Source organism: Ruegeria sp. HKCCA5426 (assembly GCF_013034585.1).
In the GTDB taxonomy this organism is placed as follows: Bacteria; Pseudomonadota; Alphaproteobacteria; order Rhodobacterales; family Rhodobacteraceae; genus Ruegeria.
This window is the reverse complement of the sequence record NZ_WQGH01000007.1, coordinates 1-227,692: the sequence shown is the minus strand read 5'-3', so window position 1 is coordinate 227,692 and position 227,692 is coordinate 1. Positions and strand designations below refer to the sequence as shown.

Sequence of the window (227,692 nt, the reverse complement as noted above, 5' to 3'; positions counted from 1 at the left end):
GGTGCCGACGCCCCAAGGCCGATCACATCCACATTCAGGGCCGCATCCAGTGCCAGCAAACCGCGGTGCCGATCCAGCCCTTTTTGCGTCAGAACATGGCGGGCTAGATCTGTGGCAGACAGCCCAAAATCCTCAATTTCTTCCGCAAAAGCAGTCTCTAACAAGGTCAATGCGGTTTGCTCGGTCAACTGAGCGACGATCATCTCGGCCAATGCTTCGGGCGTTGCAGCCAGGACATCCCCCGTACCAACACGCTTGCGCGCCACAAGCTCCAGCGCTTTACGCGCCGCTTCACTGTCCCACGAAGTCAGTCGCCCAAGCACATGGGACGCATCAGACGGGGTGACGCCACTGACCTGAACGATCCCGCGATCCACCAGCCGTGTAAGTGCGCCGCTTTCCATTCGGGTTTTCAGCAGCTCAGACAGTGGTGCAACCCGATCCCCGAGCCTGTCCAACAACGCGTCCTCCCGCGGCCCCAGTCCTTCGGCAGGAAGGCCAGGCACGCGGCGCGCAAAGCGCGTATCATGCTCTCCCACCGTTGTCGCACGGAGTTGCGCGTCAAGTATCGGATGAACAATTTCGGGATGCTCTGCCGCTATCAGAGAGACAGGCAAAACCCGCCGCGGCCCAAGGAATACACCGCCTGCCAGGCCTTCGGTCTTTACGTGCACCTGACTGTCACCGCCCAGCCCATGCGTTCGCATGGCCACGGCCTCGACCATCGTGCGAAACCCGCCCACCTGCGCGCCAGCCGGATCAATCGCTGGCTTTCCATCCCGGATCAACGCTATGTCCGTGGTCGTGCCCCCGATGTCCGAAACCAACGCGTTTTCAGCCCCGGTTAGCCAACTTGCCCCTACAATCGATGCGGCAGGCCCGCTCAGAATGGTTTCGATCGGCCTGTCCCGCGCCTGTTCCGCGCTCATCAAGGCGCCATCACCGCGCACAACCATCATCGGCGCCGAAATACCAAGGTCCAGCAGTTGATCCTGCGCACGCCCGATCAACCGGTCGATCATTCCAATCAGCCGAGCATTCAACACGGCGGTCACGGCGCGTTTCGGGCCATTCAACTTGGCAGACAAATGATGCGAACACGTAACCGGCGCGCCTGTCTTTTCTGCGATGATCCGGGCAGCTTCCAGTTCGTGAGCCGGGTTGCGCGTTGCAAACTGCGCCGCCACTGCAAACCCTGACACGCCCGAATGTGAGTCTAAAAAGGATAAAAGCGCCTCAATATCCAGCGGGGCCGCCTCAGCGCCTGCATGCGTGTGACCCCCGCTTAACACAACAGCCGGATCACCCTTTAAGGCATCCTTCAGCCCGTGCCTGTCCAGATCCGCTTGTTTGAACCCGATATACACCAGTGCGACACGCCCACCCTGCCCTTCGACCAGCGCATTTGTGGCCAACGTCGTCGACAGTGACGCCATCGAGACTTGATCGGGCGATACCTGCGCCCGCTGCAAAACCGTGGAAATAGCTTTGCCCACACCAATCGCCAAATCCGCCCGTGTGGTCAGGGACTTGGCCGAGGCTATTACATCCTTTTCATCCCGAACAAGAACTGCATCCGTATAAGTTCCGCCTGTATCTACCCCCAAAGCCAACGCCATCGGGACCTCCTCACTGTTCGCTGAAGATCGGTGTAGCGGTTCGCAGCGACACGTCCACCCCGTTTGCGGCACTCAAGCCAGTTGTTTCATCGCCCAGCGCGCGGCATCGGCCACAGTCGGATCTGGATCGTCGATCAATCGCGCCGCAATCGGCCTCAGTTCCGGCAGCCCGGAATTCCCGATCGCATAAAGAACATTTCGCACAAAGCGATCCCGCCCGATCCGCTTGATGGGCGACCCCGAGAACTTTTCGCGAAATGCCGCGTCATCCAAACCGGCCAGTTCCGCCAGGGGCGGAGACTTCAACTCGGGACGCGCCGCATATCTCAGATCACTTGCGGCGACGGCAAACTTGTTCCAGGGGCACGCGGCCAGACAATCGTCGCAGCCGTAAATCCGGTTCCCCATCTTCGCTCGCAGTTCTTCATCAACCGGACCCTTGTGTTCAATGGTCAGATAAGAAATGCATCGCCGCGCATCCAACTGGTAGGGCCCCGGAAAGGCATCAGTCGGGCACACATCCAGACAAGCCCGACATGATCCGCAATGATCGACCTCCGACATATCTGATGGAAGATCCAAAGTAGTAAAAACAGACCCTAAAAAAGCCCAATTCCCCCAGTCCCGGCTAACCAGATTGGTATGCTTCCCCTGCCACCCCAACCCGGCCGCATGGCCCAACGCCTTTTCCGGCACAGGTGCGGTATCGACGAACACCTTCACCTCTCCTCCGGCTTCGGCGATCAGCCACCGTGCTAACCGTTTGAGGCGTTTTTTGACCAAATCATGGTAGTCCTTGTTCTGGGCATAAACAGAGATCGCCCCACGTTCCGCCTGCCGTAAAACCTCGGTCGGATCATGGTCCGGCGTGTAACTCTCAGCCAGCATGATCACCGATCGCGCGTCGGGCCACAAAGCCGCCGGATCACCACGCCAATGGGTTCGCTCTGCCATCCAGCCCATCTGTCCGTGGTACCCGGCCTGCAAGAACGCCTCCAGCCGCGCGGGCACCGCTGGCACGTCCCACGGACGGCACACACGGCAGGACACAAACCCCTCGTTCAGGGCCTGCGCCACCAACCTGTCCTTCAAACCCGATCCGCTCTTCATCTGGCTAAAAATATCCTCGGGGGGAATCGCGCCCCGGCGCGATGGGGGGCAGACAACCCCCCTGCTACCCTATCAGAAATCCAGATCAGCGTAGTGAGGCGGAGGCCGAAACCCCGGCACCTGATCCGCCAGTATCGACCGGAACGCAGGGCGCGACTTGATCTTGGCATACCAATCCTTCACCGCCGCCGATCGATTCCAATCCACGTCCGAGATATAATCCAACGCCGAAAGGTGCGCAGCCGCTGCAAAATCCGCCAGCGTCATCTGATCCCCGGCCAACCAACGACGATGATCCAGCAGCCAGGCCATGTAATCCAAATGGTACTTGATTGCCTTGGCACCTTCCTTGACGTTCTTACTGTCCGGATAGCCCTCGCCAGTGATTTTCTTGTTCACCCGTTCATACAAAAGCTTCGAGGTGACCTCCTGATGAAACTTGTCATCAAACCACGCCACCAGACGCCGAACCTCGTACCTGTCTTCCGGTGTTTTCGGCAAAAGCGCGGGTTCTGGGCGGGTCTCCTCGATATACTCGCAGATGGCTGTGCTCTCGGATAAGGTCTTTCCATCCAGCCGAAGAACCGGGACTTTTCCCGCAGGGTTACGGCGCAGGAAATCCGGGTCTTGTTCCCAGTATCTCTCTTCCACCAGCTCAACCTCAATCTTCTTTTCTGCCAGCGACAACCGGACCTTGCGGCAATACGGGGACAGGGGAACGTGAAACAGACGCGCCATGATCTTCCAATCGAACCAGTGAATACCCTCCAGCTTTAGCGCCGAGAGGGTTTGTTTTTCAATCCTCGAAACAATCCGCGCGACCATCTGCGCGGATGGTGGCCGCTCCATCTAGGATCGAGGCCGCCCGCCTGCGTGTACGCACCGAGGGATCGGTTACCGAGCGATTGCGCGGCGACGGCAGGATCGCCGCAATCCGCGCGGCCTGCACCGAGGACAGTTTTGACGCTGGAATGTTGAAATTGCGCTGGGCTGCTGCTTCGACCCCGAAAACTCCATTCCCGGTCTCGGCCACGTTCAGGTAAACCTCAAGGATACGCTGTTTGCTCCAGAATATTTCGACCACCGGCGTAATCGAAGTCTCTAACGCCTTGCGCACCCAGCTACGCCCCTGCCACAGGAACACGTTCTTGACCACCTGCTGTGACAGGGTCGAGGCCCCGCGTGATCCGCCATCCTCCAGCGCGTCGCGGATCGCTTCGACGTCAAAGCCCCAATGCAGGCAGAAATTCGCATCTTCGGCCGCCACGACCGACCGTGCCATAATGGGCGAGATCTCTTCGATCGGCACCCAATCGCGTTCAACCTTGCCCAACCTGCGCCATTCCGACCATATCGTATGAGTCACGGGCGGGTTCACCACCGAATACAGCGCGACCAGCGCAACCACAAACACCACACAGCCCAAAGCACCGCGTAAAACCCAGCGGCGAATCTGCATCAGGATCGGCGTTTTAGCCTTGGACGCCTTCTTTTTCTTACCGCTTTTCTTGCGGACTGCTTTCTTTGCCATATCCCAGCTATACGACGAGTGATCGCGGTTTGAAACGGCTGGGGCGTCACCAGCATAAGAAAACCCGCACGCCGACAGGGCGCGCGGGCTTCGTTTATCTGAGCTTGCGATTTATTCCGCCGGAACCGCTTCCGCCTCATGGGTCAGAGGATGGCTGAGATTGTTCAGCATCTCTTTGGGGCAGACCTGCAGGAAGTTGGCCTTTTCCACATCCCAATGCTGCAGAATATCGGCGGCCTTGCGGCTGAAGGTTTCTGCCTGATGGGTTTCGATCAGCGTTTTGAGCTGGTCTTCCCAATGGTCCACCGTGACCGGGCATGTTACCAGCGTTTCCATGTTCATTAGCGCCTGTGCCTTACCGTCGGGGTCGTACAGATAGGCCATGCCACCGGTCATGCCCGCACCAAAGTTAGCACCGATGCTGCCCAGAATCACCGCCACTCCGCCGGTCATGTATTCGCACCCGTTCGAGCCACAGCCCTCAATCACCACTTTGGCACCCGAGTTGCGGACCGCGAAACGCTCGCCTGCGCGGCCTGCTGCAAACAGGTGTCCGTCGGTGGCACCATACAGAACTGTGTTGCCGATAATGGTGTTGTCATCTGCCTTCAGCGGGCTGACCTGCGGCGGACGCACAACGATCATGCCACCCGACAGACCCTTACCCACATAGTCGTTGGCGTCACCCGACACTTCCAACTTAAGCCCCGGAGCAGCAAAGGCCCCCAACGACTGACCGGCAGACCCCTGCAGTTTCACATGCAGGTGGTCGTCCTGGAATGTATTTCGCATCCCGAAATTCTGAACGATATGGCTGGAAACCCGTGTGCCCACTGTGCGGTGCGTGTTCTGCACCGCGTAAGACAGCTGCATCTTCTCACCGTCTTTCAGGAACCGCGCCGCATCGCGCACGATTTCAGCGTCCAGCGTATCGGGCACTGCGTTGCGATCCTTACCGCGGTTATAGACGATGTCCTGCGCGCCATCGACGGTGATCAGCAGCGGATTCAGGTCCAGATCGTCCAGATGCGCCGAACCCCGGCTGACCTGCGCCAGCAGATCGGCGCGACCGATGATCTCATCAATCGAGCGCGCGCCAAGGCTGGCCAGCAGCTCGCGTACTTCTTGCGCGTAGAAGGTGATCAGGTTGACGACTTTGTCCGCGTTGCCGGTGAACTTGGCACGCAGGGATTCGTCCTGCGTGCACACACCAACCGGGCAGGTGTTCGACTGGCACTGGCGCACCATAATACAGCCCATCGCGATCAGGGCAGCGGTGCCGATGCCGTATTCCTCGGCCCCCATCATCGCGGCCATCACAATATCGCGCCCGGTGCGCAAACCACCGTCGGTCCGCAGGGTCACGCGGTCGCGCAGGTTGTTCATTGCCAGAACCTGATGCGCCTCGGTCAGGCCCATTTCCCACGGCAGACCGGCATATTTGATGCTGGTCGCGGGCGAGGCGCCCGTGCCGCCGTTGTGACCCGAAATAAGGATAATATCCGCTTTGGCCTTGGCCACACCGGCGGCAATCGTGCCCACGCCCGAGGACGCCACCAGCTTGACCGTCACCTTACAGCGCGGGTTGATCTGTTTCAGATCATAGATCAGCTGCGCCAGATCCTCGATCGAGTAGATGTCGTGGTGCGGCGGCGGCGAAATCAGCGTCACGCCTTTGGTCGAGTGCCGCAGACGCGCGATCAGGTCGGTCACTTTCATACCCGGCAACTGACCACCTTCACCCGGTTTCGCACCCTGAGCGACCTTGATCTCAAGCTCTTCACACTGGTTCAGGTACTCGGAGGTCACACCAAAGCGGCCCGAGGCCACCTGTTTGATCTTGGCCGACGGGTTATCGCCATTCGGCTCTGGCACGAAATGCGCCGGGTCTTCGCCACCCTCACCCGAGTCGGACTTCGCGCCAATCCGGTTCATCGCCACGTTCAGCGTCTTGTGCGCCTCTGGCGACAGCGCGCCCAGCGACATGCCCGGCGTGACAAAACGCTTGCGGATCGACGTGATCGATTCGACCTCTTCAATCGGCACCGGCTTGCCCAGCGGCTTGAAGTCCATCAGATCGCGTAGGTGGATCGGAGGGTTCGATTGCATCTTGGCGGAATACTGCTTCCACAGCTCATAGGATGCCCGGTTACACGCCATCTGCATCATATGCATCGAGGTCGCTTCCCACGCGTGGGTCTCTCCCGATTTGCGCGATTTGTAGAAACCACCGATGGGCAGAACGTCCAGTCCGCTGTCCCAGCCTTTGGCGTGGATTTCCTCGGCCTTGGCCTGAATGCCCGTGACACCGATGCCGGAAATCCGGCTGGTCATGCCCGGGAAATACTCGGCCACCATGGCACGACTCAGGCCCACGGCCTCAAAGTTCAGGCCGCCGCGATAGGACGAAATCACCGAAATCCCCATCTTGGCCATGATCTTCAGCAGGCCCTGATCAATCGCCTCGCGATAGCGCGCGACGTTTTCAGTCAGCGTGCCGTCCAGCAGGCCGCGATCAATGCGGTCGGCCAGTGAATCTTCAGCCAGATAAGCGTTCACAACGGTCGCGCCGCAACCGATCAGTACGGCAAAGTAATGCGGATCGACACATTCGGCCGAGCGCACGTTCAACGAACAGAAGGTTCGCAGCCCCTGACGGGTCAGATGCGAATGCACGGCACTTGTCGCCAGGATCATCGGCATCGCCACGCGACCCTCTCCCGAGTTCATGTCGGACAACACCAGATGCCCCGCGCCCGAGCGCACGGCCTCTTCTGCTTCGGCTCTGATGCGGACCAAAGCGGCATTCAGTGCGCCCCGACCTGGTTCAAAGCTACAGTCGATCTCGGCCAGCGGCGAACCAAAGCTTTCTGCCAGCTTGTCCCACTGGGCGTTGCCCACAAAGGGGCTGCCCAGAGTGATGATCTCGGTTTGGCTGCTGTCTTCGTCCAGCACGTTTTTCAGGTTTCCGAACCGAGTTTTCAGCGACATCACCCGGTATTCGCGCAAGCTGTCGATGGGTGGGTTCGTCACCTGGCTAAAGTTCTGACGGAAGAAATGGCTGAGTGGGCGATATTGCTTGGACAGAACCGCAGACGGAGTGTCGTCGCCCATCGAGGCGATGGATTCCTTGCCATCCTCGGCCATGGGCGCAAGGATTTGTTCCAGTTCTTCAACCGAATAACCGGCAGCAATTTGGCGCTTGCGCAGTTCTTCGCCGCTGAACTTCGCGCTTTCGGTCACGTCCGACAGCGTTTCATCCAGATCGTTGATTTTGCCGACCCACTCGCCAAATGGCAGCGCACGGGCCAGCTTGTCCTTGATTTGGGTGTCGCGGAACAGCTTGCCCTTTTTCATATCCACGGCCAGCATTTGCCCCGGACCCAGCGCGCCTTTTTCGGTAACGCTGGCCTCATCAATCGGCACCATTCCGGCCTCGGACCCTGCGATCACCAGACCGTCACCGGTCACCACATAACGCATCGGGCGCAACCCGTTCCGGTCCAGACCGGCACAGACCCAGCGGCCGTCGGTCATCGCCAGCGCGGCAGGGCCGTCCCACGGTTCCATCACCGAGTTGCAGTAGGAATACATGTCGCGCCAGGCCTGAGGCAGCTCGACCGCTTGCTTGGACCAGCTTTCCGGCACCAACATGGTTTTCGCCATCGGGGCCGAGCGGCCCGCGCGCACCAGAACCTCGAAAACCGAGTCTAATGCAGCCGAATCCGACGACCCACCAGCGATGATCGGTTTGATATCCTCGGCATAGTCACCAAAGGTGCCCGAGGCCATGCGGATCTCGTGGCTTTTCATCCAGTTGACGTTGCCCTTCAGCGTGTTGATCTCGCCATTATGGGCCAACATACGGAAGGGTTGGGCCAGCCACCATTGCGGGAAAGTGTTGGTCGAATAACGCTGGTGATAAATCGCAAAAGCCGATTCAAACCGTTCGTCCATCAGGTCGGGGTAGAAGACCGCAACCTGCTCGGCCAGCATCATGCCCTTGTAGATAATCGAACGACAGCTAAGCGAAGCCAAGTAAAGGTCAGAGATGCCCGAAGCTGCGGCGGCCTTTTCGATCCGGCGGCGGATTACGTACAGCTCACGCTCAAAAGTCTCTTCATCCACGCCTTTGGAGTTCGAGATCAGAATTTGCTCGATCTCGGGCCGGGTCGCGTTTGCTTTTTCGCCCAGACAGGTCACATCAACCGGCACGTGGCGCCAGCCATAGATGTAATAGCCCATGCGCAGCACTTCGGTTTCCACGATGGTCCGACAGCTTTCCTGCGCGCCAAAATCGGTGCGGGGCAGGAAGACCTGACCCACGGCGATCAGCTCATCCAGATTGGGTTCGTGCCCGGTGCGGCGGATTTGGTCATAGAAGAACGGAACGGGTATCTGCACATGTATACCCGCGCCGTCGCCTGTCTTGCCATCGGCATCCACAGCGCCCCGGTGCCAGATCGCCTTGAGCGCATCAATCCCCGCGTCGACCACCTTGCGCGACGGCTTACCGTCGACAGACACGACAAGGCCTACGCCGCAGGATGAATGTTCTTCCTCCTCGGAATAGAGACCGTTTTCGGCCATCCACTGACGTTTGGCTTCTTCGGCGCGCACCCAATCGGCATCGTATTTGGTCATTGGCTGTCTCCTTCTTCCGAGGGGGCGTACATGGCCTCGACCTCGGCTTTGGTCATTTGCTGGCGTTCACCTGCGAACGCGTACCCTTCGGGCTTTTTGTCGAAATAAAGTTCCAGTTTCAGCGTGTGGCCGGTATCTGGGAACAGGCCTGCGGCGATTTGCGTGTGTCCGTGCATCTCACCGGGAAGCGTGATCCGGTACCACAGTGCCGAGCCGCAGTCGGCGCAGAAGGCGCGCTCGGCCCAATCGGACGAGGTGAAGGTCTTGACCGGCCCAAGCGCGGCGTAGCCTTCTTCGGCCTGAAAAGTAACCAGCATCGAACTTGTCCAGCGTCGGCATTGGTCGCAATGGCACGCGCCCAGCGCATCGCGCGCGGGCGTAGCGGTCACCGTGACCGCGCCACACATGCATTGGCCTTGCAACTCGGGCATTTCGAGGCTCCTGATCGCTGGGTCTATTCGGCTGCGACTGCAGCCTTGGCGTTGAACCGGTCGATGATCGCATCGGCACAATCGCGCCCGTCGCGGATCGCCCACACGACCAAAGAGGCCCCGCGCACGATGTCGCCGATGGCGTACACGCCATCCATCTCGGTCTCACCGGTCTGGAAGGCGGCCTTGACGGTACCCCAGCGTGTCACGGGCAGGTCGGGCTGGCCAAACAAGGTGGGCAGGTCTTCGGGTTCAAACCCCAGCGCCTTGATCACCAGATCGGCGTCTTCAACATAATCCGCGCCTTCGATCACCTCGGGCGCCTGACGGCCGGTGGCGTCGGGCTGGCCCAGACGCATCTTTTGCACCATAACGCCAGTAACCTTGTCGTCGCCGGCAAAGCCCTTGGGCGCGCTGAGCCACTCAAAGACCACGCCTTCTTCCTCGGCATTTTGGGTTTCACGCTGCGAACCGGGCATATTAGCGCGGTCGCGGCGATACAGACATTTGACCGAGGTCGCACCCTGACGGATCGAGGTGCGAACGCAATCCATCGCGGTATCCCCGCCGCCGATCACGACAACCTTTTTGCCAGCGGCGTTCAGGCGGCCATTGTCGAAATCTTCGACATCGTCACTAAAGCTCTTGCGGTTTGAGGCAGTTAGGAAGTCGATGGCTTTTTCGATGCCACCCAGACCGCTGCCCGGCATGGACAGGTCGCGCGATTTGTAAACGCCGGTTGCGATTATCACCGCGTCGTGCTGACCACGGATTTCTTCGAACTTTGCGGCATCGACGTCGCAATTCAGCTCAAACGTTACGCCACCGTCGGCCAGCAAATCGTTGCGGCGCTGTACGATGTCTTTTTCCAGCTTAAAGCCGGGAATGCCGTACATCAGCAGGCCACCTGCACGGTCGTAACGGTCATAAACCGTCACCTGAATACCTGCATGGCGCAGCATGTCCGCCGCAGCCAGTCCGCCCGGACCCGCGCCGATGATACCCACGCTTTCGCTACGCTCCGCACCCGGTACAACAGGCTTGACCCAGCCTTTGTCCCACGCGGTGTCGGTGATGTATTTTTCGATCGTGCCGATGGTCACAGTACCGTGGCCCGACTGTTCGATCACGCAATTACCTTCGCACAAGCGGTCTTGCGGGCAGATCCGGCCACAGATCTCGGGGAAGGTGTTGGTTGCCTGACTGGTCTGATACGCCTCTTCCAAACGGCCCGTCGCGGTTAGGCGCAGCCAGTCTGGGATGTTGTTGTGCAGCGGACAATGCGACTGACAATAAGGCACACCACACTGGCTGCAGCGGCTGGCCTGTTCTTCGGCCTTGGCTGAGGCAAACTCGGCATAGATTTCGTCAAAGTCTTCCTTACGCGTGTCCGCGGCACGCTTTTCGGGCATGGCGCGATCGACTTGCACAAATTTCAGCATCGGTTGCTTGGCCACGGGTCAGACTCCATGAATTGGCTTGGTCGACCTTCTTTAAGAGATACAAGATCGGATGAAAAGTCAATTGTACTGACCTATTTTGAAAATTTTTGCCGCTGGGAGTCATCCGAGTGAAAAAAATTTACCTTTTTAGTTCCGATTCGGACATAATTGTGTTCTTTTCTTTTCCGCATCACACTTATACCCAGTGAGCATAATAAAAACGTGACGGTGGCACGGGCAATTCGATGAGCCTTTTTCAATTGATTCTCACGGCAATAATTCAGGGTATCACTGAATTCCTGCCGATCTCATCTTCTGGTCATCTGATCCTTTTGCCCAGCCTGACGGGTTTAGATGATCAGGGTCTCGCCATAGACGTCGCTGTCCATGTCGGCACCTTGGGTGCTGTGGTTTTGTATTTTTGGTCCGAGGTCAAGAAGGCGGTCTCCGGCCTGCCGCGCGCCCTGACGGGGCGTATCGATTCTGCCGAAGCGCGTCTGGCTATGGGCCTTATCATCGCGACGATTCCCACAATCATAGTCGGTGCGATCCTGTTCAAGACGGGCCTCAGCCAATCGCTGCGCTCAATGACGGTAATCGGGTGGACGATGCTGGGATTTGGTCTGTTGCTTTATTGGATGGATCAGAAGGGACCGCAGACGAAAAAGGCCGGCGACTGGGGCATCAGGGATGCGGCCATTATGGGCCTTTGGCAAGCATTGGCGCTTATACCCGGCACGTCGCGGTCAGGGATCACCATCACGGGCGCGCGGCATCTGGGCTATACCAGAGAGGACGGTGCCCGGATCGCCATGCTGATGTCGATCCCGACAATTCTGGCCTCGGGGATCCTGCTGTCGGTCGACGTAATCCGCGAGGCAGATGCGCAACTGGCCATTGACGGGGCTATCGCCGCCCTCTTTTCCTTCATTGCGGCGCTGCTGGCCTTGACCCTGATGATGCGCCTGTTGCGAAGCGTCAGCTTCACACCCTACGTAATCTACCGGGTCATTCTGGGCGCGGCATTGCTGATCATCGCCTATAGCTGATCAGATCTTCAGGTTCTTCGCCGAGTTTTGAATGTCGTCATACTGACCCGAGGGGCGGAACTTCCACAGGTATTCCGGCAACACCGATTCCAAAGTCGATGGCTCAATCGCCAGATCGGCAAATCCCATCGCACCTTCTGACACAACATTGTCGCGCCGCAGGTTCTTAAGCTGATCACGGGTCAGGATGTTGTTGGGGAAAAGCTGGAAGCTCACGAATTTCACGATGTCCAGCACTCCGGCCATGATCCGCGCCACCCAGAACGGCATTCCAATTATGACCCGGCGCCGGTGAATCACGTCCAGCATCTGCTGCATCAACGCACGAAACGTCTTTACCTCTGGTCCACCCAATTCGTACACGCCAGCCGGAGCCCGTCCCAGAACACCTTTCACGGCGGCTTGGGCCACGTCGTCCACGAAAACGGGTTGGAATTTAGTCTCAGCACCCACCAAAGGCAGGAACGGATTTATCCGGGTCATACCGGCAAAGCGGTTGAAGAACTGATCTTCGGTCCCGAATATGACCGAAGGGCGCAGGATGACCGCGCCCGGCATATGTTCCAGAATCCCAGCTTCGCCCTGCGCCTTGGTCCGCGAATACTGGCTGTCTGATGCCGCATCCGCGCCGATCGCAGAGATATGCACCATCTGCGCTATACCTTGCTGGGCTGCCAGCCGCGCAATGCGCTCGGCGCCTTCGGCCTGCACTGCGTCAAACTCATTCTTGCCCAGCTCATTCAGCACACCCACGCAGTTGACCACGGCATCAGCGCCTTGCATCGCCAGCGCAACCGAGGCGTCGTCGCGGATATTACACAATATGGGCTCGACCTGCCCCACAACACCATAAGTTTTGACGAACATGGCCTCATTCGGGCGCCGCACGGCCACGCGGACGCGCCACCCTTCACCTGCCATACGCCGGGCGACGTATCGGCCAACAAATCCGGATCCGCCAAAAATCGTGACCAGTTTGGACATGCGAGGGCTCCTGCTGATGGGTCATACACGATCTACCCCTCAAATCCCAAGCAAACAAGGCGCAATAACGCCGCGCATTCAGGATATCCGCGCCCTGTTCCACAGACCTTGGGCGTCCGTCAAAAAACTTTCAAAAAACTTCCCGAATCTGGTTGACGCCCACCGCCAGTAGGCTTAAACGCCCCTCCACGACACCTGCCCAGGTGGCGGAATTGGTAGACGCGCTAGCTTCAGGTGCTAGTGTCCGTATGGACGTGGAGGTTCGAGTCCTCTCCTGGGCACCAAATCCCCCGAAATTTGAAAAACCCACTGTATTAGACGGCTTTTGGCCTTTCTGGATCAGCCTGCCGCCCCTTGAGACATCGCGGCAAGCTCTGTCAGTTCGGCGTTTCGTGTCGCCGATTGCGCCTTGACCCGTTTCACGAACTGAGCTGGTAAATCAGGACCGCCCTGCGCGATGTAGGGGGTTACCGTTTCATCCCCGATCAACTGGGCATATTTTGCCCAGGTTCGAAAGACGAACACGTCACGCAAACTGATAAATGGCTTTGTGTAGGCTTTGATTTGCGGCTTGGGGAACTTCGTGCCCTTGAAGTACTGTTCTTCGATTGCGGCCCAATCCTTCGGCGCTTCAAATTCGGTCTGCTCTGCGTCTTCCAAATACTTGAACGCCGGATACTCAAGCCCGTATTCCGAACAGCCGTGAGAGATCTTCTGATGAAGGCCAGACACACCGAACTCCGCCAACTTGACCTCAAAGGCGGCAAGACAGGCTTTGGCCTCATCCGCGCTGTTGCAATAGATGTAGCCTTTGTACGGGTATTTGATCCCGTCGCGAAGTTCGATCATGCACTTTCTGGTGTTGTCACCGGGAAGGTCGAGGTTCAGCAGCACCAGATACGCCTGGATCATCTTTTCCAGCGATTCGGGTAAAATCTGCACCTTGTAACAACCGTGGCACAACGCCGGGATTACCTTGGTTTCTGCAAAGAACTTCAAACGCGCGTCACAATAAGGAACTTTGCCCTGAACCTTCAGGACCTGACCTGAAAATACCTGAGCGACCGGCACCGCGTGTTTGATGCCTGCGGATTTCAGGACATTTAGCCATCCTTTGTACGCCAGAGCACATTCCGACGGATCCAAAAACGCCTGTTGCCAGTCTTTGGGCAGTGTAGATGCAAGCTTGGATTGGGCCCGTCCAAATGCACCGGAAACACCCTGCGCGCTATTTGACATGTCCAAAAGTGTGACCAGACGGCGGATCGCCTGCAAGTCATTCGGGCGGACTGCAATCCAGTTTTCAAATTGTTCCAGCACCGCGCTGTTTTTCACCAAAGCCTCCTGCCACAGGCATCACGCCCATGACTACGGTGATTGCGCCGAATGCGCATACGGTCAACTGAATTGCGTCCGAATTGGCCGGGCAATTGACCCGACCAACCCAATTCCGTCAGGAAACGGCCTGTTCCGATACGACCTCACCAAACTTGGTGAAGAACTTGCCTGATAGCTTTTTGGCCGTGCCAGCAATCAGCCGGCTGCCAAGCTGGGCGATCTTGCCACCAACATCGACCTTGGCGGTATAAGCCAGCACAGTTTCGGCCCCGTCTTCGGTCAACGTCACTTCGGCCCCGCCCTTGGCAAAGCCAGCAGCGCCCCCTTTGCCTTCACCGGTCAAAGAAAATCCACCGGGCGCGTTCGAGTTATCCAACGTGACCTGTCCGGCAAAGCGCGCTTTGACCGGGCCGATTTTCAGGACAACTTTGGCCTCAAGCTCCTCGGGTGAATGCTGGATCAGTTCTTCGCAACCGGGAATACATTCCTGCAGAATCTCGGGCGTGTTCAACGCCTTGTATACAACATCCCGTGGGGCCGCGATGCGGATTTCGTCAGACAGTTCCATTTATACTTCCTTTGTTCAACAACATCTCGGGAAAACCAAAAGTGCGGTTTCCGTGGCTTGTTTGGGGGTTTGTTCGACGCGTGCCGGCCACAGGGACCGCACGCGTTTAAGCAAGCTTTTCATCCTCAGACACCTCTCTTGTCTTGTCCGTGTTCCGCCACATCACAACTTCGGCCAGGATCGACAGGGCGATCTCATGCGGATCAATAGCGTGAATATCCAAACCGGCCGGGGACTTCAGTTGACCTGCACGCGCCGGATCCAGCCCATTTGCCACCAGCTTGTCGATCAGCGTGTCCGCTTTGCGACGGCTGGCCACCATGGAAACGCGCCGCGCCGGTGTGTTCAGTGCGGCCTCTAGCGCCACAGCATCACCGCGCCCCTGAGACGCCACAACAACAAAATCCCGCGCCTCCAATCCAAGATCGCCGACAGAATCCGGTTCGAACTGTGCATGTGCCCCGCCCGTTTCGGTAACGCAAACCCGAAACCCGGCCAGCGCCGCGTGATCGGCAAGAGCGGACGCAATTGGCGACCCTCCGAAAATCACCAAACGTGGCGCATGTTGATAAGGCTCCACCAACAGATCAACCGTTCCACCCGAGGGGCAGCCGCTTTTGAATGTCTGCACACCATCCGGGTCCGTCATGCTCACCACCTTGTCCGAAGGTTTGATACGGATCATCTGCGGCGCACCGCTGGACAATGCATCCTGCGCCGATGTCCTGACGGCCCGCTGAACGCACGCGCCACCCAAATGGCCCAGTATCTGCCCATCCCGTGTGATCGCCGCCTTGCCGCCCGCCTTGGCCGAGGTCGCATCCGCCGTTCGTAAAACCGTTGCCACGCAAAACGCGTCGCCTGTCCGGCGAAGCTCTTCTATCGTGTCGAATATGTCGAAATTTGCCATGGGGCTCCTTTCACAATTTCCGGAATTGCGGTTCAAGCGCTGCAAGCGCTTCAAGCGTATTGGCTGGGAGGTGGGCGTCCAGATAGGGCTCGGCCGCCTGCATTGCAGCCGCGATGGGTTGGTAGTTTTCCCACCCTTTCAACGGGTTCAGCCAGACGATCCGCCGCGCCTTTCGCCGGATGCGCGCCAGAGCCGCGCCCAGCGCCTGCGGGTCCGAACTGCAATACCCGTCAGACAGGATCAACACGATCGTTCGACCGTTCAGCGCGCGTGCACCATAGCCTGACACGAACCGCTCCAAGCTGCCCGAGATATCGGTACCGCCCCCGAACCCCTCTGCCATCAGCGAAAGCCGCCCCGCCGCACGCAGGCTATCGTGATCGCGCAGAGCATCGGTGACGCGCATCAGACGCGTGTGAAACAAATAGGCGTCCGCCTCCGTGCCGCTGCCGATCAAACCCTTTAAAAATGCCAAGAATACGCGGGAATAGACAGTCATGGACCCGCTGACATCGCATAACGCAACAATGCGCATCGGACGCGGTGGGCGGGTGCGACGGTACAGGTCAATCGGCTCTCCGCCCCGTGCAAGACTGGCGCGCTGTATCCGCCTCAGGTCCAGCGCCGGCCCCTTCGACGCCTGCTTGCGCCTGCGCGACCGGCGGTCACGGATAGCACGGGCAAGCGACGTTGCGGTCCTTTCGGCCTTATTCAGAGCCTCATCATCCATCAACTCTCGCAAGTCCCGACGCGACAGATTCGCCGTTCGGGTCGCGATCAGCCTGCCGTCCATACCCTCTGCCTCTCCCTCACCCGGATCCGGCGTGGTGGGTTGATCTGTTCCGGATTGCGCAGCGTCCTGCGCCTTGTCCCGTTGCCGCCAGATCATCGGTTTGGCCGACTGGACGCGAACATGAGCAGACTTGGCCGACCCTTCCCGTTGCTTCCCGGCGTTGAACCAATACGAGTCAAACAAGTCATCAAACCGACGCCAATCTTCGGCATCTCCTGCAAGCACGGCGCACAAAGCACGCCGGGCCTGACCCGCATCCGTCGCGTCAATCAAAGACAACGCGTTCAAAGCGCCCGCTGTTTCCTTTGGCCCTACCCGCATCCCATTCATCCTCAGATGCGCCACAAAGCCGGACATGCGATCCGCAAATCCAGAAGCACGGGAAGGAAACCGCGTGACCTGCATTACGCAACCTTTCCAATCAAGCGATCCATCACCTCGGGCGGGGCCGCATCATAGTCAGCGGCAGTTTTCAGCAGGCAGACAAGCGTTGCCTGAACCTCATCGCGCGCCTGGGCCAGATCATTCACGCCCAATCCGGCCAAAGCCGCAGACCAATCCAGCATTTCGGCAATGCCAGGCGTCTTCTCAAGGTCTTCTTTCCGAAGCGCCTGCACCACACCAATGATCTGCCGCGCCAAAGCACCCTCGATCTCAGGCATCCGGGCCCGCAAAATCGCCAGTTCCGTCTCGCGTGACGGATAGTCCAGGAAGCTGTATAGGCACCTCCGACGCAACGCGTCCGACAAGTCGCGCGTGCCGTTTGCCGTCAGGATTACGATTGGCCGAACCCGCGCCTTAATCGTCCCCAATTCCGGAATCGTGATCTGAAAGTCAGATAGGATTTCCAAAAGATAAGCTTCAAATTCCTCATCCGCCCGGTCAATTTCGTCAATCAGCAAAACCGGTGGTTTTTCTTCCCCAATAGCCTCTAACAAAGGTCTTTTCAGCAGATACTCGTCCGAAAATACTTGTGCTTCGCTGGCTCCGCCCTGCGCTTCACTCGCGCGAATAGCCAATAACTGACGCTGATAGTTCCATTCATAGATGGCATGACTGGCGTCCAGCCCTTCGTAACACTGCAACCGAATAAGACGCGTGTCCCGCCATGCGGCCATAGCCTTGGCGACCTCGGTCTTGCCAACCCCTGCTGGCCCTTCCAGCAATAATGGTCGCCCCAACGCCTGCGCCAAGTGCAGCGCCATTGCCAACCGATCATCAGCAACATAGCCCTGCGCGGCCAATCCGTTCTGCACATCACTCAAAGTCAAAACCAGGATCCATTCTTCATCTGGCTAAAAATATCCCGGGGGAGGTTCGGAGGGGGCTGGCCCCCTCCGTCCGGTCGGACCGGCCCAGGCCGGTCCGAACCCAATCACCCATGCATCCCCAACCCATTGGCGATCTTCCAGATCCGCCAATGGTCATGCGGCATATGGCTCTGCACCAACCCAAAGGGCCGGAACGCATCATGCACCGCGTTCGAGAAACAAGGCACGCCCCCAACATTCGGACTTTCTCCGACGCCTTTTGCACCGATTGGATGGTGCGGAGACGGCGTCACCGTATAGTCGGTGATATAGTTCGGCGTCTCCCACGCGGTCGGCAGGAAGAAATCCATCAGCGTGCCAGTCTTAACGTTACCCATCTCGTCATAGGCAATCTCTTGCCCCATCGCGATAGCCAACGCCTCGGTTACGCCGCCATGAACCTGCCCGTCGATGATCATCGGGTTGATCCGGGTGCCGCAATCGTCCAGCGCATAGAACTTCCGAACGTCCCATTCGCCGGTGTCCACGTCGATCTCCATGACGCAGATATAGGCCCCGAACGGGTAAGTCATGTTCGGCGGGTCATAGTAGCTGACGGCCTCCAGACCCGGCTCCAGCCCTGGGATCGCCTGATTATAGGCGGCGAAGGCGATTTCTTTCATCGTCTTGAACCGCTCGGGCGCGCCCTTGACCGAGAACCGATCCACATCCCACTCAACGTCGTCGTCATGGACCTCAAGCAAATAAGCCGCGATCATCTGCGCCTTGGCGCGGATTTTGCGCGCTGCCATTGCCGTTGCCGCCCCGGCAACCGGTGTCGACCGAGACCCATAAGTCCCAAGACCATAAGGCGCGGTGTCGGTGTCACCTTCCTCCAACGTAATGTCATCCGCAGGCAGGCCGATCTCACTGGCAATGATCTGCGCAAAGGTCGTGGCGTGGCCCTGACCTTGAGAGATCGTCCCCAGCCGCGCGATGGCCGAACCCGTCGGGTGGATGCGGATTTCGCACGAGTCGAACATGCCAAGCCCAAGGATATCACAGTTCTTCACCGGACCAGCGCCTACGATCTCGGTGAAATGCGTCAGTCCAATACCGATCAGCTTGCGGGTTTTACCTGCCTTGAAGTCCTCAACCCGCTGCGCCTGTTCCGCACGCAAACCTTCATAGTCCACGGCCTTCAGCGCCTTATCCCAAGCGGTGTGATAATCGCCCGAGTCATATTCCCAGCCCAGCGCCGACTGATATGGGAACTGATCGGCCTTGATGAAGTTGATCCGGCGCAGTTCAGCCGCGTCCATGTTCAGCTTAATCGCCAGAACCTCAATCATGCGTTCGATGAAATAGGCCGCCTCGGTCACACGGAAGGAACAGCGGTAAGCCACCCCGCCCGGAGCCTTGTTGGTATAGACCCCATCCACGGCTAGATACGCGGTGGGGATGTCATAAGACCCGGTGCAGATGTTCATGAACCCCGCCGGGAATTTAGTCGGGTCAGCACAAGCGTCAAAGCCACCGTGATCCGCCGTCGTATGGCACCACAGACCGGTGATCTTGCCGTCCTTGGTGGCGGCGATCTTGCCCTGCATCCAGTAGTCGCGTGCAAAGGCGGTGGACATCAGGTTTTCCATCCGGTCCTCGACCCATTTCACCGGCTTGCCAGTGACAATTGAGGCCACGACCGAGCAGACATAGCCAGCATAAGCCCCAACCTTGTTACCAAAGCCACCGCCAATATCTGGGCTGATGACGCGGATATTATGCTCGGCAATGCCCGAGATCAGCGACACAACCGTCCGGATCGCGTGCGGGGCCTGAAACGTACCGTAGAGCGTCAGCTTGCCGGTTACCTTGTCCATGCTCGCGACCGACCCGCAGGTCTCCAGCGGGCAAGGATGGGTGCGGTGGTAATAGACCATCTCTTCAGCGACTACGTCGGCCTCGGCCAGAATGGCCTCGGTCGCCTCTTTGTCGCCCTGCTCCCAGGTGAAGATATGATTGTGGTGCTTGCGCGGCCCGTGCGCACCTTCGGTCTGACCCTCAAGGTCTTCGCGCAGGACCACATCGGACTTCAGCGCCTCGAATGGGTCGGTCAGAACGGGCAGTTCTTCGTATTCGACCTCAACCAGTTCCGCAGCATCCGCCGCGATATAGCGATCCTCGGCCACGACAAAGGCTACTTCCTGTCCTTGGAACAGCACCTTTCCGTCGGCCAGAACCATTTGTTTGTCACCGGCCAGCGTTGGCATCCAATGCAGGCCCAGCGGGGCCAGATCTTCGGCCGTCAGAACAGCGATCACACCGGGCAGCGCCAAGGCGGCCTCTTTGTTCACGCTGACAACGCGGGCATGTGCGTAGGGGGAGCGCACAAAGTCGCCGAACAGCATTCCATCCAGCTTGATGTCATCGACATAATTGCCCTTGCCTTGGGTAAAGCGCACATCCTCGACGCGTTTGCGCGAGCTGCCCATGCCCTTGAGGTTGGCGGCGCGTTCTTCGGGGGTCATTGTTTGGTCGTTCATTCCGCGGCCTCCTTCTGAGCGTTCAGCATGTCAGCCGAGGCCGAGATTGCCTTGACGATGTTCTGATACCCGGTGCAGCGGCACAGGTTCCCTGCCATCCCGAAACGAATTTCTTCTTCGGTTGGGTTGGGGTTTTCCTGAAGCAGGCGATGCGCGCGGGTGATCATGCCCGGCGTGCAGAAGCCGCATTGCAGACCATGATGTTCGCGGAACATTTCCTGCAAGACACCAAGGCTGCCATCGTCGTTAGTGAGCCCTTCGACGGTAGTGATATCGGACCCGTTCACCTGCGCCACAAAGGTGGTGCAGGACTTGACGGACTTGCCATCGATATCAACGGTGCAAGCGCCGCAATGGCTGGTCTCGCAACCGATATGGGGGCCGGTGATTTTCAGATCTTCCCGCAGGAAATGGATCAGCAACGTGCGCGGCTCGGCCAGACCTTCGACCTCGCGCCCGTTCACGGTGAGTTTGACGTGCATTTTTGACATGTTATCCCCTCCTCAACCCGCGCGGTTTTGCGCGCGGTCGATGGCGCGGCGCAGCATCACAGCGGCCACATGTTTCTTGAATTCGACGGGGCCGCGGTTGTCGGCCACAGGTTCAATCGCATCCAGCATCGCCGCGACGCACCCGTTTACATCACCGTCCGCCAACGCGGCGCTTGCGCTTTCGGACCAGATCGGCGTGTCAGCCAGGTTGGTCATCGCGGCCGACGCCGTTCCGTTGCCTACCATCACCGCAGCCGCAGCCGTCGCATAATCCCCGATCTTGCGCTTTTGCTTTTCATATGCCTGACCGACGCCAGCGCCCGGAACCGGGATCGAGATACGTGTCAGGATTTCCTCATCCTCGCGCGCGGTGAAATACGCGGCCTCATAGAATTCGCGCGCGGCCACGCTGCGGTTGCCATCGGGACCGGACAGTTCAAACGTCGCGTTCAGACACTGCATCAACCCCGGCATGTCATTGCCCGGATCGCCATTGGCCACGTTGCCACCGACAGTGCCCATATACCGCACCTGCGGATCGGCGATCTGCAACGCCGCCTCGCGGATCAGCGGAATAGCGGCGGCAAGACCGTCATGGGTGATCAGCTCATGCTGCGTGACCATCGCGCCCAACGTGACGGTGTCGGACCCGATCTGGATGCCCTTCAGCTCATCAATGGCCTGAAGGTCGACCAAGTGGCCCATCTCTGCCATACGCAGCTTCATCATCGGGATCAGGCTGTGCCCGCCCGCGATCACCCGCGCCTCGTCTCCGTGTTCCTGTAGAATGCCTATGGCCGAGGCGATGTCGCCTGGCCGGTGATACTCAAAACCGGCTGGTATCATGTTTTTCCTCCCTGGGTCCGAAGCGATATGCCTTGGGGGACCTAGGGTAAGGAAAGAACGGTCACATCAGCCGTTCCAGTCAAGGGGAACGGGGCGCGCAGGTTGTTTCACGAAATGCGAATGGGCTGCACGAGTTGCGATCAAAGGCCCAGCGCGTCGCGAATATCAGAAAGTCGCGATCGGCTGACAGGGACCTTGGTCAAAGCATCAACATCGTCAAAGTAACAGGTGCCGTTGTCCTTGTGCCGCTCGAAACTTGAGACATGTTTGGGGTTCACCAGATAACTGCGGTGGGCGCGCAGAAAGCCGTCGGGCGCAAGTCGGGATTCTGCTTCGGTGATCGACCACGGGCAGAACAGCTTTTCCGCAGCCATGTACAAGACGGTGTAATGCCCTTCGGCACGGATGGCGGCGATACGGGCGGGTTCGGCGAAAAAGGTCTGGCCTTCCCGTTCAAACGGAACCCCCGCCCGAAGCACCGCAGGCTCGGGTTCCGGGGTTGGGGCAGGCGCAGGCTCCGCCACAGCCGGCTCAAGGAAACTGACGCCGGTCAGCAGGAAGGCACCGCAGATCAGGAACACGGCTACGGTCACGCCCATCGCCAGAACCTGATTGTTCAGCGCGGGACCTGCACCGCCGGCGCTGTCACTGGCAACAAAGTCCGTGAGGCCGGTGGCTACGAAATGCATTGAAAACACGGCCAGCCCAAAACAAGCCGTACCAAGCAGGATATTGCGCTGGGTGCGGTTGTCATAAGCTACCCAGATTGCCACCACCGACAGCCCCACCGAGGCCAAGGTCGAGATCGCAACATCCCAGGCGTTATAGACCGGGCGGCACAGCTCCATCCCAGCCATGCCAATATAGTGCATCACCACGATGCCAAGGCCGACGATGACGCCCGCGCCAACAATCGTTTGCGCCGAGCGTGGCCTGAAATGCAGCAGCAACAGCGCCAGACCGACCATAAGGATCGCCACCAAAGCCGAGATCAGTGTGATCAGCGCATCATAATAGAATAGGATAGGCAGTTGCAGGCCCAGCATGGCCACGAAATGCATCGACCAAATCCCGCCACCCAGAACCACCGCAGCCAGAGCGACAACAATCTTGCGCCTCTGATCATCCAACTTGGACGCGCCATGCGTAAGGTATAGGCCAGTGAAGCCCGCCATCAGCGCCACGGCCAACGACGCAGCCACAAGCCAGGCGTTATGCGAATAGTCCAGCATTTCGGTTTACGCGCCCTCCTCGACGCGAGGGCGACGTTAGCAAACGGATTTGATTGGGACAATTGGCTGAAAGGTGGAAAACAAACCATTCATGCGCACGTCATGGTTACAACGGCGCGCCTACTGGATGACCGCATTTTCCCACGCAGACAGAAACTTTTTTCGTTTCAAATCATCCAGAAATGTCAGCAAGGCCGGATTCAACCCGATTGTCTCATGATCCGTTGACTCACCCTGAGACATGAGCGGAGGAAGAGATAGCTGGCTGCCCTGCGCCACTGGCTTTTCTTCGACAAGGTACTGGATAAAAGCCTCGGCCGCGTCCGGTTGCTGAGTCGCCCTGGACACTAGCGCGGTGCGCATCATGATCGTTTGGAAGTCGGTCGGAAAAATCACTTCAAGGGCATCCTTGCGCTCGGCGCGAACGGCGGCATAGCTGCCAAGGACATTGTAGGCCACCAGAATTGTACCATCGGCAAGATCGTTGATCATCTCGCCGGAACAGCAATACAGGCGCACATCAAGGCCACCCATGACCTCCATCAAGCGCCAAAATGTCTCGGACGCACGTGCGTCCTGAGTTGCAAAAAGGTAGCCAAGACCCGAGTCGCGCACATCATAGGTTCCGATCCTGCCCCGAAACTCTTCGGGCCGCTTGCGCAGCGCTTCGATCAGGCCCTGACGCGTCTGCGGAATGTCCTGACCCTCGAACGCTGCGCGGTTGATCACGATGGCCGCGGGTTCGGTCGTAAAGGCAAACAGGCTTTGGTGCCACTGGGCCCACGATGGTGTCTCGATATCCTTTAATGGCAGGGCAAACCCGTCATTTGCCAACTTTAACTGCAGGTCCATCGCGCTTGAAACGACAATATCAAAGGCATCCGGCGTAGCGCGGACGCGTTGATTGATATCGGCAGTCCCCGAAACAAGGTATTCGACACTGATATTGGGGTTCTGTGCGACAAATCCATCAATCAAAGGGGCGAACAATACCGTGTCCGTGCTGGAAATGACGCGCAGGCGCGGACCGTCTGCACCTTCGTTGAAGATCAATTGATCTTCCCAATCGTGGGCCCATCCGAGTCCAGGCAGGACAAGCAGAACTAAAGCGATAAGATAACGCATGCCCCCCCCGATGGCTGATTTGTCAGAACAAGCGTGCCGCCATGTGCAATCGCCACGTCCTGAGCGATCGTCAGCCCCAGACCCGAGCCGATTGTTCCGGCCGCGTTTTTGCCGCGTTCGAACCTGCGGGTCAGTGTCTCAATCTCTTCAGGAAGAAAACCGGGGCCGGAATCGCTCACCTTGATTTCGGGCTTTCCGGTAATCTCAATCTCGACCGTGCTGTCCAACGGAGCGTATTTCAACGCGTTGTCGATCATGTTTCGCACCGCGTTCTGGATCAAAATCGGATCGCCGGAATAGGGGACCGTAGGATCACCTGTCATGGACAAAGACAACTCCTTCATTTCCGCGATTGGTGTCAGTCTTTGAACAAGGTCACGGATCAATTCGACCAAATCCACATCCTCACGCACAAGGTGGTCCGTGCGGAATGTAATCATGGCATGATCCAAAAGCTGCCCCGCCGCGCGCGAGCTTTCGTCGATTGCCCGCACCATCGCCCGCAGCGCCTCGCGGTTTTCCTTGCGCTCAACACGGTGCAGCGTCGCTTCGGCATAAGACCGCACGGTTGCCAAAGGGGTGCGGACACGATGTGCGGCCTCAGCGATGAAATCCTCGGACTGGCTGAGCGATTGATCCAAGCGCCCCATCAGAGAGTTCAGAGACATGACCAAAGGTGCCATTTCCCGTGGCACCGGCTTTTTGAAAGGGCTCAGGTCCTGAGGACCCCGCCGCGTGACGGATGTCGTCAGTTTGTTAAGCTGTCCGATCGTGGTCGACGTGATCCAGAAAGACAGCGCCGCCGTCAAAAGAAAGAACCCCAGCCCCAGAAATGCGGCATTGCGCGAGATCTGGTCGAGGGTCCGTGAAAGTGCGTCCTGCGTCTGACCAAGTACAACTTCGATTTCAGTCTGCCGGCCCAGCCCCACAAGCGTTCGGCTTGCGCTGACCTGTCGAATGCGTTCGCCGCGCAATTCGCCGGATGTAAAGGACCAATCGCTTTGGGCTGGGGCCGCTGCCAGCCGCAAATCTTCGTAGCCGGACAGAAACACACCGTCCTGATAAATGGCATAAAACACCCTATCATCGGTTGGGGTAGTCAGCATCGAGAACGCGGCATAGGGAATATCCACCTCCAGCACCCCATCCCGCAGCGCGGCGGCATCAAGAATGGACGTCACGGACGCCTCGAGGATGTTGTCCTGACCTTGTTGGGCCACCTGTGCGGCATAGTTCCGAACCGCAAAGAACAACAACACGGCCAGAACCGCTGCACCGCCGATCAGGGTCAGAACAAGCCTGTTTCTGAGCGACCCTGAAACGTTGGGATTAGTGGTCATGGTCCAACCTGTACCCCAGACCACGCAGCGTGGTTATCTTCAAGTCCGAAGGCTCAAGATGTTTGCGCAGGCGACCGACATAAACCTCAATCGCGTTATCCGTCACGCTGTCATCATAAGAAAACAGCCTGTCAGCGAGTTTCTGTTTCGAAAACACGTGGCCGGGCGCATTGATGAACAACTCCATCATGCGCAGTTCCCGATTGCGCAGCGAAAGGGTTTCCCCGGCCACGGTTAAATGACCGGCCACAGGATCAAACACGACACCGCCGATCTCGATCGTGGATTTGGCGCTGCCGGATTTCCGGCGCAGGACGGCGCGGCAGCGGGCCTCAAGCTCGGCATGATCAAACGGCTTGGTCACGTAGTCATCCGCCCCCAGATCAAGTGAACCGATTCGATCCGAAACCTGACTGCGCGCAGTCAAAACGATCACCGGCGTGTCCAGACGGCTGGCCCGGTGCCGTTTCAGAAAGTCCCGGCCATCCCCATCCGGCAGCATGATGTCCAACAGAATCAGGTCGTATTCTTCGGTTTCGACAAAGGCAGTGGCGTCTTCCAAATTCGATGCATGATCAATGACATGGCCGTCCAGCCGCATGCGCGAACTGACCGCATTCGCGAGATCCAGATTGTCTTCGACAAGCAGAAATTTCATCGGGCCCAAACAGTATTTTGCCGCGTGACAGGTTGATGTCAGGTTGGTGTGTTTTTGTTCCGTCCAATCTGAGCCGCCATGCGGCCGGTTGTCAAACGGGAGGAAACCATGACGACATTCAAACTGGGCCGTCGCGCCCTAATAGCAGCTGTGGCCGCTATCGGCCTGACCGGTCCGGCGCTGGCCGAAGATCAGGTCGTAGACAGTATCCACTTTCTGATTCCCGGTGGCGCTGGCGGCGGCTGGGACGGCACGGCCCGTGGCACGGGCGAAGCGCTGACGAACGCAGGTCTGGTCGGAACCGCATCCTACGAAAACATGTCAGGTGGCGGCGGCGGCAAGGCCATCGGCTTTCTAATCGAAAACGCCGACAGCAATCACGGCACGCTGATGGTCAACTCGACCCCAATCGTGATCCGTTCGCTGACCGGCGTGTTCCCACATAACTTCCGCGACCTGACTCTGGTTTCGGGCACAATCGGCGACTATGCGGCGATTGTTGTGGGCAAGGACAGCCCCATCAACTCGATGGACGATCTGCTGGCTGCCTTTGACGCTGACCCCGCAGGGACGGCAATCGGCGGTGGCTCGGTTCCGGGTGGTATGGACCATCTGGTGGCGGCTATGGTGATGGAAGCGGCCGGCAAAGACGCTCTGGCCGTGAAATACATCCCCTATGACGCAGGTGGCAAAGCCATGGCAGCCCTGCTGTCCGGTGAGATTGCGGCGCTGTCGACCGGTTTCTCGGAAGCCGTCGATCTGGCAAATGCAGGTGAGGTCAAGATCATCGGCGTAACCGCGGAAGAACGCGTTGACGCCGCTCCTGATGCGATGACCATGATGGAACAGGGTATTGATACCACCTTCGTCAACTGGCGCGGTTTCTTCGCAGCACCCGGCCTGCCGGAAGACAAGCTGGCGGCATATCAAGACGCAATCGCCAAGATGTACGACACTCCTGAATGGGAAGAGGTTCGGGCGCGCAACGGATGGGTGAACATCCATAACTCGGGCGCTGACTTCCAGACGTTCCTTGAGCAGCAGGAACAGCAGATTGGTGATCTGATGAAGAAGCTGGGCTTCCTCTAACTGAAAACTGGCAGAGCGGACCGCCGCTCTGCCTTCCCCAAAGACAACAAAATAGGAGGGGGCATCATGGCGTTGGATCGCTGGATCGCGCTCGTTCTGCTGGGTGTTTGTTTAACATATGGCTACGCCGCCTGGTTCACGATGGACAGTAGCCTTCCCCCTTTCATGCAACGAAATCCCATCTGGCCAAGCACCTTTCCCAAAGTGCTGTCCATTCTGGGGATCATCACCACAACGATCATCCTACTGGGCTTTGAAAAGTCCGAGGTGAAAGAGGCCGATATCGACTATCGGCGTCTGGGCGAATACCACCTGGATCAGGCGCTGATGCTGCTGGCTTTGATGGTGATCTATGCCCTGTGCCTGCGTCCTGTTGGTTTCCTGATTTCGACGTCGGCATTCCTGATCCTTGGCTCATTCATTCTGGGCGAGCGCAAGTGGCACATCATGCTGCCTGTTGCCTTCATTGCGACGGGGGCGGTCTGGTATCTGGTCCAGGAAGTTCTTGGCATCTACATGCGCCCGCTGCCGGGCTTTTTCGGAGGCTGACATGCTTGAAGGACTTCTGATCGGCCTGCAAACGGCATTCTCAATCCAAAACCTTCTGATGGTCATCGCGGGATGTCTGATCGGCACATTCATCGGAATGTTGCCCGGTCTTGGACCCATGTCGATTATCGCTATCATGATCCCGGTTGCGATCTCGATGGGCGACCCATCCGCCGCGCTGATCCTGCTGGCCGGGGTTTACTATGGCGCGATCTTTGGCGGCTCAACATCCTCGATCCTGCTGAACGCGCCGGGGGTCGCGGGGACGGTGGCCTCAAGTTTCGATGGCTACCCGATGGCGCGACAAGGCAAAGCAGGCAAGGCGCTGACAATAGCCGCGATCGCCAGTTTCGCAGGCGGCACGCTGGGTGCCGTGCTGTTAATGGTGTTCGCCCCTGCCCTTTCATCAGTGGCGCTTTTGTTCCATTCAGCCGAGTATTTCGCGCTGATGGTTGTCGGTCTGTCGGCCATCGCTGCCTTTGCTGGAAGCGGGCAAGTCGCCAAGGCCGTCATCATGACCGTTCTTGGGCTGATCATGGCAACCGTAGGCGAAGGCGCATTGTTCAACCTACCCCGATTCACCATGGGGATTATGGACCTGCAATCCGGTTTTGGGTTCATCACGCTGGCCATGGCCATGTTCGCCCTGCCCGAGGCGCTGTTTCTGGTCCTGAAGCCAAAAGATCTGAAAGGTGATGATGGCGAGATCAAAGACCTGCGCATTACCAAGGCAGAAGCCAAGGCTATCGCACCTGTCGTGGGTCGCCAATCCGTCCAAGGCTTCTTTATCGGCGTTCTGCCGGGCGCGGGCGCGACAATCGCCAGCTTCCTTGGCTACGCTGTTGAGCGCAACATTGCCCCGAAAGAGGAACAGGAAGAATTCGGCAAAGGCTCGATCAAGGGTCTGGCAGCCCCGGAAACAGCAAACAACGCCGCCTGTACCGGATCATTCGTTCCGCTGCTGACGCTGGGCATTCCCGGTTCCGGCACAACTGCGATCCTGCTGGGCGCGCTGATTGCCTTGAACGTGACACCCGGCCCACGCTTGATGCTGGACGAACCGCAGATCTTCTGGGCGGTGATTATGTCGATGTTCATCGGTAACCTTGTCCTGCTGATCCTGAACCTGCCGCTGATCCCCTACATCGCCAAGGTGCTGTCGGTTCCCCGCAACTACCTGATCCCGTTCATTTTGTTCTTTACCCTGATGGGGGCCTATATCGGGCAGAACAATGCGACCGAGCTGTTGATCCTTGTTGGCTTCGGCGTCTGCGCCACAGCTTTGAAGTTTGCCGACTATCCGCTGGCCCCGCTTCTGATTGGGTTCATCCTCGGCGGAATGATGGAGGACAACTTTGCAAGGTCCATGCAGCTCTATGACGGAATCGCGTTTATCTGGGAACGTCCCATGACGCTGGGCCTGCTGGTCATCGCCGCGCTGCTGGTGCTGCTGCCCAGCTATCGCGCGCGCCGCGCGCGGGCACGGGCTGCCGGTATCGCTGATGGCGACTGAGCCGCTGGCAGCGATACGGGTTCTTGACCTGACGAATGTTCTGGCAGGCCCGTATTGCTGCTATCAGCTTGCCCTGATGGGCGCCGAAGTGATCAAGGTCGAACGTCCCCAGGGCGGCGACCTTGCTCGGGTGTTGGGCGCTGACCCAGACCGCAACACGGCCGGGATGGGCATCAGTTTTCTTGCACAAAACGCGGATAAGAAATCCGTCACACTGGATATGAAATCTGCCAAAGGCAAAGCCTTGCTGAAGAAGCTGGTGCAAACCGCCGACGTGCTGGTCGAAAACTTCCGGCCCGGTGTCATGGACAGGCTTGGCCTTGGCTATGACGTGCTGCGCGCTGAAAATGCCAACCTGATCTATTGCGCAATCAGCGGTTTTGGGCAGGACGGTCCTCGCAAAAAAGACCCGGCCTACGACCAGATCGTGCAGGGTATCAGCGGTGTCATGTCGATCACCGGAGCAGCCGATACAGCGCCCTATCGCGTCGGTTACCCGCTGGCCGATACCGTCGGAGGGCTGACGGCCGCCTTCGCAATCAGTGCCGCCCTGAACGCGAGGCCGCGCGGCGCGATTTTGGATATCGCAATGTCCGAAGCCGTGGTCTCCACTATGGGTTGGGTGGTGTCGAACTACCTGATCGGGGGCGTCACTCCGGGGGCGCATGGAAACGAAAACACCACGTCTGCCCCGTCAGGAACTTTTGCCACAGCGGATAATCCGATCAACATCGCGGCCAACCGCGACGAACAATGGCAGGCGCTTGCCCGGCACCTTGGGCGGGACGATTTGCTGAACAACCCTAACTATGCCACGCGCGAAGATCGCAAGAGGAACCGCCACACCCTAAAGGACGATCTGGAAGCCACTCTGCGCACCCGACCCGCCCGGGAGTGGGTTGGTGAGCTGAACGCCTTAGGCGTCCCGACCGGGCAGGTAATGACCGTGCCCGAGGCGCTGGACGACGAACAGCTTGCAGGCCGCGGATTGATTGGCACTCTGCCAGTTCAGAACGAAGAACTGAAACTGACCGGCAGCCCTGTCGTAATGGACGGTCAACGCAAAATGCCCCAGACCTCGCCACCGGAATTAGGGGCGGATAATGTCGCGATCTGGTCAGAGCTTGGCCTGACTCGTGATGAAATCAACGCATTGGTGAAGGAGGGGGTCATATGAGCGATGTCGCCGACTGGTGGACAACATCCATCATCGACATGGAACCCGGACGAATAGACCTGCGGGGCACACCCATTCAGGACCTTATCGGCACCCTTGGTTTTGCGGAAATGATCTGGTTCATGGTGCGCGGAGACAGACCATCCCCTGCACAGTTGAAATTGTTCGAGGCCGCGCTGGTTGCAGCCGTGGATCATGGGCCGCAAGCCCCTTCGATTGCTTCGGCGCGTATGGCGGTGACGTGCGGTCTGCCGCTCAACAACGCCATGGCAAGCGCGGTGAATATGCTGGGTGACGTTCACGGCGGTGCTGGTGAGCAAGCGGTGAACCTGTATCAGTTTGTCAACGCGCACCCATCCGCCGTTGGCCCGGCACTGGATGACTGGATCGCCGCTCAGGGGAAAATTCTGCCCGGGTTTGGCCACCGTTTTCACACCCCAACCGATCCGCGCGCCCCGCGTTTAATGCATCTTGTGGACGAAGCGATTGAGGCAGGTGCCTGTGACGGGCGCTACAAGTCCGTAGCGCATGACATCGAAGAGGACCTGGCCCGGCGCAAAGGCAAGCCCGTTCCGATGAATATCGACGGTGCCACAGCGGTGATCTATGCCGAGCTTGGTTTTGACGCACCGCTGGCGCGCGGCCTTTTTTGCCTGTCCCGATCTGTCGGCATTCTGGCACACGCTTGGGAGCAAACTCAGCAGGGTGGCCGAAACAAGGGTCCGACCCCACCAAAGTACCGCTGGACGTATCGGCCCAACGACACTTGAAGGGTAACAGGGTTCTAAAGGGTCTTTTGAACCGCGCTCTCAGACCTTTTCTTCGATTGCAGGCTCGATATCTGGGCGCACGGGTTCAGCCTCCATTTCAATCACCTCGGACTCAGCCTCTTCTTCCGGCTCGTCAACCTCTGGATCGGGTTTGTCCTCAAGCGCACCCACGATCAGCGGCAACATGTGAACCCCGGTGGCCGAGGCGATCTCGGGCGTTTGCGGTGTTTGCCAACTGAGCGTGTCAAAGCTGTGGCAGTTCTGACAGACAGGGGCCCACTCGGGCTGAATGTCATGGCAGTTGTCACAGACCCATTGCGGTCCGCGCGGCGCATTCAGGGCTTTGGCCAGCCACCCCTGCACAACCGCGTCCGATGCGCCCTCGCCGCGTTCAATTGCGGCCATCAGAGTATAGGCCCGCGCATCCCCCTGCTTTTCGACCACATCACCCAGCGCACGCCGGGCTTCGGGAAAATCCTCGGCCACGATGTTCAATTCAGCCAGGATCAGGCGGGTTTCAATATCTTCGGGGTGCACACGGGTCAGTGCGGTAAAGCGCTTGATGCGCTCGTCTGGGGTTTCATCCGGAACGATCTCGGCGAAGGCATGGGCCAGATCTGGATGGGGCTGAACCTCCCACGCTTTTTTCAGGATCTTGGTTGCCGAACGTGGTTTGCCCTTTTCGATATACGCGCGCGCGGCCATTGCTGCCGCTGGTACCAGATCAGGGGACAAACGGTTGGCTTCAATCGCGTGTTCGCGTTGTTCAACCGTTGCGGATTCGTCCAGAATCCCTTTGGCTTCGGACAGTGCCAGCACTGCATCGCGACGCTTGTACACGTCGCGCGGCAAATGACCGGCCTTCAGCTTGGCGGTCAGGGTAGACCGGGCCCCGGCCCAATCCTGCGACTTGGTCTGAAGACCCAGTAGAATATCCTGTGTTTCCTGATGCCGCGGCTTGATCGCCAGCGCCTTTTCCGCAAGCTTGCGGGCGGTGTCATCATCGCCTTCGGCCAGCTTCTGTTTCAGGATACCGCGCACACCCACAAAGCGCGTGGCGTTATTTGTGACCAGCTTGCGATAGGTCTCGGACGCTTTCTTGGTGTCGCCGTTCATCTCGGCGGCCTGCGCCACCAGCAAGTTCGTCAGTTCAGGTTTGTTCAGCAGTTTTTCAGCCTTGGTCGCCTTGTTCATGGCAACGCGGCCTTCACCCGAGGCCAACGCCATCAACCCGTCAGCCAATGCCTGATACCCACGCTGTTCCCGGCTGCGGTCGAAATACCGCGATAACGCGGTTTCATCACCGTTGAGAAATTTCAGCGTGGCAATCAGCAGGGTCAGCAATTTGAAGAACAGCCAGATCGCGAAGACCATCACGCCCAGCGCAATAACCGATTGTAACGGACCCAGCGTATATTCCATTCCACCTGCGGTGATCTGAACGCCACCACTGGTTTCCATCAGGAAGCCCGCGCCCACAGCCAGCAAGCCGACAATCGCTACAAAAACAAGAATCTTAAAAAGTGACCACAGCATGGCAGGTCCTTCAGTTCGAGTTCGCGCCAGAGGATAGCGCATCTGCGGCGTCGACCGCGGCAACCCGCGTTTGTGCCGCCTGTTCCCAATCGGCCATCGCAGCTTTTGCCGCCTCTGGCAGGGACTTGAGTTCATTCAACGCGCCGGACACGTCACCGTCTGACAACGCGGCCTGCGCACGGGACAGAACTGCATCCGGGCCATCCCCATCCTGAGGCGTGACAGAACGCGCGCCTGTCTGGCGCTGCAGGAAGGCAACCAGTCCGACGCCTTTGTCAGCCTCTCGTGCGTCAGCAAGCGCCGCGCGCGCAGACGGTTCAAACGACTCGCGCAGCTCCGCAAGAGTTGCGACACCCTTATCCGCCGCGGCGCTCAAAGCCTCGGGCACGTCAACACCACCGGCCGAGAGTTCGGCAATCAGGTCCGGGTAAGGCTTGCCCGAGTCCAGCTCACCGCGCAGCTTTGAAAGAATCGCGGCATTTGTTGCGGCCATCGCCCCGGCCGAGGCTTTCGCCTCAAGCGCCTGCGCGTCTGCCACCATCTTTTCAACTTCTGCACGTTGGGCGGCCAGAGAATCCTGTAATTTCTTCAACTCTGCTTCAAACGCAGCCGTTGCTTCGGGTGACGCGCCCTGCGTCAAGGCCCCGCTTTCAATCTCACCCAACCGGGCGGTCAGCGGCTCAATCTTCTCGGCCAATCCCGCCAGACTGGACTTAACGGTATCCAGATCAGCGGTGATAGGGGCCAGTTGCCCAGTTAACGCATCGACTTTTGAGGCAAGTTCCGAGCCACCGGAAACCGACTTGGTCAGGGATTCAATCTGGCTGGCCTGTTCGGCTAGCTTGGCCTCCAACGCCGCGATCTGATCTGACCCGTCGGATGAGAACATGTTGCTGTCACCAACCGTAAACCCGATGGCTGCGGCCAATACGCCGCCCAGCAACGCGGGCAAAAACCCACCACGCTTCTTGGTGTTGCGCTCAGCAATTTTTTCCTTGAACCGTTCAAGCTTGGCTTCGGCTTCGGCTTCGGCTTCGGCTTCGGCTTCGGCTTCGGCTTCGGCTTCGGCTTCGGCTTCGGCTTCGGCTTCGGAAACCGGTTCTTCTACGAGCTTAACCTCGTCAACCGGTGTTTCCTCGGCCGTCGCAGCAGCATCGGCTACGTCGTCGACCTTGGGGTCATCCACCGGCTTTTGATCGGTTTTCTTACTACCAGCCAACGCAATATTCCCTTTATCGAATCCGAAATGACCTGAACTACGGACCCAACTAAGTTAATCTGTGGCCTCGTCGCCCTCAACCCGCAACGCATGTTTCACAAGCTTTTTAATGGCTTTCCGCATTTTCTTCGGAGTCGGTTCCTTGGCAATCTTCAGGCGTTCAGAGCCCAAGGAATAAAGGGGTTCGGCTGTCGCAGCGCTGATTGCAGCCAGCATCAAGGGTGCCGTTCCATGCCAGATGTCGGCAAAATGTCGCGCTGTTCGGGGTGAAAAAATAGGGGCAATTACGGGCTCTTTTTCGAACGCGGCGGCCTCGGCTTCGGATGTCAGCGGTAACAATCGCTGCTGATACACGGGCAGTTCGCGCACAGTCAGGCCGGATTCGGTCAGCCGTTCAGCGACACTTCCACGCGTGTGTTCTCCGCGCAGATGCAGAAGCGGGCTGTCGGGTCTGGCTTGCAGCAGGGCGGCAACCAGTTCTTCGGCAGTCTGGCCCACCATCTGCGCCTGCCATCCTGCACCTTTGGCCGTTCCAGTGGTTGCAGGGCCAACACAATAAGCAGGCAGAGCGCGATCCACGCCCATAGACGCCGCGGCATTAACCGCATTGGCCGACGTAAATATCAGACCGCGCACATCCGTGTCGTTTACCTGAACCGGCAAGGGCTTGATTTCGAGGATCGGGGAATAGATGACCTGAACCCGTGACCTGACCCGGGTTGGCAATTGCGCAACGAACCTTTCCGAGGCGGCGCGAGGGCGGGTCATCAACAAATACAACGGCGGTGCCCCTGGCCTTGGGATTGTTTGCATCCGCGCAGGGTGATACCCCGCTTTGCAATCAAGGTGTAACGGATCAGGCCAATGGTGCAAACACTTACTGTCCTCGGGCTGGAAAGCAGTTGTGACGACACAGCCGCCGCAGTCGTGCGCCAACGTGATGGCGCCGGGGCCGAGGTGCTGTCATCGGTTGTTTTTGGCCAGACGGATCTGCACAGCGCCTTTGGCGGCGTCGTCCCCGAGATCGCCGCCCGCGCCCATGCCGAAAAACTGGATACCTGCGTGTTGCAGGCGCTCGAATCCGCTGGGATGACCCTGGATGACGTCGACGCCGTTGCCGTTACCGCAGGTCCGGGTCTGATCGGCGGGGTCATGTCCGGTGTCATGTGCGCCAAGGGCATCAGCGCTGCAACCGGCCTGCCCCTGATCGGAGTGAACCATCTGGCCGGTCACGCGCTGACCCCTCGGATGACAGACGGGATCGCGTTTCCGTACTTGATGCTGCTCGTGTCGGGTGGGCATTGTCAGTATCTGATCGCCCATGGTCCGGAAAAGTTCACGCGGCTGGGCGGTACGATTGACGATGCACCCGGCGAAGCGTTCGACAAAACCGCGCGGCTTTTGGGTCTGCCGCAGCCCGGCGGCCCTTCGGTCGAAGCCGAAGCGCGCAAAGGTGACCCGAAACGGTTCCGTTTTCCCCGGCCCTTGCTGGATCGGCCCGACTGCGACCTGTCTTTCTCTGGATTGAAGACGGCCCTTATGCGAATGCGCGACCAGATCGCCGCGGAAAAAGGTGGGCTCACCCGTCAGGATCGGGCGGACCTGTGCGCCGGGTTTCAACAGGCGATCGTGGATACTCTGGCTGAAAAAACACGACGGGCCATCGACCTTTATCTGCAACAAAGCCCGCCTGACCCCGTTATCGCCGTCGCGGGTGGGGTCGCGGCCAATTCTGCAATTCGATCCGCGTTAGAGACTGTTTCTACTGAGCTCGGAGCCCGCTTTACCGCACCTCCGCTGCGTTTTTGTACCGACAATGCCGCAATGATAGCCTACGCCGGGATCGAGCGGTTTCGCACCGGTGCCCGCGACGGGCTGGACCTGACCGCACGTCCGCGCTGGCCTCTGGACCAAACCAGCCCTGCCATGCTGGGCAGTGGTAAGAAAGGTGCCAAGGCATGAGTATCTCTGTTCTGGGTTCCGGTGCCTTTGGGACAGCGTTGGCGATTTCGTTAGCCGGGAATGGGCCAATCACACTTTGGGCACGCGACGTGGATCAAGCGCGTTCGATGCAAAGAGACCGCGAAAACACGGCGCGGTTGCCCAACGTGTCCTTGCCCAGCGCGATCACCGTTACCTCTGACATCGCAGAGGCAGCAACGAACGAGATTCTGCTGGTTTCCGTGCCCATGCAGAAACTACGCGGGGCCCTGTTGGATCACGCCTCTTCTTTTGTGGGCAAGACTTTGGTGGCCTGTTGTAAAGGCATTGAATTATCAACTGGGCTTGGGCCGATCTCGGTCATTCAGCAGGTCATACCAGATGCGCGCCCGGCCCTGTTGACCGGACCGAGTTTCGCCGACGATATCGCGCGGGGGCTGCCGACCGCCCTGACACTGGCCTGTGCCGACCAGAACCTCAGCCAAGAACTGCAGCACGCCCTGACAACGCCCAACCTGCGCCTGTATCGCACAACAGACGTCACCGGAGCCGAACTGGGCGGAGCGTTAAAAAATGTGATAGCCATCGGATGCGGGGCCACCATCGGTGCGGGACTGGGTGACAGCGCCCGTGCCGCCCTTTTGACGCGGGGCTTTGCTGAAATGCAGCGATTTGCGCTTATGCGAGGCGCGCAGGTCGACACGCTGATGGGGCTGTCTGGTTTGGGTGATCTGGTCCTGACCTGCTCGTCCGAATTGTCCAGAAATTACCGTTTTGGCCTGTCTTTGGGTCGAAATCTGCCTTTCGACACTGCGACCACAGTCGAAGGCGTCGCCACCGCGCGTGCGATGTCCGACATCGCGAAACAAGAAGGGCTGGATATGCCCATAAGCGCAACAGTGGCAGACCTGAGCCGTGGTGCATACAGTGTGCCCGAGGCCATTCAATCCCTGCTAAACCGACCCCTGAAGGAGGAATAACATGCTCATTGCCCTTATCGCCCGCGACAAGGACGGCGCCCTACAAACCCGTTTGGGCAACCGCGCCGCGCATCTCGGCTATATCGAGGAAACCGGCGTTGTCGCACAGGCTGGGCCCTTGCTGGACGGTGACGCGATGATCGGTTCATTGATCATTCTCGAGGTCGAGGACATGGCCGCCGCACAGGCCTGGGCCGACAATGACCCATATGCCAAGGCCGGTCTGTTCCAGTCGGTTGACCTGATCGCGTGGAAAAAGGTCGTGGGCTGATGGCGTATTGGCTGTTCAAATCCGAACCCTCGACCTGGAGTTGGGACCAGCAGGTCGCCAAAGGGGACGCAGGTGAAGAATGGGACGGCGTGCGCAACTATCAGGCGCGAAACTTCATGCGCCAAATGGCGGTTGGCGACAGAGGGTTCTTCTACCACTCGCAAAAAGACAAGGCGATCGTTGGCATCGTCGAAGTCTGCGCCGAGGCCCATCCCGACAGCACCACGGATGATGACCGCTGGGAATGTGTGGACATCAAGGCGGTGCGTCCATTCACGGCGCAGGTGACCTTAGACGACATCAAAGCGGATGAGCGTCTGGGCGATATGGTTTTGGTCAAGAACTCGCGACTGTCCGTTCAACCGGTCACCGAGGCAGAATGGCAAGTGATCTGCGATCTGGGTCAGACGAAGGCGGAATAATTTAAGGGAAGGCTCTGACGGATGCAGAACCTTCCCTACCCCGCGTGCTCCCTACTCACCACACGCGTATGGAAATGTCTGGTTCTGACCGTCCTGGTCACACCCTGACATTAGCCGAAGGTTTGGGCGCAGTTCAAACCTCAAGTATCTAAAATTTAAGTCGCCCTTTTAGTACGGCGGGCGCGACCGTGGCGCGGACGCTTACCCGTAAACCGACTCTTTCCCGAAATGCTTGGTCAGCATGTAATAGACGACTGCGCGATATTTATTGCGCTCGGACTGGCCATAGGTGTCCAGGGCCTTGTTGATCGCGTCCATCAGTTCCGGACCATCGGACAAACCCAGTTTCTTGATCAAAAAGTTGTTCTTGACCGTTTCAAGCTCACCTTCCTGAGTGGCCGCAACCGTTGACGCATCAGCGTCATAGATCGCCGGTCCACAACCGATGGTGACTTTGGTCAGCAAATCCATATCCGCGTCCATGCCGCATTTGGATTTCAGGTCCTCTGCATACTTGGTAATCAGCTCATCGCGCTTTCCCATAGTCATCTCCTGATTTGGGTAGATTTCAAATTCCCCATCACCCCAATCACGGTAACGGGCAGACGGAATTGAACAAAGGGAAAAATCACCGGCTTTTCCCGCAAAGAAAACCCGACCTTGATTTCAAATCATCCATTATTTAACATATAAGTTAAATTATTGAATCAGGAGGGTGCCATGACCGTTTCCTTGCCCAACGAAAGCCCCGCGTATCGCGAGGCGCGAAACCGCCTGCTGGCCGCCGAAGTAGAATTGCGCGCCAAGATAGAAGATGTCGCCAATCTGCGCCGCAAACTTCCATCGGGTGGCCAGATTCCGCAGGATTACGCGTTCCGAAACCTTCAGGGCGATGATGCGCCTTTGTCCTCGCTCTTTGGTTCACATGATACGCTTGCGATTTATTCGTTGATGTACGGCCCAAATGCAGAGTTACCCTGCCCGATGTGCTCGGCCTTTCTGGACGGGCTGAACGGGCAGATTGCGCACCTTTCAAAGAAGATCAGTTTTGCCGTGGTTGCCCAGAATACACCGGAAAAGCTAACAGCCCTACAAGCAAAGATCGGTTGGCATGAACTGCCGCTATTGTCCGCGCTGGGCACCGAGTACCAGCGCGACTATCTGGCCGAAGCCGAAGACGGAAGCCAATTGCCAATCCTGAACGTCTTTCGACGTACACAGGACGGAATCTGCCATTTCTGGAGTTCTGAGCTTTTCTTCCAGCCCAGCGACTGGCACCCACGGCACATTGATGCCGCGTGGCCGCTTTGGAATATTCTGGACCTGACGCCCGAAGGTCGCGGCGATTTCTTTCCGTCCTTGCGCTGAATATCAGGCACAAAAAAACGGCGACCTGACGGGCCGCCGTTTCAATTCCGTTATCGCCGAAATCAATAGCGATAATGTTCCGGCTTGTACGGGCCTTCTGGTTTTACACCGATATAGGCGGCTTGCTCGCTGTCCATCTGGGTCAGCTTCACGCCGATACGGTCCAGATGCAGGCGGGCGACTTTTTCGTCCAGATGCTTGGGCAGGATATAGACTTTATTCTCGTACTCATCACCCTTGGTGAACAGCTCGATCTGGGCCAGCACCTGATTGGTGAAGGATGCCGACATCACGAACGAAGGGTGACCGGTGGCGTTGCCGAGGTTCAGCAGACGGCCTTCGGACAGCAGGATCAGACGGTTGCCCGAGGGCATCTCGATCATGTCCACCTGTTCCTTGATGTTGGTCCATTTGTGGTTCTTCAGGTTGGCCACCTGGATTTCGTTGTCGAAGTGACCAATGTTGCCGACGATGGCCATGTCCTTCATCTCGCGCATATGCTCGATGCGGATCACATCCTTGTTGCCGGTTGTGGTGATGAAGATATCCGCGCTGGCGACTTCGTCTTCCAGCAGGGTGACTTCGAACCCGTCCATCGCAGCCTGCAGTGCGCAGATCGGGTCAACTTCAGTGACTTTCACACGGGCACCTGCACCACGCAGCGAAGCGGCCGAGCCTTTGCCCACGTCGCCATAACCGCAGACCACGGCAACCTTACCGGCCATCATCGTGTCGGTGGCGCGGCGGATACCGTCGACCAGCGATTCCTTACAGCCATATTTGTTGTCAAACTTCGACTTTGTAACGCTGTCGTTCACGTTGATCGCCGGGAACGGCAGGTGGCCATCTTTGACCAGTTGATACAGACGGTTCACGCCGGTGGTGGTTTCCTCGGACACGCCTTGAATCTGATCGCGCATTTTGGTGAACCAACCAGGGCTGGCGGCCATACGCTTGGCGATCTGTTTCTTGATCACCTCTTCCTCTTCCGAACCCGGAACAGGGATGATGTCTTCGCCGGCCTCAGCGCGTGCGCCCAACAGGATGTACAGCGTTGCGTCGCCGCCATCGTCAAGGATCATGTTGGGGCCTTGGTCGAACAAGAAGGACTTGTCCAGATAATCCCAATGCTCCTCCAGCGTCTGACCCTTGATGGCGAAAACGGGGATACCCGCCTCGGCAATCGCGGCAGCGGCGTGGTCCTGGGTTGAAAAGATGTTGCACGACGCCCAGCGTACATCTGCGCCCAGCGCCACCAGTGTTTCAATCAGAACAGCGGTTTGGATGGTCATGTGCAGCGAGCCAACGATACGCGCACCGGACAGAGGTTTGCTGTCACCGTATTCCGCGCGCAGAGCCATCAGACCCGGCATCTCGGTTTCGGCAATATCCAGCTCTTTGCGGCCGAACCCGGCCAATGAAATGTCTTTGACGATATAGTCCCCGGCCATCAGGTACTCCATTCCGGTAAATCTTGGTCCGGGTTGCCCCTAACATCCCTTTGGGGACGTGGCAACGCAGATGGCCGGAAACGGGATTGTTAACGCCTAAATCAGCTTGGCGTGCCGTCTACCTTGATCTTGGGAATGGCTTCGAAAAAGTCGGTGCCAACAGAGACGATGCAACTGATGCCATTTGCATGCGTCACCAGAACGGTAAAGCTTCCCGTTTCCTCGGAGGTCCAGACCTCCATCACCGATTGCGAGCCGCGCGATTTCTGCAATCCGCCAAAGGCCAGCTGTTCCGAGTAGCTGTCCTGAAGCTTGGCGATCACGTGTTCACGCTGTGCGCACGTACTTTTCTGGGCAAAAGCCGGAGGGGCGGTGGCGGCCATTCCAAAGGCCAGTGCAATTCCAAACAAACGCTTGAACATAGCAAGCTCCTTTCGATACGTGTTACGATCGAGAGGGGCACACCGGGAGGAGCATGCGCCCCCCTCGGTACTAGATGTCGGTATCACCGCGCACTTGTTCAAAGCACGATCGCTCAAGAAAAAGTTGGCAGCTGGTGATCTTGACAGGTAAACCATACCACAAAACTGCTGCGCAATCGCCGCTGTTGAAATCGGGCATGGTATAATGGCAACACAACCCAGAGCGTGGCAGAGAATGCTATCCGGCCGCAGGCTGGACCTGCTGGATCCGACGCCCGTTGACATTGAAATCGAAGATATCGCGCACGGTCTGGCGTTTGTGGCACGCTGGAATGGTCAAACCGCAGGGGATTTTGCCTATTCGGTTGCCGAACATTCCCTACTGGTCGAGGCGCTTTTTCGCCGGATCGCCCCCAAAGCACCCATTAAATGGCAGCTTGCCGCTTTGTTACATGATGCGCCTGAATATGTGATTGGGGACATGATTTCACCGGTCAAATCCGCGGTCGGCCCGGATTACGGCGCGCTGGATGACAGGCTGGCGGCGGCGATCCACATCCGGTTCGGACTGCCCGCCGCTGTGCCCAAAACGATCAAGCGACAGATCAAAAAGGCCGACAAGATCAGCGCCTGGATGGAGGCCACGCAGATCGCCGGGTTTTCTGAGGCAGAGGCGACCAAGTTCTTTGGCCGCCCGGATAAGACCGTAATGGAGGGGCTGGAGATCGTCTTACGCCCGCCGGTAGAGGTGCGACAGGCGTACACGGAACGGCACGCAGCCCTGTTACGTCAGCTTTAGCCGAAAACGAAGAAGCACAGCTTGTTGCCATCCGGGTCACGGACATACGACCCGTAGAAACGGTCAGGCACACGCTGACCGGGCTCGCCTTCGTCGGTTGCACCAATGCTGATAGCCTTGTCATACAACGCCTTGCTTTCCTCTTTGGACTGAGCGGCAAAAGCGACCATGCTGCCGTTACCAACCGAACACTCGCCCCCGTCATAGGGCTCGCAAACAGCCAGCATAGGTTCACCGGGCTTGCTGCCGATAAAGGCGATACGTCCCGCGTCGATAATCACCTTCGCGTCACGATCCGAGAAAAGGTCGGTATAGAATTTCTTTGCGCGCTCCATATCCGACACGCCGATGGTCACGTAACCGATCATTTGTAAGGTCCCTGTCTAGCAACTGATGTCCCAAAGCGAAAACTTTGCCAAAGGGACGAAAGATAACAAGTCAAGAAACTGTGACCACTACCGCGGGCTGCGTTTTGCTAGAATCCGCTGCAACGTCCGGCGGTGCATGTTGAGGCGACGGGCAGTTTCGCTGACATTGCGGTCACACAGCTCATAAACCCGCTGAATATGCTCCCACCGCACGCGATCCGCACTCATGGGGTTTTCGGGGGGCGGAGGCAGTTCGTCGTCTTTTGTCAGCAGAGCGTTGGTGATGTCAGTGGCGTCGGCGGGTTTCGACAGGTAGTCGGTCGCGCCAATTTTGACGGCAGCAACAGCCGTGGCGATGGCGCCGTAACCGGTCAGAACCACAACGCGGCTGTCGGGGCGCTTCTCACGCAGCACTTCGACCACGTCCAGCCCATTGCCATCCTCAAGCCGCAAATCCACAACCGCATAGGCCGGTGGACGGGCGGTAGAAATTGCGCGGCCTGCCGCGACCGAGCCTGCGGTCTCAACCTCGAAACCGCGCTTTTCCATCGCCTTGGCGAGACGTCTCAGAAATGGCTCGTCATCATCCACCAGAAGCAGGGATTTATCCGGGCCGATATCCAGGTTAGAGCTGTCCGCCATATTCCGTTCTTTCCGCTATTTCACGCCTTTGGCTAGTTTATGAGTAATAGCAGCGCCATGAGAAAGGTCAAACAGGCCTTGAGTAGTAGAGTCTCGCGGGTCTTCGACGAACAACTCGGAAAGTCATCCGCCCCTGATCACAGGCCGGTTGCGCCCCGGCCCACTCGCATGCTCAAGTCTTTTCGCAGACACTTGGAAGGCAAGGCCAATACCTGCCACGCCGTGAACCACAAGGCGAATAAACAACCGTATTTTCTAGTTTTTAACCATGACGCCAGCGGGAGCGTTCTACTGTTTCACACATGTTTTCGAGTTTGACAGCAGAGTATCTGACCCGTTCGCCAGTCGTTTAACCAGCGCCAAAATACCCCGGAACAATGCGGTGATCCCGCCGGTAAAGTCGTGCTCAGTTTATCTTATGTTGCTCTTTAGTTGTTAAAGCAGTCTCTGACGATTGTGTTACCATCTGTATCCACAGCGCCGGTATCAAACTTGATCTGTCCGGCAATTCGTGGACGGGTAAACGCGACGGTCTGGTAGGTTTGGGGCGACATAATGAAGTCGCCGAACAAGGGCGTATAATCCAAAAACGCCTCGGTCATAAGTAGCGTGTCACCTTCGGAAAAGAGTGGCGTTCGCGCCTCGTAGCTCGCGATCTGATCATTGGTCAGCGCTGACAATCCCGAAGAAGGATGCGACCAACAGAACTCGAGCACGCGCTGGGCCTCATCTTGGCAATCCGCTGTGCATTCAATCGTAGAAATCCGCAGCTCGCTGGGATGCTGAGGCCCTACGATATATCGGAAAACGCTGTTCAGACCATTAAAGTAATCCGCGTCAATAAAGGTATCTTCGCGGCTGATCATGTCCGATACTGTATAGGTCGCCTTAGACCGCAAATAGGACATGCGAACCGCATCCTGCACCACCAACGCACCCGTCGTCAGCAGGATCAGAATGGGCAAGGCAAACCCCATTTCGACAAGGGCCGCACCGCTTGTGTCGCGTACAAAACGGCCTATTGCGCGCCGCAACCTGAACTTAAACTCGTTATACAAAACAAACATATCAAAAAGGCTCGTTCACAAAGGCTGACCGTGAGATAAGAGCGAAATTGCCCAAGTCATCGTAGCGCCGAAGCGATGCCAGCATCGGCATAGGTGGGAAAAGTGACCTTTGGACAAGGCACGCGCGGGCGATCATCAACTGATTTTCGGTCCCTTCCGTGAAGTCGATCGGCGGCTCATATCCATCCGGGGGCGATGTATTCAGGCAATTCGCGCGGCCATTAAGGTTGAATTCCCAATCCGACTTCTCGACCTGACGCACCTCCAGCAGCAGATTTTCGTCGCAATCCCACAAGGACACTTGCGCCAGAGATTTGGCGCAAATGGCGGTCTTTACCTTTTCGTGCGTCGGATCAGAGATCAGCCCCAGCCGCAGCTCGCGGAAGGTTTCGTCCGTCGAGCGATCCAATGCAACTTGGCGCACGATCAAGTAACTGAATTCGAGCGTTATGAACAGAAACAGCAGAAGCAGCGGCAGACAAACAGAGAATTCAACCAGTGTCGTACCGTCTTCGTCCCGCCACCAGCGTCGCGATCGCCGGGCGATACCGGAAAAGGCTCCGTCGCGCTGTGCCGATGTCCCATCGGGCGTTTTGGTTGCATAGGCTATCGTCTGGTATCGCGTCATCAGATCAATCCCCCTGCCGAATTACTGCGTAAGCCGTAGTTTGTTGATCTGACGCGCAATGGACGCAAAGGCATCATCAATGTCCAACCCATCGACATCGTAAAAATGCGAGGGCGAGGACGCGCAGTCAGCCAAAGTTGCATCGCCCTGACCATAGGTATCCATTCCGATCGTAAAGACGATCACGTCATTGTCCTTGGCGGCTTGGCAGATGGCAGAGGTACGGTTGTTTTTCCACGTACCCGTCCGGGTCCGCACGATCCGATTATAGTGACCATTCGCGCTTCGGCTGGTGTCTGCCTCGGACAGGATGCTGTCCACGAACCTGTCCACCGGCATATCGGCCCAAACCTCAGGCCAAGTCATCTGTACCGCGCCGCTACCGGGTGTGAAGCTCCAAAAATCGCCCGAAACCCGATAGAAATCCCGACCTGTTCCGGGGCGGTTCCGGTAATAGCTATAGTTGTTCGTGCCCGGCAAACGGAACAGCGGCGAGTTACCCTCGTGATAGGGCGGTCTGATATCGAAGTTAAGAGTGTTTGCACCATCAGACATCACGATCAGGTACTTAATAGCGTCGGGATTATCGAAATCATAAGGCATCCCGCGCCCTGCAGGGCCAGACAGGTGTTCATAGCCTGTCATTCCCGACAAGGACGACAAGACCGGACGCATGGTTGGGTCCAGCATTGCAGCGCCCCACTTCGCTGCCATCTCGATGGATGTGTAGCCATAAGGCTGCATCGCCCGGATACGGGTTTTCAGAACATCCGGATCTTCCGACCACGCAACGATGTCGCGTCGTGCTGAATCCGTTGGGCAAACCGTGTTGTATGTACTCAGGTTCCATCCCGTGCTGGAGGGATCGTGATGCGCCGTTCGGTTCAGCAACGTATTCGTCGGAACGGCCGTGGTGGTATAGTCTGCGGTGGAGTTGAACGTCACGCAATGCGATGTCGAATGTTCAGCCGACACCGTGAAGTTGTTCAGCAAATCCTCACCCACAGAGACTTGTGTGGCAAAAGGGACAAGTGAAATCGTCGTCGTGCCCGGCTGCCCAGGTTTCGGTTGCACCGCATCGACGAAAGCTTCGGCTGCAGGAATAAGCAGGTCCATGCGCGACGGGTTGGCGGCAGGTCCGCTGGTCGATCCAGGTGCCCAGGACATCGAACCCGAATTGTCCAGTGCAACTGCGATTTCTAGATCACGGCGGGACTCGGTCGCGGCACCAACAACCGGTACATCCCAACCGTTGCGCCCAGCCAACCTTGTCAGCAAAGCTGGAACAAAGGCATCCGATTCAACCGCCACCGTTCTTTCGGTGGCGGTGTTTACAACAGTGACGTTCCGAAGATTATCGCCTAGTCCCGCTTTCGCAAAAAAGTCGTTTACCACATCTTCAGGTTCCAGAACCTGTTCAAGGTCCGCCGACGCAAGACTGGCTGAATCCGATGTGTTCTGAAGCTTGACCCTAATGTCTTCCGTCAGCGCAAGCTCCATGGCAAGCCCGATGAACACCATCATGGGGACAAGGAAGATCGCCAGCAGGATAAGAACCGCGCCTTCAGACTCTTGGCGAAACCGCGAAAACAAATCGCGGGCGCTGTTTTTGTCCAGATAGTTTTCTTTTGATTTTGACTCGGAAATTGAGTCCTCGGGAAGCTGAATATACGTCTTAACCATTTTCAACACTCACAAACTCTGGGCGCATTCACACGATTTGGTGAAGCCAGAACACTGAAAAATCTTTCGATTCGTTACTGCAAAGTTAACCGAAAATGAACCAAAAATGAACGGAGCAAGACAGATTATGAACACAATTTTGCCATTAAGTCAAAATTCTGCACAGGATGAGAAGGTCCACCCAAATGGATTGCGCATTCTCGGTCCTGAAAAAGTTCTATATTTTTCAGATTGTTAAAATGTGAAAACTGCGAAAGCGCAAACTAGAAAGCCCATCTAGATCCTGATTGGGCCGAAAGGAGTTCAGTCCGGAATCAGACAGCTTTACTAGCGTTCAAACTCAATCCGATAGGCCCGATATCACCTTACTGTTGCCGGATTCGGCCTCTTGGCAGATGCCTGAATTGTTAATAGCCGTCCCGCTTTTGTCCGAAGAAAACTTTGGTGACCTCTTCGGTGACGTTCCATTCCACGCGACTGCCATCGCGGATGAAAAGGCTATCTCCTGTGCACAGGGTGCTGACCTCACCCGTAGTCTTGTCCGTCAACTGGCATTTGCCCGACAAAATGGTCATCAATTCATCACCTTGTTCGGTGCACTCAAATACGCCGGGCGTACAACGCCAAATACCGGCCCGCATCGTATGGCCTGACCCACCAGCATCCATGCGCCCGAAAACAGTGGGTGATCCCGACTTGATGACATAGTCGCTTTCGGGGTTGTCAAAAGGCCAGTGCTCAAGCGACCCCACATCTTCATCTGGTTTGTATTCAATCATACTAATTTCCGGTTTCAGAGTGTGTCTTTCCTGGCGACAGGGGCCTTCGTTATTTGTTTAGGTTCGGCGTTGTTAACCATTCCCATTCCGCAAAGTCAGACGAAGTCCTTTTCCGTCAGAATACGCTGCTTGCGACCCCGACGGCCAAAGTCGATGTCCACAATCTTGCGGTTCCTGTCTTCGGTCTGATGTCGACAGAAACGAAACCCTTCATCGCTGACATTTCCCGGAATCATGGCCCAGTTCCATATGCTTGGCATAAGTTTGCGATATGGGGCAATCAGATCAATCACCCACATCCGCCCGCCTTCGGCTTTCCAATCCTCCGGCATCAGCGGTTCGCCCCGAATGTGTTTCTTTTCCGCGTCTTCCGACAGAAAGGCCCAGGTGAAGATCGCGCGGGGAACCTCATCGAACCGGAATATCCTGTACTGGCCCAGTACAAGCGGCGGTTCAAACGCCAGTCGCAGGTTCGCAACAGTCATCCGATTGTGATAGCTGCTGCGAAAGGCCAGAAACATTGCGTCGCCATAAGCGCGCAAAAGTTTCGGGTCGGGCGCTTCTTCACGCGGAAGAGGTTTGCCAGAGGCATCGAGGATCTGTTTCATGCCACTTTCGAAGATTTACTGAGCAAGGCCGCTTCCCACGGCTTGAGGCCGGGCAACGCTGAGGGGCCAAATTCATTGGCGTTGGACTTAAGGCCGGGAAAAATCTCGTACAGCTCATTGGCGGCATCCCGATCAATTCCGTCCAAGCTGGTCGGGCCGGGGTGGAAGCTTTCGGTTGCAAGCCCGTTGGTTACGATGACTTCGTGTTGATCGAACGCCAAATGGAAGTATTCGACCTCAGCAACCGAACGATCGACAGTTATCGTTGAATCATTCAGCAAGCCTTTAGCGGGGGCCAGAACTGCCGGATGGCCGAACAGCATCTCTGCCAAGGGGTCCTGAACCTGAATTCGGTGCTGAGGAGAAACCAAAAGATCGCCATTAGGCACATCGTGACCGAAGGCGTTGCCCCTTATCCTTACTGGAAACAGGCTATCGTTTCGATCCAACTCTGCCGCGTCAATGCAGCGGCTACCAATCCAACGAACTTGTTCCGTCCGGCCATCCGCCGTCAGAACGTCGTCCCCGATCAGCAAATCCTCAACCGGGCGCTCGCCAGCCGGAGTCGCAATCAGCGTGCCTCGGGACACGCAGATGAGCAGGTTGATGACAACGGTGTCTGTATCGCTGGCTCCGGAAGCATCACTGCCTGTAACCGTGAAGCTGACAACCTGATCAGACCCGGATGCAATTACTGCAGCCCGGTCGATTATGAAGGTGAATTCACCGGTTGTGGAATTCGTAACAAATGTACCGTAGGGGGTTACAGGTAAATTGAAGACATAACCGTCTTGCGCTTCACTCCCGCCAACCCCATCCAAATTGTTGTCCAGATCAAAGTCGCCAGTGACCGTTGTTACAGAAGGGTCGCTTAAGTCCGCTGAGGTTGTCCAGATATCCAGATTAGCAGTGCCGCTACCGGTGAACCCCGTCACCTCGCTGATATTATAAAATATAAAACCCATATCACTACATTTCCCGATCGGCCGTCACGTTCGGTTCGGCAAGTCACTCGTTCTTAGACATAATACTATTTCGTCGCACAGTAGGGCGACTGTCAATCAAGCAAGCAACCATGCGTGTTTTTTATGTGAATATGTGCATGTAGAGAAAAATAGTTCCGGCGGCGCAGAGTCGTCGGCTATAGCTGGTCCAGAAAGCAGCCAACCTTATCCGCCATTTGTTCAGCCGTATCGTTGCGGTTGAAAAACTCGATAAATCCGTCTTCCGGCGTCACCAGATAGGTAAAGGTCGAGTGGTCGACCAAATAGAACTCATCGCTTTTGTCATGCGCCTTGTAATAGGTCTTATAAGCTTGGCTGGCCGCCTTGACCTGCTCGGGCGATCCGGTCAGGGCGATGGTTTTTCCGCCAAGATTGAACGCATAGTCGCTCATCACTTCGGGCGTGTCGCGATCCGGATCAATTGAAATGAACAACGGCGTCACCGACTGGCCGCGCTCGGCCAGAATGTCGACGGCTTCGGCATTGCGTGACATGTCAAAAGGACAGACATCCGGGCAGAAAGTGTAGCCGAAATAAACCAACGTGGGCTCGGTGATCACGTCCGCGTCGGTAACCGTTTCACCCGCACCGTTGATCAACTCGAACGGCCCGCCGATTGCCGCCGACCCGCCGGCAATTTGGCTCGAGCGACATTGTGCAAACTTGTCATCCGATCCGCCACCCCTTGTCAGCAGCCACATGGCACCAACGCCTATGGCCAGAACCACGGTTGCAAGAATGGCATACAGACGGATCATGGCGGGCTTCCTGAAAGAAAAAGGGGTTGTTGATCGTTTCGGCCCGGACACCTATCAAGATGAGCAGCCTATGCAACAGGACATAATCGACCAATGGCAAATTCCAACATCACATTATGGCGCGGTCAGGAACGAAGCAGTTGGATTCGCCTGCGTACCCTTATTCTGTTGCGATGGGTCGCCATTATCGGCCAGTTCACCGCCATCACTGTGGCGCAGCAGTATTTCGACCTGCAGCTTGAGCTGACGCTGTGCTATCTCGCCATTGGCGTGTCGGTTCTGGGCAACATGACTGCGATTCTGCTGTTTCCGCAAAGCAAGCGTCTGACCGAGTTCGAGAACTTCCTGATGGTGCTGTTCGACCTGATGCAGTTAGCGATCCTGCTATATCTGACCGGCGGCCTGAACAACCCCTTCGCATTGCTGCTGTTGGGCCCGGTGACGATCTCGGCCAACGTAATGAGCACCCGCTCGACCCTGATCGTGGGAGCGGTGGCCATTACGCTGACCTCGCTGCTGGTCGAGTTCCACCTGCCGCTGCGCACCGAAACTGGGCAGGTGCTTGAAATCCCCGACATGCTGCTATTCGGCAATTGGGCTGCGGTTGTGATCGCCATTGTCTTTATTGGTGCCTATTCCCACCGCGTCAGTTCAGAGGTGCAATCCATGTCCGAGGCGCTGGCCGCCACCCATATGGCACTGGCACGGGAACAGAAGCTGACCGATCTGGGCGGTGTTGTCGCCGCAGCCGCGCACGAGTTGGGTACGCCTCTGGCCACGATCAAGCTGACCAGTTCGGAACTGATCGAGGAACTGGATGACCGCCCCGATCTGAAGGACGACGCCGCCCTGATCCGTGAGCAGGCCAATCGCTGCAGGGACATCCTGCGGGACATGGGGCGTGCGGGCAAAGACGACCTGCATCTTCGGCAGGCACCTTTGTCCACCGTCATTCACGAAGCGGCCGAACCCCATATCAACCGCGGCAAGATCGTTCATTTCACTGAAGGCCCCGCAGGCGAAGGCGACGTGCAGCAGCCATCAATCCTGCGAAAACCCGAGATCGTCCACGGGCTGAGAAACCTGATCCAGAATGCCGTGGATTTTTCTCGGGCAAATGTCTGGGTCGAAGCCGAATGGACACCCGATCAGATCTCGATCGGTATCATGGATGATGGGCGCGGCTATCCTTCACACATGATCGGCCGGATTGGGGACCCTTTCATGCGCCGTCGCCGCGCCGAGACCGAACAACGCGCACGGCCAGAATACGAAGGCATGGGCCTCGGTCTGTTCATCGCCAAAACCCTGCTAGAGCGAAGCGGCGCTGAACTGGAATTCGCCAACGGCTCGGATCCTTATCAGAACCTGTCCGACAATCCCGAACACCGGGGCGCGATCGTCAAAGTCGCATGGCCCCGCAAACTGGTGGACGCTCAGATCGGTGACACGCCCGTCCCGTCCGGTGCAAACCAGCGCTTTCAGATCTGAATTAAGACCCCATTAACCAATGGTAACCATAATCTGAAACGATCATTTCTGTTGCGGAGCATCCATGGTCGACTGGATCATTCTGGCCATTATCAGCCTGGTTTCTGCCAGTGCCGCCGTCCATTGGTTGTTGCCCCGCCGCAGACACAGCGGCGACAACTTTGGTCTTTCGTCACCATCCTCCTTATTTGACACAGTCTTTCTGTTCGACGGGGACCGCCTGATCAGCCATTCCGATATTGCGCTGGACGGATTTGAAGAGGTCAGGCACTGGCCCGACCTGCGCCGCCTGTTGAAACGGGACTTTCCAACCTTTCCGGAAACCCCGGACCCAATTCAAAAGGAAGGAAATCTGGTTGTCCCGGCAATTGATTGCACCGTTAATCGTGATGTTCTGTGTGAATGGATCGACGGTATCGTCAGGATTCAGTTGCGCGACGACGCCGAACGCCCGGAAACCATTCACCGGGACGCAAGCGATCCCATTCGTCAGGCAATGGATCGGGCGCCCTACCCGGTCTGGCTGTTGGATCATCAGGACAATGTACGGTGGTGCAATGCGGCCTATATCTCATTGGTGCGCAAGGTGCGCGGCCCTGATACCGATCTCACGGCGTCGCTGTTTCCCGGATCAGACGAAGACACGCGTCTAAGCACGAAGACACGGGTTTCAATCTCACCCGAGGAAAGTGAAAACAAGCTGTGGTTTGACCTGACCCTTGTAGACCATCCCGAGGGGCATCTGTGCTATGCGGTGGACATCAACGCAATTGTTGATGCTGAGACAGCCCAACGCAAATTCGTACAAACCATGACGAAAACATTTGCCCAGCTTTCAATCGGGCTGGCGATATTTGATCGCAATCGTCAATTGGCGCTGTTCAATCCGGCCCTGATCGACCTGACCACCCTGCCCCCCGATTTCCTGAGTTGCCGCCCGAGCCTGTCCAGCTTTTTCGACAGGTTGCGCGACCAGCACATGATGCCTGAGCCCAAGAACTACCGGACATGGCGCAGTCAGATGAACGATCTTCTTGAGGCAGCCGAAGACGGAAATTACCAAGAGACATGGTCTTTGCCGTCAGGCTCTGTCTACTCGGTCAGCGGACGCCCGCACCCGGATGGTGCTGTGGCCTTTCTGTTCGAGGATATCACGGCCGAGATCACATTGACCCGCCGCTTCCGTTCGGAAATGGACCTGATGCAATCCATTCTGGACAAACTGGCCGACGCGATCGCCGTGTTTGGCGATGACGGAACATTGGCCTTTACAAACTATGCTTACCAAAAGCTTTGGGGGGAAAGTTCGGATACCGGGTTTGACTCGGATTCTGTGTTGGAGGTGACGCGCGGGTGGCAGACACAATGCGCCGCAACACCCATCCTGGGCGAAATTCGCGATTTCGTCGAAATGCGCGACAACCGCGCCGAATGGAGCGGTGATTTGAGGATGCGTGACGGCACTTCATTGACCTGCACTGTCAGCCCTTTGCACAACGGGGCCACAATCATACGCTTTTCCACGGACGCCCAGGTTATCCGTCCGGCCGAGATACAACAGATCAGCGCCTGAACCGGGTTGCAGCCAACCGGACACAGGGTCATTGTGGCGCCATGACGACTGCGCCGCTGACGATTGACCTGAATTCCCCAGAAGAAACAGCCGGGTTTGCTGCTCGATTGGGCTCAAAACTGTTGCCCGGTGACATTGTGCTGCTTGAGGGCGAGATTGGCAGCGGTAAAACGCATTTTGCGCGCAGCCTCATCCAGTCATTGATGACAATTCCGGAAGATGTGCCCTCACCAACATTTACGTTGGTACAGGTGTACGACACAGCCGCCGCCGAAATCTGGCACTGCGATCTCTATCGCCTATCCGCGGTAGAAGAGGTTGAAGAACTCGGCCTGACCGAAGCCTTCGACACGTCGATCTGCCTGATCGAATGGCCCGACAAGCTGGGTCCGCTTCGGCCTGAAAATGCCCTCACACTAACGTTCGAAACAGACCCTAATATGATGGAAAAACGAATGCTGACCCTGACGTGGTCGGACCCGAGATGGTCAGAAAAGTTGGAGTCCTGCTCATGACGAACCGGGCGGTTCTGGCCGAAGCCCTGATTGCCCAAACGCCATGGGCAAATGCCCGGCGCGCGCCTTTGGCTGGCGATGCGTCAAACCGCAGGTACGAGCGCCTGACGGACCCTGATTCCGGAAATACGGCTGTTTTGATGGATTCCCCCCCAGGTCAGGCTGAACCGGTGGAGGCTTTTGTGCGCATGGCCGAATACCTGCGGTCAGTTGGCTTGAGCGCACCCAAGATCTATGCCGAAGACACAGAGTTCGGGTTCTTATTGCTGGAGGATCTGGGCGACGATCTGTTTGCGCGCGTTCTCGAACACCATCCGCAGCAAGAGCGTGAACTCTACGAGGCCGCCACGGATGTTCTAATCACATTGCACGACGCGCCGACCTTATCCTTGCAGTCTTACGGCCCATCCCTGATGACCGAACTGGCCGCGCTGTCCTTCACAAAATACGCGCAAGCCGTGCAGGGGACTTATGACGAAGATGCGCGGGCCCGTTTTGAAAATCGGTTCGCCGATATCCTGCACACCGAAACGTCTGGCCAGAAGGTAGTCATCCAGCGCGATTATCATGCCGAAAACCTGATCTGGCTGCCGGATCGCACAGGGGTTCAGCGCGTCGGCCTTCTGGACTTTCAAACAGCTATGCTGGGTCATCCGGCGTATGATCTGGTGTCCCTGCTACAGGACGTTCGTCGCGACGTGGCACCCGGCACTGAGATGCGGATGATCACACGATACATCACAGAAACGGGTGTCAACGACCACGATTTCCGCACGGCCTATGCCGTTTTGGGCGCCCAGCGAAACCTGCGAATTCTGGGGGTGTTTGCACGGCTGGCAACAGAATACGGCAAGCCCCAGTATATTGACCTGATCCCGGCAACTTGGTCCCACCTGATGCGCGATCTGGAACACCCGGCGCTGGTTTCAGTCGCCGATCTGCTGCGACGCGCCCTACCCGCCCCAACACCCGAGGCTTTGGAAAGGCTCAGACAGGCATGACCCGAACTCCCGAAGCCGTCATGCTGTTCGCAGCCGGGTTTGGTACCCGAATGGGCGCGTTGACCAGCACGACGCCCAAACCGCTGATTGAAGTCGCGGGTCGGCCCTTGATTGATTATGCGCTGGACCTGATCAACGACGTTCACCCCAAAAGGATTGTCGCTAACCTTCATTACCTGCCCGATCAGCTTGAGGCGCATCTGGCCCCCAAGGGTGTATTACTGTCCCGCGAAGACGCCGAGATTCTGGAAACCGGTGGCGGATTGCGCGCGGCCCTGCCGCTGTTGGGCACAGATCCCGTTTATACGGCAAACTCGGATGCGATCTGGGCCGGCCCGAACCCGCTTGCGCTGCTGCGCGACGCATGGGACCCGGACAGAATGGACGCCCTGTTAATGTGTGTGCCCGTCGCTCGGACCATTGGATATATGGGGACAGGAGATTTCACCGCCGACGCGTCAGGCCAGATTACGCGTGGGCCGGGGTTGATCTATGGCGGAATCCAAATCACCAAGACAGATGGATTGATGAATTTTCAGCAAAAGTCTTTTTCTTTAAACCTGTTATGGGACCAGATGCACAGTCAGAACCGCCTGTTTGCCCTGTCTTATCCAGGCCGATGGTGCGATGTCGGAAGGCCCGAAGGGATCGCCCTCGCCGAGGAGCTTTTGGCAAGTGTTTGAGCCTAGCGCCCTACCCCGCGTTTTTGCGGTTCCACCCGGTACGGACTTTCCCAAGGCGCTGGTTCGGGGGCTGCAGGCCCGCCACGAAGGTACCCCGCCCGAGGCCCTTGCCCGCGTGCAACTGGTGGTCAACACACGAAGGATGGCCCGGCGTGTACGAGAGTTGTTTGATCAAGGCCCACCCTGCCTTTTGCCACGTCTGTCGCTGATCACCGATCTGGGTGAAAGTGTTGATCTGGCGCAGGTTCCGCCCGCAATCCCGCCCCTGCGACGGCGCCTGGAACTGACGCAGCTGGTTTCTAAGCTGCTGGACCAGCAGCCGGATTTGGCGGCGCGGTCATCCGTGTTTGACCTGTCCGACAGTTTGGCCGCTTTGATTGATGAAATGCAGGGCGAAGGTGTGTCACCTGACGCGATCCGGAATCTGGACATCAGCGATCTGTCCGGACACTGGGCGCGAGCACAGGCGTTTATCGGGATCGCGGATAATTTCATCGACACCGGGGCGGATGCGCTGGACATGCAGGCCCGACAACGGCGCGTCGTCCTGAACCTGATCGACCGCTGGACGGCGGAACCGCCGCAACATCCGGTTATTCTTGCCGGGTCCACGGGATCAAGGGGGACGACCCTGATGCTGATGGAGGCTGTCGCGCGGTTGCCGCGGGGCGCGCTGATCCTGCCCGGGTTCGACTTCGATCAGCCCGCCGATGTCTGGACAGATCTGGATGATGCGTTGACATCAGAAGATCACCCACAATACCGGTTCCGCAAGCTGATGGCGCAACTTGGGTTAAAACCCGATCAGATCAGGCCATGGACACAGGATACCCCGCCTTCCCCTGCCCGTAACAGACTGGTTTCATTGGCGTTGCGTCCTGCGCCGATCACGGATGCGTGGATGTCCGAAGGCCCGCAACTTACTGATCTGGACAGCGCGACTGCAGACCTGACTCTGGTCGAGGCCCAATCTCCGCGCGCCGAGGCTTTAGCGATTGCCCTGCGACTGCGCGAGGCTGCGGAATCGGGCCAAACCGCTGCCCTGATAACCCCGGACCGGATGTTGACGCGTCAGGTCAGCGCAGCGCTGGACCGCTGGGACATCCTGCCCGATGACAGCGCAGGCCTTCCGTTGCAGTTATCGCCGCCCGGCCGATTCCTGCGGCACGTTGCGAACCTGTTTGCACGGCGGTTGGACGGCGAAGCTCTGCTAACCCTTTTGAAACACCCCCTGTGCCATGACGGTGGCGATCGGGGGGCGCATCTGCTGCATACGCGGGATCTTGAACTGGATCTTCGTCGCAATGGCCCGCCGTTTCCGGACGGGCGCAGCCTGACCGATTTTGCTACCCGAAAAGAAGCGCCAAACGCATGGATGCAGTGGCTTGTACGCCATTTCTGCGATCAACCGATCGGTGGGGAGCTTGCACTGCCAGATTGGGTGGCGCGGCTGCGCGATCTGGCCGAAAGCATTTCCGCCGGCAGTGCAGGGGACGCAGGTACGCTGTGGGACAAGAACGCCGGGCAAAAGGCACTGTCCGTTCTAAGCGCGCTGGAGGCCGAAGCGCATCATGGCGGGTCAATGAATGCGCGTGATTTTGCGGATCTTCTTGGCGCTTTGCTGGCGGGAGAAGAGGTCCGCGACAGGGACGCACCACATCCGCATATCATGATCTGGGGCACGCTTGAGGCGCGTGTACAAGGGGCCGATCTGCTGATTTTGGGCGGACTGAATGAAGGCAGTTGGCCCGAAGCCGCAGCGCCTGACCCGTGGCTGAACCGGCAGATGCGCGACAAGGTCGGCCTATTGCTTCCGGAACGTAGGATTGGACTGTCGGCGCATGATTTCCAACAGGCGATCGGCGCGCCCGAAGTGTGGCTGACGCGCGCAACCCGGTCTGATGATGCCGAAACCGTACCGTCCCGCTGGTTGAACCGTTTGACGAACTTGCTGCAGGGGTTACCGGATCAGGGAGGCCGCGAGGCGCTGTCCCAGATGCGCGCCCGCGGCAGGAAATGGCTGCGCTGGTCGGAACAGCTTGAAGCTGCACCTCGAATTGAACCCGCGCCGCGTCCCTCTCCGCGTCCGCCGGTCGCTGCGCGACCGCGCCGCCTGAGCGTTACGGAAATCAAACGGCTGATCCGTGATCCATACGCAATCTACTCTAAGCACGTGCTGCGCCTGAGGCCCCTTGATCCGTTGGTTCAGGCCCCCGATGCCTTGCTACGGGGGATCGTGATTCATGAAATTCTGGAGCATTTCGTCAAGGACAGTGTTCTGGATACAGCCCTGCTGACACGCGAGAATTTCCTGAAACGCGCCGAAAACCTGCTTGCGCAACACGTCGCGTGGCCGACAGCGCGCAAGCTGTGGCTGGCGCGGCTAGACCGGATCGCGGATGACTTTCTCAGCGCAGAAACTGCTCGGCACGGGGATGGGGGGCCGGTTTCGTTTGAGGCCAAAATGAACCTTGTTCTTGCTCCTTTGGACTTCGCCATCGTGGGCCGCGCCGACCGGGTCGACCTGAACAGCAGGGGTGCAGTGCGTCTGATAGATTACAAGACCGGCGCACCTCCGAGCGAAAGCCAGCAGGCGAAGTTTGAAAAACAATTGCTGATCGAGGCAGCCATCGCCGAACAAGGCGGGATCGAGGGGCTGAATCCGCTGCCCGTGGCCGAGGCCGTGTTTGTGGGGATGGGCGGAACGTATAAAGAGGTCCTTGCGCCCTTGGCAAAAGAACCGCCAGATAAGGTCATTGCAGAGCTAAGAGAACTGATTTCCGCATATTTAGAGCCTGATCAGGGCTTCACGGCGCGGAGGATGCTGCACAAAGATACGGATGTCGGCGACTATGATCATCTTGCCCGCTTCGGCGAATGGGATCGGACCAGCGACTCTGCACCGGAGGTTCTGACATGAGCCACCGCAACGACGCGACCGAACGGCAGGTGCAAGCAGCACGGCCCGATGCATCGACCTGGCTTGCGGCGAACGCGGGTTCCGGCAAAACGCGGGTGTTGACGGACCGGGTTGCGCGCCTGCTGCTGGATAGTGTGCAGCCGCAGCATATCCTGTGCCTGACCTACACCAAGGCCGCCGCCAGCGAGATGCAGAACCGCCTGTTCAAACGACTGGGTGAATGGGCCATGCTGGGCGATGACGCCTTGCGCGCGCAACTGACGGAACTGGGTGTGCCCGGCGCAATTAATTCCGGTCGCCTGGCGCAGGCGCGAACATTGTTTGCGCGCGCGATTGAAACACCGGGCGGGCTGAAGATTCAGACGATCCACTCATTCTGCGCCTCATTGCTGCGTCGATTTCCGCTTGAAGCCGGGGTCAGCCCGCAGTTCGCTGAAATGGAAGACCGTGCCGCCGCCCTGTTGCGCGAGGAAATCGTTGAGGATTTTGCAGAAGGACCGCAAGCCTCTTTGATCGAAGACGTGGCCCGGTTTGTAACAGATACCGGGTTCGACAATCTGACGGCCGCGATCACCCAAAAACGCAACTTGTTTGCGCAGGCGCTAGACTGGGCGGAAATTCAAAGGCGATTTGATCTGCCCGAAGGGTTTGACGAAGACGCGCTGCTGAAACAGGTGTTTCTGGGTGGTGAAGTTGAATTAATTCAGTCAATCCTGCCTGCGCTTTCCGAAGGCGGAAGCACCAACGCGAAAACTGCGGCGAAACTGGCGGCATTCACCGAGCCCCGGCTGGCCAGTTTGCCGATGTTGGAAAACGTGTTTCTGACTGGCAAAGGAGCCAAAGAGCCGTTCTCGGCCAAGATCAACAGCTTTTCGACCAAGGCGCTGCGCGAGGGCGCATTGGCCGATCGGATGCCCCAGCTTAAGGCGTTGATGCTGCGCATCGAGGCCGCGCGTGAGCTGCGTTTGGCCTTGGTTGCCGCACGTAAGACCCATGTACTGCATCGCTTTGCCGCCGCTTTCCTGCCCGAATATGAACGTCGTAAACAGTTGCGTGGGTGGCTGGATTTCGACGACCTGATCCTGCGCGCACGGCGGGTGCTGAACGACCCGGCGGTGGCAGAATGGGTGCTGTATCGGCTGGATGGCGGCATCGACCATATTCTTGTGGACGAAGCGCAAGATACCAGCCCAGATCAATGGGACGTGGTTGAAAAGCTGGCGCAGGAATTTACCAGCGGGGAAGGGGCCCGATCCGGGGTCGAACGCACGATCTTTGTGGTCGGGGACAAGAAACAGTCGATCTATTCCTTTCAGGGGGCCGATCCCGCAGCCTTTGACCGGATGCAGCAGGAGTTTGGGCGGCGGCTGATCAATTCAGGCTCTAAATTGGAGAGTTTGGAGCTTGAATACTCCTTCCGCTCGTCCAGTGCGATCTTGTCTTTGGTGAATATCCTGTTTGAAGGTCACGCCGAGGCGGGGTTTCAGGACAAAGCCCTGCACCGCGCGTTCAAGTCCAGCCTGCCGGGTCGCGTAGACCTTTGGCCTGCGATCGAAAAGGTGACCGACGATGACGAAGCCGACTGGACCGATCCGGTAGACCGCCCCGGTGCGCGGCATCACACCGTCATTCTTGCGGAAAAGATAGCCCATTCGATCAAGTCGATGATCGACACTGGCGAAACGATCCCCGAGGATGGCGAAACCCCAGGTACGCTCGTTCGCCGCAAGATGCAGCCGGGGGACTTTCTGATCCTTGTGCAGCGCCGCTCGGATCTGTTTGCCGAGATCATCCGTGCCTGCAAAGCTTTACGACTGCCAATCGCCGGGGCCGACCGATTGAAGGTCGGCGCGGAATTGGCGGTGAAGGACCTTGCTGCGTTGCTGAGTTTTCTGGCCACGCCCGAAGACAGCCTGTCGCTGGCCACTGTGCTGAAATCTCCTCTATTTGGGTGGACCGAGCAGCAGATTTTCGATCTGGCGCATCGACGGCAGGAACAATTCCTGTGGGCAGCGCTGCGCAACCGCGCCGAAGAGTTTCCCGAAACGCTGGCCGTGCTGAATGACCTACGCAGCCAGATCGACTTTCTTCGCCCATATGACTTGATCGAACGCATCTTGACCCGCCATCACGGGCGGCGAAACCTGCTGGGCCGGTTGGGGGCCGAGGCTGAGGATGGCATCAACGCCTTGCTTTCTCAGGCGCTTGCCTATGAGCGGACGGATATACCCAGCCTGACAGGTTTTCTGGTCTGGATGCAGACAGATGATCTGGAAATCAAGCGGCAGATGAGCGGCGTGGGCAACATGATCCGCGTGATGACCGTACATGGGTCCAAGGGTCTTGAGGCACCGATTGTCATCCTGCCGGACACGGGCAAGCGGCAAGCCCCGCGCGATGCCGAAATCATGGTGGCCGATGACACGCCACTGTGGAAGGTTCCCTCAGATGCGTCCCCCAGCCTGATCGCGCAGGCCCGGACCGGTGCGCGAACGCGGGAGGAAAATGAACGCCTCCGGCTGCTTTACGTTGCGCTGACACGGGCAGAGAAATGGCTGATCGTTGGGGCCGCTGGGGATGTCGGAAAGGACGGAACCAGTTGGTATCAGATGGTTGAGGCCGCGATGGGCCGGGCAGGGGCTACTCAAGAGCCGGGGTCTGATACATTAAGGCTGTCACATGGGGACTGGACCAGCTTGCCGCTTGTCTCTCATGCAGAGGCACCTGTTGAAGACGCCGATTTGCCTGCCGTGTTTCTAACTGCGGCTGCAACCCCGTCCCCGGCGCAACAAACGATCAGCCCATCGGATCTGGGTGGCGCTAAGGCGTTGCCGGGTGACAGCGGTCAGGACGAAGACGCAGCCAAACTTCGCGGCACGCGCCTGCACCTGCTGCTTGAGCATTTGCCGTCGGTGCCACGGGACAACTGGCCGCAGCTCTGCGCCTGCGTTCTTCCCGATATGCAGGAAATGGACCGACAAGAACTGTTTGACGAAGCCCATACAGTCCTGACTGCAGAACATCTGCAGGACATATTTGGTCCGGACGCGCTGGCCGAGGTTCCGATTACCGCCGACCTGAACGGCCACCGGATGCACGGGGTCATAGATCGGTTGATCGTCACGGTCGATACTGTGCAAGCCATTGATTTCAAATCCAATGCCACAATCCCCGAGGATGCGAACGCCTGCCCTGAAGGGCTGTTGCGTCAGATGGGCGCTTATGCACAAGCCCTGTCGCAGATCTATCCGGACCGGGATATCCGAACTGCAATCCTCTGGACCCGAACCGCTGGGCTGATGTGGTTGCCACACGATGTTGTGACGGATGCCCTGGCTCGTGCGCCGATGCCTTGACCTTGGAAAACCTCGCACCTAGGTTCAGTGACCAAGCATTCCCCATTCAGGAGACAGAATATGTCGACCGTAGCCGTAACCGATGATACCTTTGACGCCGAAGTCAAGAATTCCGACATCCCCGTTGTTGTCGATTTTTGGGCCGAATGGTGTGGCCCCTGTAAACAGATCGGCCCCGCTCTGGAAGAGCTGGCCACTGAGTATGGCGGCAAGGTCAAGATTGCCAAGGTAGACGTGGACAGCAACCCGAACGCAGCCGCCGCCATGGGCGTGCGCGGTATTCCGGCACTGTTCATCTTCAAAGACGGTCAGGTTGTTTCGAACCGCGCAGGTGCCGCGCCCAAAGCCGCGCTGCAAAGCTGGATTGACGAGTCCATCTGATCTGGTTGGACAGACTGTTTTCAAAGGCGTCCCAACCGGGGCGCCTTTCTTTCTGCCGGGAGGGCACATGACGAAAACTCGGGTTCTTGTTGAATTTGGAATGGGAATCTCGCTGCGCCGCGAGGATTATACCGAGGCCGCTCTGCGTGCGATCAAGGATGCGCTTTGGCACAACTCTGTCAACATGGCAGAACTGTTCGATTTCCCGAAAGAGGCAATGATCATTGATGCTGAAATCGGGGTGCAGAAGCCCGATCAGGTGGACCAGGAGGCGCTGAAAGCCGTATTTCCTTATGGTCAGCCGAATGTGACTGTCACCGAAGGCGGACTGGATATCGACAAACCCCACGCCGAGGGGCGCACCGTCATCGCAAACGCGGCCATTATTGTCTCGTTCGACATGGAGCCTGCGACATGAGCGAAAAACGTATCATTCTGGAAATGGGTACTGGCAACGATCTGTATGGGCAGGATTACACCAAGGCCGCACGGCGGGCCGTGCAAGACGCCTTGCATCACTCGTCGATCACGCTGTTTTCCAAGCTGGGCGTGGATCACCACGAGATGCGCGTTCAGGTGACAATCGGTGTTCAAGATCCCGAAGCTGTGGATTGTGATCAGGTCGCTGCAGATCTTCCACGCGGGCGGGCCAAGGTACGTGCCGTAAAGGGCGGGCTGGATATCGACGACAAAGACGGGACGCGGCATGTGGTGGCCACCGCTGCGGTCGAGGCGTTTCTGCCGGATCTTTCCGACCGATACAAATTATCCTGAAAAAGAAAAAGCCGCCCAAGTCTGAGCGGCTCAACTATTCTTGTAATGATCGTGCGGGTCAGATCGTCTCGATTTCCGCGCGGGTCAGACCGACATCTTCCAACTGGGCGTCGCTCAGGTTCGACAAAAGCTTGCGTGTCTTGCGGGATTCATTCCACAAAGCCGCTTTTTCGAATGTTCCGTAGATCGCGTCCACTACATGCAGGATGGTAGCTGCTCCGAGCGGCGCATGGATATTTGCAGTAGTTGCCATTTGCGCATTTCCTTGTGACTGAAACAGCCGACCTCGTGTCGGTTGTAAGGCTCATGTAGGAGCATTGCCTGAGACTCACAATTGCTAGTCTGGTAACCCCGAATTGCATTTAATGCATATCTTTTAAGCGGTTTGTGAACTGTTGCGCTGCACGCGCGCCCGGCCCATATAGGGGACCAGACAAAACGGAGGCTTCCATGGCAGACAGCGATTTTCCCGGATGGCACGGCACGACAATTATTGGCGTCAAGAAAGGCGGCCAAGTGGTGATTGCCGGGGACGGTCAAGTCAGCCTGGGTCAAACCGTGATCAAGGGCACCGCCCGGAAAGTGCGCCGCCTGTCGCCGGGCGGGTTCGAGGTTGTCGCGGGTTTCGCCGGATCAACAGCCGATGCCTTCACTTTGCTGGAGCGGCTGGAAGCCAAGTTGGAGGCCACGCCAGGCCAACTGGCCCGCGCCTCGGTCGAGCTGGCGAAAGACTGGCGGACGGATAAATACCTGCAAAAGCTTGAGGCGATGCTGATCGTCACGGATGGCAAGGATCTGCTGGTGATCACAGGGGCAGGAGACGTGCTGGAGCCGGAACACAACGTCGCCGCCATCGGATCCGGCGGAAATTTCGCTCTGGCCGCAGCGCGCGCGATGATGGACAGCGACAAGCCCGCCGAAACGGTGGCGCGTGAGGCAATGGCGATTGCCGCCGATATCTGCGTCTATACCAATGGCAACCTGACGGTTGAGGAAATCTCAGGCCAGTAACGCCTTGATCTCTTTACCCTTCCACCGCAGGTGCATCCCGATCAGGCCCAGTATCGCGGCGAGGATGACGATGTAGTAGGGCACGCGGATGTCGATGCTCATCAACCCGCCGCCGATCAGGGACATGATCCCTCCGGCCAGACAAAAGACAGCCGTGGTCACGCCCATCACCCAACCCTGATCGGTTTCGCTGACGGCGGAGGAAAACAGGCCCAGCAAGGTTGGGTAGGACACGCCAAAGAAGAAATAGAAGAAGAATACCGGGATGTAACTCAGCACACCGCTGGGACTGAAGGCAAATCCAAAGCCGCAGATCACCATGACCACCAGCGATGTGTAGATGATCTGATGCTTGCTGAACTTTTCTTGTGCCGGTTTCACAAGGAAAGTGCTTGAGAAGGCCAGCGCAAAGCCGATGACAACCATCGCCATGCTTCCGCCGATCACGCCATAGCCCCATGCAGATGTCAGGAAATTGTCGACGAAGACATAGAAGGTGACATTCGCGATCATGAACAAGGCATAAACCGGCAGGATTTTCAGAACCAACGGATGCGTGCGGACCGCGATCAGGCTGTCGGTGATATCGCGGGGGCGAAAAACAAAGGCTGCGCGTTCCGTGCGGGTGTCCTTGAAAAAGAACATCACAAGGAAAATCGCAATCAGTACCAGAGCGAAGGCCCCGTAGAACGGTGTTTTCAGCGTCGCATAACTGCCCAGTAGGTTGGCATCGGACAGGACGGCGCCGATGATCGGTCCTCCAACAAGGCCAAAGCTGACACCGGTGATGATATACCCCATATTGCGGTCGCGGTCGGCGGCATCGGTGCTGCCGTCAATCATAGCCGCCTGTGCGATAGGTTGGTTCCCAGCCGTAAAGCCCGTGATCGACCTACCGATAATCAACAGGATCAGACTGTTGAGATACAGCGCCGTAATGGTCAGCGCATAGCCTGCCAACGCTCCACCCAGACAGACCAGCAATGCGTTCTTGCGCCCGATCGAATCCGAGACTTTCGAGACATACACAACGCCCAGAAACCAGGACAGAAAGAAACAACCGATCACCAGCCCATAGTACAGATGTCGCATACCCATTGCGGTGCTTTCGGGCAGGAAGTTGGATTTCGTCTCCATGATCAGCGAGTTGATGATCGGGAAAACCAGCCCCTGCCCAAGCAGGTCCACAAACACCACGAACAGAAGGGTGATCTTGGCAATTTTCGTCATCCGCGCGCTCCTGACCCTCAACACCTTGAAATTACTGTATCAGAGGGGGTGCGTTTCACCTAAGGAAAGCATTTGCAAACCGGATAGGGCATTGCTAACCAACGCTGCCGCTGTTGTTTTCGATCCAGCGGTGATTACCTAAGCCCAAGTTTCCATATGCCGACCGAAAGGACTGCGCCTTGACCGACCTGACCCCGCGCGAGATTGTCTCGGAACTGGACCGTTTCATTATCGGGCAGAAGGATGCCAAACGCGCAGTCGCCGTCGCGCTGCGCAACCGCTGGCGGCGCAAGCAACTGACCGATGACATTCGGGATGAAGTGTATCCGAAAAACATCCTGATGATCGGCCCCACCGGTGTTGGCAAGACCGAGATCAGCCGCCGACTGGCGAAACTCGCCCGCGCGCCATTCATCAAGGTCGAAGCCACCAAGTTTACCGAAGTTGGGTATGTCGGGCGCGACGTGGAACAGATCGTGCGTGATCTGGCAGATGCCGCGATTATCCAGACCCGCGAATTCATGCGCGAAGACGTCAAAGCCAAGGCGCATCAGGCCGCCGAAGATCGCGTGATCGAAGCCATCGCCGGTACCGATGCCCGGGAAGGCACGCGCGAGATGTTCCGCAAGAAACTGAAAGCGGGCGAGCTGGATGATACGGTGATCGAGTTGGAGTTGTCCGACAGCGCGAACCCAATGCCGATGTTCGACATTCCCGGTCAACCCGGCAGCCAGATGGGTATGATGAATCTGGGCGACATCTTCGGCAAGGCGTTCGGTGGGCGGACCGTCAAAAAGAAGATGACTGTCGCCGAAAGCTATGACGCGCTGATCGGGGAAGAGGCCGACAAGCTGCTGGATGATGAAACCGTCAACCGCGTGGCTTTGGAATCGGTCGAACAGAATGGCATCGTTTTTCTGGATGAGATCGACAAGGTCTGCGCGCGATCAGATGCACGCGGCGGCGACGTCAGCCGGGAAGGGGTACAGCGCGACCTGCTTCCCCTGATTGAGGGCACAACTGTCAGCACCAAACACGGTGCGGTCAAAACCGACCATATCCTGTTTATCGCTTCGGGCGCGTTCCACATCGCCAAACCCTCGGACCTGTTGCCGGAATTGCAGGGCCGTCTGCCGATCCGGGTTGAACTGCGCGCGCTGACCGAAGAGGATTTCGTGCGTATCCTGACCGAGACAGACAACGCCCTGACCCGCCAGTACACCGCCCTGATGGGCACCGAAGAGGTCACGGTCAGCTTCACCGAAGATGGCATCGCGGCCTTGGCCAAAATCGCGGCGGACGTGAACCAAAGCGTCGAAAACATTGGTGCGCGGCGTTTGTACACGGTGATGGAGCGTGTGTTCGAAGAACTTTCCTTCACCGCCCCAGATCAGGCCGGGGCCAAGATCACGGTGAACGCGCAATTCGTCGATGACAATCTGGGTGAACTGACCAAGTCCACAGACCTTAGCCGTTACGTCTTGTAATAGGTCCAGCCGGTTTCCGCCGGTCATTCTGTACGGCACCGCTGGACCTGAGGCGAAAATCAGATAGCGTGGGCGCATATTGTCCCGAGGACCAATCCTTTGCTGCGCTATTTTTTCATTTTCCTGCTGGCGGTGCCTCTAACCGCCTGTGTCGACCGTACGATATCCGAGACGGTGCCAACTGCGCTGTCCGTCGGAAGCCCTGAAACCGTTTTTGCAACGACAACGCGTGCGCGGGAGCCGGACGGTTCTTATGGATTTAAGCGGGGCGAGGCGTTGCAATATCTGGAAATGACGGTTTCGATCCCGCCCAATCACACACCCGGGACCCTTGATTTTTCATATGCCAATCCGAACCCCGAGAAGCAATTCGTCATGGCCGGTGTGGATGAGTTGCAAGGGCCAAGTGAGATGAAGGCGCGATTGGGGGGCAAGGATGAGGTGTCCATCTTTATCCATGGCTATAACACAACCCAGTTCGAGACCACGTTCCGCGCGGCCCAGCTAAGCCGTGACATCAACATCCCCGGTGCAATCATGGTGTATTCCTGGCCCAGCCAGGCCCGTGGTGCCGGATATGCCTATGATCTGGACAGTATGCTGTTCGCGCGCGACGGGTTGGAGCAGACTGTGCGACAGCTTAAGGCAATGGGTGTAAGGCGCGTTATTCTTGTGGCGCATTCCATGGGTACGGCCCTGACGATGGAGATGATGCGACAGGCCGAATTGCGCGAACCCGGTTGGGCCAGCAAGAATATCGAAGGTGTCGTTCTGATTGCCCCCGATCTGGATGTCGATCTGTTCCGGTCGCAAATGGATACGATCAAAACGCCACCGGACCCTTTCATCGTGATGGTGTCGCGGAAAGACAAACTGTTGAACATTTCGGCCCGGCTGCGCGGCACCACTCAAGGTGAGCGCCTTGGCAATATCAGTTCCGTTGATGCATTGGCGGATTACAAGATCAGCATTCTGGACACGACGGCGTTCAACAAGGATGCGGATTCCTCGCATTTCGTGGCCGCGACGTCGCCCGCGCTTTTGGCCATCATCAATTCCGCCCGAAGGGTGAGCCGAACCTTCGACCCGGACGGTCGCGGGTTTGATGTGATCGCCCCCAACAGCGTTCGCAACCCGACGGGTGCAACTGAAATCGTTCTAAGCGAAACGGGGCAGGCGCGGGTCAGCTCTCCGTGACGCGGTTCCGGTTGGGGCAATACCTTCGGGACAACGCGACATGGTTAAGTGCCGGAGTCTTGCTGACCTTCATGTCCAGCTTTGGGCAGACCTTTTTCATTTCGATCTTTTCTGGGGAAATCCGCGCCGCTTTTGGTCTGAGTCATGGCGCGTGGGGCGGTTTGTATTCTCTTGGAACCACCATATCGGCCGTCGTGATGATCTGGGCCGGAGGGCTGACCGACATCTTTCGAGTAAGGGTTCTGGGCCCCGCGGTTCTGGCAGGTCTGGCACTGGCAGCGTTGGCGATGGCGGTGAACGCCTGGCTTGCCTTGCTGCCTGTTGTGGTGTTTCTGTTGCGTCTGTTTGGGCAGGGGATGAGCACCCACTTGGCGATGGTGGCAATGGCCAGATGGTTCACTGCCACACGGGGCAAGGCGCTGGCGATCGCGTCGGTGGGTTTCTCGGTGGGCGAAGCGTTGCTGCCGGTCACTTTTGTGGCTGCCATGGCCTTCTTGGACTGGCGGTGGCTTTGGGTGATTGCCGCGTGTGTCACCCTTTTGGGGATCCCTGCGCTGCTACGGCTGCTTTGTCAGGAAAGAACCCCGCAAAGCCTGTCCAGCGAATATTCGGCAACGGGAATGGAAGGTCGTAACTGGACCCGGAAAGAAGCGATCTTTCATCCGCTGTTCTGGTTCATGGCACCGGCCTTGCTGGGCCCATCTGCTTTTATCACCGCCTTTTTCTTTCATCAGGTTCATCTGGCGGGCTCGAAGGGCTGGCAGCATATCGAACTGGTTGCCCTGTTTCCGATTTTCACCAGCGTTTCCATGTTGTCGATGTTTGCGGCGGGTTGGGCGCTGGATAAATGGGGCACGCCTAGGATCATGCCGTTTTATCAACTGCCTATGGCCGTTGGGTTTGGGATCGTGGGGATGACATCGTCGATCGGGGGCGCAACGCTGGCCTTGATGTTTCTGGCGCTGACAGTTGGTGCCAACAGCACCCTGCCCAGCGCGTTCTGGGCCGAATTCTATGGCACCCGGCATATCGGCGCGATCAAGGCGATGGCAACGGCGGTCATGGTTCTGGGATCAGCCATCGGGCCGGGGTTGACCGGCGTGATGATTGATCTGGGTGTGCCGCTGGACATCCAGTTTCTGTGGATCGGAGGCTTTTTCGTACTGGTCAGTGTCCTTGCCCGCATTGGCATCGCAAGAGCCGCTCAAACCCTTTAACGAACGCGGCGCAAATACACGTAATAGGCCCCGTCACCGCCATGGCTGACATGGGCAGGTGTCACTTGCAGAACAGCCTGCGCCAAGGGTGGCAGAGATAACCATTGCGGCACTTGATTGCGCAACACACCGCGCGGCGTGGGAATGGGGCCGGGCTCATCACGGTCCTTGCCCTTTCCGGTTACGACCAAAACCAGACGTTTGCCTGATGCTTGCGCTGACAGAATGAACCGGATCAATGTTGGATGCGCCGTATCCACGCGCATTCCATGCAAGTCCAGCTTGCCCTCTGGCTTCAGCTTGCCCCGTTTCATGCGGCTGAAAGCCTTGGTATCCATCTGGACCGGCGTCGCGCGCAGGCCTTCTGTGACCGTGGGCTTCAACGCGTTGCGCGCAGGTTTTCCCAAGGCGTTCTGCCCGACCTCGAACCGCTCAATCCGCACCCTGGGCGTTTTGGTTGGCTTGGGTTTGGGCAACGTCGTCGGGTGCACAGTTTGCGGCACTTCGGGATGCAGGCGTTCGGCCTGATTGGTCACCTTGCGCCACAGCTCAATCTCTTCCGCAGTCAGTTTTCGGCGTGTCATCAGAACTCATCCGGCAACAGCGCATAGGCGCGTTGAATCGGCAACAAAAGCACCATTCGACCCGAATCCTTTAATCGACCGGCAGCTTCCCCGGCTTCGTCCCCGGTGCCGAAAAAGATGTCTGCACGTTGGGCGCCCTTGATGGCGGCGCCTGTGTCCTGTGCGATCATCAATCGGCGTAGCGGTGTTTTGCCGTTCTTCTCAACCCAAACCGGCGCGCCCAAAGGCGTATAGGCCGGATCAGCGGCAATGCTGCGCAGTGTGGTGACAGACCGATTCATTGCGCCCAAGGGACCCAATTCTGGCGCGACGCGGTTTACTTCGCGGAAGAACACATATGACGGATTGTGGAACAGCAGTTCGGCACCCGCTTCGGGGTTTTTACGCACCCAAGCCCGGATCATCTGCGCGCTGACCTGATGCGCACCCAACGCTCCGCGACGGATCAGTTCCGACCCGATAGACCGATAGGGGTGGCCGTTCGCCCCGCCATACCCAACGCGCACCGCGCCCCCATCCGGCAGACGAATACGGCCAGAGCCCTGAATCTGTAAAAAGAACAATTCCACCGGGTCATCGACCCAGGCAATCTCCAGACCCCGGCCGGTCATGCTGTCGCCGGTCAGAATTTCGCGGCGGCTCAGCCACGGACCTTCGGCGCGAGCTTCCGGCGGCATCTTGTAAATCGGATATCTGAAACGTTCGGATCGGGTCAGAGATCCATCCAGCTCGGGCTCGAAATAGCCGGTAAATAGGGCATCTTTGCCGTCTTCGACCAGAACAGGACGGAAGAACAGCTCAAAGAACAATCGGGCAGCGTCAGATTCATAGGCCCGGGCAACGGCGCACAGCGCACGCCAGTCAGGGTCGTCCAGATCACCGCATGTATTCAGAAAAACCGAAAGGGCTGCGCCGTGGTCATCCTCGGCCCAGCCATCTAGATCGTCAAAGGTCAGTATGGAACGCGTCGCTTCGGCGCTGACAGAGGTTGCCATCACAGCCCCCAGCAATAACGACCGAAGCGCAGCAATCATGCGTCCGTGGCGACAAGCAGCCAGTTCGGATCGTCCGCGCCCATGACGCGGGCAAAGGTCCAGCTGTCCTTCTGGCGTTTGACGGTGTTGGGGTTGCCTTCGATGATGTCCCCGCCGCGATCACGCACGACCGAGGTCAGCTCACCAACAAACTTCATGGTGATCTCGGCCTGGTTGGTATCCTTGTCGAACTTCACATCTGCCAAGGATGTCTCGCGCACGCCAATAAATTCAGCCTCGATCGTAAGACCTTGATCTTCGCGGGCAGCGACTACGGATACGAACGTGTCGAACACCTCTTCGGACAAGAAGGGCTGTATTTCATCCAGATTGCCCTTTTCAAACCCCATGACGATCATCTCATAAGCGCCACGCGCACCCTGAACGAACTCACTGACAGAAAAGCTGGGCTCGACCCGCTTCATCGCAGTCAGGGTTTGCGCCTGTTCGCTGTCTTCGGCGACGTGGTCGGTGATGTCGTGATCCGGGCCGCCTTCGATCACCTCGAAGTCGCGACGCGACTTGTGCGCCTCTGGTTGCTGCTGAACCGGGGGTTTTTCAAACCCCTCACGCGTGCCCAGAACGCTTTTCAAGCGAAGGATCAGGAAAACGGCAATTCCGGCCAGGACCAGCAACTGGATCATTGGGTTGTCGCTCATTTCATTCTCTTTTCAGTGCCGGGACTTTGTGTACGCGGCCTCAAGCCACTATGTAGGTGACACAAGGCGGCAAGTCCACAGTCCGCCCTGCTGTAAAGGATAGCGCAAATGTATCTGTTCTTGGCTTTTTTATTGGTCCCGATCATCGAGATCGCTCTGTTCATTCAGGTTGGCGGCTTGATCGGCCTGTGGCCAACGCTTGCCATTGTAGTCCTGACAGCCGTTCTGGGCACTGTTTTGGTACGGACACAAGGTCGCATGGCGATGGAAAACCTGCAACGTTCCTTTGCTGAGTTGGACGACCCGACCGAGCCGCTGGCCCATGGCGCAATGATCCTGCTGTCGGGCGTTTTGCTACTGACGCCGGGGTTTTTCACCGATGCCGTTGGTTTTGCTTTGCTAATTCCCGGCGTCCGGGTTGCTGTATTCCGGTACCTTAAATCAAAAGCCACCATCACGCAGTTTCAGATGGGAACCGGCGCGCAATTTCGCTCCGGGCCTGATCCGTTTCAACAAGACGACGTGATTGACGGCGAATTTACCGAAGTTCGCCCGCGTCAGGACCCATCAAAACCTTCGAAATGGGTCGAAGGGCCGTGACCTGCATTGAGGTGTCTGCCCCAACTTGTTAAGCAGTGACGAATTTTATTTTCGGAGTAGATCCATGGCCGAAGAAGACGCCAAAGAAAACACCGCGGCCCAGGCCGCCCCGCAAATCCAGATGCGCGTTCTGGGACAATTCATCCGTGACCTGTCTTTTGAAAACGTGATGGCCCAAAAGGGCGTATCGGGCGACGTTCAGCCCGAGATTTCCGTACAGGTCAATCTGGATGCGAAAAAGCGCCCGGCAGACCATCAGTACGAAGTGTCGATCAAGCTGAACCTCAAGTCAAAGGCCAAGGGTCTGGAAGACATCCTGTTCCTGTGTGAGCTGGACTATTGCGGCCTGTTCCACGTGGAAGGTGTTGCCGAAGATCAGCTGCATCCGTTCCTGATGATCGAATGCCCCCGGATGCTGTTCCCGTTCCTGCGCCGTATCGTCAGCGATGTGACCCGCGACGGTGGTTACCCGCCAGTAAATCTGGACAACATCGACTTTGTCAGCCTGTACCGCAACGAACTGATGCGTCGTCAGGCCGAAGCCCAGAAAACCGAAGCCTAAAGCTCCGGACCCGCGCCGGGATGTTTCTCAGGCGCGGGTCCACAATGCGTTTTCGCCCAGTTTTTCCACGAAAGCATCATGCGCGGCGCGTTCGTCTTCGGTAATACGGGACGCAAGCGCATTTGGGCGCGCTGTTGGGCGCCATTCATCGCCGCCGCCCGCAGATGAGGATGCCGCAGTCGACAATCCGAAATCCGGCTGTCGCCCCCCGATCAGTTCCAGATAAACCTCGGCCAGAATTTCGGAGTCGAGCAGCGCCCCGTGCAGTGTTCGGTTCGAGTTGTCGATATTGAACCGGCGGCACAACGCATCCAAAGAAGCAGGTGAGCCGGGAAAGCGTTTGCGCGCAATCGCCAGTGTATCCAGCGCCTGATCCATCGGGATCGGGGGCAGACCCATCCATTTCAGCTCGGCGTTCAGGAATTTCATATCGAACGAGGCGTTGTGAATGACCAGTTTCGAATCCTTGATGAAATCGCGAAATCCCTGACCGACCTTGGCGAAAACCGGCTTGTCCTTCAGCGTCACCTCACCCTTTTCCGGCGGGCGCGGGTTATCCAGCAGATCCGGGCCAATGCCATGCACACCAAAGGCTTCTTCAGGCATAGAGCGCTCAGGGTTGATATAGACGTGATAGGTTTCGCCTGTGGCAACGTGGTTCCACAGTTCGACCGCACCGATTTCCACGATCCGGTCACCGCTTTCTGGATCGAACCCCGTGGTTTCGGTGTCGAGTACAATCTCACGCATCTGCCAGCCCCGCTCGTATCTGTTTGACCACATCCTGCACCTGTACGCGGGCATGGTCCAGACTGTCTGTCACGATCACAAAATCTGACCGGGCGCATTTTTCTTCGTTCGGAATCTGCTTGGCGCGGATTTTTTCAAACTGCGCATCGGACATCGTGCCGCGATCCATCACCCGGCGTTTTTGTTCATCGGCAGGTACCGAAACACAGGCCACGGCGTCCATCGCTACATGACCCCCGGTTTCAAACAACAAAGGGATGTCAAAAACCAGTATATCCGCGGTCGCGTTTTGCCGAAACGCAGCCCGATCCGCCGCCACCAGCGGGTGAACAATCGCCTCTATCTGTTTTAAGGCGAATACGTCCCGCGCAATGATCCGTTTCAGCGCATCACGACAGACAGCCCCATCAACAATTGCATCCGGAAAAGCCGTCTGCATCGGTTCAACAGCCGATCCATCCCTTGAATAGAGTCTATGCACCGCGGCATCCGCATCCCATAGCGCACAGCCTTCATCGACGAACATCTGGGCCGTCGTGCTTTTCCCCATCCCGATCGAGCCGGTCAGACCCAGCGCGAAACTCATGACAAAACAGCCGCGCGCAAATCCAGATTCACCTCGGGCCGCACCCCGAACCAGCTTTCAAATCCAGGAACGGCCTGATGCAGCAGCATACCCAACCCATCCACGACCGTGCATCCGGCTTCTTCGGCCGTTTGCAAAAGATGGGTTTTCAGCGGCGCATAGACCAGATCAGTGACAACAGCACCCGGCTGCAACCCATCCAAAGGGACCCGCAGCTCAAGCTGCCCTTGCATCCCAAGTGACGTCGTATTGACCACCAGCTCGGCATCTTCGACCACATTTCCGGCCTGCACCCAATCGACAACGGTGATGGTTTGTCCGAATTCCTCTTTCAGCTTATCCGCCCGGGTCCGTGTTCGGTTGGTCAGCATGATCTTAGGCACTCCGGCCTCGACCAATGCTTGCAAAACGGCGCGCGCAGCTCCGCCAGCGCCAAACACCACGGCCGGACCATCGCCCGGCGTCCAATCCGGTGCCCCACTGCGCAGGTTTTCCATGAATCCGTAGCCATCGGTATTGTCGGCATGGATCGCGCCATCTTCACGAAAGACCAGCGTGTTCGCAGCACCGATTTTCTGCGCCCGATCCGATACGTTATCCGCCAATCGCAAGGCCGCTTCTTTATGGGGTACCGTTACATTTGCCCCTACAAACCCAGCCTTAGGCAAGCTGCGCAGGACAACTTCAAGATCATCCGGGGCAACATCCATTGGAATATAGTGCCCAGCCAGACCATAGGATTTTAACCAATGTCCATGAAGGGTCGGGGATTTTGAATGCGCAACCGGGTGTCCAATCACACCTGCCAGAGGAATACGGCCTTCACTCATTGCTCAATCACCCCTTTGACCGCCAGAAAATTCAACAGCTCTAATAGGGGCATACCCAAGACGTTAAAATAGTCTCCGTCAATGGTTGCGAACAGACGCACGCCTTCTTCCTCCAATTTATATGCCCCGACCGCGTGCCGGATACTGTCCCAGTTGCGATCAACAAAATCTCGCAGATATGCGTCCGAGCTCATCCGCATCCGCAATCGAACCTGACCCACATGTCGCCAAATGGGTTCCCCGTCCTGATAAATCACAGCGGCAGACAGCAGCATATGTCGCTTGCCACGCATCGCCCTGAGTTGCGACAGTGCATCCGTTGGCGTTTCGGGTTTGGACAGCAACCGACCGTCGAAATCCAGCACCTGATCGCAGCCCAGCACCATTGCACCCGGAAATTTGTCACTGAGCTTGCGTGCTTTCATTTCGGCCAGCGTATCCGCAATGTCGCGCGGGCTTGCATCCTCGGCCAGCAATGCCCGTTTGGCTGTCTCTTCATCCACACGCGCGGTTTGCACGGTGAAAGGCACGCCCGCGTTCCTGAGAAGCTGCGCTCGTATCGACGACCCAGAGGCCAGAATGATGGGGACAGACATGTGGAAAACCCCTTGAGTAAACCGTTAACTGTTCCGGGATGGTTTGTATGGTTTTCCAGTTGACACGCAAGCCCGGGATTTCCACGCCAAACTTCCCGGATTCGCCCGAATGGTATCCAGCAGGGACAAGGATAAGTCCAAGAACAGGAATAACCCGGTTTTCCAAGGTTACCCAAAGACTTATCCCCAGCAATTCATACTCGGTTAATATATAACATACTGTAATTGTTGTGAAATTTATTCCCTCAACAGAATCACTGCATCTAAACCGGATTCTATCCACCTGGGGAAAACAGATGTGTAAAAAAGTAATCCACTGATTTTGTTCACCCTACAAAACCATCTTCCTTTTTCTTTTCTTAATTTTTTATTAGGGAGGGTTCCGAGTAATCTTCGGAGCCAAGATGACGGATTTTCTTTTCACGATTTACCCATGGGTGAAGTCTCTTCACATCATGGCAGTGATCTCGTGGATGGCGGGCCTGTTCTATTTGCCCAGACTATTCGTTTATCACGTCGAAAAAGCACAGACTGTCGAAGGGGCTGAGGCAATCTTCTTTGAAATGGAAGAAAAGCTGCTGCGTGTGATCATGCGCCCCGCAATGATTGTGGCTTGGGTCTGTGGCCTGATCATGGTGTTTACACCGGGTATCGTCGGTTGGGATTTTGCATGGCCTTGGGTCAAAGGCTTATCCGTGATTGGTATGACCTGGTTTCATCATTGGCTGATGGCTCGGCGCAAAGACTTCCTTGAGGGGCAAAATAAGCTCACTGGGCGGCAGTATCGCATGATGAACGAGGTTCCGACCGTTTTGATGGTGATCATCGTTCTGGCGGTCATTCTGAAGTTCTGAGGGCACTTTTGCGCGTAAGGGTCAGACAGGTGGTTTGACTCCACTTGAAGCCACGCTTATGTAGGGGTCAACACGCCCGTCCGGGCGGCGTATCTTCCGTACTGAAATTCCACTTCGTGCCGCGCTGACAGCGGTGAAGGTTTGTATCATGTCCAATGAAACTCTGAATCTGGCCGACCTAAAAGCCAAAAGCCCCAAAGACCTTCTGGCAATGGCCGAAGAGCTGGAGATCGAGAACGCCTCGACCATGCGTAAAGGCGAGATGATGTTCCAGATTCTGCGCGAACGCGCGGATGAGGGTTGGACCGTCGGTGGTGACGGCGTTCTGGAAGTTTTGCAGGACGGGTTCGGCTTCCTGCGCTCGCCCGAGGCGAACTATCTGCCGGGTCCAGACGACATCTATGTTTCACCCGACATGATCCGCCAGCATTCGCTTCGTACCGGCGACACGGTTGAAGGTGAGATCAAGGCACCTGATGACAACGAACGCTATTTTGCGCTGATCAAGGTTACTAAGATCAATTTTGAAGAGCCCGAGAAGGCCAAGCACAAGATCCTGTTCGACAACCTGACGCCATTGTATCCAGAAGAGCGTCTGAAGATGGAGATCGAGGATCCTACCATCAAGGATAAATCTGCTCGTGTCATCGACCTTGTGGCACCGATTGGTAAGGGCCAGCGGTCGTTGATCGTGGCGCCCCCGCGGACGGGTAAGACAGTGATCTTGCAGAACATCGCGCACTCGATCGAGCAGAACCACCCCGAATGTTATCTGATCGTCTTGCTGATCGACGAACGCCCGGAAGAGGTGACCGACATGCAGCGTTCGGTAAAGGGTGAGGTTGTATCCTCGACCTTTGATGAACCCGCAACGCGCCACGTGGCCGTGTCGGAAATGGTGATCGAAAAAGCCAAGCGTCTGGTCGAGCACAAACGAGATGTTGTTATTCTTCTCGATTCGATCACAAGACTTGGTAGGGCGTTTAACACAGTGGTACCATCGTCGGGCAAGGTTCTGACAGGTGGTGTTGATGCGAACGCCCTTCAACGGCCCAAGCGGTTCTTTGGTGCCGCGCGGAATATCGAAGAGGGCGGTTCGCTGACCATTATCGCCACCGCGCTGATCGACACCGGCAGCCGGATGGATGAGGTGATCTTTGAAGAATTCAAAGGCACCGGTAACTCGGAAATCGTGCTGGATCGCAAAATTGCCGACAAGCGCGTGTTCCCGGCCATCGACATTCTCAAATCCGGTACCCGGAAAGAGGACTTGCTGGTCGATAAGGGCGATTTGGCCAAAACTTTCGTTCTGCGCCGTATCCTCAACCCGATGGGTACGACCGACGCGATCGAGTTCCTGCTATCCAAGCTGAAGCAGACGAAGACGAATGGCGAGTTCTTCGATTCAATGAACACCTGACACAGGTTTTAACTGACGCGAGGCCTTCGAATGGATACGATATTCGCCTTGGCCAGCGCGCAGGGCAAAGCCGGGGTGGCGGTCATCCGCCTCTCTGGTCCTTTGGCGCATTCCGCAGCGGCTGCATTAACCAGGGATACTCTGCCAGCCCGCGGCATGCGTGTGCGCGCCTTGTTTGCAACTGACGGCTCAATTCTGGATGAGGGTCTGGTACTAACATTCCAGGCCCCTGCGAGCTTTACCGGTGAAGATGTGGCAGAGTTGCAGGTTCACGGAAGTATGGCATCTGTGAATGCGGTGATGCGCTGTCTTGGCGATACTGAAGGTTTGCGGCTTGCAGAGCCGGGGGAATTCACGCGTCGCGCGCTTGAAAACGGCAAGATGGATTTGACGCAGGTCGAAGGCTTGGCCGACTTGATTGATGCCGAAACCGAAGCGCAGCGCAAACAGGCACAGACAATATTAGCCGGCGAACTGGGTTCCCTTGCAGAACGCTGGCGTCGTGATCTGATCCGCGCCGCATCCCTTTTGGAAGCTGTCATTGATTTCGCTGACGAAGAGGTTCCGACGGATGTTACGCCCGAAGTCCGTTCTTTGGTCACTGGTGTCATGGCTGATGTGCAACGCGAAGCCGACGGAGTTCGGATTGCGGAGCGTATTCGCTCAGGGTTCGAAGTCGCAATTGTCGGCCTTCCTAATGCAGGGAAGTCCACCTTACTGAATGCACTTGCCGGGCGAGATGCGGCGATAACGTCGGAGTATGCCGGAACGACCCGCGATGTGATCGAGGTCCGAATGGATCTTGAGGGGTTGCCAGTCACGCTTTTGGACACAGCTGGGCTTCGCGAAACCGAAGATCATGTTGAAAGCCTTGGAATCGAATTGGCGATTAAACGTGCAGAGGCCGCGGATTTACGGGTATTCCTGACCGAGGACCCGATGTCTTTGGGTGTTTCAGTGCGCGACGGTGATATTCAAGTTTTGCCGAAGGCTGACCTCAGGGATGATATAGAAGGTGGGATATCAGGTAAAACTGGTAAGGGTTTGGATCAGTTGATCTCCGATATATCGCGTATATTGGGTGGCCGTGCCACAAGTTATGGTATTGCAACCCGCGAAAGGCACCGTATTTCGCTCAATAATGCTCAGGAGGCGTTGGTTGCAGCAATGTCTGTTCTGGAATCAGGCCCGGACTTGTATGATATCGCTGCCGAAGAATTGCGCACAGCCATTCGTGCGCTAGAGGCATTGGTCGGTAGAATAGGCGTGGAAGATCTTTTGGATGAAATCTTCGCAAGCTTCTGTCTGGGAAAATAGGGAGTGTTTCACGTGAAACATTCAGATTTTGATGTTGTTGTTATCGGCGCGGGTCATGCCGGAACCGAGGCTGCACATGCATCTGCCCGCATGGGGGCGGAAACGGCGCTTGTCACCTTGTCTGCTTCTGACATCGGGGTGATGTCTTGCAATCCAGCGATTGGAGGCCTTGGAAAAGGTCACCTAGTGAGAGAGATTGATGCGCTGGACGGAGTTATGGGCCGTGTAGCGGATCAAGCCGGAATTCAATTCCGTCTGTTGAATCGGCGCAAAGGACCCGCAGTTCAAGGGCCGAGGACACAGGCGGACCGCGCGTTGTATCGCGCAGCAATGCAGAAAGAGACCGACGCCCAGCCACGTCTTTCGATTGTGGTAGGCGAAGTTGTCGATTTTCTGATGGAAAGGCAGAGCGTGCGCGGAGTCAGATTGGCAGATGGTTCCGAGATTCGAGCCAAGGCAGTCATACTTACTTCCGGTACGTTCCTTCGGGGTGTGATTCATATTGGAGACGTTTCCCGCCCTGGCGGAAGAATGGGGGACAATCCGTCAGTAAAATTGGCGCAACGCTTAGACAGTTTTCAGCTTCCGTTGGGAAGATTGAAAACAGGTACTCCGCCCCGACTTGATGGCCGCACGATCGACTGGTCCGATCTGGAGCGCCAGGATGGAGATGATGAACCTACATTATTTTCATTTCTGTCTAAGTCTGTTGTGGCCCCCCAAATTTCTTGCGGTATAACGCATACAAATGCGCGAACGCATGAAATTATTGAGAAAAACCTAAGCCGTTCAGCAATGTACGGGGGGCATATTGATGGGGTTGGCCCAAGGTATTGCCCTTCAATTGAGGATAAAATAGTCAGGTTTGCCGATAAGGACTCTCATCAGATATTCCTTGAGCCTGAAGGTGTTAATGATCATACGATCTACCCGAATGGGATTTCGACATCGCTTCCCCAGGATGTTCAACTTCAATATGTCCGGTCCATTAAGGGGCTAGAGAATACAGAAATACTGCAACCGGGTTACGCGATTGAATATGATTATGTAGATCCGCGCGTTTTAACTTCATCCCTGTCCGTTCCGGAAATCTCGGGCCTATATCTTGCGGGGCAGATTAACGGTACCACTGGATACGAGGAAGCCGCGGCACAGGGTTTGGTCGCCGGTTTGAATGCCGCCTTGTTTTCATTTGATCGGGATCCGGTTCATTTCACGCGTGCAGATAGCTATATCGGTGTAATGATAGACGATTTGACGACGCGCGGAGTAGCAGAACCTTACCGTATGTTTACGTCCCGTGCGGAATTCAGACTGTCGTTACGCGCAGATAATGCAGATCAAAGGTTAACACCGATTGGCTTGAAAATCGGTTGCGTAGGGGACGTTAGAGAGCGCCACTTTTCCGACAAGATGGAAAAATTGACGGCGGTAAAATCCATTCTGATGGACAGGACCTATACCCCAAAAGACATGCGATCAGTTGGTATCAGCGTCAATCAGGACGGAAATAGGCGAAATGGGATGGCTATTCTCGCATTCCCGGATGTTTCGTTTGGGGATCTTATACCACTGGTCCCAAGCTTGGGGGATGCAGATCCTGAAATCCAGAAGCAGGTTGAAAGGGATGCCCTGTACGCAAACTACATTGCGCGCCAGCAAAGGGACGTCGAAGCTATGAAGCGCGACGAATCTCATGAAATTCCAAGGGATTTCGAATATTTCGCTCTGGATGGCTTGTCTTCAGAGATGAAGCAAAAGTTGTCGAATGCGCGACCAGAGAATATAGCGCAAGCTAGTCGCGTTGAAGGAGTTACTCCGGCCGCTTTGACGCTTGTTCTAGCGAAACTGCGTCGTGAACAAAAGGTCCGCAAGGCATGAGTGACGTGCAATTTGGCGATTTGGATGTTTCACGTGAAACATTTGAGCGTCTGGCCAAATATGTCGAGCTGGTAAAGCGATGGAATCCGAAAATTAACCTGGTTTCCCGAAACAGTCTGGCCGAAATTTGGACGCGGCACATAAAGGATTCTGTCCAGGTGTATCGTTGCGCTGAATCCTTTCGGAATTGGGCAGACTTAGGAAGCGGGGGAGGGTTCCCCGGAATGGTTTGCGCGATCATGGCAATAGAAGAGAACCCGAATGCGCAGTTTACCCTAGTAGAAAGCGATCAAAGGAAATCCGCCTTTCTGCGAACAGTGGCAAGGGAATGTGGTGCAAAGTGTTCCGTTGTTTCCAAACGAATCGAAATCGTGAATCCCTTGGATGCGGATGTCCTATCTGCGCGTGCTTTGGCAGATCTGACGGTCTTATTGTCCTTTTGTGACAGGCATTTAGGCAGTTCTGGAACGGCTCTGTTGCTGAAAGGCGCGACGTGGAAAAAAGAACTGGAAGACGCGCGCAAGGAATGGAATTTCCAAGCAGAGCCGATTACAAGTTTAACTGAACCTCAGGCCGTTATCCTTAAAATCAAAGGAGTATCACGTGGTTGATCTGTCTCGTCCCTCAGGGCCCCGGATTATTGCGGTAGCCAATCAGAAGGGCGGGGTTGGGAAGACGACGACTGCGATAAATCTTGCAGCGGGATTGGCCGAAGCCGGATGCCGCGTTCTTGTGGTTGATTTGGATCCTCAGGGCAACGCGTCAACAGGTCTGGGCGTTGAAGACAGGGATTGGACAACCTACGACCTGATATTGGACGACGCCCCGTTGGAAGCCGTCATTCAGGAGACTGAAATTGGCGGCTTATATGTGGTTCCTGCCACAGTCGACCTGAGTTCAGCCGATATTGAGCTTATTTCCAACGAAAAGCGAAGCTATCTGCTGCACGACGCGCTGCGGCAAACGTCAGTTGACCAGTTCAAGCTGGACTATGTCCTGATAGATTGTCCACCGTCCCTTAATTTGTTGACGGTCAATGCGATGGTCGCGGCGCATTCTGTGCTTGTTCCATTGCAGAGTGAGTTCTTCGCGTTGGAAGGTTTGTCCCAGTTGATGCTGACTATTCGCGAGGTCCGCCAAACTGCCAATCCGGACCTGCGGATCGAAGGTGTTGTGTTGACGATGTATGACAACCGCAACAACTTGTCCCGTCAGGTCGAAAAAGACGCGCGTGACAATCTGGGCGAGATGGTATTTAAAACCAAAATACCCAGAAATGTACGGGTCAGTGAGGCGCCGTCTTACGCATTGCCTGTACTTCAATATGATTCCGGATCTCTGGGGGCGATGGCATATCGGCATTTGGCGCGCGAAGTCATGCACAAGAACAAGAAAGCCGCATAAGTGGCAGTAGGAGGGTCCAGTGGCAGCTAAGAAAACAAAACCTAGGGGATTGGGCCGCGGTCTATCGGCTTTGATGGCCGACGTAACGCAGGAAACAGAAGGGTTGCGCCCATCTGAACCACGGCGTGCGGACATGAAGGTTCCGATCGAAAAACTTCATGCAAACCCAAATCAGCCGCGCCGTACCTTTTCGCGTGAACAACTGGATGAACTTGCTGCTTCGGTTAAGGAAAAGGGTATTATTCAGCCGCTGATCGTCCGCGAGATTGCGGAAGGCGACTATGAGATCGTCGCGGGTGAGCGCCGCTGGCGTGCTGCGCAAATGGCGCAACTGCATGATATTCCTGTCATTGTTCGTGATTTCGACGATACCGAAGTGTTGGAAGTTGCGATTATTGAGAATATTCAAAGAGCTGACTTGAATGCTGTCGAAGAAGCGGCCGGATACAAGCAGCTTATGGATCGTTTCGGACACACGCAGGAAAAGCTGGCCGAGGCCCTTGGCAAAAGCCGCAGTCACATTGCGAATCTTCTTCGTTTGCTGTCGTTGCCGATGGATGTTCAGCAATTGGTGGTCGAAGGTAAGCTTTCTGCAGGGCATGCAAGGGCGTTGATTACGTCAAGCAACCCCTCTGAATTGGCGAAGATCGTGGTACGCGACGGATTGTCGGTTCGTGCGACCGAAGCGCTTGTTAAAAAAGAGCAGGTCGACCCGGTTAAAGCTACGCCGAAATCCAGAAATCTGGATGCAGGTAAAGACGCCGATACGCGGGCGCTTGAAAAAGACCTCTCTGCTATCTTGGCGATGAAAGTGGCCATCAACCACAAGTCTGGGACAGAAACCGGGCAGGTCGTTCTGACATATGAAAATCTGGACCAGCTTGACGATCTTTGTGCAAAGCTCAGCCGCTAGGCCGAGTCCAGATAAAGGTTAGAACACCCCCCAAGACAATCGCCTGAATTGCCAACACATAATTCGGGACCGAGAGAATAATCGAAATTCCAAAAACGGCGGCAATCGAGAGGGTTGCCGCCTTTTTTGCTGCGGGACGGATGGCACCGGAACTCTGCCAATCCAGGATCATCGGGCCAAAGACCCGGTGCGTGATCAGCCAGTTGTGAAGCCGGGAAGACGAGCGTGCAAAGAAAAAAGCGGCCAACAGCAGGAACGGAACGGTCGGTAGCAATGGAAGGGCGATGCCGACGACGGCAAGTGCAACGCTCAACAATCCCAATGCCGCCCAGACGTATTGCATGTCTTATCCCAACAATTCGCGAATGATGGAGTTCAATACTGCACGCCCATCTTTGGTGGCGATGACCCGACCGTTTACCTGTTCGATCATACCGATGGCACTCAGATCGTCCAATTTTTCTTGCGGCAATGAAGAACCAGACAAGGTTTCATAACGATCTATATATAGACCTTCTTTTAGCCTTAGACACATTATAAGGTATTCAACTGCTTGATCCTGATTTGAAAGCTCGGTTCTTTCCCGCTCTCCACTGCCGTTATGCACAGCGTCCAGCCAAGTGTTCGGCATCAGGTGGGTTTCAGTCGCCAGTTTTCTATCGCCAAGCGTTATTCGGCCATGGGCACCGGGACCGATGCCAACGTAATCGCCATAGCGCCAATAAATCAGATTGTGCCGGGATTCTGCCCCCGGTCGGGCGTGATTAGAAACCTCGTAAGCAGGCAGGCCGTGGGCTTCGCAAATTTCTTGTGTTGCAAGATACATGTCGGCTGCGCTGTCATCCTCGGGCAGGCCGCGCAATTTCCCAACGGCATATCTGTCGCCGAAAGCGGTGCCGTCTTCGATGGTCAGTTGATACAAGGACAGGTGGTCGACGGCCATGGACAAAGCTTGGGTCAGTTCAGCACGCCAAGCGGCCAAGGATTGGTGCTGGCGGGCGTAGATCAAGTCAAAGCTGACTCTGTCAAAGCAAGTTCTGGCGATATCAAACGCTGCCTGTGCTTCAGCGACCGTGTGGATTCGACCTAATCTGCGTAGGTCATCGTCATTCAGCGCCTGTACACCCATCGAGATCCGGTTGACCCCAGCGTCGCGATAGGCGGCGAACCGTCCGGCCTCGACTGATCCGGGATTGGCCTCAAGCGTGATTTCCATGTCATTGGCGGGCCGCCACAGGGCGCGGGCCTCGTCAATCACGGCGGCCACAGTGTCGGGGTCCATCAGAGATGGGGTGCCGCCGCCAAAGAAGATCGTGTTCAACACACGGTCAGGCGTTTCGATGGCCGAGCGGCGCAACTCGGTCAGATATGCCTCAAGCCATTGTTTTTGATTGATATTTCTGGAAACATGGCTGTTGAAATCGCAATAGGGGCATTTGGCCTCGCAAAAGGGCCAATGCACATACAGGCCAAAGCCCCCGTTGCGCCAATCATCCGCCAAAACAGCCCTTCACGAACATCTCAACCGCGCGGCCGCGATGGCTGATCTTGTTCTTTTCCCAGCGACCCATTTCGGCAAAGGTAATATCGTGACCGTCAGGGACAAACATCGGGTCATAACCGAACCCGTCTTTACCCCGGATTGGCCAGACCAGATGGCCCGGGGCAATGCCTTCGAACACTTCATCGTGGCCGTCGGGCCAGGCCAGTACCAGAGTGCATCGGAATTGAGCGGTGCGGGGGTGCGGGGCGTCTTTTGCTTCCAGCTCATCATGCGCGCGGGTCATTGCCATCAGGAAATCGCGGCCATTACCGGTTTCAGCCCAATCGGCGGTGTAAACACCAGGCGCGCCGTCCAACGCATCAATGGTAATCCCTGAATCGTCCGACAGGGCAGGCAGGCCGGTGGCCTTGGCGGCGGCATGGGCTTTGATTCGGGCGTTGCCAACGAAAGTATCCTCGGTCTCTTCCGGTTCAGGCAGGCTCATCTCAGCCGCGCCGATGACTGTCACGCCGAAGGGCTCAAGCAGATGCGCCATCTCCTCAAGCTTGCCTTTGTTATGCGTGGCGACCAGCAGCCTGTCACCGTCGAACTTGCGGGTCATGCGGTGGCGGCCTTTTGCGCGGCGGCCAGTTCACCGACGCCTTTTTCGGCCAGATCCATCAGCTGATCCATCTGCGCGCGGCTAAAGATGGAACCTTCAGCGCTCATCTGCACTTCGATCAGTTTGCCCGAGCCGGTCATGATGAAGTTGCCATCAACGCCTGCTTCGCTGTCTTCGGGGTAGTCCAGATCTAGAACCGGCTGACCCGCGTAGATGCCGCAGGACACAGCAGCGACGGGATCGACCAGCGGATCAGAAATTACATCACCCGCTTTCATCAGCTTGTTCACAGCCAGACGCAGCGCGACCCAGCCCCCGGTGATCGAAGCGCAGCGCGTGCCGCCATCGGCCTGGATCACGTCACAATCGACGGTGATCTGACGTTCGCCCAAAGCAACCCGGTCGACACCAGCGCGTAGCGCCCGGCCGATCAGGCGCTGGATTTCCACGGTGCGGCCACCTTGTTTGCCGCTTGCCGCCTCACGCCGCATCCGTGTGTTGGTTGCGCGGGGCAGCATCCCGTATTCCGCTGTCACCCAACCCAGGCCCGAGCCTTTGATGAAGGGCGGCACGCGGTCCTCGATCGTGGCGGTACACAGCACATGGGTATCGCCCATTTTAATCAGGCAGGAACCTTCGGCATGTTTGGTGAAACCTGTCTCGATGGAAACAGCGCGCATTTCGTCTAGATTACGTCCTGAGGGTCGCATGGAAAATCCTTTGTTTGCTGGGTTGGGGATACCGCCCCGTGGCGTTACGATGCAACCCCGATTGACCTTTCATTTGCCTGCGATTTAATGATGATCCAGCAGGGGACCGCCGATGAGCGAAGCGAGCAAAATTCTGAACGAGATGAACGACCGGTCGCGTGAGGTTTTCCGGCTGATCGTCGAAAGCTATTTGGATAGCGGAGAACCGGTGGGCAGCCGCACCCTGACCCGCACCTTGTCGGAAAAAGTCAGCGCCGCGACCGTGCGCAATGTGATGCAGGATCTGGAATTTCTGGGCCTGTTGGACAGCCCCCATGTCAGCGCGGGCCGGATTCCTACGCAGCAAGGACTGCGGATGTTTGTCGACGGGCTGCTTGAGGTCGGCGATCTGGGGGCGGATGATCGACAGAAATTGGATGAGACTTTAGGCTCTAACGCAGGCGATGTGGGCGGTATGCTGGATCGTGTGGGATCGGCTTTGTCACACGTGACACATGGCGCGTCGCTGGTTTTGACGCCAAAACACGAGGCCGAGATCAAGCATATCGAGTTTGTTTCCTTGGCGCATGACCGGGCGTTGGTGGTACTGGTGTTCTCGGATGGGCATGTCGAGAACCGGCTGTTAACGCCGCCGCCGGGGCAGACGCCCAGTTCGATGCGCGAGGCGGCAAATTTCCTGAATGCGCTTATCGAGGGGCGAACCCTCAGCGAAGTGCGCCGTCAGATGCTGTCGCAGATTGACGCACGTAAACAAGAGATCGACGTTCTGGCCCGCGAGATGGTGGAAAGCGGGATTGCGGCCTGGGACGGAGATGGCAGCGACTCGGCCCGTCTGATCGTGCGTGGGCGCGCGAATCTGCTGAATGAACCCGGTCAAACGGAAGAGCTGAATCGAATCCGCACCTTGTTTGATGACCTGGAACGTAAGCGCGATATTGCCGAATTCCTTGAATTGACCGAGGAAGGCGAGGGTGTACGCATTTTTATCGGCTCTGAGAACAAACTTTTCTCACTTTCGGGTTCCTCTTTGGTGGTGTCTCCATATATGAACGCTGATCGAAAGATAATCGGTGCGGTCGGGGTTATTGGACCCACACGACTCAACTATGGACGGATCGTGCCGATCGTGGATTATACGGCGCAACTGGTCGGCAAGCTTATTTCCGACCGGAGCTAGAGGGTAAGAGATGGCGGAACCCAAAAACGAAGATTTTCTGGACGATATCGCAACAGCCGAGGCAGAAGAGTTGGCCGAGGAGTTTGCTGAAATCAGTGAAGAGGCGCTGGAAATTGATGCCCTGCGCGCTGAGCGTGATGATTTCAAGGACAAGTTCATGCGCGCACTGGCTGATGCTGAAAACGCGCGCAAACGGGGCGACAAAGCGCGTCGGGATGCAGAGCAGTATGGCGGGTCCAAGCTGGCGCGCGATATGCTGCCGGTATATGACAACATGAAACGTGCGCTAGAGGCCGCAACCGACGAGCAGAAAGAGGTTGCTGCCGGTTTGATCGAAGGTGTCGAACTGACCATGCGCGCACTGACGAACGTGTTCCAGAAACACGGGATCGAGGTGATCACACCCGAAGTCGGCGACCGGTTTGATCCCAATCTTCACGAAGCCATGTTCGAGGCCCCTGTTCCGGGCACCAAGGCTGGCGATATCATTCAGGTCTCGGCTGAGGGGTTCATGCTGCACGACCGTTTGCTGCGTCCGGCGCAGGTGGGCGTTTCTTCAACACCTGCAAGCTGATTGACCTCTGCGAGGCCAAGCCTCCGGCGGAAGTATTTTTGAACAGAAGAAGGGGTGGTCAGGATTTGGCCACCTCTTTCAGTTTGTAGATCAGGTCGAGCGCTTCGCGGGGTGTCAGTTCATCGGGCAGGATGTCGTCCAGCATATTCGTGACTGGTGAGGTTTTTGGCGCGGGCGGCGGTGGGGGTGATGCGGCTGAGAATAGGGGGAGATCGTCGATCAACGCCTTTTGCTTGCCGCCTTCACGTTCAGTTTTTTCCAATTGGTCCAGCACGACGCGGGCGCGGTCGACCACGGATGCGGGAAGCCCGGCCAATTGCGCGACCTGCACGCCATAAGATCGGTCGGCGGCGCCTTTGTGGACTTCGTGCAGGAAGATGACTTCGCCTTCCCATTCTTTGACAGCGACAGTGGCGTTGTCGACGCTTTCGAGTTTTCCGGCCAAGGCGGTGAGTTCGTGGTAGTGGGTGGCAAACAGCGCGCGGCATTGGTTGGCGGCGTGCAGATGTTCCAGTGTGGCCCAAGCGATGGAGAGGCCGTCATAGGTGGCGGTGCCGCGCCCGATTTCGTCGAGGATCACCAGCGCGTGGTCGTCGGCCTGATTGAGGATTGCGGCTGTTTCCACCATTTCGACCATGAAAGTCGAACGCCCCCGCGCCAGATCGTCTGACGCTCCTACCCGGCTGAAAAGTTGGCTAACCAAGCCGACATGGGCCCGTTCGGCGGGAACGTAACTGCCCATTTGGGCCAGCAGGGCGATCAGGGCATTTTGGCGCAGGAAGGTTGATTTACCGGCCATGTTGGGACCAGTCAGTAGCCAGATCGCTGAACCCTGATCGGCGTTCAGGTCGCAGTCGTTGGCTATGAAGGCATCGCCTGATTGCTGGCGGAGCGCGTGTTCTACAACCGGGTGGCGACCCCCTTTAATGCCGAATGCACGCGAATTGTCGACCTGCGGACGGCACCAGTTTTCTTCGCGCGCCAGATTAGCGAGAGCTGTGGTCAGATCCAGTTCGGCCAACCCTCGGGCCGCTTGGTTGAGGCGGGCCGCGAGGGCCAGAATTTCGCTAGAAAGCCTTTGATAGAGCCGCTTTTCGATTTCCAAAGCCAGATTTCCGGCGTTCAGGATGCGGGTTTCGATCTCGGACAGTTCTACTGTGGTGAACCGGACTTGGTTCGCAGTGGTCTGACGATGGATGTAGGTTTCACTGAACGGTAGGTTCAGCATTTTTTCGGCATGAGTGGCCGTGGTTTCGATGAAGTAGCCCAGCACGTTGTTGTGCTTGATCTTCAACGATGTGATGCCCGTGTGCTCTGCGTATTTTTGCTGAAACCCGGCTATGACGGATCGACCTTCGTCGCGCAGCGTGCGCGCTTCGTCCAGTTCGGCGTCGAAACCGGGGGCGATGAAGCCACCATCGCGCGCAAGCAAGGGTGGTTCAGCAACAAGCGCCTCGTCCAGCAGGTTCAGTAGATCATCAAAGCCGACAAGGTTTTGTACTGCGGTCGCCAGCAGGACCGGAAGATCCTGACCTTCGCACAAATCAGCGATTGCCGACGCCTGTGTCAGCCCATTGCGAATGGCAGCCAGATCGCGGGGGCCTCCGCGCTCCAACGACAGGCGCGACAGGGCACGGTCCAAATCAGGGGTTTTGCGCAGGATCTCGCGCAAGTCCGAGGTGGTCAGGCTGTCTTCGGCGGCAAAACTTACCGCGTCCAACCGGGCGTGGATCACGTCCAGATTGCGGGACGGGCTGGACAGACGCTGTTCCAGCAGCCGGGCACCACCCGGGGTTACGGTACGGTCAACCACTGACAGCAGTGATCCGGCGCGCCCACCGGAGAGCGACCGGGTCAGTTCCAGATTCCGGCGCGTGGCGGCGTCGATCTGCACCACGCGGTACTCGGATTCCTTGAGCGGCGTTTGCAGCAGGGGCAGTTTGCCCTTTTGCGTGATCTCAAGATAGTCGACCAGCGCGCCCATGGCCGACACTTCGGCGCGCCCAAATGACCCGAACGCATCCAAAGCGCCCACGTGAAACAACCCGCAGATGCGTTTTTCCGCCGCAGTGCTGTCGAAACTGGCGCGTCCGATCGGGGTCAGCGAAATGCCCAGATCGCGGACGGTTTCATTTAACGCTTGCTCCATCCCGTCGCCCACGATCAGCTCGGACGGAGCAAGCCGCGCCAGTTCGGGGCTAAGCCTGATCGAGGTCAAAGGCATCACGTGGAACGCTCCGGTCGAAATATCGGCCCAGGCCAGCGCGGCTTCATCACGAACCTCGGCGTAGGCGGCCAGAAAATTGTGGCGACGGGCCTCTAGCAGGGCGTCCTCGGTCAGTGTGCCGGGCGTCACCAGACGCACAACATCCCGCCGAACCACTGATTTAGAGCCTCTTTTCTTGGCTTCGGCCGGGCTTTCCATCTGCTCGCACACAGCCACGCGAAAGCCTTTGCGGATCAGCGTCAGCAGATAGCCCTCGGCCGCATGAACGGGAACGCCGCACATGGGGATATCCTCGCCATTGTGCTTGCCGCGTTTGGTCAGGGCGATGTCCAGCGCCTCGGCGGCATTCACCGCGTCCTGGAAAAACATCTCGTAGAAATCACCCATGCGGTAGAACAGCAGGGCGTCTGAATGGGCCTCTTTGATCTCAAGATATTGCGCCATCATTGGCGTGACTGTGGACAAAAGCGGCCCCCTTTTGGCGTCTTCCGGTGGCGACCTTACAAATCCCCCAACCGCGACGAAAGGTGAAAACGTATTGTCGTTGAGGCGCAGCCCCGCCTGCGCTATGACGCAACAGCCCCGAATTCATGGAAACGACCGATAAGATGCCCAAAGCGAAGATCACCAAAGAAGAGGCGCTGGCCTTTCACCTGGACCCCACCCCCGGCAAGTGGGAGGTGCAGGCCACCGTTCCCATGACCACGCAGCGCGATCTGTCATTGGCCTATAGCCCTGGCGTGGCCGTTCCCTGTGAAGCTATCGCCGAAGCACCCGAGACTGCCTATGACTATACCAACAAGGGCAATCTGGTCGCCGTGATCTCGAACGGGACGGCTGTGCTGGGTCTCGGCAATCTGGGCGCGCTGGGCGGCAAGCCGGTGATGGAGGGCAAGGCCGTTCTGTTTAAGCGTTTTGCCGACGTGAACTCGATCGACATCGAACTGGACACTGAAGATCCGGATGAGTTCTGTCGCGCGGTCCGCCTGATGGGGCCAACATTTGGCGGCATCAACCTTGAAGACATCAAAGCGCCCGAGTGCTTCATCATTGAACAGCGCCTCAAGGAAGAGATGGATATCCCCGTCTTCCACGACGATCAGCATGGTACAGCGGTGATCTGTGCGGCGGGCTTGCTGAATGCGCTGCATATTTCGGGCAAGAAGATCGAAGACGTGAAGATTGTTCTGAACGGTGCCGGTGCGGCGGGGATCGCCTGTATCGAACTGCTTAAGTCAATGGGCGCGCGGCACGAGAACTGCATCGTGTGTGACACCAAGGGCGTGATCTATCAGGGTCGGACCGAAGGTATGAACCAGTGGAAATCGGCTCATGCGATCACGACCGAACTGCGCACGCTGGAAGAAGCCATGAAGGGCGCGGATGTGTTTCTGGGCGTGTCGGTCAAAGGGGCCGTGACGCAGGATATGGTTGCGTCGATGGCCGATAACCCGGTGATTTTCGCCATGGCCAACCCCGACCCCGAGATCACCCCGGAAGAGGCGCACGAAGTTCGTGTTGATGCCATTGTTGCCACCGGGCGCAGCGACTATCCGAACCAGGTGAACAATGTTCTGGGCTTTCCCTACCTGTTCCGCGGCGCGCTGGATATCCATGCCCGCGCCATCAATGATGAGATGAAGATCGCCTGTGCCCACGCGCTTGCCAACCTGGCGCGCGAGGATGTGCCGGATGAGGTTGCGATGGCCTATGGCAAATCGCTGACCTTTGGGCGCGACTATATCATCCCTACGCCGTTTGACCCGCGCTTGATCCACCGTATTCCACCTGCCGTCGCTAAGGCCGGTATGGATACCGGGGCCGCGCGACGTCCGATCATCGACATGGAGGCCTATGAGCTGAGCCTCAAGTCCCGCATGGACCCGACCGCCAGCATTCTGCGGGGCCTTAATGCGCGGGCGCGTCAGGCGCAAAGCCGGATGATCTTTGCCGAGGGCGACGATCCCCGCGTGCTGCGCGCGGCTGTCATCTATCAGCGTTCGGGCTTTGGCAAGGCGCTGGTTGTGGGGCGTGCCGATGACGTAAAGGCCAAGCTGGAAGAGGCCGGTCTGGGCGATGCCGTGCGTGAGCTTGAGGTGGTAAACGCTGCCAATACCGCGCATCTCGAGACCTACTCGAACTTCCTGTACGATCGGCTTCAGCGTAAGGGTTTCGACCGCAAGGACATTCACCGCCTTGCCGCGCGGGACCGTCACGTGTTTTCCTCGCTGATGCTTGCGCATGGGCATGGCGATGGTCTTGTGACCGGGGCCACGCGCAAGTCGGCGCATGTTCTGGACCGGATCAATCACGTGTTCGACGCGGACGCGGCGCATGGCGCGGCTGGTGTAACGGCGTTATTGCACAAGGGGCGGATCGTGTTGATCGGCGATACACTGGTTCATGAATGGCCTGACGAGAATGATCTGGCCAACATCGCTGAGCGCTCGGCCGCCGTTGCGCGCCACATGGGGCTCGAGCCGCGCGTGGCCTTCGTCAGCTTTTCGACATTCGGCTATCCGATGTCGGAGCGGGCTGAAAAAATGCACCGTGCGCCTGCGGTTCTGGACCAGCGTGGCGTTGACTTCGAATATGAGGGCGAGATGACCGTCGACGTAGCCCTGAATGTGGATCAACAGGCCAGCTATCCATTCCAGCGTCTGACAGGCCCGGCAAATATCCTGATCGTTCCCGCGCGCCATTCGGCGTCGATCTCGACCAAGCTGATGCAGGAAATGGGCGGTGCTACGGTCATCGGTCCGATCCTGTCAGGTGTCGACAAGCCGATTCAGATCTGCTCGACCGTTTCGACGGCGAATGACATCTTGAACATGGCTATCCTGGCGTCTTGTGACATTGGATAAGCGATGACGATCTGGAACCTCGGCTCGATCAACGCGGACATGATTTACGACGTACCGCACCTTCCCGGGCCGGGGGAGACGCTCTCGGCCAACCGTTTGGATCGTTTCCTGGGCGGCAAAGGCGCGAACATGTCCGTGGCTGCGGCCCGGGCCGGGGCGCAGGTGGCGCATGTTGGGGCCGTGGGGTCGGATGGGCGCTGGGCGTTGGATCGTTTGACGGAATATGGCGTGGACACACGCCATATCGCCCAGGTCGACGTGCCGACAGGTCACGCCATCATTGCCGTGGATGCCGAAGGTGAGAATAACATCATCCTGTTTCAGGGGGCGAACCACGCAATCTCGCAGGATCAGTTGGGGCAGGCGCTGTCTTCAGCTTCGCGCGGCGATTTGCTGGTGATGCAGAACGAAACCAATCTTCAGGTTGAGGCCGCGAAGATGGGTCGTGAGATGGGTTTGACTGTCTGCTATGCCGCAGCCCCGTTTCAGGCCGATGCGGTGCAGGCCGTGCTGCCCTATCTGGATTTCCTGATATTGAACGAAGTTGAGGCCGATCAACTGCGTCAAGCCACCGGTCAATCGGTCTCGGATTTGAAGGTCGAGCATGTAATTGTCACCTTGGGATCAAAAGGCGCGCGGTACCATCACCGCGCCGCGGCGTCGGATTTCCCGGCCTATAAAGTGCAGCCTGTGGATACGACCGGCGCGGGGGACACCTTTACCGGCTATGTTCTGGCCGGGATGGATCGCGGGATGCCGATCCCGCAGGCGATTTCCCAAGCAATCCGTGCCGCGGCCCTGATGGTCACGCGGCACGGTACAGCAGATGTCATCCCAGATTTGAAAGAGGTCCGGGACGCGAAGCTCGATTAGGATCCGGCAAATGGCGCGTCGCCGCCCCAAAGTTGTTTGACACGGGCGTCCCGGCCGCAGGCTTTGCGGTAAGCCTTGTATGCGCTGTGTTGGCGTTTGGGGCCAAACCGCGTGAGAACCAGCTTGGACCCTTTGTAATAATCCTGATGATATGCGTCGGCAGGATAGAACGTGCCAGCCTGCAGGATCGGCGTAACCACGGTCTGCCCCAGCGCACGTTGTGCATCTGCCTTGGCTTGTTCAGCAGACGCTTTTTCGCCTGCATTAGAGACAAAAATGGCGGTTCTATAACTATCCCCCCGATCACAGAACTGCCCTCCGGCATCGGTAGGGTCTACGGACCGGAAAAAGAGGTTCAACAGCGTTTCACGGGAAACGACCGATGGGTCAAAGGTGATCTGGACGGCTTCGTAATGACCGGTGCCCCCTTTGGAGACCTGATCATACGTAGGGCTTGCGGTTTTGCCGCCGGTAAATCCGGAAACTGCCCCTGTCACACCTTTCACGGATTCAAAGTCGGATTCGACACACCAGAAACACCCGCCGGCTACCGTCAGGGTTTCGGTTCCCGCGGCGGGTGCCGGGGTCGCTCGCAACAGAGCGGCAATTGCGATCAGAGTAAAAAGAAGCGTCGGTTTGACGTAGTCGAGATAAGCGATGCGGGTCATGGCAGGTCTCCTTCTGAGATTAAGCTGCCTTGTCTTTTTGCCCGACGCAATCACCTGACATCTTTTGTCACGCGCTGGTGAGAGGAGTTTATCCGAGCAACTGCCCCAGTTTCATCGCAACGCCCATATTTCCCGAAATCTTGAGCTTGCCCAAAGCCACTCCTGTCATCGGGTTCAGCTTGCCGGTCAGCAGTTTGGTCAGGTTCTTCTGCGAAATGCGGATGGTGCAGTCGGTTTCTCGATCGTGTGTGGTGGCCTGATTGTCGGACAGGACGATCACACCGTCATCGCCGCAATCGAACTTCAACGAGCCTTCGAAGCTTTTGCCAACCAGGTTTTTCTGAATGTCGTCCGCAATTGACTGCAACATGTTATCCCTCCTCGGTTGGCCTGTGCGTAAGGCTAAACCGGTTAGCCAGGCAAGGATGACCCCACGAGAACCATTGCTTACGACTCCTGCAAAAGCTGGACAGTGCGTTCGCACCGCTGACCGTCATAGAATGCGTCCAGAACAGCCAGAAATTCCGGCGGGGCATCGGGTACGGATGAGAACAGCGTCATGCAAGACCGCAACTTCTTGCCATCTATCCCGCCCAGAATGTCCGTGGCATCGCGGCCCTTGTGCAGCAGCATCAACTGCGCTGTTTCTATCAAGCGTTTGCGCAGTTCTGGGTGATCCAGATAGGCGGTCGCCTCGTCCAGATCTTCAATGCCGTAGAGCTGCGCCATGTCGGACCGGCCAAGCGCGGCCAGTTGCGGAAAGACGAACCACATCCAGTGGCTGGTTTTCTGCCCCTGCTTCAACTCGCGCAGGACGTCGGACCAAACCGTGTCCTGCGCTTCGATGAACAGATCAAGCTCATCACCGATGCCGTCGTCTTCGGTCACTTGGACAAACGCTTGTCGCGGGCTGCCAGCAGTTTAAGACGCAGGGCGTTCAACTGGATAAAGCCCGCCGCATCTGTCTGGTCATACGCACCCGCGTCTTCCTCGAAGGTGACGTGCGCCTCGGAGTAGAGCGAGTGATCCGACCAGCGGCCCACGGTCGAGGCCAGACCTTTGTACAGTTTCACCCGCACGGCGCCGGTTACGTGTTCCTGGCTCTTGTCGATGGCCGCTTGCAGCATTTCGCGTTCGGGCGAGTACCAGAAGCCGTTATAGATCAACTCAGCATATTGCGGCATCAACTGGTCTTTCAGGTGCATCGCGCCGCGGTCCATGGTGATGGATTCAATGCCACGGTGCGCTTCCAGCAGGATGGTGCCGCCGGGCGTTTCGTAGATACCGCGCGACTTCATGCCAACAAAACGGCCTTCGACCAGGTCCAGACGGCCAATGCCGTGCTTACCACCATATTCGTTCAGTTTGGTCAGGATGGTGGCCGGGCTCATCGCTTCGCCATTGATGCTGACTGCGTCGCCTTTTTCAAAGCCGATTTCGATGAACTCAGGCTCGTTCGGCGCATCTTCGGGGTGGACGGTGCGCTGATAGACGTAATCCGGTGCCATATCGGCGGGGTCTTCCAGAACCTTACCCTCGGACGAGGTATGCAGCAGGTTCGCATCGACCGAGAACGGAGCCTCACCGCGTTTGTCCTTGGCAATCGGAATCTGGTTCTGTTCGGCGAATTCCAACAGCTTGGTGCGGCTGGTCAAATCCCATTCCCGCCACGGCGCGATGACCTTGATGCCAGGGTTCAGAGCATAGGCTGCCAATTCGAAACGAACCTGGTCGTTGCCCTTGCCGGTTGCGCCGTGGGCCACGGCATCGGCACCGGTTTCAGCCGCGATCTCAACCAGACGTTTCGAGATCAGCGGGCGCGCAATGGACGTACCCAGCAGGTACAGACCTTCGTACTGCGCATTGGCGCGGAACATGGGGAAGACGAAATCGCGGACGAATTCCTCGCGGATATCTTCGATATAGATGTTCTCGGGCTTGATCCCCAGCAGTTCGGCCTTCTGGCGGGCAGGCTCCAGTTCCTCACCCTGACCCAGATCGGCGGTGAAGGTGACGACCTCACAGCCATACTCGGTCTGCAACCATTTCAGAATGATCGAGGTATCAAGGCCACCGGAATAGGCCAGAACAACTTTCTTGGGCGCGGACATCTGACTTCCCTTTATGCGTAGAACGATTGGCCCCTAACGGGTTTTGAAAGCGGGGGCAAGTTATCTGCGTTGACGCAGGCAGCGATTTCAGGTGAAACGGACGGATAGAGAACAAGGATTGGTTGAAAGGGCAGTTTTTACGATGTTGGGCTGGCAGATTTTTGTGCATTCCGTGCGAATGGTTTTTGGAAATATTAAGCAGGTTCTGCAAATTACCTTTGGGCCGGCACTTGCGGCAACCGCCGCCATCGTCGCGCTGTTTATGGTTCTGGATATACCCTGGGATCAGCTTGATCCGGAAAGCGGTACCTTGCCACCGGGAACGTCATACGGATCGCTGGTGTTCTTCGTCGCAAGCGTGGCCATCGTGGGAATAATCACGATGTTCTGGATCGCCGTGTCCTGGCATCGTTTTATCCTGCTGGAAGAATACCCCCACGGTATTTTCCCGACTTTCCGGTTTGACAGGATTCTCGCGTATTTTGGGCGCGTGTTGCTGTTGGGCCTGCTGATGGGCCTTGCCTTCTTGCCGCTAAGCATGGTTATGGCCGCGATGGGAGCTGGCGCACTGACTTTGGTGGTAATGGTCGCTTTCGCCTTTTTTCTGATCGTTGCATTCTATCGCCTTTCGATCATTCTGCCAGCGGCTGCGATTGGCCATCCAGTAACGCTTGGGGATGCGTGGAACAGCACACAAGGAATGGGCGGTGCAATCATCCTGCTTCTTATCGTGAACTTTCTGTTTCAGTTTCTGGTGCAGCTTGCGTTCACCGCGCTCGCGTTCATTCCCCTGCTGGGCATCTTGCTGACCCTGTTCTTCGGTACTTTGGTGTTGCCGCTGATCAATGTCAGTATTTTGACCACGATGTTCGGTGTGTTCATCGAAAAGCGTGAACTGACCTAGCCGCTCGTACACATATGTATTCCTTGCGCTTTCGGTGGTGATGCGGCAGTGAAACCGTCATGAGTGACTTCATGACCCGTGCCCGCGCCGCCGAACAGGAAATGCGATCGGTTTTTCCGCCGACGCCCTTGCAGCGGAATGCCCACCTGTCTGACCGCTATGGGGCTGATATCTGGCTCAAGCGTGAAGACCTAAGCCCGGTGCGGTCATATAAAATTCGCGGTGCGTTCAACGCCATGCGCAAGCAAAAGGGGCATGACCTTTTCGTCTGCGCCAGCGCAGGCAATCATGCGCAGGGTGTGGCGTTCATGTGCAAACACCTGAACGTGCGCGGTGTGATCTTCATGCCGGTGACAACGCCGCAGCAGAAAATTCAAAAAACCCGCATCTTCGGCGGCGACAATATCGAGGTTCATCTGTCCGGAGACTATTTCGATGATACTCTGGCAGCGGCGCAACAGTGGTGTGCGCAGCACGGCGGTTATTTTCTGTCACCCTTCGATGATGAGGACGTAATCGAGGGGCAGGCGTCCCTTGCGGTTGAGATCGAAGAGCAACTGGGCCGCGTCCCAGACCACGTCATCCTGCCGGTTGGGGGTGGAGGAATGTCATCAGGTGTGGCGACGTGGTTTGGCGATCGAACGCATTGCCTGTTTGTCGAGCCCAAAGGTGGGGCGTGCCTGCATGCGGCGATGGCGGCGGGTCACCCGGTTTCGCTGGACCACGTAGACAATTTCGTTGACGGCGCCGCGGTTGGTCGGATTGGTGCCAAGCCGTTTGAATTGCTCAAGTCACGCCATCTTTCGGATGTGTTGGTCCTGTCCGAAGATCGCATCTGTGCCACGATGATTGAAATGCTGAATGTCGAAGGCATTGTTCTGGAACCTGCGGGTGCTCTTGCGGTTGAGGCGGTTGCCGATGTGCAAAGCTTCATTCGCGGCAAGACCGTGGTTTGCGTCACCTCGGGCGGGAATTTCGATTTTGAGCGTCTGCCCGAAGTGAAAGAGCGGGCGCAGCGCTACTCGGGCGTGAAGAAGTACTTTATTCTGCGCTTGCCGCAGCGTCCCGGCGCGTTGAAGGAATTTCTGAATATCCTCGGCCCGGATGACGATATTGCCCGATTTGAGTATATGAAGAAATCCGCGCGCAATTTCGGCTCGGTCCTGATTGGTATCGAAACCCGGAAGCCCGAGAATTTTGCACGTCTTTTCGCGCATCTGGACGAAGCGGGGTTCACCTATACCGACATAACAGACGACGAAACGCTGGCGCAGTTTGTCATCTAAGTCAGGTTCTGCGCCTTTTCGGTCAGGAAACGGGCGCGAGCTTCTTCAAATGCGGTCAGAATTTCAGGCATGTTGACTTCGACCGCTTGGCCAGAGGCCGCCGACCGCTCACCGTCCTGGCACAGCCTTGAGAAGTGGTCAAACCCAAGGCTCAGGGCGCTGCCTTTGAGAAAATGCAGGTTTTGTTCCAAGTCTTTCCGCAACGTGTCCTGTTCCAGTCGGTCGATCGCTTCTTGCACTTCGTCCAGAAAGATCTGAACGACCTCGTCAAACTCGGCGCTGCCCACTTCGTTCCGCAACTGATTGACCCTGGACCAGTTGATCATGCCCGAAATCTCCAAAACAAAACCGCGACATGATTTTGGTAGCGTTGTACCGGTAAAGGGCAGGTTAAGCGACGCAAAAATCAACCTTCACCTGATGTTAAACAGCCGAAGCCTACGGTCTTTTTGCGCGGGGGGGTGCAGCTAGGGAGCAGAGGATTCGGGTGGCAGAGGTCAGTCAAGCAGAAGCCAGGTCAGAGTTGGATTTTGGAGTGATCCAGAAGGTGCTTGTCGTAGATGACAGCCGACTTCAGCGGCGCATACTTGTGGCCTCGCTCAAGAAATGGGGGTTTCAGGTTCTTGAGGCGGATAATGGCGCTGCCGCGCTGGAAATCTGCGCAAAGGAATCGCCGGACCTGGTCCTGAGCGATTGGGTCATGCCGGGGATGAGCGGCCTGGAATTCTGTCGGGCATTTCGGTCGTTGAATCGAGAGGTGTACAGCTATTTCATCCTGCTAACCTCCAAGAGCGAAAAGCAAGAGGTCGCGCGCGGGCTGGACGCCGGGGCAGACGACTTTCTGATTAAGCCGCTCGAGGCGGACGAACTGCGAGCCCGTATTTCAGCAGGCGCCCGAATTCTGGATATGCAGCGCGAGTTGTCCGAGAAAAATCGCCTGATTGAATCAGCGTTGGAAGACCTGAAGCTGGCGCATGACGCCATCGACAAAGACCTAATGCAGGCCCGCAAGATTCAGGAATCTCTGGTGCCGGAACTGACGCGCAGCTTCGGGAATTCCCGAGTCAGCCTGTTGCTGAAACCCTGCGGTCACATCGGCGGCGATCTTGTCGGCATGTTCTCACCCGGTGTGAACAGGTTGGGATTTTACAGCATTGACGTGTCGGGCCACGGCATCACCTCGGCCATGATGACAGCGCGGCTGGGCGGGTATCTGTCCAGCAAGCATTTCGACCAGAATGTAGCGATGGAAAAGCGGTTCGATAAATTCTATGCGCTGTTGCAGCCCGAGAAGGTCGCCGAGACCCGAAATTCCCGATTGATGGCGGATGCCGGGATCGAAGAATACTTTACCATGGTCTATGGGATCATCGACCTGCGCAACGGGCACTTGAAAATGGTGCAGGCGGGCCATCCCCACCCATTGGTGCTTCGTCAGGATGGAGGAACTGCGTTTCTGGGCGAAGGCGGGCTGCCGATCGGGTTGTTGCCGGACGTGCCTTTTCAGCGGATTGAAACCTATCTGAACCCCGGCGACAGGCTTCTTTTGTATTCCGACGGCTTTACGGAATGCACGATGGCGGATGGGCAATTGCTTGAAGAAGAAGGGCTGCGTCAAATGGCGATCAAATGCACCAAGGGTGCCGCAGGGTCCGATTTTCTTGATAACATCTTTCGAGACCTGACCCAAGCCATGGCCCCCGGCAGCAGCATGGATGACGATGTCTCGGCCGTATTTTTAGAATACGGAGGGCCCTAGAGCGTATCCAGATGCAAACTGGCGAAATGACGGTCGCCGCCATTGCCCAACATCTCAACCGCGTCTGCAGTATCCATCCACAACGCTTCGTGAAACGGTTCGGTCGGGGCGCCGATATTGCGGACGGGACGAGCGCGGTAGATCAGACAGACCTTTTCTGCCCATAAGTCATATTCCGGCATATAGGTGAACCGGCGAAATGCGCCGACACGACGTGGATTGGCCACCAGCCAGCCTGTTTCTTCGAAAACCTCTCGGTGAAGGGCCGTTATAGGCGATTCGCCGGGATCAATACCGCCGCCGGGCAATTGCAGATCAGGGCCGGGTTCCATCTGACAAGTCAGCAAAAGGTGCCGACCCCGGGGCAGCAACGCGTAAACGCCGACCCTTCGTATGTATTTACGACCCGCTTGTGGGGTTTCACCGAACCGTCTGATCATGTATTGCCCCTTACAACCCGAATTGTTCGACCTATATGCTGGCGGTATGCCAACCTGTGGCGTGTAAGGAAACCCCATGTCTCTTGGAACCAAAATCGCGTGGGACGATACCGTCCTGCCCTTTCAACTCGATGTATCGGACATGCGTGGCCGCGTGGCCCGTCTGGACGGGGTGCTGGATGGCATCCTGAAACAACACGACTATCCCGAAAAGGTCGAGGCTCTGGTCGCTGAGATGGCCCTGCTGACCGCGTTGATCGGTCAGACGGTGTCATTGCGCTGGAAGCTGTCCCTTCAGGTACAGTCCAAGGGCGCCGTTCGCATGATTGCCACCGATTACTATGCGCCCACCGAAGAAGGCGAACCGGCGCGCATTCGGGCTTATGCCAGCTTTGATCGGGACAGGCTGACCGATGCCAGCCCGTTCGATCAGGTGGGCGAAGGGTATTTTGCGATCATGATCGACCAGGGCGAAGGTACGCATCCCTATCAAGGGATCACTCCCTTGGCCGGCGGGTCGCTCAGCGCCTGTGCCGAAGCCTATTTTGCCCAGTCCGAGCAGTTGCCGACACGGTTCTCGCTGAGTTTTGGAAAATCGACCGAACCGGGCGTTGGCGAACATTGGCGCGCGGGCGGGATCATGCTGCAGCATATGCCCAAAGCCTCGCCGTTTGCGGCAACGGGCGAAGGCACCGGAGACATTCTGACCGCCAGCGATCTGGTCGATGGCGAGGAAGGTGAAAACTGGGGCCGCGTGAATATCCTGCTGGATACGGTCGAGGATCTGGAACTGATCGGCCCGTCAACCGCGCCGACCGACTTGCTGGTGCGCTTGTTTCATGAAGAACAGCCCCGCGTCTATGACGCTCAGCCGGTGCAATTCGGATGTACCTGCTCTGAGGATCGCGTGCGGCAGAGCCTGTCGATCTATTCGGCGAAGGACATTGAAAAGATGACGACGCCCGAGGGCAAAGTCACCGCAGACTGCCAGTTCTGCGGCGCGCATTACGTGCTGGATCCCGGCACCGTCGGTTTTGATGCTGACCGGCCCTGATCCGACAGACGTGCTGCGGGCGGCGCTGAGCCGCCCCGGCGACGGGTCAAGTGATTTTGACCTGAACCCCGACACTGTATTGCCGGAAGGTCGGAAGCTGCGCCCGGCGGGGGTTCTGGTTCCGGTTTCCGTTGTCGGAAACACTCCGCGTGTGATCCTGACCAAGCGTTCGTCAGCGCTTAAACATCATCCGGGTCAGATTGCCTTTCCGGGCGGCAAGCAGGACAAAGGTGACGCCGATGTCACGGCCACCGCCCTGCGTGAGGCGCAGGAGGAGATCGGTTTGCCTCCGGACCTGCCGGACATTCTGGGCCATTTGCCGACCCATGAGACAGTGACATCCTTCACGGTCACCCCGGTACTCGCCATTCTGCGGGACAGGTTTCAACCGGTACCGGAACCGGGCGAAGTGGATGAGGTGTTTTCGGTCCCGCTGGCGCATGTCCTTGATCCCGCAAACTACATTATTGAGTCGCGTCGCTGGCGGGGTCACAAACGGTATTATTTTACGGTGCCGTTCGGTCCCTATTATATCTGGGGCGCAACGGCCCGCATGCTACGGGGTCTGGCCGCGCGGGTGAGCGAATGACGCAAATTTCCGAAAGCTGGGTTTCCGATCCGGCGACACAAAAGGTTTGCGCGGTGTTGACGGACGGCGGGGCGCAGGCGCTGTTTGTCGGTGGCTGTGTGCGAAATGCGCTTTTGTGCGCGGCCGTGTCCGATATCGACATCGCTACGGACGCTCGCCCGCAGCAGGTTGTCGAGCTTGCGCAAAACGCGGGGCTGAAAGCGATCCCAACCGGGATTGATCATGGAACGATCACGGTGGTCTGTGATGGCGTCCCGCATGAGATCACCACCTTCCGCCGTGACATCGAAACTGATGGCCGCCGCGCGGTTGTGGCGTTCTCGGACAATATCCAAGAGGACGCGGCACGCCGGGACTTCACCATGAACGCACTTTATGCGCAGCCTGACGGGACGGTATTGGATCCGCTGAATGGCCTGCCGGATTTGCGGGCACGGCGGGTGCGCTTCATCGGAACCGCAGAACACCGCATCCGTGAAGATTACCTGCGGTCTTTGCGCTATTTTCGGTTCCACGCTTGGTATGGTGATGCAGAGGCTGGGTTTGACGCGGATGCTCTGGCGGCGATTGCGTCCAATTTGGACGGATTGTCGGATTTGTCCCGCGAACGTGTCGGGGCCGAGCTTTTGAAATTGCTGGGTGCCCCCGATCCTGCACCCTCTGTCGCGGCCATGCGCAGCGTCGGCGTTCTGGCGCAACTTGTGCCGGGTGCAGATGATCGGGCCCTTGCGCCACTGATTATGTTCGAGCAGCAGGCTGGCGCCGCACCAGATCCCATCCGGCGGCTCGCTGCGATTGCGACGCCCGAAATTGCAAAGACCCTGCGCCTGAGCAAGGCGCAGCTTCAGCGACTTACTCAGATGCGGGATGAGGCAAGCGGGAACGCGTCTACCGCAGAGCTTGGGTTCCGATATGGCGAGGAAAGCGGTCTGCACAAAGTGCTTCTGCGATGCGCCTTTTTCGAACAGCCCTGGTCCGAGGAGATGCGCACTGACCTTCACGCAGGGGCAAATGCCGAATTTCCGATCAGCGCATCTGACCTGATCCCCGAATTCACCGGCCCCGCGCTGGGCCAGAAACTGGCCGAGCTTGAGGCCCGCTGGATTGCTTCGGGTTTCGGGCTGACCCGCGACGATTTGCTGAGCGGCTGAGGCGTAGTCTCAAAAAGGGATGACAAGTCGCAGTCTTTGTGCTTACGTTCGCCTGTCACTTAAATGGAGGGATGCGAATGTATTACGGGATCTGGTTCGGCTAAAGCCGGGACACCTTGACCCGTTGGGTGGTGTTCTAGCGCCATCTTTCTTCGCATGACCAATTTTCTGCTCAATCGGAGCACTCTCCATGTTTCGCTTTTTCGAAAACCTCGTTGACCCTTTTGTCGCCTACAAGGAATCTGACACGCCGCCCACGCGGTTATGGCCGTTCATGCTGGAATACTCCAAGCCGTTCTATCGGGTATTCTTCTGGGCGGGGCTGATTTCAGTCATCGTAGCGGCAGTTGAGGTCGGGCTGATCTACTATATGGGTCGCGTAGTTGACCTGTTGACCGGACCACCGGCCGAGGTGTGGAAGGCCCATGGGACTGAACTGATCCTGATGGCCCTTTTTGTCCTTTTGCTGCGGCCTATGTTGCATGTCGTGGATGTGCTGTTGTTGAACAACACGATTCTGCCGAACTTTGGCACCCTTATCCGCTGGCGCGCGCATAAACATGTGCTGCGTCAGTCGGTGGGCTGGTTCGAGAATGACTTTGCGGGCCGCATCGCCAACCGGATCATGCAAACGCCCCCGGCAGCGGGCGAGGCGGTGTTTCAGGTCTTTGACGCGATCTCTTTCTCGCTGGCCTATTTGATCGGGGCGGCGGTGCTGCTTATGGTGGCTGATCCGCGCCTTTTGCTGCCACTGCTGGTCTGGTTTGTCCTGTATGGATTGCTGGTTCGTTGGACGGTTGCTCGGGTAGGTCCCGCGTCGCAGGCGGCGTCCGATGCGCGGTCTGCCGTGACGGGGCGGGTGGTCGACAGCTACACCAACATCCATTCGGTCAAGATGTTCGCCCATGACGCGCAGGAACTGGACTATGCCCGCGAAGCCATCGAGGAAACACGCCGAACCTTTCAGATCGAGATGCGGATCTTCACCATCATGGATGCGGTTTTGGTCACGCTGAACGGTCTGCTGATCGTTGGCGTTGTCGGATGGGCGATTGCCCTGTGGATGCAAGGCAGCGCCTCGGTCGGGGTGGTTGCGGCTGCTACCGCTTTGACTCTGCGGCTGAACGCGATGACTGGCTGGATCATGTGGGCGCTGACCAGCTTTTTCCGTCAGCTTGGTGTTGTGGCCGAGGGGATGCAGACGATTGCGCAACCCATTGATCTGTTGGATGTGCCCGGCGCCAAACCGTTGCAATTGTCCAATGGTCAGATCGACATTCGCGATCTGTCCCACCATTACGGGCGCAAGACCGGGGGTTTGGACCACATCAATCTGACCATTCAGCCGGGTGAAAAGATCGGTCTGATCGGGCGGTCCGGGGCCGGGAAATCGACCCTAGTAAAGCTGCTCTTGCGGTTTTACGACGTCGAGCAGGGTGCGATCCTGATCGACGGTCAGAACATCGCGCAGGTCACGCAGGACAGTTTGCGCAGTCATATCGGCATGGTGCAACAAGACAGCGCGCTGCTGCACCGCTCGGTCCGAGATAACATCCTCTATGGTCGTCCTGACGCGACCGAGGCTCAGATGATCGCCGCTGCCAAACAGGCCGAAGCGCATGAATTCATCCTTGATCTGCAAGACCCACAAGGGCGCACGGGCTATGACGCGCATGTGGGTGAGCGGGGCGTTAAACTGTCTGGCGGGCAACGTCAGCGGGTGACCTTGGCGCGTGTGATCCTGAAGGATGCGCCGATCCTGCTGTTGGATGAAGCGACATCTGCTCTAGATTCCGAGGTCGAAGCTTCGATACAGGAAACTCTTTACGGCATGATGCAAGGTAAAACCGTGATCGCCATTGCCCACCGGCTGAGTACCATTGCCCAGATGGACCGCATTCTGGTCATGGACGACGGAAGAATTGTAGAGCAAGGCGGCCATGCCGAGCTGTTGTCCCATGGTGGGCTTTACGCCCAGTTCTGGGCGCGGCAATCTGGGGGCTTCCTGAACCCGGAGGCCGCGGAATGAGGATCGCCGACCTCATAAATCCGTTCAAAAACATCGAAACGCCCCCGCCGCAAACACTCGGGGCGTTCATTCGCTGGTGCTTGTCCGGCGCGTGGCCCATGCTGTTTGTCGCGGCCTTCTTTTCCGCAACCGCTGGCGCGATGGAGGCCGGAACTGCCTGGATTCTGGGATTGGTGGTCGACATTGCAACCGCAGGCGGGCCCGAGAACTTTCTGACCGCTAGCAACATGTGGATGATACTCGGCGCAGTTGCCTTTTTCATGCTGTTGCGCCCGGCATTGTTCGGGTTGTCCTCACTGTCGAACAATTACATCGTAATGCCCAATATCACGCCGCTGGTTCTGGCCAAGCTGAACCGTTGGACATTGGGGCAGTCCGTCACCTATTTCGACGACGACTTCGCCGGGCGGATCGCCCAGAAGCAGATGCAAACTTCGAATGCGATGGCGTCGGTCGTGTCCGAGACCATCAGTGCGATCGTCTTTGCCCTCGCCTCGCTTGCGGGTTCATTCCTTTTGTTAGGGTCTATTCATCCGCTTGTCATGCTGCCCTTCACGGCTTGGCTCGCCGTTTATTTCCTGCTTATCCGCTGGTATCTGCCGCGCATCCGCAAACGCTCGGCCGCGCGGGCTGGGGCGCGGGCGATGGTGTCGGGGCAGGTGGTCGACACCATCACGAACATCAAGACCGTAAAGCTGTTTGCGCATTCTGCCTACGAAGATCAGGCTGCCCGCAATGCGATGGTCGACCTGCGGGAACGGTCGCTGGAGTTCGGCAGTCTTTCCGCTAGTTTCAGGTTCATTCTGATGACGCTGGCAGGTGTGCTGCCGGTTGTGCTGATGGGCGCAACGATCGGGTTGTGGCAGGCGGGAACTGCAACGGCAGGCGATATCGTTGCGGCGGGCGCAGTTTCGATCCGTATTGCCCAGATGACAGGCTGGGTCAGTTTCACGCTGATGGGCCTCTATGCGAATGTTGGTGAGATTGAGAATGGAATGATGACTCTCGCCAAACGGGACCGGATTGTGGACACAGCAAACGCGTCCGATCTGCAGGTGCAGGACGGTCGGATCGAGTTTGACCATGTCAGCTTTGCTTATGGGCGCGATGTCGGCGGTGTAAGCGATGTGAATATGACCGTATATCCGGGTGAGAAGTTGGGCATCGTCGGCGCATCCGGGGCAGGGAAGTCAACTTTGGTTTCCTTGTTATTGCGGCTCTATGACGGGGAAAAGGGCACAATTCGCATCGACGGTCAGGATGTTCGCCAAGTGACACAGGACAGCTTGCGCAGGCATATCGGGATGGTCACGCAGGAAACTGCGATGTTCAACCGCTCGGCGCGTGAAAACATCCTGTATGGCCGTCCTGATGCCACAGAAGCCGAGATGATCGCCGCGGCACAAAAGGCAGAGGCGCACGAATTTATCCTTGGCTTGCAGGACGCCCACGGTCGCACAGGATATGATGCCCATCTGGGTGAGCGTGGCGTAAAACTCAGCGGGGGACAGCGCCAGCGGATCGCCCTGGCGCGTGCGATCCTGAAAGACGCGCCGATCCTTGTATTGGATGAGGCGACATCTGCGCTGGATTCCGAGGTAGAAGCCTCGATCCAAGCCGCCCTGCACCGCGTGATGCGGGGCAAGACCGTCCTTGCGATTGCACACCGGCTTTCCACGCTGCGAGAGATGGACCGGATCATCGTGCTGGATCAGGGGCGCATTGTCGAATCCGGCACTCATGACGTTCTGCTGGAACAGGGCGGCCTTTATGCACGATTCTGGCATCGTCAGTCTGGTGGCTTCATTCAAGCAGAGGCTGCGGAATAGCTTTTAGCTGATTGGCTCGAGTGGTCCGGCGGCGTTTTTATGTTCAACCCGACCGTGACGGTGTCAAAGGGGTTTTGTTGCGGGCAAAGCCCCGGTATCAGGCGGATCATGACGCAGACATTCACCATAACGCGCCTTGGTCATCAGGGGGATGGCATTGCCGAAGGCCCCGTTTTTGCACCGCGCACCTTGCCGGGAGAAGCCGTCAGCGGCACCGTTGTCGGGCAGCTTTTGACCGAGGTCCGGGTCGAAACCCCCTCGGATCAAAGGGTCAAGGCGCCGTGCCGCCACTACAAGTCTTGTGGTGGATGCCAACTGCAACATGCATCAGACGCATTTGTCGCCGACTGGAAGGTCGAAATTGTGCGCAAGGCGCTGGATGCGCAAGGGATCGAAGCGGACATGCGCCCGATCCATACCTCACCCGAACGGTCCCGGCGTCGGGCAACCGTTGCTGTGCGGCGCACGAAAAAGGGCACTTTGGCTGGGTTCCATGGCCGCGCATCCGATACGATTTCCGAAATCCCGGATTGCCATTTGCTGCATCCCGACCTGATCGCCGCGATCCCGGTGGCCGAGGCGTTGGCCCTGCTGGGGGGCAGCCGAAAAGGGGTTCTGGCCGTGACGCTGACCCTGTCCGAGGGTGGTCTGGACGTGGCAGTCAAAGGCGGCAAGCCATTGGACGGCCCGCTTGAGCTGGCCCTTGCGCAGGCGACCGAACACCATGGTCTTGCACGGCTCAGTTGGGATGACGAGGTTATCGCCACGCGGCAGCAGCCGGTTCAACGCCTTGGGACGGCCGAAGTCGTACCTCCGCCCGGCGCGTTTCTGCAGGCCACCAAGGACGGTGAACAGGCTCTATTACAGGCTGTTTTGCAGGTAACCGAGGGGGCAAAGCGCGTTGTCGACCTATTCGCAGGCAGTGGTACCTTTTCGCTTCCACTGGCGCAGACCGCCGAAGTTCACGCAGTGGAGGGCGAGGCTGACATGACCGCCGCGCTGGATCAGGGGTGGCGCAAGGCCAAAGGGCTGAAACGAGTAACGACCGAGGCGCGCGATCTGTTCCGCCGACCCTTGATGCCGGATGAACTCAGGCATTTTGACGCGATCGTGCTGGACCCGCCGCGCGCAGGGGCCGAGGCGCAGGTATCCGAGCTGGCGCAGGCAAAACGCCCAGTGATTGCTTATGTCTCTTGCAACCCGGTTACATTCGCCCGTGACGCAAAAACGCTGGTTAACGCGGGTTACACCCTTGAATGGGTACAAGTGGTTGACCAGTTTCGGTGGTCGTCACATGTCGAACTTGCCGCCCGCTTTACTCTGAACTCATAACCCTGACAGGAGAGCACCCGAATGGGGATCACCCAACGCCTGCAGACAATCATCGACGCCCCGGCTTTTGGCCATTTCATCACCGGAGTCATCCTGTTCAATGCGGTCCTGCTGGGGATGGAGACATCTCCGACCTTGATGGAACTGGCAGGCTCGGTGATCGTGACATTGGATCAGTTATGTCTGGCCATCTTTGTTGCCGAAATCTCGATGAAGCTGATTGCAACGGGGCGGAATTTTTTCAAGAACGGGTGGAACAACTTTGATTTCCTGATTGTGGGCATCGCCCTTGTGCCCAGTGCGGGCAGCCTGTCGGTTTTGCGGGCGCTGCGTATTCTCAGGGTGCTGCGCGTGATTTCGGTTGCGCCCCGTTTGCGCCGGGTGGTCGAAGGGTTCATTTCAGCCTTGCCGGGCATGGCCAGTGTGTTCCTTCTGATGGCGATCCTGTTTTATATTGGCGCGGTGATTTCGACCAAGCTGTTCTCGGAGTCTTTCCCGGACTGGTTCGGCGATCTTGGCCTGTCAGCCTATACGCTATTCCAGATCATGACGCTGGAAAGCTGGTCGATGGGCATCGTGCGCCCGGTTATGCAGGTTTATCCCTATGCGTGGGTTTTCTTTGTGCCATTCATCATGGTCACGACCTTTGCCGTTGTGAACTTGCTGGTGGGTTTGATCGTGAACTCGATGCAAGATGCCCACCACGCCGAGGATGAGGTAAAGACCGATGCCTATCGCGATGAGGTGCTAGAGCGCCTTGAATCCATCGAACGTCGCTTAATTGAGCAGTCGAACATCAAAAAGTGATTTCAGTTTTTCGGATTTCTGGCATAATCCTGAAAAAAACAAAACGGCAGGCAGTGAAACATGGATCGTCGAGCATTTGGATTGGGTGCTATGGCAACGCTGGGCCTTTCGGCCTGCGCCTCGGCAAACCCCAGATTTCTGACATATGATGGGCCCGAAGTGACATCTTTGGTCATCAACAAAAGTGCGCGGAAGATGTATCTTCTGCACAACGAACACGTTCTAAAAGAATACAAGGTGGATCTGGGTTTTGCGCCCGCGGGGACCAAGACCAAACGCGGTGATGGTCGCACGCCCGAAGGCACATACCTGATCGACCGCCGCAATCCCAACAGCAGTTATCACCTGTCCCTCGGGATTTCTTACCCAAACTCGGATGACGTTGCACAGGCAAAGGCAGCAGGCGTTGATCCCGGTGGCGATATCTTTATCCACGGCCAGCCCAACAAGCGATCTGAACGCAAACGCGCGAAAAAGACGCCGGATTGGACGGCCGGATGCATTGCGGTCAAGAATGAAGAGATTGAAGAAATCTACGCAATGGTGAACCGCGGTACGCTGATCACTCTGCGCCCTTAACAGGTTTCCACGCACCAAATCCGAATTGCATATAGTCGCGCTGGTAGGCATCTGCCGCCAGCGTTTCGAGCGCTTCGTCGTAGATCTCGCCCAGCGTGTAAGGGCTGTCAGGGTCGGTTATTGTTGGCACCAGCGGAGTTTCGTGCCCCAGCGACCGGGCCAGATTGGGAAGGGCTGATGCCAGTTCTTCTTCCCTCAGGATCACATCGGGCAGGGCAAATGACGCCATTCCTTCCAACACCTGCGCTTGACTGCACCACATTCCGTCAACGCGAACCGGCGTTTGACCCGCAAGGTTCTGGCGCAGAAACTGCAAGAAAGCGGAAAATGCCTCTAGGTGTTGGTCGATAGGGTAGTTGTCTTTGCGCAATTGGCCTGGAATGGGAATTTTGAACCGATTGCGCAGCATATTGCGGATCTTCAGATAAGAACCCGGTCCGGTGCTTAGGATTTTAGAACAAAAAACGGAATGCGCACGGGCCAACGGATGGCGCAGCACGGTGAACTTCCGGTGACCGGGATGGGAAACCATCCACCTCCGTGCCTGCTTTCGGTTCTGGTCGGTGATCAGGGCATCCATTTCCACCCCATCCAGATCAGCCAGCCATTGCGAAACCTGTGCCTCGACCCCTCCGCGCACAGGCAGGTACATCAGTGGTGTGTTCGGCGTGGCCACGTAGTTGGCTACTGCCGGACCACGCTGGGGTTCAAAATTGGGGGTGCGATACAGATTGAACCTGTCGACTTGGGACAAGTCACGCTCAAGCTGATCCGGGTTTGTGACCTTGGACTGGGTCGCCTCGGGGTTTTGAGGTTTCAGCGTGTCATCAAGTTCCGTAAGCCGCCCGGCAACACCCAGCCATTCTGCCAGACCATTCAGCGATTCCAGCCGATTTAAATCGTCATACGCGATGTAGAATGGGGTCTGACCCGAGTCTTGCAGGTGATGAAGCAGCAAAAGTTGGAAATTCTGCTGTTGGTCCAGGTATTTCTGAAACTCGACCACGTCGAATTCAATACGAGCCTCACGCCTGCGTTTCACGTTTTTTAGCTGCCACTGCTTGGTTTCCCGCGCAATTTGCAACGATATGAAACTGTCCAAGGGGTTTCGCGTCAGGATAATCTTGGCGCAGCGGGGATCGCTTAGAACAGGCTCTAACACGCGTGGATCGTGGCCATCAAAAAAGCGGAAACCATTCAGGCCACAAGGCGCCTCGCGGATCGCGTCCAGCAGGTCGGTCGGATTCTGGTCCCGCTGCTCAATCGAAATGCCCAGCAGTTCTTCGGTTTTCAATCGCCCTATGAAATGCGGGTTGAACGCCTCGCCGTGGCTGGTGACCCCGTCCAATGCGTCCAGGTTGGCCTCCAGCAGGTTCGAGCCCGTGCGCATGGCGGCAAGAATAACGAAATAGTCGAATTTTTGGCTCATATCCGGTTATCGCACCAAATAAGGTTTTGGATATGGCCTGACCTGTTTTCCGAACACGTCGTCTGACGGAAAGTCGCCCATCATGTAGGGATGCATCCCCTGGTTCTTGAGGTTTTGCAGGAATTGGCCAAATCCCGAAAGGTCAACCATGGTCGGGGTCTGTGTGAGATGGCTTTGGTTTTGAATGCCTATTTCCCCGACCACCGCCTGAAGTGGTTCCATCGGTGTTTCAACAAATTCCGCAAGAGACCACGTTCGAACCCGTGCCTTAGTCCAGACCGAGTTCAAAACCTCAAGCTGTTTGGTTTCGATCTGCTGAAGCCGGGCGGCCTCGTTGCGAATATCCGAGAAATTCAGGTTGGACCGAAACAGCGGGATGGCCCACGCACCAGTGATCACTGAGACTTGGGCATTCTTATCACGCGCCAGAAACCAGTTGATCTTTTGCGTATCACGCGGCCCGAACTGAAAACATTGCCGCTCGCCTCGGGTATTCCAGACAAGGTTGGATAGAAAGGCGGTCGGGTTATAGTCCCGCAATTTCGCACAATCGCTCAACGCGCCGTTTATGATGGTTTCTCCGCCCGAGAACTCTGCCCGGCTGGGTGCGAAAAGGTGGCCGTGCACGCGCCCGCCTGTTGTTTCAGTCAGCCAAGGCTCAAAATCCTCGAACAGTTCAGCAAAGCCCTGAAAGACGGAATATGGGAAACAGGTCAGGCCATTCTCGCTGCCATGACGGGGAAAGCGGCTTTGCATATACAGCCCGTCCCGTCCCCGTGTGCGGCGCTCGACCGCCTTTGAGAATACGCGGTCGATCTTCCCCGGATTGGGTTCTGCTGGTTTCATTGTGCCAGCCTGATCGGCGAGAAAGGACTGATACAGTCGATCCGCGTCGCGCCAGACCTTACGGGCCACAAAGCAATCAGACCTGCGCAAAAGCTGCAGGTGGTCGTCGTAGAAGATATGCGGGCGCCCCTGATAGTCGAATTTGGACAGGGTGAGTGACCGACTTTCGATTTGGATCGAATAAAGGCGCGCCAATGTCTGAAAATAGCTTTCGTCGGGTATCCAGACCCGGCGAAAATACCGATCATACACCTTGCGCTTGGGGTCCTGCAAAATGGCGGACAGCGTCTGACGGGTCAGGCACCACCATTGGCTGCCCATGTGTGGCACCAATCCTTTGGGAATGCGGCGCCGCATCCCAAGCGCTCGTTGCAGCCGGACGTACAGATCGAACAGCTTGCGGTGCTTGCGCCACGAGAACGGAAACCTCAGCGTGAACCTTTCCTGATCCAGCCCTCCGATGGTCCAGCTAACATCGGCAGTGGTTGCGCTTTCGATGAAATCCACACGCGGACGTTCCGCAAGATAGTCGACAAGTTCGGAAACGGGACGCAGTGGAAGGCAGGCACCCGACGACAAGTAAACGTGGTGAACATCCGGGAACGCGTCCAGCATCAGTTCGGCCGCGGATTGCGAGGCTGCCACGATGCTCCACCCACCCCACTGGCACGTGTGTCGCTCGGAAAATCGGATGAGCGGCGTGTCCGCACAGGATGTGGCCAGATCGGAATATGCCTTGTCCGAGACTTTTTGATCGACGTGAATGACAACAGGACACCCGGCGGTGGCCCAATGGCGCGCAACCTGCTCGACCCGGTGCAGCGCAGAATGAACTAGCATGACGATGCCAAGTTTGCTCATGCCCAGTTTCCTTTGGACATGAGCCCCAGAATTTCGAGCTGCCGCCAGTTGATGTATTTCTCGGACCAGTCGCACCAAAAGACGGGCTGGTCGTCCAACCCTTGGGCATAGGCGCGGTATTCCCCCGATCTTCGATAGTGTTGGCCGCGCTCCATTTCTTCGCGGGCCTTATCTCCCAAAGTGTCGATCAGCTTGGCATGCAGCAGCGCCCCGCTGGTCTTTTCGCCGCCCCATTCGTCATAAACTTGGTTCAGGCCGCGCGGCAGCAGAGAGTGGGTCGAACTGACATAAACATAGCGCCGGTCCCACTTGACCAGCGGTATCTTGTTCAGCGCGGGGGCTTTGGATGGGTTGTTCCGGAAAAACACCCGCGCGCGTGGGCCGCCCTGAATCCACAGGTTTCCGTAGTCGTGGTTCTTTGTGATCATGTAGTTGCCCGAGTCGAACCAGCGGGCGATTTCGAACGGGTCCTGACCCTCAGTGTAGGGTTCGGCTTCAACAGGGCCACGCGGGTACATGTCGATCAGCATCGTGCCAAAACTGCGTACGGCGCATCCGTCCAGCCAATCGGTCAATGCCCGCACCGGGCGGGTGTCGCAGAACGGGTAAATAAAGAACTCATCCGGGTCGACTGTCAGAACCCAATGACCATGCGCGTATTTGCGCAGCAGGTAATTCGACCAGTCGATGCCGAACGTAGCCCGCTTATAGCTTGCATCAGCCCGCCAGACTGAAACATCCGGTTGATCGGCTAGAAATGCGCCGGTTCCGTCATCACTGTCATTGTCGACGAACAAAAAGTGATTGACCCCCAGACGGCGGTAATATTCCAGAAAGAATGGCAGGCGAATTTTTTCGTTTCGCACGACGCTCACCAACAGGACATCACGCCGTTTGATATTCTGTGTTTTCGTCGAAACGGCCGTAAGATCACGCCGTTTTCTAAGGCAGCGCAAAATACGGCGCTTGCGCCGCAATCTCATTCGGTAAGAATCCAACAGGCTCACGTGACTGCCCTACCTTTTGATTTACGCGAGCATACCCGGGGCCTGGATCAGCCAGAGTGGTGCCGGGTCATTATCGGGTTATGCCACTTTTCCATCTATCGAGGCAACGCATTTACAAGCCGTTAGCCGAAGAGGCCGAATTTTCAATCAATATTGCCCATCAGCCCAAGCTGCTGCAGTTGCCTCCAGCCTGTGTAACGCTCTGACTGAGGTGTCCACATTAAGGGGCGATTAATTATCCCGTCATAATAGTCCGCGAACTGATCGGGGTTATGGAAATGCTGCCGCCGGGTTTTTTCGACCTTCGATTTCTCGATCACCTCGGGCAGAAACTTGGTGTGCAGTAATACGCCCGACGGTCTGCTGTCATCTGGGCCGTCATAGGCCGCGTTCAATTTTCGCGGTAAGGCCGAATGGCACGAATTTACGTAAGCATACCGCCGGGACCACCGAACCAGAGGAAGCTTGTTCAACGTCGGGGACTGCCGCGGCGTGTCGGCAAAGAACATTCGTTCGCGCGCGCCGCCCTGTATCCATAGATTTCCCAAGGGAGATTGCCGTTTTGCGCGGTAAGGACCGGGGTCAAACCAGCTCAGAACTGCAGTTGGGTCAGTGTCGGGTTCATAGCCCTGAACCCCCAGCTGGTCCTTGGGATAAAGGTCCAGCATCAGCGCGCCAAACGCGTCGCGACCCTGTTGGTCCAGAAGGGACGTCAGATCATGAAGGGATTGCGTATCATGCTCTGGGTAGATCAGCAGCTCATCGGCATCCACCATTAGCGTCCAGTGCTCGTGCCCATGCCGCATCTGTAACCAGGTCAGCCAGTCCAGCCCGTACCGCGCATCGCGATAGCTGGCATGCGTCTGCCACAGCGACACGTCCGGCTGGTCACAAAGAAACACGACCGACCCGTCCTCGCTGCCGTTATCCACAATCAGAAAGTGATCCACACCCAAGGCCCGATAGTGCCGCAGAAACCAGGGCAGGCGGGTAATTTCGCTCCGAAGGGTCGTAAAGGCCAGAATGTCGCCCGGTTTGATCGCGCGGGTTCGATCCAATAGCGGAGTCAACTGGCGGCGGCTGCGAAATGATCTCCACAACAGCCGCCGTCGTTTCAGGCGCAGCCGGTACTTCTGCACCCATGAAAGGGGCGGCAGAATATCCTCGGTACCGGTCACAGGGGGCTCATTTCTCGTAATGGCCGTTTTGATGCCAGCGCCACGCATCGGCAATCATCGTCTCTAACGTAGATCTATTCGGCGCCCAGCCTAGTTCGTCACCGGCGCGCACCGACCCTGAGACCAGCTTGGTGCAGTCCCCGGCCCGGCGCGGTCCGATGGAATAGGGCACGTCGCGATTGGTGACGGACTTGGAATGTCCGATAACCTCCATCACGGAAAATCCGCTGCCTGTCCCAAGGTTGAACACGCGGCTGCCCTTGTCCTGTTCCAGCCAGTTCAGACCCAGAACATGCGCATCGACCAGATCGCAGACATGGACATAGTCGCGGATGCAGGTTCCGTCCGGTGTGTCATAGTCGGTGCCAAACACCGTCAGGCCGTCGCGCTTGCCGTCGATGGCATCCAGCATCAGCGGGATCAGATGAGTTTCAGGGCGGTGGAATTCGCCCACCTCACCGTCAGGGTCCGCGCCTGCAACGTTGAAATACCGGAAAATCACGTGGTTCAGACCATGCGCTGCCTGAAAGTCGCGCAGAATATCTTCGATCGCCCGTTTGGATGCACCATATGCGTTAAGCGGTTCCTGCGGCGTGTTTTCGTCCAGCACGACATTGTCGTGTTCGCCATAAGTGGCGCAGGTCGATGAGAACACGAAGTTCAGGCACCCGGCGGCAACGGCGGCCTCGATCAGAGACAGCGATCCGGTGACATTGTTGGTCCAGTATTTGCCCGGTTCCGACATCGCCTCACCCACCTGGTTGAGGGCCGCGAAATGCATCACGGCGGCGGGCTGGTATTTGGCGAAAACCTCGTCTAGCCGGGCGCGGTCCAATAGGTCGCCTTGTTCAAAGGGGCCAAATTTCACAGCGTCCTGCCAACCGGTAATCAGGTTGTCAAAGGTCACAGGCGTGTATCCTGCTTGTGACAACGCTTTGCAGGCATGCGACCCGATGTAGCCGGCACCGCCGGTCACAAGAATATTAGTCATTCAAAAGTCCAATTTGTCTTGCCGCCCAAAAGGGTCGGTTACTTGTGATAAACACTGCGGTCAGTCCAGCCCCATGGCGGCCATCATCTGTTCCAGTTTCGGCACGTCCTGCGGGTTGTTCAGTTCCCAGAACTGACGACCCTTGGCTTCAACCTCGACGCAAAGAACCTTGCGCCCGTTTTCCATGAAGCGCAGTTGTTCCAGACCTTCCAACTGTTCCAGCGGGCCAACGGGCCATGTGGGGTAAGCAGCCAGAGCATCGGGACGATAGGCATAAACGCCGACGTGGTGAAAAACTGGGGTGTCGTCCGCCGATGCATAGGTCTGGGCGGTATAGGGAACCACTTCTTTCGAAAAATACATGGCGCTGTGATCTGCGGCGAAGACGGCGGTCGTGCCGCCGACGCGCCCGTGCTTGCGATCGTTCAGAAGGCTGTTCAGCGCATCACCGTCGCAGCGCAGAACCGGTGTGGCGACGCCTGCATCTGGTGCGTCGCGCAGCCCTGCGATCAGGTCTTCGACGAACCAATGCGGGGTCAGCGGTGCGTCGCCCTGTAGGTTGACCACGATGTCATAGCCCATGCCCAGATTGGCGTGGGTTTCTGCACAGCGTTCGGTGCCATTTCCACAAGATTCCGAGGTCATGACAACTTCGGCCCCGAATTCTTCGGCCGCGTCACGGATGCGGTCGTCATCGGTGGCGACAACCACCTTGTCCACACCGGATACGGAACAGGCCGCGCGCCATGACCGTTCAATCAGGGTCATTGCTTTGCCACTTGCTCCGGTCAGGGGAACCAGGGGTTTGCCCGGATAGCGGGTCGAGGCATAGCGGGCGGGAATGGCGATCAGAACGGACATCAGGCCTCCTTCAGGTCAACACCCGGAGCGTAGGCGATGAAGAACGGGTTTGCATAGCCGTCCTTGCCATAGGTCAGAGGTGTATGGTCGTCAAAGCGAACCACATTACCGCCAGCGCCTGCCAGAACGGCGTGACCTGCGGCTGTGTCCCACTCCATCGTGCGGCCGACGCGGGGGTACAGATCGGCCTCACCCGTTGCCACCAGACAAAATTTCAGCGATGAGCCGGCGCTTTTGCTGTCCTGCACCTGATACTTATTGATGTAATCCTCGGTCGCCTGATCCCGGTGTGATTTCGAAGCCACGATCAAAAGTGCGGAATTGTCCGGTTTAGAGACTGAGATCGAGGTCGTTTCGCCGATATTGTCCTTATCGAGCGCGCCGGTTTCCTCAACCGATTGTCCGTCGGGTTGCGTGTAAAACATGCGTCCTTTGGCAGGGGCATAGACCACACCTCGGGTCGGCGTGCCATTTTCAACAAGTGCGATGTTCACGGTGAAATCGCCGCGGCGGTTGATGAATTCCTTGGTCCCGTCCAGTGGGTCGACGATCAGGAACGTGTCGCCTTTTTCCGAGTGCGAGTCTGCCTGTTCCTCGGTCACCAGCAGAATATCCGGGAAAGCGTCGCGCAAACCCGCCGAGATCAGGGCGTCTGCGGCCTCATCAGCTTCGGTCACTGGGCTGGAGTCGGATTTGACCTTCACGTCGAAATCATCCGAATTATAGATTTCCATGATCTTGTCGCCAGCTTCCAAAGCCAATCGGCGGATGACGGGGATAAGGGCGTCGTACGTCACAAAAATGCTCCGTTCCTGTGATTTGTTGATTGAATATTCTGTCGGCCTTATGATGTGCCAGTTACGGATCGGCAAGAATTTCGTGACAGTTTACAGGCGATTGGGCAGGAAACGACGCACGCGTGTTTTATTTTAAGCGAAATCAGACCCTTTTGGGTGGCGCGTTCACAACGGCTGAACTGGTGTTTCACGCCGTCGTGCGCAACATCCGCGCGGGTCATTCCAACGCAATTATCGCAATTGTGAAGAATGTCATTCAGGTTCTGGCACTGCTCACTGTCTTTTACCTGATAATGTCCTTTCTTGGGACCCGCGTTGCGAAGGTTCGGGGTGAGTTCATTTTGTTTCTGCTGTCGGGTATCTTTCTGTTCCTCACACATGTCAAAGCGGTTGGTGCAGTGTCCGGTGTTGGTACCGGCGACAACCCGATGATGCTGCATTCGCCGATGAACATGATGGTGGTTCTGTTGGCTGCCGCGTTTGGAACGCTTTATACGCAGTTGGTATCCATTTTCGTGATCCTGTTCGGTTACATAGTCGTCGTTGCCCCGTTGGAAGTTCAAGATCCAGGCGGTGCGTTCTACATGCTGATATTGGCCTGGTTCACGGGGTGCGCTGTAGGTGTGGTGTTCATGGCCCTGAAGCCGTGGTTTCCAACGACTTCGACGATTCTGAGCACGATTTATCGCAGATTGAACATGGTCTTTTCGGGAAAGATGTTCGTGGCAAACGCGCTGGGCGGTTTCATGTTAACGATGTTTGCGTGGAACCCGTTGTTTCATATCATCGACCAGTGCCGCGGATTTGTGTTTCGGAACTATTTTCCGCGCAACACCAACTGGGAATATCCAATCTGGGTTGGCTTGACGCTGTTGCTGATTGGTCTGTTGGGAATTTTCTACACGCGCCAGCAAATCTCGCAGAGCTGGAACGCGCGCCGCTAACTGGCTACGCGCAGGGTCAGATTGATCCTTCCGCCTTTCGGCAACAGCTTGGATGACCCGAACCGGATGCGATCCACGCCGTGATAGGTCAGGCGCGCAGGGCCACCCATAATCACGACATCGCCCGAGTTGAGCCAGATTGACTCGGTCTTGCCGCCTCGGGCGCTGTTGCCAATGCGGAACAAGGCGTCATCACCAAGCGAAATTGAGAGAACCGGCCAGGAAAAATCTGCTTCGTCCTTGTCCTGATGCAGCCCCATTCGGGCATTTTCGCCGTAATAGTTGATCAGGCAGCAATCCGGGTCACGTTCCGCGCTGGCCAGATCGCGCCAGACTGCAAGAATGGGTTCGGGGATTGACGGCCAACTGACCCCTTTGGGATGCTGCGACTGATACCTGTAGCCCGCGCGATCTGTCACCCAACCCAACGATCCGGCCGAGGTCATGCGAACGGACATTTCCTTGCCCGAGGGCGTAACAGGCCGGAACAAAGGCGCGGACTTCAGAATCGGGCGCAGTACCTCGACCAGCCCTGTTTGTTCAGTGCTGTCCAGATAGGCTTTTCTGATGTCGAAATCGCGCAAAATCAGCCGCGCCATCGCAGAATCCTCAATCCTTGCCAAAACCTTGCGAAAAAAGGCCACAGAATCCCGAAAACCTGCGATTTACACCGCTTGCAGGCTTTTGGTCCCGCCCTTATATACGCCGGGACGCGTGATGGTGTAGGGCTATTGCGCAAATCAGATCGGGGGCGGGTGCCATAACGGGTCCGGACCTCGGACATCGCCTTGAAGAGAAAGGGATTGAACATATGAGTAAAGTAATCGGGATTGACCTCGGAACCACCAACTCGTGCGTGGCCATCATGGACGGCTCGCAGCCGAAGGTCATCGAAAACGCCGAAGGGGCGCGGACCACGCCCTCGATCGTCGCCTTCACCGAAGATGAGCGACTGGTCGGTCAGCCTGCAAAACGTCAGGCGGTCACCAACCCCGACAACACGATCTTTGGCGTCAAGCGTCTGATCGGCCGTCGTGTGGATGATGCAGAAGTCGAAAAAGACAAGAAAATGGTGCCTTATGCCATCGTCAATGGCGGCAATGGCGACGCATGGGTTGAAGCCCGTGGTGAAAAGTACTCCCCAAGCCAAATCTCGGCCTTCACTCTGGGCAAGATGAAGGAAACCGCCGAAAGCTATCTGGGTGAGGAAGTCACGCAGGCGGTTATCACCGTTCCAGCCTATTTCAACGACGCACAGCGTCAGGCTACCAAAGACGCTGGTAAAATCGCTGGTCTGGAAGTGCTGCGGATCATCAACGAACCGACGGCTGCCGCGCTGGCCTATGGTTTGGATAAAGAAGAAACCCAAACCATTGCGGTCTATGACCTTGGTGGTGGTACCTTCGACGTGACCATCCTGGAAATCGACGACGGCCTGTTCGAGGTCAAATCGACCAATGGTGACACCTTCCTGGGTGGTGAAGACTTTGACATGCGCATCGTCAATTACCTGGCGGATGAGTTCAAAAAGGAACACGGTGTCGATCTGTCCAGCGACAAAATGGCCCTGCAGCGTCTGAAAGAAGCCGCTGAGAAAGCCAAGATCGAACTGTCCTCGACCTCGCAGACCGAGATCAACCAGCCGTTCATCTCGATGGGCGCCAACGGCCAGCCGCTGCACATGGTCATGAAACTGACCCGTGCCAAGCTGGAATCGCTGGTGGGCGATCTGATCAAGAAGTCGATGAAGCCTTGCGCGGCTGCACTGAAAGATGCGGGTCTGTCGGCTGGCGACGTGGATGAGGTTGTTCTGGTCGGTGGTATGACCCGGATGCCGAAAGTGATCGAAGAGGTCACCAAATTCTTCGGTAAAGAGCCGCACAAAGGCGTAAACCCGGACGAAGTGGTTGCCATGGGCGCCGCCATTCAGGCCGGTGTTCTGCAGGGCGACGTTAAAGACGTGGTTCTGCTGGACGTTACCCCGCTGTCGCTGGGTATTGAAACGCTGGGTGGCGTGTTCACCCGTCTGATCGACCGCAACACGACCATCCCGACAAAAAAGTCTCAGGTCTTCTCGACTGCCGAGGACAACCAGAACGCCGTGACCATTCGCGTGTTCCAGGGTGAGCGTGAAATGGCTGCGGACAACAAGATCCTGGGTCAGTTCAACTTGGAAGATATCCCGCCCGCACCGCGCGGTATGCCTCAGATCGAGGTGACTTTTGACATCGACGCCAACGGCATTGTGTCGGTTTCGGCCAAGGACAAAGGCACCGGCAAAGAGCAGAAGATCACTATCCAGGCTTCGGGCGGTCTGTCCGACGCGGACATCGAAAAGATGGTCAAGGACGCCGAGGAAAATGCCGAGGCCGACAAGGAACGCCGCGAGTTGGTGGACGCCAAGAACCAGGCGGAAAGCCTTATCCATTCGACCGAGAAGTCGATGGAAGAGCATGCCGACAAGGTCGACCCGACCACCATCGAAGCCATCGAGCTGGCGATTGCCGCGCTGAAAGACGAGCTGGAAACCGAGAATGCCGACAAGATCAAGTCGGGCATCCAGAACGTCACCGAAGCGGCCATGAAGCTGGGCGAGGCCATCTACAAGGCGCAAGCCGAAGAAGGTGAGGATGAGCCTGCAGCGGCAGACGCAGCGCCGGGCGATGATGATATTGTCGACGCCGAGTTCGAAGATCTGGACGACGACAAGCGTAACTAACGGGTAACCGGGCCAATTCGGGCCGGTCCGGTTGTCGGGCCGGCCCGATTACGTTGAGGCAGAAGGAAATACTGATGTCAAAACGCGACTACTATGATGTGCTCGGCGTATCAAAGGGCGCATCAGCGGACGAGATCAAGAAAGGCTTTCGCAAGAAAGCCAAGGAATTGCATCCCGACCGCAACAAGGACAACCCGGATGCCGAGGCGCAGTTCAAGGAAGCGAACGAAGCCTATGACGTTCTGCGCGATGCCGAGAAAAAGGCCGCCTATGACCGCTTTGGCCATGCCGCGTTTGAAAACGGCATGGGTGGTGGTGGCCGTCCCGGTGGTGGGTTTGGTCAGGGCGACTTTTCCAGCGCATTTTCTGACGTATTTGACGACCTGTTCGGTGATTTCATGGGTGGTCAGCGTGGCGGGGCCGGCGGCGGCCGTCGTGCTGCACGTGGATCAGACCTACGCTACAACCTGCGCGTGACGCTGGAAGAGGCATTCTCGGGGCTTCAGAAAACCATCAACGTCCCCGCTGCAGTTGCCTGCTCCGCCTGTGACGGTTCGGGCGCGGAAAGTGGCGTCGAGCCTACAACCTGCCCCACATGTTCCGGCATGGGCAAGGTCCGCGCGCAACAGGGCTTTTTCACGGTAGAACGGTCTTGTCCGACCTGTTCGGGCCTTGGCCAGATCATTAAGAATCCCTGTAAATCCTGTGGCGGCGCAGGCCGCGTCGAAAAAGAGCGCGCATTGTCCGTGAACATCCCTGCCGGTGTTGAAACCGGTACGCGCATTCGTCTGGCAGGCGAGGGTGAGGCCGGGATGCGTGGTGGCCCTCCGGGTGATCTCTATATCTTTGTCGAGGTTTCGGATCACAAACTGTTCGAACGTGACAGCGTGAACCTTTATTGCCGCGTCCCCGTCAGCATGGCAAAGGCCGCGCTTGGTGGGTCGATCGAGGTGCCGACGATCGACGGCGGCCGTGGTCGCGTGCAGATTCCGGCTGGAAGTCAGTCGGGCCGACAGATGCGTCTACGCAGTAAGGGTATGCCTGCGCTGCGTGGTGGCGGTGTCGGGGATATGTTCATCGAATTGGCGGTGGAAACACCGGTGAACCTGACCAGCCGTCAGAAAGAGCTTTTGAAAGAGTTCGACGACTTGGGCGAAGACAATCATCCCGAATCCAAAAGCTTCTTCTCTTCGGTGAAATCGTTCTGGGACGGGATGAAGGGCTGAAGCCTTCAGTCAGGGGGCTCTGCCCCCGCCGCCCATTCGGGCGACTCCCCCGGGATATTTTTGGCCAGATGAAGCAGGGGATCCGTTCTTCATCTGGCCAAAAATATCCCGGAGCGCGAGGCAGAGCCTCGCAGAATCCTCTTGATTAATCCGACCGCGCCTGAGATGTTCTGCGCCAACCGTTGGGGTGCCCTGATCATGGGGCTGAGAGGTGCAAATGCGCCAACCCATCGAACCTGATCCGGGCAATACCGGCGGAGGGAACGGTCGTACAGTTTACTGACGTTATCCACGCCACCGTTGCCCCTACTGAACCGGAGCAACCAAATGGCGCCTATTGCATTGACAATTGCAGGATCGGACAGCGGCGGCGGCGCCGGAATACAGGCCGATCTTAAGGCGATGTCGGCGCTGGGTGTGTTTGGCGCGAGTGTTGTTACGGCGGTAACGGCGCAGAACACCCGTGCGGTGACCGCCGTGCATGGAATACCGCTGGAGGTTATCGCCGCGCAGATTGATGCTGTTCTGACTGATCTGAAGGTTGGTTCCATCAAGATTGGAATGTTGGCGACACCTGAGATTATCCATACCGTGGCCGACAGCATCGCAGCTTTTGAAGGTCCGATTGTTTTGGATCCCGTGATGGTCGCCAAGTCGGGGGATGCCTTGTTGGCGCAGGACGCGGTCCAAACCTTGCGGGATGTGCTCTTACCTCGCGCTTCGGTATTGACGCCCAATTTGCCGGAAGCTGCGTGTCTGTTGGGCAGCGCGGCGGCTACGTCTCCTGCGGAAATGGCGGATCAGGGGCGTAGCTTGTGTGCATTGGGGGCAAAGGCCGTATTGATGAAGGGCGGTCATGGCGTAGGGGATATTTGCCACGATGTACTGCTGGACGCTTCGGGCGTTGTTGGCGAATATACAGCCCCACGTGTTGAGACCCGCAACACGCACGGCACCGGTTGCACGTTGTCATCCTCGATTGCTGCGGGATTGGCCAAAGGTCTTGCACTGCCCGATGCGGTCGCGCAGGCGCATGAGTATCTTCAGGGGGCAATCGCTAAGGCGGATGAGCTGAATATCGGACAGGGCCACGGGCCGGTTCATCACTTTCATCGGGTGTGGACGGCATGACGCTTTGGTCGGTCATAGGGGCCGGTGTTGCCGGTTTGACCGTCGCCAGCGAGCTTGTGTCGCGTGGCGCGAAGGTGCAGGTTTTTGACCCCGGCGGCCCTCCGGGTGCGCATGGGTGTTCCTGGTGGGCTGGCGGTATGTTGGCTCCGTGGTGCGAGTATGAAAATGCCGAGGAACCAGTGCTGCGCCTGGGGCAAGGCGCGTTGGAATGGTGGGGCACGCGCACCGTGGTACATCGGCGCGGTACTCTGGTTGTTGCCAATTCAAGAGATTTGCCTGATTTGCGCCGGTTCTCGCGTCGGACGCATGGATTTAAGGACGTCGATCAGCCGGAAATAGTCGAATTAGAGCCTGATTTAGCGGGTTTTCCTAAGGGCCTGTTCTTTTCGAACGAGGCGCATCTGGACCCGCGTCGCGCGCTGCTGGACCTGTATCGGCGTTTGCAATCAGAGGATGTGGTATTTCATCAGAAACTTGCCCCGTCGGGTTTGAAAAACACCATTGATTGTCGGGGTTTGCACGCGCGCGAGACATTGCATGACCTTCGTGGGGTCAAGGGTGAGATGCTTGTGATCCGGTGCCCTGACGTTACCCTGTCTCGGCCCGTACGCCTGTTGCACCCGCGGATGCCGCTTTACATCGTGCCGCGCGGCAATGGCGTCTACATGCTGGGCGCGACAATGATCGAATCTGAGGACAGCAGCCGCATCACCGCGCGGTCCATGTTGGAATTGTTAAGCGCCGCATACGCGCTGAACCCCGCCTTCGGAGAAGCGGAGGTGCTGGAAATCGGTGTCGATCTGCGCCCGGCTTTCTCCGACAACCTGCCGCGCATTCGGCGTCTGGGGCATACGATTTATGCGAACGGGCTGTATCGTCATGGTTACCTGTTGGCCCCGGCACTTGCGCAGGGTGTGGCTGATCTGGCGCTTGAGAACAAACATTCGGAGATGGTCGATGAAGATCGTGCTTAACGGTGAACCACGCGAGGTGCGCGCCGAAACCTTGTCGGACTTGTTGCTGGAATGCGGGTTTACCGGTCGTGTCGCGACGGCGGTGAATGAAGACTTTGTACCGTCGACCCTACGCGTCGCCCATAAACTGACTGACGGCGACAGGGTCGAAGTTGTTGCGCCGATGCAGGGGGGCTGAAGGTGAAGACGTTCTATGGCACCAAACTGCCGAATCCATTGATGCTGGGGACTGCGCAGTACCCCAGCCCGGCAATACTAGAAAAAGCATTTCGGGAAAGTAGAGCCGGGGTCGCCACCGTGTCCTTGCGGCGCGAATCTGGTGCCGGGCAGACGTTTTGGCAAATTATCCGCGACCTTGGCGTTTTGGTTCTGCCCAACACCGCTGGCTGCCATACCGTTAAAGAGGCCGTGACTACGGCGCATATGGCGCGCGAGGTGTTTGATACCAAGTGGATCAAACTTGAACTGATAGGCCATACCGACAGCCTGCAGCCGGATGTGTTTCAATTGGTCGAGGCGGCCCGCATCCTGACCGGAGATGGGTTTCAGGTCTTCCCGTACACCACTGACGATCTGGTTGTGGCAGAACGCCTGTTGGGGGCCGGGTGCGAGGTGCTGATGCCCTGGGGCGCGCCGATTGGGTCGGGGCGCGGGCTGAACAACGAATACGCGCTGCGCGCGCTGCGCGCCGAGTTTGCTGATGTCCCGTTGGTGATTGATGCGGGGATCGGCCTGCCAAGTCACGCGGCACACGCGATGGAGTTGGGGTATGACGCCGTGCTTCTCAATACAGCCGTGGCGCGGGCGGGCGACCCGGCGGCGATGGCGCGAGCCATGATGTTGGCGATCGAGGCGGGGCAACTGGCGCATGAGGCCGATCCGATCGAGGCCCGAGATATGGCTGAGCCTTCGACCCCAGTGATCGGAAAGGCGTTTCTGTCATGACGCTGGACCGGTTTTACCCAATTTTCGATCACTCCGACTGGTTGCGCCGCATGTTGCCGCTGGGCGTCAAACTGGTCCAGTTGCGGATCAAAGATCAGCCGGATGAGGTGGTGTGGGAACAGATTTCTGCGTCACTGGACCTCTGTCGAGCACACGGCGCGGTGCTGGTAGTGAACGACTATTGGCAGGCCGCCATTGATGCGGGGTGTGACTGGATCCATCTGGGTCAGGAGGATTTGGACGACGCCGATCTAAAATCCATCCGTAAGGCTGGGCTGAAGCTGGGCGTGTCCACCCATGACGATGATGAGCTGGAGCGTGTTCTGGCGATGGACCCGGATTATGTGGCGCTTGGCCCTGTCTACCCGACGATTCTGAAGAAAATGAAATGGGAACAGCAGGGTTTGCCGCGCGTGATCGAGTGGAAGGCACGGGTGGGCGACATTCCCCTAGTCGGTATCGGTGGCATGAGTGTGGAGCGTGCACTGGGCGTATTGCAGGCGGGTGCGGATATCGTTTCGGTCGTGACAGATATCACCCTAAACGCCGACCCCGAAGCCCGCGTGCGCCAATGGATCGAGGTCACGCGATGAGCCGTTACGCGCGTCAAACCCTGTTGCCCGAAGTCGGGGCCGAAGGTCAGGCGCGCTTGTCCGACGCGCGGGTTATCGTGATTGGCGCCGGAGGTCTGGCGGCACCGGTTCTTCCCCTACTTGCCGGTGCCGGTATCGGGCAGATCACGATTGTAGATGGTGACACGGTTGCCTTGTCAAACCTGCACCGCCAGACGTTGTTTGCCGAAGCGGATTGTGGGCGGCCCAAAGCTGCGGTCGCTGCTGAACGGTGCCGCGCGTTGAATGGCGAGATCAACGTAATTGCGAGTGAACAGGCCCTAACAAGCGAAAACGCAGCCGACTTGGTGGCGCAGGCAGATGTGGTTCTGGATTGTGCTGACAGTTACGCCGCCAGCTATATCCTGTCCGACACGTGTTTTGGCGCGGGAAAACCACTGATCACCGCGTCGGTTCTGGGTCTGTCGGGTTATGTCGGCGGGTTCTGCGGCGGTGCCCCGTCATTGCGCGCTGTGTTTCCGGATGCGCCGGACAATGGGGCAAGTTGCGCAACAGCGGGCGTTTTGGGGCCCGTTGTGGGAATGATCGGTGCGATGCAGGCGCAAATGACGCTGAACCTGATATTGGGGCTGGACCCCTCGCCCTTGGGTCAGATGGTTCAGTTCGACGCGCGAACCTTGCGCAGCACCACTTTTCGCTTTGACAATGCGCCCGAGCCCGATCGGCATTTCAGATTTGTCTCCCCGGGCGATCTGACCGAGGACGACTTGATCGTTGAACTACGCGGCGAAGACGAAGCACCGAAACCCGTGCATCCGAATGCGCGGCGCCTGTCGCTCAACGCCTTAAAATCAGAGCCTAACAAAGAGAAAACACTGGCTTTGTGCTGCGCCACAGGTTTGCGCGCCTGGCGCGCCGCTGAAGAATTACAACCGGATTGGTCCGGCGAGATTGTCCTCGTCGCGGCCGCAACCTCGTGAACAGAAGGAAACGTGAGACATGAAAAAGCTGATCACAGCCATCGCTCTGCTGGCCGCCGCGCCTGCATGGGCCGAGGACAAGATGACCGTGCTGCTGGACTGGTTCATCAACCCTGATCACGGTCCCATCATCGTCGCTCAGGAAAATGGCTACTTCGCAGATGAGGGGCTTGAGGTCGAGATCGTCCCACCTGCGGACCCGTCTGCGCCTCCGCGTCTGGTTGCTGCGGGTCAGGCGGAATTGGCCGTGTCTTATCAACCGCAACTGCATCTGCAGATCCACGAGGGGCTGCCGCTCAAGCGGGTGGGCACTTTGGTTGCGACGCCGCTCAACTGTCTGTTGGTGCTTGAGGACGGCCCGATCAAATCGCTTGCCGATCTCAAGGGCAAGAAGGTCGGATTCTCGGTCGCAGGTGTGGAAGAGGCAATCCTGACGGCGATGCTGAACGCACATGGTGTTGCACTGGACGATATCGAGCTGATCAACGTCAACTTTTCGCTGTCGCCGTCGCTGATGACCGGTCAGGTCGATGCTGTGATCGGCGCGTTCCGTAACTTTGAGCTGAACCAGATGGATATCGAAGGCGTCGCAGGCCGTTGCTTCTATATCGAGGAAGAAGGCGTTCCGCCCTATGATGAACTGATCTATGTCGCCAATCCCGACAGGATGGACACCGACATGATCGCCCGTTTTCTGGCAGCGACCGAGAAAGCCACCCAGTACATCGTCAACAACCCCGAAAAAAGCTGGGAGATTTTCGCCGCCACGTCGCCTGAGCTGCAGGACGAACTGAATGCACGCGCATGGGTCGACACTCTGCCCCGTTTTGCCCTGCGTCCAGCGGGTTTTGACGCTGGCCGTTATGCCCGGTTCGAAGAATTCCTCAAGGACAGCGGCATGATCGACAGCATCAACCCGGTCAGCGACATCACCATCGACGTGACTGCGCAATGAGCGAGTACGGCAAGGCCTTCGCGCTGATGCGCGACGCGGCGCAAGGGCCGTGGCGGGACTATACCCGCCACGCTTTTGTCGAAGGGCTGAAGGACGGAAACCTGCCGCGTGACGCGTTCCTGCACTATCTGCGTCAGGACTATGTGTTTCTGATCCACTTTTCTCGTGCCTGGGCCTTGGCGGTGGTGAAATCGGAAACCCATTCCGAGATGCTGACTGCAGTCGGTACCGTGAACGCGCTGGTGGCCGAGGAAATGCAGCTTCATATTGGTATTTGCGAGGCCGAAGGTATCTCGGGCGAGGAACTATTCGCCACCCCTGAACGTGCCGAGAATCTGGCCTATACGCGGTTTGTGCTCGAGGCGGGTTACAGCGGCGATCTGCTGGACCTGCTGGCGGCTCTTGCGCCATGCGTTATGGGCTATGGTGAGATCGGAGCGCGTCTGGCGTCCGAGGCTACGTCGGAGACCTATCGCGACTGGATCAACACCTATGCAGGCCCGGACTATCAAGAGGCATGCAAGGCGGTGGGATCATTGCTGGACCAGGCTCTAACACGACGTATTGGACCGGATTTTGAAACTTCGCCCCGGTGGGACAGGCTGTGCCAGACCTTCCGAACCGCCACAGAGCTAGAGGTCAATTTCTGGCAAATGGGCCTGACACCATGACCCCTGCACCGGATCTAACCATAGGCGGCACGGCCACCATTGACGGAGCGACGCTGTTCGCGCCGCTTAGCCTGACCCTTGGGTCGGGACAGTGGACCTGTTTGCTGGGGGGGTCGGGTGTTGGAAAGACCACAGTCCTGCGCTTGATCGCAGGGCTAGAAACGGGCGCGGATTTCGAGGGCCAGATTACCGCAAGTGATGGTCAGACCGTGGCGGATCGCGTCGCGTATATGGCGCAGGACGATCTGTTGTTGCCGTGGGCGACAGTTGCGCAGAACGTATCATTGGGCGCGCGGCTGCGCGGTGAGACACCCGATATCGAACGCAGGGACCGTTTGATCGAACGGATGCGGCTTCAGGATCACATGGCCAAGAGACCGTCAGAACTGTCCGGGGGGCAACGCCAGCGGGTCGCGTTGGCGCGAACCCTGATGGAGGATCGGCCCATCGTTTTGCTGGATGAGCCGTTCTCGGCCCTGGATGCGCGTACACGAGCCGATATGCAGGACCTTGCCGCCGATGCGCTGAAGGGCAGGACCGTTCTTTTGGTGACCCACGATCCGGGCGAGGCCGCGCGGCTGGGTCAATCCATTGTGGTGATGACACCGCAGGGGCTGACCTCATGCGATCCCCCTACCGCGCCTGCGCCGCGCCATGTGGATGATCTGGAAACGCTGGAAACGCAGGGTGCTTTGTTGCGACTGCTGAGAGAGGCTGCATGAAGATCCTGTCGGCCCTTGCTGCAACCGTGTTTGCGCTGGCTCTTTGGCAGGCGTTCGTCAGCCTGACCGGGTTGCCGAAATTCATCCTGCCCGGCCCGGCATTGGTTGCCGAGACATGGTGGCAGAATCGCTGGATCATCGCGGAACACACGTGGATTACGGCGGTTGAGGTGGTGATCGGTTTGGCCTTTGGGACGGTTCTGGGCGTTCTGACCGCCCTGCAACTGGCCAATTCACGCGCGGCGCGGGTGTTGGTGCAGCCGATGCTGGTCTTTACCCAAGCCTTGCCGGTTTTCGCGCTGGCACCTTTACTGACCCTGTGGCTGGGATACGGGTTGTGGTCCAAGGTCGCCATGGCCGTGTTGATCATCTACTTCCCGATCACGTCCTCCTTCTTTGACGGGCTGATGCGGACGCCACAAGGGTATCTGGACCTTGCGCGCACCATGCAGGCCAGCCCCCGTGCCGTGTTGTGGCACATTCGTATACCCGCCGCGCTGCCGTCGCTGGCCTCGGGGATGCGGCTGGCGGCCGTTTATGCTCCGATCGGGGCGGTGATCGGCGAATGGGTCGGGTCCTCGCAAGGGTTGGGTTATCTGATGCTGTTGGCCAATGGGCGCGCCAAAACCGATCTGATGTTTGCTGCGATGCTGACGCTGGGGGTATTTTCCATCCTTTTGCACCTGATTGTCCGACGGGCCACTGCGCGCATGGCGGGCGAGGCGCGTTAACCATTCAGAAACTGATTCTGAGCCAATCTTTGAGTATGACTCAGGATGCCTTTGCCGAAGCCCCCTCATTGTTCGACGTTGACGAAGCCCCGGTGCAACCTTTGCCGACGGGTAAGTTGCCGTCTTATATCAAGGATCACCGCAAGCGGCTGCGCGAACGGTTCATGGCTGGCGGTTCGGCTGCCATGCCGGATTACGAGTTGCTGGAACTGGTCCTTTTCCGCGCGATCCCTCGGCAGGATGTTAAACCTCTGGCGCGTGCCCTCATGGACAAATTCGGCGATTTCAACCGCGTTCTGACTGCGCCAGAAGAACGGCTGCGGCAGATCAAAGGCGTGGGCGATACGGTGATCACCGACCTCAAGATACTCGAAGCCTGCGCCCACCGAATGGCACGGGCGCGGGTGATGCAGCGGCACGTGATTTCCGGCTGGGATGCTTTGCTGGACTATTGCCACACAACCATGGCGCACCGCGAGACTGAACAGTTTCGGGTGTTCTTTCTGGACCGCAAGAATGTGCTGATCGCGGATGAGGAACAAGCCAAGGGCACGGTGGACCATGTGCCAGTCTACCCGCGCGAGGTCGCCAAACGCGCGCTTGAGCTAAACGCCTCGGCCCTGATCCTTGTGCATAACCATCCCTCGGGTGATCCGACGCCTTCGCAATCGGACATCGACATGACAAACCGAATTCAGGATGCCTGCACGGCCTTAGGGCTGACGCTGCACGATCACCTGATCATCGGAAAATCAAATGAGCTGAGTTTCCGCTCCCAAGGGTATCTGTAGCTGTCACTCGACCCAGACCTCGACCCGGCGATTGACTTTGCGGCCCCAATTCGTCTCATCGCAGGCCATTGGCATCGCTTCACCAAATGCATCCACATTCAGTTCGACACTGTCTGGCACCGTGGTCTCAACGGCTGCCAGCACTGCATTGCGAACCGTTTTCGCGCGCAGCAGGGCGATACGTGCATTGCCTGCGGCGGGACCGTCGCCATCACTGAACCCGACAAAGGTCAGCTTGCGCGCATCGAATGCCCCGGATTCAATCTGTTGTGCCAGCTGCCGTATGTTGGACCGCGATTGCGCGTCAGGCCGGGACGATCCCGCCTCGAACCGAAAGGACAGTGACAAGCGTGAGAGGGGACGCAGCGTTTCGATCATGCGCTGCAATTCGTCCAGCCCGACCTCGGGGCCGCCTGACGCTATGGCGTTTGCCAGCCGATCCCCCTGTAACCCGATCTGCATCATTTCCGGGGCTTGATCGACAAAACCAGAGTTTCGGATCTGTAACTGTGCCGCATCGCTTTGGGTATAGGCCAGAAACTGCCTTGCGATCCGGGGCAGGCGGCGGTTGGGCAGATACAGGAACATGGGCGAAGTAAGGGGATAATCCTCGGTCTTGATAGTCTGCCGCGTGGCAGAAAGCGCATGACCGCACCCCCCGGTCAACGGCAGCGCACGAACAGTGTCCAGTTCAGCCTGACTTGCCAACCCGACGGCGAACGGGTCTTTTGCCACCTTTTGCACAAGCGAACCGCTGTGAATATGGCGAACCACGCTTTCCGACAGGGCTGCGTCTGATGGCACAAACAACTGGTCCTCGGCAATCTGGGCCAGTCCTGAACCAGCACTAGGCAAATGGGTTGAGATCGGCGCATCCGGCCCCCCCAATTCGGCCCAGTTCATAATCTCTCCGGCAAAAACCCGAACCAGATCGGTTGGGGAAATCTGCCGCACGGGATTATCCATTGCAACGATCGGGACCAGCGCGTCCAATGCCACAACACGCGACCGGCGCACATGGGTCAGGTCGCCCAGACCGGCCGCCTCTGCCGCGGTTTGCTCATCATCGCGTATTTCGCGCAGGGCCATCACGATGTCGGTCTCGTTATTGGTCAGATCGACAAAACCCTGCCCTGTGTTGTGTGCGCTGAAAAAGAACCGCCCCAGCGGTGCATTCCGACCCGTTTTCTGGAGCTCGATCACGAGGTTGCCAGACTCGGAATCAGGAGGCGTGGCCAGCAACCCCTCTTGCCGGGCGAAACCTGTGATCAGTGCCGGCAGAACTTTTTCGGCCATCACGGACGAGCCTGAGAAACGCACCTCTGCCACGAAATCAGTCAGGCTGGGGCATGCTGGGCCGTCACACGTGACGCCTGATCCATCAACGGTCAGCGTTCCGAACGGAGTGTCCACCCGATAGAACTCACCATCAAAGCCAAGCAGGTTACCGACAACCTCAACCTTACCGTCATGGGATGTCAGGGTGATATCCTGCGCGGACACGTTTTTGGATAGCGTCAGCGAAATAAGTGCAGCGACCGCCACACGAAGAAAGGTCATAAGAAGATCGAGCCTGCCTGCGTTTAATTTGCGGCGATTGTCAGGTCTTCGATCAGATTATTCAACACAAGAAACTCACCCGTTTGTGTACAATTCGGCAGGTTGAGCGTCATCTCGCGCGATGTCAGCCGGCGATCCGAGCGCAATTCAAAGGACTGAACGCTCAGATCGCGGTCGCAGTTGGCGTCTGTCACTTCGGCTTCGACCGTCAGGGCAATTGACCCTGACTGGCTGATCTGAGCGGCTGGAAAGGAATACACTTCGACATTGCGCGCGCTTTCCAGACCGGAATGGCCAAGAGTAACGACATTGCCCGCGCCCTGCGCATTCGGATCAGGGGAAACATGACCCGCGCCGCCATAGCTTGCCCCAAATTCAAGGGCATGGATTTGCAGATCGGTCTCGCCCGTCCACTGAAGGGCAATCCGGTTGTATTGGTTCAGGTCCGGGACATGCGTGGTTGCGACCGTACCATTCTGATCGTCGACCGAGATCAGAAAGATTGCATATTCGGACAACGCCGGAAGCGTCAGCTCCATCCGCCCGTTTTCGTCGGTCATCTGCGTCACGGTCAGGCCACTGTGCAGCACGTCAACCCGATGATTGGCGTGACAGGGCGCCCTGACAGTCAGCGCGGCGGCTGCACCCGGAACGGCATGCGCCCGCGCGCTTAGATTGCAATCCATCGGTTCTGAGGGGGCCGAACGGTTGGGTTGCAGGGATTTTCTGGATTGGGTCGCGTCCGTGGCTGGAGACGAGGAGGTCAGAACAATATCCTCCAGCCCGGCGATGATCGAAGCCTGGTCTGTCATTGCGGTCGCATTGACAACGGTCTGCGTGCCGTTCGGCTGCGCAGGTGATCCATTCTGCATCAGGTAACCGATCGCAAGGGCGCAGGCGACCGTGCCCCCGGTGGTCACGTAGTTCTTAATTACAAACAAGACACCCTCCCCAGTTGAAGGAGCGAGTCGCATACTGGAGATGAATCACGGCCAATATGTGGCCGTGAAACGGACTCATTGTGTCTGAATTACGTCGGCGTCAGGTCAGACGACCGTGGCAATGCTTGAACTTTTTCCCTGATCCGCAGGGGCATCTGTCGTTGCGCGACGGGTTGCCCCATGTGCTAGGGTCATCTTCGACAAAGCCGGGGCGCGCATCACCCGAGGCTTCTGCCTCGGCCTCTGCTTCGGCCTGATCCACCGCCTGATCGACGGCTTGTTGCGCCTGTGCCTGCTGCGCCTGCATTTGCGCCAACATCTCGCGCTGTTCTTCGTCGGTAAGCGGTCGGACGCGCGACAATTGCTGGGTTACAGTTTCCCGCAGACTGTCCAACATGCCTTCGAATAACTGGAAGCTTTCGTTCTTGTATTCGTTCAGCGGGTCACGCTGGGCGTAACCGCGGAATCCCACGACCGAGCGCAGATGCTCCAGCGTCAGAAGATGCTCGCGCCACTTGCTGTCGATCGTGTTCAGCAACACCTGCTTTTCGATGTTGCGCATGTTCTCGGGGCCAAAGGCTGCGGCCTTCTGCGCCATCATCTCGTCCGAGGCATTAATCAGGCGTTCGCGCACCTGTTCGTCATCTACGCCTTCTTCGGCTGCCCAGTCCTGCACGGGGGCGTCGATGGTCAGCTTGTCTTTAACCGCCTCATGAAGACCCTCGGTGTCCCACTGATCGGCGTAGGATTTTGGTGGCATGTATTCATCGATCAGGTCGTCAATCACCTGTTCCCGCATATCCGACACGATTTCGGACAGGTCATCCGACGACATGATCTCGCGCCGCTGGCTAAAGACCACCTTACGCTGATCGTTCATGACGTCGTCGAATTTCAGGACGTTCTTGCGCATGTCGAAGTTGCGCCCTTCGACCTTGGACTGCGCGCGTTCCAGCGATTTGTTCACCCAAGGGTGAATGATTGCCTCGCCTTCCTTCATGCCCAGCGTGTGCAGGACCTTATCCAGACGTTCCGACCCGAAGATGCGCATCAAGTCATCCTCAAGGCTCAGGTAGAACACGGTGCGGCCCGGATCACCCTGTCGGCCGGAACGGCCGCGCAACTGGTTGTCGATGCGGCGGCTTTCGTGGCGTTCGGACGCCATGACATAAAGACCACCTGCAGCCAGAACCTTATCTTTCTCTTCTGCGTGGCGGGATTCCTCGGCAGAGCGAAGCTCGGCAGGGTCGGCCTCGGGATTTTCAGCCAACGCCTGCAGGACCTTCATCTCGACATTGCCGCCAAGCTGAATGTCGGTGCCGCGGCCCGCCATGTTGGTGGCGATGGTGACGGCACCGAACCGGCCTGCATCGGCGACGATCTGCGCCTCTTGCTCGTGCTGACGCGCGTTCAGGACGTTGTGCTCGACACCTTCCTTCGTCAGCATCTGGCTCAGAAGCTCAGACTTTTCGATCGAGGTGGTGCCCAGAAGGACGGGCTGCCCGCGTTCCTGCGCTTCCTTTGTTTCCTGGATCATCGCGCCGTATTTTTCTCCAGCGGTGCGATAAACCTGATCGTCTTCATCCGCACGGGCGATCGGCTTGTTGGTCGGAACCTCGACCACGCCCAGACCGTAAATTTCCTGAAATTCTTCGGCCTCTGTCAACGCGGTTCCGGTCATACCGCCCAGCTTGTCATACAGACGGAAATAGTTCTGGAAGGTCACGCTGGCCAGCGTCACGTTTTCCGGCTGAATAGGCACACCTTCCTTGGCTTCGATGGCCTGATGCAGACCTTCCGACAGACGGCGGCCCGGCATCATACGGCCGGTGAATTCGTCGATCAGAACTACGTTGCCATCACGCACGATGTAATCCTTGTCGCGCGTGAACAGCTTGTGCGCGCGCAGGCCCTGATTCACATGGTGAACAACCGTGGTGCTTTCAGGATCATACAGCGAATGGCCTTCGGGGATCAGTCCGCCGGCGATCAGTTGCTGCTCGAGGAACTCGTTGCCCTCATCCGTAAAGGTCACGCTGCGGGATTTTTCGTCCAACGAGAAATGGTCGTCCTGCAAGGACGGGATCAGCGCATCAATCGTGGTATAAAGCTCGGACCGATCCTGTGACGGGCCCGAGATGATCAGCGGCGTCCGAGCCTCGTCAATCAGGATCGAGTCAACCTCGTCCACGATCGCAAAATTGTGGTGGACTTGATAAATCTCGGCCAGATCGGCCTTCATGTTGTCGCGCAGATAGTCAAAGCCCAGTTCGTTGTTGGTGGCGTAGGTCACGTCACAGGCATAGGCGGCTTTTTTCTCGGCATCGGGCTGGCCCGACCAGATAACACCAGTGGTCATGCCGACAGCGCCGAACACCTTGCCCATCCATTCCGAGTCGCGCTTGGCCAGGTATTCGTTCACCGTAACAACATGAACGCCCTTGCCGGTCAGTGCGTTCAGATAAGCGGGGAAAGTGGCGACCAGCGTCTTGCCCTCACCCGTTTTCATTTCCGAGATGTTGCCCTGATGCAGGAAGGCCCCGCCCATCAACTGCACGTCGAACGCGCGCAGACCCAAGGCCCGCTTGGCCCCTTCGCGGACGTTGGCAAAGGCTTCGGGTAGAAGGGCATCCAGGCTCTCGCCGTCCAGCGCGCGTTTGCGCAGCTCGGCGGTCTTTTCGATCAGACCTTCATCGGACAATTTCTCGAACTCGGGCTCCAGCGCATTGATCTGTTCGATCAGCGGGCGGGTCGCCTTGATCTTGCGGTCGTTCGGTGTTCCGAACACCTTTTTGGCGAGCGTTCCGAGTCCCAGCATGTTCACTCCAGCGGATCTGTTCTTGTCTTGGTTGCGACAGGCTTGCCCACCTTGCGCGCAACCCATAGATACGGGGGGTGAAAGGCGGCCCTGTCCAAGGCTTCAAAGCGATGTAAGCGGCAGGTTCCTGAGTGTCAACGCTGCGCCCCGTCGTGGCAAAGAAATAGGATGATTCAATGCCCAAAGGCTTCACTTTTCTGCCATCTCTGGCCCTGACTGCCATGATGGCCCTGCCGCTGGCCGCCGAAACACAGCCTGATGCCAGTACGGTTGTTGCCCGCGTGAACGGGGACGAGATCACTTTGGGCCATGTCATCGCCACTGTTGCGACCCTGCCGCCCAACTATCAGCAGATTGAAGACGATGTTCTGTACGACTTCATCATCGAGCAACTGGTTCAGCAGCAATTGCTGGGACAGCAGCAGGAAGCGCTGACGAAATTGAACGCCCTTGCGCTGGCGAATGAGACCCGGTCGTTGCTGGCAGTTCAGACCGTGAATGCGTTGGTCGAGGATGCGGTTACCGAGGAAGCCATCCAATCTGCCTACGACGCGCAGTATGCGCAGTTTGAGGGCGAGGATGAATTCAACGCCAGCCACATCCTTGTGGCGACGGAAGACGAGGCAAAGGAAATCAAGACACAGCTTGATGACGGCGCGGATTTTGCTGAACTGGCCAAAGAGAAATCGACAGGCCCGTCGGGACCCAATGGCGGTTCACTGGGATGGTTCGGCAAAGGCCAGATGGTGCCCGAGTTTGAGGCCGCTGTTCTGGAACTGGAGCAAGGTCAGGTTTCCGACCCGGTGCAAACCCAGTTCGGCTGGCACGTCGTGACATTGAATGACAGACGCAAATCCGAAGCCCCGGAGCTGGACGCTATTCGCGATGAACTGACACAGACGGTTCAAAACGAAGCGATTCAGGCCCGTATCGAAGAATTGACTGAGGCAGCACAGATCGAGCGGCCCGAACTGGAAGGGGTAAGCCCCGACGTCGTTCGCCAGATAGAGTTGATTCAGGAGTAAGCGACCGTGGCGACGATCACCAAAGTTTCGCCGCTGGCTCCGGCGGCGTTTCCTGAATTGCCCGCGATTGACGGGGTGCGCTTTGCCACGGTTGAAGCGGGCGTGCGCTATCAGGGCCGGACAGATGTGATGCTGGCGGTGCTGGATCCCGGTACCTCGGTGGCGGGGGTGTTCACGCGCTCGGCCACCCGCGCGGCACCCGTATTTGATTGTCAGGACAAAATCGGCGGGGCCAGCGATGGCCCGGCGGCGATCCTTGTGAATTCAGGCAATGCCAATGCGTTCACCGGGCATCACGGCCGGACATCGGTGACCGAGCTGACGCAAGCCGTGTCCAAAGCCACTGGTGTTGCGGTGGAACGGGTATTCACCTCGTCAACTGGCGTGATCGGTGAGCCGCTGCCCCATGACAAGATCACCGCCCAGCTTGAAGCGTTGAAATCGGGCCTCAGCCGCCACGCGATCGAGGATGCTGCGCGGGCGATCATGACCACCGACACCTTCCCCAAGGGGGCCTCGGCGCAGGTTGAGATTGATGGAAAAACAGTCTCTATTGCGGGGATCGCCAAGGGTTCTGGTATGATCGCGCCGGATATGGCGACGATGTTGGTTTACATCTTCACCGACGCCTTGGTCGAGCAATCGGCGCTGCAGTCGATGCTGGGCACGCAGACGGATCGTACCTTCAACTGCATTACCGTGGACAGCGATACCTCGACCTCGGATACCCTATTGTTATGTGCAACCGGGGCCTCGGGTGTGGATGCCACTGGCAACGCGAGTTTTGCGCAGGCGCTTGAGGCTGTGATGCTGGACCTTGCACAGCAGGTGGTGCGCGACGGCGAAGGGGCCACGAAGTTCGTGGAAATCCGTGTGACCGGCGCGGCCTCGGACGCGGATGCCAAGGTGCATGGGCTGGCGATTGCCAACTCACCGCTGGTGAAAACGGCGATTGCGGGCGAAGACCCCAATTGGGGCCGCGTGGTCATGGCCATCGGGAAATCCGGTGCCGCCGCCGACCGCGACCTGCTGAGTATTTCTTTCGGCGATATTCTGGTGGCCGAGCAAGGCTGGGTTAGCCCTGACTACCGCGAGGAAGACGCGGCCGCTTATATGAAAGGTCAGGATCTGGTGATCGCTGTCGATCTGGGGCTGGGCGAGGGCGCATCCACTGTTTGGACCTGCGATCTGACCCATGGCTATATCGAGATCAACGCGGATTATCGTTCATGAAGACAGTATTAGTGTCTGCTGTCGCTCTGATTGACGTTGAAGGCCGGGTGCTGCTGGCGCAGCGCCCGGAAGGCAAATCCATGGCTGGTCTGTGGGAATTCCCCGGCGGCAAGGTTGAACCCGGCGAAACCCCCGAGGTCGCCCTGATCCGCGAGTTGGAGGAAGAACTGGGCATCAACACCTGGGCCTCGTGCCTTGCGCCACTGACTTTTGCCAGCCACAGCTATGACGATTTCCACCTGCTTATGCCTTTGTTTGCTTGCCGCAAGTGGGAGGGTATCCCGCAGTCGAAAGAAGGGCAGGCGTTGAAATGGGTGCGGGCTAATGAGTTGCGGAACTACCCGATGCCCGCGGCGGATGTGCCGCTGATTCCGATACTGAGGGATTGGTTGTAGTATGTTCATAAAATGCTTGCGAGCTAAGTCTCAGAAGCAAAATGGGTTTGGCACAAAGAACGCATGTAGGGTGTAACATCCCAAGCGTCTTCGAGTTGAACTTCCCAGTTCGCCCAATACCAGATCTGCGACGCATGAATGTCTATTTCGCGGGAAAGAGTCTTGAGAAATTCTTGCCATTCTGGGTTTGTCTTTAAATCAAGCCCGGATTCGTCAAATGCTTGGATGATCATATCCGCCAACGTAAAGCGAATGTCTTCTCGACCAGACATTTCATCAAACAGTTTAAGATAAACACCTAGATCGGTGGAATCTACAACTTCGAATTCCCAATCCTGTATGCTCGGCCCGTTTCTTAATCCCAGCCTTTCTGAAATGAAGTCTGGTTTTGCGACTGTGCTGCCCAAGGCAACTGAACAATCATGCAACTGTTTATCCTGAAGCCAAGTACTTTACGCTCCACCCCTGTTACAATTCGTAAGAATTGAGAAAACATCAGGCAAAACTTGCCGCTGATCGTCCACGTGTCCCGTCATAGGGGCAGTGGTGTCCGGGTCTGAACCGGACCCGCCATTTCCGACCCAAGGGAGGGGTTGGATAGGGAGGAGAAAGAGATTGGCTCAGACGCAGTCGGGCGCTGAAGGGATGACCTCTCTTCCGGCGCTGCTACACCGCAATGCGACGCAGTTCGGGGATTCCCCGGCCTACCGGGAAAAGGAATTCGGGATCTGGCAATGCTGGACCTGGGCTGAGGCCGCCGCTGAAATCCGTAAACTGGCGCTGGGATTTCTGGAAATCGGCGTGGAAAAGGGTGACCATATCGCCGTGATCGGGCGAAACCGCCCGGCGCATTACTGGTCAATGGTAGCCGCTCAGATGGTGGGTGCTGTACCGGTGCCTCTGTATCAGGACTCGGTCGCCGAAGAGATGGCCTATGTGCTGGAACATTGCGGCGCGAAATACGTCGTTTGCGGAGATCAGGAGCAGGTCGACAAGGTCATCGAGATTCAGGAAAACCTGCATCAGGTCAAACACATCCTTTATACCGACAAGCGCGGGATGCGGAAATACGACCATTCCCAGATGAACGCTCTGGACGACATTATGGCCGAAGGCAGTGCGGGACACGCGCGGTTCGATACCGAGCTGGACAAGCGGATCGCGGCGATCACCTATGACGACACCTGCGTGATGCTTTATACCTCGGGTACGACCGGAAAGCCCAAGGGCGTGGTGCTGTCGAACCGTAACGTGATCGAAAGCGCAAAGAATTCCTCTGAGTTCGACCACCTGACACGGAACGAAGACATCCTGTCTTATCTGCCGATGGCCTGGGTGGGCGATTTCATCTTTTCCATCGGTCAGGCTTATTGGTGCGGCTTCTGCGTGAACTGCCCCGAAAGTGCCGACACAATGATGACCGACCTGCGCGAAATCGGGCCGACCTATTTCTTCGCCCCACCGCGCGTTTTCGAAACCCAGCTAACCAACGTGATGATCCGCATGGAGGACGCGGGCAGCCTGAAGCGGAAGATGTTCCATAATTTCATGGCCCACGCCAAAAAAGTCGGTGGCCTGTTGTTGGATGGCAAGCCGGTCAGTTTTGGCGACAAGATGAAATACGCGCTGGGCAATATGCTGGTTTACGGCCCGCTCAAGGATACGCTGGGCTATGGGCGGTTCCGGGTGGGCTATACGGCGGGTGAGGCGATCGGGCCCGAGATTTTCGACTTTTACCGCTCGTTGGGGATCAATCTCAAACAGCTTTATGGCCAGACCGAGGCCACGGTGTTCATCACCCAGCAGCCCGATGGCGAAGTGCGCGCCGATACGGTGGGCGTGCCCTCACCCGCGGTCGAGCTGAAGGTCGATGACAGTGGCGAGATTCACTACCGCTCGCCGGGCGTGTTTGTGGAGTATTACAACAACCCGGATTCGACCGCCTCCACCAAGGATGCCGAGGGCTGGGTCGCGACCGGGGACGCCGGGTTCATCGAGGAAAGCAGCGGCCATCTGCGGATTATCGACCGCGCCAAGGATGTGGGCAAAATGGCCGACGGATCGATGTTTGCGCCTAAATATGTCGAGAACAAGCTGAAATTCTATCCTGATATCCTTGAGGTTGTGCTGTTCGGAAACGGCAAGGATCGTTGCGTGGCCTTCATCAATATTGACCTGATGGCGGTAGGCAACTGGGCAGAACGCAACAACGTTGCCTATGCGTCGTATCAGGAACTGACCAGCCATCCCCGTGTGTTAGAGACTATCAAGGCCCATGTGGAAGAGGTGAACAAGTCGGTTGCGGCCGATGAGATGCTGTCGGGCTGTCAGGTGCATCGCTTTGTGGTTCTGCACAAGGAACTGGACGCCGATGATGGTGAGATGACCCGGACCCGCAAGGTGCGGCGCAGGTTCGTCGAGGAGAAGTTCCACGACATTATTGCTGCCCTCTATGATGGCTCGCCCAATGTCTCGACGACGACCGAAGTGACCTATGAGGACGGACGCAAAGGGTCGATCAGCGCTACGTTGCAAATCATCGACGCAGCGGTTGTACCGGCGGCACAGCACAAAGTGGCGGCGGAATGAGGGCCGTTCGAGCGCCGCTCGACCTGCGGTCGTCGCCCCGCCCTCCGTCCCGTTTTTGCGCAAGTCAGGGAGTGACTGATGCTGGATAGTTCCGAAGGATATGTCACCGAGGATGGCCGCAAGATCGGCGGCGTGGTGATGGAGATGAAGAATATCACCCTGCGTTTCGGTGGTGTGGTCGCGATCAAGGATATCTCGTTCGACATCCGCGAAGGTGAGATCCGTGCCATTATCGGCCCGAACGGCGCGGGGAAGTCCTCGATGCTGAACGTGATATCTGGGTTCTATGTCCCGCAAGAGGGTGAGGTCTGGTTTCACGGGGCGAAGCGCCCTCCGATGCGGCCTTTTGAGGTGGCACAACAGGGGATTGCGCGAACCTTCCAGAACATTGCCCTGTTCGAAGGCATGAGCGTTCTGGATAACGTCATGACCGGGCGGCTGGGTTACATGAAGACCAACATTTTCCAGCAGGCGCTGTGGAAAGGGAAAGCCGAGGCGGAAGAAACCGAAAACCGCGAGGCGGTCGAGAAGATCATCGACTTTCTTGAAATCCAGCACATCCGGAAAACTCCGGTGTCGCGCCTGCCTTACGGATTGAAAAAACGCGTAGAGCTGGCCCGTGCGTTGGCGGCCGAACCCAAGCTGTTGCTGTTGGACGAACCGATGGCAGGCATGAACGTCGAGGAAAAAGAGGACATGAGCCGCTTTATCCTGGATGTGAATGACGAGTTCGGCACCACCATCGCCCTGATCGAACACGACATGGGCGTGGTGATGGATCTGAGCGACCGGGTTGTCGTGATGGATTACGGAAAGAAGATCGGGGACGGCACACCGGACGAGGTGCGCAACAACCAGGAAGTCATCGACGCCTATCTGGGGGTGAGCCATGACTGACCAACTGACAGACATGAGAGGGGGCGAACATGCCTGATCAGCTGATTTTCGCGATGGAGGTCATCCTGAATGGTCTGATGGCCGGTGTTCTGTATGCGCTGGTCGCACTGGGCTTTGTGCTGATCTACAAGGCTTCGGGGATTTTCAACTATGCTCAGGGTGTTATGGCCCTGTTCGCGGCCATGACCCTTGTGGGGATCATGAACGGGCAAGTGCCGTTCGCGCATCTGATCAACGCGATCTTCGGGACGCATATCCACTATTTCGGGTGGAATGTCCCGGCGTTGCTGGCGATCCTGCTGACCATGGCCGTGATGGTGTTCCTTGCCTGGGCGGTGCAACGGTTCGTCATGCGCCATCTGGTTGGTCAGGAACCGATCATTTTGTTCATGGCGACCATCGGTCTGGCCTATTTGCTTGAAGGCGTGGCCGACCTGATGTGGGGATCCGAGATCAAGACTCTGGACGTGGGCCTGCCACAAGGCATCAACCTGTGGATCGACGAGACCACGTTCAACATCTTTGGCTACGGCTTCTTCATCGACAACCTCGACATCGTGGCGACCTTGATTGCCGCGCTGCTGGTGGCCGCGCTGGTGGTGTTCAGCCAATACACCAAGCAGGGCCGGGCGATGCGAGCGGTGGCGGATGATCATCAGGCCGCGCTGTCGGTGGGAATCTCGCTGAACTTCATCTGGATCATGGTCTGGTCGGTTGCTGGGTTTGTCGCTCTGGTTGCTGGGATCATGTGGGGCACCAAGTCGGGCGTTCAGTTCTCGCTGTCGCTGATCGCGCTTAAGGCGTTGCCGGTGCTGATGCTGGGCGGCTTTACCTCGATCCCCGGAGCGATTGTGGGCGGGCTGATCATCGGAGTGGGTGAAAAGCTGTTTGAATTCGCAATCGGCCCGATGGTCGGTGGCGCGACCGAGAACTGGTTCGCCTATGTTCTGGCGCTGATCTTCCTCGTATTCCGACCGCAGGGTCTGTTCGGTGAGAAGATCATCGAGAGGGTGTAGCGATGCAGAAAATGATTGCCATCATCAATGTGATCGCGTGGTCGGGGTTTTGGGCTTTTGGCTATATCGCCGTCACCTCGGACGATCTGACCGCAACCCAACTGGTTGTCGCTGCGATCCTTGCCTTTGCCGGGCTGGTCACGGGCATCATGGCCTACATGAAACTGGTGCGCGCGTCAGAGGCGAGCGGATACGCAAAAGGGTCCAATCAACTGGACGCCGCAGCCCGGAACCGGGCGCAGGAACAATGGGGAAAGTGACACATGTTCTATCGTGAAGCCGGAGACTTCAAAGTTTCCTATGTGGATGACAGCCAGACTTTCCCGATCAAATTCGACCGGTATCGGTACTATGTGGTTCTGGCGGTCGCGTTCGGGATCATACCGTTCATCATCAACGATTACTGGGCTAACGCGCTTTTGCTGCCGTTCCTGATCTACGCGATCGCGGCAATCGGCCTGAATATTCTGGTTGGGTATTGCGGGCAGGTCAGCCTAGGTACGGGCGGCTTCATGGCAGTGGGGGCTTATGCCTGCTACAAGCTGATGACGGCCTTTCCTGACGTCAGCATGTTCATCCATGTCATTCTGGCCGGCGGCATCACTGCCATTGTCGGCGTTCTGTTCGGTCTTCCATCGTTGCGGATCAAGGGGTTCTATTTGGCGGTGGCGACGCTGGCCGCGCAGTTCTTTCTTGTGTGGCTGTTCAACCGGGTGCCGTGGTTCTACAACTACTCGGCTTCGGGTCAGATCAACGCACCGGAACGCGATGTGTTCGGGATCATCATCACTGGACCGAATGCTCCGGCATGGGCCACGTATCTGTTCTGCCTGATCTTTCTGACCGTCTGCGCCGTGATCGCACGCAACCTGACACGCGGCACTACCGGGCGTACGTGGATGGCGATCCGCGATATGGATATCGCGGCCGAGATCATCGGGGTGAACCCTCTCAAGGCGAAACTGACCGCCTTTGCCGTCAGCTCATTCTTTGTGGGCATCTCGGGCGCGTTGTTCTTTGCAGTCTATCTCGGCGCGGTTGAGGTTGGCGAGGTGTTCGGCATTACCAAATCGTTCCTGGTTCTGTTCATGATCATTATCGGGGGATTGGGCTCTATCTTCGGGTCCTTTGCGGGGGCGGCGTTCCTTGTGCTGTTGCCGGTGGTCCTGAAAGTGGTTGGCGCGGATATGCTGGGTTGGCCCACGGATATCGTGGCGCATTTGCAGCTGGTGATCGTCGGTGGGCTGATCATCATGTTCCTGATCCTGGAACCACATGGGCTGGCGCAGTTGTGGCGCGTCGCCAAAGAGAAACTCAGACTCTGGCCATTCCCGCACTAGGGGCAGGCCCAATCAGATAACGGGTGCAAAGCCCGAACCCAACATCGGACCAACCAAGGGAGGAGAAACCCGATGAAATTGAAATTGGCAACCGTGGCGCTGGGCGCCGTAATGGCGGCAGGACCGGTTATGGCCGATCTCGTATTCCCGTCACTCAGCTACCGTACCGGACCTTACGCGGCGGGTGGTATTCCGTTTGCGGATGGGTATGCGGATTACTTTACCCTGCTGAACGAACGTGACGGCGGGATCGGTGGCGTTCCGGCGAAGGTGATTGAATGCGAGACAGGGTATAACACCGAAAAAGGTGTGGAATGCTATGAATCGACTAAGGGCGAAGGTGCGCTGGTCTATCAACCGCTGTCGACCGGTATCACGTATCAGCTGATCCCTAAGACCACGGCAGACGGCATCCCGATGCACACGATGGGCTATGGCCGTACGTCCGCCAAGAACGGCGATGTGTTCAGCCACACGTTCAACTATCCTGCAAACTATTGGGATGGTGCCTCGGGCGCGGTGAACTACCTGCTGGAAGAGAATGGCGGGGACCTGAGCGGCAAGAAAATTGCTCTGGTCTACCACAACTCGGCCTATGGCAAGGAACCGATCCGCACGTTGGAAGAGCTTTCGGCCAAGCATGGCTTTGAGCTTGTCGCCCTGCCGGTTGACCATCCGGGCCAGGAACAGAAATCGCAGTGGCTGCAAATCCGCCGTGATCGCCCCGATTATGTTCTGATGTGGGGCTGGGGCGTCATGAACCAGGTGGCCGTTCAGGAAGCTGCCAACATCCGTTACCCGATGGAAAACTTCATCGGTATCTGGTGGTCCGGTTCTGAAAACGATGTGCTGCCAGCGGGCGAGGCCGCAAACGGCTATAAGGCGCTGACCTTCCACAACGTGGGCACGGATTTCCCGGTCTTTGACGATCTGAAGACGCATGTCGTCGATGCGGGTAAAGCTGCCGGCGCTGGCGATCAGGTCGGTACGGTTCTGTACAACCGTGGTCTTTATGCCGCGATGCTTGCGGCCGAAGCTGCCAAGAAAGCGCAGGAAATCCACGGTACTGCCGACATCACCCCTGCGATGATGCGCGACGGTATGGAGGCGCTGGAAATCAACGAAGCCAAGATGACCGAACTGGGTCTGCCTGGTTTTGGTCCGGCATTCTCGGTCTCGTGTGAGAACCACGGCGGGGACGCTCTGGTTGGTGTGACCCAATGGGATGCGGCCAACAAAACCTGGAGCCTGATTTCCGAGTTCAAGGCAACCGATGGCGACGTGATCGGTCCGCTGATCGACGAAGACTCGAGCGCTTATGCGTCGGAAAACAACATCGGATCGCGCTGCTGATCCGGCGTACTGAAATCCGGGGCGGCGGCAGACCGCCGTCCCGACCCCAACACTCGCACGAGGACACGCGCTGATGCTGGATGCGGCTCAAACCACTGACGTGCAGGCGGAAACCCTGCTTGAAGTCAACAATATCGAGGTGATCTACAACCATGTGATCCTCGTCCTTAAGGGTGTCAGCCTGACCGTTCCCAAAGGCGGTATTACTGCTCTGCTCGGTGGTAATGGCGCGGGCAAGACGACGACGCTCAAGGCGGTGTCGAACCTGCTGCATTCGGAACGGGGCGAAGTCACCAAAGGATCGATCAAGTATCGCGGCGCAAGCGTGCATGAAAGCGATCCGGCGGATCTGGTTGAAAAAGGCGTGATTCAGGTGATGGAGGGCCGTCACTGTTTCGAACACCTCACGGTCGAGGAAAATCTTCTGACCGGAGCTTATACCCGCAAGGACGGCAAGGCCGCGGTCCAGAAAGACCTTGATCTGGTTTACACCTACTTCCCGCGTCTGGCTGAACGGCGCCGGTCGCAGGCGGGTTATACCTCGGGCGGTGAGCAGCAGATGGTTGCCATGGGCCGGGCGTTGATGTCGCGGCCGGAAACGATCCTGCTGGACGAGCCTTCAATGGGGCTGGCCCCGCAATTGGTCGAAGAGATTTTCGGCATCGTGAAGGATCTCAATGAAAAAGAGGGCGTGTCCTTCCTGCTGGCCGAACAGAATACAAACGTTGCTCTGCGGTTCGCCCATTACGGGTACATTCTGGAATCGGGCCGTGTCGTTATGGACGGACCTGCCGATGAGTTGCGTGAAAACCCGGACGTGAAAGAGTTCTATCTGGGCATGTCCGATGAAGGCCGAAAAAGTTTCCGAGATGTACGCTCATACCGCCGCCGCAAGAGGTGGTTGTGAGCGGGTGGAGGATCTGGCGATGACTTACTACGACGCACTCGAAACCCGATCAGCCGATCAGCGCGCAGCTGATCAGGCGCAAGGGTTGCGAGTTCAGCTGGAACGCGCCCAATCCGCGCCGGGGTTTCAGGCTCATCTGGCCGGGGTGGATACCGATGCGGTGAAAACCATCGAAGATCTGGTCAAACTGCCGGTTCTACGCAAATCTGAACTGGCGCAGGCACAGGCTCAGCGACCTCCATTCGGCGGGTTCACGGTCACTCCGGCGCGGCATTTCCATCACGTGTTTCAGTCTCCGGGTCCGATCTACGAACCGGGCAACACCGATCCCGATTGGTGGCGCATGGGCCGGTTCCTGCACGCGGCAGGCGTGGGGCCGGGCGATATCGTGCAGAACTGTTTCGGCTATCACCTGACGCCTGCCGGCATGATATTTGAAAGCGGCGCGCGGGCCGTGGGCGCCGCCGTGTTGCCCGCAGGCACCGGCCAGACCGAGCTGCAAGTGACCGCCGCGCGTGATGTGGGTTGCACCGCATATGCCGGAACGCCCGACTATCTGAAGATCATACTGGATAAAGCGGATGAGATGGGTGTGGACCTGCAATTCGCTACGGCTGCTGTGGGAGGCGGCGCGCTGTTCCCATCCTTGCGTCAGGAATATGCGGATCGCGGGATTTCGTGCCTGCAATGCTATGCCACCGCTGATCTGGGCAATATCGCTTACGAAAGCCCTGCAATGGAGGGGATGATTCTGGACGAACACATCATCGTCGAGATCGTGACCCCCGGCACCGGCACCCCTGTGGCCGAGGGTGAAGTGGGTGAGGTGATCGTGACCTCGCTCAACCCTGATTATCCGTTGATCCGGTTCGCGACCGGTGATCTGTCGGCGATCCTGCCCGGCCAGTCGCCCTGCGGTCGTACAAATGCGCGGATCAAGGGCTGGATGGGTCGTGCCGACCAGACGACCAAGATCAAGGGCATGTTCGTGCGCCCTGAACAGGTGGCCGCGCTGGTCGACAAACATGCCGAGATCGTCAAGGCTCGTGTCATCGCAGCCCGTCAGGGCGAGATGGACACAATGACCGTTCAGATTGAAAGCCCCAGCGGAGATGACATGACCTATGCCAAATCCGTGATCGAAGTGCTGAAGCTAAAAGGCGCGATCGAGGTTGTTGAACCCGGTTCGCTGCCCAAGGATGGTTTGGTGATCGAGGATCAGCGGGTCTATGAATAAAGTCTGCGGCAGTTTGTGCCGCAGATTTGTTCCCCTGTAGACTGGTGTTTCTTAGCGTTTTGGTCGATTAATGGCCAACTCTGCGCATTCGCCAGTTACAAGCCGGGATCATGGCCGACATAGAAGTTTCAGAATATGGCACGCGCAACCACGGCGCGTTTGGTACCCGGCTGGTTGGCACGGTCGCCTGTCTTGTTGCGGCCGCTTGCCTGTTGCCGATGCTCGCCGTCGTTCTGGCGGCTGCAACGGGCGGAACGGATACGATCTCGCACCTGTTGCAAACCGTTTTGCCGCGCTATGCGCTTACGACGGTGATTTTGGTCGTTCTGGTGGCGATTGGTACGTTTGCCATCGGTGTCGGTGCTGCGTGGCTTGTGACCATGACACGCTTTCCCGGCGTTCGGTTCCTTGAGATTGCTTTGGTTTTGCCGCTGGCTTTTCCGGCTTATGTGCTGGCCTATGCTTATACGTTCATTCTGGATCACCCCGGCATTGTCCAAAGCACCCTGCGCGATGTGACCGGCTGGGGGCCACGCGACTATTGGTTCCCCGAGATACGCTCGACCGAGGGTGCGGCGGTGATGCTGATCCTCGTGCTGTATCCTTATGTCTACCTGCTGGCCCGCGCCGCGTTTCTTCAGCAAAGCGCCACGGCTTTTCTTGCGGCGCGGGCGTTAGGCAAAAGCCCTTGGCTGGCGTTCTGGCACGTATCGCTGCCCATGGCGCGCCCGGCAATTGCGGGGGGTGTGCTGCTGGCGATCATGGAAACCATCGCCGATTTCGGCACTGTCGCCTATTTTGGCGTGCAAACATTCGCCACCGGTATCTACACAAGCTGGTTTTCCATCGGAGACCGCGCTGCCGCCGCGCAGTTGGCCCTGTGCCTGCTGGGTTTTGCGCTGGTCATGGCCGTGGCCGAACGGATGCAGCGCGGTAAGGCGAAATACTATCAGGCAGGGAAAAGCCATGCGTCACTGCCCTCGGCGCGGCTAAAGGGCTGGCAGGCTGCCGCGGGCTTTACGCTGTGCGCCATTCCGGTTCTTCTGGGGTTCCTGCTGCCGGTGTTCATCTTGATTCAGATGGGGCTGGAGTCAGAGCAGAACCTGCTGTCGCGCCGCTATATCGGCTTCATTAAGAACTCGCTGACTTTGGCCGGTACTGCCGCCGTGATTACGGTTTGCGCCGCGATCAGCGTCGGATTCTTTCAGCGGTTGCGCCCTGGGCGGTTGTCATCTGGCGCGGGGTACATGGCGCGGTTGGGCTATGCGGTGCCCGGAGGTGTCATTGCGGTGGGCCTGATGGTGCCATTTGCCAGTTTCGACAATGCACTGGATGCTTGGATGCGGGCGACCTTTGATGTTTCGACGGGTTTGCTGGTGACGGGCTCAATCTGGCTGCTGGTCGCCGCTTATATGGTGCGGTTCTTGGCGGCGGCGCTCGGCGCTTATGAAGGTGGGCAAAGCACAGTTCATGCCAACATGGACGCGGCCTCGCGGTCTTTGGGACAAACCCCGCTGGGAACATTGCGCCGGGTTCATCTTCCTATCCTGACACCGTCCTTGCTGACGGCGCTGCTGATTGTGTTTGTGGACGTGATGAAAGAACTGCCCGCGACCCTGATCATGCGCCCGTTCAACTTTGATACGCTGGCGGTGCAGGCCTATCGGTTGGCCTCGGATGAACGGCTCGAGGGGGCTGCGGTCCCCTCTCTGGTCATCCTGGCGGTGGGGCTGTTGCCGGTCATCCTGATCTGTCGACAGGTTGGTCAGCGGCGTTAGAGCGATCCAAAAATATCACACCCGGGTGTCGCCGGACTTGATTCAGACGCGTTTTCCGGCAAGGCTTGGGGTATGAACATGCAGCCTCCCAGCCGGTTCTCTGCAAACTCGGCCCAGATGCCCGTCGCGTTTAACCGGCATGAGATGTCCCATATTCTGTCCGTCTACGGCCGGATGGTCGCCGCCGGAGAATGGCGCGATTACGGTATTTCCAACTTGCGGGACATGGCCGTGTTTTCGATCTTTCGCCGAACTGCGGAACATCCCATCTATCGGGTCGAGAAACACCCCCGGCTTCGACAGAAACAAGGGATGTATTCGGTCGTGGGCATGGATGGCCGAATCCTGAAACGCGGCCACGATCTGCGCACGGTGCTGCGCGTGCTTGAGCGTAAGCTGATCCGTTCAGTTGACCTTGATTAGAGCCGCTTATGGGCCGTCACCGGCCCGTCACCCTGTTCCAGAATGCGCGTGATCGCCTGTTCCATTGGCTCAAACGTCACGTCCATGTGGAAAGCATTGGCGTGCAGCAGCATATCCTCGGAATAAACCCAGGCCACATGCCCTTTCCAAAACAGCAGATCGCCGCGCTGAGGAGGGGTGCCCTGCGGCAGCAGATGACCAAGTTCGCGCTCCTGATCGCCACTGTCTCCTGGGCAGGGTTGTCCGCAGGCTAGCAGCCCGGCCTGAACCAGTCCTGAACAATCCAGCCCGAACCGGCTGTTTCCGCCCCAAAGATAGGGTGTGCCCAGAAAAAGTTCGGCTACTGCAACAGGATCGGTCAGCGGGACGCCCACATGTTTGGCGTGAACGGTCGGGATGAACCCAAGCTCGGTGTCCAGAAAGCCATTTACCTCGGACGTTGCCGCAACCCTGCTTCCAAAACTCAAAGAGGTCCGGTCGGGGCTTTTCATGTCTGGCCGAGCATAGGCGTGGGTGGCTGGTGCCGTGATCCAATGCGTTGCGCTTAGGTCCGGGCCAAGCTGTTCCGACCGGACCCAGCCGGCGTAGCCATCTTTTTCTGCGATGACCCGGCTCCAGCGGTTTGCCCGTTCTGAGAGCTCGACAGCGTCACCAAAAAGCAACTGTCGGTCGCGCGGACCGTCCGGCTCGCGCAACAGGTCGGTAACCGGTTGGATGATGCGTTGGCGTGTCATAGGTCCAGCATCTCGGGCAAGGCCGTCAACAAGGCGCGGGGCCCTTGGCCAAACCCGCCCTTGCTGCGACCGGGTTCGTTGCTGCGCTGCCATGAGAAGATGTCGAAATGCATGTAACGGCTGTCGCCTACAAAGCGACGCAAGAACAGCGCGGCGGTAATAGAACCGCCAAACGCACCGGCCGGGGCGTTGTCCAGATCGGCGATGCCCGGCTCGATCAACCCTTCATACGGGTCGTGGAACGGCATGCGCCAGACCGGATCGGCGGCCTTGCGCGCCGCGCGGGTCAGCGCGTCTGCCGCGTTGTCGCTGTCGGTGAAATAGGGCGCAAGATCGGTTCCAACCGCCACCCGCGCAGCGCCGGTCAGCGTCGCCATCGAGATCACGAGGTCCGGTGTCCCTTCGTCCGCAAGCGCCAGCGCGTCTGCCAGAACAAGGCGACCTTCGGCGTCGGTATTGTTGATCTCGACCGTCAGGCCCTTGCGCGAGGTCAGGATGTCGCCGGGCCGAAAGGCGTTTCCGGACACCGAATTCTCGACAGCGGGGATCAGAACCCGCAGTTGCAGCGGCAGCTTCAGCGCCATGATCATACGGGCCAGCCCCAGAACATTGGCGGCACCGCCCATATCTTTCTTCATCAACCCCATCGACGCGCCGGGTTTCAGGTTCAGACCGCCCGTGTCAAAGCACACACCTTTACCGACCAAGGTCAGCTTTGGCCCTGTTGTGCCCCAGTTCATCTCGATCAGCCGCGGTTCCTGCGCGGCAGCGCGGCCAACCGTGTGGATCATCGGAAAGTTCTGATCCAGCAGCGCATCGCCTGCGATCACCGAACAGGATGCACCGAATTCCTGCGCGAGGCCCTCGGAGGCGGCCTGTAATTGCTCTGGCCCCATATCCGACGCGGGGGTGTTAACCAGATCCCGGATCAGGGCTTCGGCTTTGGCCAGAACCTCAAGACGCGCGGCATCAATACCGTCGGGGGCAACCAGCCGGGCCTTGGCCGGTGACTGACTGGCATAGCGGTCAAATGCGTATCCGGTCATCAACCAGCCAAAGCATTCGGTTTCCAGCGCGTCTTTGGGAACGCCCGAAGCGATGTGATAGGTGCCTTTCGGCAGCGCCTCTGCCGCAGCCGCCAGTGGAAAACGCTTGCGGGCGCGGCCTGCGGGTTTGCCATACCCCGCCAAAGCGTAAAGCGTCGCGTCGTCCGTTCCGGGAACCAACAAGGTCTGGCCCATCGCCCCCGTAAACCCGTTGTTCGTGACCCAGTTCTGCACGGCATCAGGCTGATCCTTTACCCAATCATCCAGATCGGGTTGGGCGATCACGTGCAGCGGGACAGAATTGTCTGAGGGCGAGGCAAAGGTCAGGGTCATGGGTAACTCGGCTGGTTCGATTTGCGCCCAGCCTAGCCGCCCACATTCCATCTGCAAGCCCCCGTCAGACAGAAAGGTCCTGCTGATCCCAGATCACCGTCAGGGATTTCTCGCCCACGCGGATCAGACGAGACAGGGTGGCGCCCGTGGCGACCGCATCTCCTGCATCTACGTTCCGGGCGACGTCATCTGCGACAACAGCCAGTGCTGTCATGCCGACCTGGTCGGCTATCGCCACCAACGACCGCGAACATTTTCGCAGCCCGGTCCAATCGCGTTGCCGCCAGAACCGTTCGCAATTCGACAGGCGAACGGCCAGCTCCTCGACCGTGCGGCACAACACGTCCAGTGCATTCTTTTCCCCAAGCTGCCGATACAACCCGTTCACCCGGTCCGGGTCCAGTCGGACAGTTTCTTTGTGTTCAAGCGTGATAATATTTTCCACCACTTATTCCCCAATTCACTATACCCCCACGGTACAAGGCCACTTTGACCGAGAACTTCTTTGCAAAACCTTGCGTTCCTGAGGGATAATTGCTCGAATTTTCCACGAATTCGGGCTACAGCAGCCCACAGCGAACAAATCAGGGACACGAACATGAATCATGCCAAGCCTTTGCCGAATTATCTGGTCAAACGGTATCATGGCTGGAAAGCCACCACTTATTCCGAGAACCAGGTCTGGTATCGCCGTCTTGCTACAGAGGGACAGCGTCCGCGCGCCATGGTGATTTCGTGCTGCGATAGTCGGGTTCATGTCACTTCGATCTTCGGGGCTGATCAGGGTGAGTTCTTCATTCACCGCAATATCGCCAACCTTGTTCCGCCTTACGCCCCTGACGGTGACCACCACGGCACAAGCGCGGCAATCGAATATGCCGTAACTGCGCTGAAAGTGGCGCATCTGATCGTGCTGGGCCATTCGCAATGCGGCGGGGTTCAGGGGTGCATTGACATGTGCAAGGGACAGGCCCCGCAGTTGGAAGCGAAAGAAAGCTTTGTTGGCCGCTGGATGGATATCCTGAAACCGAAATACGAACTTGTTTCTGATGTCGAAGACGGGGCAGAGCAAGCGCGTCAATTTGAACGGCAAGCGGTTGTGGCCTCGTTGGAAAACCTGATGACCTTCCCGTTTGTGTCGTCGGCGGTCGAGGATGGCTCTCTCAGCCTGCATGGATTGTGGACCGATATCGGTGAAGGCGGACTGCAATGTTATGATCCGCAGGCGAAGAAGTTCGTCGTCGTTTAAACCGCCGAAGGTTCTTTCAATTTGACGGGCGTGGGATCAGGTTGCCGATTCCGCGCCCTTTTTTGTCCAAGGTCCCGCACCCAGCCTGAACCGATTCAGGTCGGTCGATACGTAAATTGTGTGGTCCGACCACCTGGGACATTACTTCAAACGCAATCCTGATTGGTCAAATAAAAGGCGTTCGTCTGTTTGCGGAGGCCCAGCGGGGCGATTTCCCAATAAGAAGAAGCCAAAAAAATAGCCATTCTGCACTTTTTTTAACTTTTTCGTTGCCGAAACCGGTTTCGGAACAAAAAATTGCAATCAATGACAGCGAATCTTTCACATCGGCCGCGGGACACCGCAGATCGCCCCTCGGTTTCTGGGCGCGTCAAGCTTGATGAATTGGCCGCGCACCTTGGCTTGTCTAAAAGCACTGTGTCGCGGGCGCTCAACGGGTATTCTGATATTTCGGCTGTGACCCGCGCCAGGGTGGAAACGGCGGCGCGCAAGTTGGGCTATCGCCCTCTGAGCCATGCGCAGGCCATCCGTACCGGGCAGGTTCGTGCGATTGCGATGGTGTTGAACAGCGACGAACCTGATCGTCACAACCCGTTCCTGCAGGATTTTCTGGCTGGTGCGTGCGAGGCTGCAAGTCACCTTGACTGGACGATGACGATTTCGACCGCGACCTCGGAACGGGACACGTTGAAAGTCCTCAGCAGATTGTTCGAAGAACGCAAAGCGGATGGTTTCATTCTGCCCCGGACCGCAGTCAAGGACGCCCGGATCGGCCTTTTGCGCAGCCTTGGGGTTCCCCACATCCTGTATGGCCGTACCGGGTATGGGCAGCCGAACACGTGGGAGGAAACCTCTTGGTTCGATATCGCCGGTGAAACGGCGATGCGCAAGGCGGTTTTGCGGTTGGCCGGGTTTGGACATACGCGCATTGGTTATGTCGGCAGTGACCTCAAGTTCAACTACAGCCACCTACGCCGCGATGGGTATGCCGAAGGTCTGCACGAGGCTGGATTGCCCTTGGACCCCGACCTGATCCGGGACGGGGCCAGAACACGGGATGAAGGCGCTGCGCAGGCCATGGCCTTGATGCAGGTCGAACAGCCCACGACAGCAATTGTCTTTGCCACCGATCTGGCGGCCTTGGGCTTTTACCCGGTCGCGCAGGATCTGGGGCTTGAGATCGGTCGTGACGTTTCCATCATTGGCTATGACGGCATTCCCGAATCCCGGTACGCGCGCCCGGCTCTGACCAGCTTTGCGGTAGATTCACACATGGCCGGACAGCGTTTGGCGACGATGCTGATCCGGCAAATCCGGGGCGACGACCCCGCAGGTTTACGCGAACTGACCGAAGCCACCCTGGTTGAGGGTGGATCGGACGGACCGCCAACACGAACGCCACAGGAACTGGCGCGCATAATACAGACTGACAATAATCATAACCGGGGAGACCGATCATGAAACTTACACCCAAGATGTCCCGCCTGATGCTGGGCACGTCGCTGGCAGTGATGCTTGGCGCGCTGTCGGCGCAGGCGGATACGATCCGCTTCTGGACCACGGAGGAACAGCCCGAACGTCTGGCCAAGCAGCAGGAGATGGCCGACCAGTTCAAAGCCGAAACCGGAACGACGGTTGAAGTGATCCCAGTCACCGAAAGCGATCTGGGTACGCGTGCAACCGCGGCCTTTGCTGCCGGTGATCTGCCGGACGTCGTTTATCACACACTGCAATACGCTCTGCCCTGGGCCGAGGCGGGTATTTTGGATACCGAGGCCGCAACAGAGGTGATCGAAGAACTGGGTGCGGACACATTCGCCCCCGGTGCGCTGGCGATGGCGGCATTCAACGGAGAAACCGCCTCGGTCCCGGTTGATGGCTGGACCCAGATGGTCGTCTACCGCAAAGACTTGTTCGACGAGGCTGGTCTGGAAGCTCCAAGTTCCTATGCCAATGTTCTGGCTGCGTTGGACAAGTTGCACAACCCGCCGGAAATGTACGGATTTGTCTCGGCCACGAAGGTTGACGAAAACTTCATGAGCCAGGTGTTGGAGCATGTTTTCCTCGCCAACGGCGTTTCGCCCGTTGGCCCGGATGGGTTCCAGCCGCTGGATGAGGCCAAAACCACCGAAGTTCTGGACTTTTACAAGGCGATTTCCAAAGCCTCGCCTCCGGGTGAGTTGTTCTGGAAGCAATCGCGCGAGCTGTATTTTGATGGCAAAGCCGCGATGATCATCTGGTCGCCGTTCATTCTGGATGAACTGGCAGGTCTACGCGACAGCGCGCCGCCCACCATCACCGATGACCCGACCTCGCGCGATTTGGCGTCGAAAACGGGGATTGTGACCAACTTCTCTGGCCCATCCAACCCGGACGGCGCAGCATGGGGGGATGTGCGGTATTTCGGGATCACCAATGACGCCGATACTGACGCGGCGATGGAGTTTGTGAAATTCGCCATGGATGATGGCTATACCCAGACGCTGTCCATCGCGCCCGAAGGCAAGTTCCCGGTGCGTCGCGGTAACGCCGACAACCCGACGGCCTTTGCCGAAGCGTGGGCGGAATTGCCCGTGGGCGTTGATCGCAAGGCCCCGTTGGGTGAGCTATACGATCAGGCGATGATCGACGAGATCGTCGACGGTTTGGACGTTGCGCAGCGTTGGGGCGTGGCCGAAGGGCAGCTTTCGCTGGCGTCCAAGATGATCAACTCTCAGGTCATCAACCGGATCGTGCGTCAATATATCGACGATGAAATCGACGCCGCCGCTGCCGTGGCCGCGATGAACGAAGAACTTGCCAAGGTTCAGTAGACCCCTGCTTGACCGGTATCTGCAGCGGCGTGCGCGCCGCTGCACCTAACCCTCTGAGGTCCACCTATGTCTTCGGCCACCCCACCGACCGGAACCGGGGCGCTTGCCAAACGCGAGGCGCGTCTGGCCTGGGCTTTGCTTTTCCCAACCGTGATCAGTGTATCGCTTGTGGTGATCCTGCCCTTGCTGGCGATCTTCTGGATCAGTTTCAAGCCGTTCACCCTGTCTGACCTGCGCCCGCCTGCGCCCGTTGTGCGTGAAAGCCTGCGCGGATCAGGCGAGGATCTGCGGATCGAATACCGCGTGCGCAATTCCAGCCAGGAAATCGCCATTGAAGGCGTGACCGTGACAGATGTACTGCCCGATGGTGTAACGGTGGGCGAAGTTTCGGCCCCTTGCGTGCTGAACGGGCCGGATTTGTTCTGTGATTTCGGTACTCTGGAAGGAGGTCAGCGCGAACGCATTCGAATTCCGGTCACCGTGGACGGAGACCCTGACGCCTTTGAAGACGCGATCGAAGGGTCCGAACCCGGCGTCACCGGCAGCGGGCCAAGCGTTCTGACCAATTTCGAGTTCAGCTTGGAAAACTATGCCCGCGTATTCGACGGGGATGAGTTCTGGGGCGTTCTTTGGGTCACGCTGTTCTACACGGTTTTCGGTACCATCGGAGCCTTGGTAATGGGCCTGTTTGCGGCTCTGTTGCTGAACAAAAGTTTCAAAGGGCAGGGTATCATCCGGGGACTATACCTGTTTCCCTACGTCGCCCCGGTGATCGCGGTGGCCTTTACGTGGGTTACGCTGTTTGACCCGTTCTCAGGCTCGGCCAATGCGTTGCTGGTGCAAATGGGATTGAGTAGCGAGCCAATTAATTTCTTCGGCGAGCGGCCTTTGGCGTTGATCATGGTCACTGTGTTTGAGATTTGGCGCTATTTCCCGCTGTCCTTCCTTTTCATTTTGGCTCGGATGCAGTCCATCGACTCCAGCATGTATGAGGCGGCGGATATGGACGGGGCGTCGCCCTTCCAGAAGTTCTGGCTGCTGAGCATCCCGCAACTGCTGGGCATTCTGTCGGTGCTGTTCCTGCTGCGCTTTATCTGGACGTTCAACAAGTTCGACGACATTTTCCTGCTGACCGGCGGCAATGCGGGCACGCGCACCCTAACCGTGAATGTCTATGAGCAAGCCTTCGCGATCTCCAATATCGGGGCAGGCGCGGCCGTGGCCGTGGTGATCCTGATGTGCCTGATCGCCTTCAGCTTTGTCTTCTTCCGCTTCATCAGCCGAGAGGAGGGTCTGTGATGCGCAAAGGATATATCACCGGCCCGGTTCTGGGAGCGCTCTGGCTGGTTGTGATTGCCACCACTGTCGCCATCACCATGTCGTTTTCGACCGGGGCAGCGTTTCGCCCGCAGGTCTTGCTCTGCCTGATCTGGGGGGCTTTGGCCGGGCTGGTCTATGTCCGGTTTCCGACACAGCGTGCACCGGCGCGGTTGGGGATCTCGGCCCTGTTGGGCTTGTCTGCCCTAACCGGATTTGGCCCGGTCCTGATCGGTTCGGATACGTCTTTGCAGGCCGTATTGGTCACGGTTCTTGCCATGGCCATTGTTACGCACCTGTCTCTGGCGGCGATCCTGCGGGACACACCCTTAGGGGAGCTCACCCGCCACGAATTTGAAGACGCCGTGATCCGGTTCTGCACCGGCTTCGGCTATATTTTCTTCACCGCCATTGTCGTCATCCCCTTCTATGTCATGGTGATGACCAGCCTGAAATCGCAACAGGCCCTATTGCAGAACCCGTTGGATTTCTCGGTTGACCTGTCGCAAGGCTGGGCGCTGTTTCGCAGCTATTCGGAGCTGTTCCGAGACTTCAATTTCGGCACTTACCTGTGGACCTCGTTCTATGTGTCGGTCCTGACAGTGTTCATCACCCTGTTGTTCAGCGTTCCCGGAGCCTATGCCGTCGCGCGATTTCGGTTCAAAGGGCAAAAGGCGTTCTCACGCTCGATCCTGCTGATTTACATGGTGCCGATGATCGTTCTGGCGCTGCCGATTTACATCGCGTTTTCGCTGACGGGTCTGCGCAACTCGATCCTGGGCATTGTCATGATCTACCCGGTTACCACGATCCCGGTCGCGCTCTATATGCTGCAAGGTTACTTCCGCGGCCTGCCGACCGAAGTGGAAGAGGCCGGTCTGATGGATGGTCTGTCGCGGCCGGCGGTGATTTGGAAGATCACCCTGCCGCTTAGCCTGCCTGCGCTGGCGTCGGTGTCGCTTTATGTCTTCATGATTGCGTGGAACGAGTTCCTGCTGGCCTTCATGCTGCTCGACGACCCGTCGAAATTCACCCTGACCCGAGGCGTTACGATGTTGAACTCTTCGGAGATTCCCCGCCAACACCTGATGGCCGGCGCGGTGATTGCCACCGTTCCGATCATGGCCCTGTTTCTGGGGCTTGAACGTTTCATGACCAAGGGCCTGACGGCAGGCTCGGTCAAAGGATGACTGACATGAACTACTATACTACGCCGAGTGAATCGGCTCGCAATATCCTGATTGCCAATGACAGGGGCGGCTACACGATCCCCACCAGCGGACTGTATCCCTACCAATGGAACTGGGACAGCGCGGTTGCTGCGCTGGGTTTTGCCGAGTTCGACATCAACCGCGCATGGGTTGAGCTTGAGACGCTGTTCTCGGGTCAATGGGCGGACGGCATGGTCCCGCATATCCTGTTTCACAAGCCCGATCCGGGCTATTTTCCAGGACCGGACGTGTGGGGCGGAACCGGGCCGATCCCGTCTTCGGGGATCATTCAACCTCCATTGGCGGCAACAATGGCTCGGCGGGTATTGGATATGGACCCGGTGGCAGGCAAAGAACGGATGCGGGCGCTGTTCCCCAAAATGCTGGCCTGGCACCGTTGGATCATGGCGTGGCGGCTGGACGATCACGGCGCGGTCTGCACCACCCACCCGTGGGAGGCCGGGCGCGACAATGCCCCCGACTGGGACAATACGATGGCGGCAATTGATGCCTCGGACGTGGGTGAATATCAGCGCCGTGATACCAGCCATGTCAACAGCGCCGACCGTCCGACGAAATACGACTACGACCGCTACATCAAACTGGTGAATATCGGCCGTGAGGCGGGATGGAATCAGGCGAAGCTGCTAGAGGTGAATCCGTTTCGCGTGGCCGATCCGACCATGAGCTTCACCACCCTGCGCGCTGCCCGCGATCTGCTGGCCGTGAGCAATGATCTCGGGCTTGAGGCTGACGGTCTCAGCGCCGATATTGATCGGCTTGAGGCTGGTGCGCGATCCCTTTGGAATGAGGCGCTGGGCGCGTTTGACGCGCGGGATGCGCATACTGACGAATGGGCAGAAAGTGTCTCTAACGCAAGCTATTTGTGCTGGTACGCAGGAATTGAATCGGCCCGGATGCTGGACCGGGTCAAGACGGTTCTGACCACAGTACCGCATCCGATTCCCAGCTATGACCCGCACATGCCTAAATTCGACGAACGCCGATACTGGCGCGGCCCGACATGGGCATTCATGAATATGCTGACCGGTTTTGGACTGGCTGAAATGGGCCACGGGGTCGAAGCCGAAGCTCTGCGCCTGAAAACCGCGCGCCTGATCGCCGGACATGGCTTTGCCGAGTATTTTGATCCGCTCACCGGAGGTCCCGCAGGTGGCAATTCATTCACATGGACCGCCGCCGTTTGGCTACACTGGGCAGGGAGGAACTGATGGGCAGCATCGAACTCAAAAGCGTCGAGAAATGGTTCGGCGAGGTGCAGGTGATCAAGGGCATCGACCTGCAGATTCAAGAAGGTGAGTTTGTCGTCTTTGTCGGCCCCTCGGGATGCGGCAAGTCCACCCTGTTGCGCATGATTGGCGGGCTCGAGGATATCTCGCGCGGGGGGCTTTTGATCAACGGGGCGGATGTGACCGACCACCCGCCCTCGAAACGGGGGCTGACGATGGTGTTTCAGTCCTATGCTCTGTACCCCCATTTGACCGTGGCCGAGAATATGGGGTTCTCGCTGAAGGTGGCGGGTGTGTCCAAGGCCGATATCGCCGAGCGTGTCGGAAAAGCGGCCGAAGTCCTCAAGTTAGAGCCTTATCTTGAGCGCCGCCCCAAGGATCTGTCCGGTGGGCAGCGTCAGCGCGTGGCCATCGGTCGGTCCATCGTACGCGACCCGACCGCGTTTCTGTTTGATGAACCCCTGTCCAACCTCGATGCCGCCCTTCGGGTCGAAATGCGCTATGAGATTGCCAAGCTGCATCAAAGCCTGAACCGAACCATGATCTACGTGACCCACGATCAGGTCGAGGCGATGACGCTGGCCGACCGTATCGTGGTGCTGGAGTTCGGCAAGATCGCGCAGGTCGGCACCCCGCGCGAGCTGTATGAACGCCCGGCCAACCTGTTTGTGGCGCAGTTCATCGGCAGCCCAAAGATGAACGTCCTGCCCTGTACCGTGGCCGGGGATCAGTTCCGTTTGGAAAACGGTGGCAGCGGTCCATTTGACCGGACGGGCGAGGCGACACGGCTGGGCATCCGCCCCGAACATATCAGCGTGGTCGAACCGGGCACAGGCCACAGCGACGGCGTGGTCGAGGTTGTCGAATACCTTGGCGCCGACATGTTCATCATCGTCGATTGCGGCACCGAAGAAAAAGTCACCGTCCGCCTTGGCGGAGATACCGAAATCAAGGCCGGGGCGCAGATCGGTCTGCATTTCGCGCCCGAGAAATTGCAGTTCTTTGATGGGGAAGGACAGGCTTTGTGAGCAGATCGGTCCCAAATGAGTGAGTTTGCGTCTTTCCGATCCGCACAGAGGCTGTAAGCTGTCTGAAATTTCAGCGATTCATAGATCGAAGTGATTTCAGGTGGTGATTGTGCATACGAAAAACGACCTTCCCGAACGGGTTTCCCACGTTTGGATTTCTACGACCTGGAATAATGGAAATGCCATAAAAGGCGTTATCAGGAAAGAATTCCAAAACTATTGGCTTGCAGGCCAACAACCGGAGGTCGCGGAAAAATACCAAACCCTTTTGAAGCAGGCGTTCTCCAAAATAAAAAAAGGTGAACCCCTAACTGAAGAAGAAGTTGGTGAAACTTGGTACTACGGCACAGGGCCGGGCGAAACGACGCCAAATTTCATGCATGGGGGTGGATTGCCAATAGTGTCAGACTCAGCCAAATCTGTTCTGGAACGGTTTGATTTGGACCAGACATATTTTTGCAATCTCAACTTACAAGCACCAGCCGGTCATCCAACTACTGATGAGCCCTATTACATCTTGAATGTGTGCAACAAGCGGTCGATGGGGAATTACGAGGCGTTGGGGCCTGAGGGCGATCTGACAGCCCCTTTGGACAACTTAGCTGGTCAGATTTTTCTATCAAGGTCGGGTTGGGAGCACAAACTGGTCGTTATCCCCGAAGCACTGGGCGGGCCCGACATCTGGATCGATCCGAAAATTCCCAAACTCCTGTTCCTCTCTGAACGTCTCGTTTCAGCTTTGAAGGCAGCCGGAGTCGATGACGGTTGGGGTTTGGTCCGCTGCTCCGTCGGGGTTCTTTAAGCACTGTTTGCGCCAAAACGACCTTAGTTCGGCTTGTGTTTTGTCAATCCATACTGCACGCTTTGCGTGTATTGAGTTTCAGGGATTCTAGTATGTTCGATCAGCGACAGAGTGATCATATTCGCAAGCTTCAGGCCGACAGAGCTTCGGCCGTAAACCACCCCCGTCCGTCTGCGAAACCGGCCCCACAGAACAGGGGTATCGCGTTGTCGTCGCCCTCATCGTGTATCCAATCGCTGTGACGGCGCGGCAGATTGTTGATATGGGGGCGGACGAAAATTTCAGTCTCGAACAATTAACTCATTTGCTTCCGCTGATCTACACTGCGCTCGGGTTTGTAATTTTCATGTTTGCCGGAGGCGTGTTTGCTTTGTTCACATTCCGAAAACGCCCCCGGTTCGCTTGGTTCATCGCAATGTGTTTCATCGGGTATTTCCCAGGCGGGGCCTTGATGAAATTTTTTTCCTAGCCGTGTTCGATTTGGCTGGGGCCATTGGTGGACAACAAAAAAGGGCCAACCCATGGTTGACCCTTTGTTTTTCCAGCCAGTTTGACCTCAGCCCTTTTTCAGAACCTCACGGCCCAGCAGTTCGGCGATCTGCACAGCGTTCAGGGCCGCGCCTTTGCGCAGGTTGTCCGAAACGCACCACAGGTTGATGCCGTTCTCGATGGTCGAATCCTGACGGATGCGGCTGATGAACGTGGCGAAATCGCCCGCGCATTCGATCGGCGAGACGTAGCCGCCGTCTTCGCGCTTGTCGATCACCATGATGCCTGGGGCCTCGCGCAGGATGTCGCGGGCCTCATCCTCGTCCAGGAATTCCTCGAACTCGATATTCACAGCCTCAGAGTGGCCGACGAACACCGGAACGCGGACGCAGGTCGCGGTGACCTTGATCGACGGATCGACGATCTTTTTGGTTTCCACAACCATCTTCCACTCTTCCTTGGTCGAGCCGTCTTCCATGAAGACATCGATCTGCGGAATGACGTTGAAGGCGATCTGTTTCTGGAACTTCTTCGGCTCAACCTCGGTGGTGGGGTTGTAGATGGCTTTGGTCTGATCCCAAAGCTCATCCATGCCGTCTTTACCCGCGCCCGAAACCGACTGATAGGTCGAGACGACAACGCGCTTGATCCTGGCGCGGTCATGCAGCGGCTTCAGCGCGACAACCATCTGCGCGGTCGAGCAGTTGGGGTTGGCGATGATGTTCTTGTTTTTATAGTCGTGGATCGCCTGAGGGTTACATTCCGGCACGATCAGCGGAATGTCCGGGTCGTAGCGATAGAGCGAGCTGTTGTCGATCACCACACAACCCGCAGCGGCCGCCTTGGGCGCGTAGACTTTGGTCGCGTCCGAGCCGATGGCGAACAGCGCCATGTCCCAGCCGGTGAAGTCGAAGGTGTCGATGTCCTGGGTGGTCAGTGTCTTGTCGCCAAAGCTTACTTCGGTTCCCAGCGAACGACGGCTTGCCAGAACAGCAAGTTCATCGACGGGGAACTGGCGTTCCGCCAGGATGTTCAGCATTTCGCGGCCCACGTTACCCGTGGCGCCGGCGACAACGACGCGATAGCCCATTTCATGTCTCCAAAGTTAAGGACGCGCGTTCATAGCCGCGTTGCAGCAAAGAAAAAAGAGTTTTCGGGGCATATTTCACCCAATGACACCGATTTGACGCGGCGCATCGCCTCAGTTTTCGGTCAGAAGCCGTTCGTAGAGGGCAACAAGGGTCTTTGCTTCGCCGTTGATGTCGAAATTCTGTTCGACATGGGCACGGGCGGCGCGGCCGGATTGGGTGAGGGAATCATGGTTTTTCAGCATTTGGGCGCTGGCGTCCACCATGGCGGGGATGTCGCCCGGCGGGATGATACGGCCCAGCGTAGGGTCGGTGACGATTTCCGAGAACGCTCCGACATCGGTGGCCACGACGGGCACGCCGCAGGCCATCGCCTCCAGCGGGGTCAGGCCGAATCCTTCCCACCGCTGGGGCGCGATGAACAGGTCCAGAACCTGATACCATTCGGCGATCTGGTCGACGGTGACTTCGGGCATGAACAGGATGCGGTCGGACAGGCCCGCTGCCGCGACCTTGTCTGTCAGCTCGGCCAAAAAGGCGGTGTGCTTTTCTGTGGCGCGGCCCATGACGATGCCGTGGACGTCATCGAACTGGCCACACAGCTCGATCATCGCATCGACAAAAGCGTCGGTGCCTTTCTGTTGGCGGATGCGGCCATAGCAGCCCAGCAACAGACCATCCGGCAGACCCAAGCGGGTACGAACCGCCGCCTTATCCTCGGGCGGGGTGAAATCCTGCAGGTTGATGCCATGCATGATGACCTGCGCGTCCCGGTCCAGATACCCGGCGGTCTTGCGCGAGGTGGCCACCACGGCGTCCATCTTGCCGATTAGCCATTTGGTATAGCCCGAATGGCTGCGCTGCGAGGCGCTGGTGAATAGCAGCTTCAACCGCAGGCGCAGGATGTTGCGCAGGAACAGACCCAACAGCATCTCGGTGTTGCGGCGCGCATGCCAGACACGCAGGGTTTTACGCGACAAAAAGGGCAGGCGGCTCAGCGGGATATGCGGAATGTCGGCAGGCAGGCCGGGGCCGGTGGCGGCTATGTCGATCCACTGCACTTGCAACGGCACCAACCGCGCAATCGTCGCCGTTACGCCTGAAAGCCTGCGTTTCAGATTGGGGGCGATAACGCGCGGGTCGGACATGGTTGCTCCTGACGGTTTCAGCGTCAGTCGACGCTGTCCCGGCTGAATAGATAGATCACGCAGCCAATGGCAAGCGTGACCGCGAAAAAGCCGAATATCGTTGTGTAGGGTGCGCTTGGACTGATGTCCACTGTGGCCGCATGGATGCGGCCGGTGACGAACTGCGCGAAGCCGACGCCACCGATCCCGAACAGGTTCAGCAGGGTTACGCCTCGGCCCACAAGATGTGGCGGTACAAAGGCGCGGCCATGCGCCATGATGACCGGAAAGCTGGCCCCCACAAAGCCAATGACCGAAATCAATACGATGGACACCCAGACGCTGTTGTCGATCCACAGGCACAGCAGTGACAAAGCGATCACCCCCAGCGCATTGCCGCCAAAGATCACCCATTTCCGCGTGCCTAAAATCCGGTCGAGCGGCCCATAGGTAAAGGTCCCGGCAATCATGGCGGCCCCCATGATCAGCGTCGCCGTGCCGATTTGCGTGGTGCTGAGGGCGAAGATATCGCTCAGGTAAGGTCCGGCCCAAAGCCCGCGCGTAGCCGCCGAAGGCGCGTAGGCCACCAGCATCAGCGGCAGGATCGCCCACAAAGCGGGCTGTTTCACTAGGTCCAGAACCGAACCCTTGTGGTCTGTTTCAACCCGTTTGGGGTCATGCACGGTGGTCAGAATACCCAGCGCAATCGCGCCTGAGAACAACGCCAGCACCCACATGGTTGCGCGCCAGCCCATCAATTCGACGGCAAGTGCGGTGGGATATGAGGCCACCAAATTACCCACTGACCCGACACCCAGCATCAGCGCGGCCAGCGTCGCAAAGCGCGCCGGGGGAAACTCACGCGCGAAGATGTAATAAGACGCCATCAGGACCGGTGAACAGCCAACCCCGATCAGCCCCATCGCGATGGCAACGTGGAAGGGCGTAGAAGCGATTGCGAACAATGCAGCCCCACCGGCACCTCCGATCAGTAATAGTGCGGCGGCCGTCAGGCGCGGGCCGACCCGATCCAGCGCCCAACCCACTGGAAGCTGCATGGCGGCAAAGATCAAAAACCAAAGGCCCGAGGCAAAGGCTAGGTCCTCGGGTGTGGCCCCTATGTCGCGGCCAAGATCGACACTGAGAACGGCAAGGAAAGCACGAAAAAACTGGCTGAGCACATAGCCCAGGCACAACACCACTAATCCTGCCTTCATGTATCGCCCCTCTTCCCCAACGGCTGACCGCCCCTGATTGGCACGTACAATCGCCGCACACAAGCACGTGTGTCGTGACGATTTCACGGGACAGCAACCGCAATCGCACTACCCTAAGAGGTGATTTCTGATCGAGGCGATTATGAAAGACGCTCAGGCCGCGTTTTATGACAGTCTTCCTTTGCTGCGCGACTTTGCCCGGCTTGCCGACCCCGTGCAGTTTTCAGCCCTTCCTGACAATTGGGTCGTCGGGGTGGCGGATATTGTCGATTCAACGGGCGAAATTGCCAAAGGCCGCTACAAGACCGTGAATATGGTCGGCGCCGCGGTTATTTCAGCCATGATCAACGCCATGAAGGGCAGCGACTTCCCCTATGTGTTTGGCGGCGACGGCGCAGGGTTTGCCGTCCCCGCTAGTGCGGCTGACGACGCCCGATCCACGTTGGCTGCCTTGCGGCGCTGGGCCGAGGACGAATTCGGAATATCTTTGCGCGCCGCGTTGATGCCCGTTGCCGAAATCCGGGCGTCGGATCGGGATTTGCGTGTCGCCCGCTACGCGCCGTCCGATGGCGTGGACTATGCCATGTTCTCGGGGGGTGGGTTGGCCTGGGCCGAGGCGCAGATGAAAGCGGGTGCGTTTGCTGTGACTGTCGCGGAACCGGGCGCGCAACCGGATCTAACGGGCCTGTCCTGTCGCTGGTCAAACATCAGGGCGGCCCATGGTCAGATCGTGTCTTTGGTGATCGAGCCGACTGCGCAAGCGACCGAGAGCGATTTTGCGGATTTGGCGCAATCCGTTCTGGTCGCCTCAGAAGGGTTAGAGCGGGCGGGACATCCTGTACCTGTGAACGGTCCGCCAATGAATTGGCCTCCGCCGGGGTTGGATATCGACGCGCATGTGTCGCGACGGGGTCGCAATCTCACCTTGCAAAAACTTGGGTTGCTGGCACAAAATCTGCTGATTTACCTCTTGTTCAAGGTCGGGCGACCCATGGGTGACTTCCAGCCCGAACACTATCAACAAATGGTCAGCCGTAACGCGGATTACCGGAAGTTCGACGACGGATTGAAGATGACACTGGATTGCGACGAGGCGACGCTATCGCAAATCCGAATAATGCTCGAACAGGCCCGTGGTCAGGGAAAGATCCGCTATGGTCTGCATGCGCAAGATGAGGCGATGATGACCTGTTTTGTCCCCTCGGCCACGCGCGACGACCACGTTCATTTTATTGACGGCGCATCCGGAGGTTACGCGCAAGCGGCAGCCGCCATGCAGGGCTGAGGCGTTATTTCCCTTTCCATTGTGCAGCCAGTGCGCGTGCAGCCCGGGTCAGCAACATGACATCAATGCCAACCGCCAGAAACTGCGCGCCCATATCCAGATAGGCCTGACTGGCCTCGTCCGTCGTGCCCAGAATGCCCGGAGCCTTGCCCGCAGCCCTGATCCGCGTCATGGCATCGGCAATTACGGCACGGACTTCGGGTGCGGTACTGTCACCCTGATGGCCCATATCCGTGGACAGGTCCGCAGGTCCGATAAACACGCCGCTGACGCCCTCAACCTTCAGAATCTCGTCCAGAGCCTCGATTCCGGCGCGATTTTCAACCTGAACCAGCAGGCAAATCTGGGTGTCCGCAGTCTGGATGTAATCGGTGGTCGTTCCATACATCGTCGCGCGTGACGCCATGGCCCCGACCCCCCGCACGCCCTGTGGTGGATAGCGGCAGGCGCGCACCAGTTCCTGCGCCTGTTGCGCGGATTCAACCATGGGAACAAGAATGGTCTGCGCCCCGGCGTCCAGAACCATCTTGATCAATGCGGTGTCGCCCACGGGTACCCTGACAACGGGATGGGTGGGACTGGACGACAACGCCATGAGTTGATCGCGCACAGACCGGATGTCGTTTGGCGCATGTTCTCCGTCAATCACCAGCCAGTCGAACCCGGCCGTACCCATGATTTCGGCCGTGACGGCCTCGGCAAAGCTGCTCCAACAGCCGATCAATCTGTCGCCATTTTGCAAAGCCAGCTTAAAGGTGTTTGAAGGGGCGGGCATGTTGGAACCTTTTCATCAGTGATGTGGCAAGTGCGGTGATCGAACCTTGTGAGCATCATTCCCAGTGGTTCCGAGTTTGACCAGCCCAAAAGCGCATGGCAGATCACCGCCCATAACGGTTCGCGCTGAGCCCATCGCGTTAGCGCTCATCAATAATCTGAATCAGTCTCTGAATAAGGCGTATTTAATAGACTTCGGCTGAGTTGCAGTCTGATGAGATTTCGTCCAAGATTCCTTATGCCCAATGACTTTCCACTTACGTCACGCTCATTGCCCATAGCATTGCTGCGGGCGCGGGAGCGTGTCATGGGCCCCATTCGCAAAATGCTGTCAGATGCTGGCGTGACTGAACAGCAATGGCGTGTCCTGCGTGTCCTGCAAGAGGAAGGCTCACAGGAGCCGACACGTATCGCCGAGCGCGCCTGTCTTCTGCTGCCCAGCCTCACGCGGATATTGCAAAAACTGGAAGCCAAGGGTTTGATCCGGCGCAGGGTTAATCCCGGCGACAAGCGCCGTCAGATTGTCGAGGTCACGGCGCAGGGTGAGCGGATTATTCAGGACAATATCGAAGTGATGATACGTCTTGCAGAAGAAATAAAAGACCAACTGGGCCAAAAGCGGCACGAGGCATTGCTGGACCTGTTGAACGAGCTGCATGACCTTTAGCCCTTTCTCGGGCTTCTGAACTTAGGTCGCCATTTTCAACAGGCGGTTCACCTGCTTGCCCCCAGTGGTTTGTCCTCTAAGATGCGCTGTTGTTGCCAGACAAAGGGGTCGCTATGCCGTTTTCGCTACCAAAGCCGCTTGAAATCCCGGTCGAGGGGCTTTCGAGCCCTTACCCGTTGGGTCGCGTTTTCTGTGTTGGACGGAACTATGCGGCGCATGCGGCCGAGATGGGCCACGAGGTTGATCGCGAAGCACCGTTCTATTTTACGAAATCCGCAGCCAATGCGGTTTTGTCCGGTGCCACAGTGCACTTCCCGCCGGGGACAGACAACTTTCATCACGAGATGGAGCTGGCCGTAGCGATCGGCAAACCCGTCTTTCGCGCGTCCCGAGTTGAGGCCGCAGACGCCGTGTATGCCTATGGCTGCGCATTGGACATGACCCGCCGGGACTTGCAGATAAAAGAGCGGAACAAGCAGCGGCCCTGGGATCTGGGCAAAGACCTTGAGAACGGAGCAGTCTTTGGCCCCCTGACACCCGCTGCGGATTGGTCGCCGGATGACGACAAGCGTATCGTTCTAAGCGTGAATGGCGATGTGCGTCAGGACGCAACGCTGCACGAGCTGATCTGGAAGATCGACGAAATCATCAGCCATCTTTCAGGCTATTACCATCTGCGCCCCGGTGATCTGATCATGACGGGCACCCCGGCGGGCGTTGGGCCGGTGCAACCCGGTGACAGGCTGGCGGGTACGATTGACGGCTTGCAACCCATAAGCTTGACCCTCTCTGCGGCAGAATAGACCCTAAATAGGGTCTTTTAGCCAGTTTTCCGCAAACTCTACGCGGCCAAGATCGGTGAATCTGCGCACCCGGTCGAGCTCGGATTCCAACCGACCCGTCCGTGCCGCAGACCAACGGACTGACCGTTCCGGCCACACAGCGCTGACTTGCAATGCGTCGTCGTCGCGGTGGGCCTTCATGTCGATGCGACCGATCATTCGGTCACCTTCCAACAGTGGAAACACATAGTAGCCGTAGGTCCGCTTTGGGGCAGGTACGAACACCTCGATCCTGTAGTGAAACCCAAACAGCTTTTCCGCCCGGTTACGATCGCGAAGCATGGGGTCGAACGGACTAAGCACTCGGATACGGCCCGGCGGTTTGTTCAAGTGATTTACGTCTTCGGAGTCGGGCCGTGAGAGCATCCTGCGCGTCCTTCCATCAGCACAGGTGACTTCGATTTCCTCCAACTCTCCTTTTATTAGAGCCTGTTTAGACCATTCCCGGGTTTCTGTGGTGCTTACCGTGTCCCAGAACGCGGCCAGTTCGCCCGAGGTTGCAAACCCCAACCGGTCCATCGCCGCATTGCACAACCAATCAACGGTTTCTTCCGGGTCTACCTGCAGCTTGCCGGGGCAAAGATGGTCGTCGATCACACGTTCTGTCAGGTCATAGCGTTTCTGAAACCCCTGTCGCCCAATCACAGTCAACGCCCCGGACCGCCACAGGAACTCCAGCGCGGTTTTGGATGGGTGCCAGTCCCACCAGCCGCCCGATCCTTTCTTTTCGTCCTTGCCGACGTCTGACGACGACACTGGTCCGTGGTCACGGATATGCTGCAAGACGGTTTCAAACCGCTGTTCGAACCCGTCCCGGCGCCAGTTCTTCCACCGGGACTTCAACATATCCGCGTCTCGTTGAAACCTGAGATGCCAATGCCGGTAATACTCCATGGGGATAACCGCGGCGTCATGGGTCCAATGTTCAAACAATGCCCTGTCGCGTTCGTACAGGTGTTTCAGATTCTTCGCGCGATAGCTGGGCCTGCGTGAAAACAGGATCATGTCATGGGCGCGAGCCACCGTGTTGATGCTGTCCAGCTGCACAAACCCCAACCGCTGAATCAGTTCCAGAAGGGCGGTCCCCTTGGCGCTGCCCGTCGGCGGCTCAAGAAGGGCGTGCCGATCCATGAACACGGCCCGCGCTGTTCGGTTGTCCAATTGACGAAGCGCCATCAGGTCAGCGTCGTTTCAACGTGTCGCCATAGCTGATCTTGGGGGTCAAGGTCACGCGGGTGTCGACCTCGGCGTTCGGATCGGCAAGTTGCGTGGCGATGATCTCGGCCGCTTTGCGCCCGATCTCCAACCGGCAGGCATCCATCGTGGCCAGCTTGCGCGGCAGACCTTGCAAAAGCTCGACATTATTGAACCCAGCCAAGCCGATCTGGCCAGGCACATCAATGCCTTGATCCAGTAGGTAAAGCAGGCCACCTGCGCCAATCATATCGTTGGAATAATACAGGAAATCCAATTCAGGTGAGCGTTCCAGCATGGCTTGCGTCATCTCGCGCCCCTTGGCCAGTGCCGAGCCACCAGAGTAGAACTCTCGATCCTCGATTTCGATGCCGTGCTTGCCCAGCACTTCGGTGAACCCTTCGAACCGCTTACGCGCCCGGTGATCCAGCGGCATTTTGGTGCCCATGAACCCGATATGTTCATAGCCAGCCTTAAGGATCGCCTGCGCCATCTCGCGCCCCGCCCGACGGTGCGAAATCCCGACCATCGCGTCCACCGGTTTACCGTCGGTGTCCATGACTTCGACCACTGGAATGCCCGCAGAATCCAGCATGGCGCGGGCCGCGTCCGTGTGCTCCAGCCCGGCGATGATCACGCCTGAGGGCCGCCACGAAAGCATCTCGTACAGAACTTTTTCTTCTTTTTCCGGCAGGTAATCGGTGACGCCGACCACGGGTTGCAACTCGGTATCTTCCAACACCTGATTGATCCCTGTCAGAACTTCCGGGAAAACCATGTTGGACAGCGATGGAATAATGACAGCCACCAGATTGACCCGGCTTGATGCCAACGCGCCTGCGATTTTGTTCGGCACATAGCCCAGTTCTTTTGCAGCGGCCAAGACCCGGGTTCGGGTGGCGTCAGACACGTCCCCCCGGTTTCGCAATACCCGACTGACCGTCATCTCGGATACGCCGGACGCCTCAGAGACATCACGAAGGGTAAGCGGGCGTTTTGTATCTGTCGTCACTGGGGTACCTGCGTAGTTGTTTTGTGGAATGGTAGCGTGAACAGAGCGCAATTTACAACTGTTGTGCAAAGGCCATGACAACCAGAAAAAACACAGGTAGAGAGAGCCTTGCGCGGCCCCGTGGCTCAACTGGATAGAGCAGCCCCCTCCTAAGGGGCAGGTTGCAGGTTCGAATCCTGCCGGGGTCGCCAGTTTTGCAATGGCTTGTGGGCTTGCAGCGTTGTGCTTAACCGCTCTTGGCGTGCACCCTTAGGTCAGGATCGTCCGCAGAAAGGTAAGCCGCCCTCAGACCCAGAACTGTGCGCAGACCCCTAGTTAGACACACCTATACCCAGAGTTTGCCGTGTGTTTGTCAGCACAATTTCAAATGGATCATGCGACTTGGATATCTTGACCATGATGCTGGCCCCCAACCACAAGTAATACAGACTGGCTGCCACAGCAGTGGGGGTCTGAGACACGCGAAGGGACCCATCTGACACGCCCGCTCGGACGACAGTTGCGAGGCGAGAGATGATGCCGTCTGTTCCATCTTTTAATGCGCGCCGCATCGGTTCGGAAAAATCCGATACCTCCGCGCCAAGCTTCACAGCCAGACACCGGCTTTCGCAATCCTCAAGGCCCTGATTTTCGCGCCAGTTCGAGAAATACAGCATCAACATCTCAGCCGCTGTAAGCCCTTGTTTCGCAAAGAGATGGTCCAGATTTGCATGGTAGGATTCAAAGTACTCGTTTAGCAATACCACGCCAAATGCATCCTTCGATTCGAAGAAATGATAGAACGAGCCTTTCGGTACACCTGCAGCTTTTAGGATTTCTGCAAGGCCAACGGCACTGAAACCTTTTTGACCGATCAGGGATTGGCCAGCGGTTACAATGTTAGATCGCGTATTCATCTGCCCCGCCTTCTTACCCGGTTCAGGTCTGCTTCCATGATAGACGGATAGTCTAATACTCCAGCCGCGAACGTACAATAGGTCGACCAAGAATTGAGATATTTGGCAAAAGTATAAAATTTTTGGCCAAGGATTTGAAAAATAAATTACTAGACGACCGGTCTAGTTTGGCGTAGGTGAGTTGCCCAAGACCCTCTTTGCCGCGATGAACGCGGGGGCGTGCCCCCGGTCGCGGTGCAGGTGGAATGCACGATCCAACTGAATTGACCCAACTTGGAAAGCAGAACATGAAAATCCTGATGGTACTGACCTCGCATTACAAACTCGGTGAAACCGGGCTAAAAACCGGTTTCTGGCTCGAAGAGCTGGCTGCGCCTTACTACGTCTTCAAAGATGCTGGCGCGGAAATCACCTTGGCATCTCCGCTGGGTGGTCAGCCTCCGCTTGATCCTAAAAGCGCCGAAGAAGGTTTCCAGACAGATGCGACTCGGCGGTTCGAAGCTGATGCCGATGCCACGGCGCAACTTGCAGACACCGTTAAACTGGCTGATGTCGCCCATGACACATTTGATGCGGTCTTCTATCCGGGTGGGCACGGTCCGTTGTGGGATTTGGCCGAAGACGCACAGTCGATTGCCTTAATCGAAGCATTCCATGCGGCTGGAAAACCGGTTTCGCTGGTATGCCATGCGCCCGGCGTTCTGAAACACGTGAAAGACGGCAACGGCAATCCGCTGGTTGCCGGTAAAAAGGTTACGGGTTTCACCAACACGGAAGAGGAAGCAGTTGAATTGACCAAAATCGTCCCATTCCTGGTTGAGGATATGCTCAAAAGCAATGGGGGCGAATATTCCTGTGGTGAAGATTGGGCGCCCTATGTCTTGCAGGACGGCTTGCTGATCACTGGTCAGAACCCGGCCTCATCTGAAGGCGCTGCGGAAAAACTAATCGCAGCCGTGAATTCGTGATCAAAAAGCGGGGCGGTGAACAGCGGTCCCGTCTTTTCGATTCAGGCTGGAAACCTTAGCAAAATTTGCAATTACGTAATTTAGGAAGTCGCAACATCATGAGCATAACACTTGGTCGATGCCTTCTAGCCGTCTATTTCCTCATCCCCGGACTGATGAAGTTCGCTGCTTTTGATATGCATGTTGCGCTGATGCAGCAGCATAACGTCCCCGCGCCAGTGCCGTTGCTGGTTGTGGCCGGAGTTGCCAATGTTGCCGGTGCGCTTTTGCTACTGTTCAATCGTTTTGTTCGCGCGGCCAGTTTTGGCCTTGTTGCCTATATCCTTTTGGTGAACTTTTGCCTGCATGACTTTTGGAATTTTGAAGGTGTCCAAGGCCAGCATGAGGTTCAGAATTTTGTCAAAAACCTTGGGATTTTGGCTGGAACACTCATCCTTGCCGGAGCCAGCCCAAAAAGGCCGCTTGATCTGACTTTGCTGTCAAAATCAGACAACGCATATGCCGCCTGACCTAATAACTGAGATCAAAGGGAGATAAAATGTCACAATCAGCAGATACAAATCGCCGGATCGTTCTGAACGAACGTCCCGTAGGTTTGCCGGACGAAAACACGCTGCGGATGGAAACCACGGACGTGCCAACGCCCGGCGAAAACGAAATGCTAATCCGCACGGTTTATCTGTCGCTTGACCCCTACATGCGCGGTCGGATGAACGATGCCAAATCTTACGCGGAACCGGTTGCCATTGGTGGCGTCATGACAGCGCAGGTTGTGGGTCAGGTGGTTGTATCCAATCTGGCGGGGTATGAAGCGGGGGATTACGTTCTGTCCGGCAGCGGGTGGCAGGATTACGCGATTTCTGACGGAACCCAGGTCATCAATCTGGGCAAGAAGCCGCAGAACCCGTCCTGGGCCTTGGGCATTCTGGGTATGCCTGGATACACGGCCTACGCAGGTCTTCTGAAAATCGGTGAGCCGAAACCGGGTGAAACCGTTGTTGTTGCCGCTGCTGCGGGGCCAGTGGGTGCAACGGTTGGGCAGATCGCCAAGCTTAAGGGGTGTCGGGTTGTCGGCGTTGCTGGCGGGGCTGAAAAATGCGCTCATGTGGTCGAAAACCTTGGTTTTGACGCCTGCATTGATCATAACGCCGATGATTTTGCAGCCCAGCTCGCCGCGGCGTGTCCAGACGGCATCGACGTGTATTTTGAGAACGTGGCCGGCAAAGTCCTGTACGCCGTGTTGCCCCTGCTGAACCCGTTTGCGCGCATTCCGGTGTGCGGCATCGTTGCCTGGTATAACCTGACCGGCCTGCCCGAAGGCCCGGATATGGGCCCCGCGATCATGGGAACCCTGCTGCGGCTAAAGGTCAAAATGCAGGGCTTCATCATCTTCGATAGTTTCCCACCGTCGGTTTATCAGGAATTCACCCGCGACATGACGGGTTGGATCGAAGACGGGTCGATCAAGTACAAGGAACACATGGTCGACGGTCTCGAAAACGCGCCCCAAGCTCTGAACCAATTGCTGCAGGGGGGTAATTTCGGAAAGATGGTAATCAACGTCGCCGCGTGATCTTATCCGGCGGCATCACGAATTTCCGGGGCCAACAGGTGGCCCCGGTAGAATTCGACCTTTGACTGGGATCTGATTGGGATGCGGCCAAGCCGATTGCGTGGCTTACCTTAGCGGACGGTCCATCGCATCCACAGCGCCAAACGGGTTTATTCCGCCACTTCGGCTTCTGGTTCCCGTTTCTTGAATTGCTCATCAAACAAGCTGCGGAAACTGCCGTTTTTGTGCAGTAGCTCATCAAGGTTGCCTTGTTCGACGACAGCGCCGTCCTGAACAACCATGATCTTGTCGGCCTCCAGAATCGTCGACAGGCGGTGTGCGATCACGATCACCGTGACGTCCTTGGTCAAGGCATCCAGTGCTTCTTTGACCAACGACTCGGATTTTGCATCCAGCGCGCTTGTCGCCTCGTCCAGCAACAGAATCTCGGCGTTGCGCAGGATCGCACGAGCGATCGCGACCCTTTGCTTCTGGCCACCTGACAGGAAGGTGCCGTTTTCGCCAACAGGAGTATCGTAGCCTTTGGGCAACTCGCTGATAAAGTCATGCGCATGGGCGGCTTTCGCTGCCGCGATGACCTCTTCATCTGTTGCATCCGGCGCCGAGCAGCGAAGGTTCTCCATGATCGAGGTGGAAAACAGGAAGGTGTCCTGACCAACGTAGGAAATCTTGCGTCGCAATGATGAGAAGCTGACATTTCGCAAGTCCTGCCCGTCGATTTCCACACTGCCTTCGTCAGGGTCATAGAAGCGCATGATCAGGCCAAACAGCGTTGACTTGCCGCCGCCCGACTGACCCACCAGCGCTGTGGTCTTGCGCGCCTCGAACGTCAGGCTCAAGTCTTCGATCAACGGCATCGACCCCTGATACCCAAAGGTCACGTTGCGCAACGCGATCTCCCCCGGACCGTCGAGAAGGTCTTTGGCATCCGGGCTTTCCTGCATCGTGTCTTCCTGATCCAACAGGCTAAACAACAAGCCGACACCGACCATTGCAGTTTCGATCTGGACGCGCATTTTGGACAGCCGTTTTGCGGGCTCATAGGCCATAAGCAGAGCGGTGATAAACGACATGAGCTGACCGGCGGTTGGCTGCTCGGTTCCGGCAAGTCCGATTGTGCTGACGATCAGGACGCCCGCTACGGCCAAACCAGCAAGAAACTCCATCAACGGGCTGGCGATGGATTGAAGCCGCGCAATGTCGTTGGAACGCTGCTCAACCTTGTGGATGGCGGTATCCATCCGGTTGATCATCTTGTCCTCAAGCGAAAACACCTTGATCACTTTGATTCCGGCGGATGTCTCCTGCAGAACGCGGATGATCTCGGCCAGGGACTTGAACTCGGCCTGCATGATCGACCGGACGCTTTTCAACAGGTAGCGGACGCCCATCAACGCTATGGGGCCGACGATAAAGAACATCACCGACAAAACCGGCTGCTGATACACCATTACGATAACAAGCCCGACCAGTGTCAGGGTGTCGCGGACAAAGCCGGTGACAAGGACGTCGATCAGCTTTCGCGCCGCCTGCGTCCCTTGGGTTGTCCGCATCAACAGGTTTGACGATTCATTTTTGGAAAAGAAGGAAACGCCGTGCCTGAGCAGTTTACGATATACCTTTTCCTGCTGAACGGCCACGATCCGGTTCCCGGCGCGGGCGAGATAGACCGCCTGAATGTAAGAAGCGACGGCTTTAACCAGGAAGAGGCCAATGACGCCCAGCGCGATCAAATGAGCCCAGCCGCGCATCTCGGGGCTGGTCATCGCATCGACGATGTATTCCATCATGTAGGCGGAACCGGCTGTCGTCACCGCCACGGCAATCATCGCAACAATCGCGACGGCGTATAGTCCACCTTGCGCAAAGAAGCTCTCGCTGATGAGGCGGCCCATATAGCCTGACCGCCATTTGTCCCAGGCGCGCTTAATCATTGCGTTCTCCAGATCGTGAAACTGTGCGCTCGCTCAGATAACCTATAACCGTTCTTCTCTAAAGGGCAGATGAAATGAATTGACCCAACGGTTTGTTCTGACTGTTTGGCGATAGCCCCAGCCAGATAGGTGTCAGGAAAGCTGTCGGCAAGAGTCATTGATGAAAAGAGAAGACGTTTTTGTTGTCAGCATCCGATAAAGCCGGGCAAGGGCGTTTGAAAGATGGGGTGTTTCGAGTGATTCGTTGCGTTTTTTAAGTATTTGAAAAGCAACAATAATTTCTGAAGCCTCGTGCGTGTGTTTTTGCCGCGAACAGCACTTTTTCTCTTTGTTTTTCGTCGCTTGCCTGTATCCATGCCAGGTCGCAAAGCTTGCGGGCGTAAATTTGATTTTCTGGCCTTTTGGATAGGTACTTGTAGTTGCGCGGTTTTTTGCCGCTGTGGGTTTTTAGCGTAGCTTTCGAAAAAAACGCTCGTTCTTTCGCTTTTCTACTGCTTAAATGTTAGTATTAGGAACGCGGAATATTAAGATGGTATTAAAGTCGTGTCGATCACTGCCGTTATCCTTAGCCTGCCAAAAGATGTAGAGCGGCGACGTTTCTGCGAAGCAGAACTGGCCCGCTTTGGATTGAGTCATGAGTTTTCGGATGCGATCGCGGGCGAACAGCTGGGCCGGTCAGACCTGAAACTCATTTATGATGAAGAAATGAACCGCGCTAAGTTCAAGCGCCCCCTTAGTCGAAATGAAGTGGCCTGCACGCTTGGGCACCGCCAGATCTGGCAGCACATCGCTGAATCCAGAGATTGTGTGGGCCTTGTTCTGGAAGACGATGCCACTTTCATCCGTGACCCACGATCCTTTTTGAACGCGCTTGCCGAATGTCCCGAGTGCTTTGAGGACGTCATGATCAAACTGGACGGCGTTCCGGGCAAGAACGCGCAGATCATCAAGGAATTTGCCGATCAGAACCTAGTTTTGTCTGACATTCTACCGCCCAGAACTACCGGTTATATCCTTGGGCGGCGCGCGGCTGCCAGATTGCTGCAGGTTGATGCTCCAATCGCGCGACCTGTCGATATCGACCTGAAATTCTATTGGGAACATAAGGTCCCCATACTGACCTTGGGCAAGCAGATGATTGCCGAGCGAGATTCGCATGACAGCAATATCGAAACTGCCCGTCGCAAGACCAAGCCGGGTTCGGCGGTCGAAAGATTTGTCCGCAACCTTGTCTATCAGGCCAAGTTTACGCATGGCCGGTTGAGCCACCCGCTGAACCCAGACATGATTGACGGGCTGGGTCCTTTGCTTCGCCCCGAACAGCAGGTCCGGTCCCACGTATGAAGAATAGCCTTGTGGTTGTCCGTGCGGGCAGCAACTCACTTCACCACCGGTGGCTGGACATCCCCTATGAGGACCGAAACTACGATCTATTGATCAGCTACTTTTCGGACGAAGCATATGCGGAATTTACGCCCGAACCCGGCGTCGAAGCGGTTTTGGTCAAAGGCGGTAAATGGGACGGGCTGTTCAAGACGCTTTCGAACCGTAATCTGGATCAATACGACTATTACTGGCTGCCGGACGATGATCTGGACATAAGCGCGTCAATGGTGAATGCGCTGTTCGACGCTATGGGCGGCTATGGACTGCGTATCGCACAGCCATCTCTCAGCCCGGACAGCTATTTTTCCCATTTTGTGTTTAGCCAGTGCCCCGGCTTTGTTCTGCGGTACACCAATTACATTGAGATCATGGCCCCATGTATGCATCGGGACATTCTGAAAAAGGCGTTGCCGCTGTTCGAAAACACCATGAGCGGCTACGGGCTGGATTACATCTGGTGCCGCTGGGCCGAAGCCGGGGCCTTCCGAACCGCGATTCTGGATGAAATCGCGATGCATCATACCCGTCCAGTCGGCAAGAACCTGAAAGCTGCCATGGCCGAGACTGGCAATCTCAGTTCGGAAGAAGAAGAAGCCGTCCTGAAAGAAATGTTCGATCTGTCCCGCCGTACGGTACCTGTTATTTTTGCCGGGATACTGAAAGGCGGACAGCCTGTTTCAGGTCGGCTTCAACTGGGATGGCTCATGTGCCGGGCGTGGTTGTCAAAACTGTCGAGTTTTCGCAATGCGGGCGAGGCGCGGTCCGGTGTCCTCAAGATCGCACGGCGGCAGTTGATCAAGCCGCTTGATATGACGACGATAAATTTGAAGACGAAGGCTTTGAAATGAAAGCAAGTCGTTTCCTGATGGTTGGCGCTGGACTGTCCGGTGCCGTGATAGGCCGAGCACTGGCCGAAGCAGGGCACGAAATAACAGTTGTCGACAGCCGCGACCATATCGGCGGCAACTGCCATACCCAGCGCGACGCGGATACCGGCGTCATGGTTCATGTCTATGGCCCCCATATCTTTCACACCGACGACGAAGAGGTCTGGGCCTATGTCAATCGGTATGCAAATTTCCTGCCCTACAAGAACCGGGTAAAGACAACCTCTCGGGGGCAGGTCTTTTCGCTGCCGGTCAACCTGCACACTATCAACCAGTTCTTTGGCAAGACGATGCGCCCGGACGAAGCCCATAGCTTTATCACCGAAGAAAAGGCCGACAGTTCAATCACTGATCCGCAGAGCTTTGAGGAACAGGCCATGCGGTTCGTCGGGCGCGACCTCTATGAGGCGTTCTTCAAAGGATACACGATCAAACAGTGGGGGTGTCACCCGTCCGAATTGCCTGCGTCGATCCTTAAACGCCTGCCGGTGCGGTTCAACTACGACGACAATTACTTTTTCCATCAGTTTCAGGGGATGCCAGAAAACGGCTATACCGACATGATCGCGGATATCCTTGATCACCCCTCGATCACGGTCAAACTGAACACGACCTTCGACCGCAACATGGCCGAGGGGTTTGGCCACGTCTTCTATTCGGGGCCGCTGGACGGCTACTTCGATTATGAGCTTGGGCGTCTCGGGTATCGCACGCTGGATTTTGAACGCTTTACCTATGACGGGGATTATCAAGGCTGTGCCGTCATGAATTACGGCGAAGAAGACGTCCCTTATACGCGGATCACCGAACACAAGCACTTTGCCCCTTGGGAAACACATGACGGGTCGGTCTGTTATCGCGAGTATTCGCGCGCGGCCCAGCCGGGCGACATTCCTTATTACCCGATCCGGCAGGTGAAGGAAAAAGCGCTGCTTGGCGAATATGTCGAGCTAGCTAACAAGACCGCGAACGTGACCTTTGTTGGCCGGTTGGGAACTTATCGCTATCTGGATATGGACGTCACGATCCGCGAGTCTTTGGATACGGCTGCGGCTGTTCTTGCGTCGCTGGAACGAGGTGACGACCTCAAACCGTTTTTTGTTTCGGTGCTCTAGGCGGGGTCATGCCTTGTGCGGGACCGCCGGATCCGGAAACCGGCTGCGTGTGCGGTTCGCAAAAGCCACGAGTGACAGCATTACCGGTACCTCAACCAGAACACCTACAACGGTTGCCAAGGCCGCGCCCGAGTTCAGCCCGAACAGGCTGATGGCGACGGCGATGGCCAGTTCAAAGAAGTTGGATGTGCCGATCATGGCGCAGGGGGCAGCGATGCGATGGGGCACCTTCAACGCATAGGCCGCACCATAGGCTAGCGCAAATATGCCGTAGCTTTGGATCAGAATGGGCACGGCGATCAGCACAATCACCAGCGGCTTGGCCAGAATGGTTTGCCCCTGCAGGCCGAACAGGATGACCACCGTGGTGATCAAACCCAGCACGGACCACGGTTTTACCCGAGCTGAGAACGCGTCAATGGCCTCTTGCGAGCCCAGTTTGCGCCGTGTGAGCAGACCGGCAATCAGGGGCAACACCACGTAGAGAACCGTTGCCAGAACCAAGGTCTGCCACGGGACCGAGATGTCGGTGACCCCCAACAGGAACGCGACGATCGGGGCAAAGGCCACGACCATAATCAGGTCGTTCACTGAGACCTGCACAAGTGTATAGGTCGCATCCCCTTTGGTAAGCTGAGACCAGACAAACACCATCGCCGTACAGGGGGCCGCGCCCAACAGGATCAGACCAGCGGTGTATTGCGCGGCGTCTTCTGGTTTGATCCACGGCGCAAACACGTAGTCAAAGAACAAGACTGCCAGCAAAGCCATTGTGAACGGCTTGACCAGCCAGTTAACCACCAGCGTGACGATAAGGCCCTTGGGCTGACGGGCGACCCCTGCGACAGCGCCGAAATCGACGCTGACCATCATCGGATAGACCATGGCCCAGATCAGAACGGCCACCACAAGATTGACGCTGGCGAACTCAGCCGATGCGATAAATGCCACCAGACCGGGGGCTGCCAGCCCGATCAGCACGCCTGCGATCATGGCCAGGGCGACCCAAACAGTCAGGTAGCGTTCGAAAATGCTCAAGAGTACGCCTCATTCGTTTGATCGGTGAGCTTGCTTGAGGTCAGCGCCGCCAAGGCTACCATAATAGCAGCAGTTCCCAGCACCAGTGGAAGGCCGCCGATCTGATAGGTCAGGCCGGACAGGACAGTGCCCAGCAAACGGCCCGTCGCGTTTGCCATGTAATAAAACCCGACATCCATCGTGACCCGCTCGGACTTGGTGAAGGCAAGGATCAGGTAGGAATGCAGCGAGGAATTGACCGCAAATATCGCCCCGAACACCAGTAAGCCAAGAACCAGTGTCACGGTCAGCCATGCCTCAGGCCCCGACGACATCAGGACAGCCACCGTCAATGCAGCCGGGACACAGAACAGGGCCGAAGCCCAATTGCGGGCTGCCCGGATCAGGTCGCCCTCGGTCCGCTCGGACGCGTGCAGAATTTTGGGCGCGCTGGCCTGAACTGCTCCGTATAGGATAACCCAGACGGCCATGAAGGTGCCGATCATGAAAAAGGCCGCGCGGTTTCCTTCTTCGGTCCCGTCGGACAGGACCGCGTAGAAATAAATCGGAATACCAACCACGAACCACACATCCCGCGCGCCGAACAGAAAGACACGCGCTGCAGACAGCCAGTTTACATTTGCGGATTTGGAAAAGACCTCGGAAAACTTGGCGCCCTTGCGTCCTTGCGGCAGGCCGTGTGGCATCAACACAAAGACCGCAACCAGAATGAGTGCCAGCACAATGGCCATCGCCAGCGTCGCCCACATGAAGCCCACCGTTGCCAGCAGACCGGCCCCTAGCAGAAAGCCCAAACCTTTGACCGCGTTTTTCGATCCGGTCAGAATGGCGACCCAGCGAAACAGTCCTCCGCCCGTTGTTGGGGCCAGCAGTTTCACGGCGGATTTGGATGACATCTTGGCCAGATCCTTGGCTACCCCGCTGGCGCCCTGAACGATCATCACAAAGACGACTTTGACCGGAATTGCCCAGTTAGGGTCTAGTTGCGCTAACACCAGCAGCGCCCCGACCTGTAGCGCAAGCCCTGCATACAGCGTTGAGGTCAGGCCGAACCGCGCCGCGATCCAACCGGCCGCCAGGTTCGTGACCATCCCGGCGATTTCGTAAAGGACGAACAAATACGCCAGCTGCACCGGCGAGAACCCCATCGTATGAAAGTGCAATAGCACCAGCATCCGCAGAGCTCCGTCGGTCAGCATGAAAGCCCAATAAGCTGCCGTGACCGCAATATAGGCCGACAGTCCTTCGGGCCGGTCGGTCACAGCGCGGCCCCGACCATCAGCGCCACATCAACCAGACGATGCGCATAGCCCATCTCGTTGTCATACCACGCATAGATTTTCACCTGCGTTCCGTTCACCACCATGGTCGAAGGCGCGTCGACAATCGAAGACCGCTCGTCATTGGTGTAATCGGTTGAGACCAGCGGCCGGGTCTCATAGCCCAGAATGCCCCTTAGTTCGCCCTCGGCGGCGGCTTTGAAGAAGGTGTTAACTTCTTCAGCGGTGGTTTCGCGTTCAACCTCGAACACGCAGTCGGTCAGCGAGGCATTCAGCAGCGGCACCCGAACCGCGTGGCCGTTCAATCGGCCCTTTAGTTCGGGATAGATCAGCGTGATCGCCGTGGCGGACCCGGTGGTGGTCGGGATCAGCGAATTCAGCGCCGACCGCGCACGCCGCAGGTCTTTGGCGGGGCGGTCCACGATGGTTTGGGTGTTGGTCACATCGTGGATCGTGGTCATCGAGCCATGGCGGATACCCAGATTTTCGTGGATGACCTTAACGACCGGGGCCAGACAGTTCGTGGTGCAGGACGCAGCCGTCACGATGTGGTGCATAGCAGGGTTATAGGTGCCCTCATTCACGCCCATCACGATATTGGCGGTGGGGCCGTCCTTGACCGGGGCCGAGACGACCACCTTCTTCACCCCTGCCTCGAAATACGGTGCCAGTTTGGCCTCGGTCTTGAACACGCCAGTGCAGTCGATCACCACATCCACGCCGTCCAATGGCAGGTCGGACAGGTCATTGGTGCCAACGAACGGCAGGCGCGTGCCATTGATCGTCACGCTGCCCGCGTCATGGGAAAATTCGGCATCCCAACGGCCGTGGACTGTGTCGAATTCCAGCAGATGCGCGTGCATCTCGGGGTTGCCGACGCCATCATTGACCCAGGCGATCTTGGCGCCCTTCTCGATCAGAGGTTTCAGGGCCAGTTTTCCCATCCGGCCGAGGCCGTTTACCGCGTAAGTGGTCATTTCGTGTCCTCGACGTGGGTTCTGCCGATATCGTCGACGGCAGTTTGCAATGCGATCCGATCCAGGCTTTCGACCGGCAAAGAGGTGAACGCTTCGATCCGCCGTTTCAGCGCACCATATGCGTTTTGGAAGGCAAGGCTTTGCTCGGCCTCTGTGCCGGTTGTCTTGACCGGGTCGACCATACCCCAGTGGCCGCTGATGGGCTGACCTTCCCAAGCGGGGCATTCTTCGTTGGCGGCCTGATTGCAGACCGTAAAGACGAAATCCATCTCGGGCGCATCGTCTGTGGCGAACTCGGACATATGTTTCGAGCGCAGGCCTGATGTATCGTGCCCCTTATCGCTCAGCACCTGAACGGCAAAGGGGTTGAGTTTCGACGTAGGTTGCGTGCCCGCGGAATAGACGTTGAACCGATCCCCGCCCAACGTCCGCAGAAGGGATTCAGCAAAGATCGAGCGGGCGGAATTTCCCACACACAGAAAAAGTACGTTGAATTTCCGATCCGTCATTTTCCTGGTTCCTTGTGTTGAAGGCATACAGATAGCAGGTCGTCCACGGCAGCAGTCGTTCAGCAGGAATTCCAGCATGTGCTGCACATTCTTCATTTCAATTGAATAGAGCAGAGAGGTTCCCACCCGTTCCTGCGTCACCAGACCCGACCGCTGAAGTGCGTTCAGGTAGTTCGACAAGGTGCTGGCCTTGATCCCCAGTTCCGTTGCCAACTCACCTGCCGGGACGGTGTCAGGAAATCGTCGCATCAACATGCGAAACACGGAGATGCGCTGCGGGTGGCCAAGAATGGCAAGTTGGTCGGTTATCTGATCTATCATATTTCATGAAATATTGAATTATAAATGAGTCGGCAACGCGTGATCCACGCTGTTACAAATAATTCACAATTGAAGCTGGAAAGCGCAGCACCTGTTCGGTGGAGGAAATCCGGCAGATCAAGACTTGCACGCCACTTTGGGACCGTTTAAACGGTCCTGCGTTTGCCTCAATAGCTCAGCTGGTAGAGCAGGTCCTTCGTAAGGACAAGGTCGGGGGTTCGAGTCCCTCTTGAGGCACCACCTTCTCAATTTCGATGCAAATTAGGATTTGGGATCAAGGCTTTCAGCCATTCTTCTTGGTGCCGATGGCGTTTTCGACTTTGATAAATCCAGTCTGGGCTGCGGTCAGGATTGGCAATTGGGTAATCGCGGGGCATCGTAACAGCGCAAACCGCGGTGGTGCATACCGAACACTCAAATTTAGTGGGTCTCAACGTCTGTTTCAGAAAAACGATTCGACAAGTTGGATCGCTGTCTTGCCCTTCATTAGTCGAAACAGCTTCAAGATCAGGTGTTCAACCCTGACCGGAAGGGTCGAAGTTGAGAGGCAATGCCAAAGGAAAACCGCAACATGGCGTTTATTCTCGCATTGAACCTCTGTTCAGAGCGCATGTGGTCTTGGGGTCGGGCTTCCTTTTGCCGCGCCCCACGCAGCGGCGTACAACTGCCAAGGCCGGGTGTGGACCCTTGCCGAATCGACCCGGTTCCTATTTTGTCGCCGGGATGGTTCCCGACCGCTGTTTGCGGGAAGGGATAAAAGGGAATACGGTGCGACCCGGTCAAATGGGTCAAGTCCGTGACTGCCCCCGCAACTGTAGGCGGTGAGCGACCCGAGATCGTCCACTGGACATTTGTCTGGGAAGGATCGGGAAAGCGTAGACCCGTAAGTCAGGAGACCTGCCATCCGAATATTTAAGAACCTGGGCGGGGTGTCCCAGAGGGAGATGACAATGTTTCAAGCGGTTGTGCCGCCCGTTGTCTTGTACTCGCCTGTCCCCCGTCTGAATGAAGGAGGCGATGCGCATGTCATTGCATTACTGTCGGTTCAGGCCCTGCGGAATGTGCAGGGACATCGCCGCCTTGACGCTGTCTGAGTACGCTTGCCTTATGCCCTGCGAGGCAACCCCATGACGCGCCGTTCGAATTATGCCGTGGGCCAACGCGGACGCTGTCTGACCGAGCTCAGCGTGCCGGTTCTGGTCGCGGGTGCCTTGGTGCTGTCTGCGCTGTTGTGGCTTGCGATTTACATGGTGATCTGATGACGGCTGTTCTGCAAATCCGCGATGTGACGCTTGGGTACCGCGAACTGACGTTGTTTCGCCGACTGACGATGGATATCGAGGCGGGAACAACCTTGGCTGTGTTAGGTGCCAACGGGTCAGGTAAAAGCACGTTTGTGAAAATGTTATTGGGCTTGATTGACCCACTGTCGGGCAGCCTGAACTGGCCCAAGGGCCGCCCGCGCGAAATCGGTTACTTGGCACAAATGACGGAATTTGACCGGCGTTTCCCAATTCGCGTGCGGGACTTGGCGGCAATGGGTGCCTGGCGCGGGTTTGGATTTCGGTCGGGGCTGGACAACGCGGCACGTGACCGAATGACCGCTGCGCTGGACGAGGCCGGTGTTCTTGATATCGCTGACCGCCCAATTCACATGCTGTCAGGTGGGCAGTTGCAGCGCGCCCTGTTCGCTCGTGTCATTATGCAGGACGCACCGCTGATCCTGCTGGACGAGCCGTTTGCGGCCGTTGACCAAAGCACCGAGGCGCATCTGCTGTCGATTATTCACCGCTGGCGTGACGAGGGGCGCTCTGTTGTGTTGGTGGTGCACGACCTGTCTTCGGTGCTGGACCATTGCAGCCACGCCCTGTTGCTTGGCGGGCAAGAGGCCACGCATGGCCCGGTGGATGATGTACTGACGCCGGACCGTTTGGTTGCCCAAGGGTATCTGTCCGAAAGCCAGGCGTCCTGGATGTTCCGGTCCAGCCCAAAACCGCAGGAGCCCGCGCATGTTTGAACTGCTCAGCGAAATGTGGGGCTTCGCCTTTATGCGCCGTGCTTTCGTGGTCACGACCGTCTTGTCGGCTTCGGTTGCTCCGGTCGGGGCGTTTCTTGTTCTGCGGCGTCTGTCGCTGGCGGGCGAGGCGATGGCGCATGCGATCACACCGGGCATTGTCATTGGTTTCGTGACCGCTGGCCTGTCAGTCATGTCATTGCTGGTGGGCGGTCTGATCGCGGGTGTCGGTGTCGCAATGCTGACGGCGTTGTTGGCGCGCAGAACGATCCTGCGCAGCGACGCCAGCCTTGCGTCGCTCTATCTGATCGCGCTGGCGGTTGGGATATTCATTCTGTCTGCGGCGGGGTCGGCTGTTCCGCTGAAAAGCTTCCTGTTTGGCTCGATCCTTGGGATCGACGACGCGTCGATGCTGCTGGTGGGTGGTGTGGCGACCGTAACGCTGGTGGCCTTTGCCTTCCTTCTGCGGCCTTTGATTGTCAGCACCTGCGACCCGGTTTTCTTTGAAACTCAAACGCGGCGGCCCTGGCTGGTGGATCAGGGGTTCATGCTGCTGCTGGTGCTGAACCTGCTGGCCGCATTCAAGACTTTGGGCACGCTGATGGCCGTTGGTCTGATGATCCTGCCCGCAACAGCGGCACGATACTGGGCCAGTACGATTACAGCTCAGTTGGTTCTGGGCTTCGTTTTTGCGCTGTCCAGTTGCTGGATCGGGCTGACCCTGTCTTACCTGTTCCCAGAGACCCCGTCCGGACCGGCCATTGTTCTGGTCGCGGGCGGAATTTTCCTAGTCTCGGCCATCTTCGGCCCACTTGGTTTTGGCAAAAGAGCCCGCAAACCAGTCGTGTCCAACGACATTCCCGTTGCTCAGATTCAACAAGAAGAGAAAGCACAATGACTCTTATAAAATCGCTCTATGCCGGCATCGCCTCGGCTTCGTTTGCCTTGGTCGCATTTCCGGCCATTGCAGGTGAGGACGACGTCCAGATTGTCGCCAGTTTCTCGATCCTCGGGGACATGGTTGAAGAGGTCGTTGGCGATCTGGCCAACGTGACGACGATCGTTGGCCCCGACGCAGACGCGCATGTCTATCAGCCTTCGGTCGCCGACGCCAAAGCCGTTGCCAAAGCTGACATCATCTTTGTCAACGGTCTGGGCTTTGAAACATGGTCCGACACGCTGATTTCAGAATCGGGTACTGATGCCACGGTACACGTCGCCACCGATGGGATTACTCCAGTCAAGGTCGACGGCGAAATCGACCCGCATGCGTGGAACTCATTGTCGAACGGGGTGGTCTATGTGACCAATGTCGCGGATGTGTTGAAAGCTGCGATGCCTGAGCACGCGGATCAGATCGCGGCCAATGCCGAAGCCTATATCGCAGAGCTTGAGGCGCTGGACGCAGAGACCAAGTCCAAGTTGGCAGACCTTCCTGCAGACCGCCGCACCGTCGTAACCGCGCATGATGCGTTCGGATATCTGGCTGATGCTTACGGCCTGACTTTCCTGGCCCCCGTCGGGATCGACACCGAGGCGGAACCATCCGCAAAAGATCTGGCCATCCTGATCGACCAACTGAAGGCCGAAGGTGCAGCCGCTCTGTTCGTGGAAAACATCACCAGCCCCGCTCTGGTTCAGCAAATCTCGGATGAGACCGGCATTGTCATCGGTGGACGCCTGTTTTCCGATGCGCTGTCCGAGCGGGGAGGCCCCGCGACCAGCTACCTTGCTATGTTCCAGCACAATCTGGGCACGCTGATGAACGCGCTGGGCGAACCCGCAAGCTGATTAGAAGTTTCTGCGCGAGGTGGTCAGATTTACTGACGCCTTGCGGGCGAATTGAACCGGGGCCCGAAAGCTCCGGTTTTTTCTGTTTTTCTGTTTGGCGTGGTCAGGCGCGCTTTTCACCGATTGTTGTCACGCCCAGCACCGAAAGCACCTTGGCTTCGATCTGTTCCGCGTTCATTCCTGCCACGGCATACATATCCGCCGGGCTTGCCTGATCAATAAAGATATCAGGCAGGACCATCGACCGATATTTCAGGCCGTGATCGAAGACGCCTTCGTCGGCCAGCAACTGCGCCACATGAGAGCCGAAACCGCCAATCGCACCCTCTTCGATGGTGATCAGCGCCTCGTGATTGGCCGCAAGGTCCAGGATAAGGTCACGGTCCAAAGGCTTGGCGAACCGGGCGTCCGCAATTGTCGGTGTGATCCCGCGCGCTGACAAAGCCTCAGCCGCTTTTTGCACTTCGGCCAATCGGGTGCCGAATGACAATAGTGCCACCCGCGCCCCTTTTTGGATCATACGTCCTTTGCCGATTTCCAGAACCTCGCCCCGTTCAGGCAGGTCAACCCCGACCCCTTCACCACGCGGATAGCGGAATGCGATTGGCCCGTCGTCATGAGCCGCTGCCGTGGCAACCATGTGCACCAGTTCGGCTTCGTCCGCGGCGGCCATGACCGTCATACCGGGAAGATTGGCGAGGTAGGCAATGTCGAATGACCCTGCATGGGTCGCCCCGTCTGCCCCTACAAGGCCCGCCCGGTCAATCGCGAACCGCACCGGAAGGCGCTGAATGGTCACGTCATGCACGACCTGGTCATAACCGCGCTGCAAAAAAGTCGAATACATCGCGCAGAAGGGCTTCATCCCGCCTGCAGCCAGCGCGGCAGCAAAGGTTACGCCGTGCTGTTCGGCTATCGCCACGTCAAAGCAGCGCGAGGGGTAGCGTTCGGCAAACAGGTTCAGGCCGGTTCCATCCGGCATCGCGGCAGTGACGGCAACGATCTTGTCGTCCCGCGCGGCCTCATCCACCAGCGTGTTGCCAAAGACCGAGGTATAAGACGGCGCGTTTGACGGTGCTTTCTTCTGTTTTCCGGTCACGACATCAAACTTGGCCGTTGCATGGCCCTTGTCGCGGGCTTGCTCTGCCGGGGCGTATCCCTTGCCCTTTTTGGTCAGCACATGGATCAGGATCGGGCCAGTCGCGCGCGCTTTGACCGTGCGTAGAACTGGCAGCAACTGGTCCATATCGTGACCATCAAGCGGGCCGATATAGGAAAACCCCAACTCCTCGAACAAGGTGCCGCCGACTGCCATGCCCTTGAGCATTTCCTTGGCTCGTTTCGCGCCCTCGCGGAAAGGCTCTGGCAGCAGAGAAACAGCACCTTTTGCCGCCGCTTTCAGATCGTGAAACGGAGCCTCGGCATAAATTCGAGACAGGTAATTTGACAGCGCGCCGACCGGGGGGGCGATGCTCATCTCGTTGTCGTTGAGGATCACGATCAGGCGTTTCTTAAGGTGGCCCGCATTGTTCATCGCCTCGAACGCCATGCCCGCCGACATCGAACCGTCGCCGATCACAGCAATTGCGTCGCCCAATCCTTCGGGCGTGACACCGCCCAGATCGCGCGCGACCGAGAACCCGAGTGCCGCACTGATCGAGGTCGAGCTATGCGCCGCGCCAAACGGGTCATATGGACTTTCGCTGCGCTTGGTGAAGCCGCTCAACCCGTCTTTCATGCGCAAAGTCCGGATACGGTCGCGCCGTTCGGTTAGGATTTTATGCGGATAGCACTGATGCCCAACGTCCCAGATGATCTTGTCGCGCGGTGTATCGAACACGGCGTGCAGCGCTGTGGTCAGTTCCACCACACCCAGCCCTGCTCCCAAATGCCCGCCCGTGACCGAAACGGCCGAGATCGTTTCCGCTCGCAGTTCATCCGCAACCTGACGTAGCTGCGCGTCCGAGAACTGCTTCAGGTCCGCGGGGCGGCTCACGAGGTCCAGCAAGGGCGTGTTCGGGCGATCTGACATTTGGCGCGTTCCTGGCTTAGCTGTCCCGGGCAATAACGAAGCGCGCGGCGTCCTTCAAGGTTTCCGCGGTTGACCCATAGCCTTCAAGTGCGTCGCAGGCCCGATCCACCAGCTCGGCCGCCCGGCTTTTGGCGGTATCCAGACCCAGCAGCGACACAAAAGTTGCCTTGCCTGCCTCTGTATCCTTTTGAAGACGCTTTCCGGCGATTGCCGCGTCTCCTTCAATATCCAAGATGTCGTCAGCGATCTGAAAAGCAAGTCCGAGATCCCGCGCGTATCGGCGCAGGGGTTCGGGATCCGCGCCAGCCAAACGCGCACCGGCGCAGGCTGACCATTCTATCAATGCACCGGTCTTGCCAGCCTGAAGCCGGGTAATCTGATCCAGCGATAATGGCGATTTCGCGGTTTCCGCAGCAATGTCAAGCGCCTGACCCAGCACCATGCCCTGCGCACCGCTTGCCTTGGCCAAAGTCAGTACCAATTCTGCGCGGGCCTCGGCCGATCCGACCTCGGGTCGGGCGCACAGCTCAAATGCTAGCGTCTGCAATGCATCCCCGGCCAAAACCGCCGTTCCCTCATCCCATTTCACATGGACCGTCGGACGCCCCCGGCGCAGATCATCGTCATCCATGCAAGGTAGATCATCGTGAACCAGCGAATAGGCGTGCAGCGCTTCTATCCCCGTTGCGGGCCAAATGGCCTGCGCCGGGTCCACACCGTGCAGCCGCGCGCTTTCCAGAACAAGAAATCCACGCAGCCTCTTGCCGCCTTCGGTGGCATACGCCATCGCATGGGTCACATCCAGATCATCCAGCCCGCCCAGAACCAGATCGAACTGCTTCTGAATCCGCGCGGCATCCCGTGCCAGAATGTCCTGAAACATTTACAGGCCTTCGACAGGAGTCGTCCCGGTTGGTTGACCGTCCGCATCCAGCGTGATCGCGGCCACCTTTTCTTCAGCCCGCTTCAACTCGTCCTCGCAGCGCTTTTTCAAGGCGGCACCACGCTCATACAAGGCAATGGACTGATCCAACGCCACATCGCCGCGTTCAAGTTGACCAACAACGGCCTCAAGCTCTTTCATCGCTTGCTCAAATGTCATCTGATCTACAGGGGTATCGGTCATCGGGCTGCCTTCATCAATTCTTCCACATGGGCACGTGTGGCCTCGGCCAGTGCGTTCAGATCATACCCGCCTTCCAGAGTCGAGACGATACGCCCGTTACAACACTCATCAGCGATCTTGCACAGCTCGGCCGTGATCCACGCAAAATCGCTGGTCGACCAGTTAAGCTCTGCCAAAGGATCATCCTGATGCGCATCGAAACCCGCCGAGATGATGATCAGTTCTGGCTTGAATGCCCGTAGCCGCGGGAAGGCTTGGGCTTCGTAGGCTGCGCGCATCTCTGCTCCGCCGGACCGAGGCGGCAGCGGAATATTCAAAACCGTATCGTAGGCTCCGGTTTCATCAGGACGTCCCGTACCGGGCCACAACGGCATCTGCTGGCTGGTTATGACCAGAGCACGCGCCTCATCCCACAGTAAGTCCTGCGTGCCATTTCCGTGGTGCACATCGAAATCCACCACTGCCACGCGTTTCAACCCGTGGTGATCCAGCGCATGTTTGGCAGCCAGCGCCGCATTGCCGAACAGACAAAACCCCATCGCCGTCTCGGTCTCGGCGTGGTGCCCCGGCGGACGGATTGCGCAAAATGCATTCGGAGAGTCACCGCCCAGAACAAGGTCGACCGCCCGAACAACAGCACCAGCCGCACGATACGCCGCATCCACCGATCCCGGAGACATGAAAGTGTCGCCGTCAATCTGCCTGTATCCTTCAGTCGGGCGGCTGCTGCGGATACTCCGTATGTGGCTTTCGGGGTGAATGCGCAGCAGGTCATCATCCGCGGCAAGCGGAGCCGTCCTTCGGTCCAAATCCAGCGATTCCAGCGCATGAAGAACATGCTCAAGCCGCGCGACCCGTTCGGGATGTCCGTCCGGGGTCATATGTTCAAGGCAATCCGCGTGGGTTAAAAGAGCAGTCTTCATCAGGATCCGATCTTCATCTGGCTAAAAATATCCTCGCCGAAGGCATAAAATCGCCGCGCAGCGGCAAAATCAATCCGGGGCCAACATATAACCCGCCCCACGGACTGTCTGCAGATAGCGGGGTTGCTTTGGGTCCTGTTCGATCTTGCGTCGCAGCCGGGTGATCTGAACATCCACTGCGCGTTCCTGTGCCTGCCCCTTGTCGCGGCCCAGATCTTCGACCAGCTTGGCGCGGCTTATAGGTTCTCCGGGCTGCGCCGAGAAAATCTTCATCAACTGACTTTCGGTTGCGGTCAGACGAACTGGGTCTTCGCCCTGCCACATCTCGCCGCGCTCCACGTCGTACCGGATCGGCCCAAGGATCAGGATTTTGCTTGCCGTTTCCTGTGCAGGTGTTTCGGGCATCCGCCGCAAAATTGCGTTGATGCGCAACAACAGCTCCTTCGGCTCGAACGGTTTGGCCAGATAGTCGTCGGCCCCGGCCTCAAGCCCCGCAATCCGGTGTTCGGTTTCACCGCGCGCCGTCAACAGCAGGATCGGGGTTGCGTGTGTCTCTCGCAGCGCCTTGGTCAGGCTGACGCCGTCTTCTCCGGGCATCATGACATCCAGAACGATCATGTCGAAATCCAGGCCTGACAAGACCCGCCGCGCATGGGCGGCGTCCCGCGCGGCTGTGACAAGAAAACCGTTCCGCATCAAAAACTTCTTGAGCAGATCACGAATGCGCTCGTCATCGTCAACAATCAGCAGATGGGCGTCCATATCGCTCATGAGGTGGTATCCCGCAGTTTCTTATAGGCATGACGCATATCAGCATCCATCATCGCTTCAAGCACTTTGCGAAAACCTGAAACGGCCTCGGGGCCGGCGTCCTTATAGGCGGCGCGCATCCGTACGCGTTGGGCTTCGGACAATCTGGCTTCCAGCTCCTCTCCCTTATCGGTTAAGAATAGGTGTCTTTCACGTTTGTCCACTGTTCCAACGCGACTTTCCACCAGACCATCGTCAATCAGGGTGCGCAGGACGCGGTTCAAGGACTGTTTGGTAACACCGAGAATCGCCAGCAGGTTATTTACGGTCGTCCCCGGTGCTCGGTTGATAAAGTGGATGGCCCGGTGATGCGCGCGGCCATAGGCCAGCTCTGACAGGATGCGGTCCGGGTCCGCTGTGAAGCCGCGATAAGCGAAGAACATGGCTTCGATACCCTGCCGCAGTTGTTCATCCGTCAGAAACAACAGGCTTTCACCGCCAAAGACCTGGGCGGGACGTGTGTCGGACATATCATGCCTCATTGGTTACTCAAGGCCGAGTTTATGTCAGCGTTATTGACATTCCAAGAGTGGACAGGTATCGAATCGCAGTTTTTGCGCAACATTATGTCCGCTTCGGACTTAATTAGCGCAATAATTGAAAAACCAAGCCCGATTCAGGAGGTTGCGCATGGCAGGGTATGACGATCGTGACGGTGTCATCTGGTTGGATGGTGAACTGGTGCCATGGCGCGATGCCAAGGTCCACATCCTGACGCATGCAATGCACTACGCCTCGTCCGTCTTTGAAGGTGAGCGTGCCTATAACGGTAAGATTTTCAAAAGCCGTGAGCATTCAGAACGTCTGATCGCCTCGGCCGAGGCGCTGGATATCCCGATGCCGTATACGGTCGATCAGATCGAAGCCGCAAAGGAAGAGGCGTTGAAAGCCAGCGGGTTGCAGGACGCCTATATCCGGGCGCTGGTCTGGCGCGGGTCAGGTGATGACATGGGCGTGGCATCGGCCAAGAACCCAGTACGTATGGCCGTGGCTGTGTGGCCATGGGGGGCATATTACGGCGATGCCAAGATGCAGGGTGCCAAGCTGGATATCGCTGAATGGAAACGCCCCAGCCCCGAAACCATCCCGGTTCACGCCAAGGCTGCGGGTCTGTACATGATCTGCACCATCTCCAAGCACAAGGCCGAGGCCAAGGGCTGTTCGGACGCATTGTTCATGGATTACCGGGGCTATGTCGCCGAAGCGACCGGTGCCAACGTGTTTTTCGTCAAAGATGGCGAGGTTCACACACCGTTGGCCGATTGCTTCCTGAACGGCATCACTCGTCAGACCGTGATCCAGATGCTGAAAGACAAGGGCATTAAGGTTCACGAACGCCACATCATGCCCGAAGAGATGGCTGATTTTGAACAATGCTGGCTGACAGGCACAGCCGCCGAGGTCACCCCGGTTGGTCAGATCGGCGACTACACGTTCGAAGTCGGGGACATCACGCGCGAGATTGCACAGGATTACGAGTCGCTTGTACGCGCGTGATCTGAAAAACCTGAAAGAACCAAAACCCTCGCTACTGCGGGGGTTTTTCTTTGCCCACGGTTAGAGGTCTGGTGCAGATCACCCCTTTGGTTGGGCGGTTTTGCAAGTGAGCGTTCGATCAATTCGCTCTGATGCTGAACTGTGGTTCGTCACGCTGAACCCCAAGCCCAAAGCGATCTGATCGAAACCTTGCATTCCCCCGGCCAGTGGTCGGGGGCTGCAATGCGGTTCTAATCCTCAGAAATCCACGCCGCGCTGGGCTTTTATCCCAGCTTGGAACGGGTGTTTTTCTTCGGTCATTTCCGTCACCAGATCTGCATAGTCGCGCAGGGCTTGCGGTGCGTCCCGGCCAGTCAGAAATACGCTGGTCTTGTCTGATCGCGCGTTCAGCCCATCAATCACTTGCTCGACTGACAAATATTCATACCGCAAGGCGATGTTGATTTCGTCCAGAACCACAAGGTCATAGTCACCGCTGGCCATCAGCGCCCGTGCCTTGTCAAACGCGGCATTGGCAGCGGCGATGTCGCGTTCACGATCTTGCGTATCCCAGGTAAAGCCCTCACCCATTGTGTGCCAGGTTACCAAATCGCGCTCTTCAAAAAAGCGACGCTCGCCGGTTTTCCACTTTCCCTTGATAAATTGCACCACGGCGACTTTCTGACCCCATCCGAGCGCGCGGATGACAACTCCGAAGGCGGCAGATGACTTGCCTTTGCCTTTGCCTGTGTTGATCAGCACCAAGCCGCGCCCGGGATCGACGGCCTCGGACACCTTTTTGCGGTGCTTTGCCTGCACCTTTTGCATCTTTTCCTTGTGATTTTCTGCGTCGCTCATCTTGGGGCCCTTATCTGATGTTGGACCCAAATTAGGTGAAGTTCGAAAAAGGTAAAGATCAGGCTTTGGGATCTGTCGCCTGACGCGCCTTTTCGCGTCCAATCCCAAGTTGGCGCTCGCGCAAGATGACGACCACATTACCGGCGATCACAAGCGCGGCCCCGCCCAGCATTACCAGCGTCGGCAGTTCATCGAACCAGATATACCCGATCAATACGGCAAATAGCATCGTGGTATAGTCATAGGGCGCAAGCATTGAGGCCTGTCCGAACTTGTAGGACGTGGTCACCAGAATCTGCGCGACCCCGCCGGTTAAGCCCATAACGATCAGTATTAGTGTCTGTTCCAGCGTTGGCATCGTCCACCCCCAAAAGGCGGTTAACGCAGACAGAAGGGTAGCCGTCAGCGAGAAATAGAAGACGACTGCCGCAGGATGGTCCACTTGAACTAATTGTCGGATATGTATTTGGACAAAGGCCCGCGCCATGGTCGACGCCAACACGCACAGCGCCCCGATTGTGGCGGCCGTGTCCATGTTGTTGCCGCCCAGACGCGGCCAGATCATGATCAGAACCCCCAGCAGTCCCAAAGCCACGGCGCCGATGCGGATCATGCGAATGCGCTCGCCCAGCATGATCGCGGCCAGAATCAGGGTGAAGATCGGGGTGGCGTAGCCAATGGCCGTAACCTCGGGCAACGGAAGCAGGCTGAGGCCAGTAAAAGTCAGCCCCATGGCGCTGGTGCCCAAAACACCGCGCCAGAAGTGGCCCATGGGCTTTTTGACCACAAGGCCTTGCGAAAGCTCTCCGCGCCAGGCCAGCCAGCCTATGATGACCGGCACGGCAAAGAGCGAGCGAAAAAACACCATTTCTCCGGGTGGGAAGGTGTCAGACAAGGCTTTGACCAGGGCCTGCATCGACGTGAACAGAACCAGGGCGCTGAGTTTCAGCGCCACAGCCAGAAGTGGTTTGTTTGACGTTAGGGGGTCAGCCATCGGCGCGACCCTGCGCCTTTGGCGGGCAAAGATCAACGTGTGGAATTTAGTTGCGACCAGTCCGACGGAAGCGGATGGCCGATTTCCTCGGCGAATTCTGTCAGGAAGCGGATCATGCGTTCGGCCCGTTTTCGGGCAAGGGCCTTACCGCGTTCCGTAAGCATATCTGCCGGAAGTTTCAGTAACTTGACCTTCCAGTGGTCGACCGAGAAATGCAGATCATCCAGTGACCGGGATTCTGCAAATGGATCTGCCGGATCGTAGAGTGACCGCCCCAAGGCGCCTGAAACCGAGAAGTTGCGCGCAACACCGATGGCCCCCAGCGCATCCAGCCTGTCGGCGTCGCGCAGAATACAGGCTTCTGCGGTTTCAGGGGGGATACTTGCGGAAAAACTATGGGCTGCAATGGCGTGTCGCGTGGCTTTGATTTCCTCGGGCGTATAGCCGAAATTGTCCAGTATAGGCTCTGATTCTTCAGCGGACCGACGGGACGCAAGGTGGCGATCCGGGTCGTTCTTGGGCAGGTTGACCAGATCGTGCAAATAGCTGGCCGCCAGCAGGACGCGCATATTGGTTGTTTCGTCCGAAATGGCCTGCGCGTTCACCCAGACACGGTCCAGATGCGCCAGATCATGCGCCGGGTCGGTCTCCATGCGTTGCACGACAATGCCGCGCAACCGGTGGCGCAGATCAGCCGATATGTCCACGGTTCTCGCCAATCTGACCGCGATGCAGAAGTAAATGGTCCAGGATCACGCAGGCCATCATCGCCTCGCCCACAGGCACCGCACGGATGCCGACACAGGGGTCGTGGCGGCCCTTGGTGATGATTTCGGTCTCTTCGCCCGACTTGTTGATCGTCTTGCGCGTGGTCAGGATCGACGAAGTGGGTTTGACTGCAAACCGCACCACGATGTCCTGACCGGTCGAGATGCCGCCCAATATGCCGCCCGCGTGGTTTGAACTGTATTGCGGGCCGTTCTGACCCATGAAGATCTCATCGGCATTGGCCTCACCCGTCAGTTCGGCGGCGGCCATACCCTCGCCGATCTCGACCCCTTTGACGGCGTTGATCGACATCATCGCGGCGGCCAGATCAGTGTCTAACTTGGCATAAACCGGTGCGCCGATCCCAGCGGGAACGCCGCGCGCCACCACCTCGACAATTGCACCGACCGAGTTGCCGGACTTGCGCAGATCGTCCAGATAGGCTGCCCAATCGTCAGCAGCTTGGGCATCGGGGGTCCAGAACGGGTTCTGTTCAATCTGCGACCAGTCGAAATTGGTACGGTCGATTTTGTGTGGGCCGATCTGGGTCATGTAGCCGGTGATCTGCACGTTGGGCGCGATCTGTTTGATCGCCTCGCGCGCCAGCCCTCCGGCCGCGACCCGCGATGCGGTTTCGCGAGCCGAGCTGCGCCCACCGCCGCGATAGTCGCGGATGCCGTATTTCTGCCAATAGGTGATATCGGCGTGACCCGGACGGAACTTGTCCATGATGTCGCCGTAGTCCTTGGAGCGTTGATCGGTATTCTCGATCATCAACTGTACGGGCGTTCCAGTGGTTTGGCCTTCGAACACGCCGGACAGGATTTTCACTTGATCCGGCTCGCGCCTTTGCGTGGTGAATTTGTTCTGCCCCGGCTTCCGCTTGTCCAGCCAGTGCTGGATCATAGTTTCGTCAATGGTGACCCCCGGAGGGCACCCGTCCACTGTCGCCCCCAATGCGGGGCCATGGCTTTCACCCCAGGTGGTGACGCGGAAGAGGTGTCCAAAGCTGTTCATCGACATGGGGCGTGCTCCTTTGAGGGTTGTGATTAGCGGGGAGAGCCTTGGGCCTCAAGCGGATTTGCGTTTGGAGCGCGGGGAGGGGGCGCTGCCCCCATCGCGGCAAGCCGCGATTCCCCCGAAGTATTTTTGAACAGAAGAAGGGTCAGGCCGGTTCTAAAAGTGCAGCGCGGGTTTTACTGATTTTGAGCGCGGCTTGCGCTGCCTCGCGGCCCTTTTCCACGAAATGCGCGCGGTAGATCGCATTGTGGTGGTCTGTTTCCTGATATTGGTGCGGCGTCAGCGAGACTGACAGGACAGGAACGCCCGTGTCCAGCCCGGCGCGCATGAGGCCGTCGACTACGGCTTGCGCCACGAAGTCGTGCCGGTAGATACCGCCATCCACCACGAAAGCGGCGCAGGCGATGGCGGCATATTTGCCGGTTTGGGCCAGGTCGCGGGCCAGCAACGGCATCTCGAACGCGCCGGGCACGTCGAAGACTTCAATCTGATCAGCGGGGATAAGCTGTTGGAATCCTTCCAGCGCTTGATCGACAATATCGGAATGCCAGTTGGCTTTGACGAAAGCATAGCGGGTGTGTGTCATTGTGATCTCCTTCGTAAACAGACACGTCACCCAAGGCGATCACGAGCAGCCGCGCCAATTGGCGCGCTGCACGTTCTCTTCCATCCGGACTGTAACCGTCGGCTCTGGTTTCTCACCAGATCTGCTTGTCACCCCGAAGATTCCGGGGCCGCTCGCGGGCTTACGGGTCATGGCCCGCATACCGCCGGTGGGGAATTCCGCCCCGCCCTGAGAACGAGGCAGACCTTGCCAAGGACCAAGCGAATCTGCAAGTCGTTCCGTCAGGAGAGATGCCATGCACCCAAATCCGGCTTTCCGCGCCGAAGACCGTACCCGCCACATCAACTTTGCCCGTGACCGGGCCTTTGGGGTTTTGGCGCTGTCCACTGATGACGCACCCCTGATCAGCCATGTGCCGTTTTTGCTGAGTTCCGATGGTTCAATGGTCGAACTGCATTTGGTGCGGTCGAATCCGATCCTGCGCACCCTAACCGCCCCGCGCGCTGGGCGTATCGCGGTATCCGGGCCGGATGGGTATATTTCTCCGGATTGGTACGGTCTGGCAGATCAGGTTCCTACATGGAACTATGTCGCCGTGCATCTGACTGGGCGGATTGAAAAGCGCCCTCAGGCCGAGTTGCGGGGTCTTTTGGACCGACAATCGGCCTTTTATGAAGAGCGGCTTTTACCCAAGCCCGCATGGACCGCTGACAAGATGTCGCCCGATGCGCTGGATCGCATGCTAAGGATGATCGTGCCCTGCCGGATGTATGTCGACGATATTCAGGGAACCTGGAAGCTGAACCAGAACAAACCCGACGAGGCGCGCGAAGCGGCGGCTGAACGGGTTGAAGGCGGGCTCGGCGTAGAGTTGGGATGGCTGGCCACGCTGATGCGCGACGCGTGACCAGACCAGGGGTTAGTTGGAGAAAGTCGCGAGATAGGCCGCGATATCTTCAGCACCTTCCTTCAGCTTGATGCTCATGTTGGGGCGCGCTTTTTCGTCGTTCAGGAAATCCTGAATGAAACCGATCGGGTCTTTGGAGTAGGCTGCGATGTTCTCTTCGGTCCAGATCAAGCCTTCCTGACCGGATCGGATCATGTCATCGGTGAAAAGACCAACGGGCAGCCGTTCGCTTCCGTTCAGGTAATCGTTCTCGGTTCCTGCTGCCCGGCCCACAACGCCATAGAGATTCGGACCCGTGATGCCACCTTTGACCAGAACTTCGCCGTCCTTGATTATCGCGTGACAGGACGCACAGCGAAAATAGAGTGTCTCGCCCCGCGCCGGGTCACCGGCAGCTAAGGCTTGAGTCGACGCAAGCAGCGCAAAGGTCAGAATGGGTACAGATAGGTTTGGCATGAAAGGCGTCCTGTTAACGGTGGCTTTTCCCTGCGCCTTTAGACATTCGCGTAAAAAGTGCAATCGAAATAGCGTGTTTCTAGGTCTGCTAAAAATATCTATTTTTGATCTGATATTTATGGCGCGAGAAATCACGCAAAAGTAGAAATTTTTGTGGCAAATCCTGGCTTAAACTTTGCAATTCGACGTGGGGCGCCGCGGATTCGGTACCCTTGCGCATATCGGTTGTCAGCGCGCCCTGTTGATCCGAATCACATACCGGCGAACGCATGACGATCAACGGGAGTCCTGCCAAAAATCCCCCCGAGGCTTGAAAATTCAGGGTTACGTTGTGACATGAATGCCCAGATGCGGCGTAGTGCGCGCCTATGACCGCTGGACGAACCGATTTCTCCCGGATAGATAGCCGCGATGAGACGCCGCTTTAATGCGGTGCTGATGCATGTTTGCCCGGTATCCTCCGGGCGCCGGAATCGGAGAAAACCTCGTGTCCCACGCAGAAGACCACGAAGGCACCCGCAGAGATTTCCTCTACTACGTCGCTGGCGGCGCAGGTGTCGTTGCGACGGGTGCAGCCGTATGGCCCCTGATCAACCAAATGAACCCCTCGGCAGACGTTCAGGCGCTGTCCTCGATCCGTGTGGACGTAAGCGGCGTTGAGCCGGGGACACAGCTGACTGTCAAGTGGCTGGGTAAACCCGTCTTTATCCGTCACCGTACCGGTGCCGAGATCCAAGAGGCGAAGGAACAGGACGCCGAAGGCGTTGATTCGCTGCCCGATCCGCTGGCACGCAACTTCAACCAACCGGCCGATGCGCCAGCGACGGACGCAAACCGCGTGATGCCCTCGCCCGAGGGCGAGGCACCCGGTGCGTGGCTGGTTCAGATGGGCGTCTGTACACACCTTGGCTGTGTGCCGCTGGGCGATGCCGGTGACTTTGGCGGTTGGTTCTGCCCCTGCCACGGTTCGCACTACGACCTTGCCGGTCGTATCCGCAAAGGCCCCGCGCCTGAAAACCTGCCTGTCCCGCCCGCTGAGTGGACGGACAACAGCACCATCAAACTCGGCTAAGGGAGACCCAGATGTCCGGAATTCCCCACGATCATTACGAGCCGAAGACAAACGGCGAGAAGTGGCTGAACAGCCGCCTGCCCATCGTCGGCCTGATTTACGACACCATCATGATCCCCACCCCCAAGAACCTGAACTGGTGGTGGATCTGGGGCATCGTCCTGGCGTTCTGCCTGGCGCTGCAGATTGTCACCGGTATCGTTCTGGTGATGCACTACACCCCGCATGTTGATCTGGCCTTTGCCAGCATCGAGCACATCATGCGCAACGTGAATGGCGGCTATATGCTACGCTATCTGCATATGAACGGCGCGTCGCTGTTCTTTGTTGCGGTCTACATTCACATCTTCCGTGGCCTGTTTTACGGGTCGTACAAAGCCCCGCGTGAGATCACGTGGATCATCGGGATGTTGATCTACCTGATGATGATGGGCACCGCCTTCATGGGCTATGTTCTGCCTTGGGGTCAGATGTCTTTCTGGGGTGCGACCGTGATTACCGGCCTGTTTGGCGCGATCCCGTTTGTGGGTGACGCGATCCAGACCTGGCTGCTGGGCGGACCGGCGGTAGATAACGCCACGCTGAACCGCTTCTTCTCGCTGCACTATCTGCTGCCGTTCGTGATTGCGGCGCTGGTGATCGTGCATATCTGGGCCTTCCACACCACCGGCAACAACAACCCCACGGGTGTTGAAGTGCGCCGTGGTTCGAAAGCCGAGGCCGAGAAAGATACGCTGCCGTTCTGGCCGTATTTCGTGATCAAGGACCTGTTTGCGCTTGCCGTGATCCTGGTCGTGTTCTGGGCGGTTGTCGGCTTCATGCCGAACTATCTGGGCCACCCGGACAACTACATCGAGGCCAACCCGCTGGTCACGCCTGCACACATCGTGCCTGAATGGTATTTCCTGCCGTTCTACGCGATCCTGCGTGCCTTCACCGGTGAGGTCTGGGTTGTGCAATTCGCCAGCTTCATCACTGGTGGCATCATCGACGCCAAGTTCTTTGGTGTTCTGGCGATGTTCGGTGCGATCCTGGCGATGGCGCTGGCCCCGTGGCTGGACACCTCGACCGTGCGTTCGGGCAAATACCGTCCGATGTTCAAGTGGTGGTTCTACCTGCTGATCATCGACTTCTTTGCCCTGATGTGGCTGGGTGCGATGCCCGCAGAAGAGCCTTATGCGACTTTCTCGCTGATCGCGTCCGCCTACTGGTTCGCCTATTTCTTCGTGATCCTGCCGATCCTGGGTGTTATCGAAAAACCCGATGCCCAGCCGGAAACCATCGAAGAAGACTTCAACGCGCATTATGGCAAGGCTGACGCCGACGCCACGCCGGCCGAGTAAGAAGAGGGACCGGAAACATGTTCAAGAAACTTGCAATCGGTGCCGCGTTTGCTTTGGCTCTTACCCCTGCTGCGTCATACGCCGCAGGTGGCGGCGAGCAGCATATCGAGGATTTCCACTTCTCGTTCGAAGGGCCGTTTGGCACCTGGGACAAGCATCAGCTTCAGCGCGGTCTTCAGATCTATACCGAGGTTTGTGCGGCCTGCCACGGCCTGCAATATGTACCTTTGCGTGATCTCGAAGCGCTGGGATATTCGGAAGAAGAAGTCATCGCCTATGCGGCGGGTAACTTCGAAGTGTTCGATCCTGAGCTGGACGATTTCCGCCCGGCCATCCCAACTGACCACTTCCCGGCGAACAACGGTGTTGGCGCGCCTGACCTGAGCCTGATGGCGAAGGCCCGTGCCGGTTTCCACGGCCCCTATGGTCTGGGGATCAACCAACTGTTCAAAGGTATGGGTGGTGCGGAATACATCGCCTCATTGCTGGATGGTTACACCGGTGAGGAAAAGGAAGAGGCGGGCACCGTTCTTTATGAGAACAAAGCCTTCCCGGGCGGCTGGATCTCGATGGCGCCTCCGCTGTCCGAAGATCAGGTAGAATTCGCGGATGGTCATCCGGCCACCGTCGAAGCCATGTCCGAGGATATTGCGGCCTTCTTGATGTGGACTGCCGAGCCGAAGATGATGGAGCGTAAGTATTCCGGCTTTGTCGGCGTGCTGTTCCTGTCTGTTCTGTCGGTCCTGCTGTACCTTGTGAACAAGCGTTTGTGGGCTGGTGTAAAAGGCAAGAAGACCGTCTGAGGTTTTCGACAGCTAGAAATTTGAACCCCCGCGCCATCCGGTAGCGGGGGTTTTTCTTTGAGGGCGGGATAAAGGGACCAGCCCCTTCTTGGCCTGCGGCCAATTCATCCCCGGGATATTTTTGGCCAGATGAAGCGCGGATCAGGCTTTGAGTTGGCTACCGGTGTGATCCGTGATCGTGGCGGTGACGATCTGGCCTTCGGGTTGAGGGGTGGTGAAGGTGACTTCGGTGAATTGCTCGGTTCTACCCATGGTGGGGTTTTCCATCAGAATGTGATGGGTTTTGCCCAGTTGGGCGGTCAGATGCTTGGCGACCTGAGCGTCCCCGGCGGCGCGCAGTCGGGCGGCGCGCGTTTTGATGACATTGCCATTGATCTGTTGTGGGATGCGGGCGGCCGGGGTGCCTTCGCGTTTGGAATAGGGGAAGACGTGCAGCCACGTCAGGTCGCAATCCGTGACCAGCTTGAGCGAGTTGTCGAAGTGGGCGTCTGTTTCAGTGGGGAAGCCTGCAATGATATCCGCGCCAAAGGTCATGTCGGGGCGCAGCTTGCGGGCCTCCTGAGTGAAGCGGATGGCATCGTCGCGCAGATGGCGGCGTTTCATGCGCTTCAGTATCAGGTCATCGCCATGTTGCAGCGACAGGTGCAGGTGGGGCATCAGGCGCGGCTCGGTGGCGATGGCTTGCATCAGGTTTTCATCCACTTCGATCGAGTCGATCGAGCTGATCCGCAGGCGCGGCAAGTCCGGTACCAGCTTGAGGATGCGCATCACCAGATCGCCCAGCTTGGGCTGCGCTGGCAGGTCTGCGCCCCATGAGGTCAGGTCTACGCCGGTCAGCACCACCTCATTATAGCCTCGGTCCACCAGCCGCTTGATCTGATCCACCACCACGCCCGCGGGGACGCTGCGCGAGTTTCCGCGGCCATAGGGAATGATGCAGAAGGTGCACCGGTGATCGCAGCCGTTCTGAACCTGCACATAGGCACGCGAGCGGGTGCCGAAGCCATCGATCAGGTGGCCAGCGGTTTCGGTCACGGACATGATGTCGTCGACCTGAACCGCTTCGGTCTGGCCGATAAAATCGGCGGCCATGCCTTTCCAAGTGTCGGGCTGCATCTTTTCGGTATTGCCGATAACGGCATCGACCTCGTCCATTTGGGCGAAGGTTTCGGGTTCGGTCTGGGCGGCGCAACCGGTTACGATCAGCCGCGCATCGGGGTTTTCGCGGCGCAGCTTGCGGATTTCCTGCCGGGCCTTTCGGACGGCCTCGGCCGTGACGGCGCAGGTATTCACCACGACCGCGTTCGACAGGCCCGCCTGCTGCGACAACTCCTTCATCGCCTCGGTCTCATAGGCGTTCAGGCGGCAGCCCAGGGTGGTGAATTTAGGGATGCTCATCCAAGCGTCCTCAGGAACTCAGGTGTCAGGGTACCCGAGAAGACGTGGCAGGTCGGGCCGGTCATCCAGACACCGTCGTCTTTCCAATTAATCCAGATCGTACCGCCATCCAGTTCAATCTGTACATTGCGCTCCGTCAGGCCGCGACGTGCAGCCGCCACCGCAGTTGCGCAGGACGATGAGCCCGAGGCCAAAGTGATGCCCACACCCCGTTCCCATACGCGCATACGGATGTGATCCGGTCGGATTACATGCGCCACCTGCACATTGGTGCGTTCGGGATAAAGCGGGTGATGTTCATAGCGCGCGCCGAACTCGGTCAGGGGAATGGCGTCGGCATCTTCGACAAAGAATGTGCAGTGCGGGTTGCCCATGCCCGTGGCCGTCGGTCCACCTTCGATTGGCAGTTCCAGGGTGTCTACATTCTCGGCCAGAGGTATGTCGCGCCAATCGGTTTGAGGATGCCCCATGTTGACCGACGTCAGGCCGTCGCCTGCATCCTGCGCGTAGAGCGTCCCGCGCTCTGTTGTCAGGGTCAGGGCTAATTTTCCGGTTTCTTCCATCAGAAACCGCGCAATGCAGCGTGTGGCATTCCCGCAGGCGGCCGAAGTCGACCCATCCGCATTGTAGAAGACCAGATGCGCATCCGATTCGCCGTTTTCGATAACGGCCAATTGGTCAAATCCAACACCAAACTGTCGGTGACCGATTCCCTTTGCCAGCGCAGGGGAAATTTCGGCGGACTGCGCGCGGGCGTCCACAATGACAAAGTCATTGCCCAGCCCGTGCATCTTCATGAAGGGCAAACCGGTGTTTGGATCTTGTTGCATGGCGGGCATATAGCGTTGCGCAGGACGGGAATCCAGCCTGCAGTGCAAATTCCTCAAAAAAGGGGTTGACCCCCCAGCGCCACCTGCCTAAGTAGGCCGCCTATCGGGACGCCGAAACGCAAGAAATTGTTGGCGAAACGAGGTGCAAAAAAGGCCTTGTACCCAGTTGGGAAAATGCCTTAGAGAGCGCCACGGATCGAGAAGATCCAGACAAAAGAGTGGGCCGTTAGCTCAGTTGGTAGAGCAACTGACTTTTAATCAGTGGGTCGCAGGTTCGAATCCTGCACGGCTCACCACTGAAATCAAATAAAATCAATGCATTGCAAGATTTTTGGGGACATACCGAAAGCGAAGTCGCAATTTGTGTCCGCCCCGTGTCCGCATTTCGCACCGCCGCGAATCCGATTCTTGTGAGACTTTGGGCATTGCCAAGAGTATGTCATAGAGCTGTCGATTTATTGGCCCTTCATTGTTTCACGACTCGGGCCAATCCGGCTGCATTTGCTTTTCATCAAGCAGGCGTTGTTCTTCCACTCGCCGTTGATTGATTGCCTTCGCTGAAGAAGGATCGGCCTTCGAAGGCAAGGGTTTCGAAGGCTTTCACTTTGGAGCCATTCTTTTGCGTCCCTTGGCTTCTTCAGGGAATGCAGTCGAAGTCGTATCCAGCCTTTCTTTGTCTTTCCTTATGATCCCTATCCTAGGGAGGCCTTCCAAAGGATCGGGAACTCCATCGAAAACCGGGGTAGCGACATAGTTGGGCTGTGCGATCCGAGACAAGCTTTCGTCGCTGCTGACCTGTTCAAAGAGTTGATGCCGCTCATGCGCAAAGAGGGGGCGATCCATCAGGCAGTAGAAATGGTATTTGGCCAGATGTTCTTTGCTGGCAGTCGCTGTACTGGAGGATGCTTGCCAAACAGCCGAGACGTTCTTGAGCGTGGGCAATCGAAGGCAGGCGCTGTCCCAGGTCCATTGGGCCATACCCCGACTTACCCCCCTTATTTCAGTTAAGCCGAAATAAGGGGGGGGTAACTCCCTGTGGCGCTGGGTCCGTCTGGATGCTCGCAATCTCAAACGGCTTTGAATATCAGTTTAACCGTATTGTGGGAGGCTGTTCGGGCATCAAAAGGGAACAAACAAGATGAAGAAACTTGCGACCGTAAAGTTGCCCTCAAGCGCTGGGAACACGCTCGAAATATTGGCCATCTGCCAAAAGGCCGCGCGACAGTCTGGAGCCGGGCAGGATGAAACTCTGGCTTTCTTGGAAGAAGCAACATCCGGAGATCATGATTTCGCGCTGGCGGCAATCATGAAGCATTTTGAGTTGAGGCTGTCCGAGTGGTGATCGACTTCAATTACGTTCGTCGAACTGTAGAGAACGGCCCAAAGCCGACATCCAGCCTTCTACAGGGATGCTGTACCGCGGCTCAGCAATGCTGCCGTTCGCCGCATATGCACGATACCATGCCGGATCGACAGTACGTAAGTGATCAAAATGGTAGTGCCTGCAATGGTCAGTAGGGCGCCGTCTACAAGTTGCGGGTGAGATCGAGAAAGACCGGGCCGTTCGGTTTGAAACTTCGATCTCCCGCCGTAAGTATAGGCCGTTTTGCTACAACAAAACTGATGTTGTTCAAGCACTGCGATTAATTAGGCAGGTGCAACGGTGTGATGCGCTTTATCAGGTTGCCAAAGATGTAGAGCCAGATCCTGCGTCCATTTTGTTGAAAAGTTGATTTGACGCTCGTTGTGGTCTTTTGCCAACCTCCAAACAGTCAGCATTTAGGGAATCACTTGAAAATGAAATCAGGATACAGCGCGCTCGCGCTAGCTATTTTGCTCGCAGGCTCGCCGCTACTTGCTCAGCAAGCCGACACCGTTTTCCTGAGTGAAAACATCATCACGTCAAACCCCGAGTTGCCACTGGCGCAATCCGTGGCGGTTGCGGGAAACTCGATCATTTGTGTACGCACTGATGACAGTTGCCGCGAGTTGGCAGGCGATGGCACCCAGATCGTGGATGCGGGCACAAATACCGTTATGGCTGGTATCATCGACACTCACTTGCACACACGCATCTTTGGGCAGACGCATTTCGTCATGCTCAACCTGTTCGGTTACAACGATGCGTCGCGTGAGGAGGTTGTCGAAGTAATCCGGGAGTACGCGGCGACGCTCGGGCCAGATGAGTGGGTGATCGGCGGCGGTTGGTCCGACGCGCATTTTCAGAATCCCACCAAGGAAGAACTGGACGAAATCGTTGGTGGACGCCCTGCATTGATCTCCGACAATACGCAACATAACGGCTGGTATTCGACGAAAGCTCTGGAATACCTCGGGATCACTGCCGATTGGGAGCCACCGAAAGGCGGCTACATGCCTTTGAATGACGCTGGCGATGAACCTTCCGGACTTTTGCAGGAGAAAGCTCACCTTTCGACAGGGTTTGTCGAACAGCACAAACTCTATTCTTTTGAGAAACAGGAGGAAGCGATTATTGGTGCCGCTCGCGTGCTCAACGCGGTCGGGGTCACCGGTGCAACGGAAGCTGCCGCCGGGTCCAAGGAGGGGGCAGATGACGTCTACGTCCGTTTGGCGCAAAAAGGAGAACTAACACTCAGGCACGAATTAGCCATGGTGTTCTGGGGCACCGGCACGCCAGAGGGCGATACCGCAATGATCGAACAATTAGAGATACGGCGGGCCGCAGTCGAGGATGCGGGCGTTGATCCCAGTATTCTCCATGCGAACACTGTGAAGTTCGCTATTGATGGAACACCGGGGCGTTTTGCCTATATGGAAGGCCCGTATCTGGACGGCACACGGCCGGATATGAACTTTCGACCAGACAACCTTGCAGAGATTTTCGACGCACTAACAGAGCGTGATTTTACCTTGATGCTGCACGTTGAAGGGAACGCGGGGATCCGCCGCTCGCTCGACGCGCTGGAATTTGCACATGAAACCGGCGAGCCCCTTCGCGACGACATCCCTCAGATTTTCACGCATGTTGACCATTTGTCTATCGACAACGCTCGTCGCATGTCTCGGCTCGGGGTTTCCGGGCAGCTTCAACTTCACTGGGCTGATCCCACCGAGGAGTACTTTCGTAATGTGACCAGTCAGAACCTGCCAAAAGAGGTGCTGGAGCGTATGTACCAGTTCAAACTCGTGACCGAGTTCATGGAGTATGGATTTGGACCTGACGCGCCGACGTCTCCTGTGTTTTCGCCGTGGGAAGGAATGGAGATCGGCATGACACGACAGGCTATGGGAACACCCGGCGGTCTTGTCATGCCCGGTGAACCATTGACCTTTGAAGAGGTTATCCATGGCTCGACCCTGGGTAGTGCACGCCTTCAGGATCGGGGCGATGTGTTGGGGAGTCTCGAGGAAGGCAAGATTGCAGACATCATCGTGCTCGACCGAGATATTCGCAGACAGGCCGAAGAGAACGTTTTTGAATTTCACAAGACTGAAGTGCTGCAAACCTATTTTGGCGGCGAACTGGTCTACGATATTGATCGCGACGGCGAACCGGACAAACTATTGACCGAGCCGGAGTGGGAAGAAGGCGACGACGAGAAACTGCGCCGAGGCGTCGCAGTTACTAGCGTGAGAGTGTCTGAGGGATGACGAGTCCGCTGTCAGCTTTTGCGATTGGCGCTCTGTTTGGTCTGATATCTCTCCCGGTTGCGGCACAAAGCATTGAGAGCGCATGGCAGCGCGCGATTGCGGGCCAGCAACCCGGTGGTATGCCGTTTGATCCGCTTGCAGCTCCGCTTGATTTGACCCGAACGCCAGTCAGTGTAGCGCCGCAAAACATGTCGACAGGTACGCGTGTGATTGGCTGGCAGGATCTGCTACCAGTGCATGTCTCCAGCGAAACGCCCTTTGCCGACATGCGACCGTTTCTGCGCGACGCCATGCGCATCCACGTCGAATGGCGCACGTCGACACCGCGCGAACGGGAAGATATGGCACTATTTGAACGCCACGAAGCTGCTCTTACACTCCTCTCAATGCATCAAGTTGACGTAGACGGCCTGATGAGAGAGCGGCGGAACATCATCGCTCAGAATGGCAAAGCAAGGCGCGCACCCAACCAGAACATTCTCGGACAATCTATACGGCTTGCCGGTTACGTTGTCCCGCTCGCCTTCGAAGAGAAAAAGGTGACAGAATTCCTGTTTGTGCCAGTTGCAGGTGCCTGCGTTCACACGCCAACACCGCCTCCAAACCAGATTGTCCATGTGGACTATCCAAAGGGTGTTGCCTTCAGCTCAATCTTCGAAGCTTTCTGGATCGAAGGAGAATTGAACGCCGAGGATACACGGCGCGACGTCGTCTTTTTTGATGGCGCTGCAAACATTGAGGCGCAATATAGCCTGAAAGCAAAGACCGTAGAGGTCTACAATTCTTGGTGAAATCAATCGTCAGCCATGATTGATGCTTGAGCCATTTGATAGAGAGAATGTCCAAACGAACTTATGGATCCGTTGCCCCTTACCGGACATTTGAGCTCGAATAGACAGAAGGGCGCAATCTGCGGACGGCCTATTGGGGCCAAGCCGCACGCAGCTATTCTCCACTTGTGAGACAAGCAACAGACGATTTATTGGCTATTCTGAAACGGCCCGAGCTCCTCTGGCCCAGGCTTTCAGGCAAAGAAGTTCTGCGGCGATCATTGCGGCTGCGTTGGAGGTCATCTCCGCATGATCAAACGGGGGGGAGACTTCGACCACATCCATGCCGACTGGATCGAGCCCCTTCATGGCCCGGATTATGGCGAGCGCTTGGTAGCTGGTAAGCCCGCCCGGGACCGGTGTGCCCGTCCCGGGAGCAGTGGACGGATCGAGGCAGTCTATGTCGAAGGTCAGGTAGGTCGGACCATCCCCAGCGGTGGACAAAATGGTTGCGGCAATCTCTTCAGCTGGAGCAGCATGTACGGCGTCTGCATGCAAGATTTTCATGCCATAGGTCTCTTCGCCCTCGAAACAGGTGCGGATGCCCACCTGAACGGTCCGTTGCGGATCTATGATGCCCTCGCGAACCGCTAGGTTGAACATACTGCCGTGATCCATGCGTCCACCCTCGTCGGGCTCGACGTCCCGATGGGCATCAAACTGGATGAGACCGATTGGGCCGTACTTCTCAGCATAGGACTTAAGTACCGGATAGGTGATGAAATGATCGCCGCCCAGAACAAGGCTGGCCGTTCCTCCCGAGATTATCTCCGATATGTGGCGCTCTATGGCCAACGGGACGTCTTGGGGCACGCCCCAGTCGAAAACGCAATCACCGTAATCGATTGCTGCAAGCGAATCGAATGGATCAAACCGCCAGGGCCAAATTGGGCCCCAGGCATGTTGAGCGCTTGCCTTGCGAATTGCCTCTGGGCCAAAGCGGGTTCCAGGACGGTTACTCACAGAAAGATCAAAGGGAACTCCGGTGATCGCTACATCCGCCCCCTCAAGATCCTTTGTGTATTTGCGGCGCATAAAACTCAGAGCGCCGGAATAACTGGGCTCAATCTGTGAACCTTTGAGTGCGCCACGGGTAAAGGCGGCATCGATGCCATAGGATTTAAGGTCTGTAGCCATGGTGTTTTGGTCAGTTTCTTGTGATAGGTTTCATGGCTTTTTCTATTCTCATTATCGGCTGGATGCTATCTGGTGATCTTGATCTTGCAGCCGATTTTCGGCGGCGCAGTGATTATCTTAGTTGCAAAATCAATCGAATGTCAGCTTTCGGCAGAGGTCCTTGCCTATTATGCGGACACAACGAAAGTCAGCTTTCCGCCGAGCCCGCCGAAATAGTCCCCTAACTTGCCCCTTGCATCTGCTTACCAACATACCTGTGCAAGGGAGCCACAAATGTCGTCAAAACAAAGCTTCAGACTGTATAGAGACATCGTTCTCGGCGAGCCCAGCCAGCCGGTTTGGAGCGCCGTCGGTAAAATTTCTGAAGGCCGATTTCTTCTGCTTGGTCAGCTTGAGCGCTACTCGAAATCGGACGGCGCGTTGTGGTTAGAAATCAGCCAAATGGGAAAGCAAATTGGGAAAAACAATCGCGGTAAACTGAATGTCCTCAAGCGTCGAATAAGGGACACAGATCCGCATCTATTCGGTTTTCTGAAAATCCTCGATGAAACCTACGCGGCGGCAGCCTGGATGTGCCGCGATGACGAAAATGCCAAATATTTGCATTTGACCCTGCTGAAAACAAAAAAGCCGCCCATTCTGAAGGCGACGATTTCAAGATCTTCTATGTGAGCCACAACGCAGGCTCATGATGCCGACGCTCAGAAACGGACCCTTTCACTTATCTGATAGACTAAAAACTGCATGGTGTCCTCCTAGTCACGCGTGTGGGAGCAGATGGTACACTTCGCCGATGACCAGCGAAACGTGAATGATAACTGCTGCAATGTGCAGCTGATGGTAGGCTTCTTTAATGAAATGGAACATGTCGTTCCCTCCCGTTGTTAAATGCGCACTTTCTATCTCGTAAGTGCGGCCAAGTCAACATCTAAGTCATTGATAAAAAATAATAATTGAAAAAATTCTACTGAATTCATCCCGCTCAAAATCGGCTTCATACTCTTTTCTAAAAACAAGAGACTGCTCAAAAAAAGAAGAGGGCGCCATAAAAAAAGAGAACAAGAAAACGGCCCGGCTCCTTGCTTTGTTTTGCGGGGAGCCGGGCTTTTTGGCGCTGGCACTACAGATCGAACGTTTGTCCGTTTTTCTCGAGGTAGGCGATCAGAGACAGCTCGACAGCTCGAACAACTGCCTGCTCTTTATCTTCGCGGATCGTATTCCAAGCCGCATAAAGGTCGGGATTAACGCTTACGGAAAGCTTTTGTGTTCTAGCCGCTGCTCGGCGCTTGCTTGGGCTCAATTCTGCTTGACGCTGCAAGCCTGACTTGCTGGTCGAGCCACGCGGGAAGCTCATGTCGCTTCCTTCTACTTTGTCGATGTCGCCGAGGCCGCGCATGTGATTTTGTTTTGTGTTGTCCATCAATGTTTTCCTTATGCTGCTTGGAGAATTTCTGAGAGCGTGGCCGAGACTTCCTGTGCCAGAGCGGCGACGTTCGCATGTGCCGTTTTCGGTGAAGATCCTTGGAACCTTTGCGGCAAATCCAAATAGTCTCCACCTAGACTGGTCATTGCTTGAAAAATCGGTCGGCTAGCCAAGTGAGTTGCAAAAACTGGCACATTTGCCTGCTGCAAAATCGATTTGATTTCCCCGGTGATGCGATGCTCGACCGCTCCGGCTTCTGTCTGACTGAGCAGAACACGAGCCGCGATTTCGCGTTTCAATACCAAGCTTTTCTGACGAACCTGCTTGAGAACCTGCACGGCCGCGAGTGCGTCCAGGCGGGACACTTTTGACGGTACGATGACCAGATCGCTGACCAGTACGGCATCAATCAAGGATGCGTCATCTGATCCTTCCACGTCGATCAGGACGTAGTCGTAGTGATCAGCCGCAGCGAAGGCTGCTTCGGTAAGCTGGCGCTGTTCTACCTGCTTTACCGTAAGATTTTCAGGCAACGGCTTGGCCTTAGCCCATTGCGACAACCAGAGTTTGGGGTCCGTGTCCAAAATGCAGACGGACATCCCGGACCTTGCTGCCTCCAGGCCGGTCAAGATACAGGCCGTAGTTTTTCCGCAACCGCCTTTTGGTGAACAAAATGAAAGTGTTGGCAATCGAACTCTCCTGATGAAATTGCTTCCGATAGATTGCCAAAAAAAGGTTTCTGAATGATTTAAGGACAATGGATTTGGATGGCTGGAGAAGAGAAGTGAAAGCAAGAAAAGGAATTTGAAGGAACAAGAAGTGTTCGAATTTCAGGGTTTCTAAAGCAATCACAAGAGTTCTGTGGCCATTGGAGGGCGTCACTTGTTTGTGACAGGGTGGCGCGTTTCTAAACGGCCTTGTTGAATTCAGTCATGTCGACCCAAGTTAAGGCGTATGACTGATCTCTCGAAGCTATCGCTGCATGAATTGACCTTGAACGAACCTGGTCGGCCGAAGGCTCCAGCTATTGCAGAGGCAACAGATAGTCACCGTCGTCAGGGCCGGCAGTTGGCCGCAATCCATCGACATTATCTGATGGAAATGGCTCAAATCGGCGCTGTCTTAGCTCGTATCGAGGCGGGGAACGCTCCGCCCGACAAACTTAAACAGATTGTTCTTTCACTCGACATGGCTGAAAACTTCCGTGTTTTTGGATCCCTTTGTGGACGGGAATGCCAAGTTCTGAAGTTTCACCACGACATAGAAAGCGCAGACATATTCCCCCGCATTGAAGCGGCCGGCGGTGGGCGGTTCCGTGAAATTGTCGCCAAGTTGAAGGCGGAACATGAGGTGGTTCATGAAGTAATCATGCGCCTCAGTCACGCCGCCCATGTTTTGTCAGAAGATACTTCAAAGACGAATTTTGATGAGGCGGCGGCCATGTTTCGAAAGTTGGAAGTAGTCGTGCGTTCCCATTTCGGCTACGAGGAAACCGAATTGGCGGAGGCCATTAGGTATTATCTTGGGGCCATTTGATGGATTGTGCTGATTGAATACAGCCCTGAGCAACCCTAACGCCTCTTAACCCCTTCAGGAGGCTACATACGCCGAGGGTTGGTTTGCGTCCAATCTGCTTGTCCCTTGCAAACCTCCGCTCACCTCCACTTTGCGCACGCTATAGCAAGTCGTGCTGCTATCAAATTGGAGGGTGAAAATGGCCAAGAACAAAACCAAAAAACAGACCAAAATGGTGGGGATGCGGGTAGCGGAAGATCTCTACGATTTGCTGGCGGATGGAGCGGAATCTGAGGGCATTTCCACAACAGCGTATGCGCGCCTTGTTTTGGCGCGGGCCCTAAGTTTTGAGGAGCCGCTGCCCGAAACCCGACCTCGCAAGTCACCCAGAAAGTTGCCGATTTCCAAAGACATCAAGTCGGCCATTGAGGTCCTGGGCATGTTGATCGATGTCCGAATAAATCTGTCGTACATATCGCGCAATTTGTCTGAGGCGCACACACTCAATCCGCTCAGGGCTGACCAAGTGGTCGAACAAGGTGAGCGTATAAACGCCATTAGAAGAGACGTTGATACTATCCGCGCGCAGATTTTGGGGGAGCACTCATGATTATCAAGTCGACACGCATCCCAACGGCGCACAGCTCTAGGATCGCAACCTACCTTGCAAAGCCTACGGACAACGAAACTTCAACTTGGATCCGTGGCTGCCCAGACGACCTCCGACTGTTGGGAGAAATCTCCAGGATTGTGGGTAAACAGTATAGCGTCAGGCATTTTGTGATTTCGCCGAATGAACCGATGAGTCAGCAGGATTTCGCATTGGTGTTTGCTGAAGTCTGTCGAGAGTACGGTGTCTCACTCACATCTGGTAACAGGGCCTCCGTCATAGAGCACGAGAAACCGCGAAAGTCTGGCATCGGAAACGAAACGCACTGGCATTTTGCGTTCCCTGAATACGATGTTGAGAGCGGTCGGATACTGAGCAGTCAGTTCACCAAGCTGAGAAACGAAAAATTGGCTCGTTTGTGCGAACTAACGCTTGGTCAACGGGTGGTGCCGGGGCAGTTCAACAGGCAGGTTTACTGGGCGCTCGAAAAGGAGAGGCCAGGCTTGGATCTCGCTCCGTTTGAAAAGGCATTGAGGGAAGCCGCGTGCGCGGCCGGACAAATTGAAAGCCGGTGGTTGGAGCATCGAGCGTGCGTTCAAAACCAATTCAAGCCCCAGCTAAACTGGGCGCTCGACAATCAGATCGTTTAGTTTGTCGAGACTTCGGAACATTTTGATCGGTTTGAAGCTTCCTGATAGATGGCCAGAAACCAAATCGAACAGTTGTGTCTGACATGTTTTGTGGTTGGCCCAGGATATCGGAGATACCAGTGAAAAAACTCGCAGCTCTTCTAGTATGTTCAGTCCTTTCTGCCTGCTCTGGCTCTTATCGAGACACCTCGGTCACGATGGAAGTGGTGAGCAAACTGGACGTGCGGAGATACACCGGAGTGTGGTTTGAGTACGCCCGCTTCCCGGTGTTCTTCCAGCGTGGATGCACAGACACAACGGCTGAGTATCAGATTATCGCTGAGGATACGGTGTCAGTTTACAACCGCTGCCTCGTTGATAGCGGCACGAGGGTGAAGGACATCACCGGCGAGGCCACAATTGAAGGTGTCGGCAAACTCAAAGTCAGCTTCCCAAAGGTTCCCTTTGTCAAATCTCCGTTCTGGGTGTTGTGGGTCGATGATAAGTATGAGGTTGCCGTTGTTGGGGTGCCCAATGGAAGCGCCGGCTGGATTCTATCGCGCAGCACGCAACCAAGCCAAAAGCATATCGACAAAGCACGATCTGTTTTGTCCGAAGCGGGATACGATGTGTCCAAACTAGAAGTGACGCCCCACGCTTCCAAGTGACGTGGGAAACGAGCTAAGAGCCGAGAGTTCCGGGGTGGGACCATTAGAAAATCTTGGTCCTGAAGCGCTCCGGTCAGACTTTCGGCGTTTCCGACAGCCAACTCGTCCGCCCGGCACCCACCAAACAACACCCACACGCGAAGCTACTGTCAAAACTGCCATATAGTATCACCTATATGGGAAGTTTGACGGTAAGAGCCGCGCATTCAGGACCGACCTTAGGGTTAGTGAAGCCAGCGCATATTTTGGACCGCATTCTCCATAACTGCATGGCGATCTTTGCCTTTTGTAGATTTTAAATCACGCAACAATTGCTCAAGCTCGGATCGGTTCAATTGCCGCCTTTCGACAAGCGCAAGGGCCACACCCTCAATCAAATATTCATTTTCGCCGATGAGCTTTTCTGCAAGCTGGGTTGCTGAGCACAGCCCATTCTGAACGCGGGCTGCAAGCTCGCGGTCCTTGAGAGTGTCGGACAAACTTTCCAGACTTACTGGGTGCCAGATCAGATTGTCGTTGGACAAAGCAAGTTGCGTTTCGGCTTGGACTGCCAACATGGTGGCATGAGCAAGATCGCTTTTCTCGCCCGCGCCGGCACCTGACGAAACACTACCCAGGCACGAAAGTTCGGCTGCGCGTCCAGCCATCAAAATAGCGAGTCGATTTTCCAAACTTTGAGCTTCGTGACCGATTTGCTCCAGTTCAAGATCAACTTGACCACCTTTCGACATGATTTGAGCCAGCGTGGGCAATCCAGCACGAAGTGCATGAGCAACTACGATATGGCCGGCCTCGTGGACTGCCATCCTGTACAGCTTTTGGGCAGAAATTGGCTTTGCAAACTGCTCCAGCGCCTTCTTGAGGTGTTGGATTGCGAGCGGACACCCATCCTGACGCGCAATGGAGCGTGCCTGACGCACCAGCGCGACGGCATCTGCGCCTGATTGACCAATTAGCTCAATCGCGATGTTTCGAATGTCTACCTTGCTGATCGTGTAGCCGGCATGCGCATACAAGATGTCCGTCAGGCCGTCCCGATCCGGAAGTGGGAGGTGAATTTTCTGGTCAAATCGTCCAGATCGCAGGAGTGCAGCATCCAACTTGTCCGAGTAATTTGTTGTACCGACCACCAAGACGCCATCCGTCTTCTCGGCACCCGCCAGTTGTTCCAGGAGACCATTAAGTGCTGCTCGATTGTAGTTCTCGTTATCGCCCGCGTTTGTTGCACGATCCGCAAAAGAGTCGATTTCATCGATCAGCAAAACGGACGGCGCATTGCGCTTTGCCTCCAGGAAATCATCTCTCATAGCAGCAAGAAAATCGCCAAGATGGCCTTCCGCTTGCCAGCTGGCATAGCTGGCGCTCACGAAGTGGGCCCCGGTCGCTTCTGCCAGCTTCTGCGTGACAAAGGTCTTCCCGACACCTGGGGGGCCATCAAAAAGAATGTTGTGTGGGATCTCTGTCCAACCGAGCCGGCCTTCGGAATATGCCTGAATGTCGTCCACAAGACGCATCAATTGCGCCCGTGTTGCCCGCAGCCCTTTGACATCATCCATGGCTTCTGGGTTGGCCTTTGTGCGCGTCGTCAACGTATTCAGTTGCCGGACAAATGCCATCAGCTTGGGCGTCCGAATCGCCAACATCAAGTCGTTAACGGTAACTCGAACCAAAGCATCGTCAGTTGGCATCTCATTATATGCTTTGGCCATCAGGCTTTTGTCTTGGCGTCCGTGCATCATGGCAAACAGCATCAACACCATTCTTCGCGACCACGTGGTTAGGGAAACGATCTTATTCGAATTCTGACAAAGGGGGTCTGGCAACAATTCAACGCTCGGCACCACAACAATAATTGGCGCTGCTTCCTTGGCGGCCAGTGCCAACGCCTCGCCGAAATCGGACGCTGTCTTTGCCGGCGTCGTCTTGCGCCAGCGGGATTTATAGCACACCAAGTTGGGACGGGATACGTCAGCATTTGTTTTGTAAATCGCGGGGATCAAGCCGTCAGAAAGCGCGTTTTCAACAGCTTCAACCCAGGCACTGTCACTGGTTACGATAACTGTCAGCGAAAATGGGTGACGCAACTGGTCCGCAATCTGATCGCGGGTTGCCCTCCACGTGGCGCAAATACGGATCAATGCGGCTACGGCAAAATAGTCCTTCGCGTACTGCTTTGGCATCGGATCTTCAGCCGGTTTATCCTCGTCAAAAGCACCCCACCCGGATTTGCGGTTGGCCGCTGAAATGAGGCTTTCATAGGCTGGCTGGAACCACCCATTCAGGCGTGGGTAGGCGAAAGGTGTATAGGATTGGGGCTGCATGGACGTGCCCTTTCAATTCTCAAAATCCAGAAACATCGCAACCAAAGGGCTACGAACACGCGAAGGAATTAGGCGTGTATGCGTTTCTCGGGCAGCGGCACGGTGCGCTTGGATTTCGAGCTGTTTGAAGGCACGATTTTCTCCTTTAGGGCGAGGAGCATATGCGCGGTTCACTGGAGTTGCAAGTTCAAATGTTGCTTTACTACTTGGCGCTGGGAACTAGGCGGCCCAATGGGCCACCCCGGTTGACATGATCTGATTGATCTATTCGACCTATCGGACTCTTAAAGAATTCATTGCAGTATCGATTGTGTTCAATTTTGCAGTCTTCGTTTTTGTGAACTCGCGAATTTACTTTTGATTGTCCCAGACTGGCGCAAGGGATGCCTTGATGAGCCTCCATCTGTCTCCTGCTCGCGTCATCCGCGGATATTTTGCAGTTTGCCAATTAAAATTTAAGGGGACGTTTCAAAATGGTGGAGTTTTACCCTTGCACATGATCCTCTGATTGTCGCTGTTACATTTTCTTCTGGATGAGCGAGGACTTGGAAAAACAGCCATTGATTGTCGTCTTTGTTGAACGCATCTGTCTGCCATGAGTGCTGATGGCAGACAGGAAGAATGAGTTCGCAAATGAAAACGCTCGTGCGATGGAAAGGATTGTCGCCGAAGCAATGGCTTTGGCGCGCTCCTATCCTAAAGAATTTGAAACTAAGCTGAACACTCGCCGAGGAGCCAAATTATTAATGGCCGCACGAATGGCCGAAGCCAAGGACTTGCCCTTTGATCTTCTTGAGGAGCCAGTCCTTGAAGCGACCGCAGCGGGCGCTGGTGCATTGATGGATTCTAGACCGACTGGTCGGCAACACTATGTAATTCTTGATATAGGAGCGGGCACGACTGACGTAGCCGGCTGCATTTGTGTGAAGGTGGACGAAGACCACGTAAAGGTGTGGGAAATCCAAAACGCGAGAAGTGCCAAAAATCTAGCCGGAAATATCTTGGACAATGCACTTCGAAAGTACATTTTGGACAGCAGTTCTCTTGCCAATGGTAGTCCAGAGTTCGAACAAGCAGATAAAGCACTCAGGAAGACTATCCGTACCGAAAAGGAGAACCTATTTCGTGACGGGGAGTTGCAAGTGGATCTTGTTACGGACGAGCTGGTAGAGGTGAACCTTGAGGATTTCCTAAATCAACAGTCGGTGAGAAAGGTCTTCGACACAATTAAGGAAATGGTGAAGAAAGCGGCGTTCGCAATCAACGAGAGAGGTTCGAGGGTCTTCCTTGTTCCAACAGGAGGTGGCGCCAACTTGCCAATAGTAGACGACTTAACAGCGGAGCCATTGGAACAAGATGGCATGAGAGTTAGGCTTGAGCTCACAAATGCCATGCCGGAGCTGCTGCAAGAAGCGTATCCTGAAATTGAACCATTCTACCCACAGCTCGCCGTTTCGATTGGTGGAGCCCATCCTGCGCTCCCCGAACAAAAGGCAAGCATCGATCATTTTGAAGAAGATCCGGGAAATAAGACGTTGGCACCGGTTTACAAGTCCTAACTTCTCTATGGCTTAGGTAATGTAAAGGCACAGACAGGCATGGATTGGTTTAAAGCGATTACTTGAATTAGTCTCAATGTGATCTGACGCCGCTCCCGTTTCACCGGACACCTAAGCGGTTTCGGTTTTGGCCTTGATGAACTCGCGAGGCGATTTCCATTTCAGGCCGCTGTGTGGGTGATTGTCGTTATAGTCCTCGAACCAGCCTCCTATCAATCTCAGAACGGTTTCTGTATCTGGCAGCGGATTGACGTGGACATATCCAATACTGATCTGTTCTTGCTCAATCTTCACTGTTGTCTCGTAGAGAATTCTCGCTCAGCACCTCGAACTCCAGCAGTTCCCCGGTGACTTTCTCGACCAGCCCCTTTGCCTCAGCGCGGGGGGAATATACTAAACCGGCCCGCCAGTGGGTGCGTTGGCTTTCCGGTATGTGTCTTTTGTACCGAACGTGGCAAACGGCCTTACTGTCAGGTTTGGCATATAATAAGTCTTTATATACATTTTCTGACACTAAGCTTCTCAGAGGCTTGAGATCCTTGTTTGAGGTTTCTTTGTTATTCCAGATTTCAGGAAACAAATTTACAGCTTCCTGACCATCAAGGGGTAGGAAACCAGACATTTGGACTGCCCGTTCCGGGCGTGTCCCTCCCGGCCAAAAGTCAGGCCATCCCACAACTTGGTCCACTGTGATGTCGACGGCAATCTCATTCATGATGATGACCTCCTTGGGCTCCCTATTGTGGATCAGCCTGATCCGGTCGATGGCCTGTGCAATCTCGGCTTCCCTTGTTTGATGCAGGATCTTCTCAACTAAAGGATCAGGGTGAGTCATCACAACAATGGGATAAGAAGAGGCCTCGTCCCGCGTGCGGATACCGCGCCATTCCCATACCGGACCCGAACTGACCAATGGCCTCCTGAGTTTTGCTGCAAAGGCCCGGGCCGTCAGTTCAATCTCCTGCATCGGGGCTTGCTCGCGGCCCACTATGATGGCGGTCGGCCGACCTTCCCAATGGTTAAGGCCTCTAATCGCGTTGAAGTGGCCGGCTCTCGCATCATCTAATAGCCCGAGGGCTTTCCGGATTCTCTTGGTTAGAAAAACGGCGGCGTCAGAGTGGCGATCCAGCACACCCTTGATCCGGTCCTGAAGCAGTGCGCATTTTGGAGGGATGGAGTCTTCTATAAGTTCATTGTCACTTTGTTTTCCCAAAATGTTCCGGGATGACATTTGGTTTTTGACCACTTGTGTGACCAGTGCATTTCGCTCAGCAGCAAACCGATGGGCCCTCAAATCATCGCCAAACATAATCTTGGCCAGGTCTGGATCTCCTGTACCATCGAGAAACAGAAACGGTTTGTCAGCAGCATGGGTGAGCGGGCGCAAACGAACAACGGTCAGAATTCCAGATGATGGATGCGTCGCGGCAATCGCATTTGGCCAGCTTAACCCAGTTTCCATTTCCGCTTTGAGAACCTCAAGGAACACGCGCAGGTGATCAAACCGCGGTCCAGATTTTGAAGAGAACGTGCGCGCAATCTTGCGGGCAGTTCGTTGAATCTGTTCGACGGGGGCGGAATTATCCAAGGCAGAAAGCTTACCCCCAATCAAAATGGGGACACGTTTGTCGCGATAGGCATCCAAAACCGCAAGGACGCTCTTCAACTTGGTTGCATCTACACCGTTTGATCGCAAGTGATCCAAGGATAACCCGTGTTCAGGGTGATACGCCGCCGCAATCACCTTGAGGGCTGGCTCTACAAGTTGTTTGGCATCCGCAATGGCATCTGCTGCCATGTCGTTTTTGCGCTTTTCGGAAACCGGGAAGGCGGTTCCGCCAAATTCCAACGGTGACAGCAGATCAACGATGGATAGCTGGAGTTTCTCGATGATTGTGCTGCCCGGGCTCTCGTCGAAGATGGCCTGATCAGATTGGGTTTCTGCGGGCAAAGGTAAGTAAGCGTATGAATGTGGTGCGAAGATCACGAGACCTAATCCGTCTTGGATGAGTTTCTCAACAAGACGCTCTTGCCGAAGGTAGCCACAGTCATCTTTGAGCGGACATTTGACACAAAGAGTGCTGCGGACTGTGACACCCTGATTTGCCAATCGATCAGCTAGATCTGAAAGCAGACACATATTCTGACCGGTTTTGTTCTCGGGATCTGGTTGGCCGCGCCCGCGGATGACAATGCACGGAGGCGCGCCTTCTGGTGCGCATTTCCGATAGGTTTCGGCGGCCTCTTCGCATTTGGTATGTGTGGGCAGGTACATGACGCTCACGAGGCCGGTCGTTCGATGTAAAGCGCCCGGGGATGTCTCTGGTTTTGTTCTTGCCTCTGAGTTTCCATCTGAGGGGTCTTCGCGTCCAACAAGGGTTCCGGTTTTACCACCACCTTGCATACCCCACACCATTTCACGTGGCGGAGCCGCGGGGCCTTTGTTGGCCAGATAGTTGATACTCTTGTCTGCCCAAGTGTTGATCGCGGCCCGGCTGCCCTCCACGGCCGATGCGCGACATTCGCTGGCGGGCGGGTAGTAGGCCCCCAAGTTTTGAGGGGGTTCGGGCTTATCATTCCACTTCAACGGATGTTTCAGCCCATCACGAAAGCCGTTGTTCAGCGCCTCTTCGAAGCGATCATGACCTGTTGCGGCCGCGGCATGATGTAAGCGCTCAAACGCGGTTTGTTCGTCCAGAAGACCCTTTGCGACCGCTCCACCAATAAAGAATGCCCGTTTATTGATTTCTGTGTTTCGTTCGTCGGCGCTCAGGATGATGTCGCAAGCCGTGTTCAACTGTCGCTCTGCCCAAGTAGAGCCTGTGGTTTGATGGCGCGGGGTAGAAGAAGCGCGCGCTCTTCGGTCCAAGTTACTGACCCGGTGTTCTGATTTGACGGGTTCTACCGCTTCGAGGCCGAGGTCCTTAACGCGTACACTATCACTTACGCCAATGATCCTTCCGGACCTCGGTTGCCCGCCCAAGGGATCCGTGACACCGACAAAAGTAGGACGGCCGATGTAGTGTGGTTGAATAGGGCAGGCGAGACTTTTATCGGTTCCTGCCAAGCCGTAGAGCGTTCTTTTCTGTCCCTCGCTCAGCGGTTCGTCGAGCAATACCCAAAAGTGAAATTTGGCCTTATCTGCTAAGTTTGGTTGACCGGCGCTGGCGCTGGCTTGCCAGAAGACGTTGGCGCCTTTTAAGGCGGCCACGCGATCTGTCAGGATGTTCCAGGTGGCTTTCGCAAGCCCTGCTGTGTCGTGCCAACCATGGCCAGCCGGAACGGAAAGATTATCGCAATCGAACATTGCGATGTGGGAGCCCACATCTTCAAGACTGGCTGGCTGACCGTTGCGAGGATTCTTCCGGCGGGGAATTTTGGATTTGCCTTGATATGGTTCTGCTACTCGGCCGGTGACAATGATCCTGTTATCAAAGCTCTCAAGCTCGCTAAGGACACTGACCAGGCTCTCAAAATCGTTGATTTCGATGTCCTTCGGTTCAAACCACGCCGCCTTGTCGTATGGTTGAACGCCTTTGTTCGAGAAGATCTTCACAGACTTCTTGCCTCCTAAGGCACGGAGTACGGTGAACCTAGAAGTCTGCGACTGCTCGTAGGTTTCGTGGGATGCGTGCTGCTCGGCCAGCGGCGTTTCATCAAGCATGAGGGATTCCTATGACGACTTGCGATTGGACGCAGGGATTGGGTCGCGGCCGACACGATGCAGCCGCGTTGAGAAGGTTGGTTGGGGAAGTTGAGGGTGCGTTAGATATCGCCACCTCATTGATTATCATAGACTTTTTGGGCTCCCGCCAAGTTTCGATTGGCAAGGCGAGAGCGTTCGATGAATCGCGGTTCATCGTTTGGTGTGTTTCGATTTTTCGAAAATTCAGTCTGGGATGGAGGCTTCTGCTTCGATCCGCTTTGCCAGTCGACGTACGTCTAGAGCGTCGACGTCAAAGAGACTTGCGACATGGGCAATGGTGCGTGCGTGCACCATTGCTGAGTGCGGGTACGCTCGGGATGGTGTCCGGATACCGACGCAGCAATCGTGCTGTTCCTCTGCGGAGAGGCTGAACCGCCGAGCATTGTCGAACTCCCCCTCGGGATGGGAAAATCGATGTTTGCGCATCAGATATTCGATTGTGGCCAGGACTGTAGGGCTTTCGCGATCCAGTTTCTCAAGCTGGCAGATGCCGTCTGCCGCGGTCTTGATGGTGTTTTTGTTCATGCATTTCTCCATTTTTAGATTTGATTGCTTGGACTGCGGGCTGTTTGCTTGAGCCGGCGAGGAGCTGCTCTCCTATCTGTTCAGGAGAGCAAAGCGGTATCGTTCGGTGAAGCGATGCTCACCGTTGTTTGAGGTCAAAGCCGTGAGTTCTAACGAGCCGTCAGTCGCCTTCCACTAAGTGTAAAACTTGAGACTTGATCTAAAGGACACCTAAGCGAACGGCGCAGAGAATGGCCATTGTCTGCCGTTTTCTTGCCGCACCTTCACTAAATCGGAAGCGAATGAGTGTCGGCCAGTATTTCGGGGGCGATTTTTCATTGTTATTTACCCCGATTTGGATATTCGATTTCGTTCTTGAGAAGCCAATTTTGGACTGCTGTTTCGCGATAGACCACGGATCGGCCAATTTTTGTTCTCGCCGGTCCAACGCGTAGTCTATGCCAGCGATCTAAGGTGTGCTCCGACTTGCCTAGCTTCCGTGCGCATTCTTGCTTTGTTAGAAGGCCGTCAAACAGCTCGTGTTTCCTTTCAGGTTTTCCCTGATCTCTTCTCATTGTCATACTGCTCTTCCATTCGAGAGTGTTTTGTTGTGACCACTGGTGGTCAGCGGCATGCGAATGAAAGTAATTGGCCGTTGGTAATCAGTCACACTGTATGTTCGTGTCACAATCCTACGAGTTTCGGGACTTAATTTCGTTCTCGACTTTGCTTATCGCGTGTTTGGCGGGCCCTCGAAGCGTTTTGGCTTCGACTGCCAATATCTGGTACACCTGCTCAAGCGCCTTGGTGAATTCACCGCTTGGAATGCCGTTGTTTAAACCAAAAGTTGGTATCTTTCCGGTACACTCAAAGTAGATTTCTCCAAGAGTTTCAGCGACTTCATAGGCTCTAACATTCTTAGGCGGGCCTTTTGTGTTGAACATTTCAAGATTAAGTTCTAGGCTTCTTAGTCTCTCGGAAATCCTATCTTGAAGGCACACCAGAGATGCCTCGCAGAAGAGGACCGGCCCCCCAAGATCAACTATATTCCGTGGGGAAAGACCTTCACTTCGTGAGATAGGCCGACCTGTCCCTAAAATGTTGTCTGGCGCCATGCCGGAATCGATTTGGCTGAGCAATCCCTCGCATCGCGATTGCGTCTCTACCATTTTTGACTGCAAGGCTTTTATCGATTCACTCAATGCTATCAAGGCTTCGCGCTGTTCAAGAAGCGGTCCCTTTTCCTGAGGACTTGGATACCAGAGGAAACGCCCGATATGATCTGGAATGTCCTGAAAATCATAAGCCGCCAAGGACTGTGCAGAACCTGTTCCGACCATTTCCCTAATCACGGAATCAAGTCGTTCTAGGTCAGGAATTGAGTCATGAAGTTTTTCTTCCATGTTTGCCTCTGCATGATCTGTCGATGCGAATGCTCTTGAAGTAATCTATCGATTTTTGACAAGGGATTGGATATGTGCAGCCCAAAGTTCCAGTGCTTCCAACATCTCCTTCCGATAGTGATAATGATCATAGTCCTCGCCTGAACCGCGCTTTGAGGCATGGTCTAGCAGTATATCCCTAATGTGAGGTTGCACGCCAAGCTCGGCCATCCGAGTTTCAGCAGTGTGTCGTAACGCATGTAGGAAGAAGTCGTCGATTCCAGATGCTTCTTTGACAAGGTTCTGGAACTTCGAACCGGGGTAGAACTTGGAGCCGCGCTTTTTACCCGGGAAAACAAACGGATTGCCCGTGGCCGCTCCTTCCTTAGGGCGCAGTTGACTGAGAGTGTCGACCAGAATCTTGGGTAATGGGATCGCATGCAGTCGTTTATTGTCTTTCTTTGACTTTGGGCGCTTCGGAGGAGTCCAAAGCCAATCTTTGTCGATTTCATTCCATCTCATGGACGCCAATGCGGAGCGGCGTTTTCCCGTCAAGATGGCTGTTTTTAGGTATGCGCCCTGAATTGAACCAATGGCGTCTGAAGCTTCCCAAAGACTCAGCAGCTCTTTGTCGTCAAAAAATCGATCTCTAGGTTCCTCATTGTCCCAAGGAGGATTCATGCCAACCATCACTGACTCGGAAATTTTCTTTATCCCCGGCATAGAACACCACTTAAAAAAAGTTCGAAGATAGGAAAACAGGCGATTGGCAAGATATGGTCGTTCCCGGATGGCAGGTGAAGCATATGGATCCCCGTCGCGGATAAACTCCAGATGGTTCCAAACATCTTCTGCTGTAATTTCCGCGACCGGGATATCCAACCACTGCGGAGCGTCAGTCAGCAATCGCCGCCTGACTTCTGGGGCAGTAACATTCTTCTTTCTACCGATCTGTTCTCGTTTTATGTAATCCTCGACGGCTTCGCGGAACGTTTCGGCTTCTCTTCGCGCTTTCGCCTTCGAGCGTTTATCTTGCCGTTGGGCCAACGGGTGGCTTTCACCTCGGTCGATTTTGCGACGCCACTCTTTCGCTTCTTCTCGTGCGGCAGAAACGCTCCATGTCGGGTAAGAACCGATAGTAAACCTGTACTCGGAGGTCTTGCGTGCGATATCCGAGTTCTCGTCAGGAAAGACATAGCGCAGCACAAACGCCTTTGCTCCCTTGGCGGTAACCCTGACGCCGAAGCCGATGACTTCACTGTCATAGGTAACCACATTTCCCTTCTTTGGTGCTTCAAGAGACTTGACCAGTTTGTCAGTAATTCGCTCGCCCATCTGTGTCCGTTTTGTGTCCGTCTGCTTGTTGTGTGTCTATTTACACTGACTTACACCAGTGAGCATCAATGTTCTACATATCTTACTATAAATAATTGGAAATTTCGGATCTTCCCAAGTTTTGTTGGAATATGGATTTTATGATACCACTGACTTTTAATCAGTGGGTCGCAGGTTCGAATCCTGCACGGCTCACCACTGTTTTCAAAGACTTACGAGGCGATCTCATGCCTAACACTCGCTTCGGGTAAGCGCAGGGTAAGCGAAGGCCGCCATTTTTCCCTTTACATTCGCCTGATGGTTGAATGACTCTTCAGGCAAGGGAGGAGCGGATGGGACACATCAGGCTTGGCACTTTGCCTCGGTCCAGGAAGTGGCGCGAGGTCGTTGATCTGATCGCAACCAATGCGCCGGTCGAACAGATCGCCGAGGCCGCAGCGGATGCATCCGACAAAGATCTTAAACGGGCGAGTCGTGACCCTCGGTTTCAATTTGTAAGTGATCTTCTGGTGCGGTTGCCTTTGCTTGCGAGGGCCCCTGGCTTCGAAGACGCTTTGGTCGATCTCGGAATCGACAGATCAGAGCTTAACTCTGTGACAGGACTGCTTGCAGGATTGGAACGCGTTGTTGATCGCAACAGTTTTGATCTCCGAGGTTCCTCAGATGCAGGCGAATTGGCGAAGGCCGCGCTCTTGGAAAGCCTTTCCGTTCAGCTGCACGACCGGTTGCCATCGCTGTTTGAACCGACACCGCAAGAAATTCGCCAAGCACTCGCGAGTTTCGCCGTGGGTGATGCATTTGCGAGACTCGCGCGGGATTTCTTTGCCCGGCTGACATACCGCTCTCTAGACTACTATCTGAGCCGGGAACTCGCCAATCACACTGGCGAGGATCGACGCTTTTCAACCGATGCACAGCGAGTGGCATTTCAACAAGCCCTGGCCCAGCACACATTTGAAGTGTCAAGAATCGTCGAAGAATATGCGGGCGGCTGGTATGGCAAAACCGTCTGGCAGAAGCAGGCGCTTGATCGCGATGCAATAGACAAGTTCACAGCTTACGCGTTCAAAAAGATGCGCTCGGAATTTGGGCGCCGTCGCGCCGTTGCCTGAAGTTGAAGTCAGTTTTTTCCGAACTGCCCCGTCGTATACTCCAACTTTTTCAGGAACATCGGAAGCGTTGGGTCATCTGGGTTTAAACCTATTGG

At 57.1% G+C, this 227,692-nt stretch carries 220 protein-coding genes, 4 tRNA genes, 1 pseudogene and 3 riboswitches (1 of these 228 cut by a window edge); of the genes and pseudogenes, 118 read left to right on the top strand and 107 right to left on the bottom strand.

The window, feature by feature from the left end:
• The 7 genes from GOV87_RS13790 to GOV87_RS13760 all read right to left on the bottom strand — a co-directional run.
• Positions 1-1,619, bottom strand: partial view of a hydantoinase/oxoprolinase family protein gene (locus GOV87_RS13790; RefSeq protein WP_171212166.1) — the 5' portion only. It extends 385 nt beyond the left edge of the window; only the first 1,619 of its 2,004 coding nucleotides appear in the window; its start codon is at positions 1,617-1,619; its stop codon lies beyond the left edge, outside the window.
• Positions 1,620-1,691: 72 nt separating this feature from the next.
• On the bottom strand, positions 1,692-2,729 hold the full coding sequence (gene queG, locus GOV87_RS13785; RefSeq protein WP_171212165.1) for a tRNA epoxyqueuosine(34) reductase QueG: 1,038 nt from the start codon (positions 2,727-2,729) through the stop codon (positions 1,692-1,694).
• 72 nt (positions 2,730-2,801) lie between these two features.
• Positions 2,802-3,467: a glutathione S-transferase family protein gene (locus GOV87_RS13780; protein WP_171124273.1), complete on the bottom strand. Its 666-nt coding sequence runs from the start codon at positions 3,465-3,467 to the stop codon at positions 2,802-2,804.
• A 58-nt stretch (positions 3,468-3,525) separates the two neighbouring features.
• Complete coding sequence (gene mtgA / locus GOV87_RS13775) at positions 3,526-4,260, bottom strand: monofunctional biosynthetic peptidoglycan transglycosylase (protein WP_171123648.1); 735 nt, start codon at positions 4,258-4,260, stop codon at positions 3,526-3,528.
• 111 nt (positions 4,261-4,371) lie between these two features.
• On the bottom strand, positions 4,372-8,904 hold the full coding sequence (gene gltB / locus GOV87_RS13770; RefSeq protein ID WP_171212164.1) for a glutamate synthase large subunit: 4,533 nt from the start codon (positions 8,902-8,904) through the stop codon (positions 4,372-4,374).
• Entirely contained in the window at positions 8,901-9,335 is a 435-nt protein-coding gene (locus tag GOV87_RS13765) for a GFA family protein (protein ID WP_170786066.1), read from the bottom strand. Before GOV87_RS13765 ends, gltB begins: the two co-directional genes overlap by 4 nt.
• A gap of 23 nt (positions 9,336-9,358) precedes the next feature.
• Complete coding sequence (locus GOV87_RS13760; protein WP_171212163.1) at positions 9,359-10,792, bottom strand: NAD(P)-dependent oxidoreductase; 1,434 nt, start codon at positions 10,790-10,792, stop codon at positions 9,359-9,361.
• A 230-nt stretch (positions 10,793-11,022) separates the two neighbouring features.
• Here GOV87_RS13760 and GOV87_RS13755 point away from each other — a divergent pair, with 230 nt between their 5' ends.
• The gene (locus GOV87_RS13755) at positions 11,023-11,826 is read left to right on the top strand and encodes an undecaprenyl-diphosphate phosphatase (protein ID WP_171212162.1); all 804 of its coding nucleotides are present in this window, start codon (positions 11,023-11,025) and stop codon (positions 11,824-11,826) included.
• Here the strand turns inward: GOV87_RS13755 and GOV87_RS13750 are convergent, their stop codons facing one another.
• Complete coding sequence (locus GOV87_RS13750; RefSeq protein WP_171212161.1) at positions 11,827-12,810, bottom strand: complex I NDUFA9 subunit family protein; 984 nt, start codon at positions 12,808-12,810, stop codon at positions 11,827-11,829.
• Between the two features lie 197 nt (positions 12,811-13,007).
• Here GOV87_RS13750 and GOV87_RS13745 point away from each other — a divergent pair.
• Positions 13,008-13,094, top strand: a tRNA-Leu gene (locus tag GOV87_RS13745).
• 55 nt (positions 13,095-13,149) lie between these two features.
• Here the strand turns inward: GOV87_RS13745 and GOV87_RS13740 are convergent.
• The 12 genes from GOV87_RS13740 to GOV87_RS13685 form a co-directional block, all read right to left on the bottom strand.
• Positions 13,150-14,145 (bottom strand): hypothetical protein, encoded by a 996-nt coding sequence (locus GOV87_RS13740; protein ID WP_171212160.1) that lies wholly within the window; start codon positions 14,143-14,145, stop codon positions 13,150-13,152.
• Between the two features lie 118 nt (positions 14,146-14,263).
• A complete protein-coding gene (locus GOV87_RS13735) occupies positions 14,264-14,716 on the bottom strand; it encodes a CoxG family protein (protein ID WP_171123979.1) in 453 nt (150 codons plus the stop codon).
• 106 nt (positions 14,717-14,822) lie between these two features.
• Positions 14,823-15,626, bottom strand: coding sequence for an XdhC family protein (locus tag GOV87_RS13730; protein WP_171123981.1), 804 nt, complete (start codon positions 15,624-15,626; stop codon positions 14,823-14,825).
• Between the two features lie 10 nt (positions 15,627-15,636).
• A complete protein-coding gene (locus GOV87_RS13725; RefSeq protein WP_171212159.1) occupies positions 15,637-16,824 on the bottom strand; it encodes a VWA domain-containing protein in 1,188 nt (395 codons plus the stop codon).
• On the bottom strand, positions 16,824-17,624 hold the full coding sequence (locus tag GOV87_RS13720; RefSeq protein WP_371808237.1) for an AAA family ATPase: 801 nt from the start codon (positions 17,622-17,624) through the stop codon (positions 16,824-16,826). The genes GOV87_RS13725 and GOV87_RS13720 overlap by 1 nt, the downstream gene beginning before the upstream one ends.
• Positions 17,625-17,794: 170 nt before the next feature.
• Entirely contained in the window at positions 17,795-20,212 is a 2,418-nt protein-coding gene (locus GOV87_RS13715; protein WP_171123667.1) for an aerobic carbon-monoxide dehydrogenase large subunit, read from the bottom strand.
• On the bottom strand, positions 20,209-20,703 hold the full coding sequence (locus GOV87_RS13710; RefSeq protein WP_171123669.1) for a (2Fe-2S)-binding protein: 495 nt from the start codon (positions 20,701-20,703) through the stop codon (positions 20,209-20,211). Before GOV87_RS13710 ends, GOV87_RS13715 begins: the two co-directional genes overlap by 4 nt.
• A 12-nt stretch (positions 20,704-20,715) precedes the next feature.
• A complete protein-coding gene (locus GOV87_RS13705) occupies positions 20,716-21,549 on the bottom strand; it encodes a xanthine dehydrogenase family protein subunit M (protein WP_171123672.1) in 834 nt (277 codons plus the stop codon).
• Between the two features lie 140 nt (positions 21,550-21,689).
• Complete coding sequence (locus tag GOV87_RS13700) at positions 21,690-22,781, bottom strand: MHYT domain-containing protein (RefSeq protein WP_171212157.1); 1,092 nt, start codon at positions 22,779-22,781, stop codon at positions 21,690-21,692.
• A 120-nt stretch (positions 22,782-22,901) separates the two neighbouring features.
• Entirely contained in the window at positions 22,902-23,906 is a 1,005-nt protein-coding gene (locus tag GOV87_RS13695) for an ABC transporter substrate-binding protein (protein WP_171123676.1), read from the bottom strand.
• Positions 23,885-25,246 (bottom strand): sensor histidine kinase, encoded by a 1,362-nt coding sequence (locus GOV87_RS13690; protein WP_171123678.1) that lies wholly within the window; start codon positions 25,244-25,246, stop codon positions 23,885-23,887. The genes GOV87_RS13695 and GOV87_RS13690 overlap by 22 nt, the downstream gene beginning before the upstream one ends.
• On the bottom strand, positions 25,236-25,904 hold the full coding sequence (locus tag GOV87_RS13685) for a response regulator transcription factor (RefSeq protein WP_171123680.1): 669 nt from the start codon (positions 25,902-25,904) through the stop codon (positions 25,236-25,238). Before GOV87_RS13685 ends, GOV87_RS13690 begins: the two co-directional genes overlap by 11 nt.
• Before the next feature lie 108 nt (positions 25,905-26,012).
• Here GOV87_RS13685 and GOV87_RS13680 point away from each other — a divergent pair, with 108 nt between their 5' ends.
• From GOV87_RS13680 to GOV87_RS13660, 5 genes are all read left to right on the top strand, one after another.
• Positions 26,013-26,993: a tripartite tricarboxylate transporter substrate binding protein gene (locus GOV87_RS13680; protein ID WP_171123682.1), complete on the top strand. Its 981-nt coding sequence runs from the start codon at positions 26,013-26,015 to the stop codon at positions 26,991-26,993.
• Between the two features lie 66 nt (positions 26,994-27,059).
• Positions 27,060-27,542, top strand: coding sequence for a tripartite tricarboxylate transporter TctB family protein (locus GOV87_RS13675; protein WP_171123684.1), 483 nt, complete (start codon positions 27,060-27,062; stop codon positions 27,540-27,542).
• Between the two features lies 1 nt (position 27,543).
• Positions 27,544-29,055, top strand: a complete 1,512-nt coding sequence (locus GOV87_RS13670) for a tripartite tricarboxylate transporter permease (RefSeq protein ID WP_171123686.1) — start codon at positions 27,544-27,546, stop codon at positions 29,053-29,055.
• A complete protein-coding gene (locus GOV87_RS13665) occupies positions 29,045-30,232 on the top strand; it encodes a CaiB/BaiF CoA-transferase family protein (protein WP_171212156.1) in 1,188 nt (395 codons plus the stop codon). Before GOV87_RS13670 ends, GOV87_RS13665 begins: the two co-directional genes overlap by 11 nt.
• Positions 30,229-31,002: a citryl-CoA lyase gene (locus GOV87_RS13660; RefSeq protein ID WP_171212155.1), complete on the top strand. Its 774-nt coding sequence runs from the start codon at positions 30,229-30,231 to the stop codon at positions 31,000-31,002. Before GOV87_RS13665 ends, GOV87_RS13660 begins: the two co-directional genes overlap by 4 nt.
• 39 nt (positions 31,003-31,041) lie before the next feature.
• Here the strand turns inward: GOV87_RS13660 and GOV87_RS13655 are convergent, their stop codons facing one another.
• The 3 genes from GOV87_RS13655 to GOV87_RS13645 are packed head-to-tail and all read right to left on the bottom strand — an operon-like array spanning position 31,042 to position 34,525.
• On the bottom strand, positions 31,042-32,538 hold the full coding sequence (locus GOV87_RS13655) for a heme biosynthesis protein HemY (RefSeq protein WP_171212154.1): 1,497 nt from the start codon (positions 32,536-32,538) through the stop codon (positions 31,042-31,044).
• Between the two features lie 10 nt (positions 32,539-32,548).
• Positions 32,549-33,757, bottom strand: coding sequence for a COG4223 family protein (locus tag GOV87_RS13650; protein ID WP_171212153.1), 1,209 nt, complete (start codon positions 33,755-33,757; stop codon positions 32,549-32,551).
• Positions 33,758-33,811: 54 nt separating this feature from the next.
• Positions 33,812-34,525 carry a uroporphyrinogen-III synthase gene (locus tag GOV87_RS13645; protein ID WP_171123697.1) on the bottom strand — a complete coding sequence of 238 codons (714 nt, stop codon included), beginning with the start codon at positions 34,523-34,525 and terminating at the stop codon, positions 33,812-33,814.
• Between the two features lie 96 nt (positions 34,526-34,621).
• On the opposite strand from GOV87_RS13645, the gene tsaD reads away from it, so the two are divergent.
• Genes tsaD through GOV87_RS13625 form a run of 4 tightly spaced genes read left to right on the top strand, consistent with a single transcriptional unit; the run spans position 34,622 to position 37,371 of the window.
• On the top strand, positions 34,622-35,719 hold the full coding sequence (tsaD, locus tag GOV87_RS13640; protein WP_171212152.1) for a tRNA (adenosine(37)-N6)-threonylcarbamoyltransferase complex transferase subunit TsaD: 1,098 nt from the start codon (positions 34,622-34,624) through the stop codon (positions 35,717-35,719).
• Positions 35,716-36,678: an NAD(P)H-dependent glycerol-3-phosphate dehydrogenase gene (locus GOV87_RS13635; protein ID WP_171212151.1), complete on the top strand. Its 963-nt coding sequence runs from the start codon at positions 35,716-35,718 to the stop codon at positions 36,676-36,678. The genes tsaD and GOV87_RS13635 overlap by 4 nt, the downstream gene beginning before the upstream one ends.
• Position 36,679: 1 nt before the next feature.
• Positions 36,680-36,949: a YciI family protein gene (locus GOV87_RS13630; protein WP_171212150.1), complete on the top strand. Its 270-nt coding sequence runs from the start codon at positions 36,680-36,682 to the stop codon at positions 36,947-36,949.
• On the top strand, positions 36,949-37,371 hold the full coding sequence (locus GOV87_RS13625) for an EVE domain-containing protein (protein WP_171212149.1): 423 nt from the start codon (positions 36,949-36,951) through the stop codon (positions 37,369-37,371). Before GOV87_RS13630 ends, GOV87_RS13625 begins: the two co-directional genes overlap by 1 nt.
• Before the next feature lie 201 nt (positions 37,372-37,572).
• Here GOV87_RS13625 and GOV87_RS13620 read toward each other — a convergent pair whose 3' ends face one another.
• Complete coding sequence (locus GOV87_RS13620; protein ID WP_171123704.1) at positions 37,573-37,914, bottom strand: DUF2853 family protein; 342 nt, start codon at positions 37,912-37,914, stop codon at positions 37,573-37,575.
• Positions 37,915-38,091: 177 nt separating this feature from the next.
• Here GOV87_RS13620 and GOV87_RS13615 point away from each other — a divergent pair, with 177 nt between their 5' ends.
• On the top strand, positions 38,092-38,739 hold the full coding sequence (locus GOV87_RS13615; RefSeq protein WP_171212148.1) for a DUF899 family protein: 648 nt from the start codon (positions 38,092-38,094) through the stop codon (positions 38,737-38,739).
• Positions 38,740-38,801: 62 nt separating this feature from the next.
• On the opposite strand, the gene ahcY is transcribed toward GOV87_RS13615, so the two are convergent.
• Positions 38,802-40,190, bottom strand: coding sequence for an adenosylhomocysteinase (ahcY, locus tag GOV87_RS13610; protein ID WP_171124645.1), 1,389 nt, complete (start codon positions 40,188-40,190; stop codon positions 38,802-38,804).
• Positions 40,191-40,291: 101 nt separating this feature from the next.
• Entirely contained in the window at positions 40,292-40,612 is a 321-nt protein-coding gene (locus GOV87_RS13605; protein ID WP_171123708.1) for a hypothetical protein, read from the bottom strand.
• A 205-nt stretch (positions 40,613-40,817) separates the two neighbouring features.
• On the opposite strand from GOV87_RS13605, the gene GOV87_RS13600 reads away from it, so the two are divergent.
• A complete protein-coding gene (locus GOV87_RS13600; protein WP_171124015.1) occupies positions 40,818-41,411 on the top strand; it encodes an HD domain-containing protein in 594 nt (197 codons plus the stop codon).
• Here GOV87_RS13600 and GOV87_RS13595 read toward each other — a convergent pair.
• The 9 genes from GOV87_RS13595 to GOV87_RS13555 form a co-directional block, all read right to left on the bottom strand.
• The gene (locus GOV87_RS13595) at positions 41,408-41,779 is read right to left on the bottom strand and encodes a VOC family protein (protein WP_171212147.1); all 372 of its coding nucleotides are present in this window, start codon (positions 41,777-41,779) and stop codon (positions 41,408-41,410) included. The two genes, GOV87_RS13600 and GOV87_RS13595, sit on opposite strands and share 4 nt — an antisense overlap.
• 87 nt (positions 41,780-41,866) lie before the next feature.
• Entirely contained in the window at positions 41,867-42,421 is a 555-nt protein-coding gene (locus GOV87_RS13590) for an ActR/PrrA/RegA family redox response regulator transcription factor (protein WP_171123714.1), read from the bottom strand.
• A gap of 428 nt (positions 42,422-42,849) precedes the next feature.
• Positions 42,850-43,488, bottom strand: a complete 639-nt coding sequence (locus tag GOV87_RS13585; protein WP_171124020.1) for a TadE/TadG family type IV pilus assembly protein — start codon at positions 43,486-43,488, stop codon at positions 42,850-42,852.
• A 1-nt stretch (position 43,489) separates the two neighbouring features.
• A complete protein-coding gene (locus tag GOV87_RS13580; RefSeq protein WP_171212146.1) occupies positions 43,490-44,116 on the bottom strand; it encodes a TadE/TadG family type IV pilus assembly protein in 627 nt (208 codons plus the stop codon).
• 21 nt (positions 44,117-44,137) lie between these two features.
• Complete coding sequence (locus GOV87_RS13575; RefSeq protein WP_171212145.1) at positions 44,138-45,799, bottom strand: TadE/TadG family type IV pilus assembly protein; 1,662 nt, start codon at positions 45,797-45,799, stop codon at positions 44,138-44,140.
• 407 nt (positions 45,800-46,206) lie between these two features.
• Positions 46,207-46,578: a cupin domain-containing protein gene (locus GOV87_RS13570; protein WP_171124026.1), complete on the bottom strand. Its 372-nt coding sequence runs from the start codon at positions 46,576-46,578 to the stop codon at positions 46,207-46,209.
• 95 nt (positions 46,579-46,673) lie between these two features.
• Entirely contained in the window at positions 46,674-47,186 is a 513-nt protein-coding gene (locus GOV87_RS13565; protein WP_171123725.1) for a toxin-activating lysine-acyltransferase, read from the bottom strand.
• Positions 47,183-48,151: a Hint domain-containing protein gene (locus GOV87_RS13560; protein WP_171212144.1), complete on the bottom strand. Its 969-nt coding sequence runs from the start codon at positions 48,149-48,151 to the stop codon at positions 47,183-47,185. Before GOV87_RS13560 ends, GOV87_RS13565 begins: the two co-directional genes overlap by 4 nt.
• Positions 48,152-48,327: 176 nt before the next feature.
• Positions 48,328-48,948, bottom strand: a complete 621-nt coding sequence (locus GOV87_RS13555; RefSeq protein WP_171123738.1) for an SCO family protein — start codon at positions 48,946-48,948, stop codon at positions 48,328-48,330.
• A 93-nt stretch (positions 48,949-49,041) separates the two neighbouring features.
• Between GOV87_RS13555 and regB the strand changes: the two genes are divergently transcribed.
• The 10 genes from regB to GOV87_RS13505 all read left to right on the top strand — a co-directional run bounded on the left by regB (position 49,042) and on the right by GOV87_RS13505 (position 61,642).
• Positions 49,042-50,439 carry a sensor histidine kinase RegB gene (gene regB / locus GOV87_RS13550; RefSeq protein WP_171212143.1) on the top strand — a complete coding sequence of 466 codons (1,398 nt, stop codon included), beginning with the start codon at positions 49,042-49,044 and terminating at the stop codon, positions 50,437-50,439.
• A gap of 64 nt (positions 50,440-50,503) precedes the next feature.
• Entirely contained in the window at positions 50,504-52,012 is a 1,509-nt protein-coding gene (locus tag GOV87_RS13545; protein ID WP_171212142.1) for a PAS-domain containing protein, read from the top strand.
• Between the two features lie 41 nt (positions 52,013-52,053).
• Complete coding sequence (tsaE, locus tag GOV87_RS13540) at positions 52,054-52,527, top strand: tRNA (adenosine(37)-N6)-threonylcarbamoyltransferase complex ATPase subunit type 1 TsaE (RefSeq protein WP_171124034.1); 474 nt, start codon at positions 52,054-52,056, stop codon at positions 52,525-52,527.
• Positions 52,524-53,528 (top strand): aminoglycoside phosphotransferase family protein, encoded by a 1,005-nt coding sequence (locus GOV87_RS13535; RefSeq protein WP_171212141.1) that lies wholly within the window; start codon positions 52,524-52,526, stop codon positions 53,526-53,528. The genes tsaE and GOV87_RS13535 overlap by 4 nt, the downstream gene beginning before the upstream one ends.
• Complete coding sequence (locus tag GOV87_RS13530) at positions 53,525-54,211, top strand: nucleotidyltransferase family protein (RefSeq protein ID WP_171212140.1); 687 nt, start codon at positions 53,525-53,527, stop codon at positions 54,209-54,211. Before GOV87_RS13535 ends, GOV87_RS13530 begins: the two co-directional genes overlap by 4 nt.
• Positions 54,204-57,131, top strand: coding sequence for a double-strand break repair protein AddB (gene addB, locus GOV87_RS13525; RefSeq protein WP_171212139.1), 2,928 nt, complete (start codon positions 54,204-54,206; stop codon positions 57,129-57,131). Before GOV87_RS13530 ends, addB begins: the two co-directional genes overlap by 8 nt.
• Positions 57,128-60,487: a double-strand break repair helicase AddA gene (addA, locus tag GOV87_RS13520; RefSeq protein WP_171212138.1), complete on the top strand. Its 3,360-nt coding sequence runs from the start codon at positions 57,128-57,130 to the stop codon at positions 60,485-60,487. The genes addB and addA overlap by 4 nt, the downstream gene beginning before the upstream one ends.
• Positions 60,488-60,547: 60 nt before the next feature.
• Positions 60,548-60,868, top strand: coding sequence for a thioredoxin (gene trxA / locus GOV87_RS13515; protein WP_039542610.1), 321 nt, complete (start codon positions 60,548-60,550; stop codon positions 60,866-60,868).
• A 67-nt stretch (positions 60,869-60,935) separates the two neighbouring features.
• Positions 60,936-61,286: a Lin0512 family protein gene (locus GOV87_RS13510; RefSeq protein ID WP_171212137.1), complete on the top strand. Its 351-nt coding sequence runs from the start codon at positions 60,936-60,938 to the stop codon at positions 61,284-61,286.
• The gene (locus tag GOV87_RS13505; protein WP_171124046.1) at positions 61,283-61,642 is read left to right on the top strand and encodes a Lin0512 family protein; all 360 of its coding nucleotides are present in this window, start codon (positions 61,283-61,285) and stop codon (positions 61,640-61,642) included. Before GOV87_RS13510 ends, GOV87_RS13505 begins: the two co-directional genes overlap by 4 nt.
• Positions 61,643-61,700: 58 nt before the next feature.
• Here the strand turns inward: GOV87_RS13505 and GOV87_RS13500 are convergent, their stop codons facing one another.
• Positions 61,701-61,895: a DUF1127 domain-containing protein gene (locus GOV87_RS13500; protein ID WP_171123756.1), complete on the bottom strand. Its 195-nt coding sequence runs from the start codon at positions 61,893-61,895 to the stop codon at positions 61,701-61,703.
• A 197-nt stretch (positions 61,896-62,092) separates the two neighbouring features.
• On the opposite strand from GOV87_RS13500, the gene hslV reads away from it, so the two are divergent.
• Positions 62,093-62,653, top strand: a complete 561-nt coding sequence (gene hslV / locus GOV87_RS13495; protein WP_170771306.1) for an ATP-dependent protease subunit HslV — start codon at positions 62,093-62,095, stop codon at positions 62,651-62,653.
• Here the strand turns inward: hslV and GOV87_RS13490 are convergent.
• Entirely contained in the window at positions 62,642-63,883 is a 1,242-nt protein-coding gene (locus GOV87_RS13490; RefSeq protein ID WP_171124048.1) for an MFS transporter, read from the bottom strand. The two genes, hslV and GOV87_RS13490, sit on opposite strands and share 12 nt — an antisense overlap.
• Before the next feature lie 179 nt (positions 63,884-64,062).
• Between GOV87_RS13490 and hslU the strand changes: the two genes are divergently transcribed.
• From hslU to GOV87_RS13475, 3 genes are all read left to right on the top strand, one after another.
• Entirely contained in the window at positions 64,063-65,370 is a 1,308-nt protein-coding gene (gene hslU / locus GOV87_RS13485) for an ATP-dependent protease ATPase subunit HslU (RefSeq protein ID WP_171212136.1), read from the top strand.
• 99 nt (positions 65,371-65,469) lie between these two features.
• Positions 65,470-66,567, top strand: a complete 1,098-nt coding sequence (locus GOV87_RS13480; protein ID WP_171124051.1) for an alpha/beta hydrolase — start codon at positions 65,470-65,472, stop codon at positions 66,565-66,567.
• Positions 66,564-67,784, top strand: a complete 1,221-nt coding sequence (locus GOV87_RS13475; RefSeq protein WP_371813516.1) for an MFS transporter — start codon at positions 66,564-66,566, stop codon at positions 67,782-67,784. Before GOV87_RS13480 ends, GOV87_RS13475 begins: the two co-directional genes overlap by 4 nt.
• Here GOV87_RS13475 and GOV87_RS13470 read toward each other — a convergent pair.
• The 3 genes from GOV87_RS13470 to GOV87_RS13460 are packed head-to-tail and all read right to left on the bottom strand — an operon-like array spanning position 67,781 to position 70,061.
• The gene (locus GOV87_RS13470) at positions 67,781-68,368 is read right to left on the bottom strand and encodes a Smr/MutS family protein (protein ID WP_171212135.1); all 588 of its coding nucleotides are present in this window, start codon (positions 68,366-68,368) and stop codon (positions 67,781-67,783) included. The two genes, GOV87_RS13475 and GOV87_RS13470, sit on opposite strands and share 4 nt — an antisense overlap.
• The gene (locus GOV87_RS13465; protein WP_171123766.1) at positions 68,368-69,402 is read right to left on the bottom strand and encodes a murein transglycosylase A; all 1,035 of its coding nucleotides are present in this window, start codon (positions 69,400-69,402) and stop codon (positions 68,368-68,370) included. The genes GOV87_RS13470 and GOV87_RS13465 overlap by 1 nt, the downstream gene beginning before the upstream one ends.
• Complete coding sequence (locus tag GOV87_RS13460) at positions 69,399-70,061, bottom strand: Tim44/TimA family putative adaptor protein (RefSeq protein ID WP_171123768.1); 663 nt, start codon at positions 70,059-70,061, stop codon at positions 69,399-69,401. The genes GOV87_RS13465 and GOV87_RS13460 overlap by 4 nt, the downstream gene beginning before the upstream one ends.
• A 108-nt stretch (positions 70,062-70,169) precedes the next feature.
• Here GOV87_RS13460 and GOV87_RS13455 point away from each other — a divergent pair, with 108 nt between their 5' ends.
• Both GOV87_RS13455 and secB read left to right on the top strand, forming a co-directional pair.
• Entirely contained in the window at positions 70,170-70,661 is a 492-nt protein-coding gene (locus GOV87_RS13455; RefSeq protein ID WP_171212134.1) for an FxsA family protein, read from the top strand.
• A 64-nt stretch (positions 70,662-70,725) separates the two neighbouring features.
• Positions 70,726-71,223, top strand: coding sequence for a protein-export chaperone SecB (secB, locus tag GOV87_RS13450; protein WP_171123773.1), 498 nt, complete (start codon positions 70,726-70,728; stop codon positions 71,221-71,223).
• A 27-nt stretch (positions 71,224-71,250) separates the two neighbouring features.
• Here the strand turns inward: secB and dnaQ are convergent, their stop codons facing one another.
• From dnaQ to GOV87_RS13430, 4 genes are read right to left on the bottom strand one after another with little or no spacing between them, the layout of a single operon-like run.
• Positions 71,251-71,973, bottom strand: a complete 723-nt coding sequence (gene dnaQ, locus GOV87_RS13445) for a DNA polymerase III subunit epsilon (protein WP_171212133.1) — start codon at positions 71,971-71,973, stop codon at positions 71,251-71,253.
• Positions 71,966-72,559: a dephospho-CoA kinase gene (gene coaE / locus GOV87_RS13440; protein WP_171212132.1), complete on the bottom strand. Its 594-nt coding sequence runs from the start codon at positions 72,557-72,559 to the stop codon at positions 71,966-71,968. Before coaE ends, dnaQ begins: the two co-directional genes overlap by 8 nt.
• Positions 72,556-73,389: a shikimate dehydrogenase gene (locus GOV87_RS13435; RefSeq protein ID WP_171212131.1), complete on the bottom strand. Its 834-nt coding sequence runs from the start codon at positions 73,387-73,389 to the stop codon at positions 72,556-72,558. The genes coaE and GOV87_RS13435 overlap by 4 nt, the downstream gene beginning before the upstream one ends.
• A complete protein-coding gene (locus GOV87_RS13430; RefSeq protein WP_171212130.1) occupies positions 73,386-73,985 on the bottom strand; it encodes a nucleoside triphosphate pyrophosphatase in 600 nt (199 codons plus the stop codon). The genes GOV87_RS13435 and GOV87_RS13430 overlap by 4 nt, the downstream gene beginning before the upstream one ends.
• Before the next feature lie 404 nt (positions 73,986-74,389).
• Here GOV87_RS13430 and GOV87_RS13425 point away from each other — a divergent pair, with 404 nt between their 5' ends.
• The 7 genes from GOV87_RS13425 (at position 74,390) to GOV87_RS13395 (ending at position 81,774) form a co-directional block, all read left to right on the top strand.
• Positions 74,390-74,839, top strand: a complete 450-nt coding sequence (locus GOV87_RS13425) for a CopD family protein (RefSeq protein ID WP_171212129.1) — start codon at positions 74,390-74,392, stop codon at positions 74,837-74,839.
• A gap of 148 nt (positions 74,840-74,987) precedes the next feature.
• Entirely contained in the window at positions 74,988-76,259 is a 1,272-nt protein-coding gene (gene rho, locus GOV87_RS13420; RefSeq protein WP_171123784.1) for a transcription termination factor Rho, read from the top strand.
• 30 nt (positions 76,260-76,289) lie between these two features.
• Positions 76,290-77,576 carry a tRNA uridine-5-carboxymethylaminomethyl(34) synthesis GTPase MnmE gene (gene mnmE, locus GOV87_RS13415; RefSeq protein WP_171212128.1) on the top strand — a complete coding sequence of 429 codons (1,287 nt, stop codon included), beginning with the start codon at positions 76,290-76,292 and terminating at the stop codon, positions 77,574-77,576.
• Between the two features lie 12 nt (positions 77,577-77,588).
• Positions 77,589-79,457, top strand: a complete 1,869-nt coding sequence (gene mnmG / locus GOV87_RS13410) for a tRNA uridine-5-carboxymethylaminomethyl(34) synthesis enzyme MnmG (RefSeq protein ID WP_171212182.1) — start codon at positions 77,589-77,591, stop codon at positions 79,455-79,457.
• Positions 79,454-80,068, top strand: a complete 615-nt coding sequence (gene rsmG / locus GOV87_RS13405; RefSeq protein WP_171212127.1) for a 16S rRNA (guanine(527)-N(7))-methyltransferase RsmG — start codon at positions 79,454-79,456, stop codon at positions 80,066-80,068. Before mnmG ends, rsmG begins: the two co-directional genes overlap by 4 nt.
• Positions 80,061-80,861 (top strand): ParA family protein, encoded by an 801-nt coding sequence (locus tag GOV87_RS13400; RefSeq protein WP_171123791.1) that lies wholly within the window; start codon positions 80,061-80,063, stop codon positions 80,859-80,861. The genes rsmG and GOV87_RS13400 overlap by 8 nt, the downstream gene beginning before the upstream one ends.
• A 19-nt stretch (positions 80,862-80,880) precedes the next feature.
• The gene (locus tag GOV87_RS13395) at positions 80,881-81,774 is read left to right on the top strand and encodes a ParB/RepB/Spo0J family partition protein (RefSeq protein ID WP_171212126.1); all 894 of its coding nucleotides are present in this window, start codon (positions 80,881-80,883) and stop codon (positions 81,772-81,774) included.
• On the opposite strand, the gene GOV87_RS13390 is transcribed toward GOV87_RS13395, so the two are convergent.
• The 4 genes from GOV87_RS13390 to rph are packed head-to-tail and all read right to left on the bottom strand — an operon-like array spanning position 81,764 to position 84,589.
• On the bottom strand, positions 81,764-82,117 hold the full coding sequence (locus tag GOV87_RS13390; protein ID WP_171123795.1) for a YbaN family protein: 354 nt from the start codon (positions 82,115-82,117) through the stop codon (positions 81,764-81,766). The genes GOV87_RS13395 and GOV87_RS13390 overlap by 11 nt on opposite strands.
• Before the next feature lie 3 nt (positions 82,118-82,120).
• A complete protein-coding gene (hemW, locus tag GOV87_RS13385) occupies positions 82,121-83,275 on the bottom strand; it encodes a radical SAM family heme chaperone HemW (protein WP_171212125.1) in 1,155 nt (384 codons plus the stop codon).
• Positions 83,265-83,879, bottom strand: a complete 615-nt coding sequence (gene rdgB, locus GOV87_RS13380) for an RdgB/HAM1 family non-canonical purine NTP pyrophosphatase (protein ID WP_171212124.1) — start codon at positions 83,877-83,879, stop codon at positions 83,265-83,267. Before rdgB ends, hemW begins: the two co-directional genes overlap by 11 nt.
• The gene (gene rph, locus GOV87_RS13375) at positions 83,876-84,589 is read right to left on the bottom strand and encodes a ribonuclease PH (protein ID WP_171212123.1); all 714 of its coding nucleotides are present in this window, start codon (positions 84,587-84,589) and stop codon (positions 83,876-83,878) included. The genes rdgB and rph overlap by 4 nt, the downstream gene beginning before the upstream one ends.
• 112 nt (positions 84,590-84,701) lie before the next feature.
• Here rph and hrcA point away from each other — a divergent pair, with 112 nt between their 5' ends.
• Both hrcA and GOV87_RS13365 read left to right on the top strand, forming a co-directional pair.
• Positions 84,702-85,766, top strand: coding sequence for a heat-inducible transcriptional repressor HrcA (gene hrcA / locus GOV87_RS13370; RefSeq protein ID WP_171212122.1), 1,065 nt, complete (start codon positions 84,702-84,704; stop codon positions 85,764-85,766).
• A gap of 10 nt (positions 85,767-85,776) precedes the next feature.
• A complete protein-coding gene (locus GOV87_RS13365) occupies positions 85,777-86,340 on the top strand; it encodes a nucleotide exchange factor GrpE (protein WP_171123804.1) in 564 nt (187 codons plus the stop codon).
• Between the two features lie 58 nt (positions 86,341-86,398).
• On the opposite strand, the gene mutS is transcribed toward GOV87_RS13365, so the two are convergent.
• Positions 86,399-89,014 (bottom strand): DNA mismatch repair protein MutS, encoded by a 2,616-nt coding sequence (gene mutS, locus GOV87_RS13360; protein WP_171212181.1) that lies wholly within the window; start codon positions 89,012-89,014, stop codon positions 86,399-86,401.
• Between the two features lie 161 nt (positions 89,015-89,175).
• Here mutS and GOV87_RS13355 point away from each other — a divergent pair, with 161 nt between their 5' ends.
• Complete coding sequence (locus GOV87_RS13355; RefSeq protein ID WP_171212121.1) at positions 89,176-91,431, top strand: NADP-dependent malic enzyme; 2,256 nt, start codon at positions 89,176-89,178, stop codon at positions 91,429-91,431.
• 3 nt (positions 91,432-91,434) lie between these two features.
• Positions 91,435-92,304, top strand: a complete 870-nt coding sequence (locus GOV87_RS13350) for a ribokinase (RefSeq protein WP_171212120.1) — start codon at positions 91,435-91,437, stop codon at positions 92,302-92,304.
• Here GOV87_RS13350 and msrA read toward each other — a convergent pair.
• The 4 genes from msrA to GOV87_RS13330 form a co-directional block, all read right to left on the bottom strand.
• Complete coding sequence (msrA, locus tag GOV87_RS13345; protein WP_171124105.1) at positions 92,301-92,972, bottom strand: peptide-methionine (S)-S-oxide reductase MsrA; 672 nt, start codon at positions 92,970-92,972, stop codon at positions 92,301-92,303. The genes GOV87_RS13350 and msrA overlap by 4 nt on opposite strands.
• A gap of 88 nt (positions 92,973-93,060) precedes the next feature.
• A complete protein-coding gene (locus GOV87_RS13340; protein WP_171212119.1) occupies positions 93,061-93,342 on the bottom strand; it encodes an SCP2 sterol-binding domain-containing protein in 282 nt (93 codons plus the stop codon).
• Between the two features lie 77 nt (positions 93,343-93,419).
• Positions 93,420-93,860 carry a DUF1810 domain-containing protein gene (locus tag GOV87_RS13335; protein ID WP_171212118.1) on the bottom strand — a complete coding sequence of 147 codons (441 nt, stop codon included), beginning with the start codon at positions 93,858-93,860 and terminating at the stop codon, positions 93,420-93,422.
• Complete coding sequence (locus tag GOV87_RS13330) at positions 93,857-95,083, bottom strand: argininosuccinate synthase (protein WP_171212117.1); 1,227 nt, start codon at positions 95,081-95,083, stop codon at positions 93,857-93,859. The genes GOV87_RS13335 and GOV87_RS13330 overlap by 4 nt, the downstream gene beginning before the upstream one ends.
• A 142-nt stretch (positions 95,084-95,225) precedes the next feature.
• Here GOV87_RS13330 and GOV87_RS13325 point away from each other — a divergent pair, with 142 nt between their 5' ends.
• Positions 95,226-95,987, top strand: a complete 762-nt coding sequence (locus tag GOV87_RS13325) for a hypothetical protein (RefSeq protein WP_171124281.1) — start codon at positions 95,226-95,228, stop codon at positions 95,985-95,987.
• A 59-nt stretch (positions 95,988-96,046) separates the two neighbouring features.
• Complete coding sequence (ilvA, locus tag GOV87_RS13320) at positions 96,047-97,273, top strand: threonine ammonia-lyase IlvA (protein ID WP_171212116.1); 1,227 nt, start codon at positions 96,047-96,049, stop codon at positions 97,271-97,273.
• Here the strand turns inward: ilvA and GOV87_RS13315 are convergent.
• On the bottom strand, positions 97,270-97,599 hold the full coding sequence (locus tag GOV87_RS13315) for an Hpt domain-containing protein (RefSeq protein WP_171212115.1): 330 nt from the start codon (positions 97,597-97,599) through the stop codon (positions 97,270-97,272). The two genes, ilvA and GOV87_RS13315, sit on opposite strands and share 4 nt — an antisense overlap.
• A gap of 209 nt (positions 97,600-97,808) precedes the next feature.
• Between GOV87_RS13315 and GOV87_RS13310 the strand changes: the two genes are divergently transcribed.
• Positions 97,809-99,032: a PP2C family protein-serine/threonine phosphatase gene (locus GOV87_RS13310; protein ID WP_371813515.1), complete on the top strand. Its 1,224-nt coding sequence runs from the start codon at positions 97,809-97,811 to the stop codon at positions 99,030-99,032.
• Here the strand turns inward: GOV87_RS13310 and GOV87_RS13305 are convergent.
• Complete coding sequence (locus GOV87_RS13305; protein WP_171123821.1) at positions 99,029-99,472, bottom strand: NUDIX hydrolase; 444 nt, start codon at positions 99,470-99,472, stop codon at positions 99,029-99,031. The two genes, GOV87_RS13310 and GOV87_RS13305, sit on opposite strands and share 4 nt — an antisense overlap.
• 76 nt (positions 99,473-99,548) lie before the next feature.
• Here GOV87_RS13305 and GOV87_RS13300 point away from each other — a divergent pair, with 76 nt between their 5' ends.
• From GOV87_RS13300 to GOV87_RS13265, 8 genes are all read left to right on the top strand, one after another.
• Complete coding sequence (locus GOV87_RS13300; RefSeq protein ID WP_171123823.1) at positions 99,549-100,526, top strand: Hsp33 family molecular chaperone HslO; 978 nt, start codon at positions 99,549-99,551, stop codon at positions 100,524-100,526.
• A complete protein-coding gene (locus tag GOV87_RS13295; RefSeq protein ID WP_171212113.1) occupies positions 100,510-101,115 on the top strand; it encodes a CoA pyrophosphatase in 606 nt (201 codons plus the stop codon). The genes GOV87_RS13300 and GOV87_RS13295 overlap by 17 nt, the downstream gene beginning before the upstream one ends.
• Positions 101,112-102,266 carry a CCA tRNA nucleotidyltransferase gene (locus GOV87_RS13290; RefSeq protein ID WP_171212112.1) on the top strand — a complete coding sequence of 385 codons (1,155 nt, stop codon included), beginning with the start codon at positions 101,112-101,114 and terminating at the stop codon, positions 102,264-102,266. The genes GOV87_RS13295 and GOV87_RS13290 overlap by 4 nt, the downstream gene beginning before the upstream one ends.
• Positions 102,267-102,456: 190 nt before the next feature.
• On the top strand, positions 102,457-104,295 hold the full coding sequence (locus GOV87_RS13285) for an ABC transporter ATP-binding protein (RefSeq protein WP_171212111.1): 1,839 nt from the start codon (positions 102,457-102,459) through the stop codon (positions 104,293-104,295).
• Complete coding sequence (locus tag GOV87_RS13280; RefSeq protein ID WP_171212110.1) at positions 104,292-106,124, top strand: ABC transporter ATP-binding protein; 1,833 nt, start codon at positions 104,292-104,294, stop codon at positions 106,122-106,124. The genes GOV87_RS13285 and GOV87_RS13280 overlap by 4 nt, the downstream gene beginning before the upstream one ends.
• Positions 106,125-106,232: 108 nt before the next feature.
• Complete coding sequence (locus GOV87_RS13275) at positions 106,233-107,456, top strand: class I SAM-dependent RNA methyltransferase (RefSeq protein WP_171212109.1); 1,224 nt, start codon at positions 106,233-106,235, stop codon at positions 107,454-107,456.
• Positions 107,457-107,477: 21 nt separating this feature from the next.
• Positions 107,478-108,263, top strand: coding sequence for an ion transporter (locus GOV87_RS13270; RefSeq protein ID WP_171212108.1), 786 nt, complete (start codon positions 107,478-107,480; stop codon positions 108,261-108,263).
• A gap of 60 nt (positions 108,264-108,323) precedes the next feature.
• Positions 108,324-108,842, top strand: coding sequence for a murein L,D-transpeptidase family protein (locus GOV87_RS13265; RefSeq protein ID WP_171123838.1), 519 nt, complete (start codon positions 108,324-108,326; stop codon positions 108,840-108,842).
• On the opposite strand, the gene GOV87_RS13260 is transcribed toward GOV87_RS13265, so the two are convergent.
• The 7 genes from GOV87_RS13260 to cysQ all read right to left on the bottom strand — a co-directional run bounded on the left by GOV87_RS13260 (position 108,826) and on the right by cysQ (position 116,812).
• A complete protein-coding gene (locus GOV87_RS13260) occupies positions 108,826-110,271 on the bottom strand; it encodes a nodulation protein NodH (protein ID WP_171212107.1) in 1,446 nt (481 codons plus the stop codon). The genes GOV87_RS13265 and GOV87_RS13260 overlap by 17 nt on opposite strands.
• A gap of 6 nt (positions 110,272-110,277) precedes the next feature.
• Positions 110,278-111,978 carry a beta-1,6-N-acetylglucosaminyltransferase gene (locus tag GOV87_RS13255; protein WP_171212106.1) on the bottom strand — a complete coding sequence of 567 codons (1,701 nt, stop codon included), beginning with the start codon at positions 111,976-111,978 and terminating at the stop codon, positions 110,278-110,280.
• Positions 111,975-112,961, bottom strand: a complete 987-nt coding sequence (locus GOV87_RS13250; protein WP_171212180.1) for a glycosyltransferase family 2 protein — start codon at positions 112,959-112,961, stop codon at positions 111,975-111,977. Before GOV87_RS13250 ends, GOV87_RS13255 begins: the two co-directional genes overlap by 4 nt.
• 167 nt (positions 112,962-113,128) lie before the next feature.
• Entirely contained in the window at positions 113,129-114,163 is a 1,035-nt protein-coding gene (locus GOV87_RS13245; RefSeq protein ID WP_371813514.1) for a glycosyltransferase family 2 protein, read from the bottom strand.
• Positions 114,164-114,170: 7 nt separating this feature from the next.
• Complete coding sequence (gene galE, locus GOV87_RS13240; RefSeq protein ID WP_171212104.1) at positions 114,171-115,154, bottom strand: UDP-glucose 4-epimerase GalE; 984 nt, start codon at positions 115,152-115,154, stop codon at positions 114,171-114,173.
• A gap of 60 nt (positions 115,155-115,214) precedes the next feature.
• Positions 115,215-116,015 (bottom strand): manno-octulosonate cytidylyltransferase, encoded by an 801-nt coding sequence (locus GOV87_RS13235; protein ID WP_171123846.1) that lies wholly within the window; start codon positions 116,013-116,015, stop codon positions 115,215-115,217.
• Positions 116,015-116,812, bottom strand: coding sequence for a 3'(2'),5'-bisphosphate nucleotidase CysQ (gene cysQ / locus GOV87_RS13230; RefSeq protein WP_171212103.1), 798 nt, complete (start codon positions 116,810-116,812; stop codon positions 116,015-116,017). The genes GOV87_RS13235 and cysQ overlap by 1 nt, the downstream gene beginning before the upstream one ends.
• Positions 116,813-116,934: 122 nt before the next feature.
• Here cysQ and GOV87_RS13225 point away from each other — a divergent pair, with 122 nt between their 5' ends.
• Positions 116,935-117,756, top strand: a complete 822-nt coding sequence (locus tag GOV87_RS13225; RefSeq protein WP_171123850.1) for an ABC transporter permease — start codon at positions 116,935-116,937, stop codon at positions 117,754-117,756.
• Here the strand turns inward: GOV87_RS13225 and GOV87_RS13220 are convergent.
• Positions 117,753-118,355 carry an alpha-ketoglutarate-dependent dioxygenase AlkB gene (locus tag GOV87_RS13220; protein ID WP_171123852.1) on the bottom strand — a complete coding sequence of 201 codons (603 nt, stop codon included), beginning with the start codon at positions 118,353-118,355 and terminating at the stop codon, positions 117,753-117,755. The two genes, GOV87_RS13225 and GOV87_RS13220, sit on opposite strands and share 4 nt — an antisense overlap.
• 212 nt (positions 118,356-118,567) lie before the next feature.
• Between GOV87_RS13220 and dnaK the strand changes: the two genes are divergently transcribed.
• From dnaK to radC, 13 genes are all read left to right on the top strand, one after another.
• Positions 118,568-120,475 carry a molecular chaperone DnaK gene (dnaK, locus tag GOV87_RS13215; RefSeq protein WP_171212102.1) on the top strand — a complete coding sequence of 636 codons (1,908 nt, stop codon included), beginning with the start codon at positions 118,568-118,570 and terminating at the stop codon, positions 120,473-120,475.
• 74 nt (positions 120,476-120,549) lie between these two features.
• The gene (gene dnaJ / locus GOV87_RS13210; RefSeq protein ID WP_171123856.1) at positions 120,550-121,701 is read left to right on the top strand and encodes a molecular chaperone DnaJ; all 1,152 of its coding nucleotides are present in this window, start codon (positions 120,550-120,552) and stop codon (positions 121,699-121,701) included.
• A 173-nt stretch (positions 121,702-121,874) separates the two neighbouring features.
• Positions 121,875-121,981: riboswitch (TPP riboswitch) on the top strand.
• A 47-nt stretch (positions 121,982-122,028) separates the two neighbouring features.
• Positions 122,029-122,832, top strand: a complete 804-nt coding sequence (gene thiD, locus GOV87_RS13205) for a bifunctional hydroxymethylpyrimidine kinase/phosphomethylpyrimidine kinase (RefSeq protein ID WP_171212101.1) — start codon at positions 122,029-122,031, stop codon at positions 122,830-122,832.
• Entirely contained in the window at positions 122,829-123,806 is a 978-nt protein-coding gene (locus GOV87_RS13200; protein WP_171212100.1) for an FAD-dependent oxidoreductase, read from the top strand. The genes thiD and GOV87_RS13200 overlap by 4 nt, the downstream gene beginning before the upstream one ends.
• Complete coding sequence (thiS, locus tag GOV87_RS13195; protein WP_171123862.1) at positions 123,790-123,984, top strand: sulfur carrier protein ThiS; 195 nt, start codon at positions 123,790-123,792, stop codon at positions 123,982-123,984. Before GOV87_RS13200 ends, thiS begins: the two co-directional genes overlap by 17 nt.
• Positions 123,985-123,986: 2 nt before the next feature.
• On the top strand, positions 123,987-124,751 hold the full coding sequence (locus tag GOV87_RS13190; RefSeq protein WP_171124151.1) for a thiazole synthase: 765 nt from the start codon (positions 123,987-123,989) through the stop codon (positions 124,749-124,751).
• Positions 124,748-125,344, top strand: coding sequence for a thiamine phosphate synthase (locus GOV87_RS13185; protein WP_171212099.1), 597 nt, complete (start codon positions 124,748-124,750; stop codon positions 125,342-125,344). The genes GOV87_RS13190 and GOV87_RS13185 overlap by 4 nt, the downstream gene beginning before the upstream one ends.
• Positions 125,341-126,303, top strand: a complete 963-nt coding sequence (locus GOV87_RS13180) for a HesA/MoeB/ThiF family protein (RefSeq protein WP_171212098.1) — start codon at positions 125,341-125,343, stop codon at positions 126,301-126,303. Before GOV87_RS13185 ends, GOV87_RS13180 begins: the two co-directional genes overlap by 4 nt.
• 19 nt (positions 126,304-126,322) lie before the next feature.
• Positions 126,323-127,258 carry an ABC transporter substrate-binding protein gene (locus GOV87_RS13175; RefSeq protein WP_171212097.1) on the top strand — a complete coding sequence of 312 codons (936 nt, stop codon included), beginning with the start codon at positions 126,323-126,325 and terminating at the stop codon, positions 127,256-127,258.
• A complete protein-coding gene (gene tenA / locus GOV87_RS13170; protein ID WP_171212096.1) occupies positions 127,255-127,929 on the top strand; it encodes a thiaminase II in 675 nt (224 codons plus the stop codon). The genes GOV87_RS13175 and tenA overlap by 4 nt, the downstream gene beginning before the upstream one ends.
• Positions 127,926-128,651: an ABC transporter ATP-binding protein gene (locus GOV87_RS13165; RefSeq protein WP_171212095.1), complete on the top strand. Its 726-nt coding sequence runs from the start codon at positions 127,926-127,928 to the stop codon at positions 128,649-128,651. The genes tenA and GOV87_RS13165 overlap by 4 nt, the downstream gene beginning before the upstream one ends.
• Positions 128,648-129,382 carry an ABC transporter permease gene (locus GOV87_RS13160; protein WP_171212094.1) on the top strand — a complete coding sequence of 245 codons (735 nt, stop codon included), beginning with the start codon at positions 128,648-128,650 and terminating at the stop codon, positions 129,380-129,382. Before GOV87_RS13165 ends, GOV87_RS13160 begins: the two co-directional genes overlap by 4 nt.
• A 35-nt stretch (positions 129,383-129,417) precedes the next feature.
• Positions 129,418-130,173 (top strand): DNA repair protein RadC, encoded by a 756-nt coding sequence (gene radC, locus GOV87_RS13155; RefSeq protein WP_171212179.1) that lies wholly within the window; start codon positions 129,418-129,420, stop codon positions 130,171-130,173.
• A 3-nt stretch (positions 130,174-130,176) separates the two neighbouring features.
• On the opposite strand, the gene GOV87_RS13150 is transcribed toward radC, so the two are convergent.
• The 3 genes from GOV87_RS13150 to secA form a co-directional block, all read right to left on the bottom strand.
• A complete protein-coding gene (locus GOV87_RS13150) occupies positions 130,177-131,733 on the bottom strand; it encodes a phosphate ABC transporter substrate-binding/OmpA family protein (protein ID WP_171212092.1) in 1,557 nt (518 codons plus the stop codon).
• A gap of 23 nt (positions 131,734-131,756) precedes the next feature.
• Positions 131,757-132,674, bottom strand: coding sequence for a hypothetical protein (locus tag GOV87_RS13145; protein ID WP_171212091.1), 918 nt, complete (start codon positions 132,672-132,674; stop codon positions 131,757-131,759).
• 100 nt (positions 132,675-132,774) lie between these two features.
• The gene (gene secA, locus GOV87_RS13140; protein ID WP_171123884.1) at positions 132,775-135,492 is read right to left on the bottom strand and encodes a preprotein translocase subunit SecA; all 2,718 of its coding nucleotides are present in this window, start codon (positions 135,490-135,492) and stop codon (positions 132,775-132,777) included.
• 176 nt (positions 135,493-135,668) lie between these two features.
• Between secA and GOV87_RS13135 the strand changes: the two genes are divergently transcribed.
• From GOV87_RS13135 to mutT, 3 genes are read left to right on the top strand one after another with little or no spacing between them, the layout of a single operon-like run.
• Positions 135,669-136,517 carry a peptidylprolyl isomerase gene (locus tag GOV87_RS13135; RefSeq protein WP_171123886.1) on the top strand — a complete coding sequence of 283 codons (849 nt, stop codon included), beginning with the start codon at positions 135,669-135,671 and terminating at the stop codon, positions 136,515-136,517.
• A 6-nt stretch (positions 136,518-136,523) separates the two neighbouring features.
• Entirely contained in the window at positions 136,524-137,750 is a 1,227-nt protein-coding gene (gene argJ, locus GOV87_RS13130) for a bifunctional glutamate N-acetyltransferase/amino-acid acetyltransferase ArgJ (protein ID WP_171212090.1), read from the top strand.
• A complete protein-coding gene (mutT, locus tag GOV87_RS13125) occupies positions 137,747-138,145 on the top strand; it encodes an 8-oxo-dGTP diphosphatase MutT (RefSeq protein ID WP_171123890.1) in 399 nt (132 codons plus the stop codon). The genes argJ and mutT overlap by 4 nt, the downstream gene beginning before the upstream one ends.
• Positions 138,146-138,168: 23 nt before the next feature.
• On the opposite strand, the gene GOV87_RS13120 is transcribed toward mutT, so the two are convergent.
• Entirely contained in the window at positions 138,169-138,573 is a 405-nt protein-coding gene (locus GOV87_RS13120) for a hypothetical protein (RefSeq protein WP_171212088.1), read from the bottom strand.
• A gap of 217 nt (positions 138,574-138,790) precedes the next feature.
• Between GOV87_RS13120 and GOV87_RS13115 the strand changes: the two genes are divergently transcribed.
• The 10 genes from GOV87_RS13115 to GOV87_RS13070 all read left to right on the top strand — a co-directional run bounded on the left by GOV87_RS13115 (position 138,791) and on the right by GOV87_RS13070 (position 149,685).
• On the top strand, positions 138,791-140,734 hold the full coding sequence (locus tag GOV87_RS13115; RefSeq protein ID WP_171212178.1) for an AMP-binding protein: 1,944 nt from the start codon (positions 138,791-138,793) through the stop codon (positions 140,732-140,734).
• Positions 140,735-140,812: 78 nt separating this feature from the next.
• Positions 140,813-141,631: an ABC transporter ATP-binding protein gene (locus GOV87_RS13110; protein ID WP_171123892.1), complete on the top strand. Its 819-nt coding sequence runs from the start codon at positions 140,813-140,815 to the stop codon at positions 141,629-141,631.
• Positions 141,632-141,660: 29 nt separating this feature from the next.
• A complete protein-coding gene (locus GOV87_RS13105; protein ID WP_171124173.1) occupies positions 141,661-142,647 on the top strand; it encodes a branched-chain amino acid ABC transporter permease in 987 nt (328 codons plus the stop codon).
• Positions 142,648-142,649: 2 nt separating this feature from the next.
• Complete coding sequence (locus tag GOV87_RS13100) at positions 142,650-142,907, top strand: hypothetical protein (protein WP_171123896.1); 258 nt, start codon at positions 142,650-142,652, stop codon at positions 142,905-142,907.
• 3 nt (positions 142,908-142,910) lie between these two features.
• Positions 142,911-143,987 carry a branched-chain amino acid ABC transporter permease gene (locus GOV87_RS13095; protein WP_171123898.1) on the top strand — a complete coding sequence of 359 codons (1,077 nt, stop codon included), beginning with the start codon at positions 142,911-142,913 and terminating at the stop codon, positions 143,985-143,987.
• A gap of 72 nt (positions 143,988-144,059) precedes the next feature.
• A complete protein-coding gene (locus GOV87_RS13090; RefSeq protein ID WP_171123900.1) occupies positions 144,060-145,340 on the top strand; it encodes an ABC transporter substrate-binding protein in 1,281 nt (426 codons plus the stop codon).
• A gap of 73 nt (positions 145,341-145,413) precedes the next feature.
• Positions 145,414-146,247, top strand: coding sequence for an ABC transporter ATP-binding protein (locus tag GOV87_RS13085; RefSeq protein WP_171123903.1), 834 nt, complete (start codon positions 145,414-145,416; stop codon positions 146,245-146,247).
• Between the two features lie 19 nt (positions 146,248-146,266).
• Positions 146,267-147,484 carry a phenylacetate--CoA ligase family protein gene (locus GOV87_RS13080; RefSeq protein ID WP_171212177.1) on the top strand — a complete coding sequence of 406 codons (1,218 nt, stop codon included), beginning with the start codon at positions 146,267-146,269 and terminating at the stop codon, positions 147,482-147,484.
• A 110-nt stretch (positions 147,485-147,594) separates the two neighbouring features.
• Entirely contained in the window at positions 147,595-149,262 is a 1,668-nt protein-coding gene (locus tag GOV87_RS13075) for an iron ABC transporter permease (RefSeq protein ID WP_171212087.1), read from the top strand.
• 72 nt (positions 149,263-149,334) lie between these two features.
• Entirely contained in the window at positions 149,335-149,685 is a 351-nt protein-coding gene (locus tag GOV87_RS13070) for a DUF2794 domain-containing protein (RefSeq protein WP_171123908.1), read from the top strand.
• On the opposite strand, the gene GOV87_RS13065 is transcribed toward GOV87_RS13070, so the two are convergent.
• The 3 genes from GOV87_RS13065 to GOV87_RS13055 form a co-directional block, all read right to left on the bottom strand.
• A complete protein-coding gene (locus GOV87_RS13065; RefSeq protein ID WP_171212086.1) occupies positions 149,682-150,419 on the bottom strand; it encodes a C40 family peptidase in 738 nt (245 codons plus the stop codon). The two genes, GOV87_RS13070 and GOV87_RS13065, sit on opposite strands and share 4 nt — an antisense overlap.
• Positions 150,416-151,798 carry a M17 family metallopeptidase gene (locus tag GOV87_RS13060; RefSeq protein WP_171212085.1) on the bottom strand — a complete coding sequence of 461 codons (1,383 nt, stop codon included), beginning with the start codon at positions 151,796-151,798 and terminating at the stop codon, positions 150,416-150,418. The genes GOV87_RS13065 and GOV87_RS13060 overlap by 4 nt, the downstream gene beginning before the upstream one ends.
• A 64-nt stretch (positions 151,799-151,862) precedes the next feature.
• A complete protein-coding gene (locus GOV87_RS13055) occupies positions 151,863-152,246 on the bottom strand; it encodes a hypothetical protein (protein WP_171212084.1) in 384 nt (127 codons plus the stop codon).
• A 150-nt stretch (positions 152,247-152,396) separates the two neighbouring features.
• Here GOV87_RS13055 and GOV87_RS13050 point away from each other — a divergent pair, with 150 nt between their 5' ends.
• The 8 genes from GOV87_RS13050 (at position 152,397) to GOV87_RS13015 (ending at position 161,468) form a co-directional block, all read left to right on the top strand.
• The gene (locus GOV87_RS13050; RefSeq protein ID WP_171212083.1) at positions 152,397-153,047 is read left to right on the top strand and encodes a carbonic anhydrase; all 651 of its coding nucleotides are present in this window, start codon (positions 152,397-152,399) and stop codon (positions 153,045-153,047) included.
• Between the two features lie 306 nt (positions 153,048-153,353).
• A complete protein-coding gene (locus GOV87_RS13045) occupies positions 153,354-154,508 on the top strand; it encodes a LacI family DNA-binding transcriptional regulator (protein WP_171123918.1) in 1,155 nt (384 codons plus the stop codon).
• The gene (locus tag GOV87_RS13040; RefSeq protein ID WP_171212081.1) at positions 154,505-155,860 is read left to right on the top strand and encodes an ABC transporter substrate-binding protein; all 1,356 of its coding nucleotides are present in this window, start codon (positions 154,505-154,507) and stop codon (positions 155,858-155,860) included. Before GOV87_RS13045 ends, GOV87_RS13040 begins: the two co-directional genes overlap by 4 nt.
• Positions 155,861-155,926: 66 nt before the next feature.
• Positions 155,927-157,159 carry a sugar ABC transporter permease gene (locus tag GOV87_RS13035; RefSeq protein WP_171212080.1) on the top strand — a complete coding sequence of 411 codons (1,233 nt, stop codon included), beginning with the start codon at positions 155,927-155,929 and terminating at the stop codon, positions 157,157-157,159.
• On the top strand, positions 157,159-158,367 hold the full coding sequence (locus GOV87_RS13030; RefSeq protein ID WP_171212079.1) for a carbohydrate ABC transporter permease: 1,209 nt from the start codon (positions 157,159-157,161) through the stop codon (positions 158,365-158,367). Before GOV87_RS13035 ends, GOV87_RS13030 begins: the two co-directional genes overlap by 1 nt.
• 5 nt (positions 158,368-158,372) lie before the next feature.
• Positions 158,373-159,620: a hypothetical protein gene (locus GOV87_RS13025; protein ID WP_371813513.1), complete on the top strand. Its 1,248-nt coding sequence runs from the start codon at positions 158,373-158,375 to the stop codon at positions 159,618-159,620.
• On the top strand, positions 159,620-160,666 hold the full coding sequence (locus tag GOV87_RS13020; RefSeq protein ID WP_171212077.1) for an ABC transporter ATP-binding protein: 1,047 nt from the start codon (positions 159,620-159,622) through the stop codon (positions 160,664-160,666). Before GOV87_RS13025 ends, GOV87_RS13020 begins: the two co-directional genes overlap by 1 nt.
• A gap of 109 nt (positions 160,667-160,775) precedes the next feature.
• Complete coding sequence (locus GOV87_RS13015; protein ID WP_171212076.1) at positions 160,776-161,468, top strand: imm11 family protein; 693 nt, start codon at positions 160,776-160,778, stop codon at positions 161,466-161,468.
• Between the two features lie 130 nt (positions 161,469-161,598).
• On the opposite strand, the gene GOV87_RS13010 is transcribed toward GOV87_RS13015, so the two are convergent.
• The 4 genes from GOV87_RS13010 to GOV87_RS12995 all read right to left on the bottom strand — a co-directional run bounded on the left by GOV87_RS13010 (position 161,599) and on the right by GOV87_RS12995 (position 165,389).
• Positions 161,599-161,763: a hypothetical protein gene (locus tag GOV87_RS13010; RefSeq protein ID WP_171212075.1), complete on the bottom strand. Its 165-nt coding sequence runs from the start codon at positions 161,761-161,763 to the stop codon at positions 161,599-161,601.
• Positions 161,764-162,024: 261 nt separating this feature from the next.
• Positions 162,025-163,047, bottom strand: a complete 1,023-nt coding sequence (locus GOV87_RS13005; protein ID WP_171124196.1) for an aspartate-semialdehyde dehydrogenase — start codon at positions 163,045-163,047, stop codon at positions 162,025-162,027.
• A gap of 111 nt (positions 163,048-163,158) precedes the next feature.
• Positions 163,159-164,193, bottom strand: coding sequence for a glycosyltransferase family 4 protein (locus tag GOV87_RS13000; protein WP_171212074.1), 1,035 nt, complete (start codon positions 164,191-164,193; stop codon positions 163,159-163,161).
• Positions 164,194-164,216: 23 nt separating this feature from the next.
• A complete protein-coding gene (locus tag GOV87_RS12995) occupies positions 164,217-165,389 on the bottom strand; it encodes an MFS transporter (RefSeq protein WP_171212073.1) in 1,173 nt (390 codons plus the stop codon).
• A 142-nt stretch (positions 165,390-165,531) separates the two neighbouring features.
• Here GOV87_RS12995 and GOV87_RS12990 point away from each other — a divergent pair, with 142 nt between their 5' ends.
• Entirely contained in the window at positions 165,532-166,674 is a 1,143-nt protein-coding gene (locus GOV87_RS12990) for a DUF3095 domain-containing protein (RefSeq protein ID WP_171212072.1), read from the top strand.
• A gap of 4 nt (positions 166,675-166,678) precedes the next feature.
• Here GOV87_RS12990 and GOV87_RS12985 read toward each other — a convergent pair whose 3' ends face one another.
• Entirely contained in the window at positions 166,679-167,449 is a 771-nt protein-coding gene (locus GOV87_RS12985; RefSeq protein ID WP_171212071.1) for an HpcH/HpaI aldolase/citrate lyase family protein, read from the bottom strand.
• A 306-nt stretch (positions 167,450-167,755) separates the two neighbouring features.
• Here GOV87_RS12985 and GOV87_RS12980 point away from each other — a divergent pair, with 306 nt between their 5' ends.
• Together GOV87_RS12980 and GOV87_RS12975 are read left to right on the top strand one after the other, a co-directional pair.
• Positions 167,756-168,115 carry a MarR family transcriptional regulator gene (locus tag GOV87_RS12980; protein ID WP_371813512.1) on the top strand — a complete coding sequence of 120 codons (360 nt, stop codon included), beginning with the start codon at positions 167,756-167,758 and terminating at the stop codon, positions 168,113-168,115.
• Positions 168,116-168,228: 113 nt separating this feature from the next.
• On the top strand, positions 168,229-168,918 hold the full coding sequence (locus GOV87_RS12975; protein ID WP_171212069.1) for a fumarylacetoacetate hydrolase family protein: 690 nt from the start codon (positions 168,229-168,231) through the stop codon (positions 168,916-168,918).
• A gap of 3 nt (positions 168,919-168,921) precedes the next feature.
• Here GOV87_RS12975 and GOV87_RS12970 read toward each other — a convergent pair whose 3' ends face one another.
• Together GOV87_RS12970 and GOV87_RS12965 are read right to left on the bottom strand one after the other, a co-directional pair.
• The gene (locus GOV87_RS12970) at positions 168,922-170,133 is read right to left on the bottom strand and encodes a winged helix-turn-helix domain-containing protein (protein WP_171212068.1); all 1,212 of its coding nucleotides are present in this window, start codon (positions 170,131-170,133) and stop codon (positions 168,922-168,924) included.
• Positions 170,134-170,137: 4 nt separating this feature from the next.
• On the bottom strand, positions 170,138-171,163 hold the full coding sequence (locus GOV87_RS12965; protein WP_171124211.1) for a LacI family DNA-binding transcriptional regulator: 1,026 nt from the start codon (positions 171,161-171,163) through the stop codon (positions 170,138-170,140).
• 114 nt (positions 171,164-171,277) lie between these two features.
• On the opposite strand from GOV87_RS12965, the gene GOV87_RS12960 reads away from it, so the two are divergent.
• Positions 171,278-171,354: transfer RNA gene (locus tag GOV87_RS12960), tRNA-Arg, on the top strand.
• Positions 171,355-171,474: 120 nt separating this feature from the next.
• On the opposite strand, the gene GOV87_RS12955 is transcribed toward GOV87_RS12960, so the two are convergent.
• Positions 171,475-172,059 carry a TetR/AcrR family transcriptional regulator gene (locus tag GOV87_RS12955; protein ID WP_171123950.1) on the bottom strand — a complete coding sequence of 195 codons (585 nt, stop codon included), beginning with the start codon at positions 172,057-172,059 and terminating at the stop codon, positions 171,475-171,477.
• A 287-nt stretch (positions 172,060-172,346) separates the two neighbouring features.
• On the opposite strand from GOV87_RS12955, the gene GOV87_RS12950 reads away from it, so the two are divergent.
• The 3 genes from GOV87_RS12950 (at position 172,347) to GOV87_RS12940 (ending at position 174,600) form a co-directional block, all read left to right on the top strand.
• Complete coding sequence (locus GOV87_RS12950; protein ID WP_171212176.1) at positions 172,347-173,027, top strand: type 1 glutamine amidotransferase domain-containing protein; 681 nt, start codon at positions 172,347-172,349, stop codon at positions 173,025-173,027.
• 98 nt (positions 173,028-173,125) lie between these two features.
• Positions 173,126-173,536: a DoxX family protein gene (locus GOV87_RS12945; protein ID WP_171123953.1), complete on the top strand. Its 411-nt coding sequence runs from the start codon at positions 173,126-173,128 to the stop codon at positions 173,534-173,536.
• A gap of 29 nt (positions 173,537-173,565) precedes the next feature.
• Positions 173,566-174,600 (top strand): NADP-dependent oxidoreductase, encoded by a 1,035-nt coding sequence (locus tag GOV87_RS12940; RefSeq protein ID WP_171212067.1) that lies wholly within the window; start codon positions 173,566-173,568, stop codon positions 174,598-174,600.
• A 149-nt stretch (positions 174,601-174,749) separates the two neighbouring features.
• Here GOV87_RS12940 and GOV87_RS12935 read toward each other — a convergent pair whose 3' ends face one another.
• Positions 174,750-176,534 carry an ABC transporter ATP-binding protein gene (locus GOV87_RS12935; RefSeq protein ID WP_171212066.1) on the bottom strand — a complete coding sequence of 595 codons (1,785 nt, stop codon included), beginning with the start codon at positions 176,532-176,534 and terminating at the stop codon, positions 174,750-174,752.
• A 543-nt stretch (positions 176,535-177,077) separates the two neighbouring features.
• Here GOV87_RS12935 and GOV87_RS12930 point away from each other — a divergent pair.
• The 3 genes from GOV87_RS12930 to glf are packed head-to-tail and all read left to right on the top strand — an operon-like array spanning position 177,078 to position 179,922.
• Complete coding sequence (locus GOV87_RS12930) at positions 177,078-177,878, top strand: glycosyltransferase family 25 protein (RefSeq protein ID WP_171124221.1); 801 nt, start codon at positions 177,078-177,080, stop codon at positions 177,876-177,878.
• Positions 177,875-178,768 (top strand): hypothetical protein, encoded by an 894-nt coding sequence (locus tag GOV87_RS12925; RefSeq protein ID WP_171212065.1) that lies wholly within the window; start codon positions 177,875-177,877, stop codon positions 178,766-178,768. Before GOV87_RS12930 ends, GOV87_RS12925 begins: the two co-directional genes overlap by 4 nt.
• Complete coding sequence (glf, locus tag GOV87_RS12920) at positions 178,765-179,922, top strand: UDP-galactopyranose mutase (protein ID WP_217360851.1); 1,158 nt, start codon at positions 178,765-178,767, stop codon at positions 179,920-179,922. Before GOV87_RS12925 ends, glf begins: the two co-directional genes overlap by 4 nt.
• A 6-nt stretch (positions 179,923-179,928) precedes the next feature.
• Here the strand turns inward: glf and arsB are convergent, their stop codons facing one another.
• From arsB to GOV87_RS12900, 4 genes are read right to left on the bottom strand one after another with little or no spacing between them, the layout of a single operon-like run.
• Positions 179,929-180,915, bottom strand: a complete 987-nt coding sequence (arsB, locus tag GOV87_RS12915; RefSeq protein WP_254447374.1) for an ACR3 family arsenite efflux transporter — start codon at positions 180,913-180,915, stop codon at positions 179,929-179,931.
• A gap of 41 nt (positions 180,916-180,956) precedes the next feature.
• Positions 180,957-182,222, bottom strand: coding sequence for an organoarsenical effux MFS transporter ArsJ (gene arsJ, locus GOV87_RS12910; protein WP_171212063.1), 1,266 nt, complete (start codon positions 182,220-182,222; stop codon positions 180,957-180,959).
• Entirely contained in the window at positions 182,219-183,217 is a 999-nt protein-coding gene (locus tag GOV87_RS12905) for an ArsJ-associated glyceraldehyde-3-phosphate dehydrogenase (protein ID WP_171212062.1), read from the bottom strand. The genes arsJ and GOV87_RS12905 overlap by 4 nt, the downstream gene beginning before the upstream one ends.
• Positions 183,214-184,047, bottom strand: coding sequence for a helix-turn-helix domain-containing protein (locus tag GOV87_RS12900; protein ID WP_171212061.1), 834 nt, complete (start codon positions 184,045-184,047; stop codon positions 183,214-183,216). Before GOV87_RS12900 ends, GOV87_RS12905 begins: the two co-directional genes overlap by 4 nt.
• A gap of 164 nt (positions 184,048-184,211) precedes the next feature.
• Here GOV87_RS12900 and GOV87_RS12895 point away from each other — a divergent pair.
• The 6 genes from GOV87_RS12895 (at position 184,212) to GOV87_RS12875 (ending at position 187,852) form a co-directional block, all read left to right on the top strand.
• A tRNA-Thr gene (locus GOV87_RS12895) sits at positions 184,212-184,287 on the top strand.
• Positions 184,288-184,754: 467 nt separating this feature from the next.
• Positions 184,755-184,967, top strand: a riboswitch (cobalamin riboswitch).
• Positions 184,968-184,997: 30 nt separating this feature from the next.
• Complete coding sequence (locus GOV87_RS12890) at positions 184,998-185,141, top strand: hypothetical protein (RefSeq protein WP_171212060.1); 144 nt, start codon at positions 184,998-185,000, stop codon at positions 185,139-185,141.
• Between the two features lie 33 nt (positions 185,142-185,174).
• Positions 185,175-185,306, top strand: a complete 132-nt coding sequence (locus GOV87_RS20570; RefSeq protein WP_256367674.1) for a hypothetical protein — start codon at positions 185,175-185,177, stop codon at positions 185,304-185,306.
• Entirely contained in the window at positions 185,306-186,064 is a 759-nt protein-coding gene (locus GOV87_RS12885) for a metal ABC transporter ATP-binding protein (RefSeq protein WP_171212059.1), read from the top strand. The genes GOV87_RS20570 and GOV87_RS12885 overlap by 1 nt, the downstream gene beginning before the upstream one ends.
• On the top strand, positions 186,057-186,959 hold the full coding sequence (locus GOV87_RS12880; protein ID WP_217350996.1) for a metal ABC transporter permease: 903 nt from the start codon (positions 186,057-186,059) through the stop codon (positions 186,957-186,959). Before GOV87_RS12885 ends, GOV87_RS12880 begins: the two co-directional genes overlap by 8 nt.
• Entirely contained in the window at positions 186,956-187,852 is an 897-nt protein-coding gene (locus tag GOV87_RS12875) for a metal ABC transporter solute-binding protein, Zn/Mn family (protein ID WP_171212058.1), read from the top strand. The genes GOV87_RS12880 and GOV87_RS12875 overlap by 4 nt, the downstream gene beginning before the upstream one ends.
• A 103-nt stretch (positions 187,853-187,955) precedes the next feature.
• Here GOV87_RS12875 and dxs read toward each other — a convergent pair whose 3' ends face one another.
• The 6 genes from dxs to GOV87_RS12845 all read right to left on the bottom strand — a co-directional run bounded on the left by dxs (position 187,956) and on the right by GOV87_RS12845 (position 193,213).
• A complete protein-coding gene (dxs, locus tag GOV87_RS12870; RefSeq protein ID WP_171212057.1) occupies positions 187,956-189,884 on the bottom strand; it encodes a 1-deoxy-D-xylulose-5-phosphate synthase in 1,929 nt (642 codons plus the stop codon).
• A 16-nt stretch (positions 189,885-189,900) separates the two neighbouring features.
• The gene (locus tag GOV87_RS12865; protein WP_171212056.1) at positions 189,901-190,767 is read right to left on the bottom strand and encodes a polyprenyl synthetase family protein; all 867 of its coding nucleotides are present in this window, start codon (positions 190,765-190,767) and stop codon (positions 189,901-189,903) included.
• The gene (locus GOV87_RS12860) at positions 190,768-191,010 is read right to left on the bottom strand and encodes an exodeoxyribonuclease VII small subunit (protein WP_171123978.1); all 243 of its coding nucleotides are present in this window, start codon (positions 191,008-191,010) and stop codon (positions 190,768-190,770) included.
• The gene (locus GOV87_RS12855; RefSeq protein ID WP_171212055.1) at positions 191,007-191,933 is read right to left on the bottom strand and encodes a histone deacetylase family protein; all 927 of its coding nucleotides are present in this window, start codon (positions 191,931-191,933) and stop codon (positions 191,007-191,009) included. The genes GOV87_RS12860 and GOV87_RS12855 overlap by 4 nt, the downstream gene beginning before the upstream one ends.
• Positions 191,934-192,002: 69 nt before the next feature.
• Positions 192,003-192,704: a response regulator gene (locus GOV87_RS12850; protein WP_171123982.1), complete on the bottom strand. Its 702-nt coding sequence runs from the start codon at positions 192,702-192,704 to the stop codon at positions 192,003-192,005.
• Complete coding sequence (locus GOV87_RS12845) at positions 192,701-193,213, bottom strand: MarR family winged helix-turn-helix transcriptional regulator (RefSeq protein WP_171123984.1); 513 nt, start codon at positions 193,211-193,213, stop codon at positions 192,701-192,703. The genes GOV87_RS12850 and GOV87_RS12845 overlap by 4 nt, the downstream gene beginning before the upstream one ends.
• A gap of 160 nt (positions 193,214-193,373) precedes the next feature.
• On the opposite strand from GOV87_RS12845, the gene GOV87_RS12840 reads away from it, so the two are divergent.
• Positions 193,374-194,240, top strand: coding sequence for a branched-chain amino acid aminotransferase (locus GOV87_RS12840; RefSeq protein WP_171212054.1), 867 nt, complete (start codon positions 193,374-193,376; stop codon positions 194,238-194,240).
• 237 nt (positions 194,241-194,477) lie between these two features.
• On the opposite strand, the gene cobO is transcribed toward GOV87_RS12840, so the two are convergent.
• The 5 genes from cobO to GOV87_RS12815 form a co-directional block, all read right to left on the bottom strand.
• Positions 194,478-195,077 (bottom strand): cob(I)yrinic acid a,c-diamide adenosyltransferase, encoded by a 600-nt coding sequence (gene cobO, locus GOV87_RS12835; RefSeq protein WP_171212053.1) that lies wholly within the window; start codon positions 195,075-195,077, stop codon positions 194,478-194,480.
• Between the two features lie 58 nt (positions 195,078-195,135).
• Positions 195,136-196,071 (bottom strand): DMT family transporter, encoded by a 936-nt coding sequence (locus GOV87_RS12830; RefSeq protein WP_171212052.1) that lies wholly within the window; start codon positions 196,069-196,071, stop codon positions 195,136-195,138.
• 32 nt (positions 196,072-196,103) lie between these two features.
• Positions 196,104-196,778 (bottom strand): HD domain-containing protein, encoded by a 675-nt coding sequence (locus GOV87_RS12825; protein ID WP_171212051.1) that lies wholly within the window; start codon positions 196,776-196,778, stop codon positions 196,104-196,106.
• A complete protein-coding gene (gene aroC, locus GOV87_RS12820) occupies positions 196,762-197,862 on the bottom strand; it encodes a chorismate synthase (protein WP_171212050.1) in 1,101 nt (366 codons plus the stop codon). Before aroC ends, GOV87_RS12825 begins: the two co-directional genes overlap by 17 nt.
• 142 nt (positions 197,863-198,004) lie before the next feature.
• Positions 198,005-198,445: a 6,7-dimethyl-8-ribityllumazine synthase gene (locus GOV87_RS12815; RefSeq protein ID WP_171212049.1), complete on the bottom strand. Its 441-nt coding sequence runs from the start codon at positions 198,443-198,445 to the stop codon at positions 198,005-198,007.
• 68 nt (positions 198,446-198,513) lie between these two features.
• Positions 198,514-198,664: riboswitch (FMN riboswitch) on the bottom strand.
• 55 nt (positions 198,665-198,719) lie between these two features.
• On the opposite strand from GOV87_RS12815, the gene GOV87_RS12810 reads away from it, so the two are divergent.
• On the top strand, positions 198,720-199,331 hold the full coding sequence (locus GOV87_RS12810) for an FMN-binding negative transcriptional regulator (RefSeq protein ID WP_171123999.1): 612 nt from the start codon (positions 198,720-198,722) through the stop codon (positions 199,329-199,331).
• A gap of 12 nt (positions 199,332-199,343) precedes the next feature.
• Here GOV87_RS12810 and GOV87_RS12805 read toward each other — a convergent pair whose 3' ends face one another.
• Entirely contained in the window at positions 199,344-199,787 is a 444-nt protein-coding gene (locus GOV87_RS12805) for a cytochrome c family protein (RefSeq protein ID WP_171212048.1), read from the bottom strand.
• Positions 199,788-200,274: 487 nt separating this feature from the next.
• Here GOV87_RS12805 and petA point away from each other — a divergent pair, with 487 nt between their 5' ends.
• The 3 genes from petA to GOV87_RS12790 are packed head-to-tail and all read left to right on the top strand — an operon-like array spanning position 200,275 to position 203,005.
• Positions 200,275-200,859, top strand: a complete 585-nt coding sequence (gene petA, locus GOV87_RS12800) for a ubiquinol-cytochrome c reductase iron-sulfur subunit (RefSeq protein WP_171124003.1) — start codon at positions 200,275-200,277, stop codon at positions 200,857-200,859.
• An 11-nt stretch (positions 200,860-200,870) separates the two neighbouring features.
• A complete protein-coding gene (petB, locus tag GOV87_RS12795) occupies positions 200,871-202,202 on the top strand; it encodes a cytochrome b (protein ID WP_170387948.1) in 1,332 nt (443 codons plus the stop codon).
• Positions 202,203-202,219: 17 nt separating this feature from the next.
• Positions 202,220-203,005, top strand: a complete 786-nt coding sequence (locus GOV87_RS12790; protein WP_171124006.1) for a cytochrome c1 — start codon at positions 202,220-202,222, stop codon at positions 203,003-203,005.
• Positions 203,006-203,146: 141 nt separating this feature from the next.
• Here the strand turns inward: GOV87_RS12790 and mtaB are convergent, their stop codons facing one another.
• Both mtaB and dapF read right to left on the bottom strand, forming a co-directional pair.
• Positions 203,147-204,403, bottom strand: coding sequence for a tRNA (N(6)-L-threonylcarbamoyladenosine(37)-C(2))-methylthiotransferase MtaB (mtaB, locus tag GOV87_RS12785; protein WP_171124008.1), 1,257 nt, complete (start codon positions 204,401-204,403; stop codon positions 203,147-203,149).
• On the bottom strand, positions 204,400-205,242 hold the full coding sequence (dapF, locus tag GOV87_RS12780) for a diaminopimelate epimerase (protein WP_171212047.1): 843 nt from the start codon (positions 205,240-205,242) through the stop codon (positions 204,400-204,402). The genes mtaB and dapF overlap by 4 nt, the downstream gene beginning before the upstream one ends.
• Before the next feature lie 211 nt (positions 205,243-205,453).
• Here dapF and GOV87_RS12775 point away from each other — a divergent pair.
• A tRNA-Lys gene (locus tag GOV87_RS12775) sits at positions 205,454-205,529 on the top strand.
• Positions 205,530-205,833: 304 nt separating this feature from the next.
• Here the strand turns inward: GOV87_RS12775 and GOV87_RS12770 are convergent.
• Complete coding sequence (locus GOV87_RS12770; protein ID WP_170798573.1) at positions 205,834-206,211, bottom strand: hypothetical protein; 378 nt, start codon at positions 206,209-206,211, stop codon at positions 205,834-205,836.
• A gap of 160 nt (positions 206,212-206,371) precedes the next feature.
• Between GOV87_RS12770 and GOV87_RS12765 the strand changes: the two genes are divergently transcribed.
• From GOV87_RS12765 to GOV87_RS12755, 3 genes are all read left to right on the top strand, one after another.
• Positions 206,372-206,575: a hypothetical protein gene (locus tag GOV87_RS12765; protein ID WP_171212046.1), complete on the top strand. Its 204-nt coding sequence runs from the start codon at positions 206,372-206,374 to the stop codon at positions 206,573-206,575.
• A gap of 455 nt (positions 206,576-207,030) precedes the next feature.
• Positions 207,031-208,866: an amidohydrolase gene (locus tag GOV87_RS12760; protein WP_254447373.1), complete on the top strand. Its 1,836-nt coding sequence runs from the start codon at positions 207,031-207,033 to the stop codon at positions 208,864-208,866.
• Positions 208,863-209,657, top strand: a complete 795-nt coding sequence (locus tag GOV87_RS12755; protein WP_170485422.1) for a DUF3299 domain-containing protein — start codon at positions 208,863-208,865, stop codon at positions 209,655-209,657. Before GOV87_RS12760 ends, GOV87_RS12755 begins: the two co-directional genes overlap by 4 nt.
• A gap of 195 nt (positions 209,658-209,852) precedes the next feature.
• On the opposite strand, the gene speB is transcribed toward GOV87_RS12755, so the two are convergent.
• The gene (gene speB, locus GOV87_RS12750) at positions 209,853-210,833 is read right to left on the bottom strand and encodes an agmatinase (protein WP_171212044.1); all 981 of its coding nucleotides are present in this window, start codon (positions 210,831-210,833) and stop codon (positions 209,853-209,855) included.
• A gap of 273 nt (positions 210,834-211,106) precedes the next feature.
• Here speB and GOV87_RS12745 point away from each other — a divergent pair, with 273 nt between their 5' ends.
• Positions 211,107-211,505, top strand: coding sequence for a hypothetical protein (locus tag GOV87_RS12745; RefSeq protein WP_171212043.1), 399 nt, complete (start codon positions 211,107-211,109; stop codon positions 211,503-211,505).
• A gap of 448 nt (positions 211,506-211,953) precedes the next feature.
• Here the strand turns inward: GOV87_RS12745 and GOV87_RS12740 are convergent, their stop codons facing one another.
• Positions 211,954-212,253 (bottom strand): hypothetical protein, encoded by a 300-nt coding sequence (locus tag GOV87_RS12740; RefSeq protein WP_171212042.1) that lies wholly within the window; start codon positions 212,251-212,253, stop codon positions 211,954-211,956.
• Positions 212,254-212,264: 11 nt separating this feature from the next.
• Positions 212,265-212,945 carry a ParA family protein gene (locus tag GOV87_RS12735; RefSeq protein WP_171212041.1) on the bottom strand — a complete coding sequence of 227 codons (681 nt, stop codon included), beginning with the start codon at positions 212,943-212,945 and terminating at the stop codon, positions 212,265-212,267.
• A 265-nt stretch (positions 212,946-213,210) separates the two neighbouring features.
• Between GOV87_RS12735 and GOV87_RS12730 the strand changes: the two genes are divergently transcribed.
• From GOV87_RS12730 to GOV87_RS12715, 4 genes are all read left to right on the top strand, one after another.
• Complete coding sequence (locus tag GOV87_RS12730; RefSeq protein WP_171212040.1) at positions 213,211-213,792, top strand: hemerythrin domain-containing protein; 582 nt, start codon at positions 213,211-213,213, stop codon at positions 213,790-213,792.
• 178 nt (positions 213,793-213,970) lie between these two features.
• On the top strand, positions 213,971-214,381 hold the full coding sequence (locus GOV87_RS12725) for a hypothetical protein (RefSeq protein ID WP_171212039.1): 411 nt from the start codon (positions 213,971-213,973) through the stop codon (positions 214,379-214,381).
• On the top strand, positions 214,378-215,031 hold the full coding sequence (locus GOV87_RS12720; RefSeq protein ID WP_171212038.1) for a hypothetical protein: 654 nt from the start codon (positions 214,378-214,380) through the stop codon (positions 215,029-215,031). Before GOV87_RS12725 ends, GOV87_RS12720 begins: the two co-directional genes overlap by 4 nt.
• Positions 215,032-215,150: 119 nt before the next feature.
• Entirely contained in the window at positions 215,151-215,678 is a 528-nt protein-coding gene (locus GOV87_RS12715; protein ID WP_171212037.1) for a lipocalin family protein, read from the top strand.
• 224 nt (positions 215,679-215,902) lie between these two features.
• Here GOV87_RS12715 and GOV87_RS12710 read toward each other — a convergent pair whose 3' ends face one another.
• Entirely contained in the window at positions 215,903-217,999 is a 2,097-nt protein-coding gene (locus GOV87_RS12710; RefSeq protein WP_171212036.1) for an AAA family ATPase, read from the bottom strand.
• A gap of 605 nt (positions 218,000-218,604) precedes the next feature.
• Here GOV87_RS12710 and GOV87_RS12705 point away from each other — a divergent pair.
• Positions 218,605-219,558: a rod shape-determining protein gene (locus GOV87_RS12705; protein WP_171212035.1), complete on the top strand. Its 954-nt coding sequence runs from the start codon at positions 218,605-218,607 to the stop codon at positions 219,556-219,558.
• Positions 219,559-219,669: 111 nt separating this feature from the next.
• On the opposite strand, the pseudogene GOV87_RS12700 reads toward GOV87_RS12705, so the two are convergent.
• The 5 genes and pseudogenes from GOV87_RS12700 to GOV87_RS12680 all read right to left on the bottom strand — a co-directional run.
• Positions 219,670-219,819: pseudogene (locus tag GOV87_RS12700) on the bottom strand (integrase core domain-containing protein); the annotation flags it as partial.
• A gap of 22 nt (positions 219,820-219,841) precedes the next feature.
• Entirely contained in the window at positions 219,842-223,222 is a 3,381-nt protein-coding gene (locus tag GOV87_RS12695; protein ID WP_171212034.1) for a hypothetical protein, read from the bottom strand.
• 225 nt (positions 223,223-223,447) lie between these two features.
• Positions 223,448-223,789, bottom strand: coding sequence for a hypothetical protein (locus GOV87_RS12690; RefSeq protein WP_171212033.1), 342 nt, complete (start codon positions 223,787-223,789; stop codon positions 223,448-223,450).
• 671 nt (positions 223,790-224,460) lie between these two features.
• Positions 224,461-225,171, bottom strand: a complete 711-nt coding sequence (locus tag GOV87_RS12685; RefSeq protein ID WP_171212032.1) for a hypothetical protein — start codon at positions 225,169-225,171, stop codon at positions 224,461-224,463.
• A 45-nt stretch (positions 225,172-225,216) separates the two neighbouring features.
• Positions 225,217-226,485, bottom strand: a complete 1,269-nt coding sequence (locus GOV87_RS12680) for a site-specific integrase (RefSeq protein WP_171212031.1) — start codon at positions 226,483-226,485, stop codon at positions 225,217-225,219.
• 305 nt (positions 226,486-226,790) lie between these two features.
• Between GOV87_RS12680 and GOV87_RS12675 the strand changes: the two genes are divergently transcribed.
• The gene (locus tag GOV87_RS12675) at positions 226,791-227,597 is read left to right on the top strand and encodes a hypothetical protein (RefSeq protein ID WP_254447371.1); all 807 of its coding nucleotides are present in this window, start codon (positions 226,791-226,793) and stop codon (positions 227,595-227,597) included.
• Positions 227,598-227,692: the final 95 nt, after the last annotated feature.

Coding starts and splice junctions, on each gene's coding strand:
- GOV87_RS12805 (WP_171212048.1), bottom strand. CDS start 199,787: ATGCCAAACCTATCTGTACCCATTCTGACCTTTGCGCTGCTTGCGTCG.
- GOV87_RS13065 (WP_171212086.1), bottom strand. CDS start 150,419: ATGACACGCCAACGCATCATCCAACCGGTTACCGACCTGTTGCGCGAG.
- GOV87_RS13455 (WP_171212134.1), top strand. CDS start 70,170: ATGTATCTGTTCTTGGCTTTTTTATTGGTCCCGATCATCGAGATCGCT.
- GOV87_RS13135 (WP_171123886.1), top strand. CDS start 135,669: ATGCCCAAAGGCTTCACTTTTCTGCCATCTCTGGCCCTGACTGCCATG.
- GOV87_RS12720 (WP_171212038.1), top strand. CDS start 214,378: ATGATTATCAAGTCGACACGCATCCCAACGGCGCACAGCTCTAGGATC.
- GOV87_RS12905 (WP_171212062.1), bottom strand. CDS start 183,217: ATGACCACTTACGCGGTAAACGGCCTCGGCCGGATGGGAAAACTGGCC.
- hrcA (WP_171212122.1), top strand. CDS start 84,702: ATGAGCGAAGCGAGCAAAATTCTGAACGAGATGAACGACCGGTCGCGT.
- GOV87_RS13705 (WP_171123672.1), bottom strand. CDS start 21,549: ATGATACCAGCCGGTTTTGAGTATCACCGGCCAGGCGACATCGCCTCG.
- gltB (WP_171212164.1), bottom strand. CDS start 8,904: ATGACCAAATACGATGCCGATTGGGTGCGCGCCGAAGAAGCCAAACGT.
- GOV87_RS13625 (WP_171212149.1), top strand. CDS start 36,949: ATGGCGTATTGGCTGTTCAAATCCGAACCCTCGACCTGGAGTTGGGAC.
- GOV87_RS12850 (WP_171123982.1), bottom strand. CDS start 192,704: ATGAGCGATATGGACGCCCATCTGCTGATTGTTGACGATGACGAGCGC.
- GOV87_RS13235 (WP_171123846.1), bottom strand. CDS start 116,015: ATGTCCGTTCTGATCGCCATTCCCGCCCGCTATGCCTCGACCCGCTAT.
- GOV87_RS13700 (WP_171212157.1), bottom strand. CDS start 22,781: ATGCTGGACTATTCGCATAACGCCTGGCTTGTGGCTGCGTCGTTGGCC.
- GOV87_RS13285 (WP_171212111.1), top strand. CDS start 102,457: ATGTTTCGCTTTTTCGAAAACCTCGTTGACCCTTTTGTCGCCTACAAG.
- GOV87_RS12760 (WP_254447373.1), top strand. CDS start 207,031: ATGAAATCAGGATACAGCGCGCTCGCGCTAGCTATTTTGCTCGCAGGC.
- GOV87_RS13600 (WP_171124015.1), top strand. CDS start 40,818: ATGGCAACACAACCCAGAGCGTGGCAGAGAATGCTATCCGGCCGCAGG.
- GOV87_RS13535 (WP_171212141.1), top strand. CDS start 52,524: ATGACGAACCGGGCGGTTCTGGCCGAAGCCCTGATTGCCCAAACGCCA.
- GOV87_RS12940 (WP_171212067.1), top strand. CDS start 173,566: ATGTCACAATCAGCAGATACAAATCGCCGGATCGTTCTGAACGAACGT.
- GOV87_RS13660 (WP_171212155.1), top strand. CDS start 30,229: ATGAGCGATGTCGCCGACTGGTGGACAACATCCATCATCGACATGGAA.
- GOV87_RS13680 (WP_171123682.1), top strand. CDS start 26,013: ATGACGACATTCAAACTGGGCCGTCGCGCCCTAATAGCAGCTGTGGCC.
- GOV87_RS12765 (WP_171212046.1), top strand. CDS start 206,372: ATGAAGAAACTTGCGACCGTAAAGTTGCCCTCAAGCGCTGGGAACACG.
- GOV87_RS13270 (WP_171212108.1), top strand. CDS start 107,478: ATGGGGATCACCCAACGCCTGCAGACAATCATCGACGCCCCGGCTTTT.
- GOV87_RS12755 (WP_170485422.1), top strand. CDS start 208,863: ATGACGAGTCCGCTGTCAGCTTTTGCGATTGGCGCTCTGTTTGGTCTG.
- GOV87_RS13730 (WP_171123981.1), bottom strand. CDS start 15,626: ATGGCAAATTTCGACATATTCGACACGATAGAAGAGCTTCGCCGGACA.
- hslV (WP_170771306.1), top strand. CDS start 62,093: ATGGCAGACAGCGATTTTCCCGGATGGCACGGCACGACAATTATTGGC.
- GOV87_RS13165 (WP_171212095.1), top strand. CDS start 127,926: ATGACCCCTGCACCGGATCTAACCATAGGCGGCACGGCCACCATTGAC.
- GOV87_RS12675 (WP_254447371.1), top strand. CDS start 226,791: ATGACTCTTCAGGCAAGGGAGGAGCGGATGGGACACATCAGGCTTGGC.
- secB (WP_171123773.1), top strand. CDS start 70,726: ATGGCCGAAGAAGACGCCAAAGAAAACACCGCGGCCCAGGCCGCCCCG.
- GOV87_RS13715 (WP_171123667.1), bottom strand. CDS start 20,212: ATGAACGACCAAACAATGACCCCCGAAGAACGCGCCGCCAACCTCAAG.
- GOV87_RS13635 (WP_171212151.1), top strand. CDS start 35,716: ATGAGTATCTCTGTTCTGGGTTCCGGTGCCTTTGGGACAGCGTTGGCG.
- GOV87_RS13710 (WP_171123669.1), bottom strand. CDS start 20,703: ATGTCAAAAATGCACGTCAAACTCACCGTGAACGGGCGCGAGGTCGAA.
- GOV87_RS12885 (WP_171212059.1), top strand. CDS start 185,306: ATGACGGCTGTTCTGCAAATCCGCGATGTGACGCTTGGGTACCGCGAA.
- regB (WP_171212143.1), top strand. CDS start 49,042: ATGGCAAATTCCAACATCACATTATGGCGCGGTCAGGAACGAAGCAGT.
- GOV87_RS13545 (WP_171212142.1), top strand. CDS start 50,504: ATGGTCGACTGGATCATTCTGGCCATTATCAGCCTGGTTTCTGCCAGT.
- GOV87_RS13390 (WP_171123795.1), bottom strand. CDS start 82,117: ATGCAATACGTCTGGGCGGCATTGGGATTGTTGAGCGTTGCACTTGCC.
- GOV87_RS13490 (WP_171124048.1), bottom strand. CDS start 63,883: ATGACGAAAATTGCCAAGATCACCCTTCTGTTCGTGGTGTTTGTGGAC.
- GOV87_RS12815 (WP_171212049.1), bottom strand. CDS start 198,445: ATGACACACACCCGCTATGCTTTCGTCAAAGCCAACTGGCATTCCGAT.
- GOV87_RS12925 (WP_171212065.1), top strand. CDS start 177,875: ATGAAGAATAGCCTTGTGGTTGTCCGTGCGGGCAGCAACTCACTTCAC.
- GOV87_RS12745 (WP_171212043.1), top strand. CDS start 211,107: ATGTCGTCAAAACAAAGCTTCAGACTGTATAGAGACATCGTTCTCGGC.
- GOV87_RS13295 (WP_171212113.1), top strand. CDS start 100,510: ATGCTGACCGGCCCTGATCCGACAGACGTGCTGCGGGCGGCGCTGAGC.
- GOV87_RS13175 (WP_171212097.1), top strand. CDS start 126,323: ATGAAAAAGCTGATCACAGCCATCGCTCTGCTGGCCGCCGCGCCTGCA.
- GOV87_RS13185 (WP_171212099.1), top strand. CDS start 124,748: ATGACGCTGGACCGGTTTTACCCAATTTTCGATCACTCCGACTGGTTG.
- rph (WP_171212123.1), bottom strand. CDS start 84,589: ATGCGACCCTCAGGACGTAATCTAGACGAAATGCGCGCTGTTTCCATC.
- GOV87_RS13510 (WP_171212137.1), top strand. CDS start 60,936: ATGACGAAAACTCGGGTTCTTGTTGAATTTGGAATGGGAATCTCGCTG.
- GOV87_RS13430 (WP_171212130.1), bottom strand. CDS start 73,985: ATGTCTGTCCCCATCATTCTGGCCTCTGGGTCGTCGATACGAGCGCAG.
- GOV87_RS13580 (WP_171212146.1), bottom strand. CDS start 44,116: ATGACGCGATACCAGACGATAGCCTATGCAACCAAAACGCCCGATGGG.
- GOV87_RS12740 (WP_171212042.1), bottom strand. CDS start 212,253: ATGGACAACACAAAACAAAATCACATGCGCGGCCTCGGCGACATCGAC.
- GOV87_RS12880 (WP_217350996.1), top strand. CDS start 186,057: ATGTTTGAACTGCTCAGCGAAATGTGGGGCTTCGCCTTTATGCGCCGT.
- GOV87_RS13555 (WP_171123738.1), bottom strand. CDS start 48,948: ATGATCCGTCTGTATGCCATTCTTGCAACCGTGGTTCTGGCCATAGGC.
- GOV87_RS13220 (WP_171123852.1), bottom strand. CDS start 118,355: ATGGCGCGGCTGATTTTGCGCGATTTCGACATCAGAAAAGCCTATCTG.
- GOV87_RS12845 (WP_171123984.1), bottom strand. CDS start 193,213: ATGTCCGACACACGTCCCGCCCAGGTCTTTGGCGGTGAAAGCCTGTTG.
- GOV87_RS13435 (WP_171212131.1), bottom strand. CDS start 73,389: ATGAGTGAAGGCCGTATTCCTCTGGCAGGTGTGATTGGACACCCGGTT.
- GOV87_RS13075 (WP_171212087.1), top strand. CDS start 147,595: ATGGCCGACATAGAAGTTTCAGAATATGGCACGCGCAACCACGGCGCG.
- GOV87_RS13560 (WP_171212144.1), bottom strand. CDS start 48,151: ATGGGTTTTATATTTTATAATATCAGCGAGGTGACGGGGTTCACCGGT.
- GOV87_RS12790 (WP_171124006.1), top strand. CDS start 202,220: ATGTTCAAGAAACTTGCAATCGGTGCCGCGTTTGCTTTGGCTCTTACC.
- GOV87_RS13685 (WP_171123680.1), bottom strand. CDS start 25,904: ATGAAATTTCTGCTTGTCGAAGACAATCTGGATCTCGCGAATGCGGTC.
- queG (WP_171212165.1), bottom strand. CDS start 2,729: ATGAAGAGCGGATCGGGTTTGAAGGACAGGTTGGTGGCGCAGGCCCTG.
- GOV87_RS13020 (WP_171212077.1), top strand. CDS start 159,620: ATGGGCAGCATCGAACTCAAAAGCGTCGAGAAATGGTTCGGCGAGGTG.
- GOV87_RS12990 (WP_171212072.1), top strand. CDS start 165,532: ATGAAAGACGCTCAGGCCGCGTTTTATGACAGTCTTCCTTTGCTGCGC.
- GOV87_RS12985 (WP_171212071.1), bottom strand. CDS start 167,449: ATGCCCGCCCCTTCAAACACCTTTAAGCTGGCTTTGCAAAATGGCGAC.
- GOV87_RS13100 (WP_171123896.1), top strand. CDS start 142,650: ATGCAGAAAATGATTGCCATCATCAATGTGATCGCGTGGTCGGGGTTT.
- aroC (WP_171212050.1), bottom strand. CDS start 197,862: ATGTCGATGAACAGCTTTGGACACCTCTTCCGCGTCACCACCTGGGGT.
- GOV87_RS13330 (WP_171212117.1), bottom strand. CDS start 95,083: ATGTCCGCGCCCAAGAAAGTTGTTCTGGCCTATTCCGGTGGCCTTGAT.
- GOV87_RS12695 (WP_171212034.1), bottom strand. CDS start 223,222: ATGCTTGATGAAACGCCGCTGGCCGAGCAGCACGCATCCCACGAAACC.
- dnaK (WP_171212102.1), top strand. CDS start 118,568: ATGAGTAAAGTAATCGGGATTGACCTCGGAACCACCAACTCGTGCGTG.
- GOV87_RS13500 (WP_171123756.1), bottom strand. CDS start 61,895: ATGGCAACTACTGCAAATATCCATGCGCCGCTCGGAGCAGCTACCATC.
- GOV87_RS13355 (WP_171212121.1), top strand. CDS start 89,176: ATGCCCAAAGCGAAGATCACCAAAGAAGAGGCGCTGGCCTTTCACCTG.
- GOV87_RS13620 (WP_171123704.1), bottom strand. CDS start 37,914: ATGGGAAAGCGCGATGAGCTGATTACCAAGTATGCAGAGGACCTGAAA.
- mtgA (WP_171123648.1), bottom strand. CDS start 4,260: ATGGCAAAGAAAGCAGTCCGCAAGAAAAGCGGTAAGAAAAAGAAGGCG.
- GOV87_RS13275 (WP_171212109.1), top strand. CDS start 106,233: ATGACGCAGACATTCACCATAACGCGCCTTGGTCATCAGGGGGATGGC.
- thiD (WP_171212101.1), top strand. CDS start 122,029: ATGGCGCCTATTGCATTGACAATTGCAGGATCGGACAGCGGCGGCGGC.
- GOV87_RS13090 (WP_171123900.1), top strand. CDS start 144,060: ATGAAATTGAAATTGGCAACCGTGGCGCTGGGCGCCGTAATGGCGGCA.
- GOV87_RS13000 (WP_171212074.1), bottom strand. CDS start 164,193: ATGTCCGACCCGCGCGTTATCGCCCCCAATCTGAAACGCAGGCTTTCA.
- GOV87_RS12730 (WP_171212040.1), top strand. CDS start 213,211: ATGACTGATCTCTCGAAGCTATCGCTGCATGAATTGACCTTGAACGAA.
- GOV87_RS12685 (WP_171212032.1), bottom strand. CDS start 225,171: ATGGAAGAAAAACTTCATGACTCAATTCCTGACCTAGAACGACTTGAT.
- GOV87_RS13160 (WP_171212094.1), top strand. CDS start 128,648: ATGAAGATCCTGTCGGCCCTTGCTGCAACCGTGTTTGCGCTGGCTCTT.
- GOV87_RS12875 (WP_171212058.1), top strand. CDS start 186,956: ATGACTCTTATAAAATCGCTCTATGCCGGCATCGCCTCGGCTTCGTTT.
- GOV87_RS13725 (WP_171212159.1), bottom strand. CDS start 16,824: ATGCAGGTCACGCGGTTTCCTTCCCGTGCTTCTGGATTTGCGGATCGC.
- GOV87_RS13460 (WP_171123768.1), bottom strand. CDS start 70,061: ATGAGCGACAACCCAATGATCCAGTTGCTGGTCCTGGCCGGAATTGCC.
- GOV87_RS12770 (WP_170798573.1), bottom strand. CDS start 206,211: ATGGCCCAATGGACCTGGGACAGCGCCTGCCTTCGATTGCCCACGCTC.
- secA (WP_171123884.1), bottom strand. CDS start 135,492: ATGCTGGGACTCGGAACGCTCGCCAAAAAGGTGTTCGGAACACCGAAC.
- trxA (WP_039542610.1), top strand. CDS start 60,548: ATGTCGACCGTAGCCGTAACCGATGATACCTTTGACGCCGAAGTCAAG.
- GOV87_RS13675 (WP_171123684.1), top strand. CDS start 27,060: ATGGCGTTGGATCGCTGGATCGCGCTCGTTCTGCTGGGTGTTTGTTTA.
- GOV87_RS13615 (WP_171212148.1), top strand. CDS start 38,092: ATGACCGTTTCCTTGCCCAACGAAAGCCCCGCGTATCGCGAGGCGCGA.
- GOV87_RS13040 (WP_171212081.1), top strand. CDS start 154,505: ATGAAACTTACACCCAAGATGTCCCGCCTGATGCTGGGCACGTCGCTG.
- GOV87_RS13150 (WP_171212092.1), bottom strand. CDS start 131,733: ATGACCTTTCTTCGTGTGGCGGTCGCTGCACTTATTTCGCTGACGCTA.
- radC (WP_171212179.1), top strand. CDS start 129,418: ATGACTCAGGATGCCTTTGCCGAAGCCCCCTCATTGTTCGACGTTGAC.
- GOV87_RS13765 (WP_170786066.1), bottom strand. CDS start 9,335: ATGCCCGAGTTGCAAGGCCAATGCATGTGTGGCGCGGTCACGGTGACC.
- GOV87_RS12945 (WP_171123953.1), top strand. CDS start 173,126: ATGAGCATAACACTTGGTCGATGCCTTCTAGCCGTCTATTTCCTCATC.
- GOV87_RS13035 (WP_171212080.1), top strand. CDS start 155,927: ATGTCTTCGGCCACCCCACCGACCGGAACCGGGGCGCTTGCCAAACGC.
- GOV87_RS13045 (WP_171123918.1), top strand. CDS start 153,354: ATGACAGCGAATCTTTCACATCGGCCGCGGGACACCGCAGATCGCCCC.
- GOV87_RS12900 (WP_171212061.1), bottom strand. CDS start 184,047: ATGATAGATCAGATAACCGACCAACTTGCCATTCTTGGCCACCCGCAG.
- GOV87_RS13470 (WP_171212135.1), bottom strand. CDS start 68,368: ATGACACGCCGAAAACTGACTGCGGAAGAGATTGAGCTGTGGCGCAAG.
- GOV87_RS13250 (WP_171212180.1), bottom strand. CDS start 112,961: ATGAGATTGCGGCGCAAGCGCCGTATTTTGCGCTGCCTTAGAAAACGG.
- GOV87_RS13180 (WP_171212098.1), top strand. CDS start 125,341: ATGAGCCGTTACGCGCGTCAAACCCTGTTGCCCGAAGTCGGGGCCGAA.
- GOV87_RS13735 (WP_171123979.1), bottom strand. CDS start 14,716: ATGGAACTGTCTGACGAAATCCGCATCGCGGCCCCACGGGATGTTGTA.
- GOV87_RS13200 (WP_171212100.1), top strand. CDS start 122,829: ATGACGCTTTGGTCGGTCATAGGGGCCGGTGTTGCCGGTTTGACCGTC.
- GOV87_RS12690 (WP_171212033.1), bottom strand. CDS start 223,789: ATGAACAAAAACACCATCAAGACCGCGGCAGACGGCATCTGCCAGCTT.
- GOV87_RS13750 (WP_171212161.1), bottom strand. CDS start 12,810: ATGTCCAAACTGGTCACGATTTTTGGCGGATCCGGATTTGTTGGCCGA.
- GOV87_RS13350 (WP_171212120.1), top strand. CDS start 91,435: ATGACGATCTGGAACCTCGGCTCGATCAACGCGGACATGATTTACGAC.
- GOV87_RS13255 (WP_171212106.1), bottom strand. CDS start 111,978: ATGAGCAAACTTGGCATCGTCATGCTAGTTCATTCTGCGCTGCACCGG.
- GOV87_RS13505 (WP_171124046.1), top strand. CDS start 61,283: ATGAGCGAAAAACGTATCATTCTGGAAATGGGTACTGGCAACGATCTG.
- GOV87_RS13080 (WP_171212177.1), top strand. CDS start 146,267: ATGACTTACTACGACGCACTCGAAACCCGATCAGCCGATCAGCGCGCA.
- GOV87_RS13655 (WP_171212154.1), bottom strand. CDS start 32,538: ATGCTGTGGTCACTTTTTAAGATTCTTGTTTTTGTAGCGATTGTCGGC.
- GOV87_RS12955 (WP_171123950.1), bottom strand. CDS start 172,059: ATGAATACGCGATCTAACATTGTAACCGCTGGCCAATCCCTGATCGGT.
- GOV87_RS13340 (WP_171212119.1), bottom strand. CDS start 93,342: ATGTTGCAGTCAATTGCGGACGACATTCAGAAAAACCTGGTTGGCAAA.
- GOV87_RS13595 (WP_171212147.1), bottom strand. CDS start 41,779: ATGATCGGTTACGTGACCATCGGCGTGTCGGATATGGAGCGCGCAAAG.
- GOV87_RS13565 (WP_171123725.1), bottom strand. CDS start 47,186: ATGAAACAGATCCTCGATGCCTCTGGCAAACCTCTTCCGCGTGAAGAA.
- GOV87_RS12935 (WP_171212066.1), bottom strand. CDS start 176,534: ATGATTAAGCGCGCCTGGGACAAATGGCGGTCAGGCTATATGGGCCGC.
- GOV87_RS12970 (WP_171212068.1), bottom strand. CDS start 170,133: ATGGCGCTTCGTCAATTGGACAACCGAACAGCGCGGGCCGTGTTCATG.
- ahcY (WP_171124645.1), bottom strand. CDS start 40,190: ATGGCCGGGGACTATATCGTCAAAGACATTTCATTGGCCGGGTTCGGC.
- cobO (WP_171212053.1), bottom strand. CDS start 195,077: ATGAGCGACGCAGAAAATCACAAGGAAAAGATGCAAAAGGTGCAGGCA.
- GOV87_RS13755 (WP_171212162.1), top strand. CDS start 11,023: ATGAGCCTTTTTCAATTGATTCTCACGGCAATAATTCAGGGTATCACT.
- GOV87_RS12950 (WP_171212176.1), top strand. CDS start 172,347: ATGAAAATCCTGATGGTACTGACCTCGCATTACAAACTCGGTGAAACC.
- dxs (WP_171212057.1), bottom strand. CDS start 189,884: ATGTCAGATCGCCCGAACACGCCCTTGCTGGACCTCGTGAGCCGCCCC.
- coaE (WP_171212132.1), bottom strand. CDS start 72,559: ATGAGTTTCGCGCTGGGTCTGACCGGCTCGATCGGGATGGGGAAAAGC.
- GOV87_RS12680 (WP_171212031.1), bottom strand. CDS start 226,485: ATGGGCGAGCGAATTACTGACAAACTGGTCAAGTCTCTTGAAGCACCA.
- dnaQ (WP_171212133.1), bottom strand. CDS start 71,973: ATGCGTGAGATTGTACTCGACACCGAAACCACGGGGTTCGATCCAGAA.
- GOV87_RS13425 (WP_171212129.1), top strand. CDS start 74,390: ATGACGGATTTTCTTTTCACGATTTACCCATGGGTGAAGTCTCTTCAC.
- GOV87_RS12710 (WP_171212036.1), bottom strand. CDS start 217,999: ATGCAGCCCCAATCCTATACACCTTTCGCCTACCCACGCCTGAATGGG.
- GOV87_RS13290 (WP_171212112.1), top strand. CDS start 101,112: ATGACGCAAATTTCCGAAAGCTGGGTTTCCGATCCGGCGACACAAAAG.
- GOV87_RS13260 (WP_171212107.1), bottom strand. CDS start 110,271: ATGAGCCAAAAATTCGACTATTTCGTTATTCTTGCCGCCATGCGCACG.
- GOV87_RS13465 (WP_171123766.1), bottom strand. CDS start 69,402: ATGATTGCTGCGCTTCGGTCGTTATTGCTGGGGGCTGTGATGGCAACC.
- galE (WP_171212104.1), bottom strand. CDS start 115,154: ATGACTAATATTCTTGTGACCGGCGGTGCCGGCTACATCGGGTCGCAT.
- GOV87_RS13690 (WP_171123678.1), bottom strand. CDS start 25,246: ATGACCACTAATCCCAACGTTTCAGGGTCGCTCAGAAACAGGCTTGTT.
- GOV87_RS13780 (WP_171124273.1), bottom strand. CDS start 3,467: ATGGCGCGTCTGTTTCACGTTCCCCTGTCCCCGTATTGCCGCAAGGTC.
- GOV87_RS13695 (WP_171123676.1), bottom strand. CDS start 23,906: ATGCGTTATCTTATCGCTTTAGTTCTGCTTGTCCTGCCTGGACTCGGA.
- GOV87_RS12975 (WP_171212069.1), top strand. CDS start 168,229: ATGCCGTTTTCGCTACCAAAGCCGCTTGAAATCCCGGTCGAGGGGCTT.
- dnaJ (WP_171123856.1), top strand. CDS start 120,550: ATGTCAAAACGCGACTACTATGATGTGCTCGGCGTATCAAAGGGCGCA.
- GOV87_RS13570 (WP_171124026.1), bottom strand. CDS start 46,578: ATGATTGAATACAAACCAGATGAAGATGTGGGGTCGCTTGAGCACTGG.
- msrA (WP_171124105.1), bottom strand. CDS start 92,972: ATGACCCGCATCGCTTATCTCGACTACGTCAAACCGACGCTTCTTTTT.
- GOV87_RS12705 (WP_171212035.1), top strand. CDS start 218,605: ATGGCAGACAGGAAGAATGAGTTCGCAAATGAAAACGCTCGTGCGATG.
- GOV87_RS13670 (WP_171123686.1), top strand. CDS start 27,544: ATGCTTGAAGGACTTCTGATCGGCCTGCAAACGGCATTCTCAATCCAA.
- GOV87_RS13300 (WP_171123823.1), top strand. CDS start 99,549: ATGTCTCTTGGAACCAAAATCGCGTGGGACGATACCGTCCTGCCCTTT.
- GOV87_RS13645 (WP_171123697.1), bottom strand. CDS start 34,525: ATGACCCGCCCTCGCGCCGCCTCGGAAAGGTTCGTTGCGCAATTGCCA.
- GOV87_RS13315 (WP_171212115.1), bottom strand. CDS start 97,599: ATGATCAACTGGTCCAGGGTCAATCAGTTGCGGAACGAAGTGGGCAGC.
- GOV87_RS13305 (WP_171123821.1), bottom strand. CDS start 99,472: ATGATCAGACGGTTCGGTGAAACCCCACAAGCGGGTCGTAAATACATA.
- GOV87_RS12840 (WP_171212054.1), top strand. CDS start 193,374: ATGGCAGGGTATGACGATCGTGACGGTGTCATCTGGTTGGATGGTGAA.
- addA (WP_171212138.1), top strand. CDS start 57,128: ATGAGCCACCGCAACGACGCGACCGAACGGCAGGTGCAAGCAGCACGG.
- GOV87_RS12865 (WP_171212056.1), bottom strand. CDS start 190,767: ATGTTTCAGGACATTCTGGCACGGGATGCCGCGCGGATTCAGAAGCAG.
- mutT (WP_171123890.1), top strand. CDS start 137,747: ATGAAGACAGTATTAGTGTCTGCTGTCGCTCTGATTGACGTTGAAGGC.
- GOV87_RS12830 (WP_171212052.1), bottom strand. CDS start 196,071: ATGGCTGACCCCCTAACGTCAAACAAACCACTTCTGGCTGTGGCGCTG.
- GOV87_RS13325 (WP_171124281.1), top strand. CDS start 95,226: ATGTTGGGCTGGCAGATTTTTGTGCATTCCGTGCGAATGGTTTTTGGA.
- GOV87_RS13265 (WP_171123838.1), top strand. CDS start 108,324: ATGGATCGTCGAGCATTTGGATTGGGTGCTATGGCAACGCTGGGCCTT.
- tenA (WP_171212096.1), top strand. CDS start 127,255: ATGAGCGAGTACGGCAAGGCCTTCGCGCTGATGCGCGACGCGGCGCAA.
- GOV87_RS13585 (WP_171124020.1), bottom strand. CDS start 43,488: ATGTTTGTTTTGTATAACGAGTTTAAGTTCAGGTTGCGGCGCGCAATA.
- GOV87_RS13630 (WP_171212150.1), top strand. CDS start 36,680: ATGCTCATTGCCCTTATCGCCCGCGACAAGGACGGCGCCCTACAAACC.
- GOV87_RS12725 (WP_171212039.1), top strand. CDS start 213,971: ATGGCCAAGAACAAAACCAAAAAACAGACCAAAATGGTGGGGATGCGG.
- GOV87_RS13070 (WP_171123908.1), top strand. CDS start 149,335: ATGAACATGCAGCCTCCCAGCCGGTTCTCTGCAAACTCGGCCCAGATG.
- GOV87_RS13085 (WP_171123903.1), top strand. CDS start 145,414: ATGCTGGATGCGGCTCAAACCACTGACGTGCAGGCGGAAACCCTGCTT.
- GOV87_RS13030 (WP_171212079.1), top strand. CDS start 157,159: ATGCGCAAAGGATATATCACCGGCCCGGTTCTGGGAGCGCTCTGGCTG.
- petB (WP_170387948.1), top strand. CDS start 200,871: ATGTCCGGAATTCCCCACGATCATTACGAGCCGAAGACAAACGGCGAG.
- GOV87_RS12860 (WP_171123978.1), bottom strand. CDS start 191,010: ATGACCGATACCCCTGTAGATCAGATGACATTTGAGCAAGCGATGAAA.
- GOV87_RS13720 (WP_371808237.1), bottom strand. CDS start 17,624: ATGGCGCTGCACTTGGCGCAGGCGTTGGGGCGACCATTATTGCTGGAA.
- tsaD (WP_171212152.1), top strand. CDS start 34,622: ATGGTGCAAACACTTACTGTCCTCGGGCTGGAAAGCAGTTGTGACGAC.
- GOV87_RS13605 (WP_171123708.1), bottom strand. CDS start 40,612: ATGTTCAAGCGTTTGTTTGGAATTGCACTGGCCTTTGGAATGGCCGCC.
- GOV87_RS13530 (WP_171212140.1), top strand. CDS start 53,525: ATGACCCGAACTCCCGAAGCCGTCATGCTGTTCGCAGCCGGGTTTGGT.
- rdgB (WP_171212124.1), bottom strand. CDS start 83,879: ATGACCCGCAAGTTCGACGGTGACAGGCTGCTGGTCGCCACGCATAAC.
- thiS (WP_171123862.1), top strand. CDS start 123,790: ATGAAGATCGTGCTTAACGGTGAACCACGCGAGGTGCGCGCCGAAACC.
- GOV87_RS13115 (WP_171212178.1), top strand. CDS start 138,791: ATGACCTCTCTTCCGGCGCTGCTACACCGCAATGCGACGCAGTTCGGG.
- rsmG (WP_171212127.1), top strand. CDS start 79,454: ATGAGTGACGTGCAATTTGGCGATTTGGATGTTTCACGTGAAACATTT.
- rho (WP_171123784.1), top strand. CDS start 74,988: ATGTCCAATGAAACTCTGAATCTGGCCGACCTAAAAGCCAAAAGCCCC.
- GOV87_RS13280 (WP_171212110.1), top strand. CDS start 104,292: ATGAGGATCGCCGACCTCATAAATCCGTTCAAAAACATCGAAACGCCC.
- mnmE (WP_171212128.1), top strand. CDS start 76,290: ATGGATACGATATTCGCCTTGGCCAGCGCGCAGGGCAAAGCCGGGGTG.
- GOV87_RS13060 (WP_171212085.1), bottom strand. CDS start 151,798: ATGACCCTGACCTTTGCCTCGCCCTCAGACAATTCTGTCCCGCTGCAC.
- GOV87_RS12810 (WP_171123999.1), top strand. CDS start 198,720: ATGCACCCAAATCCGGCTTTCCGCGCCGAAGACCGTACCCGCCACATC.
- GOV87_RS13095 (WP_171123898.1), top strand. CDS start 142,911: ATGTTCTATCGTGAAGCCGGAGACTTCAAAGTTTCCTATGTGGATGAC.
- GOV87_RS13590 (WP_171123714.1), bottom strand. CDS start 42,421: ATGGCGGACAGCTCTAACCTGGATATCGGCCCGGATAAATCCCTGCTT.
- arsB (WP_254447374.1), bottom strand. CDS start 180,915: ATGATCGCAGGCGTGCTGATCGGGCTGGCAGCCCCCGGTCTGGTGGCA.
- mutS (WP_171212181.1), bottom strand. CDS start 89,014: ATGATGGCGCAATATCTTGAGATCAAAGAGGCCCATTCAGACGCCCTG.
- GOV87_RS13575 (WP_171212145.1), bottom strand. CDS start 45,799: ATGGTTAAGACGTATATTCAGCTTCCCGAGGACTCAATTTCCGAGTCA.
- ilvA (WP_171212116.1), top strand. CDS start 96,047: ATGAGTGACTTCATGACCCGTGCCCGCGCCGCCGAACAGGAAATGCGA.
- GOV87_RS13110 (WP_171123892.1), top strand. CDS start 140,813: ATGCTGGATAGTTCCGAAGGATATGTCACCGAGGATGGCCGCAAGATC.
- mtaB (WP_171124008.1), bottom strand. CDS start 204,403: ATGAGCATCCCTAAATTCACCACCCTGGGCTGCCGCCTGAACGCCTAT.
- GOV87_RS12995 (WP_171212073.1), bottom strand. CDS start 165,389: ATGAAGGCAGGATTAGTGGTGTTGTGCCTGGGCTATGTGCTCAGCCAG.
- GOV87_RS20570 (WP_256367674.1), top strand. CDS start 185,175: ATGACGCGCCGTTCGAATTATGCCGTGGGCCAACGCGGACGCTGTCTG.
- speB (WP_171212044.1), bottom strand. CDS start 210,833: ATGGCTACAGACCTTAAATCCTATGGCATCGATGCCGCCTTTACCCGT.
- GOV87_RS13050 (WP_171212083.1), top strand. CDS start 152,397: ATGAATCATGCCAAGCCTTTGCCGAATTATCTGGTCAAACGGTATCAT.
- tsaE (WP_171124034.1), top strand. CDS start 52,054: ATGACGACTGCGCCGCTGACGATTGACCTGAATTCCCCAGAAGAAACA.
- GOV87_RS13365 (WP_171123804.1), top strand. CDS start 85,777: ATGGCGGAACCCAAAAACGAAGATTTTCTGGACGATATCGCAACAGCC.
- glf (WP_217360851.1), top strand. CDS start 178,765: ATGAAAGCAAGTCGTTTCCTGATGGTTGGCGCTGGACTGTCCGGTGCC.
- GOV87_RS13005 (WP_171124196.1), bottom strand. CDS start 163,047: ATGGGCTATCGCGTCGTTGTCGCCGGCGCCACGGGTAACGTGGGCCGC.
- GOV87_RS13105 (WP_171124173.1), top strand. CDS start 141,661: ATGCCTGATCAGCTGATTTTCGCGATGGAGGTCATCCTGAATGGTCTG.
- GOV87_RS12855 (WP_171212055.1), bottom strand. CDS start 191,933: ATGAAGACTGCTCTTTTAACCCACGCGGATTGCCTTGAACATATGACC.
- dapF (WP_171212047.1), bottom strand. CDS start 205,242: ATGCCCGCCATGCAACAAGATCCAAACACCGGTTTGCCCTTCATGAAG.
- GOV87_RS12980 (WP_371813512.1), top strand. CDS start 167,756: ATGGGCCCCATTCGCAAAATGCTGTCAGATGCTGGCGTGACTGAACAG.
- GOV87_RS13025 (WP_371813513.1), top strand. CDS start 158,373: ATGAACTACTATACTACGCCGAGTGAATCGGCTCGCAATATCCTGATT.
- GOV87_RS12890 (WP_171212060.1), top strand. CDS start 184,998: ATGTTTCAAGCGGTTGTGCCGCCCGTTGTCTTGTACTCGCCTGTCCCC.
- GOV87_RS13665 (WP_171212156.1), top strand. CDS start 29,045: ATGGCGACTGAGCCGCTGGCAGCGATACGGGTTCTTGACCTGACGAAT.